Origin of the sequence: Marinobacter sp. F3R11 (assembly GCF_003318275.1) — a bacterium.
Taxonomy (GTDB): Bacteria; Pseudomonadota; Gammaproteobacteria; order Pseudomonadales; family Oleiphilaceae; genus Marinobacter.
Genome location: NZ_QOCH01000009.1, coordinates 57,672 through 276,622 on the forward strand (window position 1 = coordinate 57,672; position 218,951 = coordinate 276,622).

At 54.0% G+C, this 218,951-nt stretch carries 196 protein-coding genes, 1 tRNA gene and 2 pseudogenes (1 of these 199 only partly in view); 76 read left to right on the forward strand and 123 right to left on the reverse strand.

Annotation, left to right across the window (positions count from 1 at the left end; genetic code table 11):
• The 6 genes in view from hsdR to DS878_RS03045 are tightly spaced (at most 9 nt apart) and all read left to right on the forward strand, a layout consistent with a single transcriptional unit that may run on beyond the window.
• Nucleotides 1-1,434, forward strand: the 3' portion of a protein-coding gene (gene hsdR / locus DS878_RS03020) for an EcoAI/FtnUII family type I restriction enzme subunit R (RefSeq protein WP_113814467.1). 882 nt of this gene lie to the left of the window's left edge; 1,434 of the gene's 2,316 nt are visible here — the last part of the coding sequence; its start codon lies off the left edge, out of view; the stop codon is at nucleotides 1,432-1,434.
• A gap of 1 nt (nucleotide 1,435) precedes the next feature.
• On the forward strand, nucleotides 1,436-3,208 hold the full coding sequence (locus DS878_RS03025) for an AAA family ATPase (protein WP_113814468.1): 1,773 nt from the start codon (nucleotides 1,436-1,438) through the stop codon (nucleotides 3,206-3,208).
• A gap of 3 nt (nucleotides 3,209-3,211) precedes the next feature.
• Complete coding sequence (locus tag DS878_RS03030; protein WP_113814469.1) at nucleotides 3,212-4,690, forward strand: N-6 DNA methylase; 1,479 nt, start codon at nucleotides 3,212-3,214, stop codon at nucleotides 4,688-4,690.
• Nucleotides 4,691-4,692: 2 nt separating this feature from the next.
• Nucleotides 4,693-5,904: a restriction endonuclease subunit S gene (locus DS878_RS03035; RefSeq protein ID WP_113814470.1), complete on the forward strand. Its 1,212-nt coding sequence runs from the start codon at nucleotides 4,693-4,695 to the stop codon at nucleotides 5,902-5,904.
• Nucleotides 5,905-5,913: 9 nt separating this feature from the next.
• Nucleotides 5,914-7,056, forward strand: coding sequence for an SIR2 family protein (locus DS878_RS03040; protein ID WP_113814471.1), 1,143 nt, complete (start codon nucleotides 5,914-5,916; stop codon nucleotides 7,054-7,056).
• A 1-nt stretch (nucleotide 7,057) separates the two neighbouring features.
• Nucleotides 7,058-8,824 carry an ATP-binding protein gene (locus DS878_RS03045; RefSeq protein ID WP_113814472.1) on the forward strand — a complete coding sequence of 589 codons (1,767 nt, stop codon included), beginning with the start codon at nucleotides 7,058-7,060 and terminating at the stop codon, nucleotides 8,822-8,824.
• A gap of 359 nt (nucleotides 8,825-9,183) precedes the next feature.
• Here DS878_RS03045 and DS878_RS03055 read toward each other — a convergent pair whose 3' ends face one another.
• A complete protein-coding gene (locus tag DS878_RS03055; RefSeq protein ID WP_113814473.1) occupies nucleotides 9,184-10,050 on the reverse strand; it encodes a YicC/YloC family endoribonuclease in 867 nt (288 codons plus the stop codon).
• Between the two features lie 184 nt (nucleotides 10,051-10,234).
• On the opposite strand from DS878_RS03055, the gene rph reads away from it, so the two are divergent.
• Nucleotides 10,235-10,951 carry a ribonuclease PH gene (gene rph, locus DS878_RS03060; protein WP_113814474.1) on the forward strand — a complete coding sequence of 239 codons (717 nt, stop codon included), beginning with the start codon at nucleotides 10,235-10,237 and terminating at the stop codon, nucleotides 10,949-10,951.
• Nucleotides 10,952-11,018: 67 nt separating this feature from the next.
• Here rph and DS878_RS03065 read toward each other — a convergent pair whose 3' ends face one another.
• Nucleotides 11,019-11,825, reverse strand: a complete 807-nt coding sequence (locus tag DS878_RS03065) for an exodeoxyribonuclease III (protein WP_113814475.1) — start codon at nucleotides 11,823-11,825, stop codon at nucleotides 11,019-11,021.
• Nucleotides 11,826-11,906: 81 nt separating this feature from the next.
• On the opposite strand from DS878_RS03065, the gene pyrE reads away from it, so the two are divergent.
• Both pyrE and DS878_RS03075 read left to right on the forward strand, forming a co-directional pair.
• Nucleotides 11,907-12,545, forward strand: a complete 639-nt coding sequence (pyrE, locus tag DS878_RS03070) for an orotate phosphoribosyltransferase (RefSeq protein ID WP_113814476.1) — start codon at nucleotides 11,907-11,909, stop codon at nucleotides 12,543-12,545.
• 3 nt (nucleotides 12,546-12,548) lie between these two features.
• Nucleotides 12,549-13,211, forward strand: coding sequence for a DUF4124 domain-containing protein (locus DS878_RS03075; protein WP_113814477.1), 663 nt, complete (start codon nucleotides 12,549-12,551; stop codon nucleotides 13,209-13,211).
• A 118-nt stretch (nucleotides 13,212-13,329) separates the two neighbouring features.
• Here the strand turns inward: DS878_RS03075 and DS878_RS03080 are convergent, their stop codons facing one another.
• Together DS878_RS03080 and DS878_RS03085 are read right to left on the reverse strand one after the other, a co-directional pair.
• Nucleotides 13,330-13,749 (reverse strand): hypothetical protein, encoded by a 420-nt coding sequence (locus DS878_RS03080; protein ID WP_113814478.1) that lies wholly within the window; start codon nucleotides 13,747-13,749, stop codon nucleotides 13,330-13,332.
• 184 nt (nucleotides 13,750-13,933) lie between these two features.
• On the reverse strand, nucleotides 13,934-14,272 hold the full coding sequence (locus DS878_RS03085; protein WP_113814479.1) for a DUF2782 domain-containing protein: 339 nt from the start codon (nucleotides 14,270-14,272) through the stop codon (nucleotides 13,934-13,936).
• A 91-nt stretch (nucleotides 14,273-14,363) separates the two neighbouring features.
• Here DS878_RS03085 and polA point away from each other — a divergent pair, with 91 nt between their 5' ends.
• Both polA and DS878_RS03095 read left to right on the forward strand, forming a co-directional pair.
• Nucleotides 14,364-17,114: a DNA polymerase I gene (polA, locus tag DS878_RS03090; protein ID WP_113814480.1), complete on the forward strand. Its 2,751-nt coding sequence runs from the start codon at nucleotides 14,364-14,366 to the stop codon at nucleotides 17,112-17,114.
• A gap of 184 nt (nucleotides 17,115-17,298) precedes the next feature.
• Nucleotides 17,299-17,667 (forward strand): hypothetical protein, encoded by a 369-nt coding sequence (locus DS878_RS03095; RefSeq protein ID WP_113814481.1) that lies wholly within the window; start codon nucleotides 17,299-17,301, stop codon nucleotides 17,665-17,667.
• Between the two features lie 38 nt (nucleotides 17,668-17,705).
• On the opposite strand, the gene DS878_RS03100 is transcribed toward DS878_RS03095, so the two are convergent.
• The 3 genes from DS878_RS03100 to DS878_RS03110 form a co-directional block, all read right to left on the reverse strand.
• Complete coding sequence (locus DS878_RS03100; protein ID WP_113814482.1) at nucleotides 17,706-19,175, reverse strand: OmpP1/FadL family transporter; 1,470 nt, start codon at nucleotides 19,173-19,175, stop codon at nucleotides 17,706-17,708.
• Between the two features lie 122 nt (nucleotides 19,176-19,297).
• Nucleotides 19,298-20,419, reverse strand: a complete 1,122-nt coding sequence (locus DS878_RS03105) for a PilT/PilU family type 4a pilus ATPase (RefSeq protein ID WP_113814483.1) — start codon at nucleotides 20,417-20,419, stop codon at nucleotides 19,298-19,300.
• Between the two features lie 50 nt (nucleotides 20,420-20,469).
• Nucleotides 20,470-21,504, reverse strand: coding sequence for a type IV pilus twitching motility protein PilT (locus DS878_RS03110; protein WP_113814484.1), 1,035 nt, complete (start codon nucleotides 21,502-21,504; stop codon nucleotides 20,470-20,472).
• A gap of 138 nt (nucleotides 21,505-21,642) precedes the next feature.
• On the opposite strand from DS878_RS03110, the gene DS878_RS03115 reads away from it, so the two are divergent.
• From DS878_RS03115 to DS878_RS03160, 10 genes are all read left to right on the forward strand, one after another.
• The gene (locus DS878_RS03115; protein ID WP_113814485.1) at nucleotides 21,643-22,347 is read left to right on the forward strand and encodes a YggS family pyridoxal phosphate-dependent enzyme; all 705 of its coding nucleotides are present in this window, start codon (nucleotides 21,643-21,645) and stop codon (nucleotides 22,345-22,347) included.
• Nucleotides 22,348-22,409: 62 nt separating this feature from the next.
• Complete coding sequence (gene proC / locus DS878_RS03120; protein ID WP_113814651.1) at nucleotides 22,410-23,243, forward strand: pyrroline-5-carboxylate reductase; 834 nt, start codon at nucleotides 22,410-22,412, stop codon at nucleotides 23,241-23,243.
• Nucleotides 23,244-23,273: 30 nt separating this feature from the next.
• Entirely contained in the window at nucleotides 23,274-23,858 is a 585-nt protein-coding gene (locus DS878_RS03125) for a YggT family protein (RefSeq protein ID WP_113814486.1), read from the forward strand.
• A gap of 250 nt (nucleotides 23,859-24,108) precedes the next feature.
• On the forward strand, nucleotides 24,109-26,073 hold the full coding sequence (locus tag DS878_RS03130) for a dynamin family protein (protein WP_113814487.1): 1,965 nt from the start codon (nucleotides 24,109-24,111) through the stop codon (nucleotides 26,071-26,073).
• Between the two features lie 123 nt (nucleotides 26,074-26,196).
• Nucleotides 26,197-27,345 carry a homoserine O-acetyltransferase gene (locus DS878_RS03135; RefSeq protein WP_113814488.1) on the forward strand — a complete coding sequence of 383 codons (1,149 nt, stop codon included), beginning with the start codon at nucleotides 26,197-26,199 and terminating at the stop codon, nucleotides 27,343-27,345.
• On the forward strand, nucleotides 27,342-27,944 hold the full coding sequence (gene metW / locus DS878_RS03140; protein WP_113814489.1) for a methionine biosynthesis protein MetW: 603 nt from the start codon (nucleotides 27,342-27,344) through the stop codon (nucleotides 27,942-27,944). The genes DS878_RS03135 and metW overlap by 4 nt, the downstream gene beginning before the upstream one ends.
• Entirely contained in the window at nucleotides 27,944-28,402 is a 459-nt protein-coding gene (locus DS878_RS03145) for a DUF4426 domain-containing protein (protein WP_410003449.1), read from the forward strand. Before metW ends, DS878_RS03145 begins: the two co-directional genes overlap by 1 nt.
• A 7-nt stretch (nucleotides 28,403-28,409) precedes the next feature.
• Nucleotides 28,410-29,009 carry an RdgB/HAM1 family non-canonical purine NTP pyrophosphatase gene (gene rdgB, locus DS878_RS03150; protein ID WP_113814490.1) on the forward strand — a complete coding sequence of 200 codons (600 nt, stop codon included), beginning with the start codon at nucleotides 28,410-28,412 and terminating at the stop codon, nucleotides 29,007-29,009.
• Between the two features lie 5 nt (nucleotides 29,010-29,014).
• Entirely contained in the window at nucleotides 29,015-30,163 is a 1,149-nt protein-coding gene (hemW, locus tag DS878_RS03155; RefSeq protein WP_261977569.1) for a radical SAM family heme chaperone HemW, read from the forward strand.
• Nucleotides 30,163-30,696 carry a hypothetical protein gene (locus DS878_RS03160; RefSeq protein ID WP_113814491.1) on the forward strand — a complete coding sequence of 178 codons (534 nt, stop codon included), beginning with the start codon at nucleotides 30,163-30,165 and terminating at the stop codon, nucleotides 30,694-30,696. Before hemW ends, DS878_RS03160 begins: the two co-directional genes overlap by 1 nt.
• Nucleotides 30,697-30,740: 44 nt before the next feature.
• Here the strand turns inward: DS878_RS03160 and trmB are convergent, their stop codons facing one another.
• From trmB to DS878_RS03175, 3 genes are all read right to left on the reverse strand, one after another.
• Nucleotides 30,741-31,457, reverse strand: coding sequence for a tRNA (guanosine(46)-N7)-methyltransferase TrmB (trmB, locus tag DS878_RS03165; protein WP_113814492.1), 717 nt, complete (start codon nucleotides 31,455-31,457; stop codon nucleotides 30,741-30,743).
• A 71-nt stretch (nucleotides 31,458-31,528) separates the two neighbouring features.
• The gene (locus tag DS878_RS03170) at nucleotides 31,529-33,055 is read right to left on the reverse strand and encodes a YifB family Mg chelatase-like AAA ATPase (protein WP_113814493.1); all 1,527 of its coding nucleotides are present in this window, start codon (nucleotides 33,053-33,055) and stop codon (nucleotides 31,529-31,531) included.
• Nucleotides 33,056-33,136: 81 nt separating this feature from the next.
• On the reverse strand, nucleotides 33,137-33,391 hold the full coding sequence (locus DS878_RS03175; protein ID WP_113814494.1) for an accessory factor UbiK family protein: 255 nt from the start codon (nucleotides 33,389-33,391) through the stop codon (nucleotides 33,137-33,139).
• A 396-nt stretch (nucleotides 33,392-33,787) separates the two neighbouring features.
• Between DS878_RS03175 and glnK the strand changes: the two genes are divergently transcribed.
• The 5 genes from glnK (at nucleotide 33,788) to DS878_RS03200 (ending at nucleotide 39,532) form a co-directional block, all read left to right on the forward strand.
• On the forward strand, nucleotides 33,788-34,126 hold the full coding sequence (glnK, locus tag DS878_RS03180) for a P-II family nitrogen regulator (RefSeq protein ID WP_071264623.1): 339 nt from the start codon (nucleotides 33,788-33,790) through the stop codon (nucleotides 34,124-34,126).
• Nucleotides 34,127-34,196: 70 nt separating this feature from the next.
• A complete protein-coding gene (locus tag DS878_RS03185) occupies nucleotides 34,197-35,465 on the forward strand; it encodes an ammonium transporter (RefSeq protein ID WP_113814495.1) in 1,269 nt (422 codons plus the stop codon).
• A 170-nt stretch (nucleotides 35,466-35,635) separates the two neighbouring features.
• Nucleotides 35,636-36,502 carry a DUF4123 domain-containing protein gene (locus DS878_RS03190; RefSeq protein WP_187298718.1) on the forward strand — a complete coding sequence of 289 codons (867 nt, stop codon included), beginning with the start codon at nucleotides 35,636-35,638 and terminating at the stop codon, nucleotides 36,500-36,502.
• On the forward strand, nucleotides 36,502-38,361 hold the full coding sequence (locus tag DS878_RS03195; RefSeq protein ID WP_113814497.1) for an alpha/beta hydrolase: 1,860 nt from the start codon (nucleotides 36,502-36,504) through the stop codon (nucleotides 38,359-38,361). Before DS878_RS03190 ends, DS878_RS03195 begins: the two co-directional genes overlap by 1 nt.
• Nucleotides 38,348-39,532 carry a WD40 repeat domain-containing protein gene (locus tag DS878_RS03200; protein ID WP_261977570.1) on the forward strand — a complete coding sequence of 395 codons (1,185 nt, stop codon included), beginning with the start codon at nucleotides 38,348-38,350 and terminating at the stop codon, nucleotides 39,530-39,532. The genes DS878_RS03195 and DS878_RS03200 overlap by 14 nt, the downstream gene beginning before the upstream one ends.
• Nucleotides 39,533-39,583: 51 nt before the next feature.
• Here DS878_RS03200 and DS878_RS03205 read toward each other — a convergent pair whose 3' ends face one another.
• Both DS878_RS03205 and speE read right to left on the reverse strand, forming a co-directional pair.
• The gene (locus DS878_RS03205) at nucleotides 39,584-40,081 is read right to left on the reverse strand and encodes a DUF6231 family protein (protein WP_261977571.1); all 498 of its coding nucleotides are present in this window, start codon (nucleotides 40,079-40,081) and stop codon (nucleotides 39,584-39,586) included.
• Nucleotides 40,082-40,176: 95 nt separating this feature from the next.
• A complete protein-coding gene (speE, locus tag DS878_RS03210; protein ID WP_113814499.1) occupies nucleotides 40,177-41,058 on the reverse strand; it encodes a polyamine aminopropyltransferase in 882 nt (293 codons plus the stop codon).
• Nucleotides 41,059-41,274: 216 nt separating this feature from the next.
• Here speE and speA point away from each other — a divergent pair, with 216 nt between their 5' ends.
• The 3 genes from speA to DS878_RS03225 all read left to right on the forward strand — a co-directional run bounded on the left by speA (nucleotide 41,275) and on the right by DS878_RS03225 (nucleotide 46,004).
• Nucleotides 41,275-43,185: a biosynthetic arginine decarboxylase gene (gene speA, locus DS878_RS03215; protein ID WP_113814500.1), complete on the forward strand. Its 1,911-nt coding sequence runs from the start codon at nucleotides 41,275-41,277 to the stop codon at nucleotides 43,183-43,185.
• A gap of 119 nt (nucleotides 43,186-43,304) precedes the next feature.
• A complete protein-coding gene (gene tcdA, locus DS878_RS03220; RefSeq protein WP_187298719.1) occupies nucleotides 43,305-44,096 on the forward strand; it encodes a tRNA cyclic N6-threonylcarbamoyladenosine(37) synthase TcdA in 792 nt (263 codons plus the stop codon).
• A gap of 21 nt (nucleotides 44,097-44,117) precedes the next feature.
• A complete protein-coding gene (locus DS878_RS03225; RefSeq protein ID WP_113814501.1) occupies nucleotides 44,118-46,004 on the forward strand; it encodes a cation:proton antiporter in 1,887 nt (628 codons plus the stop codon).
• A gap of 3 nt (nucleotides 46,005-46,007) precedes the next feature.
• Here DS878_RS03225 and DS878_RS03230 read toward each other — a convergent pair whose 3' ends face one another.
• From DS878_RS03230 to DS878_RS03240, 3 genes are all read right to left on the reverse strand, one after another.
• Nucleotides 46,008-46,991, reverse strand: coding sequence for an NADP-dependent oxidoreductase (locus DS878_RS03230; protein WP_113814502.1), 984 nt, complete (start codon nucleotides 46,989-46,991; stop codon nucleotides 46,008-46,010).
• Nucleotides 46,992-47,092: 101 nt separating this feature from the next.
• Complete coding sequence (locus DS878_RS03235) at nucleotides 47,093-47,554, reverse strand: acyl-CoA thioesterase (RefSeq protein ID WP_113814503.1); 462 nt, start codon at nucleotides 47,552-47,554, stop codon at nucleotides 47,093-47,095.
• Complete coding sequence (locus tag DS878_RS03240; protein ID WP_113814504.1) at nucleotides 47,554-48,393, reverse strand: alpha/beta fold hydrolase; 840 nt, start codon at nucleotides 48,391-48,393, stop codon at nucleotides 47,554-47,556. Before DS878_RS03240 ends, DS878_RS03235 begins: the two co-directional genes overlap by 1 nt.
• Before the next feature lie 390 nt (nucleotides 48,394-48,783).
• Between DS878_RS03240 and DS878_RS03245 the strand changes: the two genes are divergently transcribed.
• Both DS878_RS03245 and cls read left to right on the forward strand, forming a co-directional pair.
• On the forward strand, nucleotides 48,784-49,833 hold the full coding sequence (locus DS878_RS03245; protein ID WP_113814505.1) for an AraC family transcriptional regulator: 1,050 nt from the start codon (nucleotides 48,784-48,786) through the stop codon (nucleotides 49,831-49,833).
• Nucleotides 49,833-51,263 (forward strand): cardiolipin synthase, encoded by a 1,431-nt coding sequence (cls, locus tag DS878_RS03250; protein WP_113814660.1) that lies wholly within the window; start codon nucleotides 49,833-49,835, stop codon nucleotides 51,261-51,263. Before DS878_RS03245 ends, cls begins: the two co-directional genes overlap by 1 nt.
• Nucleotides 51,264-51,289: 26 nt before the next feature.
• Here the strand turns inward: cls and DS878_RS03255 are convergent, their stop codons facing one another.
• Together DS878_RS03255 and DS878_RS03260 are read right to left on the reverse strand one after the other, a co-directional pair.
• Nucleotides 51,290-53,503 (reverse strand): patatin-like phospholipase family protein, encoded by a 2,214-nt coding sequence (locus DS878_RS03255; protein WP_113814506.1) that lies wholly within the window; start codon nucleotides 53,501-53,503, stop codon nucleotides 51,290-51,292.
• 31 nt (nucleotides 53,504-53,534) lie between these two features.
• Complete coding sequence (locus tag DS878_RS03260) at nucleotides 53,535-54,131, reverse strand: hypothetical protein (protein ID WP_113814507.1); 597 nt, start codon at nucleotides 54,129-54,131, stop codon at nucleotides 53,535-53,537.
• A gap of 227 nt (nucleotides 54,132-54,358) precedes the next feature.
• Here DS878_RS03260 and DS878_RS03265 point away from each other — a divergent pair, with 227 nt between their 5' ends.
• Nucleotides 54,359-54,724, forward strand: a complete 366-nt coding sequence (locus tag DS878_RS03265; RefSeq protein WP_113814662.1) for a hypothetical protein — start codon at nucleotides 54,359-54,361, stop codon at nucleotides 54,722-54,724.
• Between the two features lie 30 nt (nucleotides 54,725-54,754).
• On the opposite strand, the gene DS878_RS03270 is transcribed toward DS878_RS03265, so the two are convergent.
• Complete coding sequence (locus DS878_RS03270; RefSeq protein ID WP_113814508.1) at nucleotides 54,755-57,538, reverse strand: ATP-binding protein; 2,784 nt, start codon at nucleotides 57,536-57,538, stop codon at nucleotides 54,755-54,757.
• A gap of 95 nt (nucleotides 57,539-57,633) precedes the next feature.
• On the opposite strand from DS878_RS03270, the gene DS878_RS03275 reads away from it, so the two are divergent.
• The gene (locus DS878_RS03275; protein ID WP_113814509.1) at nucleotides 57,634-57,867 is read left to right on the forward strand and encodes a DUF2789 domain-containing protein; all 234 of its coding nucleotides are present in this window, start codon (nucleotides 57,634-57,636) and stop codon (nucleotides 57,865-57,867) included.
• 34 nt (nucleotides 57,868-57,901) lie between these two features.
• Here DS878_RS03275 and DS878_RS03280 read toward each other — a convergent pair whose 3' ends face one another.
• Genes DS878_RS03280 through argH form a run of 8 tightly spaced genes read right to left on the reverse strand, consistent with a single transcriptional unit; the run spans nucleotide 57,902 to nucleotide 67,796 of the window.
• Nucleotides 57,902-59,344 (reverse strand): GGDEF domain-containing protein, encoded by a 1,443-nt coding sequence (locus tag DS878_RS03280; RefSeq protein WP_113814510.1) that lies wholly within the window; start codon nucleotides 59,342-59,344, stop codon nucleotides 57,902-57,904.
• Entirely contained in the window at nucleotides 59,344-60,318 is a 975-nt protein-coding gene (gene xerC, locus DS878_RS03285) for a tyrosine recombinase XerC (protein WP_261977573.1), read from the reverse strand. Before xerC ends, DS878_RS03280 begins: the two co-directional genes overlap by 1 nt.
• Before the next feature lies 1 nt (nucleotide 60,319).
• Nucleotides 60,320-61,066 (reverse strand): DUF484 family protein, encoded by a 747-nt coding sequence (locus DS878_RS03290; RefSeq protein ID WP_113814511.1) that lies wholly within the window; start codon nucleotides 61,064-61,066, stop codon nucleotides 60,320-60,322.
• 16 nt (nucleotides 61,067-61,082) lie between these two features.
• On the reverse strand, nucleotides 61,083-62,000 hold the full coding sequence (dapF, locus tag DS878_RS03295; protein WP_113814512.1) for a diaminopimelate epimerase: 918 nt from the start codon (nucleotides 61,998-62,000) through the stop codon (nucleotides 61,083-61,085).
• A gap of 14 nt (nucleotides 62,001-62,014) precedes the next feature.
• The gene (gene lysA / locus DS878_RS03300; protein WP_113814513.1) at nucleotides 62,015-63,265 is read right to left on the reverse strand and encodes a diaminopimelate decarboxylase; all 1,251 of its coding nucleotides are present in this window, start codon (nucleotides 63,263-63,265) and stop codon (nucleotides 62,015-62,017) included.
• On the reverse strand, nucleotides 63,252-63,428 hold the full coding sequence (gene lptM / locus DS878_RS03305; RefSeq protein WP_315971916.1) for an LPS translocon maturation chaperone LptM: 177 nt from the start codon (nucleotides 63,426-63,428) through the stop codon (nucleotides 63,252-63,254). The genes lysA and lptM overlap by 14 nt, the downstream gene beginning before the upstream one ends.
• A gap of 49 nt (nucleotides 63,429-63,477) precedes the next feature.
• On the reverse strand, nucleotides 63,478-66,381 hold the full coding sequence (locus DS878_RS03310) for a class I adenylate cyclase (protein ID WP_261977574.1): 2,904 nt from the start codon (nucleotides 66,379-66,381) through the stop codon (nucleotides 63,478-63,480).
• A 5-nt stretch (nucleotides 66,382-66,386) separates the two neighbouring features.
• Nucleotides 66,387-67,796 carry an argininosuccinate lyase gene (gene argH / locus DS878_RS03315; protein ID WP_113814515.1) on the reverse strand — a complete coding sequence of 470 codons (1,410 nt, stop codon included), beginning with the start codon at nucleotides 67,794-67,796 and terminating at the stop codon, nucleotides 66,387-66,389.
• 173 nt (nucleotides 67,797-67,969) lie between these two features.
• Here argH and DS878_RS03320 point away from each other — a divergent pair, with 173 nt between their 5' ends.
• The 6 genes from DS878_RS03320 to DS878_RS03345 all read left to right on the forward strand — a co-directional run bounded on the left by DS878_RS03320 (nucleotide 67,970) and on the right by DS878_RS03345 (nucleotide 73,890).
• On the forward strand, nucleotides 67,970-68,941 hold the full coding sequence (locus DS878_RS03320) for a sensor histidine kinase (protein ID WP_113814516.1): 972 nt from the start codon (nucleotides 67,970-67,972) through the stop codon (nucleotides 68,939-68,941).
• Entirely contained in the window at nucleotides 68,938-69,708 is a 771-nt protein-coding gene (locus DS878_RS03325) for a LytR/AlgR family response regulator transcription factor (protein ID WP_113814517.1), read from the forward strand. Before DS878_RS03320 ends, DS878_RS03325 begins: the two co-directional genes overlap by 4 nt.
• A gap of 88 nt (nucleotides 69,709-69,796) precedes the next feature.
• A complete protein-coding gene (gene hemC / locus DS878_RS03330) occupies nucleotides 69,797-70,738 on the forward strand; it encodes a hydroxymethylbilane synthase (protein WP_113814518.1) in 942 nt (313 codons plus the stop codon).
• On the forward strand, nucleotides 70,719-71,531 hold the full coding sequence (locus DS878_RS03335; protein ID WP_113814519.1) for a uroporphyrinogen-III synthase: 813 nt from the start codon (nucleotides 70,719-70,721) through the stop codon (nucleotides 71,529-71,531). Before hemC ends, DS878_RS03335 begins: the two co-directional genes overlap by 20 nt.
• Before the next feature lie 8 nt (nucleotides 71,532-71,539).
• Nucleotides 71,540-72,652: a uroporphyrinogen-III C-methyltransferase gene (locus DS878_RS03340; protein WP_113814520.1), complete on the forward strand. Its 1,113-nt coding sequence runs from the start codon at nucleotides 71,540-71,542 to the stop codon at nucleotides 72,650-72,652.
• Nucleotides 72,649-73,890: a heme biosynthesis HemY N-terminal domain-containing protein gene (locus DS878_RS03345; RefSeq protein WP_113814521.1), complete on the forward strand. Its 1,242-nt coding sequence runs from the start codon at nucleotides 72,649-72,651 to the stop codon at nucleotides 73,888-73,890. The genes DS878_RS03340 and DS878_RS03345 overlap by 4 nt, the downstream gene beginning before the upstream one ends.
• Nucleotides 73,891-73,979: 89 nt before the next feature.
• On the opposite strand, the gene DS878_RS03350 is transcribed toward DS878_RS03345, so the two are convergent.
• From DS878_RS03350 to rho, 3 genes are all read right to left on the reverse strand, one after another.
• Complete coding sequence (locus tag DS878_RS03350) at nucleotides 73,980-74,966, reverse strand: 2Fe-2S iron-sulfur cluster-binding protein (RefSeq protein ID WP_410003451.1); 987 nt, start codon at nucleotides 74,964-74,966, stop codon at nucleotides 73,980-73,982.
• Nucleotides 74,967-74,994: 28 nt separating this feature from the next.
• Nucleotides 74,995-76,482, reverse strand: a complete 1,488-nt coding sequence (gene ubiD / locus DS878_RS03355; RefSeq protein WP_113814523.1) for a 4-hydroxy-3-polyprenylbenzoate decarboxylase — start codon at nucleotides 76,480-76,482, stop codon at nucleotides 74,995-74,997.
• Nucleotides 76,483-76,803: 321 nt separating this feature from the next.
• The gene (rho, locus tag DS878_RS03360; RefSeq protein ID WP_113814524.1) at nucleotides 76,804-78,066 is read right to left on the reverse strand and encodes a transcription termination factor Rho; all 1,263 of its coding nucleotides are present in this window, start codon (nucleotides 78,064-78,066) and stop codon (nucleotides 76,804-76,806) included.
• A 364-nt stretch (nucleotides 78,067-78,430) separates the two neighbouring features.
• On the opposite strand from rho, the gene moaB reads away from it, so the two are divergent.
• The 4 genes from moaB to DS878_RS03380 are packed head-to-tail and all read left to right on the forward strand — an operon-like array spanning nucleotide 78,431 to nucleotide 80,962.
• Nucleotides 78,431-79,003: a molybdenum cofactor biosynthesis protein B gene (moaB, locus tag DS878_RS03365; protein ID WP_113814525.1), complete on the forward strand. Its 573-nt coding sequence runs from the start codon at nucleotides 78,431-78,433 to the stop codon at nucleotides 79,001-79,003.
• Between the two features lie 34 nt (nucleotides 79,004-79,037).
• On the forward strand, nucleotides 79,038-80,252 hold the full coding sequence (glp, locus tag DS878_RS03370; protein WP_113814667.1) for a gephyrin-like molybdotransferase Glp: 1,215 nt from the start codon (nucleotides 79,038-79,040) through the stop codon (nucleotides 80,250-80,252).
• A 1-nt stretch (nucleotide 80,253) separates the two neighbouring features.
• Nucleotides 80,254-80,514: a molybdopterin converting factor subunit 1 gene (moaD, locus tag DS878_RS03375; protein ID WP_113814526.1), complete on the forward strand. Its 261-nt coding sequence runs from the start codon at nucleotides 80,254-80,256 to the stop codon at nucleotides 80,512-80,514.
• A gap of 1 nt (nucleotide 80,515) precedes the next feature.
• On the forward strand, nucleotides 80,516-80,962 hold the full coding sequence (locus DS878_RS03380; protein ID WP_113814527.1) for a molybdenum cofactor biosynthesis protein MoaE: 447 nt from the start codon (nucleotides 80,516-80,518) through the stop codon (nucleotides 80,960-80,962).
• A gap of 80 nt (nucleotides 80,963-81,042) precedes the next feature.
• Here DS878_RS03380 and mobA read toward each other — a convergent pair whose 3' ends face one another.
• Nucleotides 81,043-81,633 carry a molybdenum cofactor guanylyltransferase MobA gene (mobA, locus tag DS878_RS03385; RefSeq protein WP_113814528.1) on the reverse strand — a complete coding sequence of 197 codons (591 nt, stop codon included), beginning with the start codon at nucleotides 81,631-81,633 and terminating at the stop codon, nucleotides 81,043-81,045.
• Between the two features lie 70 nt (nucleotides 81,634-81,703).
• Entirely contained in the window at nucleotides 81,704-82,030 is a 327-nt protein-coding gene (gene trxA, locus DS878_RS03390; protein ID WP_012139190.1) for a thioredoxin TrxA, read from the reverse strand.
• Between the two features lie 301 nt (nucleotides 82,031-82,331).
• On the opposite strand from trxA, the gene ppx reads away from it, so the two are divergent.
• Nucleotides 82,332-83,858 (forward strand): exopolyphosphatase, encoded by a 1,527-nt coding sequence (gene ppx / locus DS878_RS03395; protein WP_113814529.1) that lies wholly within the window; start codon nucleotides 82,332-82,334, stop codon nucleotides 83,856-83,858.
• 8 nt (nucleotides 83,859-83,866) lie between these two features.
• Here ppx and DS878_RS03400 read toward each other — a convergent pair whose 3' ends face one another.
• Nucleotides 83,867-85,846, reverse strand: coding sequence for an ATP-binding cassette domain-containing protein (locus DS878_RS03400; RefSeq protein ID WP_187298720.1), 1,980 nt, complete (start codon nucleotides 85,844-85,846; stop codon nucleotides 83,867-83,869).
• 45 nt (nucleotides 85,847-85,891) lie between these two features.
• Here DS878_RS03400 and DS878_RS03405 point away from each other — a divergent pair, with 45 nt between their 5' ends.
• The 3 genes from DS878_RS03405 to DS878_RS03415 all read left to right on the forward strand — a co-directional run bounded on the left by DS878_RS03405 (nucleotide 85,892) and on the right by DS878_RS03415 (nucleotide 87,711).
• Nucleotides 85,892-86,449, forward strand: a complete 558-nt coding sequence (locus DS878_RS03405; RefSeq protein WP_113814531.1) for a DUF2390 domain-containing protein — start codon at nucleotides 85,892-85,894, stop codon at nucleotides 86,447-86,449.
• The gene (locus tag DS878_RS03410; protein WP_113814532.1) at nucleotides 86,446-86,829 is read left to right on the forward strand and encodes a DUF4124 domain-containing protein; all 384 of its coding nucleotides are present in this window, start codon (nucleotides 86,446-86,448) and stop codon (nucleotides 86,827-86,829) included. Before DS878_RS03405 ends, DS878_RS03410 begins: the two co-directional genes overlap by 4 nt.
• A gap of 150 nt (nucleotides 86,830-86,979) precedes the next feature.
• A complete protein-coding gene (locus tag DS878_RS03415; RefSeq protein WP_113814533.1) occupies nucleotides 86,980-87,711 on the forward strand; it encodes an FKBP-type peptidyl-prolyl cis-trans isomerase in 732 nt (243 codons plus the stop codon).
• Nucleotides 87,712-87,816: 105 nt separating this feature from the next.
• On the opposite strand, the gene rsd is transcribed toward DS878_RS03415, so the two are convergent.
• Together rsd and DS878_RS03425 are read right to left on the reverse strand one after the other, a co-directional pair.
• A complete protein-coding gene (rsd, locus tag DS878_RS03420) occupies nucleotides 87,817-88,296 on the reverse strand; it encodes a sigma D regulator (protein ID WP_113814534.1) in 480 nt (159 codons plus the stop codon).
• 102 nt (nucleotides 88,297-88,398) lie between these two features.
• Entirely contained in the window at nucleotides 88,399-88,905 is a 507-nt protein-coding gene (locus DS878_RS03425) for a disulfide bond formation protein B (RefSeq protein WP_113814535.1), read from the reverse strand.
• Nucleotides 88,906-89,001: 96 nt separating this feature from the next.
• Between DS878_RS03425 and fliL the strand changes: the two genes are divergently transcribed.
• On the forward strand, nucleotides 89,002-89,463 hold the full coding sequence (gene fliL, locus DS878_RS03430; protein WP_187298721.1) for a flagellar basal body-associated protein FliL: 462 nt from the start codon (nucleotides 89,002-89,004) through the stop codon (nucleotides 89,461-89,463).
• Nucleotides 89,464-89,480: 17 nt separating this feature from the next.
• On the opposite strand, the gene rmf is transcribed toward fliL, so the two are convergent.
• The 4 genes from rmf to DS878_RS03450 form a co-directional block, all read right to left on the reverse strand.
• Entirely contained in the window at nucleotides 89,481-89,696 is a 216-nt protein-coding gene (gene rmf, locus DS878_RS03435; RefSeq protein WP_113814536.1) for a ribosome modulation factor, read from the reverse strand.
• 89 nt (nucleotides 89,697-89,785) lie between these two features.
• Nucleotides 89,786-91,339: a glutamate--cysteine ligase gene (gshA, locus tag DS878_RS03440; protein ID WP_113814537.1), complete on the reverse strand. Its 1,554-nt coding sequence runs from the start codon at nucleotides 91,337-91,339 to the stop codon at nucleotides 89,786-89,788.
• Nucleotides 91,340-91,407: 68 nt separating this feature from the next.
• A complete protein-coding gene (locus DS878_RS03445; protein ID WP_113814538.1) occupies nucleotides 91,408-93,768 on the reverse strand; it encodes a Tex family protein in 2,361 nt (786 codons plus the stop codon).
• A 49-nt stretch (nucleotides 93,769-93,817) separates the two neighbouring features.
• Nucleotides 93,818-95,554: a putative bifunctional diguanylate cyclase/phosphodiesterase gene (locus DS878_RS03450; RefSeq protein WP_113814539.1), complete on the reverse strand. Its 1,737-nt coding sequence runs from the start codon at nucleotides 95,552-95,554 to the stop codon at nucleotides 93,818-93,820.
• Nucleotides 95,555-95,686: 132 nt separating this feature from the next.
• Here DS878_RS03450 and rep point away from each other — a divergent pair, with 132 nt between their 5' ends.
• Nucleotides 95,687-97,705 carry a DNA helicase Rep gene (rep, locus tag DS878_RS03455; protein WP_113814540.1) on the forward strand — a complete coding sequence of 673 codons (2,019 nt, stop codon included), beginning with the start codon at nucleotides 95,687-95,689 and terminating at the stop codon, nucleotides 97,703-97,705.
• Nucleotides 97,706-97,754: 49 nt separating this feature from the next.
• On the opposite strand, the gene DS878_RS03460 is transcribed toward rep, so the two are convergent.
• A complete protein-coding gene (locus tag DS878_RS03460) occupies nucleotides 97,755-98,168 on the reverse strand; it encodes a c-type cytochrome (RefSeq protein ID WP_113814541.1) in 414 nt (137 codons plus the stop codon).
• 203 nt (nucleotides 98,169-98,371) lie between these two features.
• On the opposite strand from DS878_RS03460, the gene DS878_RS03465 reads away from it, so the two are divergent.
• Both DS878_RS03465 and DS878_RS03470 read left to right on the forward strand, forming a co-directional pair.
• On the forward strand, nucleotides 98,372-98,710 hold the full coding sequence (locus tag DS878_RS03465) for a hypothetical protein (RefSeq protein WP_113814542.1): 339 nt from the start codon (nucleotides 98,372-98,374) through the stop codon (nucleotides 98,708-98,710).
• Between the two features lie 13 nt (nucleotides 98,711-98,723).
• A complete protein-coding gene (locus DS878_RS03470) occupies nucleotides 98,724-99,848 on the forward strand; it encodes a phospholipase A (RefSeq protein ID WP_113814543.1) in 1,125 nt (374 codons plus the stop codon).
• A 176-nt stretch (nucleotides 99,849-100,024) separates the two neighbouring features.
• Here DS878_RS03470 and DS878_RS03475 read toward each other — a convergent pair whose 3' ends face one another.
• The 12 genes from DS878_RS03475 to DS878_RS03530 form a co-directional block, all read right to left on the reverse strand.
• Complete coding sequence (locus DS878_RS03475; RefSeq protein WP_113814544.1) at nucleotides 100,025-101,386, reverse strand: phosphomannomutase; 1,362 nt, start codon at nucleotides 101,384-101,386, stop codon at nucleotides 100,025-100,027.
• 9 nt (nucleotides 101,387-101,395) lie between these two features.
• Nucleotides 101,396-101,872, reverse strand: coding sequence for a bacterioferritin (bfr, locus tag DS878_RS03480; protein ID WP_113814545.1), 477 nt, complete (start codon nucleotides 101,870-101,872; stop codon nucleotides 101,396-101,398).
• Between the two features lie 166 nt (nucleotides 101,873-102,038).
• Entirely contained in the window at nucleotides 102,039-102,245 is a 207-nt protein-coding gene (locus DS878_RS03485) for a bacterioferritin-associated ferredoxin (protein WP_113814546.1), read from the reverse strand.
• A gap of 98 nt (nucleotides 102,246-102,343) precedes the next feature.
• Entirely contained in the window at nucleotides 102,344-103,636 is a 1,293-nt protein-coding gene (gene pepQ, locus DS878_RS03490) for a Xaa-Pro dipeptidase (protein WP_113814547.1), read from the reverse strand.
• Nucleotides 103,629-104,543 (reverse strand): LysR family transcriptional regulator, encoded by a 915-nt coding sequence (locus DS878_RS03495; RefSeq protein WP_113814548.1) that lies wholly within the window; start codon nucleotides 104,541-104,543, stop codon nucleotides 103,629-103,631. The genes pepQ and DS878_RS03495 overlap by 8 nt, the downstream gene beginning before the upstream one ends.
• An 88-nt stretch (nucleotides 104,544-104,631) precedes the next feature.
• Complete coding sequence (locus tag DS878_RS03500; RefSeq protein ID WP_113814549.1) at nucleotides 104,632-105,642, reverse strand: ABC transporter ATP-binding protein; 1,011 nt, start codon at nucleotides 105,640-105,642, stop codon at nucleotides 104,632-104,634.
• Nucleotides 105,639-106,649 carry an ABC transporter ATP-binding protein gene (locus tag DS878_RS03505; protein ID WP_113814550.1) on the reverse strand — a complete coding sequence of 337 codons (1,011 nt, stop codon included), beginning with the start codon at nucleotides 106,647-106,649 and terminating at the stop codon, nucleotides 105,639-105,641. The genes DS878_RS03500 and DS878_RS03505 overlap by 4 nt, the downstream gene beginning before the upstream one ends.
• Nucleotides 106,650-106,655: 6 nt before the next feature.
• Nucleotides 106,656-107,588: an ABC transporter permease gene (locus tag DS878_RS03510; protein ID WP_113814551.1), complete on the reverse strand. Its 933-nt coding sequence runs from the start codon at nucleotides 107,586-107,588 to the stop codon at nucleotides 106,656-106,658.
• On the reverse strand, nucleotides 107,585-108,634 hold the full coding sequence (locus DS878_RS03515) for an ABC transporter permease (RefSeq protein WP_113814552.1): 1,050 nt from the start codon (nucleotides 108,632-108,634) through the stop codon (nucleotides 107,585-107,587). The genes DS878_RS03510 and DS878_RS03515 overlap by 4 nt, the downstream gene beginning before the upstream one ends.
• Before the next feature lie 75 nt (nucleotides 108,635-108,709).
• On the reverse strand, nucleotides 108,710-110,272 hold the full coding sequence (locus DS878_RS03520; protein WP_113814553.1) for an ABC transporter substrate-binding protein: 1,563 nt from the start codon (nucleotides 110,270-110,272) through the stop codon (nucleotides 108,710-108,712).
• 166 nt (nucleotides 110,273-110,438) lie between these two features.
• Nucleotides 110,439-111,161: an LrgB family protein gene (locus DS878_RS03525; protein ID WP_113814554.1), complete on the reverse strand. Its 723-nt coding sequence runs from the start codon at nucleotides 111,159-111,161 to the stop codon at nucleotides 110,439-110,441.
• Nucleotides 111,154-111,519: a CidA/LrgA family protein gene (locus DS878_RS03530; RefSeq protein WP_113814555.1), complete on the reverse strand. Its 366-nt coding sequence runs from the start codon at nucleotides 111,517-111,519 to the stop codon at nucleotides 111,154-111,156. The genes DS878_RS03525 and DS878_RS03530 overlap by 8 nt, the downstream gene beginning before the upstream one ends.
• A gap of 75 nt (nucleotides 111,520-111,594) precedes the next feature.
• Between DS878_RS03530 and DS878_RS03535 the strand changes: the two genes are divergently transcribed.
• Both DS878_RS03535 and DS878_RS03540 read left to right on the forward strand, forming a co-directional pair.
• Nucleotides 111,595-112,134 (forward strand): YaeQ family protein, encoded by a 540-nt coding sequence (locus DS878_RS03535; RefSeq protein WP_113814556.1) that lies wholly within the window; start codon nucleotides 111,595-111,597, stop codon nucleotides 112,132-112,134.
• A 99-nt stretch (nucleotides 112,135-112,233) separates the two neighbouring features.
• Nucleotides 112,234-112,310 (forward strand) — tRNA-Arg (locus DS878_RS03540).
• A gap of 520 nt (nucleotides 112,311-112,830) precedes the next feature.
• On the opposite strand, the gene DS878_RS03545 is transcribed toward DS878_RS03540, so the two are convergent.
• Nucleotides 112,831-113,541 carry a GntR family transcriptional regulator gene (locus DS878_RS03545; RefSeq protein ID WP_113814557.1) on the reverse strand — a complete coding sequence of 237 codons (711 nt, stop codon included), beginning with the start codon at nucleotides 113,539-113,541 and terminating at the stop codon, nucleotides 112,831-112,833.
• Between the two features lie 199 nt (nucleotides 113,542-113,740).
• Between DS878_RS03545 and DS878_RS03550 the strand changes: the two genes are divergently transcribed.
• The 6 genes from DS878_RS03550 (at nucleotide 113,741) to DS878_RS03575 (ending at nucleotide 119,804) form a co-directional block, all read left to right on the forward strand.
• Entirely contained in the window at nucleotides 113,741-114,478 is a 738-nt protein-coding gene (locus tag DS878_RS03550) for an aspartate/glutamate racemase family protein (protein WP_113814558.1), read from the forward strand.
• A gap of 95 nt (nucleotides 114,479-114,573) precedes the next feature.
• Nucleotides 114,574-115,626 carry a TRAP transporter substrate-binding protein gene (locus tag DS878_RS03555; RefSeq protein ID WP_261977576.1) on the forward strand — a complete coding sequence of 351 codons (1,053 nt, stop codon included), beginning with the start codon at nucleotides 114,574-114,576 and terminating at the stop codon, nucleotides 115,624-115,626.
• Between the two features lie 18 nt (nucleotides 115,627-115,644).
• Nucleotides 115,645-116,262 carry a TRAP transporter small permease subunit gene (locus DS878_RS03560; RefSeq protein WP_113814559.1) on the forward strand — a complete coding sequence of 206 codons (618 nt, stop codon included), beginning with the start codon at nucleotides 115,645-115,647 and terminating at the stop codon, nucleotides 116,260-116,262.
• Nucleotides 116,259-117,560, forward strand: coding sequence for a TRAP transporter large permease (locus tag DS878_RS03565; protein WP_113814560.1), 1,302 nt, complete (start codon nucleotides 116,259-116,261; stop codon nucleotides 117,558-117,560). Before DS878_RS03560 ends, DS878_RS03565 begins: the two co-directional genes overlap by 4 nt.
• Before the next feature lie 49 nt (nucleotides 117,561-117,609).
• The gene (hydA, locus tag DS878_RS03570) at nucleotides 117,610-119,040 is read left to right on the forward strand and encodes a dihydropyrimidinase (protein ID WP_113814561.1); all 1,431 of its coding nucleotides are present in this window, start codon (nucleotides 117,610-117,612) and stop codon (nucleotides 119,038-119,040) included.
• A 2-nt stretch (nucleotides 119,041-119,042) separates the two neighbouring features.
• On the forward strand, nucleotides 119,043-119,804 hold the full coding sequence (locus DS878_RS03575) for a 2-keto-4-pentenoate hydratase (protein WP_113814562.1): 762 nt from the start codon (nucleotides 119,043-119,045) through the stop codon (nucleotides 119,802-119,804).
• Between the two features lie 23 nt (nucleotides 119,805-119,827).
• Here the strand turns inward: DS878_RS03575 and DS878_RS15510 are convergent, their stop codons facing one another.
• From DS878_RS15510 to DS878_RS03660, 18 genes and pseudogenes are all read right to left on the reverse strand, one after another.
• On the reverse strand, nucleotides 119,828-120,667 hold the full coding sequence (locus DS878_RS15510; protein WP_261977579.1) for a branched-chain amino acid ABC transporter permease: 840 nt from the start codon (nucleotides 120,665-120,667) through the stop codon (nucleotides 119,828-119,830).
• Between the two features lie 144 nt (nucleotides 120,668-120,811).
• Nucleotides 120,812-121,690: pseudogene (locus tag DS878_RS15580) on the reverse strand (branched-chain amino acid ABC transporter permease); the annotation flags it as partial.
• A 21-nt stretch (nucleotides 121,691-121,711) separates the two neighbouring features.
• The gene (locus DS878_RS03585) at nucleotides 121,712-122,425 is read right to left on the reverse strand and encodes an ABC transporter ATP-binding protein (protein WP_113814564.1); all 714 of its coding nucleotides are present in this window, start codon (nucleotides 122,423-122,425) and stop codon (nucleotides 121,712-121,714) included.
• A complete protein-coding gene (locus tag DS878_RS03590) occupies nucleotides 122,412-123,176 on the reverse strand; it encodes an ABC transporter ATP-binding protein (protein ID WP_410003452.1) in 765 nt (254 codons plus the stop codon). The genes DS878_RS03585 and DS878_RS03590 overlap by 14 nt, the downstream gene beginning before the upstream one ends.
• A gap of 153 nt (nucleotides 123,177-123,329) precedes the next feature.
• Entirely contained in the window at nucleotides 123,330-124,550 is a 1,221-nt protein-coding gene (locus DS878_RS03595) for an ABC transporter substrate-binding protein (protein WP_113814565.1), read from the reverse strand.
• A gap of 342 nt (nucleotides 124,551-124,892) precedes the next feature.
• Complete coding sequence (locus DS878_RS03600; protein WP_113814566.1) at nucleotides 124,893-126,074, reverse strand: acyl-CoA dehydrogenase; 1,182 nt, start codon at nucleotides 126,072-126,074, stop codon at nucleotides 124,893-124,895.
• Between the two features lie 178 nt (nucleotides 126,075-126,252).
• Nucleotides 126,253-127,017, reverse strand: coding sequence for a crotonase/enoyl-CoA hydratase family protein (locus DS878_RS03605; RefSeq protein WP_113814567.1), 765 nt, complete (start codon nucleotides 127,015-127,017; stop codon nucleotides 126,253-126,255).
• Nucleotides 127,014-127,778 carry an SDR family NAD(P)-dependent oxidoreductase gene (locus tag DS878_RS03610; protein ID WP_113814568.1) on the reverse strand — a complete coding sequence of 255 codons (765 nt, stop codon included), beginning with the start codon at nucleotides 127,776-127,778 and terminating at the stop codon, nucleotides 127,014-127,016. The genes DS878_RS03605 and DS878_RS03610 overlap by 4 nt, the downstream gene beginning before the upstream one ends.
• A gap of 16 nt (nucleotides 127,779-127,794) precedes the next feature.
• On the reverse strand, nucleotides 127,795-128,976 hold the full coding sequence (locus tag DS878_RS03615; RefSeq protein WP_113814569.1) for a thiolase family protein: 1,182 nt from the start codon (nucleotides 128,974-128,976) through the stop codon (nucleotides 127,795-127,797).
• A 129-nt stretch (nucleotides 128,977-129,105) separates the two neighbouring features.
• The gene (locus DS878_RS03620) at nucleotides 129,106-130,269 is read right to left on the reverse strand and encodes an acyl-CoA dehydrogenase family protein (RefSeq protein WP_113814570.1); all 1,164 of its coding nucleotides are present in this window, start codon (nucleotides 130,267-130,269) and stop codon (nucleotides 129,106-129,108) included.
• A gap of 411 nt (nucleotides 130,270-130,680) precedes the next feature.
• Nucleotides 130,681-131,355 carry a TetR/AcrR family transcriptional regulator gene (locus DS878_RS03625; protein ID WP_113814571.1) on the reverse strand — a complete coding sequence of 225 codons (675 nt, stop codon included), beginning with the start codon at nucleotides 131,353-131,355 and terminating at the stop codon, nucleotides 130,681-130,683.
• A gap of 248 nt (nucleotides 131,356-131,603) precedes the next feature.
• The gene (locus tag DS878_RS03630; protein ID WP_187298724.1) at nucleotides 131,604-132,314 is read right to left on the reverse strand and encodes an SDR family NAD(P)-dependent oxidoreductase; all 711 of its coding nucleotides are present in this window, start codon (nucleotides 132,312-132,314) and stop codon (nucleotides 131,604-131,606) included.
• Nucleotides 132,315-132,366: 52 nt separating this feature from the next.
• A complete protein-coding gene (locus DS878_RS03635; RefSeq protein WP_113814573.1) occupies nucleotides 132,367-133,671 on the reverse strand; it encodes a TRAP transporter large permease in 1,305 nt (434 codons plus the stop codon).
• A 49-nt stretch (nucleotides 133,672-133,720) separates the two neighbouring features.
• Entirely contained in the window at nucleotides 133,721-134,251 is a 531-nt protein-coding gene (locus DS878_RS03640) for a TRAP transporter small permease (RefSeq protein WP_187298725.1), read from the reverse strand.
• A gap of 42 nt (nucleotides 134,252-134,293) precedes the next feature.
• Complete coding sequence (locus tag DS878_RS03645) at nucleotides 134,294-135,397, reverse strand: C4-dicarboxylate TRAP transporter substrate-binding protein (protein ID WP_113814575.1); 1,104 nt, start codon at nucleotides 135,395-135,397, stop codon at nucleotides 134,294-134,296.
• Between the two features lie 302 nt (nucleotides 135,398-135,699).
• A complete protein-coding gene (locus tag DS878_RS03650; protein ID WP_113814576.1) occupies nucleotides 135,700-136,857 on the reverse strand; it encodes a CaiB/BaiF CoA transferase family protein in 1,158 nt (385 codons plus the stop codon).
• Nucleotides 136,858-136,876: 19 nt separating this feature from the next.
• Nucleotides 136,877-137,920: an amidohydrolase family protein gene (locus DS878_RS03655; protein WP_222837425.1), complete on the reverse strand. Its 1,044-nt coding sequence runs from the start codon at nucleotides 137,918-137,920 to the stop codon at nucleotides 136,877-136,879.
• Between the two features lie 199 nt (nucleotides 137,921-138,119).
• Nucleotides 138,120-139,718, reverse strand: a complete 1,599-nt coding sequence (locus tag DS878_RS03660; protein ID WP_113814578.1) for an AMP-binding protein — start codon at nucleotides 139,716-139,718, stop codon at nucleotides 138,120-138,122.
• A gap of 490 nt (nucleotides 139,719-140,208) precedes the next feature.
• Here DS878_RS03660 and DS878_RS03665 point away from each other — a divergent pair, with 490 nt between their 5' ends.
• Nucleotides 140,209-140,871, forward strand: a complete 663-nt coding sequence (locus DS878_RS03665) for an HAD family hydrolase (protein ID WP_113814579.1) — start codon at nucleotides 140,209-140,211, stop codon at nucleotides 140,869-140,871.
• A 66-nt stretch (nucleotides 140,872-140,937) separates the two neighbouring features.
• Here the strand turns inward: DS878_RS03665 and DS878_RS03670 are convergent, their stop codons facing one another.
• From DS878_RS03670 to DS878_RS03755, 18 genes are all read right to left on the reverse strand, one after another.
• Nucleotides 140,938-141,843, reverse strand: coding sequence for an EamA family transporter (locus DS878_RS03670; RefSeq protein WP_113814580.1), 906 nt, complete (start codon nucleotides 141,841-141,843; stop codon nucleotides 140,938-140,940).
• Between the two features lie 19 nt (nucleotides 141,844-141,862).
• Nucleotides 141,863-143,623, reverse strand: a complete 1,761-nt coding sequence (locus DS878_RS03675; RefSeq protein ID WP_261977577.1) for a putative 2-aminoethylphosphonate ABC transporter permease subunit — start codon at nucleotides 143,621-143,623, stop codon at nucleotides 141,863-141,865.
• Nucleotides 143,624-143,640: 17 nt separating this feature from the next.
• The gene (locus DS878_RS03680; protein ID WP_113814674.1) at nucleotides 143,641-144,711 is read right to left on the reverse strand and encodes a putative 2-aminoethylphosphonate ABC transporter ATP-binding protein; all 1,071 of its coding nucleotides are present in this window, start codon (nucleotides 144,709-144,711) and stop codon (nucleotides 143,641-143,643) included.
• A gap of 85 nt (nucleotides 144,712-144,796) precedes the next feature.
• Nucleotides 144,797-145,801, reverse strand: coding sequence for a putative 2-aminoethylphosphonate ABC transporter substrate-binding protein (locus tag DS878_RS03685; RefSeq protein WP_410003453.1), 1,005 nt, complete (start codon nucleotides 145,799-145,801; stop codon nucleotides 144,797-144,799).
• A gap of 140 nt (nucleotides 145,802-145,941) precedes the next feature.
• Complete coding sequence (gene phnX, locus DS878_RS03690) at nucleotides 145,942-146,769, reverse strand: phosphonoacetaldehyde hydrolase (protein WP_113814582.1); 828 nt, start codon at nucleotides 146,767-146,769, stop codon at nucleotides 145,942-145,944.
• A 19-nt stretch (nucleotides 146,770-146,788) separates the two neighbouring features.
• Entirely contained in the window at nucleotides 146,789-147,937 is a 1,149-nt protein-coding gene (locus DS878_RS03695; RefSeq protein WP_261977581.1) for a 2-aminoethylphosphonate--pyruvate transaminase, read from the reverse strand.
• A 20-nt stretch (nucleotides 147,938-147,957) separates the two neighbouring features.
• The gene (locus DS878_RS03700; protein ID WP_113814584.1) at nucleotides 147,958-149,190 is read right to left on the reverse strand and encodes an NAD(P)/FAD-dependent oxidoreductase; all 1,233 of its coding nucleotides are present in this window, start codon (nucleotides 149,188-149,190) and stop codon (nucleotides 147,958-147,960) included.
• A 97-nt stretch (nucleotides 149,191-149,287) separates the two neighbouring features.
• Nucleotides 149,288-150,016: a UTRA domain-containing protein gene (locus DS878_RS03705; protein WP_113814585.1), complete on the reverse strand. Its 729-nt coding sequence runs from the start codon at nucleotides 150,014-150,016 to the stop codon at nucleotides 149,288-149,290.
• Between the two features lie 166 nt (nucleotides 150,017-150,182).
• Nucleotides 150,183-151,901, reverse strand: coding sequence for a diguanylate cyclase (locus DS878_RS03710; protein WP_222837426.1), 1,719 nt, complete (start codon nucleotides 151,899-151,901; stop codon nucleotides 150,183-150,185).
• Between the two features lie 226 nt (nucleotides 151,902-152,127).
• Nucleotides 152,128-152,583, reverse strand: coding sequence for a c-type cytochrome (locus DS878_RS03715; protein WP_113814587.1), 456 nt, complete (start codon nucleotides 152,581-152,583; stop codon nucleotides 152,128-152,130).
• A 47-nt stretch (nucleotides 152,584-152,630) separates the two neighbouring features.
• Entirely contained in the window at nucleotides 152,631-153,167 is a 537-nt protein-coding gene (locus DS878_RS03720; RefSeq protein WP_113814588.1) for a methylamine dehydrogenase light chain, read from the reverse strand.
• Between the two features lie 17 nt (nucleotides 153,168-153,184).
• Nucleotides 153,185-153,778 (reverse strand): redoxin family protein, encoded by a 594-nt coding sequence (locus DS878_RS03725; RefSeq protein ID WP_222837427.1) that lies wholly within the window; start codon nucleotides 153,776-153,778, stop codon nucleotides 153,185-153,187.
• A gap of 18 nt (nucleotides 153,779-153,796) precedes the next feature.
• The gene (locus DS878_RS03730; RefSeq protein WP_113814589.1) at nucleotides 153,797-154,333 is read right to left on the reverse strand and encodes a MauE/DoxX family redox-associated membrane protein; all 537 of its coding nucleotides are present in this window, start codon (nucleotides 154,331-154,333) and stop codon (nucleotides 153,797-153,799) included.
• A 2-nt stretch (nucleotides 154,334-154,335) separates the two neighbouring features.
• Complete coding sequence (locus tag DS878_RS03735; protein ID WP_187298727.1) at nucleotides 154,336-155,481, reverse strand: amine dehydrogenase large subunit; 1,146 nt, start codon at nucleotides 155,479-155,481, stop codon at nucleotides 154,336-154,338.
• 299 nt (nucleotides 155,482-155,780) lie between these two features.
• Nucleotides 155,781-156,872 (reverse strand): ring-opening amidohydrolase, encoded by a 1,092-nt coding sequence (locus DS878_RS03740; protein WP_113814591.1) that lies wholly within the window; start codon nucleotides 156,870-156,872, stop codon nucleotides 155,781-155,783.
• Nucleotides 156,872-157,660 carry an ABC transporter permease gene (locus DS878_RS03745; protein WP_222837428.1) on the reverse strand — a complete coding sequence of 263 codons (789 nt, stop codon included), beginning with the start codon at nucleotides 157,658-157,660 and terminating at the stop codon, nucleotides 156,872-156,874. Before DS878_RS03745 ends, DS878_RS03740 begins: the two co-directional genes overlap by 1 nt.
• A complete protein-coding gene (locus DS878_RS03750; RefSeq protein WP_113814593.1) occupies nucleotides 157,650-158,483 on the reverse strand; it encodes an ABC transporter ATP-binding protein in 834 nt (277 codons plus the stop codon). Before DS878_RS03750 ends, DS878_RS03745 begins: the two co-directional genes overlap by 11 nt.
• Nucleotides 158,483-159,481, reverse strand: a complete 999-nt coding sequence (locus tag DS878_RS03755) for an ABC transporter substrate-binding protein (protein WP_113814594.1) — start codon at nucleotides 159,479-159,481, stop codon at nucleotides 158,483-158,485. Before DS878_RS03755 ends, DS878_RS03750 begins: the two co-directional genes overlap by 1 nt.
• Before the next feature lie 174 nt (nucleotides 159,482-159,655).
• Here DS878_RS03755 and DS878_RS03760 point away from each other — a divergent pair, with 174 nt between their 5' ends.
• The 5 genes and pseudogenes from DS878_RS03760 to DS878_RS03780 all read left to right on the forward strand — a co-directional run.
• Nucleotides 159,656-160,570, forward strand: coding sequence for a LysR family transcriptional regulator (locus DS878_RS03760; RefSeq protein WP_113814595.1), 915 nt, complete (start codon nucleotides 159,656-159,658; stop codon nucleotides 160,568-160,570).
• A gap of 195 nt (nucleotides 160,571-160,765) precedes the next feature.
• Complete coding sequence (locus tag DS878_RS03765) at nucleotides 160,766-161,860, forward strand: TRAP transporter substrate-binding protein (protein ID WP_222837429.1); 1,095 nt, start codon at nucleotides 160,766-160,768, stop codon at nucleotides 161,858-161,860.
• A gap of 76 nt (nucleotides 161,861-161,936) precedes the next feature.
• Nucleotides 161,937-162,482, forward strand: coding sequence for a TRAP transporter small permease (locus DS878_RS03770; RefSeq protein WP_113814596.1), 546 nt, complete (start codon nucleotides 161,937-161,939; stop codon nucleotides 162,480-162,482).
• Between the two features lie 41 nt (nucleotides 162,483-162,523).
• Nucleotides 162,524-163,858, forward strand: a complete 1,335-nt coding sequence (locus DS878_RS03775; protein ID WP_113814597.1) for a TRAP transporter large permease — start codon at nucleotides 162,524-162,526, stop codon at nucleotides 163,856-163,858.
• 47 nt (nucleotides 163,859-163,905) lie between these two features.
• Nucleotides 163,906-165,465, forward strand: a pseudogene (locus DS878_RS03780) (long-chain-fatty-acid--CoA ligase); the annotation flags it as partial.
• A gap of 11 nt (nucleotides 165,466-165,476) precedes the next feature.
• On the opposite strand, the gene DS878_RS03785 reads toward DS878_RS03780, so the two are convergent.
• From DS878_RS03785 to DS878_RS03830, 10 genes are all read right to left on the reverse strand, one after another.
• Nucleotides 165,477-166,523 (reverse strand): AraC family transcriptional regulator, encoded by a 1,047-nt coding sequence (locus DS878_RS03785; protein WP_113814599.1) that lies wholly within the window; start codon nucleotides 166,521-166,523, stop codon nucleotides 165,477-165,479.
• Between the two features lie 116 nt (nucleotides 166,524-166,639).
• Entirely contained in the window at nucleotides 166,640-167,677 is a 1,038-nt protein-coding gene (locus DS878_RS03790) for an MBL fold metallo-hydrolase (protein WP_113814600.1), read from the reverse strand.
• Nucleotides 167,670-169,346 (reverse strand): long-chain fatty acid--CoA ligase, encoded by a 1,677-nt coding sequence (locus DS878_RS03795; protein ID WP_113814601.1) that lies wholly within the window; start codon nucleotides 169,344-169,346, stop codon nucleotides 167,670-167,672. The genes DS878_RS03790 and DS878_RS03795 overlap by 8 nt, the downstream gene beginning before the upstream one ends.
• Before the next feature lie 47 nt (nucleotides 169,347-169,393).
• A complete protein-coding gene (locus tag DS878_RS03800) occupies nucleotides 169,394-170,542 on the reverse strand; it encodes an acyl-CoA dehydrogenase family protein (RefSeq protein WP_113814602.1) in 1,149 nt (382 codons plus the stop codon).
• A 149-nt stretch (nucleotides 170,543-170,691) separates the two neighbouring features.
• Nucleotides 170,692-172,233, reverse strand: a complete 1,542-nt coding sequence (locus tag DS878_RS03805; protein ID WP_222837430.1) for an MDR family MFS transporter — start codon at nucleotides 172,231-172,233, stop codon at nucleotides 170,692-170,694.
• Nucleotides 172,220-173,332: an HlyD family secretion protein gene (locus DS878_RS03810; protein WP_113814603.1), complete on the reverse strand. Its 1,113-nt coding sequence runs from the start codon at nucleotides 173,330-173,332 to the stop codon at nucleotides 172,220-172,222. Before DS878_RS03810 ends, DS878_RS03805 begins: the two co-directional genes overlap by 14 nt.
• 47 nt (nucleotides 173,333-173,379) lie before the next feature.
• Nucleotides 173,380-174,195 carry an HpcH/HpaI aldolase/citrate lyase family protein gene (locus DS878_RS03815; protein WP_113814604.1) on the reverse strand — a complete coding sequence of 272 codons (816 nt, stop codon included), beginning with the start codon at nucleotides 174,193-174,195 and terminating at the stop codon, nucleotides 173,380-173,382.
• Between the two features lie 27 nt (nucleotides 174,196-174,222).
• Nucleotides 174,223-175,428, reverse strand: coding sequence for a CaiB/BaiF CoA transferase family protein (locus DS878_RS03820; protein ID WP_113814605.1), 1,206 nt, complete (start codon nucleotides 175,426-175,428; stop codon nucleotides 174,223-174,225).
• 26 nt (nucleotides 175,429-175,454) lie between these two features.
• The gene (locus tag DS878_RS03825) at nucleotides 175,455-176,618 is read right to left on the reverse strand and encodes an acyl-CoA dehydrogenase family protein (RefSeq protein ID WP_113814606.1); all 1,164 of its coding nucleotides are present in this window, start codon (nucleotides 176,616-176,618) and stop codon (nucleotides 175,455-175,457) included.
• Entirely contained in the window at nucleotides 176,619-177,455 is an 837-nt protein-coding gene (locus tag DS878_RS03830) for a MaoC family dehydratase N-terminal domain-containing protein (RefSeq protein WP_113814607.1), read from the reverse strand. It lies immediately after the preceding gene.
• Between the two features lie 165 nt (nucleotides 177,456-177,620).
• Between DS878_RS03830 and DS878_RS03835 the strand changes: the two genes are divergently transcribed.
• Complete coding sequence (locus tag DS878_RS03835; RefSeq protein WP_113814608.1) at nucleotides 177,621-178,580, forward strand: LysR family transcriptional regulator; 960 nt, start codon at nucleotides 177,621-177,623, stop codon at nucleotides 178,578-178,580.
• Here the strand turns inward: DS878_RS03835 and DS878_RS03840 are convergent.
• From DS878_RS03840 to DS878_RS03865, 6 genes are all read right to left on the reverse strand, one after another.
• Nucleotides 178,564-179,904: a hypothetical protein gene (locus DS878_RS03840; RefSeq protein WP_113814609.1), complete on the reverse strand. Its 1,341-nt coding sequence runs from the start codon at nucleotides 179,902-179,904 to the stop codon at nucleotides 178,564-178,566. The two genes, DS878_RS03835 and DS878_RS03840, sit on opposite strands and share 17 nt — an antisense overlap.
• A gap of 313 nt (nucleotides 179,905-180,217) precedes the next feature.
• Entirely contained in the window at nucleotides 180,218-181,525 is a 1,308-nt protein-coding gene (locus DS878_RS03845) for a TRAP transporter large permease (protein ID WP_113814610.1), read from the reverse strand.
• Nucleotides 181,522-182,025 (reverse strand): TRAP transporter small permease subunit, encoded by a 504-nt coding sequence (locus tag DS878_RS03850; protein WP_113814611.1) that lies wholly within the window; start codon nucleotides 182,023-182,025, stop codon nucleotides 181,522-181,524. The genes DS878_RS03845 and DS878_RS03850 overlap by 4 nt, the downstream gene beginning before the upstream one ends.
• Nucleotides 182,026-182,036: 11 nt before the next feature.
• A complete protein-coding gene (locus DS878_RS03855) occupies nucleotides 182,037-183,035 on the reverse strand; it encodes an NADPH:quinone oxidoreductase family protein (protein WP_187298728.1) in 999 nt (332 codons plus the stop codon).
• A 13-nt stretch (nucleotides 183,036-183,048) separates the two neighbouring features.
• Entirely contained in the window at nucleotides 183,049-184,257 is a 1,209-nt protein-coding gene (locus tag DS878_RS03860) for a CaiB/BaiF CoA transferase family protein (protein WP_113814613.1), read from the reverse strand.
• A 75-nt stretch (nucleotides 184,258-184,332) separates the two neighbouring features.
• Nucleotides 184,333-185,454, reverse strand: a complete 1,122-nt coding sequence (locus tag DS878_RS03865) for a C4-dicarboxylate TRAP transporter substrate-binding protein (protein WP_113814614.1) — start codon at nucleotides 185,452-185,454, stop codon at nucleotides 184,333-184,335.
• 143 nt (nucleotides 185,455-185,597) lie between these two features.
• Here DS878_RS03865 and DS878_RS03870 point away from each other — a divergent pair, with 143 nt between their 5' ends.
• The 6 genes from DS878_RS03870 to DS878_RS03895 all read left to right on the forward strand — a co-directional run bounded on the left by DS878_RS03870 (nucleotide 185,598) and on the right by DS878_RS03895 (nucleotide 192,054).
• Nucleotides 185,598-186,380 carry an IclR family transcriptional regulator C-terminal domain-containing protein gene (locus DS878_RS03870; protein ID WP_113814615.1) on the forward strand — a complete coding sequence of 261 codons (783 nt, stop codon included), beginning with the start codon at nucleotides 185,598-185,600 and terminating at the stop codon, nucleotides 186,378-186,380.
• Nucleotides 186,381-186,505: 125 nt separating this feature from the next.
• Nucleotides 186,506-187,189, forward strand: coding sequence for a nitroreductase (locus tag DS878_RS03875; RefSeq protein WP_261977578.1), 684 nt, complete (start codon nucleotides 186,506-186,508; stop codon nucleotides 187,187-187,189).
• Nucleotides 187,190-187,264: 75 nt separating this feature from the next.
• Nucleotides 187,265-188,446: an acyl-CoA dehydrogenase family protein gene (locus DS878_RS03880; protein ID WP_113814616.1), complete on the forward strand. Its 1,182-nt coding sequence runs from the start codon at nucleotides 187,265-187,267 to the stop codon at nucleotides 188,444-188,446.
• A 39-nt stretch (nucleotides 188,447-188,485) separates the two neighbouring features.
• The gene (locus tag DS878_RS03885; RefSeq protein ID WP_113814617.1) at nucleotides 188,486-189,628 is read left to right on the forward strand and encodes an acyl-CoA dehydrogenase family protein; all 1,143 of its coding nucleotides are present in this window, start codon (nucleotides 188,486-188,488) and stop codon (nucleotides 189,626-189,628) included.
• Nucleotides 189,625-191,052 carry a hypothetical protein gene (locus DS878_RS03890; protein WP_113814618.1) on the forward strand — a complete coding sequence of 476 codons (1,428 nt, stop codon included), beginning with the start codon at nucleotides 189,625-189,627 and terminating at the stop codon, nucleotides 191,050-191,052. The genes DS878_RS03885 and DS878_RS03890 overlap by 4 nt, the downstream gene beginning before the upstream one ends.
• Nucleotides 191,053-191,088: 36 nt before the next feature.
• The gene (locus DS878_RS03895; protein WP_113814619.1) at nucleotides 191,089-192,054 is read left to right on the forward strand and encodes an NAD(P)H-dependent flavin oxidoreductase; all 966 of its coding nucleotides are present in this window, start codon (nucleotides 191,089-191,091) and stop codon (nucleotides 192,052-192,054) included.
• 59 nt (nucleotides 192,055-192,113) lie between these two features.
• Here DS878_RS03895 and DS878_RS03900 read toward each other — a convergent pair whose 3' ends face one another.
• The 9 genes from DS878_RS03900 to DS878_RS03940 form a co-directional block, all read right to left on the reverse strand.
• Nucleotides 192,114-192,896 (reverse strand): enoyl-CoA hydratase/isomerase family protein, encoded by a 783-nt coding sequence (locus DS878_RS03900; protein WP_113814620.1) that lies wholly within the window; start codon nucleotides 192,894-192,896, stop codon nucleotides 192,114-192,116.
• 17 nt (nucleotides 192,897-192,913) lie between these two features.
• Nucleotides 192,914-194,014, reverse strand: a complete 1,101-nt coding sequence (locus DS878_RS03905; RefSeq protein WP_187298729.1) for an acyl-CoA dehydrogenase family protein — start codon at nucleotides 194,012-194,014, stop codon at nucleotides 192,914-192,916.
• A 25-nt stretch (nucleotides 194,015-194,039) separates the two neighbouring features.
• Nucleotides 194,040-195,200: an acyl-CoA dehydrogenase family protein gene (locus DS878_RS03910; RefSeq protein WP_113814622.1), complete on the reverse strand. Its 1,161-nt coding sequence runs from the start codon at nucleotides 195,198-195,200 to the stop codon at nucleotides 194,040-194,042.
• A 180-nt stretch (nucleotides 195,201-195,380) separates the two neighbouring features.
• Complete coding sequence (locus DS878_RS03915; RefSeq protein WP_113814623.1) at nucleotides 195,381-196,976, reverse strand: long-chain-fatty-acid--CoA ligase; 1,596 nt, start codon at nucleotides 196,974-196,976, stop codon at nucleotides 195,381-195,383.
• Nucleotides 196,977-196,998: 22 nt separating this feature from the next.
• Nucleotides 196,999-198,345, reverse strand: coding sequence for a TRAP transporter large permease (locus DS878_RS03920; protein WP_113814624.1), 1,347 nt, complete (start codon nucleotides 198,343-198,345; stop codon nucleotides 196,999-197,001).
• Nucleotides 198,345-198,944, reverse strand: a complete 600-nt coding sequence (locus DS878_RS03925) for a TRAP transporter small permease subunit (RefSeq protein WP_113814625.1) — start codon at nucleotides 198,942-198,944, stop codon at nucleotides 198,345-198,347. The genes DS878_RS03920 and DS878_RS03925 overlap by 1 nt, the downstream gene beginning before the upstream one ends.
• A 127-nt stretch (nucleotides 198,945-199,071) precedes the next feature.
• Complete coding sequence (locus DS878_RS03930; RefSeq protein WP_222837432.1) at nucleotides 199,072-200,148, reverse strand: C4-dicarboxylate TRAP transporter substrate-binding protein; 1,077 nt, start codon at nucleotides 200,146-200,148, stop codon at nucleotides 199,072-199,074.
• 106 nt (nucleotides 200,149-200,254) lie between these two features.
• Nucleotides 200,255-201,322, reverse strand: a complete 1,068-nt coding sequence (locus DS878_RS03935; protein ID WP_113814627.1) for a C4-dicarboxylate TRAP transporter substrate-binding protein — start codon at nucleotides 201,320-201,322, stop codon at nucleotides 200,255-200,257.
• A 148-nt stretch (nucleotides 201,323-201,470) separates the two neighbouring features.
• A complete protein-coding gene (locus tag DS878_RS03940) occupies nucleotides 201,471-201,908 on the reverse strand; it encodes a PaaI family thioesterase (RefSeq protein WP_113814680.1) in 438 nt (145 codons plus the stop codon).
• Between the two features lie 335 nt (nucleotides 201,909-202,243).
• Here DS878_RS03940 and DS878_RS03945 point away from each other — a divergent pair, with 335 nt between their 5' ends.
• The gene (locus tag DS878_RS03945; RefSeq protein WP_113814628.1) at nucleotides 202,244-203,023 is read left to right on the forward strand and encodes an enoyl-CoA hydratase-related protein; all 780 of its coding nucleotides are present in this window, start codon (nucleotides 202,244-202,246) and stop codon (nucleotides 203,021-203,023) included.
• A 48-nt stretch (nucleotides 203,024-203,071) separates the two neighbouring features.
• Here the strand turns inward: DS878_RS03945 and DS878_RS03950 are convergent, their stop codons facing one another.
• The 10 genes from DS878_RS03950 to DS878_RS03995 all read right to left on the reverse strand — a co-directional run bounded on the left by DS878_RS03950 (nucleotide 203,072) and on the right by DS878_RS03995 (nucleotide 215,539).
• A complete protein-coding gene (locus DS878_RS03950) occupies nucleotides 203,072-204,625 on the reverse strand; it encodes an acyl-CoA synthetase (protein ID WP_222837433.1) in 1,554 nt (517 codons plus the stop codon).
• A 43-nt stretch (nucleotides 204,626-204,668) separates the two neighbouring features.
• Nucleotides 204,669-205,466: an enoyl-CoA hydratase/isomerase family protein gene (locus DS878_RS03955; RefSeq protein ID WP_113814630.1), complete on the reverse strand. Its 798-nt coding sequence runs from the start codon at nucleotides 205,464-205,466 to the stop codon at nucleotides 204,669-204,671.
• Between the two features lie 56 nt (nucleotides 205,467-205,522).
• On the reverse strand, nucleotides 205,523-206,638 hold the full coding sequence (locus DS878_RS03960) for a CaiB/BaiF CoA transferase family protein (RefSeq protein WP_113814631.1): 1,116 nt from the start codon (nucleotides 206,636-206,638) through the stop codon (nucleotides 205,523-205,525).
• Nucleotides 206,639-206,694: 56 nt separating this feature from the next.
• Entirely contained in the window at nucleotides 206,695-207,921 is a 1,227-nt protein-coding gene (locus tag DS878_RS03965; protein ID WP_113814632.1) for a CoA transferase, read from the reverse strand.
• A 19-nt stretch (nucleotides 207,922-207,940) separates the two neighbouring features.
• A complete protein-coding gene (locus tag DS878_RS03970; RefSeq protein ID WP_113814633.1) occupies nucleotides 207,941-208,798 on the reverse strand; it encodes a MaoC/PaaZ C-terminal domain-containing protein in 858 nt (285 codons plus the stop codon).
• An 87-nt stretch (nucleotides 208,799-208,885) separates the two neighbouring features.
• Nucleotides 208,886-209,806, reverse strand: coding sequence for an SDR family NAD(P)-dependent oxidoreductase (locus DS878_RS03975; protein WP_113814634.1), 921 nt, complete (start codon nucleotides 209,804-209,806; stop codon nucleotides 208,886-208,888).
• Nucleotides 209,807-209,897: 91 nt separating this feature from the next.
• On the reverse strand, nucleotides 209,898-211,565 hold the full coding sequence (locus tag DS878_RS03980) for an acyl-CoA dehydrogenase family protein (protein ID WP_113814635.1): 1,668 nt from the start codon (nucleotides 211,563-211,565) through the stop codon (nucleotides 209,898-209,900).
• Between the two features lie 77 nt (nucleotides 211,566-211,642).
• Nucleotides 211,643-212,842: an acetyl-CoA acetyltransferase gene (locus DS878_RS03985; RefSeq protein ID WP_113814636.1), complete on the reverse strand. Its 1,200-nt coding sequence runs from the start codon at nucleotides 212,840-212,842 to the stop codon at nucleotides 211,643-211,645.
• A gap of 28 nt (nucleotides 212,843-212,870) precedes the next feature.
• Complete coding sequence (locus tag DS878_RS03990) at nucleotides 212,871-214,319, reverse strand: 3-oxoacyl-[acyl-carrier-protein] synthase III C-terminal domain-containing protein (protein ID WP_113814637.1); 1,449 nt, start codon at nucleotides 214,317-214,319, stop codon at nucleotides 212,871-212,873.
• Nucleotides 214,320-214,399: 80 nt separating this feature from the next.
• Nucleotides 214,400-215,539 carry an acyl-CoA dehydrogenase family protein gene (locus DS878_RS03995; protein WP_113814638.1) on the reverse strand — a complete coding sequence of 380 codons (1,140 nt, stop codon included), beginning with the start codon at nucleotides 215,537-215,539 and terminating at the stop codon, nucleotides 214,400-214,402.
• 266 nt (nucleotides 215,540-215,805) lie between these two features.
• Between DS878_RS03995 and DS878_RS04000 the strand changes: the two genes are divergently transcribed.
• From DS878_RS04000 to DS878_RS04010, 3 genes are all read left to right on the forward strand, one after another.
• A complete protein-coding gene (locus DS878_RS04000; RefSeq protein WP_113814639.1) occupies nucleotides 215,806-216,828 on the forward strand; it encodes a LysR family transcriptional regulator in 1,023 nt (340 codons plus the stop codon).
• A 212-nt stretch (nucleotides 216,829-217,040) separates the two neighbouring features.
• Complete coding sequence (locus DS878_RS04005; protein WP_113814640.1) at nucleotides 217,041-218,150, forward strand: DcaP family trimeric outer membrane transporter; 1,110 nt, start codon at nucleotides 217,041-217,043, stop codon at nucleotides 218,148-218,150.
• 143 nt (nucleotides 218,151-218,293) lie between these two features.
• The coding region (locus tag DS878_RS04010; protein WP_148707062.1) for an electron transfer flavoprotein subunit beta/FixA family protein at nucleotides 218,294-218,951 on the forward strand (658 nt) is incomplete at its 3' end.

Consider the following 218,951-nt stretch of genomic DNA (forward strand, 5'->3'; position numbering starts at 1 on the left):
GAGACAGGCTCATGGCGAGCCATTCTTGATCATTTTGGCAGTGCGGTGCATGTTGGCCTAACAGCTACACCAAAACGAGAAGCTAACGTGGATACCTACGACTACTTTGGTACACCCGCTTTTGAATACTCATTAAAAGATGGCATCAACGATGGTTTCTTAACACCATATCGTGTCAAACGGGTGCGTACCAACTTAGACGAACTGGTGCTAACTAAAGATGACCAAGTGGTTGAAGGTGAATCAGGGCAAGACGTCTATCAGGTAGAAGATTACGACAAAAAAATCGTCGTAGATGAACGTACCGAACTGGTCGCAAAAGCCATTTTGGACAATATCAATCCATTAGAAAAAACCATCGTCTTTTGCGAAAACCAAAATCATGCACTGACCATGCGTGACATGATCAATAAACACAAAGAGCTGAAAGATCCCCATTACTGTGTACGTGTAACCAGTGACGAAGGTAAAGTTGGCCGCGAGCTACTGGAAAAATTCCAAGATAATGACAAAGACATCCCCACCATCATTACCTCATCGCAAATGTTAACCACGGGTGTAGATGCCCGTAATGTGCGTAACGTAGTGCTGGACAGAACTGTCGGCTCAATGGTGGAGTTTAAACAAATTGTCGGTCGCGGAACCCGTGTGTTTGATGGCAAAGACTATTTCACCATTGTTGATTTTCGCGGTGCCACTAACAAGTTTTACGACAAAGATTGGGATGGCGAACCTGAAGCGCCAGAGCCAGGTGGCACTGGGGAGCCAACACCACCACCTTACACACCAGAGCCACCCGAAGGAACAGATGGCCCAGAGCCTGAACCGGGTGAGCCAAAACCTCGGTTGAAAGTAAAGCTAGGCAAACACCGTGAACTGAAGGTCATTGACGTTGAAACTCGTTATATCGATGAAAACGGCAAACCTCTCACGGTGCAAGAATTTGTTGAGCGCTTGATCACCCAATTACCAGGGTTGTTTAAATCGGTTGAGGAATTGCGTCAGATTTGGTCAGACCCAGACGAGCGCGAAACCTTGCTCGGTAAACTCGTACAAGCAGGCTTTGATAAAGAGCAACTCGCCACACTACGACGCATGTTTGAAGCAGAAGAGTGCGATATCTTCGATCTGCTGGCTTTTTTAGCCTTTGAACAGCCAATGGCAACCCGCAAAGCTCGTGCCGATCAAGTACGTACTAACAGCGCCTTCTTTAATCAGTACCAACAAGAAAAGGCACAGCAGTTTTTGCACTTTGTGCTTAACCGGTATGAGCAAACCGGCAGCACCGAGCTATCGCGCGAGCGCTTGCCAGCACTTATCGAGCTATCAGGGTTGGGTACTGTCAAAGACGCCTCAACAGCATTCGGTGGAAAACCAGCCTATTTGCTGGCGGCTTTTAAACAATTACAACAACAGCTATATCACGTGAATTGAAATGGAATTAACACTTGCACCTAACCCGTTGCACGACCAGCCACAAACCTTAAACATCAATAAGGTTGCTACTTTAATTGGTGAAAATGGCAGCGGCAAATCCAGCATCTTACATTCCATCTTTAGAAAGCAGATTGAAGAACCTAGTGAAACGCTTCAGCTGATCTGTGCTACTTCAGGGCAAAATGAAAACTTCTCTTCCTTTTTTGAACGAAGACTAACCTCTTTACGATCAAGGAAAGATATAAGTGACATTGATTTTTCTAGCCTTTTCTTTACTCAGAAAGATGTTCGATTCCTTACGTTTCTCGCCTACACATTCAAGAGTAACGGCTTAGTTTTTAATTTTGTTAACAACCACAAGGCATTCAAGGATCAAGTTTCAATTAAATTGAAACTGAAAATATCTGTTCCTGATACTTACATAAAGAATGTACAACAAGACCAGATAGCTGAAGCGAAAGACTATGAACACCCGTCGATAAGAAAAAGACCTTTTAATCAGCGACTTGACGCCTTTCTTGAAAAGATAGAAACACTTCCTGACCTTGATGCTCTGCTAGAAACAGGTAAAGGCCTAAAGTCAACCGAAGTAGAAGTAACTAATGAACAATTTTTTGATGTTTTTGATGGTTCTAGAGTTGATGCCACAAAATTTCTAATCGAAGGCTCATACAACGAATATTTCTTTTCAGCTTCTGAAATTTTGCTTTACCTAACTGATAATATTGAATTTTCATTGCTCAGTGATGGTGAGTATCAGTTCCTATTCGTTGCTTCACTAATTGATCTATTTGATGGCACTTCTTCCCTTTTCATGTTTGATGAAGTTGACTCACACCTGCACCATAAAAACGTTGAGTTCCTTTGGGACATCCTAAGCAAAACTAAGGGTAAGGTCATAACCACAACTCATTTAGTCGACTCAATCGCTGAGAATGACTTCGAATCATTGTTTTTGGTTGAAAATGGGCAGATAAAAAATGAGCAAAAGTCTCAAAAGTTATTGGAAAGATTGAAGATTTTATCCAAAAGTAAAGTCGTCGAGTTAGAAATAGCCTCCAAATTGAACAACATTTGCTTGATTGATTACTACAACGATTGGAAGATTTTTGAGTTATTAGCAAAGCAGAAAGGGCTTGACTGGAGGCCTCTGTCCTCAATAAATCCTATAGCCAAATCATCTGGTTACAATTCAGCGGGGGACAGCTTTGGTGCGTCCAAGATCAAGTGGCTGCATGAGTTGAGAGACATGAAGGAATATCTCAGAGTGTGCAAAGCTGAAGTTCACAAAAAAGATAAAGCTCTTCATCCACGCAAAATAACAAATATGTTCATGGTATGCGATCGAGACGAACTGCCAGAAGCTAACATTCACGCACAAAGCGGTGTCAAGGTAGTTGGAGTTGATTACCCTGACAAATTTGACTTAGGTTTGCCTTGTCCAGAGAGAATAAACTGCTACTTGCTGACTTGGAAACGCCGCGAAATCAAGAATTACTTGCTTTCACATACAGCACTGTCACATCACAACGTACTTGATACAATCAACAACCCTGATATTGCGCAGCGAAATCATTTACAACCAAATAACCCAGGTGATAACGACGATATTCGGCGTTTGAACGCAAAAGGTGTCATTAACACCCTGATCAATACCGAGGGTGTAGGGCAGGATAATGACAAGCTGCAAGCCTATATCGATCTGATCCCGCCAGACGAAATCAGCGAAGATATCACCAATATGTACAATTTTATTATCGGAAAACTATAAGCCATGTCATTACAACAAAAGATTGACCGAATTACCGACATACTGCGCCGCGACGATGGCATTAGTGGTGCTATGCACTATACCGAGCAAACCTCGTGGGTGTTGTTCTTAAAGTTTTTGGATGATTACGAGTCTGAAAAAGAAGATGAAGCTGTCCTGTCAGGTAAAGATTATCAACCGGTGTTGGATGAAGCGCACCGCTGGTCAAATTGGGCCTGCCCGAAAAACGCCGATGGCAAGCTAGATATCAACAAAGTTCGCACAGGCGATGACTTAACCGATTATGTGAATAACGAGTTATTCCCTTACTTAAAAGGCTTCGCCAATGCCGCCGTTACAGGTTCAGACCCTAAATCATTCGCCTATAAAATTGGTGCCATCTTCCAGTATTTAGACAACAAGGTAGCTTCTGGCCATACCTTGCGTGAAGTGCTGGATATTATCGACACGCTGAACTTCCAATCCAGTGATGAAATGTTTGAGCTCTCGCTAGTCTATGAAGGCTTATTGCAAAATATGGGCGATGCCGGAGGCTATGCGGGCGAGTTTTACACCCCGCGTCCCGTGGTACGCGCCATGATCAAGGCTATTAATCCACAAGCAGGGCAAACCATTTACGATGCTGCTGCGGGCTCGTGTGGTTTCCTAGTTGAAACCTTTGACCACCTGAAAGCAAAAAAAAGAGAGCTTTCTACCGAACAGTGGGACTTTATCCAACGTGACACCTTCTTTGGTTTTGAAAAAACCTCGCTGGCTTACGTTATGGGCATGATGAACATGATTCTGCATGGCATCGAGTCACCCAACTTGTTCCGTGGTAATACGCTCACCCAGAATATCCGCGATATTCAGGAAAAAGACCGTTACGACATTATTCTGGCTAATCCGCCATTTGGTGGCAAAGAAAAGTCGCAAATTCAGCAAAACTTCCCTATCCAAAGTAACGCGACCGAATTACTGTTTTTACAGCACTTTATGAAAACCCTCAAAAGTGGCGGAAAAGCAGCCATCGTCGTGCCAGAAGGCGTGCTTTTCCAAACTAACAGCGCCTTTAAACAGGTAAAACAAGAGCTGCTGGAAAACTTTAACCTGCACACTATTTTAAGCCTACCTGCTGGGGTATTTTTGCCGTATTCAGGGGTTAAAACCAACGTGCTGTTTTTTGAGCGCAGCGGCGGTACTAGCGATGTGTGGTACTACGAATGTGAGCCAGAGCAAAAACTCACCAAAAACAAACCCATCACAGACGAACACCTAAAAGAGTTTGTTGAGCTGTATAACAGCCGAGAACCCACTGAGCGTTCGTGGACTGTATCGGCCAGCAAACTGGCTGAAGATTATGACCTATCCGCCAAAAACCCAGCCAAACAGAAAGATGCCGAGCATTTAGCGCCCAGCGATATCCTCAAGCTGATCCGCACCAAAGAAAAGCTGGTATCAGGACTGTTGGATGAAATTGAAGACCTGTTGGCGGAGAAATAAGCATGGAACAGGTTTTATATTCATTGCCGGATGGGTGGGAGTGGCAAGAGTTAGCAGATGTCGTTGTTAAAACAGAAAACTTGAACCCGTTAAAACACGCAGATCAGCTGTGGACGTACATTGATATATCGTCAGTAGATCGTGATCGATTTGCAGTTACAGATCCAAAGGAAATTCTAGGGAAAGATGCTCCATCAAGAGCGAAAAAGCATGTACAGCTAAACGACGTGATATTTGCGACGACACGGCCAAACCTAAAAAACATAGCGTTGGTTCGGGATGAATATAGCTCACCAGTGGCATCTACAGGTTTCTGTGTTCTCAGAGCTAACAAAAAGGTTTTGCCTGCCTATTTGTTTTATTTTGTCACAACAGATTTTGTTCAAGCCCAAATTGAGCCCTATGTCGGTGGCGCTTCATATCCCGCGATTACTGATGGAAATCTTAAGAAGGCTCCAATACCGATACCAAGCATCGAAGAACAAAATCGTATCGTCGAAAAACTCGATGCACTGCTCACCCGCATCGACACCGCCATCGAGCATTTGCAGGAAAGCGTCACACTGGCTGATGCGCTATCAAAAAATGGGCTGTCAGAAATATTCGAGAGCCTAAAAGATCGTTATGAGGTCGTACCCCTATCATCTGTCGTAAAAATTAATAGTGGCATTGCGTTACCGAAACTTTTTAAAAACGGTTTCAGCGATGGTGACATTCCATTTTTCAAAGTAGCACAAATGAACAACCATCATGAAAATATGGTTAAGCCAGAGATAACATTTAATGAAACAGTTGCCAAAGAACACAAAATAAAGCTATTTCCGAAGGGCAGCACGCTGATTCCCAAAAGAGGTGGGGCAATCCTAACCAATAAAAAGAGAATGCTGCTTGAGGATGCGTCATATGACAGCAACATCATGGGATTAAAAGCTGACGAATCTAAAATTTCCGACGAGTACCTTTTCGCCTTCATGCGGACAATAGATTTAGCAAATTTCGTCGATGCAAGTACGATCCCGCAAGTTAACAACAAACACATAGATCAAATGCAAATCCCTCTGGCAAGTATCGAGGAACAGGCTGACGTGGTTAGCCGTGTAAACTTGTTGGTTAAAAAAGTCGAAACAATGAATTCTGAAATTCAAAGACAACTGGATGATTTGCAAGCTTTGAAAAGTTCAATTCTCGATTCCGCCTTTAAAGGCGAGCTCTAAGGAGGGAATATGGCATTCGATACCACAGTTTTTGAACAAAAAGAGTTCAGGGAAGCAATCAACAAATTCGAAGAGTTGCTCTCACACTCAAAAGCGGTTCTGTTAGGTGCAGGGGCGAGTTTTTGCGCTGGGCTTCCATTGACCAACCAGCTAACAGAAAGAGCACTAATAAGTGACAAGCTCTCCGACGATTCAAAGCAGATATTGACTGCCATACAAAATTCTTTTGCTGGCGCAAATCCAGCTTCGCATATAGAAGACTACTTAAGCGAACTCGTAGATTGGCTTGCTATCACTGCTCGCCGAACAAATCGCAATGTAACGGCTAGCAGCGTATTGATTGGAGGTACTGAATACAGCAACGATCAGCTATTGCAAGCAATAAAAGAGATAAAACTCGCTATTTTTGACGTCATTAATGTTGAAGTAGATTCTGCTGTACATGAGCGTTTTGTTCAGGCATTACACCGACCAATGCGACCAGGGAAAGAGAGCCTACCGAGCACCATTGATTATCTGGTGATGAACTACGACACGTTAATTGAAGACTCACTCGCACTATCACAATTGAGATATGCCGATGGTTTAGAAGGCGGTGTATCAGGATGGTGGAACCCTTTGACGTTTGAACAGAACAATCTTGATGCGCGAGTATTTAAGCTACATGGTTCCATCAATTGGGCTGAACATAGTTCTTCATCAACACCATTGCGTATTGCTCCGCATTTGAAGCGCAGCCAAGATCAAGCTGCGAAGATTATGATTTGGCCTGCATCGACTAAATACCGTGAAACTCAACTCGACCCCTACGCAAATTTAATGCACAGAGCAAGAGCTGTTTTAAACCCGCGAGATGGTAGCCAACGAGTTTTATTGATTGCAGGTTATAGCTTTGGCGATGCCCATATCAATCTAGAAATCGAACGTGGTTTAAGGGCTTCAAATGGCAATTTAACCGTGATTGCGTTTACGAGCGACCCTGTACCTAGTGGCGCGCTGAAAATTTGGTATGAAGACAGCTCGATCAATGAACAAGTACTTATTTTTGCCGATAAAGGTTTTTATCACGCCGATCACAAGGCAACCTCAGAAAATAGCATTGAATGGTGGAAGTTTGAAAACCTAACCCAGATCCTTGAAGGAGGTATTTGATATGGACAACAAATACATAAAACCCATTGAGAATCTCTCTATCGGTAAAATTATTGAGGTCGATGGCTCGCGGATTATCGCCGAACTTGACCCTACGATTTCAGACTTGTCCCGCGTATTTGCTGGTGAAAACTATCCGATTGGACAGTTTGGCTCAATCATCAAAGTTCATTTTGGTCGCCGATCTATTTATGGGTTAGTCAGTCGATTACGTATGAAGGCTGACTACCAGCTAGAAAAAGGCTTGCCTGTCGCGTCCGCAGATGAGCGAATAATTGAAGCTGATTTGTTCGGTGAAGGGGAGTGGCGCAGGAAAGATGAAAATGAGTTTGCCCTTGAGTTTGAACGCGGTGTGGCTACTTATCCACTACCACAACAAACTATTTATCTGACACCCAAATCAGAACTTAGGTTTATTTACGGTGACGCCAAAGGTGCGGTTATTGAACTTGGTGAGCATGTTGGCTCAGGCGGTGCACCTTGTTACGCTGAATTAAATGAATTACTAGGTAAGCACACTGCCATCCTAGGCTCTACCGGTGCCGGTAAATCAGGCACTGTTGCGGCAGTTATTCACAGTATTCTCGAGCGCGGACAGATAGCTAATCATGAGCACTGGCACCCACAAATTATTATCCTCGACCCTCATAATGAATACGGCAAAGCGTTCCCTGCACACCAACGTTTATCGACCGATGAAGGTTCACTAAAACTACCGTATTGGTTACTCGATTTAGAAGAGTCACTGAGCTTGTTTATCGGCAAGACCGAGTTTGCAGCAACATCACAATCAAATATTGTTAAAAATGCCCTAATAGCGGTTCGTGAGGAAGCAGCTGGACAGCTTGGGCTTAATAAGAACCAATTAACAGTTGACTCGCCGATCCCTTACATTATTGGAAGTGCAGAAGGCTTAGATCATTTTGGATTCAAAGATGGAACACGCTACGAAGAAGGATTAATCGGTGCCATCAACGCGCAGCGACCAGAAAACAAAGATAAAAAGCAGCATGAGGATTTTAGTCGAGTTATTCGAAAGATAGATTCATTGCTAAAAGATGGTCGACTCAAATTCATGATGGAAAGTTGGGATGGTGACAAAGATCCGTTACCTACAATCGTCAATCAGTTCTTAACGCAGCAAACCACAGTGCAGATTGTTGACTTGTCTGGTGTACCCAATGAAGTAGCTGGGGTAGCTAGCGCTGCAATCGCAAGAATAGTTTTTCAACTTAAAGTCTGGCAAACTGAAGCTGAACGGCAAAATAGTCCTGTGCTTTTGGTGTGTGAAGAGGCACACCGATATGTACCGAATCGTGGTGAAGCACAGTATGAGGCAGCTCAATCTGCAATTCGTCGAATTGCAAAGGAAGGACGAAAATATGGGGTTGGCTTATTGTTAGTTTCGCAAAGACCGAGTGAAGTTGAAGCAACGGTATTGTCGCAATGTAACTCATGGATTGTACTTCGAATAACCAATGATGCCGACCGCGAGCATGTTCGTAGTGTGTTACCCGATTCTATGTCTGGGTTAACCAAGATGCTTTCTGGCTTAAGGCGTCAAGAGGCTATTTTTGTTGGTCAAGCAGCAACACTACCTACCAGAGTGATGATTCGCAGCTTATCAGATGAACAACTACCTCGTTCAAATGATGTCGACTTTGACAAAGGTTGGCAGAAACAGGCAATGACAATCGAGCAAATTGGTGTTGTGGTTAATAAGTGGCGATATCAAAGCAAGAAAAGTGAGAAAAATGACAACGTATAACGTCTATTGTGATGAAAGTCGCCAAACATCAGACCCACTTCAACGCTATATTGTTATTGGTACGCTGCAATGCCCTCGTGAAGAAAAACACCGTATTGTTAGGCGCTTGCATGGCCTAATGACCAAGTATGGTATAAAGATTGAATTTGGCTGTCGGTGAAACGTGATTTACGCATGTGGAATCTCCTGTGATCTTCAGAGTACAAAATTCCACTTATCATCGCGATTATTTTTCGAGGGGGGGGGGTATTACCGGGTAGCTCAGGGAAAAATTGAAATACCCCGTATTTACAAGGTTCTTCACCAGGAAACACAGGGCATTTAGACATTTCTGGACGGGTAACTTTCTACCTAACAACCTACTCGATGTTCTGCACCTGCTCACGCATCTGTTCAATCAATACCTTCAGATCGACAGCAGCACGAGTAACCCCCGCATCAATGCTCTTGCTGCTGAGGGTGTTGGCTTCACGGTTCAGCTCCTGCATCAGGAAGTCCAGGCGACGCCCAATCGCTTCATCACGTTCAAGAGTGTCAATAACCTCACTGATGTGAGCATCCAGCCGGTCCAACTCTTCTGCAACATCGCTCTTCTGGGCCAGCATAACCATTTCCTGGGCAACCCGCTCGGGATCCAGCTCCACCCGCGCTTTCTTGAAACGCTCACGTAGATGCTCCTCCTGAGCCTTAAGCAGCCTTGGCATATCCTCACGAACAGTCGCAACCAGAGTTTTCATTTGGGTTAAACGCGAATCAAACAGAGGCCTTAAACGTTCACCTTCCCGTTCACGCACAATCGCAAGCTCTGCCACCGTCTCCCTGAAAAGCGTTAGCGCCGACTCCCGCACAGAACTGAAATCCTGCTCTGGTACCGACAGCACTCCGGGCCAGCGTAAAACGTCTAGCGCATTGATATGGGCAGGGTTATCGAGGATACGGTTTACATGGTTTGCGGCCTCGTTGACCGCATTTGCTATGTCCTCATTAATTTCAAACCCGGGAACACCGGCTTCGGCGGACTGAAGGCGAATAGACACATCAACCTTGCCCCGCTTCAGCTGTTTTCTCAGCTCTTCCCGGAATGGGTTTTCAAGCTCGCGCAGGGCCTCGGGCAGCCTGAAAGACGGCTCAAGATAACGGTGATTGACGGTGCGAATCTCGCAGGTCAGTGTTCCCTGGCCATCCTGAACGTCCTTCCGGGCAAATGCGGTCATACTTTTGATCATGGCAGCTCCGGTTTTGTGGTTAGTCGCAATCATTGATTATCAAGCCCGAGTCTAACAGGCTGAGTTCACCTGTGCTGCCCCCCAGAAACCGAACCCAACGTGTTATACTTGGAGGCTTTCAGATTAGCCAGAAAGCAACCCGGGGAATTCCCCGGACACTTATCTTCAGATATCAGGAAACCCTATGCGTCCAAGTGGCAGAACACCCGAACAACCCAGAGAAATTCGACTGACCCGGAACTACACCCGCCATGCCGAGGGTTCCGTGCTGGTGGAGTTCGGGGACACAAAAGTCATATGCACTGCCTCTGTAGAGAACAAAGTACCGCCCTTCCTCCGCGGCGAAGGTAAAGGCTGGATCACCGCTGAATACGGCATGCTACCCCGCTCAACCGGCAGCCGCATGGGCCGCGAAGCCGCCCGTGGCAAACAGGGCGGGCGCACCGTTGAAATCCAGCGCCTGATCGGTCGTTCCCTACGGGCCGCCGTCGATATGAAAGCCCTGGGCGAACACACCATCACTATCGACTGCGACGTAATCCAGGCCGACGGCGGCACACGCACAGCCGCAATCACCGGCGGCTGCGTGGCCCTGGTTGATGCCCTGAACCATCTGGTGGCAACAAAGCGTCTGAAGAAATCACCTCTGAAACAAATGGTGGCTGCGCTGTCCGTTGGTATATACAAAGGTACGCCGGTGGTTGACCTGGATTACCCGGAAGACTCCGAAGCTGAAACCGACATGAACGTCATAATGACTGACCAGGGAGGTTTCATCGAAATTCAGGGAACGGCAGAAGGCGCACCCTTTGTTCAGGAAGAACTCGACAGCATGCTGGTGCTGGCGAAACAGGGCATTGAAAAGCTGTTTGTATTGCAGAAAGAAGCGCTGGAAGGCTGAAGAAGTTAATACAGATGACTATCCGGGTGTCGGCATTGATGCCGACACCTGAAAAACTCAAACCAGTTTAAAATCCGATCTCTATATCGTAATCCATAATCACCGGAGCGTGATCTGAAAAGCTGGCTTTGCTGTCAATCCAGCCATCCTGAATGCTCTTGCGAATACCCGGCGTCATTAACTGGTAATCCACCCGGATACCTGCATTTTTCCGTGAACCTCCAGCTTGCTCAGGCCACCAGGTAAACTGGTTACTCTGTTTGTTGATCTCACGGAATGCATCAACACAGCCCATTTCATCAAACAACCGGTCAAGCCACGCACGCTCATGGGGCAGAAAGCCTGAAAAATCCAGCTTGTGGTACAAGGGGCTTGCATCGGTTACGTGATGCGCAGTCTGCAGGTTCGCACCAAAAATGAACTGGCGGCGCTTACGCAGGGTTTTTTGCATATGCAGGCCGAAGGCTTCCATAAACTCATCTTTATGATCGAGAACGGTCAGATCATCTTCACTGATCAGCTCTTCCTCACGCCCGAGAGCACAGGGAGCCAGCACACATGCCACAGAAACCTTGTCGAAATCTGCCTGAATAAAGCGCCCTTCACGATCAGCCTGCTCGTTGGCAAAACCGTACATAATGGCTTTCGGAAAGTGCCGCGTATAAATACCCACGCCACCGTCTTCATTTTTTTCGCCATCTATGAAGTAGGCCTCATACCCTTCAGGGATAAGGTTGTAGTCTTCAATCTCGTAGGCGCGCATACGGTGGTCCTGAACGCAGACAACATCTGCATCCTGCTCTGCCAGCCAGTCAAAAAAACCTTTTTCAACGGCCCGGGCAAGACCATTGACGCTGATTGATACTACCCGCATACGTGTTCCCTGATTCGGTTTGTGTGTATGATACCGTTTTTACGCGTTATTAAAAGATCCACACCCGCCAGAAGCCTTGCCATGCACAACTATCAGCAAAATTTTATTGAATTTGCCATTCGCCGTAACGTACTTCGTTTTGGTGATTTTACCCTCAAATCCGGACGTACCAGCCCATATTTTTTCAATGCAGGGCTGTTCAATACCGGGGATGACCTTCTACAGCTAAGCAAAGCCTATGCCGAAGCCATCGATCGCAGCGGCCTGAATTATGACATTATTTTCGGGCCTGCCTATAAGGGCATTCCGTTGGCAACGGTAACTGCCATGGCGCTAGCCCGTGAGGGCAACAGCAAACCGTTTGCCTTTAACCGCAAAGAAAAGAAAGATCACGGCGAAGGCGGTAGTATTGTTGGTGCCCCTTTGCAGGGTAAAGTACTTATTGTCGATGATGTCATTACGGCCGGCACGGCCATACGCGAATCCATCGATATTATCCATGCCGCCGGGGCTGAGCCAGCGGGTGTGCTTATCGCTCTTGACCGGCAGGAGCGGGGAAGCAGTGAGCTCTCGGCCATACAGGAAGTAGAGAGCGAGTTTGGCATCCCGGTTGTTAGTATAATATGTCTGGAACAGGTTCTGGACTACCTTGAAACCAACCCGGAGTTTTCTGGCCATGCCGCGAAGGTCGCCAGCTACCGGAAACTTTACGGAGTCTGACTGATGCACAAGCGCCTGACTGCATTTTCAGCTACGGCCACTGCACTCTTGCTGACGCTGGGTATAGCAACCCTTGCAGAAGCGGGCATGTACCGTTACACAGACGAAAACGGCCAGGTTGTGATCAGCAATACCATCCCCCAGCAAGCCACAAAGCGCGGCTATGACATCCTCAATTCAAATGGCCGCGTAGTAGAGGTCATTCCGCCAGCACCAACGGAAGCTGAAATTGCCGCTCGGGAAGCCGAAAAACAGCGGCAAGAGGAACTTGCAGCTCAACGCGAACAAGACGCGCAACTGCTAAAGCGCTTCAGCCACCCGGATCAGGCCATCAGAGCCATGCATCGCAAGCTGGATGAACTGCGAGGCCTGATTCAGCTCAAGCGAGGCAACATCTCCGTTATCTCAACCCAGCTCGACAATGAACAAAGTCGCGCAGCTAACCTGGAACGTTCAGGAAAGAAAATACCTGAGGCGACCCTCGATAAAATCCGCCGGCTCGAATCACAGATTCGCGATATCGAGAAGGAAATCGCCAGACAAACTCAGGAAACCGATGCGCTGATCCAGTCGTTTGAAGCCGATGTTAAACGGCTTGAACAGATTACTGGCGAAACCCGCACATTGCCGCTGGACACTGCAGACACTGCAGACACTGCAGACTAACCGGCTGCCCAAGAGAAAAACCCTATACAAAAAAAGAAGGAGCGCCAAAGTCCAGCCTGGCCCTCCTTCCTGAACATCAGCACAATTCCGCGCTGCTGTTACTGCCCCACACCTTGAATCAGGCTGAAGCAGTTGTACCTTTCTCAGTCACTGCCTTTTTTGCGGCCGGTTTTCTGGCTGCGGGCTTTTTGGCCGCTACAGTTTTCTTGGCATCCTGCGCGGTTTTGGAAACCTGGTCTGCCACCTCAGATACAGCGTCGGCACCTTCAACCGCTTCTTTTTCAAGTTTTGCCACCAGATCAGCTGCAAAGTTACCAAAGCGACTATTCAGAGTGCGCAACTGGCCAAAGAGGCTGTCACTGTAGCCGTTGTAACGGCTGCGCAGGGTTTTCACACTGTATTCACGCACTTCTGACTCAAGCTTCTCTGCATAGTCAAAAGGCTTGGATGCCAGCTTCTTCTGTTGCTCTTCAGCAGCATTGATGCCTTTCTCCACAATTTCCTGAAGCTGTTCCTGGTATGTTTTAAGCTTACCCATGTCCTTTCCCCTTGGTTTACTGACGTTCTCTTGAGGCTTTCCCCTACTCGCTGCTGATCAGGCCCGATCAGTTCAGAGGTGAAAACCTTTCTTAAGTTCTTGAACCAAGGTTACGGACAAAAATTAGAATATTCATACTAAAAACCGGCACTCTGCAAATACCCGGTCTGATCCGGGGGGACGCCTACCAACGGAACAAAACCCAACTCGGAATCAACATGTCAGAATCGGTTTCCCGGATCCAGCCGCCACCATCCGCAGGCACCAGATAGTATTCAGGGCCGACTTCCGGCACCACCTTTATTTCCATGAGTTGTCCATTTACGCGGTACTCGTAAAACACCTCATCATCGCCCGGCCGGATAACAATCTGCGGCCCCTCACTTGAGGGCTGATAATCGGAAATCACAACTGGCTCTTTGGGTGTTTCTACAACAGTCTCATCCAGGGCACCGCTTTCCTGTGCAAGCGCAGACCCAAAGCCGCAGACAAGCAGAAATGCGGAACAGGCGATTCGTTTCATTTTCGTGATACCCTTTTATTTATCCATCAAGTTAAGTACAGAGTTGCACAAGCCAACCCACGCTTCAATCAGAATCCGGATCCGTTTTGACATGACTGAAAAAAAGACTCCACCTGTGGTGCTTGTGGACGGTTCGTCCTATTTATTCCGTGCTTATCACGCACTCCCACCACTGACCACCAGCAAGAATCACCCTACCGGCGCCATTAAAGGTGTTATCGCAATGATCCGTCGCCTGGAGCAGGATTTCCCTGGCTCAAAGGTGGTTGTGGTGTTCGATGCAAAAGGCAAAACCTTCCGTCACAAGTTGTACGAAGCCTATAAAGCCAACCGTCCACCAATGCCCGAAGACCTGGCGATGCAGATTGCCCCCATTCACCAGATGGTGAAGGCTATGGGGCTGCCGTTGCTGATAGTAGAGGGGGTGGAAGCAGATGATGTCATCGGCACCCTGGCTGAGGAAGCCACCAGCAAAGGCATAGATGTGGTGGTTTCAACCGGCGACAAGGATATGGCCCAACTGGTCAGCGACCACGTAACGCTGATTAACACCATGACCGATACCCGGATGGACCGGCAGGGTGTGGTTGAGAAATTTGGCGTTCGCCCCGACCAGATAATCGACTATCTGGCCTTGGTCGGCGATAAGGTTGATAACATTCCCGGGGTCAACAAGTGCGGCCCGAAAACAGCAGTGAAATGGCTACAAGCCTACGACAATCTGGATCAGGTTATTGCCCATGCGGGAGAGATTAAAGGCAAGATTGGCGAATACCTGCGCGAGGCTATCGATACCCTGCCCCTGAGCCGGGAGCTGGCAACCATCAAGATGGATGTGGACCTGGATTTTGGTCTGGAGGATCTGCAGGAGCGACAGCAAAACGACGAAGAGTTGCTCGAACTCTTCAGGGAATACGAACTAAAGAGCTGGATCGCAGAGCTGGAGAATAAAGCAACTGAAGCCAGCAGCAGCGCCAGCGAGCCAGGGGACGCAGAGTCAGCCGACAGCGACTGCCCTCCGCCTCCACAAGCCAAACGCTACAGCGTAATCACCCAACAAGAAGAGCTCGACGAGTGGGTAGAGAGACTGAAAACGTCAGAGCTGTTCGCCTTTGACACTGAAACCACGAGCCTTCGCTATATGAGTGCCGAGGTAGTAGGCATGTCGTTCGCTATAGAAGCTGGCGAGGCTGCGTACGTACCCTTCGGTCACGACTATATGGGAGCGCCGGAGCAGCTCGACCGTGAGAAAGTACTGTCTCAGTTCAAACCGCTGCTGGAAGACCCGAAGCTCAAGAAGGTTGGCCAGAACCTGAAGTACGACAAAAACGTGCTTGCCAACCATGGCATATGCCTGGAAGGTATCGCCGAAGACACCATGCTGGAATCCTACGTGCTCAATTCAGTGTCATCCCGACACGACATGGACACTTTAGCCAGAAAATATCTGGGTGAAGAAACCATCACCTTCGAATCCATTGCTGGCAAAGGCGCAAAGCAGCTCACATTTAATCAGCTGGACCTGGAAAAGGCGGGCCCCTATGCGGCAGAGGATGCAGACGTTACCTTGCGCCTGCATCAGGTATTACGCCCCCAGCTGGCAAAAACCGGCAAACTGCAGTCCGTTTATGAAGATATTGACCTGCCCCTTGTACCCGTTCTGTCCCGGATGGAGCAACGCGGCACCCTGATAAAGGCCAGCACTTTGCGCCAGCACAGTCAGGAGCTGGCTGAGCGCATGGCCGAGCTGGAAAAGCAGGCCCACGAAGTCGCTGGTGAGAACTTCAACCTGGGTTCACCCAAGCAATTGCAGGTGATTTTCTACGAAAAAATGGGGCTTCCGGTCATCAAAAAGACGCCCAAAGGCGCCCCCTCTACAGCAGAGCCTGTATTGCAGGAGCTGGCCCATGAGCACGAACTCCCGAGACTGATTCTCGAACACCGCAGCCTGAGCAAGCTTAAATCCACTTACACGGATACTCTGCCAGAGCTGATCCATCATCGTACCGGACGAGTTCACACATCCTATCACCAGGCGGTCACTGCCACCGGGCGGCTTTCTTCATCGGAGCCCAACCTGCAGAACATTCCTGTTCGCACTGAGCAGGGCCGGCGCATTCGCCAGGCATTTATTGCAGAAAAAGGTTGCAAGCTTATCGCTGCGGACTACTCACAGATTGAGCTGAGGATCATGGCACATTTGTCCGAGGACAAAGGCCTGCTAACTGCGTTTGAGCATGGAGAAGACATCCACAAAGCGACCGCAGCGGAAGTTTTTGGTGTGGCACTGGAGGAGGTCAACAGTGATCAGCGCCGCAGCGCCAAAGCCATCAACTTTGGCCTGATCTACGGAATGTCGGCCTTCGGGCTGGCCCGCCAGCTCGACGTGGAACGCAAAGTAGCCCAGCAATATATCGACCGCTATTTCGAGCGTTACCCGGGCGTTTTGCAATATATGGATAACATCCGGAAACAAGCCCATGACGACGGCTATGTTGAGACGCTATTCGGCCGGCGCCTGTACCTGCCTGAAATCAATGCACGCAACAAACAGCTCCAGCAGGCCGCCGAGCGCACTGCCATCAACGCCCCCATGCAGGGTACTGCAGCGGACATTATCAAAAGGGCGATGATTGAGGTAGACAACTGGCTACGCAAAGATCACGCAGATGATGCAAGTATGACCATGCAGGTTCACGATGAACTGATTCTCGAAGTCCGGGAAGATGCCCTGGAGAGCGTCCGGAAGGGCCTGGTGCAGCGTATGTCTGAGGCTGCCAGTCTGAAGGTGCCACTGCTGGTAGAAGCCGGCACGGGAGACAACTGGGATCAGGCCCACTAACCTTATCAAGCCGACACCTAACGCCCTGTTTATGTTCGCATTCATTACGACGCGCACAAAAACAGGGCACGCTTACCTCGCAGCTGTTCGCAAACCTTTGATTTTGCCACACGGCACATAAACTGCATACGCACCCGGGTCAGGGGTAAAACCCTATGTAGTGACTCCGATTTGAGGCCTTTCCATGAATCCGATGATAAGCGAACGCAACTGGCTGTTCGACCCTGCCCTGCTCAAACTGGCACATCAATGCCGGCGACTGATCCAGTCCGAATTTGGAGTAAAACTCCATTTCGACGAGGCCAACCTGGAACAACAGCTGGCAGATTACGCAAGCAAAACCCGGTCTCCCCACCTGGCGAAGACATGGGAAGCACTGAAACAGCAGGTGCCTGCACTGAACACAACGGAAGAAGAAGAAGAGGAGCACCACCCCACATTGAGGATGTACCGGGGACAACCAGTTATGGACAGCAGGAGTGAGCAAAAAGAAGGGAGTTCCACGGAGGAGCCCCGGCACAAGAAGATGTACCGGGGACATCTGGTTGGCTGATTCCGGGTAACGCAAAACCAGCGAACAGCATCAGAAAATCAGAAAGCTTTACTGAGCTCTAGAGCCACACTCCATGCGCTTAGTTCGTATTCGGCCTGGTAATTGGTATTGGAAGTTGGCACGGTCGGCTGCTGGTGTGAGTATTCACGATCATCAACCTTGGCATTATCTGCAAAGATCAGAGTGCCGACTGCAGCATCTATTTTCCAGCCACTCTGGCGATCCCGCCACTGGGTCCCCAGCGTCAGCCAGTGACGATCCTCAGACGGGATGCGGGCAGTAACGTATTGGTCCACCGGCGACTGGTCATAAGCATAACCTGCCTTGAACGCCCAGGCTTCGTTTGCCTGCCAGATACCACCCAGATTGAACTGCCAGTTATTATCCCACTTCTCTGTCACATGGGTAATCGGGTCACCCGAGGCGGGCTGAATAACCTGAGAAATCTGACCCGCACCGTCTTCAGCACTGAACACATCCAACTCTTCAAAACGACTCCAGCGAGAATAGGTAGCACCGGCGAGTATCGTGAATGTCGGGTTAAGCCTGTGGCGCACACCCACAGTCACGCTCTCGGGAATTGCGAGGGGCACTTCTGCTTTTTCAGAGAGAGTCACAGGTCCCGAAAGCCCTATAGCCTCACCAGGGAACTGGCTGATTACCAGATCCCCGTCCAGCTCAAACTCAGTACCAGTCTGTGCAGTCAGACCAACCTGTGTTGCTGCAGATAACTCATAGAGAAAGCCCACACGGAAATTGACTGCAATGTCATCGCCTTCTACATCAGAGTATGTATCAGGGTACTGCTGCGCCAAACCATTGGCCCCAGCCACAATCGCCTGCTGCTGCGCCGCCGGCAACTGATCGAGGCTGGAGACGCCAGCGGCCTGAAGCGCTGAGTTCACTACGGCGCCCCGGACATCCTGGTATCTGGTCAAACGACCCTCCCCGTACATCACATTAATGCCCACACCCATAGACAGGCCTTTACCATTATTAACTGCAATGGACGGGGTGAAGGAAATCACCGTAAGTTCGGTCTTGTCTGCCAGATAACGCCCGGCAAAATCATCTTCGTAATCTGCCGCGAGGCCATAAGGAGCGTGGATACCAAATCCAACGTCTATGGACTCATTGATTTCGTGGGTAATATAAACATTCGGGAGCAGTGCCGGGTCTGCAATGTCGCCGCCGTTGCCGGTATAGGCTCCCGGCTGACCAAGGGCATCGACGGACTGCACGGTATCGCTCTTGGCTTCGGCATCAATATCCAGTAAAGCAGCACCAAACGAGATATTAGTACCGGATAACTGGCTCATCCCTGCAGGATTGAACAAAACTGCAGTCGCATTTTCCGGGTTCGCAGCAGCACCTGCGTTAGCCGTGCCCATGGCGCTTGCACTTTGTTCGTTCAGGGAAAAACCGCCAGCAAAAGCGCTGGCAGGGGCAGAAACGACTGCGACCAAAGTGGCCAGCCGAACAGCGCGTGTAAGCAATGAGGATCTCATAACAGAGGTGTCTCCTTTGTAATTTGCGGCGGAGTATACGCACCTATGCCTAGCAGCCTCAAATGCTAAAACTACTGATTTGCAAGCCTAACTACTTACTACTTTAGTCGATGCCTTCCGTGTCAGGTGTCCTGAATAGTCAGCTTGTCTACAGACGACGACAACTTGTCTGCCCCCTGAGCATCTGTACCCAGTTTTATCATCAGGCGCAGGTCATTTGCCGAGTCTGCGTGAGCAAGCGCATCTTCATAGGTAATAGAGCCTTCAGCATACAGTTGGTAAAGGGCCTGATCGAAGGTCTGCATGCCTGCCTCATTGGACTTGGACATCAACGCCTTAAGCTTATGCACTTCCCCTTTACGGATCATGTCCGCTACCAGAGGGGTATTGATCAGAACTTCAATAACAGCCTTGCGGCCTTTCCCATCCGGTGTCGGAATCAGCTGCTGAGCCACGACGGCTCTGAGGTTAAGCGACAAATCCATCCAGATCTGATTATGCTGTTCCGGCGGGAAAAACTGAATAATCCGGTCAAGCGCCTGGTTGGCGTTGTTGGCGTGCAGGGTGGCAAGACAAAGGTGGCCTGTTTCAGCAAACTGAACCGAATACTCCATGGTCTCACGAGTACGTACCTCACCAATGAGGATAACGTCCGGAGCCTGCCTCAGCGTGTTCTTCAGCGCCACTTCAAAGCTCTCGGTATCAATTCCGACTTCCCGCTGCGTAACAATGCACCCCTGGTGCTGATGCACAAACTCGATCGGGTCTTCTATGGAAATGATATGCCCACGGCTGTTCCGGTTGCGGTGCCCAAGCATCGCGGCCAGCGACGTTGACTTCCCGGTACCAGTCGCACCCACAAACATAATCAGGCCGCGTTTGGTCATTGCCAGTTCTTTAATGATTTCTGGCAATGCCAGATCATCAATCTGGGGGATTTTCACTTCAATCCGCCGCAAAACCATTCCGCACAAGTTGCGCTGAAAGAAAGCGCTTACCCGGAAGCGTCCAATGCCCCGGGCGCTGATTGCAAAGTTACATTCGTGACTTTCTTCAAACTCAGCTCTCTGCCGGTCGTTCATCGCGCCGTACACAAACTCCCGGGTCTGCTCTGGCGTCAACGCGTTCTTGGTAACCGGCAGTACCTTGCCGTTCACTTTCATGCTGGGCGGAACACCTGCAGTGATAAAGAGGTCAGAGCCTCCTTTTTCGACCATCAGACGAAGCAGCTTTTCGAATTCCATTTTTAATTACCTATATTCTTTTTGTACAACGACCCGCCAAAAGCCGGGAATCAGAAATTATCCGGCATTTTCGCCTTGGCCCGCGCAGCATCACGGGAAATCAGCCCTTTCTGCAGCAAGCGCTCAAGACACTGATCCAGAGTCTGCATACCCAGCGAGCCACCGGTCTGGATCGACGAATACATCTGGGCAATCTTGTCTTCGCGAATCAGGTTACGGATCGCAGCCGTACCAATCATGATTTCGTGTGCCGCAATCCGGCCTCCGCCCATTTTCTTCATGAGCGTCTGGGAAATAACAGCCTGCAGTGATTCGGAGAGCATGGAGCGAACCATGGATTTCTCTTCCGCTGGGAATACGTCGACTACACGGTCAATGGTTTTTGCCGCTGAGGTGGTATGCAGAGTACCGAAAACCAGGTGACCGGTTTCCGCTGCAGTAAGTGCCAGGCGGATGGTTTCCAGATCCCGCAACTCACCCACCAGAATAATGTCGGGATCTTCCCGCAACGCAGAGCGCAAAGCCTCGTTAAAGCCAAGGGTATCCCGGTGCACTTCCCGCTGGTTGACCAGACATTTCTTTGAATCGTGTACAAATTCGATAGGGTCTTCGATGGTAAGAACATGCTCATAGCGGGTGTCGTTGATGTAATCCATCATCGCCGCCAGCGTAGTAGACTTACCTGAACCGGTTGGCCCGGTCACCAGCACAAGGCCACGGGGGACCGAAGAAATGTCTTTGAACACCTGGCCCATGCCGAGGTCATCCATTGTCAGTACTTTCGAGGGGATGGTACGGAAAACAGCACCCGACCCGCGGTTCTGATTAAAGGCATTTACACGAAAACGAGCGACGCCCGGCACCTCAAAAGAAAAGTCCGTTTCCAGAAATTCTTCGTAGTCCTTGCGCTGCTTGTCGTTCATGATGTCATAAATCAACCCATGAACTTCTTTATGTTCCAGGGGCGGTAGATTGATGCGACGGACGTCACCGTCAACACGAATCATCGGAGGCAGGCCAGCAGAAAGATGCAAATCTGACGCACCCTGTTTCGCCGAAAAGGCAAGCAGTTCAGTAATATCCATAGAGGTCCTCGGAAGGCTTATCTTTCACACAGGTAGCGTCTGTCTGACACTGCCCGGCTACGATCACTTGGCATTTCAGTGACCTGCGAGTAACGTGTCGTCAACGAACAGGCGGACCAAACGCGACTATTTGATAATATGAGCAGCATAGCAGACAACCTTCGGGCCGTAACCCGACGCATACAAAAAGCAACATTGCAGGCAGGCCGCGAGCCCGATTCTGTGAGCCTGTTGGCAGTCAGTAAAACGCGCTCACCGGAGGAGCTGCGAGAAGCCGTGGCTGCAGGCCAGCGAGCGTTCGGAGAAAACTACCTCCAGGAAGCCCTCGACAAGATTGACGCCCTCAACGACCTGACGGGTGTCGATTGGCACTTTATTGGCCCGATACAGTCCAACAAAACTCGGCAGATCGCCTCAGCTTTTTCCTGGGTACACAGCGTTGACCGGCTGAAGGTTGCCCGCCGCCTCAGCGAACAGAGAGAAACCGGCCTGCCTCTCTTGAATATATGCCTTCAAGTCAACATTAATAATGAACAGAGTAAAGCGGGGTGCCGGCCAGAAGACCTGCCGGAACTGGTTACAGAAATAAGCCAGCTGCCAGGTCTCTCCCTGCGTGGACTTATGGCGATCCCCGACCCTGAACAGACCGAATCCGCTCTGCGAGCAAGCTTCCGCAAGCTTGCCAGCACCCTGAAAGAGCTGCGGCAGAATTATCCGGAGGCCGGACCTCTGGATACTTTATCCATGGGCATGTCCGGCGATCTCGAAATGGCAATTGCAGAGGGCGCCACCTGGGTGCGCATCGGCACGGCCATTTTCGGCGCACGGCCCCGGAAGAGCTGAATTGACCGGTTCCTGCTATTATCGAAACCGGATATCTAACCGAATAACCGTTGGAGCAGACCTTGAGCAAATCACCAACCATTTCGTTTATAGGTGCAGGCAATATGGCCAGCGCCATCATTGGCGGCATGCTGGATAACGAATTCAAAGCCGCCAATATATGGGCAAGCGCGCCAGACGACGGCCACCTGCAGTCCATTCGCAAACGTTTCGGGATAAGTGTGACAACAGACAACCGTTACTGCGCACAACAGGCAGACATGGTTGTGCTCGCGGTGAAGCCCCAGGTGATGGCCGATGTCTGTCGCGACATAGCACCCATCGCCCAGAACACCCGCCCATTAATGGTGTCAATCGCTGCAGGTCTCGGCACGGACACACTTGATGAATGGCTTGGCGGTGGCCTGCCAATTGTCCGCGTCATGCCAAACACCCCGTCTCTGGTTGGCAAAGGGGCTGCCGGGCTTTTTTCCAACGAAAGCGTCAGCAGCGCCCAGAAAGAAATGGTGCAATCGGTTTTCGAAGGCATTGGAATGGCGGTGTGGGTCGAAGATGAAGCTCTGCTTCATGGCGTGACTGCACTCTCGGGAAGCGGCCCCGCATATTTTTTCCTGATGCTGGAAGCCCTTGAGACGGCTGCGACCGAAACCGGCATAGATCCGGAAACAGCCCGCCAGCTCGCCATTCAGACCATGGCAGGCGCAGCCGAAATGGCTGCCAGAAGCGAACACGATCCGGCTCAACTGAAGAAAAACGTGATGTCTCCGGGCGGCACAACCGAGCGGGCAGTTAATACCTTTGAAGAAGGCGGCCTGCGCGATCTGGTAAAAAAAGCGTATAACGCTGCTTACAAGCGCTCGGAAGAAATGGCCAAAGAACTGGCAGGCAAACAGTAAAACAGTCACTGACAACGGAGAAACGGCTTCATGCTGGCAGACATCCTGATTACGATCCTGCTGATCGCATCCACCTTTTACATGACAATCATACTGCTGCGTTTTTTGTTGCAACTGGCCCGGGCCGACTTCTATAACCCCATATCCCAGTTTGCAGTGAAAGCCACAAACCCTTTGCTCAGACCTATGCGCCGCATCATTCCTGGCTGGGGCGGGATTGACGGCGCGGCACTGGTGCTGGCAGTCATCATTCAGGCGATCACCTTCTTTCTGATTCTTATTGCTCTGAATGGAGGCATCCCGTCATTCAATCCGATCATCCTGCTGGTCTGGGCAGTACTGAATGTTCTTGATCTGATCATAAAAATTTACTTCTGGTCAGTTATTGCAGTTGTCGTCGTCAGCTGGATAGCTCCCGGCAGCGGACACCCTGCGATCCAGCTGGTGGCACAGATCACAGAGCCTGTTATGCGCCCGGTTCGCAAACTGATGCCTTCTATGGGAGGGCTCGACCTGTCACCGATTATTGTTTTCCTGATTCTGAACGTTCTTTCAGTGGTTGTTGACCATATGAAAATCTCGGCCGGTTTAGGCTCAATCGGTCTGGGACTGTAAACCTCGTCACAAACAAACAATTTGTAACAGTTCTCCACAAAAAGCCCAATCTGCAAGCCGCAAGCTCATACCATTGATTTTGCGGCTTTTTTTATTGTGGTCATGTCGACAACAGACACACACCTGAATACACCCCGCCACAAAATCGTCGCAAACACGCTAGTATTAACGGCAATTAATTAATCGTATATCACGTGGATCCCGGCTAGCTTGCCAGGGGAGACCTGAAGTCGTGTACAAGGAAAATCCGATGAATCATCAGGGCAATCTGACTCAACAGGTAGAGGCATACCACAACTGGAAAAAAGAGCTGATCCGCCAGATCGGCCGTTACCGGTTATGGCTTCAGGACAACAACCTGTTCTCAGACGACATCAGCACGCGGATACGTCATGGCCTGGAACTTCTTATTGAGGACGAGCTTACTATTGCGTTTGTCGGCGAGTACTCCCGCGGCAAAACGGAACTGATAAACGCCCTGTTCTTCTCAGAGTTTGGCCAGCGCATGCTCCCCTCCCAGGCCGGGCGCACAACCATGTGTCCGACCGAGCTGTTTTTTGATCGCAATGCCAACGAAAACTATCTGCTCCTGCTCCCCATTGAAACCCGCACGGGGGACCTGTCTTTACAGAAACTGCGAAAACAACCTGAACGCTGGGTAAAACACAGCCTTGATGAACGTGACCCGGAAATCATGCGCGAAATTCTGGGTGAAGTAGCCCGGGTCAAAAGCGTTACTCCTGAGCAGGCACGGAAGCTGGGTTTTGAAGAAGGCATGCTTGAGCATGACCGCAACAACCCCGGAAATGTTCTGATCCCGGCCTGGCGTAATGCCCAGATCAGTATTCGTCACCCGCTGTTTGAACGGGGGCTGCGCATTCTCGATACCCCGGGCCTTAACGCTCTCGGATCCGAGCCCGAGCTCACTATAAGCATGCTGCCAAGGGCTCATGCCATCATTTTTGTACTCAGTGCAGATACAGGCGTTACCGCCAGCGACATGACCATCTGGAAAGAGTACATAGATACAACCCACGCCGACCATCGCGCCGGTCGTTTTGCGGTACTGAACAAGATAGATGTGCTTTGGGACGACCTTCAGGGCGAGAAGCACACCAACGATGCCATTGAGCGTGTTCGTGGATATACAGCAGATCATCTGGGCATCCGGCAACAGGACGTAATACCTCTGTCCGCAAAACAGGGCCTGACTGCAAGAGTCAGGAACGATAACAGCCTGTTCAACCGCTCCAATATCGGCAATCTGGAGCAACTGATTATCCAGCGCATACTGATGCACAAGGAACAGTTGATCACTCAAAGCCTGATCAACGATCTGCTCGGCATGTTGCAGAACAGTCAGGCAGCGATGCAGACACGCCTGGAGTCGCTCGAAGAAGAATCCCTGGCCTGCTCCGGCGCCACCATGGACAAAGAAGCACTCACCAGGCTGGCCGATCGCGCCCAGAAAGACTACGACTTTTACTACAAGAAACTGATCACCCTGCGCTCGAGCCGCCGGCTGATGGGGTCTCAGGGTGAAATGCTGAAAAAACTGGTATCTGAAGACCGGTTTGAATCCCATGCCCGGAGCATCCGTCAAAGCATGTCGAAAAGCTGGACTACTGCAGGCATGAATAACGCCATGGATCAGTTTTTCGAGCTTCTGGAAAGCGACTTCACCAATCTTCTCAGCGAAGGGCGTCTTGCAGAAAAAATGGTGGGCGCAATTTATCGCCGGTATAACGAGGATACGCGTGCCCGCCACCTTGAGCCCATTCCGCTGCGTGCTGGCCGCCACGTGATTGCCGTAAGAGAGCTGCGTAAGAAAGCCCGCCGCTTCCGCTCCAGCCCCAAGAACCTGCTTACCGAGCAATCCGTTCTGGTCCAACGCTTTTTCAATGTAATGGTTAGCGAAGCCCGAACCCTCCATGCCCGCGTACGTGCAGATGTAGAGCGCTGGCCGTCAGAAGCACTGCTACCGATCATGCAGTACTCCATGGAGCAGAAACAATTGCTGGAGCACCAGATACGGCGCCTCCGGGACATGGTGAGAAGCGATCGCGATTGCCGTGTCCAGCGTGAACGGCTTGGCCATACAATCAGCGATTTGCGCAGACAACTGGAACTGGCGGATGCAATGCAGCGGCAAATCCGCAAACCTGCCCCCACCCTGATCCAGCAAAAAGTGGTCAATATCTCTGGCGCTATCTAGTTGCCTCAAGTCCTGTCGGTTGCAGCCATGACGGCCCGCCATTAAACTGCCTTGCTGGTTCAGGTTTTTACCCTGGCCAGCAACGCAGTTACTAACGGACCGAACCAGGAACCTTTCGCGCCGATGCCCGATTCCCTACCTGTGGATTCTGTCGGGATAGTCACCCCGCAGACTTATCATTTTGAAACGCCAATAGAACTGGCGTGCGGACAAACACTGGAACACTATGATCTGGTGGTTGAGACCTATGGCGAACTTAACGCTGATCGCAGCAACGCTGTGCTCATCTGCCATGCCCTGAGCGGAAACCACCATGCTGCCGGCTACCACTCCAAAGGTGATCGCAAACCTGGCTGGTGGGACACCTGCATAGGGCCGGGCAAACCTGTAGATACCAACCGTTTCTATGTTGTCAGCCTCAATAACCTGGGTGGCTGTCACGGCAGCACTGGCCCAAACTCTGTGAACCCGGCTACGGGCAAACCTTATGGCCCCGACTTCCCGGTTGTTACAGTCAGTGACTGGGTGAAGAGCCAGGCATTACTGGCAGATCGCCTGGGCATTGAATGCTGGGCAGCCGTAGTAGGCGGCTCTCTCGGTGGCATGCAAGCGTTGCAATGGAGTCTGGATTATCCGGGCCGCCTTAGACATTCCGTGGCAATCGCCTCAAGCCCACGCCTGACCGCGCAGAACATTGCATTTAACGAGGTAGCGCGCCAGGCCATCACCTCAGATCAGGAATTCCATGACGGCCGGTACTATGATTTTAATACCTTGCCACGTCGCGGCCTGATGCTGGCCCGGATGGTAGGCCACATCACCTACCTCTCCGACGCTTCCATGGGTGAGAAATTTGGCCGTGAGCTAAGAGACCAGGCCTACAAGTTTGGCTACGATGCTGAGTTTCAGGTGGAAAGCTATCTGCGTTATCAGGGTGAACGCTTCTCTGAGGTTTTCGATGCCAACACCTATTTGCTGATGACCCGGGCGCTGGACTATTTTGACCCTGCTTTCGAGTTTGGCGGCGACCTGTCAAAAGCCCTGGCCAAGGCCACCTGTGAATTTCTGGTGCTGTCATTCAGCACTGACTGGCGCTTTACACCAGCCAGATCTGAAGAAATGGTAAACGCCATGATCTCCGCCCGCCGGAAAGTCAGCTATGCGGAGATTGATGCACCCTGGGGCCACGATGCCTTCCTGATTCCAACTCCGCGCTACACTGATATTTTCACCGCGTATATGGATCGTGTTGCCAGGGAGGTCGGGGCATGAGAGCTGATCTGGAAATCATTCAACAATGGGTAAAGCCCGGCGATCACGTTCTGGATCTTGGTTGTGGCGATGGCACCCTGCTCGATTTCCTCAAGCAGGAACGCAATGCCAGCGGCTTCGGCCTTGAGATCAACCCGGATCACATCACTACCTGCATGAACCGTGGCGTTTCAGTAATAGAACAGAACCTTGATACTCAGGGGCTGGACAACTTTGAAGACAACAGCTTCGACATTGTTCTGATGACACAGGCGCTACAGGCAGTGCGCAGACCGGACAAGGTTCTGGATGAAATGCTCCGCCTTGGCAATGAGGGCATAGTTACCTTCCCGAACTTCGCTCACTGGCGCCTGCGCTGGGGACTGGCCCTCAGCGGTCGCATGCCGGAATCCGACGCGCTGCCGTATAAATGGTATAACACCCCCAATATACGCCTATGTACCTTCAAGGATTTTGAGGCCCTGTGCCGCCAGAAAGGTATTTGCATCAAAAGCAGACGTGTAGTGGATGGCCAGCATCAGAACAACTGGCTGGCTCGCTTTTGGCCAAACCTGTTGGGAGAAATCGCCATCTACCGTATTTCCCGGGAGAAAATATAATGATGAACAAAGCTCTGCACAGTCTTCTTGCCGTGGCGACAACTGTGTTGCTTGCCGCCCTGCTCAGCGTTCCAGCTCACGCCGGCTCTGAGGATTTCGGAGAGTATCAGGTGCACTGGAGCGTACTACCTAGCACCTTCCTGACACCGGAAACAGCAAAAGCCAATAAGCTGCAACGCAGCAGAGGCATTGGTATCGTCAACATCGCCATCATGCAGGAGGACGAAAACGGCATCCTCAAGCCCGTATCAGGCCAGGTGGAAGGCAAAGTCTCAAACGATATCCAGCAGGTGAAGTTTCTGGCATTCCGCAGAATACAGGAAGGCGACTCTGTCTATTTTATTGCCCAGTACCAGTATTCGTCGGGAGAATTGCTGACATTCAATATCACTGCCCGTCCTACCGGTCATAGCCAGGATTTACCGGTACGATTTGCCCACACTCTCTTCAGCGACTGAGCGAACCATGTCTGAGCAACTCGTCATAGCCAGTAACAACAAAGGCAAAATCAGCGAATTCGCCCATCTTCTGGCACCACTGGGGCTGATCCCGGTTGCTCAGGGCGAACTTGGTGTAAGCGAAGCCGAAGAGCCTGCGGTCACATTTATAGAGAACGCTATTCTTAAAGCCCGCCACGCAGCAAGGGAAACCGGCCTGCCGGCACTGGCTGACGACAGTGGCCTGGCCGTCGACGCGCTTGGCGGTGCCCCCGGAGTCCGCTCGGCCCGTTACGCCGGTGCCGGCGCCTCCGATCTCGACAACCTGAACGCGCTTCTAAAAGCCATGACAGATGTTCCAGACGGCCAGCGCGGCGCACAGTTTCATTGTGTGCTGGTATACCTTCGCCACGCCGATGACCCTACACCAATTGTGTGCCATGGCCGATGGCCTGGCTCTATTCTCAGGGCGCCGCAAGGCGAGGGTGGATTCGGCTATGACCCGATATTTCTTTGCCCGGAAAAGAACTGTAGCGCCGCTGAGCTGACCCGGGGCGAGAAGAGCCGCATAAGCCATCGGGGACGGGCGCTGGAATTACTTATGAGCCAGCTCAGGCCGGAGTCCTGACGCCAGTGACAACGCCCACTCCGGCACCGGTCAGGCCACCTCTGAGCCTGTATATTCATGTGCCCTGGTGCGTGCGGAAATGCCCCTACTGCGACTTTAACTCCCACGCTGTCCACAACGACATCCCTGAATCCGCCTACCTGAATGCTCTGCTTGAAGATCTGGACCAGGATCTTGCGTTCGCAGATGAGCGACCTGTCCAAACAGTCTTTATTGGCGGAGGAACACCCTCGCTGATGAGCGGTGATTTTTACAGAAAGCTGTTCGCCGGACTCTCCAGTCGGCTGACTTTCGCAGAGAACGCGGAAATTACACTGGAGGCCAACCCGGGTACCCTGGAAGAAGGCCGGTTTGAGGCTTTCCGTGACGCCGGCATCAACCGGCTATCTATCGGCGTACAAAGCTTCAACCCCGTACATCTGAAAGCTCTGGGCCGCATACATGACAGCGCAGCCGCACATCGTGCGATTGATACAGCGAAAAAAGCCGGATTTGATAATTTCAACCTGGACCTGATGCACGGCCTGCCCGGCCAGACCCCCGAGGAGGCGCTTGCGGATCTTCAATCAGCCATGGGCCATGAGCCTCCGCACCTGTCCTGGTACCAGCTGACACTGGAACCCAATACGGAGTTTTACAGCCGGCCACCAGACCTGCCAGACGACGACCAGCTCTGGGAAATATACCAGGGCGGCAGCGAATATCTGCACCGGCAAGGCTTCAGCGACTACGAAATTTCAGCCTGGTGCCGTGAGGAAAAAGCCTCGCGACACAATCTGAACTACTGGTCATTCGGGGACTATATGGCGCTGGGCGCGGGAGGTCACGGTAAAGTCAGCCTGCCAGACGGTACAATCAGACGCTACTGGAAAACGCGACAACCTGACGCCTACCTGAACAGAATCGGCAGTCGCACAGCCGGAAACGACAACATTAAGGCAGCAGAACTCCCTCTGGAGTTCCTGATGAACGCACTGCGTTTGAGAAAAGGTGTGGATGAAAGCCTTTTTTATGAACGTACGGGTTTACCCCTGACATCCGTTGGGGTACAACTTGGGAAGCTGCGAGAAGATAAATTGCTGGTTCATGACCGGCTTCAGGCAACAGACCTGGGGCAAAGGTACCTGAACAGTCTTTTGGAGCGTTTTCTGTAATGGATACGGAAAAGGGATTATCGGCCTTACCTAAAAGCCTGAAAGCCGGGCTGATCGCAACTCTGGTTCTGCTGGCAGCCTTACTGGTGATCAATCAGCCGCTGAAAACCGGGCCAGCACACCAGGGTATTGTCAGCTACCAATTGGCGGGGAACGCCGAGCAGGCGCTGGCCATTGTACAAAGCTGGGGGGCCGAAGGGCTGCGATGGGCAAAACTGTCACTGTGGGTAGACTTCCTGTTTATCCCCCTCTACTGCCTTACCTTGATAATGCTGACGCGGCATTGCACTCTGGACAGGCCAGGCGTTCGCGAACGCAACGTCGCACGCTGGATCCGGACACTGTTTATAACCGCAGGCCTGGCCGATGTAACAGAAAACGTGTTGCTTCTGAATAACCTGGATGCGCCTACGGATGCCATCAGCCTTGCCGCCACTCTAAGCGCCCTTGCCAAGTTTACCGCCTTGACTTTAGGCATCGCAGGGCTGGTAATTATCCGGGCAGCCAGGCGCCATCCGTTGGCGCCTGGCTGAGCCGGGTCACAAAACCAGGACTTCAGAGAGCATGTACCAATGGTTTAGTTGGTGCGGCGAAACAGCAGATCCCATACACCATGGCCCAGATTCTCTCCACGCTTCTCAAACTTGGTTACCGGACGATATTCAGGCCGCGGTGAATAACCGCCCTGCTCCTGAGTATTGGCGAACCCCTCCGCATCGCCCATCACCTCAAGCATGTGCTCTGCGTAGTTTTCCCAGTCTGTGGCGAGGTGCAGGATGCCACCCACCCTCAATTTGTGACGGATACGCTGAACAAACCCGGGCTGAACCAGCCGGCGTTTGTTGTGTTTCTTTTTGTGCCAGGGGTCCGGGAAAAAAACCATAACCTGATCCAGACAGGCATCCGGCAAACACAGGTCGATAACGTCGTTCGCATCTATGTTATAAACACGAACATTCTCCAAGCCGCGATCCTCGATCTCCTTGAGCAGCGCCCCAACACCGGGCAAGTGCACTTCTGCACCGATAAAATCCTGCTCGGGCGCAGCTTCTGCCATCTCCGCCAGAGAACGCCCCATACCGAAACCGATTTCAAGATTGAGCATGGCTTCCCGGCCAAAAACCTGGCGCGGATCAATCATGCCGTCTTCACGGGTCAGGCCAAATCTGGGCCAGCTGCGTTCATAAGCTTTTTTCTGCCCCTCAGTCATACGCCCCTGACGCAGCACAAAACTGCGAATTCCACGACGTGTGGTCACAGGGGAATCACTGCGAGGATCTTTCTTGTCAGTCATCTGCAATCCTTATCCGCAGGCTGCGGGTTTGATTAACGGAATTTGGACACAGTTTACCAGAGTAGGAGGGATCAAGCGGAGACCACAGAACTGCTCCCCGTCTGGCGATCCAGCTGACGGTATCCGAGAGCTTCCACAAGGTTCCGGTGAGCCACGGCGTCACTCCCTTCAAGATCTGCCAGGGTTCGGGCTACGCGCAGAATCCGGTGCAATGCCCGGGCAGATAACCCTAATTTCTCCATGGCGCCGGAGAGCAGTTTTTCTCCGGACCGGTCCAGGTTGCACGCTTCCTGCAACTCGCGTCCGGACAAGGTGGCATTAACGCAACCCCGCCGCGCCTGGCGATCCCTGGCAAGCGCCACCCGTTTCCGCACCACCGCACTGCTCTCACCGTCACCGCCAGACTGCATCAATACATCGCCACCTTGCACCGGCACTTCTACGTGCAGGTCAAACCTGTCCAGCAAAGGGCCCGAAATTTTTGAGCGGTAACGCATGACTTGCTGAGGCGTACACTGGCATTCGATGGTGGGGTGACCACTATAACCGCATGGACAAGGATTCATCGCGCCAACGACCTGAAACCGTGCAGGAAAATTAACCTGTCGAGCCGCCCGGCTAATGGAAATTTCTCCGGTTTCCATGGGCTCTCGCAGTACTTCCAGCACGCGGCGCTCAAACTCCGGCAACTCATCAAGAAACAGAACACCGCGGTGTGCCAGGGAGATTTCTCCGGGTCTGGGGCTACTGCCACCCCCAACCATAGCCACCGCCGAGGCAGTGTGATGTGGAGACCTGAACGGAGGCTGGCGCCAGCCTCCCTCTCTCAATGGCAATCCCGCAACCGAGTGCACACTGGCGACTTCCATGGCATCGTCATCGGTCAGATCAGGCAGAATGCCGGGCAAGCGGCCAGCCAGCATGCTCTTGCCTGTACCCGGAGGACCAAAAAACAAAAGATTATGAGCGCCGGCCGCAGCTACCTCCAGCGCTCGCCTCGGGACACTCTGGCCACGCACATCAGCAAGATCCAACATGCCGGAAGCGACAGAAGATTCCGGCGCAGTTCGCTGCACAGGAACCAGTTGCCCCCGGCCACACAGGTGTTCACAGACCGCAAGAATATGACCTGCGGCCAACACATCATTCTGACTCGCAAGTGAAGCCTCGTCTGCGTTGGCCTGGGGCACCAGCAACCTCCGCCCCTCTCTGCGCGCGGCCAGCACGGCTGGCAGAACGCCCTTGAGCGGTCGAAGTGCACCATCAAGAGAGAGCTCTCCGAGGAATTCACAGGAGGACAAGCTTTCCGCCGGAATCTGCCCCGAGGCGGCTAAAATACCCAGAGCGATTGGCAAATCAAAGCGTCCGCCCTCTTTGGGCAGGTCAGCAGGAGCAAGGTTAATTGTTATTCTGCGGGCGGGAAATTCAAAGCCTGCATTCAGCAAGGCACTTCTCACTCTTTCCCGGCTTTCACGCACGCCGGTTTCTGGCAGGCCAACGATGGAAAGCGCGGGCAGGCCGCCAGAGAGGTGAACCTCAACGGTGACTTCTGGTGCAGAAACTCCAATGCTGGCACGGGAGTGGACAACTGCAAGCATAACAACCTTCCATGGTTTCAGAAATCAGTAGGTGCCGGGACAACCCGACCGCTCCGGCTTCCTGCCGGGAACATCCCAAGTTTACTGGGTTTTCAGAGACTGCTCCAGATCAGCCACTCTCTTTTCAAGGGCCTCGACTTTCTCGCGGGTTTTCAAGAGCACCGCTTGCTGAGCATCAAACTCTTCACGGGTTACCAACTCCAGCCGCGACAGAACCGCCATAACCGTAGCGCGCGCCTGGGTTTCAAAATCTTCGCGCGCAGCACGCGCCATATCCGGGACAAATTGGCCGAATTGCCCCTGTAACTGGGCGAATATATCCTGTGGACCTTTCACGAATCACCTCACTGGTTCAAATAAATGCCCGGCGTCAACCAAAAGAAAAAATAGTCCCGCAGCCGGTTTGCAGGAGTGTATCACACCGCCAGCCCTGCCATACTGTGTGCGGTAAGCACTATAATAGTCCTGCCATTCTATCGGGCCTGCTCCGATCTGGTTCACGAGATGGTGTGGCGCACTATTTTGGTGCAAAAGCTGACATTCAAACTTGAGTTCAAGCACCACGGAAACACACTAAGATATTGTTTTTGAGTTATTTTTTTGCGTTGGCATACCCGGTGCTATAGCTCTCGTACGCAATCCGCACAATTGACGTGCGAAGCGGCAGCACCCCGAACTCAACAACTGGCCGTTGGGCTCTCACGTTGAGACGGTTTTACCAAGGAGAAAGCAATGAAACTTGTGACAGCGATCATTAAGCCTTTCAAGCTGGATGATGTCCGTGAGGCACTTTCCGAGATAGGCGTACAAGGCGTAACCGTCACTGAGGTCAAAGGCTTCGGGCGGCAAAAAGGTCATACAGAACTTTATCGTGGCGCGGAATATGTAGTGGATTTTCTGCCAAAGGTTAAAGTGGAAGTTGCCATTGGCGACAACCTGCTGGACCAGGTAATCGAGTCGATTACCAAAGCAGCCAATACCGGGAAAATTGGCGACGGCAAGATTTTCGTGACCGAACTGCAACAGGCTATCCGGATCCGGACAGGCGAAACAGGCGAAGAAGCGGTCTGATCCTGATCTGACCACCTAACTGCCAACGCAAAAAAAACCAATTTGAAGTGCCTCGTGCGGAGGGCATCCTATGGAAAACAATCTTTTTCACCTGCAGTATGCAATAGATACCTTTTATTTCCTGGTATGCGGCGCCCTAGTAATGTGGATGGCCGCTGGCTTTGCCATGCTCGAATCAGGGCTGGTACGAGCAAAAAATACCACGGAAATTCTAACCAAGAACGTCGCACTCTTTGCCGTTGCCTCCATCATGTATCTGGTGTGTGGCTACGCAATCATGTACGACGGCTCCCTGCTGCTGGCTGGCATCGAAAACACTGATCCCACCTCAGTACTGGGCGATTTCGCTTCCCGTGAAGATGGCTTCGAAGGCGGCTCTATCTACTCTGGAGCATCGGACTTCTTCTTCCAGGTAGTGTTTGTGGCCACGGCCATGTCGATTGTCTCTGGTGCGGTTGCCGAGCGCATGAAGCTCTGGGCATTCCTGGTTTTCGCTGTCGTAATGACCGGCGTAATCTACCCACTGGAAGGCTCCTGGACCTGGGGCGGCAACGACGTCTTCGGTATGTACAACCTGGGCGACCTTGGCTTTAGCGACTTTGCTGGTTCAGGCATCGTTCACCTCGCTGGTGCAGCTGCTGCACTTGCCGGTGTTATCCTGCTTGGTGCCCGTAAAGGCAAATATGGCCCTAACGGTGAAATCCGCGCTATCCCTGGTGCCAACCTGCCGCTGGCGGCTCTGGGTACCTTCATCCTCTGGATGGGCTGGTTCGGCTTCAACGGTGGCTCCGTGCTGAAACTGGGCGATATCGCCAGTGCCAACTCAGTTGCCATGGTATTCCTTAACACCAACGCAGCAGCAGCCGGCGGTGCGATCGCAGCACTGATCACAGGTCGCATACTGTTTGGCAAGGCTGACCTGACCATGCTCCTCAACGGCGCCATTGCGGGCCTGGTAGTTATCACTGCAGAACCTTCAACACCCACTGCACTGATCGCAACCCTTTGGGGCGCTCTGGGCGGCATCGCTGTTGTATTCAGTGTTATCATGCTGGACAAGCTGCGCATCGATGATCCTGTCGGCGCAATCTCTGCTCACGGCGTATGTGGCCTGCTCGGCCTGGCACTGGTTCCCATCACTAACTCCGACGCCACCTTCAGCGGCCAGCTGATTGGCGCTATCACCATCTTCGCCTGGGTATTCCTGGCAAGTCTGGTAGTCTGGGGCATCATCAAAGCTGTGATGGGCCTGCGAGTCAGTGAAGAGGAAGAGTACGAAGGTATTGATCTGTCCGAGTGCGGCATGGAAGCCTATCCGGAGTTCGTCAACAGCAAATAACACACGCTGAGCGAACGCAAAAGGGGTGCCTGAAAAGGCACCCCTTTTTTATTTCCGGGAACCAGGTTGCTCAGCAACACACCCTGAAAATCCGACAGATGACAGTGTTTCCACGTTCAGCTACTATCACTCTGCATTTACTGGTCATCTAAGGATAGATGAAGGCAGCCATGAAGGATTTCCCAGCCGTGAGCCCGGAGGCTCAGACTCCCATTGTATTTCACCATCACTCAAATTCGCCGGGTGAAGATACCTGCGGGTATCTGATTGATCAGGCGAAACATCCCGACACTTTGCGCCGGCTGTTTGAGCACGACCCCATCCCGGTTTACGACTTACCGTATATTCATTCGGAATACCGGGAGCAGGCCTGCGACGGGCCCGTGATTATCCAGCCCACCACCGCCTGGAGTGAAAAATGGCTTCAAGACTGGGTGACCGAAGGCAAAGCGCTGGCAGTGCATGGAAAAACACTGGCGCTGGAGGAAATACGGGACCATTTTGTCAGCCTGAATACCGTGAGCACTCCCAATGGAGACAGCCTTTTCCGTTACGCAGACCCGGCCGCACTCGGCAGCCTTGCAGAATCGCTATCACCTCACCAGCGTGAACGGATTCTCGGCCCGCTAACAGCAATCCGCGGGCACTATGCTGGTACCAGCTGGACGCTCACAAGAGAGCAGCCCTCAGTACCTCAGGACAAACTGCAAAAGCAACGCAATCTGCCTCTTGAGCTGACACAGGAAAATCTCTTATCCGTAGAAGCCTATCGCCGCAATTTGCTGGCCGAAGCTCTGGCAAATAATAATGGGCTGGATGCCCACACTGTTTTTTCCTGGTTCCGGCAACTGGAAGCACTCGGCGCACCGAGTGAGCAAGGCCTGGTAGAGGGAAGCGAATTACTGATATCCCGGGGCTTTACCCAAGCACTGAGCGACGAGGAGCTCACCACCATACGTACAGCCAGACAAGGAGACTGCTGGTCGGACACACTGGACGCGATTGCTACACTATCGGACTCACAGGAGGGAACCTGATGACAGCCACAAGCAACCTGCCCTTTTCACCCAGCACCGCTCCTCTGGGGGCCCATGGTGCGCCAACGTGCAAACACGAAACCGCAAGCGTGCTATTGCGCCGCTGTGACAACCTCGGGCGGCCCAGGGCTTTTATTAATGCCGGTAGTATCAAGGATGAGAGCGGTAAATTTGTAACAGCCGAAATACAAAAGGGCACAGAACATACTCCCGAAAATGCAGAGGCCCGCTTCGCCCAACTCGTTACAGGCAAAGCGAAATGGCACTGGCCTGCAGAGCCGGAAGGCGAACATTTAATCGGGTTCGATACCGTGAGCGAACAGCGCCGCTTTGCTCCCGGCGAGGCCCTCAGTGAAGGCGTAGAGCTGACTGTTATTCAGGGCGAGCGTAAGGCAACGGCGATACACCTTCCGCCTCCAGTGGTCATTGACTTACGGGAAGAGACTCCCGCTTCGACCGACTTGCTAACGAACGAACAACTGGATTATTTCCGGGCAAACGGCAACAACGCCCTCGTCTTTATACACGGCTACAACGTTCCCCACGGAGAATGGGGAAAACTTGGCTGGCATTCCAGCAAGGCAACAGTCTGGCAAGATCCGCAAACGGTGAATGACGAGTATCTGAATGGTGCCGGAGCCCATAACTGGGCGGTCCATATGGAGTACCGGTTAAACCGTGCAGCGGGTTTCGATGGCGAAAACTGGATGCCCTATAGCCGCATCATAAATATTTCCTGGCCCGGGAATACGGGCGCCACTGATTTCATGCAGGCGGAACTCAATGCAATGGCAGCCGGACGGCGCCTGGCGCCCCTATTGCAACAGTTGGCAGGTGCAGGTATCGCCATCAACCTGATATCTCATTCCCTCGGAGCACGGGTGGCGCTTACCGCTCTGAATATTCTTGGCACTGTCGGGAAACCCAATATGGTCGACCACCTGTTTCTCTGGCAACCCGCAGTAGCCGACAATGCTCTCACCAACGACAGCAACCGCGACGTGCACCCCCTGGGTCTTGGTGTATTCCCATCCGCCCACAAAACAGCCCGAAAAATCGTTGTACTGCACTCCCGTGGCGACGGTATTCTCGGGCCTGACAGTAACGAAAGTAATGATTGGTGGTGGAGACTTCTATCGCCGGCATCCTGGGCGGTGGCTGAAGCATGGGGCCTGGCAACCGCAGACGACCCCATGGATGAAATACTTGGCAAGTTACGGGGCGCTTATGATAAAAAATGGTGGACCTTCCCGAGCTTTCTCGACAATGGATTTGGACCGGCTATAGAAAAGCTGTACAAAAACTACCTACCGCTTACATTCGAGGCCCGGCCGCCCGCTCCCCGGATGATCGCTCACAGGCCTCCATCCGAGGTTCCATATTTCCGCCTGAAAAATAAGGTAAAGGAAAACTGGGCAAGGTTAGAAAAAGACATCCTTACCGAAGCTGACGCTTTGTGGCAGCCTTGTATCGATTGCCTGCGCAAGGGTGAAAGACCGCCCGAATATACATTGCTCGCCCCTCTGAACCACCGGGCCAGCATCAGCCCCCAGGTGGCCAGGGATTATGTTTTGCGCTTGAAAAAACTGGCGGTGAATAACTGGTTTCCGGAACAAGCGCCGCGGCCTGCGTTGGGATATGTGGGGTTTAAGAAAATAACTGATGAGCAAGGAATAGAGTTCGACAGGTTCCTTTATGAGTCTATGAATAACGGTAGTTTTATCCCAGTCGACCAAAGCCAATGGCTTTCAAGCCACTCAGGGATGCGGATTCCCAGCGAGGAAGTGTTCAAGCGTTCATATGAAACAGCAATCATGCGTCGTATCATTAGCGAAGGAGAAGGCTTTGGTCAGTACTAAACACAAAAAAATGTACTGGATTGGTACGATCTTTGGTGCTTTCATAATCTTCAGCATACTACTGAATTTTGTCCTTCAGAGAGTCTGGGCCGCCCCCATTATGTCCATGGGTGTATCCGAGTCTGGCCGCTACATCATCAGCGCCCACAGGAATAACAACCTTATTCTCTGGGATCTACATGAGAAGAAATGGAGCACACTATCCAGTAAAGCCAACCTCTACAGTGCCAATTTTGTGCCGGGCACAACTGCGTTTTTATGGCAAGATACGGACAATGTCGTTACCGTCCAGACCACAGATGGTGAAGTATTGAGACAGTTCAAACACTTCCCAACCTACGGTCACGTTATCAGTAGCGACCTTAAAACCTACTTGTCTGCGGATGAGAACTGGAATGTATTTTCCGGTTATGGTGATACGAAACACCCTGTTCTCAACGATGGTGTCGTCCCCGGTTTTATCAGCGCCGGCAAGCTGCTCAACCTTTCCATGGACCGAAACATTACTTTCTTTCTGACGGCCGGATTCGATGATGACCATTCGGCGATTTCTAAGTCTTCGCCGCTGAACAACAGCCAGAGGTTTTCAAAATATGGTGGCGTCACACTCTGGGATGCTGAAACAAAACAGCCCGTTGCAAAGCTACGCGGCAACTCTTCCAAAACCCACGCTACCATCAGTCCGGATGGGCAGTGGGTAGTCAGTGCAGATGAGGCAGGAATAGGGCTATTCTGGAACACCAGCCAACCAAAAATCCGACACCGGCTGGCATCATACTACGGCGGCATTTACCTTGATGACTCGCCTTATGAAACCGGTGACCCCCGAAACTGGGACAACAGTGAGCTAATCAAAGCCCCCCCAGGTCTAAACGACTTCACCATCGCCGTCGCCTTCATCCACAACAGCGAGTATTACCTCCGCTTTGGCAACAACAGCCACATGGCGGCTCTGTTCAAAACCGGCAGCCCCTGGCCTGTGAAGTATTTTGATCTGGGAGAATCCCCAAAACTGGTCACCTACGGCAGCCAATACTCCCGCAACACCGCCATCGCCACGTCGCCCGAGGCAGGCATTCTCGCGATGGGGCACCAGTCTGGCGGTGGTATCAGTGTGTACCAGTTTGACCCGGACGAACTGGCACTGGAGAGGGTCTGGGTGGTGGAATAGGTGCCCGAGTCAATCCGGCTGCACGGGGCCGGGGTCATCTCAGGCTATCGCTTACCAGCGTGCCTTGTCCCACATTTCCGGGTTAGCCCAGAACCGGGGGTTATTCCAGTCTCGTCGCCGGTTGTAACTATCGATGTTGTAGGTATACAGAGTACGCGCTGGAGTCCCCTCCAGATACGCCTGGCGCTGGAAGCCCAGGCCAAGAAGATCACTCAGTTGCCAATCCGAATCGTCGGTCATAATCACGGCTATCCGGTGCGTGCCAAAATTGCGTAGCTGGCCGAGCAACAGAGTACCTTCCGCAAAACTCAATTGCTCAAGAGCGCCCTCAATCAGAGCCAGGTCGTAGGTATGGGACAACGGCAAACCATTCTGGGACTCTGAGAGCAATAGTTCGGTGTAGTGCCTGTCCGGATGCTGTTTATGCCAGGCACGGCCCAGACGGACCGGCAGTGTGCCGCATACCAGCAGTGTATCGGGCTGACAATTGTCCAGGGTTTGCGCAAGCGCCTGTTGAGGCGTCATACAGGATTCGTTTCGCTCTATCACTTTAACCACTCCCATGAAGGTGCTGGCAGAGCGTACCCGTCCGACCCGGACCAACTGACGATATCGCAGATCTGGAGGGTCGGGGAGCCCCTAAATCAGCCTTCTGTAGGCCGCACTTCATCTTCCAGGGCATCAATCATGAACTGAGGCATAGCCAGAGCGCCATGGTGAATTCCGGAGTTGTAGTAGCGGGTTACAAACGGACGGTTGTTCACATCATCTTCACGGAAATACTTCAGCGGGTTGTCTTTACTGGCCATGGTGCAACTCCACCAGCCGGTGGGGTATACGGGCTGAGGGAACGGCAAAGTCTGAATGTGACTGAAGCCAGCTTTGCGCATGTCGCTGTGAATATCTTTTATGATGGTATCGGTATGCAGCAGCGGCGATTCGCTCTGCTGCACAATGATGCCGCCCTCACCCAGGGCCAGCATGGCATCACGATAGAAATCCAGAGCAAACAGGCCTTCTGCGGGGCCGACCGGGTCGGTGCTGTCAATAATGAGGATATCGATACTGCCGGGGTCCACTTCCCGCATCCACTGTATGCCATCGCCAAAGAAGAAGTTGGCCCTTGGGTCATCGTTGGATTCACACAGTTCAGGGAAGTATTCCTCGGATGTGCGGGTAACGCGCTCGTCAATTTCAACCTGCCAGGCCTCTTCCACATCCGGGTGTTTCAGAACTTCTTTCAGGGTGCCGCAATCCCCCCCACCAACGATCACAACTTTTTTCGGTTTTTTGTGGGTAAACAGGGCCGGGTGAGTCATCATCTCGTGATAGAGAAAGTTGTCGCGGCTGGTAAGCATTACACACCCGTCCAGCACCATCAGATTGCCAAAGGTTTCGGTTTCATAGATTTCCAGCTTCTGAAACTGAGTCTGCTCTTCATGCAGTTTCTGTTTCACCTGCAGTGAGAATGCGGTTCCCTGATTCTGAAATATCTCGGTAAACCAGTTGTTGTTCAGCGTGGTCATGGTGCTCTCCTGAGAAACCTGGGTGCTATGTCCGAAATGCGTATTGTAGGGGTGCGAAGCAGCCAGCCAAAGTATTAGTTGGTAATTGTCAGGGTTTAGCCGTGTTACTCATCAGATTAACAGCAGCGGAGGCTTTATGGCACAAGGGCCAGGCCCTACAATACCAGCCATTCAGCAGGCCCGACCGGCCCTGTTTTTCTCGGAAGGATAGCAGCCATGAGCACGACCAGCGCCTCCCCGGCTCACAAGGTGTACAACATTGCCCACTGGAGTGACGGCTATATAGGCGTCAATCCTGAAGGTGAAGTTGTAATCCGGCCAAACCGCGGCAAGAGCCAGGCAGAGATCAACCTGCCGGAACTCACCCGCTCACTGGTCAATTCCGGCCTCCAGCTACCAGTACTTATCCGCTTTACAGATATTCTTCACGACCGGGTGAATAAATTGTGCAACGCCTTCAACAAGGTTGCCACAGAGCAAGGCTATGAAGGCCGCTACACCGCCGTTTATCCAATCAAGGTCAACCAGCAGCGACGGGTAGTTGAGGAACTGGTCGCTGCTGAGCCGGCTGCGAGTAACGGGCAGATTGGTCTGGAGGCTGGCAGCAAGCCGGAGCTGATGGCGGTGCTTGCACTGTCAAAACAGCCTGGCTCCGTTATCGTATGCAACGGCTACAAAGACCGTGAGTACATTCGCCTGGCGCTGATCGGACAGAAGCTGGGGTACCGGGTATTTATTGTGGTGGAGAAGCAGTCTGAACTGCCCCTTATTCTTGATGAGGCCAGAAAGCTCAAGGTTTCTCCGCTTGTCGGTGTGCGGGTGCGCCTGGCCACGATCGGAAAGGGAAACTGGCAAAACACCGGCGGTGAAAAATCCAAGTTTGGCTTGTCTGCCAGTCAGGTACTCGACGTGGTTGATACCCTGCGTAAAGCCGGCGCTCTGGATACCCTGCAGCTTCTACACTTTCACCTGGGATCCCAGATCGCAAACATTCGTGATATCCAGACAGGCCTGCGGGAATGCGCACGTTTCTACAGTGAACTCCGGGAGATGGGCGCACCGGTAAACACCGTGGATATTGGCGGTGGGCTGGGCGTTGATTATGAAGGCACCCGTTCACGCAGTGCCTGCTCGATGAACTACAGCATGCATGAATACGCCTACAACGTCGTGCATGTGCTGCAAGCCGAGTGTGATCGCCACGGCCTTCCTCATCCCGATCTTATCAGTGAGTCCGGACGGGCACTGACAGCACACCATTCGGTACTGGTTACCAACGTGATTGATCATGAAGAGCCGGAAGACCGGACGGCCTCACGCCCTGAGCCGGAAGCACCGGCTCCCTTGCAGGATCTGTGGCGCGACCTGGAAAGCCTGAAAGACCCTGAATCACCACGCTCACTGGCGGAGATTTATCACGATGTAATACACGCCATGGCAGATATTCATGGTCAGTTTGCCCATGGCACTCTCTCTCTGCAGGAGCGGGCAGATTCAGAAATACTTTATATTCGCTGCTGTCGCCTGTTGCAGGAGCAGCTGGATAAAAACAGCAGAGCCCACCGCGAGATCATTGACGAACTGAATGAAAAGCTGGCTGCCAAGCTGTTCGTCAATTTCTCCCTGTTTCAGTCTCTGCCAGATGTATGGGGTATCGACCAGATATTTCCTGTCATGCCAATCAACGGCCTCAACCGGCCACTCAGCCGACGCACAGTAATTCAGGATATTACCTGCGATTCCGATGGCCGGATTGACCTCTACGTGGACGGTCAGGGCACGGAAACCACCCTCCCGATGCCTGAGAAAAAACCCGGTGAGCCCCTGCTAATCGGCTTTTTCATGACAGGTGCTTACCAGGAAATACTGGGGGATATGCACAATCTGTTTGGAGATACCCATTCGGTAGATGTGCGCCTGAATGATTCCGGGGGGTTCGACACCAGCACTCCGATTATCGGCGATACGGTTGCCAATGTGCTCAGATATGTGAACTTTGAGCCAGAAAACCTTCTGGCTGCATATCACGACAAACTTGCAGCAAGCCAACTGTCGGAGGATGCACAGACAGCCTTGCTGGAAGAACTGGCTGCCGGGCTTGAAGGCTACACCTATCTGGAAGACTAGGAACTCCCTGTAACCTATGAGCGGCGCTGTTTACAGTATTTTCTGTCTACTCCGGCACTAGGGTACAATTGCGCTCTTTGATTTTCTCCGGCTCGCGCCCGGATCTGAACGGAGACCGCATGAACGCCGACGATTACGCTTTTCGCTTTGGCGGTATAGAACGGTTGTACGGCCGCCGCGCCCTGCACGCGTTTCGTGACACCCATATTGCCGTTATCGGCCTGGGCGGAGTTGGCTCATGGGCCGCCGAAGCTCTGGCTCGCAGCGGTATTGGCACCATTACTCTGGTTGATATGGATGATATCTGTGTCTCCAATACCAATCGCCAGCTTCATGCCCTGGAGGGCCAGTACGGGCGCACGAAAACCGACGCTATGGCGGAACGCCTCAAAGCCATCAACCCCCACGCGGATATCCGGGTTCACTTCGGTTTTCTTACGCTGAAAAACCTCACGGATCTGATCACACCGGAGGTGTCCGGAGTGATCGACGCCATAGACAGCGTAAAGCCAAAAGCCGCTCTGATTGCACACTGCCAGCGCGGAAAGATCCCGGTCATCTGCGCCGGAGGCGCGGGGGGCCAGACAGACCCGACGAAAATACTTGTAGCAGATCTCAGCAAGACAACCCAGGACCCTTTGCTCGCCAAGGTTCGCAACCTTCTGCGCCGGGAGTATGGATTCTCCCGCAATCCCAAGCGACGCTTTGGCATTGAGGCCGTATACTCAACTGAACAGCTCACGTATCCTGCCGGCGATGGTGAGGTCTGCCTGCAGAAGCCTGCGACCGAAGGCCCCGCACGGCTTGACTGTGCGTCTGGTTTTGGCGCAGCCTGCCCGGTTACCGCCAGCTTTGGCCTGTTCGCAGCATCCCGACTGTTAAATCGCATTGCACGACGCGTCAACCAATAACCACATGGGTTCCAGACTTTTATGCCAGCCAGTACAGTCCTGATTCTAGCCAGCATTGGTATTCTCTCACTTTCGTTTCAGTGGCTCGCCTGGCGCGTGCGCGTGCCCGCCATCCTTTTTCTGCTTGCTGGCGGGATTCTCGTGGGTCCCGTACTGGGCTATCTCAACCCGGACGAGGTATTCGGTGACCTGCTGTTCCCAATGGTCTCTCTTGCCGTTGCAATCATCCTGTTTGAGGGCAGCCTGACATTGCGATTTGAGGAAATTCGCGGCCACAGCAAAATGGCTCGCAACCTCATTCCCGTGGGCTCGATAGTCACCGGCATTATCGGCACGCTCGCTGCGCGCTGGGTTCTCGACATTTCCTGGGCAGTCGCTATGCTCTTCGGCGCCATTTCCATCGTGACAGGGCCAACGGTTATTGCGCCACTGCTGCGCTCGGTTCGGCCCAGCGCCAAGATAGCCAACATCCTGCGCTGGGAAGGCATCATCATTGACCCGGTAGGCGCCTTGCTTGCAGTACTGGTATTCGAAGGCATCGTCTCCTGGGGTCAGGGCAATGTGTTCGGCCACTCCCTGTATATTTTCAGCAAAACACTGGTGATTGGCTTCGCTCTCGGCGCCCTGGCCGGTTACCTGAATGGTCTTGCGCTGCGTAAACACCTGATCCCGCAATACCTTCACAATGCCGGCACCCTCACTTTCATGCTTGGGGTTTATGCATTCTCCAATGAGATGGCCCATGAATCCGGCCTGCTCACGGTCACGGTTATGGGGATCTGGATGGCCAACATGAAGCAGGTCTCTGTCGAGAGCATTCTTGAATTCAAGGAGTCCCTGAGTGTCCTGCTGATCTCGGCGCTGTTTATTATTCTGGCTGCCCGGGTGGAGTTTGCCGCGATCGCTGATCTGGGATGGGGGCTGGCAGTGGTTCTGGCGGTTCTGATGCTGGTTGCCCGCCCGCTCAGTGTGTTTTTGTCCGCTATCGGCACCGATCTGAACTGGCGGGAAAAACTCTTCCTGAGCTGGATCGCTCCCAGAGGGATTGTCGCCGCGGCGGTTTCCGCACTGTTTGCTTTTCAGTTACAGAAGCTGGGTTATGAAAGCGCTGCAGCACTGGTCCCCATGGTGTTTGTGCTGATTATTGCCACCGTGACTCTGCAAAGCCTCACTGCCCGGCCAGTGGCCCGACTGTTGAAAGTCACTGAGCCTGCAGAGTATGGCTTCCTGATTCTCGGCGCCAACGCGGTTGCGCGGATGATAGGGCAGGCTCTCAAGAAGCACGAAGTTCCGGTGACCCTCGCAGACACCAACTGGGAGAACGTGCGCCAGGCAAGAATGGATAACCTGAAGGTATACTTCGGCAATCCGATTTCCGAGCACGCCTCAAGCCATCTTGATCTCACCGGTATCGGTAACCTGTTGGTGATTTCGCCTTATAAACACATGAATTCGCTGGCCACTTACCACTTTCTGGACTGGTTCGGTGACAACAGCGTATTCAGTCTTGCGGAAGGTGATCAGGATCAGAAGGCACGCCATCAGACTGCCGAAAAAATCCAGATGACACGAGGGTTGTTCGACGGAGTGAGTTACGCCAAGCTGGCCAGCCTCACGAGCCAGGGCTATTCAATAAAAACCACTCAGCTCAGCGAAGAATTCAACTACGCGGATTTTCTCGATAAATATCAGGGACAGGCTCTGGTGCTGTTTGTATTCGACAGCAAGAACCGTATCAAACCAGTGCGCAACATGGACGACCTGAAACCAGACAACGACTGGATGTTAATCAGCCTGGTGCCGCCACAGGACCCCAAAGAGCGAAAAGACAAGGAAAACAGAACGGCAACTGAGCCATCTGCGCGGGGCAAAGAACCCTCTGCAGACGACTCAATGCCCGAAAGCTGAAGTTTAACGGCAGTCCAAAACCAGCTTGCCTCGCACATGCCCACCTTCAAGAAGCTCGTGGGCCTGTGCAACCTGGTCCAGTTTGAAAACTTTCTCTATGTGCACCTTCACATCACCATCTTCAATCAGCTCGGCAATCTCGTCCAGATGAAACACATCCGGGCGTACGGTCATGCCATGCGCTCTTAACCCCTGCGCCTCGGCAGCACTGACAATCTCGTCGGCGGTAATCGTAGGAATAGTAACCAGCATGCCGCCCTCACCGAGGGCACGCAGGGATCGTTTACCCGTATCCCCCCCGACCAGATCCAGAATCACATCCAACCCGAAGCATTCATCAGCGATATCAGTGGTGTGGTAATCAATAACTTCATGAACACCCAGCTCTGCAAGGAAATCCCTGTTTCCCGCTGAAGCTGTCGCAATAACGTGGGCTCCCCTGGCCAGAGCGAACTGCACTGCGAAATGCCCCACACCACCCGCACCTGCATGCACCAGAACCTTTTGCCCGGGTTCAAGCTTGGCCACTTCAAACAGTGCCTGCCACGCGGTGAGCGCCGCCAGAGGAAGCGCCCCGGCGGTTACGAGATCCAGTTCTTCAGGTACGATGGCCAGCTCATCAGCCGTAGCAAGGGCATACTCAGAATACCCTCCGCCATTCAGTGGAAAGCCAATCATCCCCATAACCCGGTCCCCGGGAGCCAGGGTAGTTACCCCATCACCAACGGCAACGACCTCCCCGGCAACATCATAGCCAGGTGTCCAGGGCATTGAACTTTCGATCTGCTGAGCCACAAATCCAAACCCTTTGCGGGTTTTCCAGTCAATAGGGTTAAGTCCTGCACCCTGGACGCGAATCAGCACTTCGCCTTCTCGCGGAGATGGAATGTCCGAGCTTACTACCTGCAGAACATCACGCTCTCCGAACTCGTGGTAAACCACCTTTCTCATAGAAGATTCAGACTGCTGACTGATGATTGTATCCATGGGTATCTCCGAAAAATGGCGCTGGTAATATCTGACAGGGACAGGGTATTTATTCTCTCCTCAGATTAACAGAAGTTGGCACTAATAGTGACTCAGACGGGCTACAGACCTTTCCCTCCGGCAACAGTGGCCGCGTTCATGATATCGGCAAACTCTTTCGGGGCCCGGGAAGGGCGCTGGGTTTTCAGGTCAATACAGGCGTGGGTTGAAACTGCACGCATCAGTGTCTTGCCGTCTGCAGGACGTACCAGCTGAAACTGCCGCGCTGAGCGAAAGCGACCATCAAAGCCGGTAAGCCAGGTTCCCATAATCAGATGATCTCCGGCATTGGCTGCTACCAGGTAGTCGACTTCCGTGCGGGTAATAGCCATCGCCTTGCCCGTTAACTCGTGCAGCTCCCAGGTCATACCCAGACTTTCTATGTGGGCCCAGCTGATGTCTTCAAGCCAGCGCACGTAAACCACATTATTGGCATGCCCCAACCGATCCGTATCATCCTCAACAACCTGAATATCAAGAATAAAAGGGTCTGGCAGATCCCATTGTACGGACTGGTCTGTCATTACTGCTCTCCAGGACCTGGAATAGCCTGCAGAGTACCTTCCGTATCGCGGCCTTCCAGAAAGCGTCGGCACAGCTCTACAAACACATCTGTTTTCTCAGCGTGCAACCAGTGCCCGGTGCCGTCAATGATGCTTAGCTGAGCATTCGGAAACAGCCGGAGAATTTCATCTTTGTGCTTTTCCTGAATGTAGGCTGAATCGGCGCCTTTCAAAAACAGAACCGGCCCCTCGAATGGAGCTACAGCTTCTGGCGCGCTGGCAAGGTTAGCGTAGCAGGCCTCGATTGCCTTCAGGTTCAGACGCCACCGGTAGACCGGGCCACCCTCCAATTGCTCCGGTTGAGGAATTCGTTCGAGGTTCTTGAGCAAAAACTGCCTTGTAGCCTCCATATCCACGAACCTGGCCATCTGCACATCCGCATCCCGACGCGAGCGTACATTTGTCAGATCGATCTGCTTCAGGCCTTCAAGAATGGCATCATGACGAGGCTTGTACGACACCGGCGCAATGTCAGCAACAATGATCTTTTCGACTCGCTCCGGCGCCTGCAAGGCAACCTGCATAGCCACTTTTCCGCCCATGGAATGCCCCAACAGGCAGGCTTTGTCGATCCCCTGCTCGTCCATGTACGCAACCACATCCTCAGCCATAGAGGGGTAATCCATGGTGTCAGTGTGGGGAGAGCTGCCATGATTGCGCTGATCCAGTGCATGGATCTGCCACTCGTTCTGCAGTTTCCGGGCTACACCGCCGAGATTCTCAAGAGACCCGAACAATCCGTGCAGCAAGATCAAAGGGGAACCATCTCCGGTAATTCTATGGTTCAGTTTAACGCTCATGGGCAGCTAGCCTCCGTCAGAAATCCCATTATTTAGATGACGATACATTAACACTGCCAGCAACATGAGCAAGAAAGGAATATATTTTCGCAGGGTAAAAAAAGACCGGGCCAGGCCCGGTTTAAAGGTCACATAGCGAGCGTCCGAACACTCAACAGCAGTACATATCACGCAGATATTCAGCAAGTGCCATAACGTTTGCATGCTCTTGCTCGGTACGGGGTACAAAAATATCGTGTTCCATAAAACGCCTCCCGGCTGGCCTTTCGATTACTTTCATCCGACTATTAGATGCTATCGTTGGCACTGACAAAACCCGTTGACAGACTGTCCCACTCATTTGACATTTTGTATCAGCATTCATGACAACCGGTTAATGAGACGGATAATGTGACCACTGCGCCTACAGACACTACAACAACTCCTTTCGTTGCTGCCTCCAGCACGCTGGCACTGGTTCATTATCTGAGTCGCCAAGGGGTTCTGGACAGCCGTCGCGTAGAACAGCTAACCGGCCTGGACATGCCTGCACTGGAAGATCCGGACAGGCGTGTGCCAGCGGAGGTACATTACAGGCTGTGGGATTTCGCAGAACGGGTGACCGGGGATCCCGCGGTGGGACTGAACGCTGGCCAGATTATTGACCCGGAGCGCATGGGACTTGTCGGGCATGTTTTCTTTAATTGCGACACCCTGGGTGAAGCGGTAACCCAGTATGTGCGCCTGCACAGGTTAATCAATGAATCAGTTATTCTCAGCTTTGAGCAGATTGCGGAACAGGCCATTCTGACCTGGCAACCGGACTCACCAGAGCACTACTGCCGCCAGGATATGGACCGTACCCTGGCCGCAGCCATGTGTCGTACCCGGCATTTTATTTATCCCGACATAAAGGCTGACTGGGCGGAAATTGCACATCCGCGCCCTGATTATGCAGACAAATATGAGACTCTCCTTAAAGGCCCGGTAACCTTCGGAGCTGCATCGACAAGGCTGGCATTCAACAGCCGCCACCTGAGCCATCCGATTCCTCACCGGAATCCCTATGTGTATTCAGCCGTTCTCCGACAAGTCAATGGGTTACTGGCGCGATTACAGACCCGGCGTTCATTCAGCCGGAAAATCCGCAGGCTGATATCGCGGCAGATGTCGACGGATAAAATTGATGCCGACACTTTGGCCCGGCAGTGTCATATGAGCCGCCAGACTCTTTATCGCAGGCTTAAAAAAGAGGGGCTGAGCTTCCATGAGCTTGTTGAGCAGGTACGGAAAGACAAGGCCCTGCGCTATGTCGCTTCCGACCACTATGCTTTGGGGGAGATTGCATTTCTTCTCGGATTTTCTGAACTGAGTGCGTTCAGCCGGGCTTTTAAACGCTGGACAGGCGTGGCACCGGCACAATATCGAGCACAACACCTGACCCGGGAAGCCGACCAATGATGCCCGATTCTTCATTGCTGGCCGTGGTTGTTGGCTTGTTCTATCTGGGCTCCGCAGCCTGTATTTACCGGATCTTGCTGACCTACCGCACAACCCAGGGCGCCATCGCCTGGATTATCGGCCTCCTGGGCTTGCCCTATCTCGCCGTACCCATGTTTCTTGTGTTTGGCCGTTCACGCTTCGGAGGCTATGTCAGAGCCCGGCGTATGGGCGATCAGTCACTTACCGAGCGACTTAATCACTTTGAGCAACAGGCAACCTCACTCACTGCCCCGGAGCAGGAACACCTGGACAGACAGCTACAGGTTCTCTGCAAACTCGGACGACAACCTTTTACTGAAGGTAACCATTGCACACTGCTGCGCAATGGTGAGGCGACTTTTGAAGCTCTCATTACTGCCATGGAGAATGCAACCTCCTACATTCTCCTTGAATTCTATATTGTGCGCTCAGACAAAATTGGCCAGCGCATCAAAACCGTTCTGGAACATAAACTCGCGCAAGGTGTGCAGGTCTGGTTTCTGTACGATGAAATAGGAAGCGTCGGTCTGCCCCGGACCTACCTGACAGAACTCTCCAGTGCCGGTGCCCGGGTTGCCTCATTTGGCAATGGCAACATCCGGCGCCGACGGTTCCAGATTAATTTCCGCAACCACAGAAAGCTGCTGGTTTGTGACGGCAAGATCGGCTTTGTGGGAGGCATAAACCTGGGCGATGAGTATCTGGGAACCGCGATCGATCAGGAGCCCTGGCGGGACACTCACTGTCGGATTGAAGGCCCTGCGGTTACAGGGCTACAGCTCGCCTGGCTGGAAGACTGGAACTGGGCCAGCAATGAATCTCCGGATCTGAACTGGGTCGCTGGCGATGAACTGCCGGGCAAGGAGCAGGTTCTCGTGCTACCCACTGGCCCCGCAGACACCTGGGAAACCTGCACCCTGTTTTTCCTGAACTGCATTAATAACGCACAGTCTCGCATCTGGATCGCTTCACCGTATTTTGTACCGGACTTTCAGATCGTAAATGCACTGCAACTTGCCGCTCTCCGGGGGGTGGACGTGCGAATCATGATCCCGGAAAAATCGGACAGCAGGCTCATCCGCCTCGCCGCCTATTCTTACCTGGTCCAGGCCAGCCAGGCAGGCATTGGAATCTACAGGTATCAGCCCGGCTTTATGCACCAGAAGGTTCTATTGGTAGACAATCGATATGCAGCCGTGGGAACCGCTAACCTGGATAACCGCTCGATGCGCCTCAACTTTGAAATCATGGCGATAAACACCTCAGAATCCTTTGTTTCCGAAGTGGATTCCATGCTCTCAGACGATCTCACCCATTGCCGCAAGATGACCGAACACGACTACCAGGGCCGTTCCATCCTGTTCCGGCTAACCTGCCGGGCGGTCCGCTTACTCGCGCCTTTGCTGTAATCAGGTTACGAACTCCGAAACCAATCCTAGTAAAAAAGCTGGGTAAACGAGAACCCGATATTCAGGTAAGCGGCCCAGTTATCTTTGTTGTTATATGCGGTTGCTATCTGCACTGGCCCGAGGAACGTATCCACACCTGCAAAGACGCTCCAGGATTTTACGGTGCGGTTCCACCCGGCATCGCTGAGAGACTCCCAGGCATTTCCTGCCTCCAACCCCATCCCGGCAAACCACGGAGTAATCGGACCACCGAACGCCTGGCTGGCATAGACGGCCCCCATAGCAGCACTATCGCCGGTAATCTGGCCCGGAGCATAAGCAGATAAACGCCGGAAACCGCCGAGGCGCACTGCATTTTCAATACCCGCATCTCCCCGGGTAACCGTGTGTGCATAGAGCAGTCCCGTCAGAGTAAAACCCTTCCAGCTACCTGTCCCCAGCGCCATGCCCGTTACCGAGTCGAAATGCCGCTCGGAGCCAAGGTCTTCGCGCTCTAACCTGCCGCGAACTCCGGCAAAGGCTCCTTCCCTCGGAAAGAAAGTATCGTCAAGAGAATCGTGCACCAGTTGCAGGTTGAGGCTGCCCTGGTGAACCGCTCCCTCCGGCGCGATGGACGCACCAACCTGCTTGTCCACAGTGGCATACCCGCGAACGTATGTAACACGAGCCTCAGCATTACCACCCAGTTCCATTCCCACGCCCAGGTCAGCCTGACGGAAGGTCACGTCCATTTCAGCAACAGGGTCACCCGCGGCGTCATATACGCTGATGGTGTCACGGGAGTATTCCGCACCCGTCACCAGAAAGCGCTCATAGCCATAATCAAGAGGCTGATACCACTGAGTACGTATATGCGGCTCCGTACCAAGCTGCACCCCCGTCTCCCACTCGGCCCCAAGCTCATTCAATTCAGTTATGCGCAGGGACGATGCCAGATTAAAACGGGTATCGCCATCAAAGTTATCCTCATAATTCAGGCCAAACGACAGATAATTAGGCCCCCAGCTTTTCTCCTGAACCTTGATTGTCAGCAAGGTTCCATCCGGCAATGGCGACAGGGCGTAAGATACGATCTCGTAATAACCCAGACCATAGATGCGCTTGAGATCGGCCTCCAGCATTTCTACGTCCAGAGGCTCACCTGTCTTCTGGCGTATTCGCTCCCGGAGAAATTCATTGCCCAGACGGCGGTCATGCTCAATCTCAATGCTCGTGATTATGCCGGCATTATGGTTGGCTGACGCCAGTCGCGACTGGTACGCATGCCAGTCCTCGTTTGATACAACTAGCGAGTTCAACTCCACCGCATGTTCACGGGCACCGGTGGCACCCAATTCAAACAATACCGGGGCGTTGTAGAAGTCCGCAGAACTTTGGCCTTCCAGATCAGGGCGGATAAGCACATCCTGCTCGCCCAGTGATTCAAGTTGCAGATCGGTATTGCGCCGGGTCATTATTGTGGTCAGCTGACCAAAAACAGAGAAGGCCTCACGCAGTTCGTCGGGGCCCATCAGCGTATCTGTTATATCAACCGCAATGATAATCTCGGCTCCCATTTCTCGGGCGACACTGACCGGCAGGTTGTTCGCAACTCCGCCATCTACCAGCATGTGGCCATCAAGATTCACCGGCGCATACACCCCCGGAATGCTCATACTTGCACGCACGGCTGTAGCGAGGTTGCCGCTGTCGAGCACCACCATATCGCCCGTTTCCAGGTCGGTAGCAACGGCACGAAAAGGAATTGGCAGGCGGTCGAAGCTCTCAACAAGTGCGACACTGTGGGTCAGTTCGTTGAGAATAAAGCCCAGGTTCTGACCAGAAATAATACCGGCACCAAGGTGCAGACCTTCCAGACTGATGCCTAGCCCGGGTGTAAAGGGAAACCTCCACTCTGCCTGCTTCCGGCGAACCGGTTTGTATACCCGGCCAGGGTCATCCCTGAAGCTCGATAACCAGTCCATTTCGATAAAGCGCTGCTCTATTTCCGCTACTGACATACCTGCGGCATAAAGCGCACCAACTGCAGAGCCGGCACTGGTTCCCACTACCATATCCACCGGGATATGCATTTCTTCCAGCACCCGGAGTACACCTACATGGGCCATACCTTTGGCACCACCGCCGCTAAGCACCAGGCCGACCTTGGGTCTTTCGGCTGTGGAATTACTGGCTGCTGCAGGAAGGGATATGAAGAATACAGCAGCCAGCCAAATAGCGGTCAACCCCAGGGATCGCATCAAAACCTGGCAAGCTCCGTAGTCCTGAGCCTCACTTGTTTTCCGGCTCTTCATCGATCAGCGACAGGTGCGACACATCTGGCACTATGGGGGGAGGCAGATCCCGCTCCACACCTATATCGCTGCCCGCCGGTGCCAGAGTCCAGTCATCCAGATGCTGGAACATGGGCGCTTCGGCCTCTTCGGGTTCCATCAGTGTAACGCCAACCGGATCGAGCCCCAGACCCGAGCCAGCGAGGATGTCATCTACCTTGTCACCCGCTACGGACAAACGATCACCCGGTTCTACATCGGGAACGCCGGTATCTGGCTGTGAACTGACCGGGCGGGAAACCGGTTCCACCGGATCAGGAGCACTGCTGACAGTCCTGGAGGCCGGAGCAGCTTTGGTCTGAACAGTGGTTCCCGGCATCGGCTGAACATAGGCAACCATGCCATGCTTGTTCAATACAGCGCGATATTTTTCCGCCTGTTCCTTATCCAGCTTGTTCCGGATCACTACCGGGCTACCGCTGAACATCCGCTCTACTTGCTCAACACTGGCCTTGAACAAGGCACGGGCATTGTTGCGCGTCGTCGTGATATCGGCGCCAGGGGTGCACTCACCCTTGAATACAAGCTGAAACATGGGGCAACTCTCCTGCAGTCGGTTTCGTTTCATGATAGTTGATAGCGGAGCGTCAGGGGAGCCCTGCACGTGCAGAACCCTCCGGCTAATCCATGCAAACTGCAAACAATTGAAAAAAACTGCCATACACCGCGCAATAAACGATCAACTCTGCAATAATCAACCGTAACGAAACTTTACATTCAGTTACATCAATTCCGGGATGGTTTCCGGGGAGGGTTTGCATGATGAACATCCAGAACCTGATCTGTACCACAGCCGTAGCAACATTGTTTTCTGCTTCAGCCGCTCAGGCCGAAAATCTGGACATTGTGATGAGCCAGGTATTCCCCCAGGATCACGCAACCTACATCGGTTTTGAAAGCGTCGAGCGCGAGGATATACCGGTTTCGGCTGCGATAGAGCGGAAATATCTGATTGTGGACTTTCGCCTTGCAGCCCCTGAGCCAGCTTCAGAGCACCTTCAGGCCAGCGTTCATAAAGTCTGCATGGCCTTGTTGAAAGACCGGGAACTTATTCGCAGTCTGTCTGACTCCGGCTATGACATGGTCTCTGTCGCTTTTGATCGCAACTCCCAGTTCGATTGTCTGTAAATCTGCCAGACATGCGTAACCCGGACTGACCTAGTCTTGCCTTCCCAGCAGTTTTGGAAAGGCTTCAAGCGCACTGTTTACAGCATCCAGATTGAACGCTTCTACATCTGCCAGCAATTTTTCCCCATAACCCGTGACAGATCTGGAACGATAGCGCCGGCCCCACTCCAGTACTCTGAGGGCAAACCCCTTCATCTCCTCCGGATCACCACTTTCCCGCACAGCTTGCCACTCTTCACCAAAATCTGCAGTTAATTGCTCTCTCAACCAACCCCGTTCCTGCATACTCAGCGTCCGGGCCAGCAGCCGTTCAGATTCTTTGGTCTCGCCTTCGTCCTCAGCCTGTTCGCCGGTTGCCTGGACCTGAGGCAAGGTGACTGTAAAAACTGATCCCTTCCCCGGTTCGCTTTCCACTTCGAGCTCCCCGCCCATCATCTGGACAAGTTTGCGACTGATAGCAAGTCCCAGACCCGTACCCCCATAACGGCGGGTATTCTGCCCCTCCTGCTGCTCAAACGCGTCAAAGATCCGATCGCGCTGATCAGAGGGAATTCCGATGCCGGAATCCTCCACTTTGACCCTAAGCCTATAGGACTGATGCTCCGGGGTTTCTCCCGTATCGTCTTTGACTGGCTGAACCGTTGCCCGTACAGATACCCCGCCTTCATGGGTGAACTTGATGGCGTTTCCTACCAGGTTGAAAAGCACCTGACGGAAACGGGTTTCATCGAGCATCATGGTCACGGGCATATCCGAGCCGACACTTACCTCCAGGGTGATACCCTGCTCGCGTGCCCGTAAATCGAATATGTGACGGACATCGTCAAGAAGCCTGCGTACCGATACGGGCGAGTAATCCAGCCGCATCTTCCCCGCCTCAATACGTGAAAGATCGAGAATATCGTTGATCAGCATCAACAGGCTGCGGCTGCCTGCACGGATTGCATCAAGGTAGTTGCGTTGCTGGGGATCGGTAACACTGTTGCTCAGAAGATCACTGTAGCCAATCACTGCGTTCATGGGTGTCCGGATCTCATGGGACATATTAGCCAGAAACTCGCTCTTGGCCCGACTGGCCGCCTCTGCCTGCCGGGCGAGGCGTTCCGCTTCCAGCTTCGCCGCTCGCAGTTCGTCCTCACTCCGGCGCAAAGCATTTTCAGAACGGATGCGTTCGTCCACTTCCCGCGACAGTTTACGGTTCCAGTAAAGAAAGATAAGCACAACCACAATAGCGATCAGAACCACCCGACGAACCACGGTATAATCAGCTTCCTGCTCAATATCCAGGTGGATCCACCGGTTGTATATCGCCTCGGTGTCGGCGGGCTTCAGGCTGCCCAGAGCTTTGTTCAGAATCCGGTGCAGTTCGGGGCTGTCTTTACGCACTGCGAGTCTGAGATCGTACTGATAGGGCGTAATACTGGTAATTCGAAGATTGGAGAGCCCAAGTCTGGCAACCGTATAACTCACCGCCGGGATGTGCGTCACCATGACATCAAGGTCGCCATTGGAAAGCGCAAGCAACCCGTCTTCTACCGTTGCCATTGGGTAGATGTCCAGATTCGGATGATTAATAAGCAGGTAATCATGAGCCGCATGGCGGTTAACCACCCCCACTCGCTCCGTACGCAGTTCCCGCAGGTCCCCGATAAAGCGTCCGTCATCCCGGATAGCCAGAGCTATAGGCACGCTCACATAGGCCCGGGTAAACAGAAACGACTCTTCGGTTCGGGGTGTGCGAGAGAGGCCGGGCAGAATATCCACCTCACCTGAAACAAGTGCCTGCTCTGCAACAACGCGACTTTCCAGGATTTTGTTCTCGAACCGTATACCTAACTGACTCTCCAGGCGGGCGACGAGATCCGGTACAAGACCGGTTGCGCGGCCATCCTGGGCGTACTCAAATGGCGGCCAGTCAGAGCGATAGGCAACCTTGAGATCAGGGTGCCGTTTAAGCCAGTCAACATCAGAAGCTGACAACTCGACTCCGCTCTGCTCCAGCGCACTCAGATCCACCTGCAACCAGGCTTGCCGGATAACCCGGTGCTCATTATGACTGATCGCAGCTATCGCCTGGTCCAGAATACGGAATAAGGGCTCACGGCTCTCATCCACCTGAAAAACCACATCTACCGATTTCTGATCAAGCAACACCGACAGTCCAATACCATTTATCATCGCTGACTGAAGATAGTCAGATACCACCGGCACCGGGCCAAGGAAGGCATCAGCCTGACCAGAGAGTACATGGCTGACCGCTTCACCCATGCTCTGAACAGGAACAGGCGTAAAACTGTCTACAGAATCAAGCATGGCGTATTGATTCGGATCGTTTTCAACGACCGCTATACGACCACCCTCCAGGTCAGCCAGCGAACGGATCGCAGCATCTCCCGCACTAACGAAAAGCCCGTACGTCAGTGACATTAACGGGCTGGTATAGCGTTTGCCGTCCGGCACCGGGGCAGACAGTACTCTGGCCATCAGAATCGCATCGGTTTCCGGCTGATTCTGCACTGGTCCTGCACTGGCATCACGGCTGATAATCACCGGCTCAATCGGCAAACCCAACTTGTCAGACAGTCGTGCCAGATAGTCGATATAAGTGCCGGCAAGATCACCGTTACCAGTATCAAATACCAGTGGCACCTGATCTCCCCGCACGCCTATCCGGAGGCTTTTCTGCTCACCAAGCCAACTTAGATCATTACTGCCCAGAACCGGAGCTGGTGATACCTGGGGCGGGTCTGCCAGTGCTGTGGGTTGAAAAACCAGCAACAGGCAACAACATAGAAACACAAGGGTGGCCTTCACTGGATATCCTCTGGGATTACGCTACATTTCAAGAGACCATACCTGCAAATATTCGAAATTTCATTCCGGCAATCGTTAAACGGGAGAACTTCTTCGTGGACACAAGCAAACACACCATGAGCAGGCTTTTTGACCAACTCGGCCTGCCATCTGACGAGAAAAGCATAGAGGCATTCATTACCCGCTATTCCCCCCTGCCCCGCGAAATTGCCCTGCAGGATGCACCATTCTGGTCTGAAAGCCAGTCTCAGTTTCTCGAAGAAGGCCTGGAAGATGATAGTGACTGGGCGGAGGTGATCGACGAACTTGACGCCATGATGCGACATTAAAACTCTGCTGTTGTAATCGGGGCCCCGGCACTGACTAGACCGCGGGCCGACTTACCCTGACGCAGTTCCGACCCGCATCCTTAGCCAAATATAACGCCCGGTCTGCACGATCAAAGACTGTTTCTTCGGTGTCGCCGGGAGTAAAAGCCGTCAGGCCAGCAGAGAAAGTAATCGTTACAGGACTTCCACCGAAGTGAAACGGCAGGGCACTGACGTGGGCCCGGAGCTTATCCATCACTATTAATGCACTGTCTGCATTGGTTTCAGGAAAGAGGAGCACAAATTCCTCGCCACCAAAACGCGCAGCAAAATCAGTGGTACGCAACCGGTTTGAAATTTCCCTGGCCACAAGTTGCAGCACTCTGTCACCGGCTTTATGGCCATATGAGTCGTTCACTCGCTTGAACAGGTCTATATCCATAACACCTATGGTCAGTGGATACTGATATCGCTTCCAGCGATTGAACTCGAAAGACAAACGCTCCTGCCATGCTTCCCTGTTGGGGAGCTGGGTAAGCAGATCCGTCATAGCCCGCTCGCGCTCCTTGCGAACCTGCCCCTGCATCTGCTCTGACTGCGCCTCCATAACCGCCACTCGCTCCTGCATAGCCAGCAACTGTTCGGAGAGCATCTTTTCACGCTCTGTTTCCTCAACCCGGAACTTGCCCACCGCCTGGCCAATAAACTCCAGATGGCGGCTGACTGACTTCTTCAGCCCCTGAAGATCATTACTCGCCTGAATATGCCGGCCAACCAGTTCGATTTCTTCCCGGATATTACGATCAAGCGCCTCTGAGGCTGCCTGACGACCAGACTGTGCAGATGATTGTACGAAAAAATGTTCCTGCAGCACTTCGAGGCGTTCATCCAGGCGCTTGAGAAAACCCTCAAACTCCCGCTGGCTACGGGTGACCGCGGCAACAATAAGATCTGCAACCTGATTCAGACCGTCCCGTAATTCATCCCAGTTATCACTGGACAGCAATGCCCTTTGCAGACTTCTCGCCCGTGTCTCGGCTTCAGCCTCCAGAGAAACCTGACTAAGCAACTGCCCCAGCAGGTGGCCAACACGCCGGGCAATACGAAGCCTCTGGCTTTCAGTTCCGGCATCAGGCGCACCATTACGCAAATCAAGCTCATCTCCGGCCCGGGGCCCGGATTCAGCTCCCGGCTCCGCACTATGGCCTGTACGATCCATAACCTTTCCGGAAGGTACCTCATCCAGCAAAGCAACCTGGCGATCGATCTTCTCCTGTAGCGCCTTCCAGCCCTCTACATCGACCTTGTTCCTGCGCAGATCAGAGCGGACACTGGCCAGCAGGCGATCAAGCTCCGGGGCCTGGCCTTCGGCGGCAAGGCTGGTACGCACCAACATGCGTTCAAGCGTATTTCGTTCGGCCTTCCAATGCTGCTCTCTGTGTTCTGCAGCCTCAAGCTCCTGAAAGTATCGTTCTTTCCAGGATGGATCAGATGACATCAAACGTTTCCTTCCCGTCCGGGGTTCTGGTCATCGCAGCCGGGCCCACTACGCCGGCGTGCCCTTGGGTGGCTCTGGTCATAAACCCGGGCCAAATGCTGAAAGTCAAGGTGAGTATAGACCTGAGTGGTAGCTATGTCTGCATGCCCCAAAAGTTCCTGCACCGCACGCAAGTCTCCGCTGGATTCGAGCATATGGCTTGCAAATGAATGCCTTAGCATATGCGGGTAGAGCTTCTGATCAGCGCCTTTGACAACACCCCATCTGCTCAGGCGAGCCTGAATGCTACGGTGACTCAGGCGATCACCCCGGCGACTTACAAACAAAGCCGTCTCGGCCTCCGGAGCAAGCCCTGCGCGGACAGGCATCCATTGCGCAATCGCCTCCAGCGCTTTCCGGCCTACGGGGAGTATTCGTGTCTTGCTGCCTTTCCCCACAACCCGTGCTTCGCCGCCCTTGCAGTCAACGGCATCAATATCAAGGCTGGCCAGCTCCGCGAGGCGCAAACCAGAAGAATACATAAGTTCAAACATGCAGCGGTCACGCACTTCCAACGGATCATCCGGTACAGCATCAAGAAGGGAGTTGAGCTGATCCACATCGGCTACCCTGGGCAGGCGCTTGCTACTTTTCGGAGCCCGGATATCCAGTGCCGGGTTGTCCGTAGCCAGGCGTTCCCGCAACAAATACTGATAGAAACGCCTTATAGCTGACAAATGACGGGCAATGCTGCGACCGCTCAACCCCTGGCGACTCAGGTCAGCCACGTAACGGCGCATATCATGGCTGCTTACAGTCCGCCATTCCGCACAGCCTCGCTCCACGAGCCAGCCCGCAAACCGGCGCAGATCGCGCTGATAACTTTCGGAAGTTCGGGGGGAATGGCGCTTTTCAGACTCTAGGTGCTGAACAAAATCTGCAAGATACCCGCTCAACTCATGGGGTAATTGAGCTGACACGGGTACAGAAGCCACGTTAGCGGGACTCCGTCGCGAGCCCGGCTACAGGTGCAACTGTGGTATAGCGCTGGACCATGGGCGGCAATAGCCGGCTGAGCGTGTCACTGATGTAGCTGAGGAACAAGGACCCCATGCTCTGATCAAAATAGCCAGGTTCACAACTGCCAACCGCAAAAACGCCCACCAGGCCATCACTTCGCAATGGCACCAGAGCAACCGATGCAATGGGTTCATCCCGGTCGGGAAACAGGAATTCCCGTTCGCTCTCCCGGAACTGACCACAAACGGCCCTGCTGCCTTCCAGCAGATTACCAAGACGATTCCGGGCCTCGGCCGGGCTGACAATATGAAGGGCACCCTGAGCACTACCAGGCACTTCCACATCCGTAAACAGGATCACTGAAGCGGCGTCCAACCCGAAATCACCCCGGATACTGTCATCAATAGTCGATGCCATATCCACAAGATTACGGGCTTCAATCACCTGCATCAGCAACCGCTTGCTTTTTTCAAACAATCGATCATTGTGACGGGCGATGGAAACCAGCTCCACCAACTCATGCCGCAGCGTGTCCCGCTGTTCACGAAACAGATGCACCTGGCGCTCAACCAGAGAAATTGCCCGGCCACTGTCATGGGGCAGAGTCAGGCTGCGCAGAAGTTCATCCTGTTCAATAAAAAAATCAGGATTATTTCTCAGATACTCCGCTACCTCTTCCCCGGTAAGCTCACCGGCCTTCTGGCGGGCCGTTTGGTCTGTCATCGTGATCTCCTGGCTTTCAGATCCGTTGTTTATGTGCGCGACCGGGCTTTCTGCGCCGGCTACCACCTGAGTCACCAGGCAGCCTTAGCTGCCCTTCAAATACGCTTGTGGCAGGCCCTTCCATCATAACAGGCGTCCCTTCGCCCTGCCATTCAATGACCAGCCGCCCTCCTCGCAGATCCACTTCCACCCGGTTATCAAGCAAATCACGCAGACATCCGGCAACAACAGCCGCACAGGCTCCACTGCCGCAAGCCAGTGTTTCGCCCGAGCCTCGTTCATACACCCTCAGGCGTACATGGCTACGATCGATGATCTGCAGAAACCCGATATTGGCCCTTGAAGGAAAGCGGGGGTGGTTTTCGAGACGCGGCCCGAGAACTGAAACCGGTGCCGTATCCACATCCTCGACCACAATAACAGCGTGGGGGTTGCCCATGGAAATGGCACTGAGTTCAACTGTCTGAGATCCAGCTTCCACCGTATAGACATTTTTGCGGCGTTCCGCAGCAAAAGGTATGGCCGGCGGGTTCAGTTCAGGCACTCCCATATTAACCATCACTTTGCCATCCTTGACCACCCGCAGCTCAATCACACCACTTGCAGTCTGGACACGTATGACTTTTTTGTTCGTAAGACGCTGGTCACGGACAAATTTTGCAAAGCAGCGGGCGCCATTACCACACTGTTCAACCTCTGAACCGTCGGCATTAAATATCCGGTAACGGAAGTCCACATCCGGCAATCCCGGCGGCTCAACAACCAGCAACTGATCAAAGCCAACACCAAAGTTCCGGTCCGCCAGTTCCCTGATCATTTCCGGGCGCAGCCGGAACGGCTGGCTGATAGCATCAACCACCATGAAGTCGTTGCCCAAACCGTGCATTTTAGTGAACCGGAGTAGCGGCCCCTGATTCCGGCGGTGCTGTGTCATTCCCTGCCCCTCACTCATTCCGGCAGGCAGCTTTCTGGAGCAAGCTGATCTTCAAGCGTCTCGCGACGGCGGACAATGTGGACCTGATCGCCATCAACCATCAATTCCGGTGGGCGATTCCGGGTGTTGTAGTTAGAGCTCATAACAAAGCCGTAGGCGCCCGCAGAGCGCACAGCCAGCAGATCTCCCGCCCTGAGCCTCAGCGGCCGGTCTTTACCCAGGAAATCCCCGGTCTCACAGACAGGCCCGACCAGATCCCAGGTCTTCTCCTGGGCTTCCTCATGGATCTGAACCGGCACAATGGCCTGCCATGCACTGTATAGCGCAGGGCGAATCAGATCATTCATGGCGGCATCGATGATCGCGAAGTTGCGGTATTCAGTGCACTTCAGGAACTCGACCCGGGTAACCAGGATGCCGGCATTGGCCGCGATTGAGCGGCCTGGTTCAAGAATCAGTTCCAGCTTACGGTCACCGATACGCTCGTCCAGTGCGCTGACGTATTCAGACGGCTGAGGCGGTTGCTCATCATTGTAAGTAACGCCCAGACCTCCCCCCATATCCAGGTGCCGGATGTGAATACCCTTGCCGGCAAGAACATCGACCAACGCCAATACCCGGTCAAGTGCATCCAGAAACGGAGAAATAGAGGTGAGCTGTGAACCAATGTGGCAATCCACGCCTTTGATTTCCAGGTTCGGTAATGTTGCTGCCCGGGCATAGACTGCAGGCGCATCAGCAATATCAATACCAAACTTGTTCTCTTTCAGGCCTGTTGAAATGTATGGGTGAGTTCCGGCGTCAACATCCGGATTCACTCGCAGGGAAACCGGAGCCTTAACCCCAAGCTCACCAGCCACCGCATTGAGCCTGTCCAGTTCGGTGTCGGATTCCACGTTGAAGCAGCGAACACCCGCTTCCAAAGCCCGGCGCATTTCCCATTCCTGCTTGCCAACACCGGAAAACACAACTTTGCCCGCATCGCCACCGGCACGCAGCACCCGTTCCAGCTCACCCGCTGAGACAATATCAAAGCCCGAACCCAGGCGTGCCAGCACATTCAGGACTGCCAGATTACTGTTGGCTTTTACGGCGTAGCACACCAGGTGCTCACGCCCCTTCAGAGCCTCATCATAAGCTTTGTAGTGGCGTTCCAGTGTTGCCCGGGAATATACGTAAGCCGGCGTACCAAAACGTTCGGCAATGGAAGAGACAGCAACATCTTCGGCGTAAAGCTCGCCGTCACGGTAGTTAAAGTGATCCATTAGGTTCCTGATCGTGTAACGGAGTCTGGTATGGCCCGGCTGACACCTCCGGATTCTCCCGGTATAAAGGCCCTTTCTGGCCGCACCCACCAAGTGTAGCCGCCACAATCAGAAATACGATTGGCAGTGTCCACGCGCGCATACTTGCCACCCCTGAGTTCATAATCGCCAAAGTATACCTGACCTGTGGCCCGCACGGCGAGGATGACAAGCTATCCAAAGGCTTCCAGCTCACGGTTCAGAGCATCCTCCAGAGCGGCACGGTAATAGAGGTACTGACTGGTCTGTATGTCTTGCTGATAAACCCGTGGGTCAAGGTCATGGGGCAGGTGCACATCGGTAAGGTACACAGGGTAATGCTCCCGGCTTTGTCGCCGGGAATGAATATAGTGTGCAACAGCCGGGATCAGCTGATCACCGTATTGCAAAACAGTAAATTCCTGCTCACCACAGTAAAGGTCAAAACGAACCCGGCTATTGCCTTCCTGAACTCCCACGGCCTGTACTTCAAGACCGGGCAAAGCAACACCTGAGTCGGTTTGAGGCCGGTATTCCGCCCGCCAACTCCCATTGCTTGCAACAATTTCGTAGCATCTCACGCCGGCCAGGGCCACAGGCACCTCGTTGTGGCGCAAGGTTCGCCGCTCAACCAGATTCTCGAGAAAACGTAAAAGAGGAACAAGGAAATGGCGGCGGCTGGTAACCGGCTGTGTCCAGCCGAACAGGGAACCGCGCTCGTCGATCACCCAGATCTGCGCCTGCTCACCCCGAAGAGCATAGAACACCTGAATACTGTCCGGCTCACTGACCTGACAAGCAGCCCTCAGACCAGGCTCATCCAAAAGAGCCTGGCGGTCAAAAATGATGGGCAGGTAGACATCCCGGGGCTGGGCCAGGCACTCCATGAGCGCACTCCGGCTTTCAACGGCAATAAATCCCGGCTCGGCACCACTGAACTCCAGCAGAAAATACCGGCGATCCATCTCAATAACGTATCGCAAAGGGTGCGGGCCGGCGCCGCCAGCGAAGAACTGTCGCAGCACGTCGGCAAACAGTTCCTGAACCCGCCGTGCGATAGCACTGCCATGTCCGCGTTTGTGGCTATGTACTTTAATATCGGGAATTGCACCAGGATCGAGAGCAACCGATGCCAATATATTTTTGAGACACTGAATCAGGGTATCACCGGAGGCATAATGCTGAAGGCTGACCTCGTGCCAACTGTTCAGCGTGACCTGGTCGATGGTGACAACCAGATTCTCTCTCCCGCCACTGAAGCCCAGCGAATCATGCCGGGCGCTGAGTTTATGCAGTCCTCGTTCCGTAAGGTAAGCCTGTGGATCAACGCCCACATTGATCAGAAGAAGATTACGCAGAGGGCAAACGCCGCGGGCAAGCGCGCCCCGTCCGGCAGGTGCTACAGGAAAGGGAACAAAATCAGAAAGCGCATCCAGCATCTCCCGCAGTTCACTGATGGATGCAACACCCTGTCCGGAACGGACATTGAGGCGCGTTGACCGAGTCAGCAATCCATTGTAATAACACCAGACAACCAGTTCGGCCAGGTTCCCTGATCGCCGGATAACGGGTTGCCAGAAGGCATCCGCAGGGTCCTCCAGATCACGATACAGTAACCAGCCGCTCCCGGCTTCTCCTTGCTCTGACTGATGATGAAAGGCCAGATTCTCCTCTTCCAGGGAGGCCACCAGCCCGGGATTGATCAACTCAACCTTACCGGCTTTGCGCTGAAACGCTGCATAGAGTTTACGGCCGAGCAGGTTAATGTCATTGGCACTGATCGCTGATTTCTCAGCGTGTTCGCGAGCCATTCTGGATAGCAGGCGATAACTATGGGTTAACTCCGAAACTACAACACGGCGCAGGGAAGATACCTCGTCTGCCCGCCAGCGCTCCCGGTTATCCAGTGCCTCAACCTGCTTTTCCTGCCAACCCCAGCCGGCCACAAGCTCTCTCAGCAGCCTGGTTCTCCAGAGCTCCACTCCCTGTTCGCCTGCTGCTCCGGTACGGGTCAGTGGAAGTCCGGCTTTGACATATAAACTGCGTCGCACCAGATCCAGTCTCGCCCAGGCTTCGGCATCGCGCAGCCACTGTTCCAGCCGCCGATACAACATTACATACGGGTCCAGAACATCCGCATCAGTGACACCACTGAATACCGCCTGTTTGAACACCCGCGACAGAACCGGCTGTTCCTCAGTCCGGGCATAACACTCGATAAGCAACAGCTTCAGGATAGACTTCCAGGGCGCATCAATACCCTTATAAAGCTGCCATACACCCGCACCCAGAAATTCACTGGCAGGTATGGCCGGCACAGCTCCAAAATCGACATATTCGTCGCCCCGGATAAAACGGCAATCCACCAGTTTGTCTACACATTCCCGATAACGGTCTTCCTGTTCTGAGGGGACAAGCCACCACAACGGATAACATCCACCCAGATGGATCCCTGTACGATAGAACTCATCCAGCAACAGGTAGTGCTGGGCACTGCCGCAGTTTTCACCGCTCACCTCTGCGCGCTGCCGACCCTGGCGCCAGTCAGCCGCAGAAAATACAAACACGTGCAGCTCGATGCCGAAAGACGCAGCCCATTCTGTCAGCTTCTCTGCTTTACGCTCCAGACGCAGGATACCCGGTTCCTGCAGGTCGTCGCGATGGCATAACCAGACATCCAGATCACTGGCAACGGAATGCCCCAAGGAACCAGGGCTGCCCATCAGGAACAGAGCTTCCAGATCTGCCTGACGCCGGCCCTCGTCCCGGATACTGAAGGTGCGAGCCAGGCGCCGGGCCGCACTTATGGCTACTGGATCCGGCTGATAATGGTTCAGGCCATAAGGGCAATCCGCATCAAGATAACCCGGCAAAGCCGGGTGATTGGCATGAAACACCAACGGCAGTACTTCCAGCACCACCTGTTGCCTGTGAGTAAGCGAGGAGTGCGCACGCTGCCAGCGTTCGCGATTAACCAGAAGGAACCTGTCCCGCAGGCGGCGCAGGGTTTTACGGTCAATGCCCTCGTCAAAATCCAGGATAATCGGAGGGGCATGAGCAATCAGGGATGCCCCGGGATCGCGGGAATCGCGGGACAAAAGACTCAGCCCAGCAGCTTGCGCGCGCGGCCAACAGCTGCACGCACCTGAGAAGGCGCAGTACCACCAAGGTGGTCACGGGCCTGAACCGAACCTTCAAGCGTCAGCACATCAAACACATCGTCGCTGATGGTATCTGAAAACTGCGTCAGCTCTTCCAGTGTCATATCAGAAAGGTCTCGCTCTTCAGCCACACCAAATGCTACGGCCTTACCCACAACCTCATGGGCATCCCGGAACGGCATACCTTTCTTGACCAGATAATCCGCCAGATCCGTTGCTGTGGAGAATCCGCGCTTGGCGGCTACCCGCATGTTGTCGGCCTTGGCGCGAATAGCGGGGACCATGTCAGCATAGGCTTTCAGACACCCTTTGATGGTATCAACCGTATCGAACAAGGGTTCCTTATCTTCCTGGTTGTCCTTGTTGTACGCCAGGGGCTGACTTTTCATCAGCGTAAGCAGGCACATCAGGTGTCCGGTCACCCGGCCGGTTTTACCCCGGACAAGCTCAGGCACATCCGGGTTCTTTTTCTGGGGCATGATAGAAGAGCCGGTACAGAAACGATCCGGCAGATCAATAAAATCGAACTGTGCCGAAGTCCACAACACCAGCTCCTCACTGAAACGGGACAGATGCGTCATCAGCAACGCTGCGAAGCTGCAGAATTCGATGGCGAAATCCCGGTCGCTGACGGAATCCAGAGAGTTTTCTGAAGGCCGGTCAAATCCCAGCAGCCGGGCAGTCATGGCCCTGTCAATCGGATAGGTAGTGCCGGCCAGGGCAGCTGCGCCCAGGGGCATAATGTTCACCCGCTTACGACAGTCCTGTAAACGCTCAGCATCACGAACCAGCATCTCATACCAGGCCAGAAGGTGATGTCCGAAAGTAACTGGCTGGGCCGTCTGAAGGTGGGTAAAGCCGGGCATGATGGTACCAGCCTCGCGTTCGGCCAGGTCCAGAAGGCCGGCTTGCAGGCGCCGAAGCTCCTCGGCAATCACATCAATTTCATCGCGCAGGTACAGCCGGATATCCGTGGCCACCTGATCGTTACGGCTGCGGCCAGTGTGCAGCTTCTTGCCCGTAATCCCAATACGCCTGGTCAACTGGGCTTCAATGTTCATGTGAACGTCTTCGAGGCTCACAGACCACTCGAACCGCCCTGCTTCTATATCTTCCTTGACTCCATTCAGACCATCAATAATGCGGTCGCGCTCGTCTTCTGTCAGCACGCCGACTTCTGCAAGCATGGTCGCATGGGCAATGGAACCGGTGATATCGTGATGATACAGACGCTGATCAAACCCTACAGATGCAGTGAAACGTTCCACAAACGCATCTGTGGGTTCGCTGAAGCGTCCGCCCCAGGGTTTTTCGGAGGTTGTGGCCTGGTCAGGTTTTTTCTGATCCGTCATGGTCTATCTTTCCTGCTGGCAGCCCGGCATTATCTTGCGGGAACTGGGTACATTGAACATGGCGAGAGTATAGCATTCTGACCCGAACAAAAGAGACTCCCTTGCACGGGAGCAAAGCGAGCATCACACAGGATTTCTTCGTGCCGGATTTATGCCGGGTGCGATCCGTGTTCATGCTGCTGATCACCAGCGAACTACTGGTACTGGTGCTGGCTATTGTCCAGGCCAGCGACGGCTGGATTGACTGGAACTACTTTGCACTATTATCGCTGTTCGTGCAGTGGACCACCCTCACCAGCGCTGCGCTGATCTGTCTGCTTCGCCAACGCCTGGCCAGAATGTCGGTGCTTCGCGCCACCCTGTCGATTGCAGCCATCGTGCTACTGGACGTACTGGCATTCAGCCTGTTTGCCGACAATGTTCTACACCCGCAGCCAGGCATCACAGGCTGGCATGCAATTGCAAAAAAAATGCTGCTGGCACTACTGATTGTCCTGATGGTACTGCGCTATTTTTATCTACAACACCAATGGCAGCAACAGCGGGAAGCCGAAATGCAGGCACACCTGGCAGCCTTGCAGGCACGCATACAGCCGCACTTTCTGTTTAACAGCATGAATACCATCGCCAGCCTTATTGCCTCAGACCCTGACCAGGCAGAAGAAGCCGTTCTGGATCTGTCCGAGCTGTTCCGCGCGAGTCTACGTACCGGTGACCAGCTCATACCACTGTCGAAAGAACTGGACCTGTGCCAGCGCTATCTTGCCATTGAAGCCCTGCGCCTCGGCCCGCGACTGAAGCTGGAATGGCATATCGCCAAAGGGCTGGAGCACCAGGCCATACCGCCACTGACTCTGCAGCCACTGGTCGAAAACGCGGTTTATCACGGCATACAGCCACGCCCGGAAGGCGGCGTGGTGCGCATAGAGGCAGAAACCCGGGGCAACTTTGTGTACCTGTTGGTACAGAACCCGAAACCTGATTGCTCGGGCGAGAGCGCGCACAATGGCAATCGTATGGCGCTGAGCAATATACAGGCTCGATTACAGGCATTGTTTGGCGAGTCTGCTGTTCTTAAACACAGCCACCAGGACGACGTATATACCGTCACCCTGAGGCTCCCGAAAACCTCACAGAAACCATGAAAAAGCAGAAGATCCTGATTGCAGACGATGAACCCCTGGCCCGGGAGCGTCTCCGGCGCCTGGTTGAGGGCCTGCCGGAATACCAGATTTGCGGCGAAGCCAGTGATGGCGATGCAACGCTTGCGCGGGTTGCCGAACTCCAGCCGGACATACTTCTTCTGGACATACGCATGCCAGGTATGGACGGCATGGAGGTTGCCACACGCCTGAGCCAGCTTGACAACCCTCCGGCAATTATCTTCTGCACTGCCTACGACAGCTACGCCATCCAGGCCTTCGACGTTCAGGCCGCAGCCTATCTGTTGAAACCGGTTCGCAAAAGCGCCCTTGAAGAAGCCCTGGCCCGGGCCGGCCGGGTTAACCGAGTACAGTTACACGCGATCTCAGGCATGGCTGCAACCAATACCACACCCCCGTCACAACCCCTTGAAGGACAGATGTCGGTTCGCACTCACAGAGGTACCGAACTCATAGATATAGCCGGGATCCACTATTGCCAGGCCGATCAGAAATACGTAACCATCCATCACACCCGTGGCGAAACCGTTTCCGACTATACGTTGAAAGATCTGGAAAACGCCTATCCCCAGCAATTGCTCAGAATTCATCGCAACACGCTGGTGGGAGTGCGTTTCATTCAGGCGTTGAAGCGCGCGCCGGAGGGCCACAACCTGGTCTTGCTCCGGGATGGCCTGGGGGAGCTCCAGGTAAGCCGCCGACACGCCAGCAGCGTTCGTCAGTGGCTGCAAGGGCAACAACCTGGCTGAACCCTCTTCGTGAAGCAGCCCCTCACGGGACTTTTATGGCGCCACAAGGTAATCTTGGCGAACATTTTCAGAACTGACAGTGAGCATCATGTCCAAACGAACCCTTCGTGTCGCAACCCGTAGCAGCGCTCTGGCGCTATGGCAGGCAGAATTCATCAAGGCCGAACTGGAACGGCTCCACGACAACGTGACTGTGGAGCTGGTCAAGATCAAAACCCAAGGGGACAAGATCCTCGATGTTCCTCTCGCCAAGATCGGCGGCAAAGGCCTGTTCGTAAAAGAACTGGAAGAAGCCATGCTCGATGGCCGTGCAGACCTTGCCGTACATTCCATGAAAGACGTCCCCATGGCCTTCCCCGAAGGTCTTGGACTGGTTGCTATCTGCGAGCGGGAAGATCCGACAGACGCATTCGTCAGCAACTATTATGACAACGTGGACGCCCTTCCTCAGGGAGCGATCGTCGGAACCGCCAGCCTGCGCCGCGAATCCCAGCTTCGGTCCTACCGGCCGGATCTGGAAATCCGGGTTCTGCGTGGTAATGTGAACACCCGCCTCGCCAAGCTCGACGCCGGTGATTACGATGCCATCGTATTGGCGAGTTCCGGCCTCAAGCGTTTGGGATTTGACAAGCGTATCCGTTACTCCATGCCTGATACCGTATCCCTGCCCGCTGTCGGCCAGGGTGCCCTGGGCATTGAATGCCGGCTTGATGATGACGAACTGCTATCCATGCTGGAACCGCTGAACCACGCTGACACAGCTGACAGAGTCAAAGCAGAGCGTGCCCTGAACCGTCGCCTTGAAGGTGGCTGCCAGGTGCCTATCGCTGCCTACGCCTTGCTGGAAGACGACGACACTCTCTGGTTGCGTGGACTGGTTGGTGCCGTTGATGGCACCCGGATTTTCCGTGTTGAAGGCCGGGCACCCCGGGCTGAAGGTGAGCGTCTGGGGCGCCAGCTGGCAGAAGACCTTCTGGCCCAGGGCGCAGACAAGGTTCTGGCTGAAATATATGGCCACACTCCGCACTGACCCTGGCTGTCTGGCCGGCCAGAGCATCCTGATTTGCCGGCCGGAACCGGAAGCATCACGACTGGCCCGGCAGTTTCAGGCTGCCGGCGCCGAAGTGCTCGTTTTTCCAATGATAGAACGGGAACCTCTGCCAGAGACTCCGGAACGACGCTCCACTATTCTGAGTCTCGATGAATTCTCTCACGTTATTGCTGTCAGCCCCTATGCCGCTCGTCTTTTGCTGGAAGAGCTGGACACCTGGTGGCCCCAGCTCCCCATCGGCCTGAACTGGTACGGTGTTGGCGCCGGCACAGCAAAAGTACTGGCAGAGCATGGACTGAAACCGCGCAAGCCCGACGAAGGCTGGACAAGTGAAGCTCTGCTCAAATTACATTCTCTGGCGCGCCTGACCGGAGAACGGGTTCTGGTTGCCCGGGGGGAGGAAGGACGGGAGCTGATACGGGATACGCTGGAAACACGCGGTGCACGAGTAACCATGCTTCCCCTGTACCGCAGGTTCTGCCCGGACTACACAGCAGAACAGGTTCACCACGCCCTGGATCAGTTCGCACCGGACGCTATTATTGCGCTCTCCGGAGAAACCCTGAACAATCTCATCGCACTATGTGCGAATAGCAGCCATAATCTATACGATAGTCCCGTTATTGTGCCCGCCCGGCGTATCGCCGATCAGGCTCATGCGGCGGGATTCAACGCTCCGTGTATACCAGGAAGCCTTGCCGACAATGACATCGTGGCCGCCGTCGCAGAACAACTGGCTGGCCGGGACGGTGGCTCCGGAAAAGCCAAGTAAGGACGCCCGTGACTGAGACAACGAAACAATTACCCGCCCCGATTGCTAATGAGCAACCCGCCCGCCCGAAAGTCTGGCCGGTCTGGGTTATCGCCATAATTGCACTGATCAGTGTTGCCTTGCTGGCTCTCTGGAACTGGCAACAGTGGAATGACCACCAGGCTACACTGCAGAGACTGAGCAGCCTGCAACAGGATACAGCTCAGCTTGAACAGCTCTATGGTGCCAGTGGAAGCCAGCAAGGCCAGCGCTTGCAATCCCTGGAGGACAAACTGAGCTCTCAACGGGAACTGATCGCTACCCAACAGCGACAGATTGATCACAATGCCCGGGAACTGCTGGAAGCAGGGAACCGTACCCGTACCGACTGGTTACTTGCTGAAGCCGAGTATCTCCTGCGTATTGCCAACCAGCGGCTGATGATTGAAAAAGACATTCGCGGAGCTCTTTCCGCGCTCGAGGCTGCCGACGAGGTACTGACAGAATCTGACGATATTGGTATATACCCGGTACGCCAGCAACTGGCCCGGGAAATCCTGACACTCAAAGGCATATCCAGCGTTGACAGAACCGGGCTATATCTGACCCTCGAAGCAGCTATAGACAGCGTTCACCAGCTTACTGATCAGGCACTTATCAGCGAACAGGCACCAGGGTTTCTGGCCAGTTCACAGGCAGAAGACAGCACTGAAGCCAGCGAAGAACCAGGCATGCTGGCCAAAGCCTGGAAAAAATTCAAATCTACACTGATGCAGGTTGTGGTAGTCCGCCGCCTGGATGAATCGGTTAAGCCACTTCTGTCTCCTGATCAAAGCGCCTATGCCCGGCTAAACATGCAACTGATGCTCGAAGAAGCCGAGATGGCCGTACTCAGGGGCAACCAGGCACTATATGAACGCTCCCTGATCAAGGCTCAGGCCGCTGTTAATGACTGGTACGATGCAAGCAACCCACGAGTAAGTGCGCTGAGCAACACACTTGAAGAGCTGTCCACACGTAACGTCGCGCCGGATCTCCCTGACATCAGCAAATCCCTGGACCTGCTCAAGCAACGACTTGCTGGCCGGCTCGATAAGGGCGATGAAGAAGACCAAGCGGACAACGGAGGCGATGATTCATGATTCGCCTGCTTCTGATCGTTCTGTTTGCCCTGTTAATCGGCACCGGGCTTTCGCTCGGCCTGCAGTATGACCTGGGTTACATCCGTATCAGCCTGGGCAACTACCTGATAGAAACCAATTTCTGGGTAGGCCTTGCACTGCTCATTGCCGTGGTTGTTCTGATTGTACTTTCCATAGGCCTGTTACGTCGCATGCGGCAGGGCACTGGCCTGGTCTCCAGCTGGGTATCCAGAGGCAAAGAGCGCCGGGCCCGGCGCCGAACTACCCAAGGCCTGCTGGCACTGGCCGAAGGTAACTGGCCCAGGGCGCGCAAGATGCTGACATCAGCTGCCAGCAATGCAGACACACCACTTATCAACTATCTTGCTGCTGCACAGGCAGCCTTCGAATGCGGCGACCACGAAGCCGTTGACGAGATGCTGCGCAAGGCATTTGAAAGCACACCGGGTTCGGATATGGCAGTGGGTATTACCCAGGCCCAGCTTCAGCTTGCCGGTAATCGCCTGGAACAGGCTTTGGCAACACTGTTGCGCCTGCGCAAGCAGTCTCCGCACCACCCATTTGTTCTCAAGCTGCTGAAAACCACCTACCTTCGTCTGGAAGACTGGCGCGAGCTGTCAAAATTACTGCCAGAGCTGCGTAAGCGTAGCGTGCTTCCGGAATCCGAGCTGGGCGAACTGGAGCGTGTGGTATGGCACAACCTGCTCGAACGGGCTGCTGAAGAGTGCCGGCGACAGCAAAAAGACAAGCCGGACGCTTCTCTGGAGCCCCTCACCCGCCTGTGGGATGAGCTGCCCGGCTTTCTGCGCCGTGATGAGAAGACTATTGCAGATTATGCACGTTTACTCGCAGATCTTGGTGATGAAGGACAAACCGAGACCCTGCTACGCAAAGTGCTGCACAATCACTGGAGCGACGACCTGGTCAATCTTTATGGCCGGATTGAGGGAAACAAACCGGACGAACAGCTGCTTGCTGCAGAGCAGTGGCTGAAGGACCGTCCAAACAATGCCGAACTACTTCTGGCTCTGGGCCGCCTGAGTTTGCGCAATGAACTCTGGGGCAAAGCCAGAGAGTATTTTGAGACCAGCCTCAGATTACGGCGCAGCCGTGAAGCTCTCGCAGAACTCAGTCGCCTGAGCGCGCACATGGGCGACGAAGAAGTGAGTGTCAAACTGGTGATGCAAGGGTTGGCAAAAGACAATGGGCTTCCGGAGTTACCCATGCCCAAAGCCTGACAGCCCGGTGTTTGCTCAGGTTCCCGGAGTGCCTGGCAAACCACCACAGTATAAGGCATCAGAATGAGAGTTCTGATGCCTTAATCGTTTTAGTTCCGGGGTGCGTACTCCAGCACGTCGGAAAAGAAACTCCCGGAAGGCAGCCCGGCTTCAAGCAAAGCATCCATCAGCGTATAAACCATTGCTGGTGAGCCACTTACATGTACTTCTACATTGTTCCAGTCGGCACCAGACTCCAGTACCGCACGCACGAGTTGATCGTGATGCCCGGACCAGTCATTGTCCTCGTCATCACCAACAACCGGCTGAAATGTAAACTCCGGCCAGTCCTGCTCCCACTGACCAGCCATGGACCTCAGGTACATATCCTCTTGCCGGCGAACACCCCAGAACAGCTTTACCGGCTGAGAACAGGATGTTCCGCGCAGGTAGTCCACCAGACTTTTCATCTGTGCAAAACCGGTACCCGCCGCGATCAGGAGCAAAGGTTTATCCGGCACACTGGCAAGACAGGCTTTGCCGTAGGGCAACTCCAGACTGACCGCCTCACCGGAGGTCAGAGCATCAATCACCTTCTGCGCAGACACCCAATCCGGGGACGCCTGAATATGTAGCTCAATATGCGGCTCAGACGGGCTGCTGGCGATCGAAAAATAACAGGGTTCAGCATCCGGCAGATTGACCGCCAGATACTGGCCCGCATGAAAAGACAGTTCACGCCTCCGCGGCAGCTGAAGCTCTACCCGATACACATCGTGGTTAATAGCACGCACATCCACGACATTTGCCTGAAACTTTCGGGGCTGGTTCTTTCCTGCTGCCATAACGGCACTTATCTCCAGTTCTAGATGGTCGAGCGCTGCGGTTCTGCACATCATCAGCCGCGCTCCGATAGGGATCGTCTGTTGGTTTCGGGTATTCAAAGCGGAGCCGCTGAGCAGCCTGGCCTCGCATAGTTCGCACACACCGTTTTTGCATGCGAAAGGAACCGCAATACCTGCACGGGCCGCGGCACTCAGCAAATCTGCGCCAGCATCTGCGGTATAACAAATCCCGGAAGGCTCAAGGTCTACCATCCAGGACAGTAACTGCTGGTTTTTCATATCAATCGGGGCGGACAGGTGTAGTTTCAATACCCAGGCTGTCCCAGAGTTCGTCTACGCGCTGCCTGACGGCGTCAGACATGACAATAGGTTCGCCCCACTCCCGATCTGTTTCACCCGGCCATTTATTGGTGGCATCCATTCCCATTTTGGAACCCAGGCCGGACACTGGTGAGGCAAAATCCAGATAATCAATGGGGGTATTCTCAACCAGCATGGTGTCACGGGCAGGATCCATCCTGGTCGTGATGGCCCAGATTACATCTTCCCAGTTTCGGGCATTTACGTCGTCATCGGTGACAATAACAAACTTGGTGTACATGAACTGGCGTAAAAACGACCATACACCCATCATCACCCGCTTGGCATGGCCCGGATACTGCTTTTTCATTGTCACAACAGCAAGACGGTAAGAGCAGCCTTCCGGGGGCAGGTAGAAATCCACAATCTCAGGGAACTGCTTCTGCAGAATCGGAATGAATACTTCATTCAGCGCGACACCCAGAATAGCGGGCTCATCGGGCGGCCTGCCGGTATAGGTACTGTGATAAATCGGATTCTTCCGATGGGTTATCCGCTCAACAGTGAAGACAGGAAATTCATCCACTTCGTTGTAATAACCCGTGTGATCCCCGAAGGGGCCCTCAGGCGCTTTATCGTCGGGGTAAATAAACCCTTCAAGTACAATCTCCGCGCTGGCAGGCACTTGCAGGTCACTGAGGCCACACTGTACCAGCTCGGTACGACTGCCCCGGAGCAGCCCTGCAAATGCATACTCTGACAGAGAATCAGGCACTGGCGTTACTGCACCAAGGATCGTGGCCGGGTCTGCACCCAAGGCCACCGCCACCGGATAGGGCTTACCCGGGCTGGCCTTTTGAAACTCCTGAAAATCCAGTGCGCCGCCGCGATGGCTTAACCAGCGCATGATCAGCCGGTTGCGACCTATCAGCTGTTGCCGGTATATCCCGAGATTCTGACGTTCCTTGTGGGGTCCACGGGTAATAACCAGAGGCCAGGTAACCAGGGGAGCTGCATCTCCCGGCCAGCAGTGCTGTACAGGAATCTGGTAAAGGTCGACCTTGTCTTTTTCTATGACAACTTCCTGGCACGGCGCAGACCTGAGCACTTTCGGGCTCATACGCATAACTTGCCGCAGCAGTGGCAGCTTTTCGATAGCGTCTTTGAAACCCTTGGGGGGATCCGGTTCCTTGAGATAGGCCAGCAGTTTGCCGATATCCCGAAGCGCGGTAACGCTCTCCTGCCCCATGCCCAGGGCGACTCGCCTGGTGGTACCAAAAAGGTTTGCGAGTACGGGCATGTTGTAGCCCTTCGGGTTTTCAAACAACAACGCAGGACCGCCTGCCCGCAGCGTGCGGTCACAGATTTCGGTTATTTCCAGATGGGGGTCCACTTCAACTGAGATACGCTTCAGCTCGCCCAGCTTCTCCAACTGATCAATGAAGTCCCGCAGATCGTTGTATTTCATCGTTGGCTCCGAAAACGGCTAGCTTCAAATTCGAATTTCATCGCTTCCCGGACTTCTCACCCGGTGCCAGAACGCAATGAGGGCCTGCTTTCCCAGACACGCCGTAAACCCATCCCTGGGGGCTTGGTCTTGCCATCCTTGGCAAGACACAGTCTGGGAAAGCAGGCCCTCACCGCGTTCACGGAATTATCAGTTAACTCAAGACCAAAACCCGCAAAAACTTAACTGTAATCCAATAAAAGCGCGCGCCCAAAACTTGATCGGCAGTACCGGGGACACTCTCCCCGGACTGCGTCATGCCAAGGCGCTGATGCACCAATCTTAACGACGCTTCATCGACTGGAAGAACTCGTCGTTGGTCTTGGTGTCTTTCAGCTTGTCCAGCAAGAACTCGATGGCAGCAGTATCGTCATCCATGGAGTGCAGCAGTTTACGCAGTATCCATACCCGCTGGATATCGGCTTCACTCATCAGCAGGTCTTCACGACGTGTGCCGGAGCTGCGGATATTGATCGCAGGGTAAACACGTTTCTCTGCAATCTTGCGATCCAGATGAATCTCCATGTTACCTGTGCCCTTGAACTCTTCGTAGATCACTTCGTCCATCTTGGAACCCGTGTTCACCAGAGCGGTTGCAAGAATCGTCAGACTGCCGCCTTCTTCAACATTACGGGCTGCACCGAAGAAACGCTTTGGTTTTTCCAGAGCGTGTGCGTCAACACCACCAGTCAGAACCTTACCGGAGGAAGGAATTACCGTATTGTAGGCACGAGCCAGACGGGTAATGGAGTCCAGCAGGATGACCACATCTTTTTTATGCTCAACCAGACGCTTGGCCTTCTCGATGACCATTTCAGCTACCTGAACATGGCGCGCTGGTGGCTCATCGAAGGTTGAGGCAATTACTTCACCACGAACAGTACGCTGCATCTCAGTGACTTCTTCCGGGCGCTCATCGATCAGAAGCACCATGACATGGCACTCCGGATAGTTGCGTGTAATCGACTGGGCGATACTCTGCATCAGCAGGGTTTTACCAGCCTTGGGTGGCGACACAATCAAACCACGCTGACCTTTGCCGATCGGGGCTACAAGGTCCAGCACCCGAGACGAAAGATCCTCTGTGCTTCCGTTACCGGCTTCCAGCTGCATGCGCTCATCGGGAAACAGAGGCGTCAGGTTTTCAAACAGAATCTTGTTGCGGGCATTGTCTGGCTTGTCGAAGTTAATCTCGGCGACTTTCAACAGCGCGAAATAACGCTCACCATCTTTAGGCGGGCGAATTTTACCGGCGACGGTATCGCCGGTGCGAAGGTTGAAGCGGCGGATCTGGCTGGGAGAGACGTAAATGTCGTCTGGTCCGGCCAGGTATGAGGCATCGGCGGAGCGGAGGAAGCCGAAGCCATCCTGCAGAATCTCCAGTACACCATCGCCATAAATGTCTTCGCCGCTTTTAGCATGCTTCTTCAGTATGGTGAAGATAACATCCTGTTTACGCGAGCGCGCCAGGTTTTCGAGGCCCATCTCTTGCGCAATATCGAGCAATTCGGGCATGGAGTTCTGCTTGAGTTCGGTAAGATTCATAGGTTATTAGATTTTCAAGAATGGAATTAAACGGAAGTTGGGATGACAGGGGCGCCCCGGAACAAATTATTTATCTAGCTGTAAAACAGATGCTGGCCGATGAAGCAACCGGGTATAGACGAGATCCGGAATATAGTAATGAAGCCAGTAGAGTGGGTACAACTGTTCGTAGGGCAAGAGCGATAATCTGCCACCTTGACCGCCAATGTCAAGAGCCGGAGCCAAATAAAACCAATATTCGTGCTCTAAAGCCGTTTATGGGGGCCCGGAACCTCCCCCTGATGGGTTACTCCCTTCCAATCCCCGCCTCTGATAGAGATACTTACGGGCAATATATTTCCTGTGTTTTTCGGAGCATCGTCCCATGAGCAGTGAACGTACCAGCGAACTCAAACCCCTTAACATCGCGCTTCTTACCATTTCCGACAGCCGCGGAGAAGATGAAGACTCCTCTGGTCAGTTTCTTGAAGACAGCATCCTGGACGCCGGGCACCAGCTGATTTCACGGCGCATCCTGCCAGACGACGTCTATCTCGTTCGCGCTGCGATGTCGTGCTGGATTGCTGAACCGGATGTTCACGTGGTTATCATCACCGGCGGCACAGGCTTTCACGAACGCGACAGCACGCCGGAAGCCGTTGCGCCACTACTGGACAAAACCATCGAAGGCTTCGGGGAAGAATTCCGACGGATTTCCGCTTCAGAGATCGGCACGTCTACTATCCAGTCCAGAGCCTTTGGCGGCCTTGCCAACCATACTGCAATTTTCTGCCTGCCAGGCTCCACCGGAGCATGCCGGACAGGCTGGAATGAGATTTTGAGCACCCAGCTCGACAGCCGCCACGGGCCCTGTAACTTTTCAGCATTGGTTAGTCGCAAGCCGGAGCGCGCCGTTGAACGCCTTCAGCAGGTTATCGGCAAACGTGCAGTACGCTAATGCACAGCCCACTAATTCCTGGCACGGAGATAAAATCATGGCAGCCAATCTGACACCGGTTGAAGAGGCCATTGCTCATATACTGGCTAAAGCACCGGTGATTAAAGAGTCCCGGCTTCTGCCGATTACGGAATCTCTGGGTCAGGTTCTGGCCCAAGACTACAGAGTCCCTGCCGATGTACCTCCGGCAGACAACAGTGCAGTGGATGGCTACGCCCTGAACTCCGGGGATTTCACACATGGCCAGGTGCTACCGGTATCAGACCGGATTCCGGCCGGCTCTGCCCCGGCCCCTCTGAAGCCAGGAACCGCCGCCCGGATCTTTACCGGCTCTGAGGTTCCGGCCGGTGCTGACACCGTCGTTATGCAGGAACGGGTCGAGGTTACTGAGAGCGGCATCCTGATTAACTCAGACATAAAAGCCGCTCAAAATATCCGTCGGCGCGGCCAGGATCTCTCTGAAGGCGACCTGGCGCTGGGCAAAGGCACCAGAATCAGGCCTCAGGAGATGGGACTTCTTGCCTCCATGGGGGTAGCTGAGGTTGCAGCTGTCAGAAAACTACGGGTCGCCATCCTGTCTACGGGCGACGAGCTGGTGGAGCCAGGAACCCCGCTGAAACCAGGGCAGATTTACAATACGAACCGATTTACGTTGCTCGGTCTGCTGGCAGAAGCCGGCTGCGAAGTAGTAATGTGCGAAACCCTGAAGGACAATCGGCAGCTCACTGGGGAAACCCTGGAACGGGCCGCCGGACAGGCAGACCTGATCATCACCAGCGGAGGGGTTTCCGTGGGAGAGGAAGACCACGTGAGAGCTGTTCTGGAGGAATCCGGCAGTCTGTCGCTCTGGCGTCTGGCGATCAAACCCGGAAAACCTCTGGCCTTCGGATCAATCAACGGCACACCAGTACTGGGACTGCCCGGCAACCCGGCGGCGGTGCTGGTCACATTTCTGATCGTGGGCATGCCCTATATACGCACCTGCCAGGGGCGCCTGCAGATTCATCCGACAGGTCAGCAGGCCTACGCAGCTTTTAACATCGCCTCACCTTCAGTGCGCCGGGAATTTGTCCGTGCACGCACAGAATCTGTAAATGGCCAGACCCGGATCAGCATCTACCCTAACCAGAGCTCGGGCGTACTAAGCTCTGCCTGCTGGGCCGGGGGGCTGGCGGTGGTTCCGGAACAGACCACAGTTGCAGAGGGAGATCTGTTGACCTACTACCCATTCACGGAGTTGCTGAGCTGATATGACTGACCAGACACTGACCGTTCGTTTTTTTGCCCGTCTCCGGGAAGAGCTGGGCACAGAACAACTTACACTACCGGCAGAAAAGGATCAGACCGCCGGCGACCTGCTTGCCTTACTGGCCAGCCGCGGTGGTGCATGGACCCAGTTGCAGGGCAGCCAGCCGGTAATGATTGCAATTAACCAGGCCATGGCAAAACCCGGAGCATCCGTGAAGGCCGGGGATGAAGTGGCTTTTTTTCCACCGGTCACCGGGGGTTGAGATGATCAGCATCCAGACTGAGGATTTTGATACAGGCGCCGAATATTCGGCACTGCGAGACAGCGGCGCCGGTACAGGGGCCATAGCCACCTTTACCGGGCTGGTGCGCGATAGCGGTGACATGCAGGGAGTTTCGGGGCTATTCCTGGAGCATTATCCGGGAATGACGGAGCAGGTGATTTCGGGCATTGTGGAAGAAGCTTCGCGACGCTGGGACGTTCGTAAAGCGCGGGTTATTCACCGGGTTGGCAGGTTATTGCTACAGGAGCAGATCGTTTTTGTAGGGGTTTGCAGCGCCCATCGGGGGGATGCCTTTGCAGCCTGCGAATTCATTATGGATGCGCTGAAGACTTCAGCACCATTTTGGAAGAAGGAGCTGTCGGATAACGGGGAGCATTGGGTGGAGCAGAAGGCATCGGACCTGGCCCGTGGTGCGGCCTGGAAATAAGCCCGCGACAAAGGATATGAAAAGTCCGGGTACTTGCATGCCGAACCGGGCTCTCACAGGTGACCATACCTCATGATTCTTTAGCCAATCAGATCTTCTGGTCGATTTCTGTTTTTAAAAGCCTCTTCAGCATCAGAGCAATCCAGTGTTTTTACCCCGGCAGCTTTAGCGAAGGCCATTACCCTGCGGTTGTCATTTCTCAACTGGGCTTCCAGAAGACCCGCAAGGGAGACCGGGTAAACACCGTGCAGAGGGTGAGTTCTGCCATGACACTCAGCAATAACCGGTACATCAGGTTGTTCACGCCAAACAGTAAGAAGTCGCTGGAATACGCCTGCTTCTATACCGGGAGTATCGCAGGGGCAGACAAGCACAGCATCAAAGCCGCGTTTTTCTGCTTCAGTCAGACCTGCCAGTAGCCCTGCCAGGGGGCCCTGACCTTTGAATCCAGGGGCATCTTCCAATACATCACCGAGTAATCGGTATTCTTCCAGGGAGCGGTTGGCGCTGATGAAAACCGGGGTTGCAGAAGCACCCAGGGCTTCTGCAACCCAATGCGCCATTGGCCGGTCACGCCAGCATAACAGGCCTTTGTCTTTGCCGTTCATCCGGGTTCCGGCACCACCTGCCAGTAACAGGCCGCAGGCTTTTTCTGGAACAGTTTCAGTCATGATGATTCCAGACAAAAAAAACCGCCCAAGAGCTTAGCCCAGAGGCGGTTTTCAAACGGTCAGGATGCAATCAGAGATTGCTGTCCAGGAATGCCGCGAGCTGAGATTTGGACAATGCGCCCACTTTGGTAGCATCGACGTTGCCATTTTTGAACAGCATAAGAGTCGGGATACCGCGGATATTGAACTTGGGCGGAGTCTGCTCGTTCTCGTCGATATTGAGTTTGCAGATTTTCAGTTTGCCATCGTATTCGTCAGCAATCTCTTCAAGTACAGGCGCAATCATTTTGCAGGGGCCACACCACTCTGCCCAGTAGTCCACCAGTACGGGAACGTCAGACTGAAGCACGTCCTGTTCAAAGGATGCATCTGTTACATTTACGATATTTCCGCTCATTTCATTTTCCTGATTCATGCAGCAAAACAGACCTTCGATGCCTGTATTCACTTGCAGTTGACTGTTGCTGAAGGTCGTCATTATTAGCGAGACAACCCTTCACCCCCATCTCATTAGCGACTACTTTACGCGATTGGTCCGGCGTATGTGAAGCAGTAGATCCACCAGCTTGTCCCGGCGATCTCCTGACCCCAGTCAATTCAGACGGCTTTACGCCGACGTCATACCGGGGCATTTACTGACAGGTCCGGGGATTATCGCTTATAGTACACACAAGTTCATACCACAGGATCATGATACCGTGACGGCCACCTCTTCTGCCGCAAACGCTGCTGCTTTCCCGGATATGCTGGCCGCCATCGACATGGGCTCAAACAGTTTTCACATGGTCGTAGCCCGGCTTGTACACGGCGAAATCCGCACCGTGGAAAAAATGGGCGAAAAGGTACAGCTCGGCGACGGCCTCAACTCAGAAAACTACCTGACCGAAGAAGCTCAACAGCGCGGCCTTGACTGCCTGCGCCGGTTTGCCCAGCGCCTGAACGGTACCCCGCCGGAAGGCGTGCAGATAGTAGGTACCAATGCGCTCAGGGTGGCACGCAATGCCAACCAGTTTATAGCGAGAGCTGAAGAAGTCCTGGGTTATCCGGTGGAGATCATTGCCGGAAGGGAAGAAGCCCGGCTGATTTACCTGGGCGTTTCGCACACCCTGTCTGACGATGCCGGGCGACGGCTTGTAATTGATATAGGCGGTGGCAGCACCGAGCTGATTATCGGTGAGCGATTTGAGCCTCAGGAGCTGGAAAGCCTGCACATGGGCTGCGTCTCTTTCCGGAACCGGTACTTTGCTGACGGTCGTATTACCCGCAAACAAATGGATAAAGCCATCACCCACGCAGAACAGGAGCTTCTGAGCATTCGCAGACATTTTCGCTCGGTGGGCTGGAAAAGTTCAGTGGGCGCATCAGGCTCTATCAAGGCCATCAGCAACGTGCTGGCGACGCTCAAGATAACCGATGGCAGAATTACCCTGCCCGCCATGAAGGAATTGCGTGTGCGGCTGGTGGATATGGGGAATGTGGAAAAACTCAGCGAGCTCGGGCTGCGCCCGGATCGCCAGAACATTTTCCCCGCTGGCTTTGCAATCCTGATGGGCGCCTTTCAATCCCTTGATATACAGGACATGACCTTCGCTGACGGTGCGCTCAGAGAAGGACTGCTATATGGCATTGCCGGGAGAATTCAGCACGAAGACGTGCGGGAACGAAGCATCTCGGCTCTTCAGGGGCGGCACCTTCTTGACCGGAACCAGGGGGCTGCTGTCGAGGCAACTGCAATTGCAGCCTGGAAACAGATTGCAGGCCACTGGGGCCTCGACACAGTTGCAGATGAAGAAGTTCTGCGCTGGGCCTGCCAATTGCACGAAATTGGCCTGACCATATCCCACAGCCAGTATCACAAGCACGGAGCCTACCTGCTGAGATATACCGACATGGCAGGCTTCACCCAGCAAGCACAGATGGATCTGGCGGTTCTGGTGCGGGGCCATCGGCGCAAGTTCTCCGCCTCCATCTTTGATGGCGTTGACCCTGATGACCGGGATCGCCTGAAACACCTTTGCATCCTGTTGCGTCTCGCCGTGCTGATCCAGCATTCCCGTAATCTGGAACCACCACCAGCCTTCACACTGACCCCCCGGGAAAACGGCCTTTTACTGACCTTCCCCAAAGGCTGGTTTGATGAGCGCCCTCTGACACTTGCAGACCTGAAGAACGAACAGGACTATCTGGCCAAGCAAAATTTTGTGCTTGAACTGGCCGGAGGCTGACGGGCAATCTAGCCCGCCAGCTCCTCCTCCATCGCTTCGACCGTTTCACTGACATCAAGCCATTCCGCCTCAACATCCTCAAGTTCGGACCTGGCTTTCGACTGCTTGCCCAGCAGCTCTTTTAACCGGTGTTTAGATTCATCATCATACAAACCGGGGTCGGCAAGTTCTGATTCCAGTTCGCCAAGGGTTTCATGCAGAGACTCCATCTGCTTTTCCAGAGCTGCCTGTTTCTTGCGAAAAGGGCTCAGTTTCTGCCTGAGAGCCGCTTCAGCCCGCTTGCGACTCTTCCGGTCCTCAGCACTTTCTCCAACACCCGCCTCTGGCTCCCGAGGTGTAACACCGCTATCGGTATTTCCTGCATCAACCGATTGGCGTTTCGGAGCCTCAGTGTCGTCCTTGCGGCGGTCAGCCAGCCAGCGCTCATAATCTTCAAGGTCACCCTGATATTCCAGAACGCGGCCGTCGTTTACCAGCCAGAATTCATCAACGGTGTTACGAAGCAGGTGCCTGTCGTGGGATACCACTACAATGGCACCTTCGAAATTCTGCAGCGCCATGGTCAGGGCCTGACGCATTTCCAGATCAAGGTGGTTGGTTGGTTCATCCAGAAGGAGCAGGTTGGGCTTTTGCCAGGCGATAACCGCCAACGCAACCCTGGCCTTTTCTCCACCAGAGAATGATCGGATGGGGCTCAACGCTTCATCACCATGAAAATCGAAACCACCGAGAAAGTTCCGGATACTCTGCTCAGAGGCTCTGGGTGATAACCTTTGCAAATGGAGAAAGGGGCTTGCATCCAGATCCAGTGATTCCAGCTGATGCTGGGCAAAGTATCCGATTGCCAGGTGTTCGCCACATGTCCGTTCACCAGACAGGAGCGTACTCACTGTTCCTTCTTCACCATGCCCCAGCAAAGCATCCATCAACGTGGATTTACCGGCGCCGTTTGGTCCAAGCAAGCCAATACGACTTCCCGGCAGGAGAGTCAGATTGATCTCTTTGAGAATCACGGTTTCACCATGCCCCGCCTGGCCATTCCGTATGGAAAGCAGCGGGTTGGAGACTTTGTCTGAAACGGGGAATTCGAAACTGAATGGAGAATCAATATGCGCAGGGGCAATCTTTTCCATCCGCTCCAGTGATTTTACCCGGCTCTGCGCCTGCCGGGCCTTGGTGGCCTGAGCCTTGAAGCGGTCAATAAAGCGCTGGATTTCAGCTATTCTTGCCTGCTGACGTTCAAAACCCGCCTGTTGCTGCGCGAGTCGTTCGCTGCGCTGACCTTCGAACGCGGAGTAGTTGCCGGTATATAGCTCCAGCTTGCGCTGATCAAAATGAACCACGTGAGTTGCGACCCGATCCATAAAGTCCCGGTCGTGAGATATAAACAGCAGTGTACCGTCGTAACGGCGCAGCCAGTTCTCCAGCCACAGGCATGCGTCCAGATCCAGGTGGTTAGTCGGCTCATCCAGCAATAAAAGATCCGAAGGCCGCATCAGCGCCTGCGCAAGGTTCAACCGGATGCGCCAGCCGCCGGAAAACGACGATACAGGCCGGTCTGCATCACCATTCTGGAACCCAAGCCCCCTTAGCAACGACTCTGCACGCCTGGCTGCAGACCAGGCTTCGTGTATATCAAGCTCGCCGTGTATGTGAGCAATTGCGTTATCATCACCCCGGGCTTCAGCCTCCTGAAGTTCTCTCTCAAGCCGGCGCAAATCAAGATCACCGTCGAGCACAAAATCCCTTGCGCTTCGCCCCGTCGCCTCAACTTCCTGCGCCATATGGGCAATGCGACAACCACCAGGAAGTGACACACTGCCCTGTTCTGGTGCCAACTGGCCCAGCAATAACTGAAAAAGGCTGGATTTACCGGCACCATTAGCACCTACAATGGCCACACGCTGGCCAGATTGCACAGTCAGAGAGACGGAATCTAGCAACCAGAGGCCACCCCGTTGTAAACTGAGATCGGTTATCGTTAACATGTTTTCATATAATCAACGTAAATTGTCAGGGACGGTTCAGCGCTCATGCCGGTAAGCTTGGAAGCCAACCCGAATTTACCACCAGAAACCATGGCGTTACCGGAACATTTAGAGCTGGAAAACCCGCTTTGGCGGTTTGCACTGTCATTCTGGCAAGACTCGCTGGCGCAGGAAACCTGCTTGGCTCTTCAAAATGAAGGCTGGAGCGTAACACGAATTTTATGCGCCGGTTGGCTTGCTCTTGACGGCAGGGCGTACACCGGGATCGAGGACGCTAAGGTAACAGAGTGGCGGAGTCGTGTAACCGGCAGCTTGCGCAAGATTCGCAAGTCTGTGCCAAAGTCCCAGGCTTCATATGCTGCTTTGCGCTCAAGCCTGGCTAACCTTGAGCTGGAGTCAGAGCGTATCGAACTGGCTTTGGCATGGCAGACTTTAATAACGCCCAACCCGGAACAGAGTAACATGCGTGAACGTGACAATCTGATCCGACTCAATCTCGCAGCTGCAGCTCCGGCATCCGGCTTGACCGCAGATACCCGGCAGCTCCTGAGTACATTGGGCGATATGTTCATCGCCTTCCCACAGGGGAACACACAGCCATGATGATCAAATGGCTTGTTCGGCTCTCGTTTCCAGCTCTCGGTCTGCTATTACTGCTGATGTTCTTCGGCCTTAATGACCCTGACCAGGCATCAGAACCGGTTGCGGAAGAAGCTCAGCCAGACATACCCGCGTTTGAGGGACTGGTACCCTCTCCTATTCCAACAGAAGGCCCCGATATCGTCTTCAAGTGGAAGGATACTGACGGCCACTGGCATTACGCTGATCAGCCACCGGAACAGGGGCCATGGAATACGCTGGCCATAGAACGAGCAGACAAGAACAGACCACCAGCCAGAACACCTGATCCTGAGACTGACTGGCAATCACCGTACAGCGCGCCTTTTTATCTTGACCCGAGCGCTGGAAGCAATGGTAGCTGACCAGACGAGGCCTTGACTGCAGATAAGGGAGAGCAGCTCCTTAACAGATGTTCAGTGGAATCTCTGCTCCGAACCCGTTACCTTTTCCGCTCAGACAAACACAATATGCGAGCTGATGCCCGCGCCTTAATGACCCAAAAGGATGATGTAATGAAAAAAACGCTGCTTGCACTGGCGATGACTGGCATGATTGCCGGCTGCTCAACTCCACCAGAAACCCCGGTGGACCCGAAACTGGACTCTACCGACCAGAAAGTCAGCTATGGCATGGGCCTGGTACTGGGTGAGCGGATGAATAATGATCTGCCGAATCTGCAGATGGACCAGTTTCTTCAGGGCATTCAACACGGCCACGCCGGCGACGAAGAAAGCAAACGCATGAGTCGTGAAGAAATCCAGCAGGCGCTGATGGAATATCAGCAAACACTGCAGGAAGAACAAAGCAAACAGATGGAAGAGCTGGCACAGAAAAACCTTGAGGCCGGTGAAGCTTTCCTTGCAGAAAATGCTGAACGAGACGGCATTGAAACAACCGAGTCAGGCCTTCAGTTCGAAGTGCTGGAAGAAGGCGACGGTGAGAAACCAGCCGCAACTGATATGGTACAGGTGCACTATACCGGCACGCTTATATCCGGCGAAGTCTTTGATAGCTCTCGCGAACGGGGTGAGCCAGTGACTTTCGGCCTGAATCAGGTTATTCCAGGCTGGACCGAAGGCCTGCAACTAATGAGCGAAGGCTCCCGTTACAAGCTTTATATCCCGTCTGAAATGGCTTATGGCCCGGGCGGCAATCGCGCGATCGGCCCGAACGAAACTCTGGTTTTTGATGTCGAGCTACTGGCTATCAACCCGGGAGCAGAAGAAGACGCGGCTTCCGAGTAATCTGGCAGACTCATATCCGCGGCTTCAGTTAATCTGAAGTCGCAAAAAAGCCTCAGTCGGTATCACCCGCTACTGAGGCTTTTTTTTGCGTGCGTTATCGCCGGGTCAGACTTGCGCCACCTTGCCCGCATGCACATTGTGGAGATGCTCAATGAGAAAATCTTCCATCTCAAAGCGATTCGCCAGGGTTTCACCCAAGCGGGAAAGTTCATCGAACAGGGTTTTCACTTCGTGCTCCGACAGTTCCCCTTCGTTCAGCTGGTCATTAAAATTAAGGGCGACTTCTGTGGTTTGCTCAATCTGCGGATAAACCTTCGCCGCCAGCTCCAGCCCACCATCATTGAACTCCCGGGCTTCTCTGACCAACTGTTCATAAATCTCAAAGTGGCCGGTAGACACATAATCTACCAGTACCTCACAAAGCCGCACGAACTTTTGTTTCAGGGCAGCTGTCTGAGAGAAGTCGCTTTCTCCGGACAGATCACAATAGTGAACCAGTAGCTCCTGGCGATCCCTGAGCCAACGGTCAATAAGCTCGCTGACGCCACCCCAACGCTCCCTGGCATTCCGGCAATTTTCCAACATGACGCCTGTTCTCCGATTTATAATCCAACCAGTCAGCCCTGATGCTGATATTCGTTAAGTCAGGCTCAAGTTAACCCAAGCCCGCTGCCTGTCGCAACCGTTTCAGCCAGAGATCCAGCCTTTTGGTTTTCCCCGGTGGAACAACATACCCAGGCCCAGAATCACCAGCAAAGCGAAAAATACTGCCGTCCAGCCGGGAATACTTAACCCGAGAAAACGCCAGACTACGGCCGCACAGTCCCCGGTACCTCTTATAGCGGTAGAAAGCACCTCTCCCAGGGGCAACACATCAAGCATGTATTCCACAGAAGGGCCACATGCCGGCACCTGATCCTCCGGCAGGTTCTGCAACCATAACTGGCGACCCGCCAGACCAAGGCCTGCACCGGCGGTCACCGCAAGCAGCAGGCCGTATATACGCACCCCCAACTGCCCCGGGCCGTGCAAAGCAGCCACAAAGCTCACGATACCCACACCCATAAAGCCGAAGCGCTGAAGCCAGCATAAAGGACAAGGCTCAAGCCCCATCACATGCTCCATGTAAAATGCCACACCCAACAACCCGGAACAGACTACAAAGACAAGTGCAAAAACTGCTCTTACTTTCACAAAGTTTCCTCGGTTTTTGACAAATACTCCGCCGGGCCTGCTATTCTCGGTCTATCCGGCGGAAACGCTGCTGATTTTGTCACTAAACCCTAAACCATGACTAACTGCAAGCTTATGACACCTCAGCCAAAATTCGTTTTATTCAGCCTGCTGCTCCTGTTCTCGATGGCCCCAGCTGCCTGGGCGGAAGAAACTACCGGTACTGACGGGGAAACAGGCGAAGAATCAAATGTCACCGATTATATTGCCATGGAGCCCGCATTCGTAACCCACGTGGGCACCCCGGGTGGAAAACTGACTTACCTGAAAGCTGCAGTGACCCTGCGGGCTTCCCGACAGACCACACGGCCAGCCATTACAGCCCACATGCCCAGGCTACGCCACGAGCTTGTGATGCTGTTTGGTGAGCAGACAGATACAGAAACGCTGACGACAATGGACGGCCAGCAGGCCCTGCGTGAAGAAGCGAAATCCAGAATAAACGCGGTGCTGGAAGAACAACAAACCGGCGAAGCTGTCACCGGCGTGCTGTTTACAGAATTCGTGGTGCAAAAATAGCGCAGAAAAAGAAGTCTTCAGGCAGTCCGGGAAAACAGGTCGTCACCTATGGCGGGTTTTCCCGGAGCAGAATCACCGGCATCATCCCAGCCGGCCTCCCAGGCCGCCACAACAACTTCGCCGCGGTAAGGGCAACGAGTCTTGTCCATACCCATTGAAGCCGCCATGTAACCCTGGCGATATGCTTTGTTCAGTGCCCCGACATCCCAGCCGAGTTTGATATCCCTTGCCATGCCACTTCTCCCTGTAACCGATGCTGTCCAAATTACCACCGGCGTCAGAAAGTGACAAACTTTTGTTCGGTTTCTGTGCCTCAAGCCCGTCAGGAACGAAGATACTGCTCTAGAAAATCACCGAACGCCAAAGTGTCTGAGGCCTCCAGCTTTTTCTGCTCTGCCAGCGAATCCTTACTGGCGGTAATGAATTCAGACTGCACGCTGGCGGCCAGGCCTTCCTGCCGCAGTGTGTTCTGGTGCCTGAGAGCCAGATCCATGGCCCAGTCACAATGCCCTGCCCCTGATGCCCGCATCTCATCAATAACCCGCGCAGAGGGCACCTGGCGGTCTCCTGACAATACCCTTTGCTGTGCTGACAAGGCATTGCGATAGACTTCACCACCATTCCAGCCATCCAGCATTTCAGCCAGCGACTCCAGCCGGCTCAGCGCCGCCCTGGCTGCATCTCCAATAGGCGAAGACCCGCCATCCCGGCACACAATGAGTTCTCTGTCCCGGCCTCTCGCGACTACGTCTTTGAAACTGTCGTCCAGCACCTTGCACTCAGAATCATCAATTCGCGGCGATTCCGATAGCAGACAATCCAGCAGGAACAGATCAAGAAAGTCGATCTGGGCCTCATTGATACCAACCGGAGAGAAGGGGTCCAGATCCAGGCAACGTACCTCAACATACTCCACACCACGGGCGTCGAGGGCCTGAATCGGCTTTTCTCCGCTGTGAGCCGTGCGTTTCGGGCGGACAGCACTGTAGTACTCGTTTTCAATTTGCAGCACGCTGGTGTTGATCTGGATAAACTCGCCGTTTCGTCGGGTGCCTATGGCTTCGTAGGCTGGCCATTTGGTATGAATAGCCCGGTCCAGAGTCTGTGTATAGGTGCCGAGTTTGTTAAAGCAGATGTTCAGGGAAGACTGGGCATTATTGTGGTAACCCAGATCGCCCATGCGCAAGGACGTCGCTCGCTCACCGTACCAGGTGCGATCATCAAAGCGGCTGAGGTCGTGGCGTACCCCCTCGACAAAGCTCGCATCCAGCGCCGGAGAAGCACCGAACAGCAGCATCAGTAACCAGCTTCGGCGGCGGAAATTGCGGATCAGCCAGAAATACTGATCGGATTTAAAATCCTTCAGGCTTTGCTGGTCACCAAGCGCCGTCTGCCACTTTTCCCAGAAGCTGTCCGGTAACGAGAGGTTATAGTGTGCGCCGGCAATGCTCTGCATCATTCGCCCGTAACGAACAGCCAGCCCCTGCCGGTATACGTGCTTGAGACGTCCGATATTCGAAGTTCCGTACTCTGCAATCGGAATACTGGCATCACCATCCAGCTCACAGGGCATGCTGGCGGGCCAGAAAACCTCATCACCCAGATTCTGCTGAACAAAGCGATGAGTATTTCGCAGAGATTCCAGCATCTGTGCAGTGCTGCTGCATACTGGCGTTATCAGCTCCAGAAGGGACTCGGAATAGTCCGTTGTAATGGAGGGATGCATCAGCGCGGAGCCCAGGGCCTCCGGGTGTGGCGTCTGTGCGATGAACCCGTTGCGATCAACACGCAGACCTTCCTTCTCTACCCCTTTCAGAAACCCGTTCCAGTCACTGGCAGCGAACTGGCGGAAAACAGAATGGCGGGATTCGGCCATGATAGACTCCTGCTGCAACCAACTACGCCTTGCGGGCGTAGTTGGTTGGTGGAAATAATTGAAACAGCTTAACGCTTATCCTTACGGGCCGATGCAAACGCCTGCGCCAAGGCTCCTGCCATGGCACCCTGATCAGCGCCCTTGTTCTGGCCTTTGGATGCAGACATACCGGATGCCTGCGTACTGCGGTTACCCGCCGGCTGGCGACCTTCTGATCGTGCGGAAGCCGGCCGTCTTGAACCTGACTTCTCACCCGGCTGGTCGTCCATGCGCATGGACAGCGCTATTCGTTTGCGGGGTATGTCCACTTCCATCACTTTAACCTTCACGATATCCCCGGCTTTGACCACTTCACGGGGATCTTTCACGAAGGTATGAGAAAGCGCGGAAATATGCACCAGCCCGTCCTGATGAACGCCGATATCCACAAATGCGCCGAAATTGGTGACGTTCGTGACAGACCCTTCCAGAATCATTCCTGGCTCCAGGTCGCCAAGGGTTTCCACCCCGTCCTCAAAGCTCGCAAACCGAAACTCAGGACGCGGGTCCCGGCCCGGCTTCTCAAGTTCCGACAGGATATCCCGTATGGTTGGGACACCGAACTTATCGGTTACGTAATCCTGGGGATTCAGGCCACGCAGAAACGCTGCATCGCCGATAATGTCGTCAACTTTACGATTATTCTTTGCAGCAATAGCCTCAACCACACCATAGGCTTCAGGGTGGACAGATGACCGGTCCAGGGCGTTTTCTCCGCTGGCAATGCGCAGAAAGCCTGCCGCCTGCTCGAAGGTTCGATCACCCAGCCGGGCCACTTTCAACAGCTGCTTACGGTTACGGAACATACCGTTCTGATTTCGGTAATCAATAATATTCTGGGCTATGGTCTGGTTCAGACCAGACACTCGTGACAGCAGGGGTGCTGAGGCTGTGTTCAGATCCACACCAACACCGTTAACACAGTCTTCAACAACGGCATCCAGACTGCGGGAAAGCTGAACCTGGGATACGTCATGCTGGTATTGGCCAACGCCAATGGACTTGGGCTCAATCTTCACCAGCTCCGCCAGCGGATCCTGCAGGCGCCGCGCAATCGAGACGGCGCCACGAATGGTGACATCCAGATCAGGCAGCTCTTTGGAAGCAAATTCCGAAGCCGAATAAATCGATGCTCCAGACTCGCTTACTACAATCCGGGCAAGCTTGAGCTCCGGATAACGCTTGCAGAGATCGCCGACCAGTTTCTCAGTTTCCCTGGATGCTGTTCCGTTGCCAATGGCGACCAGCTCAATGTGATATTCACGACACCAGGCTGCGAGCTTCTCAATAGAGCTGTCCCACTGGTTTTTGGGCGCATGAGGAAAGATGGCTCCATGCCCGACAACCTGACCTGTGCCGTCAATAACAGCTACCTTCACACCCGTTCGCAAGCCGGGGTCCAGCCCGAGAGTCGGACGCGGCCCGGCAGGAGCCAGCAATAGCAGGTCTTTGAGATTGGCCGCAAAGACGTTGATAGCCTCTGTTTCGGCTGCTTCACGCACCTGAGACACAAGATCAGTCTCGATCTGTGTAGACAGCTTCACCCGCCAGGTCCAGCGCACTACCTCTGACAGCCATTTATCAGCTGCGCGACCGTTATCCCGGATGTTCCAGCGGGCAGCGATGCGTTGCTCCGCCGGGTGCGGCTGGCGACGATCATCCTCTGCATCACCTACAACCAGTGTGTAGGCAAGAATGCCTTCATTGCGGCCACGCAGAATTGCCAGAGCACGATGTGACGGCACTTTCTTCAGGGGCTCTACATGATCGAAATAATCCCTGAATTTAGCGCCTTCGTTCTCTTTACCCTCGATCACCGTAACCTTCAGTTGCCCTTGCTGCCAGATAAGGTCTCGCAGCTCACCCAGGAGTTCTGCGTCTTCAGCAAAGCGTTCCATCAGGATGTAACGGGCACCATCGAGGGCAGCTTTGGTATCAGCAACGCCGGCATCCGCGTTGATATAAGCTTCAGCCGTCGCTTCCGGCTCCAGTGTCGGGTCGCCATACAAAGCGTCAGCCAGAGGTTCAAGGCCAGCTTCGCGGGCAATCTGGGCTTTGGTACGACGTTTGGGCTTATAGGGAAGGTAAAGATCTTCCAGGCGGTTCTTGGTATCGGCATCCTGAATGCTGGCCCGCAGTTCATCGGTCAGCTTGCCCTGCTCCTCAATGCTCTTGAGAATAGTGCCGCGCCGATCCTCCAGTTCGCGGAGATAGCGCAGGCGTTCTTCAAGGGTACGCAACTGGCTGTCATCCAGAGAACCAGTCACTTCTTTACGATAACGGGCAATAAACGGAACGGTGGAACCTTCGTCCAACAGGGCGACGGTGGCATTGACCTGCTGCTCTCGTATACCGAGTTCGTCAGCAATTCGCCTGGAAATACTGTTCATGCAACCTCTGCTTGATGCTTTTCAGATAAAGCAGCAAAGGTACAGCGGCTTACAGTTGCAGGCAAGCGGACTGGCCTCGCTCGTGCAGAAATTGCACAAGATCAGCCCAAGGCAGGGGGCGGGCATAATAATAGCCCTGAATTTCATCACACTGCTGCTGGCGCAGAAACTCCAGCTGGCCTTCGGTCTCAACACCCTCGGCTACAACGCTCATCTGGAGGCTGTGCGCCAGGCTGATAATGGCCCGAATAATGTGCTCGGCATCCGCAGACTCACCCAGAGCCTGCACAAAGGACTTATCAATTTTAACCAGGGCGATCGGCAGATGCTGGAGATTGCTGAGAGAGGAAAAGCCGGTCCCGAAATCATCAAGCGCGAAACTGATGCCTAACTGATTGAGTTCACGCAGGCAGCGCTGAGCGTATTCAGGATCATGCATCATGGCGCTTTCCGTCAGCTCAAGCTCAAGCAAACTGGTATCGATGTTAGCGTTGAAGATGATCCGGAATATGGTTTCCGTCATTTTGCGGTCATGGAACTGCCTGAAGGAAAGGTTAACGGCAAATACCAACCCGGGGAACCCGAGCTCAGCAGACTCATGCAGGCGCCGGCAGGCCTGCTCGATCACCCAGTAACCAATAGGAACAATCAGACCACTGCGCTCGGCGACAGGTATGAACTCTTCCGGCCCAACCAGGCCCCGCTCAGGGTGGTTCCAGCGCACCAGGCACTCAACACCACGCACCTCGTTGCTGGCCAGATCAATTCTTGGCTGATAGTACAACTCCAGTTCATTGCCTCTCAGCGCATTACGAAGGTCTGCCTCCAGCCGAAGCTGATAGCCAGCTGAAACATGCAACTGTCGATCGTAGAAACGGTAGCTTGTGCCCGGATCCCGCTTGGCTTCAAACATCGCCCGGTTCGCTCTGCGCATGAGGTTTTCGGGGCTATCCCCGGCTTCAGGATAAGTAGCCACACCCAGACTGGCACTGATCACCACACTTTGCCCATCAATAATTACCGGCTCATCAAGGGCGCTAACAACCTTTCGGATGATTTGAGTAATATCCAGTGAATCTTCTATTTTCTCAATGATAATGGCCAGTTCGTCACCACCAATGCGCATCAGGGAATCTACCCGGCGCAACCCCTGGCGCACCTGAGCCGCCACCATAATCATCAACTGGTCACTTTTCTGATAACCAAAGGACTCGTTCAGGCTGCGGAAATCATCGATATTCAGGTGCAACAACGCCAGCCGGTAACATCCCCGCTGGGCCCTGAGGAGCGCTTGTTGCAGCCTGTCGAAGAACAGATCCCGGTTAATAAAGCCGCTTGCGATCCCCCGGCCCAGCTGGCTATGGGTGGAATTAGCCAACTGCTCACGGTACCAGGTGCATTTCACTGCTCTGCGAAAACTCCAGTAATCAAGCTCCTGACGACTCAGGTAGTCTGCTGCACCAGCAGAAAGTAACTCCGCCGCACGTTCCCATGGTTTTTCCGCGCTCAATGCCAGAACTGGCCGGCCGCCGCTGGCAACTTCCAGATACTGCAAAAAAGCGGTTTCTGAGCCGCCATGAAATACGCAGTTCCAGACAATAACGTCAAACTTTGCATTGCGAATCAGGTCGTCACAATCCACCAGGTCCGGGCACCAGGTCGAATCCGGATTTACCTCAGGATCGCCTGTCAACAGTGCCCTCAACCAGAGAAAGTCGGCATAACACGGAGTCAGAACCAGAACGCGAAGCTGGTCATGTCCGACAGTTTCCAGTGGCAAGGTCATTAAGCGTGGGTCCATGGGTACGTGAGCAAATTAAAAGGATAGCTGATAGATCGACAAGGTACAGGCAGCGTGGTGTAGACTATTGTCTTACCAAGGGCTCCCTCCGTTTCAATCCATTCTGGCTGTGTATTTGTGAACAAACTTAATCCGCGACAAAATGAGGCCGTTCGCTACACCGACGGCCCGCTTCTGGTACTGGCTGGTGCGGGCAGTGGAAAAACCAGCGTAATCACCCGGAAAATCGCCTATCTGATTGAACATATTGGCATCCCGGGGCGCCATATCGCCGCCGTTACATTCACCAACAAAGCCGCCCGCGAAATGAAAGAGCGGGTAGGCCGGATTGTCGACCGTAAGCTGGCCCGCGGGCTTATCGTATCTACCTTTCACAATCTCGGGCTGAACATGATCCGGGAAGAATATACTCACCTGGGATATCACCCGGGCTTCTCCATTTTTGACGCTGAAGATGCCAAAGCCCTGTTACGGGATCTCATGCTCCGTGAGGCCAGCGCCGATGCCGGCGATGAACTCAACGATGTCCAGATGACGATCTCTTCCTGGAAAAATGCCTTGCGCAGCCCTCCGGAAGCATACAGCAAAGCAGCGGATGAGAGGGAACAACGCATTGCTACAGTCTACAAACATTATAACGAGTACCTGAAGGCATACAACGCCGTCGACTTCGACGACCTGATTCTGCTTCCGGTACAACTATTCCGCAGCAATCCCGAGGTGCTTGCAAAATGGCGCCGGAAAATCCGCTACATGCTGGTGGACGAGTACCAGGATACCAACCTGTGCCAGTATGAGTTGGTAAGAATGCTGGTCGCAGAGCGTTCTGCCTTTACTGTTGTTGGTGATGATGACCAGTCAATTTACGCCTGGCGAGGTGCACGGCCAGAAAACCTGGCTCAGCTCAAGGATGACTTTCCAAGCCTGAAAATTGTGAAACTGGAACAGAATTACCGCTCCACTTCACGCATTCTACGCAGCGCCAATACCGTTATCGCCAACAATCCCCACGTGTTCGAAAAAGCCCTGTGGAGCGACCATACCATTGGTGACGAGATCCGCATTGTCCGGTGTCGCAACGAAGACGCCGAAACCGAGCGGGTTGCAACCGAAATTCTTGACCAGAAGCTCAAAAAGGGACTTTCGTTCCGGGACTTCGCCGTGCTTTACCGGGGTAACCATCAGGCCCGGCTGCTGGAGATGAAACTGCAGGCCTACCAGATTCCTTATCGCATATCCGGCGGTCAATCGTTTTTCTCGAAAAACGAAATCAAGGACGCCATGTCGTATCTGCGCCTGCTGATCAACCCGGACGACGACGCAGCCTTCTTGCGGGTAGTTAATGTACCAAGGCGCGAAATTGGCCCGCGCACGCTTGAGCAACTCAGCCACTATGCCCGCGCGCGCAACGTAAGCCTTTTCCGGTCACTCAGTGACATGGGTGCGGAAACCCATGTCACCGAGAAAGGCCTGGACCGGCTGCGGCGTTTTGCACACTGGGTAGATGCAACCTGCGAGCGGCTGCACAGCGAAAACCCCGTGCCTGTTATCAAACAGCTATTCACAGATATTGAGTATGAAGAGTGGTTACATCAGAACTCCGGAACACCCAAGCAAGCTGAAAGACGCATGGAAAACATCTGGTACCTGGTGGATTCAATCCAGCGAATGCTGGACGACGGAAAAGGCACTGCTGACGAACTGGGCATCGAAGATGCCATCACCAAACTGATTCTGCGCGACATGATGGAGCAGCGTGAAGAAGAGGACGACAGTGACAAGGTTCAACTGCTGACCCTGCACGCATCCAAAGGCCTGGAGTTTCCTCACGTGTTTATTCTTGGCCTGGAGGAAGAGATTCTGCCGCACCGTTCCAGCATTGAAGAGGGTAATATCGAGGAGGAGCGGCGCCTGATGTATGTGGGAATAACCCGCGCAAAAGAAACGCTGACCCTGACCTACGCTGCGCAGCGCAGACAATACGGGGAAAAGATTGAAACCATTCCCAGCCGGTTTCTGGATGAACTCCCGGAAGACGATGTGCGCTGGGAGGGCACCGGAGATCTGGATGCAGAAGCCAACCAGAAAAAAGGCAAGGCTACGTTAAGCGCCCTTCTCGGTGATCTGGGGCTCTGAAAGCAAAAACCCCGCATTCAGCGGGGTTTTGACAGCAAGCACCTGAATCCTACTTACTCTCTGCCACCATGTGTTCCACAGCCGCCTGGATTTCTTCATCCGCGCAGCTGGCACAGCCACCTTTGGCTGGCATGGCGTTAAAGCCATTGAGCGCATGATTGAGCAGTGTTTCCATACCCTTATCGATACGAGGTGCCCAGGCATCAGCGTTGCCAATAACCGGTGCACCTGCTGCTCCAGTGGTATGACACGCCATGCACACAGCGCCATAAACTTCGCTGCCTGAACGTGGGCCCGCACTGGCCGTTTCGGTTGCAGCAGCGGCTTCACCGCATTCCTCACCCTGCAGACAGACCTCGCCGACAGGCTGAATACGCGCACGAATTTCATCTTCAACACTTGCCATAGCGGCGCCGGCAGTAATGCCAAAGCCGAGCAGTACGACAGCCAGGACTCTCTTCATCTTCACAATGCACCTCGCATTTGAGCGTTATAATATTTGGTTGCCGCATTATAGCGACTGAACCCCGGCAAAAAAACCAAATAGCAAAATCATAAATTGATTTCCACCATTTTTATTGCCATTACTTAAGCGTGGAGACTCTGCCCCGACATCCGGTTACCATGTCGCAGATTACTTACTCCCGACCTTTCAGGACCCTATTCATGAACCGCCCGGAGAAACCCTTTCCTCACCCCATGCGCAAATCACTCCTGATTACGGAATTCAGTGCGCTGGCAATTCTACTGGCATCAATGGGCTGGTTCTCAAGCCAGACAGATACTGGCCATAGTATCAACCCCGCGTGGCTCCTGGTACCCGCACTCGCGAGCCTTGCAGTTTTCCTGAGCTTCATCGGCCTGATGTACCTGCGATGGATCATAGCTGCGAGTGCCGAGAATCAGCGTCGACACAAAATCGTTTTTTCATTATTGGCTATCACCCTGATCGGCGTCTGGGTTTACGGCATTGCCAATACGTGGCTCAGCCTCAATGCAGCATAGAGAGACCCGGACCATGCATAATCACCTCAGTACCAGGGCTTCTGCGGCAGCCACCCTCGCTTTGCTGTGGCCGGCACTGACGACCGCACAGGAAGCCGGCTCAGCAGGCGACCCTCTTGTCACATCCCCGGAAAATTGCGCGCTGATTCAGGATGGAGTGCAACGCCTGGCCTGCTACGACTCTTTTAACGATCCGCAAACCGCCCGTGATCAGGCCAGTGAGCAGGAAGTGAATGATACCGAGCAGGCGGTCGATACAATGGCCCCTGACAAGGATGCCCTGGATCAGGTTGCTGAGGTTTCCGGTGAGGATGAGCCAGACAGCAACGTCATGAACAACATGCTCAACAACTACATAACGGCCGAGAAGGCCCTGTTCTCATTTTCAGGCAGTTTTATAAGCCACCGCCCCACGTACATCCTGCCGATTACCCGGATGGATGATCCAAACAACATACCAACCAATCCAAGGCTGGGTGCCACCGGCTACGATTACGGTTTGGAGAATGAGGAAGCCAAATACCAGATCAGCTTTAAGGTTCCTCTGCTGACGGGCTTACTGGAAGACCGTACAACTTTGTGGTTCGGTTATACGCAACGCTCATTCTGGCAGGTTTACAACCAGGATGAATCTGCCCCCTTCCGGGAAACCAATTATGAACCTGAGATTTTCATACGCCATCAGACAAACTGGAATCTGGGTTCCGCGACACTAAGCGGCATAAAGGTCGGGTTCAACCATCAATCCAACGGTCAGTCGGAACCCCGCTCCCGGAGCTGGAACAGGATTATGGCGAGCGCAGGATTTACACGTGATCGCTGGCTGTTTGTTTTGGAGCCATGGTACCGGATTCCGGAAAGCAGCAAAGATGATAACGAAGACATCGAAAGTTACCTGGGGCATGCCAACTACTACGCTATTTACAAGCTTGCAGAAGACAGGACGCTTTCATTGAAACTGATGAACAATCTACGCTCGGACAATCGCACGTCGGTTGAATTTGGTTACAGCTTTCCCATTGGCGATACGGTCAAGGGATTCTTCCAGTACTACAACGGATACGGGGAGAGCCTGATTGATTACAACCATCGGATTGAGCGGTTCGGGCTTGGGATTATGCTGAACGACTGGTTCTGAGTTTTATCAGGCTGCGGTGCAAGCTGGGCTGGTGGTACGAGTTGCGAAAACACGCTCCTTGCGGCACATCCATGTGACGCTTGGGCTCCGCCATCCATGGCTCCGCACAGTTTTCGCAACTCGGACCACCAGCCCAACCGCCCCAACTAAGAAATAGCCTGAGGCAAAAGTACAAATCATCCCTGCAGATTATTCAACCGCTCCATTTCTGCGAGCAACTCTTCAGTTTTTGCTTTCATCAATGGTATGTCACCGCGAGATTCCACGTTCAGGCGAACAACGGGCTCCGTATTGGACATGCGCAGGTTGAAGCGCCAGTTATCGAATTCCACGCTGAGGCCGTCTACATAGCTGACGCTTTTCGCGTTGGCGCCGTATTTTTCCTCAATAGCTGCAATCACCCTGGCCGGCTCGTTGATGGTGCGGTTGATTTCGCCGCTGGCCGGGTAGGCTTCGATGCGAGCGTCGATAAGAGAGGAAAAGGGCTTTCCGGACTGGCACAGACGTTCCGCGATCAGCAACCAGGGAATCATGCCACTGTCACAGTAGGCAAAATCCCGAAAGTAGTGATGGGCGCTCATTTCCCCGCCGTATACGGCATCTTCATCGCGCATACGCTGTTTGATGAAGGCGTGTCCGGTTTTACTTTCAATAGCTTCACCACCGGCAGCTTGTACCAGATCCTGAGTGTTCCAGATCAGTCTCGGATCATGGATAACCTTACCTGGGCCGGTTTTACGCAGGAACTGATCTGCCAACAGGCCAACAATGTAATAGCCTTCTATAAACCGGCCATTTTCATCGAAAAAGAAACAGCGATCATAATCGCCGTCCCAGGCAATGCCCATGGCCGCACCCTGCTCAATTACGGCATCGGCGGTAGCCGCCCGGTTTTCTTCAAGAATCGGGTTGGGCACACCGTTGGGGAAATTACCATCTGGATTATGGTTCACTTTGACGAACTCGAAAGGCAGGTGTTTTTCGAGTTCATCGATGATCAGCCCGGCACCACCATTACCGGCGTTGACGACAATCTTCATGGGGCACAGAGAAGCTGCGTCGATGTATCCCAGCAGGTGGTCTATATAGGCGCTGGTAACTTCCAGTGTTTCGTATTTACCCGGGACAGGTGCGTCGGTAAAGGGCTCGGGCACCCGGTCACGGATATCATTCAGTCCGTTATCGGAGCTGATCGGGCGGGATTCCGGCCCCACCATTTTCATACCGTTGTGATTTTTGGGGTTGTGGCTGGCGGTGACCATAATGCCACCATCCATGTCGTAATGGCTGGTAGCAAAGTACACACACTCGGTACCACACAGGCCTATATCGAACACGTCGGCACCTGCAGCCATGAGGCCGGAGTTCAGGGCTTCAGCAATTTCAGGGCTTGAAAGGCGAATGTCGTAACCAACAATCACTTTTTTCGCACCAGTAATTTCCACGTAGGCACGCCCGATACGTTCTGCAAGCGCCGGATTCAGCTGCTCCGGTACGCTGCCGCGCAGGTCATAAGCTTTAAAACAGGACAGGTCCATTGTCGGTCTTTACTCCGCAGCAGAAGATTGCAGTTGGATGTAGTTCTGAATGCCCATCTGGTTGATCATTTCCAGTTGAGTCTCAAGCCAGTCAATATGCTCTTCCTCACTGTCCAGAATGCTGCGGAACAGCTCACGGCTTGTGTAGTCGCCGACTGACTCACAGTAGACAATCGCTTCTTTCAGATCTACGTGGGCAATGTGTTCGATCTTCAGGTCGCACGCAATCATCTCCTCAACGTGCTCACCGATCATCAGTTTGTTCAGGTCTTGCAGGTTAGGCAACCCTTCCAGAAACAATATGCGCTCAATCAGCTGATCGGCGTGTTTCATCTCATCAATGGATTCTTCGTATTCCTTGGCCGCAAGCTTGGTGATACCCCAGTCTTTATACATACGCGAATGCAGAAAATACTGGTTGATAGCCGTCAGTTCATTGGCAAGGACTTTATTCAGAAACTGGATGACTTTTTTGTCGCCTTTCATTGCAGCACTCCTCAATCCTGGCCGGCTGAGAACCTTTTCTGGTGAAAGGCACACCGACTGGCTGGTTCGGGTTCAATAAGCTCTCTGAGCTCTCTCGTCACCCAATAAGGATAGCGCTTTAAGGCGCATTACAAAATTGCGGAAAGGAAATAAACCTCAACAGGCGTCAGGCAGGGGTTGCCAGCATATTTGCCAGTGACAGGTAATCCTGTGAGCGGTTCTCACGCAGAATACCCCGTGCCGTGCAGGCACAGCGTCCACACTGAGTGCCTACGCCCAGCTCTTTACCAAGCTGACGCATGGACGACACTCCGTTTTCTGCGGCTTCGCGGATGTCCCGGTCTGTGACTCCGTGGCACAGGCATACATACATAATGCGTTCTCACTAACGACAACAAGTTTAGTGATAATTATTGTCATTAGCATCAAGAATTGCAAGCCCCTTATTTTGCTTCCTTGTAACAACAGGTTTCAGGCCTCAGCCTCCCGGGTCAGGTTCCGATATCCTGAGTCCGTAACCACTACATTGTCTTCTATGCGTATGCCCCCGCACCCCTGAAGCTCATCAATCAACGAGTGGTTCAAATGGTGCCCGAAGGGGCCAGCCAACAGGGGCTCCAGCAAAGAGGGTATAAAATACAACCCCGGCTCAATGGTCACCACCATGCCTGGTTCCAGCGTTCGCGTCAGTCGAAGAAAGGGGGCGTCTGCAGGAGGTGGTACAGGTTTACCGGCAACATCGTGCACCTGAACTCCGAGAAAGTGCCCGATGCCATGGGGGAAAAAGGCCCGCGTAATACCTTCAGACACCATCTCCTCTTCACTCAGATCCTTGACCAGGCCGGCAACACTGAGCAATGCGGCGATGCCCTGGTGGGTTTTACGGTGGATATCGACGTAATCAACACCTGGGGCCACCATGCCGCAGAGCCGGAACTGCAGTTGTTCAAGCCCCTGCACCAGTGCACCAAAGCGGCCTTCTCCCAAACCAGCCGTAGTACGGGTGATATCGGAGCAGTAGCCCCGGTAACGCACGCCGGCATCAATCAGCATGCTACGGGATCTGGCAGGCGCAACGACATCGTAGTACTGGTAGTGCAATGTACCTGCGTGCTCATTTACACCAATAATGCTGTGATAAGGCGCGTCAGCTTCACGCTGCTGTGTTGCGAGCTGGTAAGCCAGGCTGATTTCAAATTCACTGGCACCGGCCAGAAAGGCATCACGGGCAGCGCGGTGGCCTGCTATTGCCAGCTTGCTGGCCTCAGCCATGCAAGCTATTTCATAGGCGGTCTTGTGTATCCGCGTTTCATCAAGCGCAGCACAAAGCGGGCCGGGATTATGCTCTCCGGGAACCTTCCCCAGCAGCGAAGGATCGCCGATAACAGCTAAACGCCCCACACCATCCAGCTCCGGTGCAGAGCGGTTCTCACTGAAGCGAAGCTCGAATTCCGACAGCCATGGCTCCTGAGCCAGCTCAAGGCTCGCATGCCAGAAATCAACGGGCTGGTGCAATGACAGTAGCGGCTTCTGGCCTTTCCGAATCAGCAGCCATGCGTGCTCAAAACCGGCAAGTCCTGTCCAGTGCACGAATGGCCCATAGCCATGAAAATGCCAGGATTGATCATCACCATAGCGCATGGGAGCTGCGCCTGAGCTCACAAGCAGGCTGTCATAACCCTTCTCTTTCAGAACCTGCTCATAGCGGCCCCGCAAAGTAGTCACGTGAGCAGTCTGAAGAGATAGCAAATCGGTATCAGGCATGTTGGTTTTCCAGTTTTTTCCAAAGAGTCAGAAGATCGTCTGAGCGTGCTTCATGCCGGCGGATGAGCCGGATTTCCAAAGGCACATCCCAGCGTTCATCACCTGCCCGTGTAAGGCTGCCAAAATGCTCGCTCTTTTCCGTCATCCGGCCAGGCAGCCAGCCCATTCCAAAGCCCTGCTTTACCAGCGCCTTGATGCTTGCCGACTGGGTGTTTTCGTTCAGTGGCAGGAGGTTTACGGATTCCTTGCTACGGGCCAAATGCGCTTCAATGGCAGACTGCAAAAAACCCCGCGAGTGGTAAGCAATCAGTGGTACTGTCTGCCCGGCCGTGCCCGGCAGGGGAAACCGTGGCTCGCCATTGCTGCCTGCAACACTCACCGGCACCAGCGACTCCCGGGCAAGAATAATGGATTCATAGTCTCCTCGGGCCAACCGGTCACGCCATGGCAAGTCCTGATGCCAGTAGCACAACACGAGATCACATTCGCCACTATCCAGAGCATCCAGAAACTGCTCCCCAACCCAGTTGGTAGCTTTGAGGTTAAGCTGCAGACGATCTTCGACTCCCGCCTCGCTGGCCCAGCGCTGATAAAAATGAGAGAACAGCCCCTGGGTTGAGCCCACGCTGATGCGCGCAGAAACCTCAGCTTCCATGTCGGCAATCTGGCTGCGCACATCCCGGACATCCCGCGTTACCCGCTGACAGAGTTCAAAAAAACACTCTCCGGCTGGCGTCAGAGACAGAGGCAGTGTCTGCCGGTTGATCAGAGTTGCGCCCATGGCTTCTTCAAGCAGCTTGATGCGACGACTGAACGTAGGCTGGCTCACGTGCTGCAGTTCTGCAGCACGTGAAAAATGGCGAGTGCGCGCCAAAGCCATAAAGTCTTCCAGCCAGCGTATTTCCATGGGCTCCCCGAAGAATGACAGGTAAAAGGTGACAGTTGATCAAAGACTACGCACTGGACGCATCATAGCGTATGGAGCAGTCGCCAGCTCACAACCGCGCTTCCTCCACCGCATGGCAGGCCACCTGGGCACCGCCATCAGTGGCGATAAGCCGGGGTATTTCCTGACGACAGCGTTCGTTGGCATAAGGACAGCGACCATGGAATACACAGCCGGATGGCAGATTGACCGGTGTCGGCACCTCACCCTGCAGACGAATGTGGCTGGGCCTGTCGTCTTCGAGCCTGGGGATCGCCGACAACAGTGCCTGGGTATAGGGGTGGCGTGGCTCTGCGAACAGCGTCTTGGTATCTGCCAGTTCGCACACCCGCCCGAGATACATCACTGCCACCCGGGTACCAAAATGCTCTACCACCGCCAGATCATGGGTAATGAACAGATAGGTCAGGTTTCGGGTTTCCTGGGCGTCCATCAGGAGGTTCAGAACCTGAGCCTGGATAGAGACATCCAGCGCCGAAATAGGCTCATCTGCCACAATAAACTCGGGATCTACCGCCAGCGCCCGGGCTATAGCGATGCGCTGACGCTGGCCGCCAGAGAATTCGTGACCAAACCGGCTGCCCCAGTCAGGATCTATTCCCACCGACTGCATCACTTCCTGCACCTTGCTGCGCACTTCATCGCGCACAAGCTCCGGGTGATGAAAATGGATCGGCTCTTCCAGAGTCTGCTGAATTGTCATACGCGGATTCAGAGACGCATACGGATTCTGGAATATCATCTGCATTTTCCGGCGATACGGCAGCACATCCCGGCCTTTGAGAACATCAATACGTTTGCCGTCATAATGCACCTCTCCCGCGCTGGGCGATAACAAGCCCATAACCGTGCGGGCGACCGTAGACTTGCCGCAGCCGGATTCGCCAACCACACACAAGGCCTCGCCTTTGTGTACCTGGAGATCAACACCGTTGATGGCATGAACGGCTTCCTGCCTGCGCTGGAAACGGCCGTTCCGAAAGGTGATCTGCTCCAGCAGGCTGCCAGACAGATCAAACCGTTTTTCCAGCCCGCGAATTTCAACCAGTGGGGAGGTCATGATCCGGCCTCCTGCATTTGCTTCTCCTGCTCAATCAGATTGCTCACCTCGTAACACGCCACATCTACATTTCCGGAGCGTACATACTCAGGCATGGTTTTCCGGCACTGATCTGTCGCAAAGGTGCAACGAGGATGAAAGGGGCAGCCTGACGGCACATTCTTGAGGGACGGCATGGAGCCCGGGATCTGGAACAGCCGCGCACCTGGCTCGCCCATCTGGGGCAAGGCATTGATCAGCCCCTGAGTGTATGGGTGCTGGGCATCATTGATAACCTCCCGGGTCGGCCCCTGCTCGATTATGCGGCCGGAATACATCACCAGCATGCGCTGGGTGACCTGGGAAACCACCCCCAGGTCATGGGTGATCAGCATCAGTGCTACATTTTCCTGTTCGCACAGGTCCAGCAGCAATGCCATGATTTCTGCCTGTATGGTCACATCCAACGCGGTGGTGGGCTCATCGGCAACGATGATTTCCGGTTCCAGCAACAGCGCAATGGCGATGATGACCCGCTGGCGCATACCACCGGACAACTCGTGGGGATACTGATCGAGCCGCTTCTCAGGCGAAGGAATCTGCACCTTGCGCAGTTTGCCCAGAGCGATTTCCCGTGCCGCTTTTGTGCTGACCCGACGATGGGCCTTGATGGCTTCCACCATCTGGGTGCCAATGCTCAGCACCGGATTGAGCGTCATCATGGGATCCTGGAAAATCATGGCAATACGATTACCGCGGATCTTGCGCAGTTCCCGCTCGCTCATCGCCGCCAGATCCCTGCCATCGAACAGAATTTGTCCACCGGCAATATAACCCGGGCGGGCAATCAGATTGAGGATCGAGAAGGCCGCTACAGATTTACCCGCACCGGACTCTCCGACCAGGCCCAGCCGTTCACCCTTGTCGAGGCTGAAGCTGATACCGCGCAGGGCTGTAAGGTCGCCCCCACGGACAGCAAACCGTACATCCAGATCTTTTACTTCCAGCAATGGTGTGTTGTTTTTCATGGTTCGTCAGCCCTTGTACAGCCGTGGGTTCATAACATCCCGCAGCCAGTCACCCAACAAATTTATGACCAGTACGAGCACGACCAGCACCAGGCCGGGAATCAGGGTAATCCACCAGGAACCGCTCTGAATGTAATCAAAGCCGGATTTGATCAAAGAACCCAGAGACGGCTGAGTCTCCGGCATTCCCAGCCCCAGAAATGACAGGGCTGCCTCGGAAATAATTGCGTTGGCAATCTGCACAGTGGCAATAACAAATATCGGAGACAGGGTGTTAGGCAGAATATGCCGGAACATAATGCGGTTGGTGCGAAAACCCATCACCTTGGCCGCATCAACATACTCTTTCTTTTTCTCTGCCAGCACAGATGCTCGCACCGTGCGGGCAATCTGTGGCCATTCCGCGATACCGATGATGAAAATCAGCATATAGATAGCGATCTCACCAAACATCAGGTTGCCAAAACTGGCCTTGAAAACCGCGCCGACAATAATGGCGACCATCAGAGTCGAGAAAGACAGCTGAACATCGGCGATACGCATCAGTATGGAATCTACCCGGCCGCCCAGATAACCCGCCAGCAGCCCGAACAGAATACCCAGCGCCGCCTGCAGCACCACGGCACCAAAGCCGATCAGCAGAGATACCCGGGTGCCATACAGAATGGTGGAGAGCATATCCCTGCCCTGGGCATCTGTGCCCAGAGGAAAGGCAGAATCTGCACCCTGCATACCCACCGGCGGCAGTTCCGAGTTCATGATATCGATCTGCGCCAGATCATAAGGATCCGTTGGGGCAAACAGAGGCGCGAACACTGCCGCCAACACCATGAGAATCAGCACGAGAAAGCTGACAATCGCTACCTTGTCGCGCCTGAAGCTGTACCAGAGGAAGGATTCGCGAAAGCGATTCCAGCGTGAAAGAGTCGCCGTTGTCATGCTTTCTTACCTGTCAGTTTGACCGTAGGGTTCACCAGCCCGTAAACCAGATCCACCAGTGTGTTGGTAACCACAAAGATCAGACCTACAACCATCAGGTAGGCAACGATCAGGGGAATGTCACTGCGGGTGATAGCTTCCAGAAACATCAGCCCGACGCCAGGCCACTGGAAAACGGTTTCTGTGAGAATCGTATAAGCCACCATAACGCCAACCTGCACACCGCCCACGGTGATAACTGGCAGCATGGTGTTCTTGAGGGCATGGAGAAAGTTGATTCGTACCGCACTCAGGCCTTTGGCCCGGGCGTAACGAATATAGTCGCTCTGTAACACCTCCATCATTTCCGCACGGATCAGCCGAATGAACAGCGGCAACATGATGGACGCCAGGGACACACAGGGCAGTATCAGGTGCAGCAGACCACTCTCGGAGAAAAAGCCGGAGTACCAGGTGCCGAAGAGATGCGTCAGATCATCGCCCCGGCCATAGGATGGCAGGCCACCTTCGGTACTCAAGGCTCCGTTCAGCCACTGCCCCCAGCCGGTATCCGCAGGAAACCACTCAACCGTTATGCCGATAGAATAGATCTGGATAAGAACAATAGCCGTAAGGAAGACCGGAATGGATATCCCGACGGTGCTCACGCCCATAAAGAATTTCGCCAGCAAAGCCTGAGGCCGTATGGCGGCATAGACTCCAATGGGGACAGACAAAAGCATGATGATAAGGCTTGCACCAATCACCAGTTCCAGGGTCGCCGGCAAATGCTCGGAAATCACTTCAAGAGTGGGTTTGCCGTAAAAATAGGAGTTGCCCAGGTCTCCCTGAATGGCTTTACCTGCAAAACGCAGATACTGCACAACCATGGAATCATTCAGCCCCAGCTCCTCACGCAAGGCTTCCCGCTCCTCCTGGGAAACGGACATACCCACCATTTCCTGAAGTGGATCTCCAAGACCATCCTGAATGGCAAATGCGATCACACTGATCACAAACATGACCAGCAGTGCCTGGGATACTCGCTGAACCAAAAACGCTAACATGCAAAGTGTCCGGATAAAGCTGCAAACAAAAGGCCGGCGACGGTGCCCCCGAAGCCGGCCTGCCGACGGAGCCTGTTACTCTACAACCAGGTCACCCAGGTACGGAAAGTTCATCACGTTCAGAATCGGCTCAATCTTCACATTCTTCTTACTGGCCCATGCCAGATCCTGCCAGTGCAGGGGAACAAAAGCCGCATCGTCATACAGACGCTTCTCAACGTCCTGCAGCATGGCCGCGCGCTTATCCAGATCCGTCTCAACATTGGCCTTCTCAACCAGCGCATCGATCTCCGGATTGCAGTAATTGCCTGCGTTGTACTGGCCAGCACCACTGTCTGCGTCGGTGCAGAAGGTCAGGAACTCATAGAAGTTGGCAGAATCCTCTGTATCAGCATGCCAGCCGATCAGCATCATATCGGCTGAGCGGTCATCATACTCCGGCCAGTACTGGGCTTTCGGCAGGGTTTTCAGGTCTACCTTGATATTGATACGGGCAAGCATGGCAGCGGCTGCCTGGGCAATCTTGTCATCATTCACATAGCGGTTATTGGGCGCCATCATAGTGATGGTGAAGCCGTCCTCATAACCAGCCTCTTTCATCAGCTGCCTGGCTTTCTCCACGTCATAACGTGGTTTCAGGGATTCGTTATGGCCCTGGTAGCCTGCCGGTGATAGCTGGGCTGCAGGCGTGGCAAACCCTTTCATGATTTTAGCGGCTATGCCTTCCTGATTGATGGCATAGGCAATGGCCTGGCGAACCTTCGGATTTTTAAAAGCCTCAACCCGTTCCTGATTCATGTGAAACAGAATAATCCGTGTACCGCTCATGGTGACCAGCTCCGAATCCTTGTCGCGCTTGATGCGATCAAGGTCTGTCGGTGGCACCGGGGCAATAAAGTCCACGCCGCCAGATAAAAGCGCTGATACCCGCGTGTTGTTTTCCTTGATCGGAGTCAACACGATTTTTTTCACGTTACCCGGAGATTCCTCATCCCAGTAATCTGCAAAACGCTCGAACTCCATACGCACGCCCTGCTGGCGTGAGGTGACCACATAGGGGCCAGTTCCAGACAGGTTGTCGGAAGCGAATGAGTTGCCATGTTTGAGGATGGCATCTTTCTTCTTGCCATCGGCTGTTTCGCCGGAATAAAACTCGCTGTCCATCGGGAAGATGTAGGTAGCGGTATTGAGAAGCAACGGGAAGGGTTCGCTGGTTACCAGCTCAAAGGTGTAATCATCAATAATATTGATGCCACTGAACGGCTTGAAGATAGCCTTGAAATCCTGGCTTTCTTTCAGGCGGTCATAGGTGAACTTCACATCTTTGGTCGTAAGCTCATTGCCGGAATGAAATTTCACCCCTTCACGGAGCTTGAAGCGCATGGTTTTATCGTCAACACGTTCCCAGCTTTCTGCCAGACGGGCTTCAAAGCCGAGATCTTTTGTCCAGCGTACCAGTGGATCAAACGTCATATGGGATAACTGCAGAATGCCACCGGAGAGTTGCTCGTGAATATCGAGGGTGACCGGATCGGCGTCATACGCCATCTTCAACTCTTTCGTCGCCTCGGCAGAAAGAGCAACAGGAGCCGTGGCCAGCGCCATGGAACCGACTAAAGCTGCAAGTAGTTTTTTCATTGGGTTTTCCGTCATAATTTTAAGAGTTTTTACGGCACACCAAGGCTCGGGCGTCCCGGACGTCTACCTTAGAAACTAGTCGCGGAAACTACCTACGGCAATCGAAATTACAACTTGCGGCTATTCGCTAACTGAATGACGGCTTTCACAGGGGGCTCTGCGGCAGCTAAAGACGAAATACCAGAGGCAACATAAGTGCAGTAAAAACCCCGGTCAGGCCCATACCCAGAGAGGCAAAAGCGCCGGCCGTATGGCTGATTTCAAATGCCCTGGCCGTACCAATCGCATGGCCGTTCAGCCCAAGCGCAAAACCGAGAATGCGCTCGTCTTCAACAGGCAGCCACTTTGCCAGCAGGTCAACAAACAGTGTCGCAACCACGCCGGTTATCAAAAGACCTCCCATCAGCAGAGGTACAGATCCTCCCAGCTGCTCTGTGATACCAATAGCGATCGGAGCGGTTACAGATTTCGGCGCAAGCGAAGCCAGCACCTCCGGCGTGGCGCCCATTGCCCAGGCGATCACCACCGCGTACACAGCCGCCAGCGTCGCGGCCAACGGCAGCGTGACAACAATCGGAATCCACAGAGCCCGTATGTGGTGAATCTGCTGATACAGCGGTATCCCCAGCGCGACTGTTGCAGGCCCGAGCAACAGGGTTATCCACCGGGAGCCTTCCTGGTAACGAAGGTAATCGACCGATAGAAACGCAATCACCGCCGCCAGGATGACTGCCGACAGCACCACGGGTGGCATCCACAAGGGTTTGCCCATGCGGGTAAACAACCAGCTACCAGCAAAAAACGCACTCAAGGTGAGCCCGATTGCAAATAGCGGGCTGGCAGACAAAGCGTCTGGCACAGCAACAAAGCGCTCCATAAGCTCAGTCATGCCCCTGCTCCCGGGCAGAAAGGCGCATCACGCCCTTCATTAACAGAAGTGTGCTCAGAACACTCAGAAAAGTACCCAGGAGCAAGGCTGCCGCCATGGCAAGCCACTGGTCGGAAAACCGGGATGCCATAAAAAACACCCCGACCACTCCCGGCATGATCAGCAGCACCAGTATGGAAATCAACGCCTGGCTCGACAACGCCAGGGCATCACTCACCCTGCCCCGCAGCATCAGCGTAAACGTCATCAGAATCATGCCGAGCACGCCACCGCTGACAGGCACCTGGAATACCAGCCGCAGAGCCTCGCCAAGCAGAAAAAACAGAACAAGAATCAGAAAACCGCGCAACATCGACATGCTGTCATGCTCACCATACAGAGAATTGCATTACACTAGCGCAAACCAACATATTGATACCAATGCAGGACAGCCATGGCGCTCAAAGCAACGATTTTCAAAGCCACGCTCAATATTGCCGATATGGACAGGCATTATTATGCAGATCACCAGCTAACGATAGCCCAGCACCCGTCGGAAAATGACGAGCGCATGATGATCCGCCTGCTGGCCTTTGCATTGAACGCATGCGACGAGCTTGAGTTCACCAAAGGCCTGAGCACTGATGACGAACCCGAGCTCTGGAAAAAAAGCCTGAGTGACGAAATTGAGCTGTGGATCGAACTGGGCCTGCCCGACGAAAGCCGCCTGCGCAAAGCCTGCAACCGCGCACGCCAGGTTATCCTTTACGCCTACGGTTCCCGCGCTGTGCCGGTATGGATGGAGAAGCACCAGAATAAGCTGAGCCGCTTCAACAACCTCAAAATTATAGAACTGCCAACAGAATCCACCGAAGCCCTCGCAGGACTGGTAGAGCGCAACATGAACTTCCAGGTAAGCATCCAGGATGGTGAGGTATCCTTCAGCAATGAAGGTGCCCTGGTGAACATAACGCCTGCACCTCTTTTTCCATGACCAGAGGCAGGCGCCATCAGCAAGCTTGGACTGGACAGAATAAGCCAGCACACGTAAGATTGCGCACTCGAAATTGACGCTTCGCCGTCACACTCGAATGCGCCCGTAGCTCAGCTGGATAGAGTACTGCCCTCCGAAGGCAGGGGTCACAGGTTCAAATCCTGTCGGGCGCGCCATATTTTCAAGGCCTTACGTGAGAGCGTAGGGCCTTTTTAATTTCTTGTGTCAGGATCCAGTAAGGCCCGAGCCCCATACCTGGGGAGACGCGCCCCTATGGATCCTCAGCAATTAGTAAGGTAACCACCTACAACAATTCAATCTTTTCGTTGAGCTTTCCAGCGCTGCTGAACGTGCGTTCTCAAGCGACCCCAACACAACCCTCATTAAACTCTGTCAACTCGGCGAAGCCCTCGCTCAGCATCTCGCAGCTCTTTCTGGCATCGACTTCGATGAAAAAACAAGCCAGTCGGACCTGTAGTGGTTCAATGATTCCGGACACTTATATGTAGGTGGCAGGGTCGTATGCGTCATGCCATCACACCTTGTCAGGGATCGCCGACTTCCAGTTGTGGGGCAGGTCACGTCGATGGCGTTGTTCTTCTGCATTGGCAACCGGGTCAGCACATCCCTGTGCTTTGCCCTCCGGGCCAGCCTGCGGCTGTCCAAAATCGCTCAGGTTTATCGGGGTTTCCGGAATCAGTCCTGCTTCAGGCGCTGGATGACGGCGTTGCCGGTCTTGCGCATGTGCAGGCTCATGGCGTCGGACAGCCCCTGGGCATCACGCTTCTCGAGTGCCTCGACGAAGCATTCGTGCTCCTTCGCGGACTCCTCCCAGCGCCCCATCTGCATGTTGGCGGCGTAGCGGGCCCGGGTGATCCTGAGCGTCAGCGAGGTCTCGAGTTCGAGCAGCACGCGGTTGCCGGCGATCTCAGCAAGGCGTCGGTGGATGGTCTGATTGAGCTGGAAGTACTCATTGCGCTGGTTTTTGCGGAACTTCTCCATCATGCACTCATGGAGGTGGCGGATCTCGGCAATCTCGGCATCACTCGCCCGAGTGGCCAGCAGAGTGCCTGAAAGCCCCTCCAGCACTGCCATCACTTCGAACAGATCAGCCACTTCCTCGACATCGACTTCGGTGACCCTGGCGCCGCGGTTAGGGAGCATCTCTACCAGCCCCTCGCTGACCAGCACCTTCAGTGCCTGGCGGAGGGGGGTTGGCGAGACCTCAAAGGCTTCGCACAACTGCTTTTCGGAGATCCGGCTACCAGGCTCCAACTCACCCTCCAGCACCATCTCGCGCAGCCGTTCGGTCACAGCCTCGTACAGCGAGTGCCGCCGCAATGGTGTGGCTCGGGGGAAAGCCTCCCGGGGCTTATCTTCGCGGGTGGATAGAGAAGTATTGGCCATGCTGAGATGCACCTCTTGATTGGCTGGCCCGGCGGATGCCGGTTCGATTGTCAGAAAACCTATGCTTGCAGAATATTCTACCGTCGTGCAATACTTCAGTCATCATATGAATTTGGAATTCCAAATTCCGAATCTGTAAATCCAGGCAGCGAATATGAAAATATTTCCTCGTAAGCCATAACGACAAAGGACTAGCCTCATGGAGCGGACCCTCATCGGCATGCTCACGCCTTCCTCCAATACCGTACTGGAACCCTATACCAGCGCTTTACTGCATGATCTGCTACCACTGGTCACCGCCCACTTCCAACGCTTCACAGTCACAGAGATTTCCATGCGTGATGACGCCCTGGCACAGTTTGATCCGGCGCCACTACTGGAGGCGGCGCGGCTGCTTAACGATGCCCGGATGAACGTGATTGCCTGGAACGGCACCTCCTCAAGCTGGCTGGGTTTCGAAACTGACCGCCGGTTGTGTGCCTCGATCGAGGAGGTCACCGGGGTGCCAGCCACCACCAGCGTACTGGCGCTGAACGAGGTGCTGGAGCGTACCGAGGTCGGTCGCCTGGGGCTGGTGACGCCCTATCTGGACGATATCCAGGCAGCTATCGTGGCGAACTACCGCCAGGCTGGACACGAGGTGGTCGCCGAGCGGCACCTGAACGACCGTGGCAACTTCTCTTTCTCCGACTACGACGAAGCTACCCTGGCCAACATGGTGCGTGAGGTTGCCAAGTCGCGTCCCGATGCGATCACCCTGTTGTGCACCAACCTGCGCGGGGCGGGCATTGTCGCCGAGCTGGAACGCGAGATCGGCATCCCGATCTACGACTCCGTCAGCGTGACCGTTTGGAAGACCCTGAAAATGACGAACATCGACCCGGCCCGCATTAAAGGCTGGGGAAGCCTGTTTGAGGACCGGCGCCTGAAGAACTGAGCTGGGCCTGAATGACGATAGTCCTGGCCAAAGTTCTTCAGTGCGGGATTCACTCCCGATTTCTGAACACAATCCAACTGATATAAAGGTGCAGCATGCTTACAACCACGATCAAACGAGTCTCCCTGCTGACGGCATGCGCCTGCAGCATGGCGCTGGGCGGCATGGCTCAGGCCGAAACCCAGCTACGGGTAGTGGGTAACTTCTCGGGCAACAAGATCCACGTCGAACAGGTCGAGCGTCCTTTCTTCGTCAAGCTTGATGAACGCGACGACCTCAACGTGACCTACAACACCATGGATGCCATAGGTCTCAAGGCCGCAGACGCACTGCGCGGGCTCCGTACCGGCGCCTTCGACGTGATGTCGGTGCAGATCGGCATGGCCTCCCGTGACGATCCGTTCTTTGAAGGCGTCGACCTGGCCGGAGTGGCGCAGAACCTTGATGAGCAACGCAATGTCGTCGAGGCCATTCGCGAGAAGATGGACGAGCGGCTCCAGGAGCGCTTCAATGCCAAGCTCATGACACTGTGGCCGTTTGGCCCGCAGATGCTGTTTTGCAATGGCGAGATCGATGGGGTAGATGACCTGGCCGGCAAGAAGGTACGTGTGTTCACGCCGTCGATGTCGCGGCTGGTCGAAGGTCTGGGGGCAACGCCGGTAACCCTGCAATTCAGTGAAGTTTACCTGGCGTTGCAGCGCGGCGTGGCCGACTGCGGCGTGACTGCGCCCACCGCTGCCAACGGCGGCAAATGGCCGGAAGTCACCACACATCTGGTACCGCTACCGCTGTCGTTCTCGGTTCAAGGCCACTTTATGAACCTGGGAGCCTGGAACCGCCTCGATGCTACCCAGCAAGAAGAGCTGACAGCTGCGTTCAAGGAGATGGAGCAACAGATGTGGGACATCGCCTATAACGTCAATGACGATGCTATCGCCTGTAGTACCGGTCAGGAAAACTGCGAACACCACACCAGGTACGATATGACCCTGGTGGATATCGGCGAGTCGTCTTCGCAGCAGGTGCGCGAGATCACCGAGAAAACCGTGCTGCCAGCGTGGGGCGAGAACTGCAACCGTATTTCCTCCGAGTGCACCCAGGTATGGAACGACACAGTCGGCGCAGCGACGGGCTATTCCATCAAGTAACCGGGGAAAGCGAGGTCTATGATGAAAGCCAATAACGTCAATCGCGCCGCCAGGGGCCTGGCCCATGGTGCGGCGCTCGCCGCCGGCTATGGTGGGCTGTGCCTGTCGGTATTGATTACCTTCGAGGTCATCGCGCGCAAGTTCTTCAACTTTTCCTTGCAGGGGGTCGACGAGATCGGCGGCTATGTGCTGGCCATCGGAGTAGCGTTCAGCTTCGCCTATGCCTTGCTGCAGGGTGCGCACACCCGCGTGGACGTGTTGCTGGCCAAGCTGCCCGGCATTCTGCGTGGACCGCTGAATGCCTCGGCGGCGCTGTTGTTGGCTATCTTCGCGGCTTTCATGTTGTGGCGCGCCGTCGACACGCTGCTGGTCTCCCTGGAATTCCAGAGCCGTGCCAGTACGCCGTTACAGACGCCGCTGTGGATTCCCCAATCGCTGTGGGTCGCGGGGCTCACGGTATTCTCACTGCTCGCCGGCTTGCTGGCGCTCAGGGCCGTCTTCTTGCTGGTGACCGGCGACATTAGCCGCCTCAATCAGGAGTTCGATGCTCGCTCGGCGGACGATGAGCTCGACGAGGCACGCCACGACTATGCCTCCGACACACTGCAGACGCCCCACAGGAGTTCTCACTCATGATCGGCCCATTCGAGGTATTGATCGGCTTCATCATCCTGCTCGGCATGATGATGGCCGGCGTCCACGTCGCAGTGGCGATTTTCAGCGTCTCAGCCATCGGCACCCTGGTGTATCTGGGTCTGCCATTGTTGTATTCGTTTGGCGATACGCTGTGGGGCACTCTCAATAACTTCCTGCTCACGGCAATCCCTCTGTTCATCCTGCTTGGCGAGCTGTTGCTGCGCAGCGGCATCACCGATCGCATGTACAACTCGCTTTCGGTATGGCTGAGCCGCATGCCCGGAGGGCTTTTACATACCAACGTTGGCGCATCGACGGTATTCGCCGCGATGTCAGGGTCGTCGGTGGCCACTGCCGCGACCATCGGCACTGTGGCACTACCTGCCCTCTCTGACCGCGGCTACAACGAACGCCTGGCACTGGGCACCCTGGCCGCCGGCGCCACCCTGGGCATCCTTATTCCGCCCAGCATCAACATGATCATCTACGGCGCTATCACCAACACGTCCATCAGCAAACTGTTCATCGCCGGTATCTTGCCCGGGCTGGTGCTCGCCGGGTGCTTTATGCTGGCAATCATGGCCTTTAGCCTGTTACGCCCTGGCGTGGCGGGCGACCCGGAGCCGCGCGTGCCGCTTGGCCAGCGGCTGCGTTCACTGGCCGACCTGCTGCCACCAGCGTTCATCTTCGCGATCGTTATCGGCAGCATCTACAGCGGCTGGGCCACGCCCACTGAGGCGGCGGCGCTCGGCGTGGTTGCGGCACTGGTGCTGGCGGCAATCTATCGCAAATTGACAATCCGCATGCTGCACGAGAGCTTCCTGTCGATGGCACGCACCACAGCAATGATCATGCTGATCATCGCCGCCGCCTTCTTCATGAACTACATCGTCGGCATCCTGGGCATTCCTTCCACCCTGACCAACTGGGTCGCCGGTCTGGGCCTCACGCCACTAGGGCTGATTCTGGCGCTGGTCGTGTTCTACCTGGTGCTGGGCTGCTTTCTCGAGACGCTGTCGATGATGATCGCCACCGTCCCTATCGTCGTGCCGATGGTTGTAACGTTCGGCTACGACCCGGTGTGGTTCGGCATCTTTCTGGTCATCATGATGGAGATCTCGCTGATCACCCCACCGATCGGCATGAACCTCTACGTCGTGCAGGGAGTACGCGGCAAGGGTTCGATCACCGACGTGATGCTCGGCAGTCTGCCGTTTCTCGCCATCATGCTGTTATTCGTGCTGCTGATAATCATCTGGCCAGGGCTGGTGATGTGGCTGCCTGATGCCATGGGCTAGGATGAGCCGCCATACCAGCATTCATAACCAAGATTAAGGTAGTAAAGTCATGCAGAACTTCGACACATTGATTAAAAACGGCCGGATTGTTACCGCTGTAGACTGCTACTACGCGGATATCGGCATCAAGGGGGGCCGCATCGTGGCACTCGGTCATGAGCTGGGCGCGGCTGCCGAGGTCATCGATGCCGAAGGGTTATGGGTATTGCCCGGCGGCATTGACGCGCACTGCCATATGGATCAGCCCCTCAGCGACGGTGCAGTGATGGCCGACGGCTTTTACAGCGGTACGCGCTCGGCGGCTTGCGGTGGCACCACCACCGTGATGCCCTTTGCCGCACAGCAAAAGGGACAAAGCCTGCGTGCAGCGGTAGAAGATTATCATCAACGCAGCGATGGCCTGGCTTTCATCGACTACGCTTTTCACATGATCGTCAGCGATCCTACCGAAACCGTGTTGAAGGAGGAGCTACCGGCCCTGATCAAAGAGGGCTATAGCTCTTTCAAGATCTACATGACCTACGATGATCTCAAGCTCAACGATCGTGAGATTCTCAACGTTCTGTCCCTGGCGCGGCGCGAGGGCGCCATGGTCATGGTGCATGCAGAAAATGCTGACTGCATCGCCTACCTGACAGAGCTTCTTACTGAAAGCGGCAACACTGGCCCCTATTATCATGGCGTGGCACATTCGGCCATCGGCGAACGTGAGGCGTCCCACCGCGCAATTTCGCTGGCTGAGCTGGTCGACGTGCCGGTGCTGATCGTGCATGTTTCCGGCACCGAGACTATCGAGCAGATTCGCTGGGCACAGAACCGGGGATTACGCGTCTATGGTGAGACCTGCCCGCAGTATCTGGTGCTCACGGCCAGGGATCTGGATCGCGATGGCTTCGAGGGAGCGAAGTATGTATGCAGCCCGCCGCCCCGGGACCCCGCCGCCCAGGAGGCGGTCTGGCAAGGGCTTGAGTCCGGCGTTTTCCAGGTGTTTTCTTCCGACCATGCACCATTTCGTTTCGAGGATGCCAGCGGTAAGAAACTGCACGGTGAGCACGCCCATTTCAAACATATACCCAACGGCATTCCCGGTCTGGAGACGCGTCTGCCAATCCTGTTTTCCGAAGGAGTGGTCAAGGAGCGCATTGACGTCACCCGTTTTGTGGCACTGACCGCGACCAACCCAGCGAAAATCTACGGACTCTACCCACGCAAGGGCACCATCGCTATCGGCAGTGACGCCGACCTCACGTTATGGGACTCAACAGCGAAGAGCATCGTACGCAATGCCGACCTGCACCATGATGTGGATTACACCCCTTACGAGGGACTTGAGCTGACAGGACGCCCCATGCTTACGCTTTGCCGGGGCCGGGTAGTCTCCCGCGCCGGCCAACCCGAAGGCGAGGTGGGTTACGGCGAATTTCTCAAGTGCGATAAACCTCAGCCTGCGCGTCCACGTGGCAACGCCAAGGGGTTCTGATCATGACGCATGACGAGATCGTAAGCGCCGGCGCTAAGCGTCTCGTTGAGGCCTACGAGCGGCATACGCAGATTGCCCTGCCAGAAGATATTCCTCTGACCGAAGCGCGAGACGCCTATGCCATTCAGGAACGGGTATCGGCGCAGTTAGGTACGCCCTCAGGCTGGAAGCTCGGTGGCATTGTCAAAGGCGAATTGCCACAGTTCTCACGGCTGTTCAGTGAACAGAGTCGCCTCTCGCCTGCGCGGCTCGCCAGGGACGACTACCATTTTATGTTTCTCGAACCGGAGCTGGCCGTGGTGTTGGGAGGCGACTTACCGCCACGGGACACAGCCTATACATTGGAGGAGATAGCCGCACAAGTTGCCAGCCTGCACGCGGCAATCGAGGTGGTCGATAGCCGTTTCAAAAGCTGGCCAGAGGTACCTCCCTTATGGCAGCTCGCCGATGGTCTGAGTCATGGCGCCTTCGTGCTGGGCAGCGGCATCGAAGGCGGAAACCTATGGCAGATGAAGGACGCCGCCTATCGCTTGACGCTAAACGGTGACGCCGCCGTATCAGGCCATGGAGGCCATCCCGGCGGCGACCCCGCGCTACTTTTGATGCAGATGATCAACACCCGAATTGCTGCTGGCGGTGTGGGGTTTCTGGCAGGTGAAGTGATCACAACCGGCACTTTCAATGGTGTGGTGGAGATGCAACGCGGCCAGAGCGCCCGACTGGTGTTCGAGGGTATAGGCGAAGTAGAGTTGACCCTCGACTGATATAGCAATTCGGGGAGCTATCATTACAGTTTCATTTTTATCTGTTGCGCTAATGTACCAAGCAAACCGCTGCGGAAAACCAGTACACAGATGACGAAAACCAAACCTTGTATCACCGTCACCCATTCGCCTAAAAACAGCAAGTAGTTTTCCATGCCCAGTACGACTATGGCACCGATAAGAGGCCCGAAGAAAGTTCCCATACCACCCAGGAGGGTCATAAGAATAACCTCTCCGGACAGAGACCAGTGAACATCCGCTAACGATGCAAGCTGGAATACCAAGGCGTTCAACGCACCGGCAAGGCCGGCAAAAGTAGCCGATGCCACAAAGGCAAATAATTGATAACGGGTAACTTTGTAACCGAGTGACACGGCTCGTGCTTCATTGTCTTTAATCGCTTGCAGAACCTGACCAAGCGGAGAGTTTATTAAACGGTAGATGGCAAATATGCTGGCCAGAAAGATCACGGCCACCAAGACATAGAGCGTACTGTCGTCATTCAGGTCGAAAATACCTAGCAGAACTCCCCGGGGGACGGACTGGATACCGTCCTCTCCACCCGTAAACGGCATTCTGACAGCAAGAAAGTAGATCAGTTGTGACAGTGCCAGTGTCGCCATCGCGAAGTATATGCCACGCCGTTTGATTGCCAGCCAGCCGAAGACAAGACCAAGCAGTGCAGCCGATAAAGTTCCTACGATGAGCGCTCCCTCTGGCGAAAGGCCCCAGACTTTTGCCGAATGTGCGAAAAGAAAGCTGGCGATACCGTAAAAGGCAGCATGCCCGAACGAGAGCAAGCCACTATGCCCAAGCAACAAATTAAAAGCACAGGCAAACAGGCCGAAACAGAGTAGCTTCATAACGAAAATCGGATAGAGGAAAAAGGGAGCTGCTATGAGCAAGACGATCAGTCCAAGGAAAATCCACCCGTGCAGAAAGCGCGGTTGCCGGGAGACCCTGACTGTTTCGTGTGGTGCGCTGATCTGTTCGATCAGGCTCTCGGCACGACCAAACACACCTGTAGGCTTGACCATGAGCACCAGGATCATCACAAGGAATATGACCGCTTCTGAAAACTCCGGATAAAACGCCTTGGTCAACCCCTCAACGACACCCATTGCAAAACCGGTAACAATGGCGCCGCCAATAGAGCCCATACCCCCTATCACCACCACAGCAAACGCGATGATAAGCAGGTTATCGCCCATATTAGGATTAACCGAATAAATGGGTGCTGCCAGAACACCTGCAAAGGCTGCGAGCCCGACACCAACTCCATAGGTAAGGGTTAGCAGCAGTGGCACATTGATACCAAATGACTCCAGTATTTCCGGATTTTCATTGGCTCCACGAAGATAGCTTCCCAACCGTGTTTTTTCGATTGCGAACCAGGTACCGATACACACGATTGCAGAAATCGCGATTACCCATACCCTATAGGCGGGCAAATACATAACGCCTATATTAAAGCCACCAGAAAGCCAGGACGGGATAGCATAGGCCTGGCCGGAAGCACCGTAGAAGTTACGGAATATCCCCTGAACAATAAGAGCCACCCCAAACGTGAGTAACAAACCGTAGATATGATCCAGGCCATGTATCCGCCTCAGCAGCACACGTTCCAGAACCAGGCCTGAGACACCTACGATCAGAGGTGCGATTATCAGCGACCATCCATAACCTATACCTAGATAATTCAATAACATCCAACTTACAAAAGCACCCAGCATGTACTGCACGCCGTGCGCAAAGTTGATGATTCGCAAGAGTCCGAAGATTATTGCAAGGCCCAGGCTGAGTGTGGCGTAGAAGGCACCATTTATCAGTCCAACCAGTAATTGCCCCAGTAAAATTGGCAATGGAATTCCAAATAACTCTGTCATATTAACCCCGATGCCGCTCAGCTATACGGCCAGATATCCATTGAGTTTGTCTAGTTCCTGGTGAAAGTCAGCGCCGGCTACCTGGTCAACCACCCGCCCCTGCTCAACAACGAAGTGCCGATCGGCAAGAGCTCCGGCAAAATGCAGATTTTGTTCGACAAGAACCACGGTGTAGCCATTTTCGCGAAGCCCTGATATGACTTTGCCAATCTGTTTGACAATTACCGGGGCCAACCCTTCGGTGGGTTCATCAAGCAGGATTATTGATGCTCCAGTCCGGAGAATCCGGGCAATGGCCAGCATCTGCTGTTCCCCGCCAGACAACTTGGTTCCCTGACTATGGCGCCGCTCCCATAGATTCGGAAACCACTCGTATAGCTGCTCCAGGCTAAAGCCCCCAGCATTCCAGCGCGGTGGCAGGACCAGGTTTTCTGTGACGGAAAGTCCGGCGAGAATACCTCTGGTTTCCGGACAATAACCAACGCCCATTCGTGCTACCGAGCGAGCTTGCATATGAACTGTCTCGCTCCCATTTACCAGAACCTGCCCCTGGCGCTGTTTCTGTAAACCGATGATTGAGCGGAGAGTTGTACTTTTACCGGCACCATTGCGCCCCAGGAGCGTCACGATTTCACCTTTGTTGGCTTGAAAACCGATGCCATGAAGAACATGGGATTCACCATACCAGGCATGTAAATCATTAACTTCCAGCAGGGGGCGATCAGTGTTCATCATGATCTTCTCCAACGTAGGCTTTTATAACAGTGGGATCATTTGAAACTGTCTCGTAGTCTCCTTCTGCTAGTACTTGCCCCCGGCACAATACGGTAATTCTGTCCGCCAGCTTTGCGACTACAGGAAGGTTATGCTCCACGATCAGAACAGTGCGCCCTTCTGCCGCACGACTTATTAGTTCTGCCGTTCGTTCCACGTCTTCATGCCCCATTCCCGATGTCGGCTCATCGAGGAGCATGAGCGAGGGATCCATCGCAAGCGTAGTGGCGAGTTCCAGGGCACGCTTACGTCCGTACGAGAGACTACAGGCAGGCTCTCGTGCCTGGTCTTCCAGGCCGACCAATTCGAGAAGCCCCATGGCTTCCTGTTCCAGCTGGCGCAGATTTCTGGACCTGCGCCAAAAAACAAAACTCCCTCCATGACGCCGTTGCAGCGCCACCAGCACGTTCTCCAGAACGGTCATGGTTGCGAAAATCGAGGATATCTGGAACGAGCGGATCAGGTTGCGCTGAGCCATCTCTGCGGGTTCCATCCTGGTAACGTCCCGGCCGTCGTGATAGATACGGCCGCTTGTAGGTGAGAGGAACTTGGTGAGGAGATTAAAGCAGGTTGTTTTTCCGGCACCATTGGGGCCAATCAAAGCATGTACTGAACCTCGCTCTACGGCTAAATCAACGCCATCAACTGCATTGAACCCCCCGAAACTCATCGTCAGGTTTTCTGTTTTCAGCAGGATATCGTTCACAATAATTTCCCTCATAGAATCGCCGTCTGGCGGTCTCGCAATACTCTGGTCATCTCTTTCTCGGGACAGGCTCAAGAGCCCGAACAGGCTGCGAAGCCGGCCTTTGCCGTACAGGCATCGGCCAATGCTTCGCGTTCAGGGCGCTTCATGTGAGCTGGATTATCTGACTAGAGAGCAGTCTTCAGATTCAGGAAGGTAGGCCTCATCGGCCGCAATTGTTGAGACCAGGCTGTAATAATCCCAGGGGTATTTCGATTCAGATGGCTTTTTGATCTTAAACACGTGCATATCGTGAACCATCAGATTGTCTTGCCGGATACGACCATTTTGTACAAACATGTCGTTCACCAGCATATTCCGCATCTGGCGGCTCACTGCATCGGTTTCTGTAGTCCCGGCGGCATCCACGCCCTTCAGATAATGCATGACAGAAGAATACAGGCCCGCCTGGGGCATAGTGGGCATCTTTCCATGGGTGCTGAAGAAACGTTTTGACCAGGCTCTGGAAGACTCATTGAGATCCCAGTAGAAGGGCGCGGTGACGTACATCCCCTGGGCAACCTCCAGGCCCAGCGTGTCCACATCTGTAACGAACATCAGCAAAGGAGCAATAGTTTTGTTCGATGTGATGCCATACTCATTCGCTTGTTTTATCGCGTTGATAGTATCGTTACCTGCATTTGCCAGCCCGACTACCTCAACATTCGGATCCTGAGTCATCAGCAGAGCTGATGAGAAATCATTGTTTCCCAATACGTGGGTTAATGAATCGATCACCTTGCCGCCATTTGCCACAACCGCTTTTGAGGCATCATCGCGCATGGAATATCCACCAGCGTAATCGGCAGTAATGAAAAACCAGTTCTTCTTACCCTGCTGGGTAACAACACGGGCGGTCGTAGCCGACACGGCGGGGATGTTATAAGTCCAGTGAAAAGTGGTCGGCTTACAGTCCTTGCCGGCCAGGCTGCTCTGCCCTGAGGCAGTCGCCAGCACGAGAGTATTCTTCTTCGACCCAAGCTCGGATACCGCCAGTGTTACCGAGGCTCCAGCAACGTCAGCAATAACGTTAACATTCTCTTCATCGATCCACTTACGGGCGATATTGGATGCTGTGGCAGCTTTTGAGTGATGGTCGGCGGAGATCACACGGATCTCATAATCTGGATTTTGCTCTTTTATGAAATCATCTACTGCCATCTGGGCAGCCAATACAGAGCCAGCTCCTACCAGGTCCGAATAGACGCTGGACATATCTGTTAAAACGCCGATGGTGACGTTGCGATCCTTCGGGTTCGAATCATTCGCCGACACTACTTGCCCGGCCGACAGTAATGCTGAAACGAGAAGGGCCTTCGCCCAGAAGTTCTTACTTGGCATAGTTTTTCACCTTTGTAGTTATTTTTGAAACTGCTTATGTGGCAAGAAAACCTTGTTATTTTGACGATGAGGTGCTCACTGGAAGTTCACCGACTTACAGCAGCAACTTAAATATTCCATGCGAGAAACATTAAGTCAACACTGATTTTTTTATGATTAATTTGCTGGAAAGAAGGTGCAGCGAGCAAACGGCATAGGCCAGGAATTCATCAAGCCGGGAGTAGGCGCGCATTCCAGCAACGCACGGAAAAACCTGGCGGTATGGGAATACCTGCCAAAGAAAAAATGAGCAGAAAAATCTAGTCAGCGGGCCTTAGGCCCGCTGACTTGCTTAAGCACTGATCAGCAAAATGCCTGGATGCCAGTCTGGGCGCGACCAAGAATAAGGGCGTGCACGTCGTGGGTACCTTCATAGGTATTCACCACTTCCAGGTTCACCAGGTGCCGCGCCACCCCGAATTCATCACTGATGCCGTTACCCCCGAGCATATCCCTGGCCAGACGGGCAACATCCAGAGCCTTGCCGCAGGAATTGCGCTTCATGATCGAAGTGATCTCGACGGCAGCCGTGCCCTCATCCTTCATCCGACCAAGACGCAGGCAGCCTTGCAGGGCCAGGGTGATGTCGGTCTGCATATCTGCCAGCTTTTTCTGGATCAGTTGATTGGCGGCCAGCGGCCGACCGAACTGCTTGCGGTCCAGTACATACTGGCGAGCGGTGTGCCAGCAATCTTCGGCAGCACCCAGAGCACCCCAGGAAATGCCGTAGCGGGCGGAGTTCAGACAGGTGAACGGTCCCTTCAGCCCTCGCACGTCCGGGAAGGCATTTTCTTCCGGCACAAACACGCCGTCCATCACGATTTCACCGGTGATCGAGGCCCGCAGCCCTACCTTCCCGTGAATAGCCGGGGCACTCAGGCCTTCCCAGCCTTTCTCAAGTACAAAGCCGCGAATCGCGCCGTCGTCGTCCTTGGCCCAGACCACGAACACATCAGCGATAGGGCTGTTGGTGATCCACATCTTGCTGCCAGTCAGGCAATAACCGCCGTCCACCTTGCGGGCGCGGGTCGCCATGTTGCCGGGATCGGAGCCGTGATCTGGTTCAGTCAGACCGAAACACCCAATCCATTCTCCGGAAGCAAGTTTGGGCAGATACTTCTGGCGGGTTTGCTCATTACCGAATTCGTAAATGGGCACCATCACCAGGGATGACTGCACACTCATCATGGACCGGTAACCGGAGTCTACCCGCTCCACCTCGCGAGCGATCAGGCCATAGCACACGTAGTTCAGGCCGCTACCGCCGTATTGCTCAGGGATGGTACATCCCAGCAGACCGGTTTCGCCCATTTCCCGGAATATCTCCGTGTCGGTCTTTTCGTTGCGGAAGGCTTCGAGCACCCTGGGTCTGAGCTTGCTTTCGGCAAACTGGCGAGCACTCTCGCGCACCATGCGCTCGTCTTCAGTCAGTTGCTGATCCAGCAACAGGGGGTCTTCCCAGCTAAAAGCTGATGAATGCGACATTTTCTATCTCCAATATGATAACGACTGTGATGCTTAACCAAATGAATCCAGTGGAACAACTTAACCGCGAACCTGGAGGGTTAATTAGTCAGGCCTGGTTACGCTTAGCTTGTTCAAATAAAGAGCCCATCAGAAATCCAATGGACAGCCCGGAAAGTAGAGGCAGAACTCATGGACTCTATCGCCCCTTCCACTCCGGCATACGCTTCTCGGCAAAAGCAGCTGCGCCTTCCTTTGCATCCTCCGAGGCAAAGACCGGATCGGTATAGGAACGTTGCAGGACAAAAGCCTCATCGCTACGCCAGTTTTGCGCTTGTGTTACTACCTCTTTGACGGCCGCCACTGCCAGAGGCCCATTCGCGGAGATCTCTGTGGCCAGTTCCCGTGCAGCAGTCAGTGCCTCTCCGGAGGATACAATCCGGTTGATCAGGCCAAATCGTTCTGCCTCCGCAGGGTCCAGAAGGCGCCCAGTCATCAGAAGCTCCATCGCTTTACGATAGGGCATCTGTTGCGGCAGCCGAAGCAGCCCACCGCCCCGGGCCACCAGCCCGCGCTTCACTTCAGGCAGTCCAAAACGGGCTGTTTCAGACGCGACGATCATGTCGCAGGCGAGAGCCAGTTCAAACCCTCCACCCAGGGCATAGCCTTCAACTGCGGCAATGATCGGCTTTTTCGGAGGAGCCTCTGTCATCCCGGCAAAACCACGCCCTTCAATCCGGGGTATTTCGCCTTTCATAAACCCCTTCAGGTCCATGCCTGCACAGAAATTACCACCGGCACCGGTCAGGATTGCCACCCGGATTTCAGGGTCAGCATTGATTCTGTCTATTGCACCCGCCATTGCCTGCGACAAAGCAAGAGTTGCAGCGTTGCGTGCTTCGGGGCGGTTGATCGTCAGAATAGCCAGATGGTCGACTATCTCTACTTTCAGCTCTTCCATCATCGCGGCCCCATTCTGATAGCTCCGTCCAGCCGGATCGTTTCACCATTAAGCATCTGGTTTTCAACAATGTGCGCAGCCAGTGCAGCATATTCTTTGGGATCACCAAGGCGGGCGGGATGCGGTACTGATTTGCCCAGCGACTCTTTTACCTGCTCTGGAAGCCTTGAAATGATTGGTGTATCAAATATCCCCGGCGCAATGGTACATACCCGGATCAGGCGACTGGCGAGATCCCGTGCAGCAACCAGTGTCATACCAACGATTCCTGCCTTGGCTGAGGCATAGGGTATCTGCCCGATCTGGCCTTCCCAGGCAGCAACAGACGATGTCAGAATGCAAACACCGCGTTCCCCGTTAACGGGTTCAGTCTTCGCAAACTGTTCAGCAGCCAACCGCAGTACATTGAAACTACCAACGAGGTTCAGGCTGACAATATCCTCGTAATGCTGCAGTGAGCCCGCATTCCCTTCCTTATCAAGGATGCGTAACGCACCACCACGACCTGCGCAGTGCACGCAAACTCTGAGAGGTGCAAGCTCTCCTGCGACCTCAAAAACCCGCCTCATTTGCGACTCATCAGTGACATCCGCTGCCACAAACCGGGCGCGCTCCCCTAATTCATCCGCCAGTTCCTGGCCTGCCGATCCGGGCAGGTCAGCTATAACGACATAGGCTCCCAGAGCGATAAACTTTCTGACTGAAGCCTGGCCCAGACCCGATGCACCACCAGTCACAACAACGGAATTTTCTCTGACATCCATATTTCTCAACCTTCTTTTATTTTAAACATTCGATAATGGTTGTATTGGCCATGCCACCTGCCTCGCACATTGTCTGAAGGCCATATCGACCTCCGGTCTGCTCAAGAGCATGTAGCATTGTAGTCATCAAACGCGCACCTGAAGCTCCGAGGGGATGCCCAAGTGCAATTGCCCCACCGCGCGGGTTAAGCCGCTCCGGATCGGCACCCAACTCCCTCTGCCAGGCAAGGGGCACGGGGGCAAACGCTTCGTTAACTTCATAATGATCAATCTGGTCCAGGCGCATGCCACTTCTTTTTAGTGCACGACGGGTTGAGGGAATAGGCGCTGTCAGCATCATAAGCGGATCGTCCCCACACACATCAAAGCCCGCGAAACGGGCACGCGGCTTGAGCCCAAGGCGTTCGGCCATGGTTTCGCTCATCATGAGCAAAACAGATGCACCATCGGCGATCTGGGATGAATTGCCTGCAGTCATCTTCCATTCAATCTGGGGGAACCGGGCAGAGAAAGCTGGATCTTCGAAAGAGCAGGCCAGCTCTCCCAACTTCTGGACTGAAGACCCCTCTCGAATCGTTTCATCCTCCGCAACCACACCTTCGGGAGTAATGATCGGTACAATCTCTCTGGAAAAGCCACCCGCCGCACGCGTTTTTGCCGCAGCCTGATGTGAGCGCACAGCGAAAGCATCAAGCTCCTCACGCCCAAGCCCCCATTTTGCCGAGACCAGTTCCGCCGACACGCCCTGGCCAACGAGCCCCGGGGCATAGCGTTTGTTTACACCCTCACCACACGTATCAGCTGTCCCCCGGGCACTGCCCATGGGAACGCGGCTCATGCTTTCCACACCCCCGGCGATCGCGATGTCGTAAGCCCCGGCCATGATTCCCTGTGCAGCGAAATGAATCGCTTGCTGACCCGATCCACATTTACGATCAATAGTCATTGCTGGCACTGATGCCGGAAAGCCCGCAGCCAGCCACGCCATACGCCCCGGCGTAGCAGATTGTTCGCTGACCTGGCTAACGCAACCGATTAGCACGTCATCGACAGTGCCAGGATCAATATCATTGCGTTCGACCAGCGTTTTCAGCAGCTGTGCCAGCAAATCAACAGGATGGATGGATGACAAGCTTCCTCCAGCCTTGCCTCGCCCCATAGGGCTACGCAGCGCGTCGATAATGACGGGTGTTTGCATCGTGTTTCTCCGTTAAGGTTGTTCTCTGCCGATCAATAGATCGGGCATGCGTTATGAAACAGCTCAGCTGTCTATGAACGCTATTAAAGGAAGGTGCCATGCACCTCCAAAAACCATCTTGTTAACCACTCAGGATTGCAGCAAAGATCGGGCGATGATCACCTTCTGTACCTCCGAAGCACCCTCATAAATCCTCAACGGACGAATCTCACGGTAGATCTGCTCAACGGTTGAGCCCCGGGCAACTCCAAGTGCGCCGAAGAGTTGAACAGCATTGTCCGCCACACGATGCGCAGCTTCCGTCGCCCCCAATTTGGCCATGGCTACTGCTCCGGAATGGCGACCCTCGTGCACGTCTTTCAGCCAGGCCGAACGGTAAACCAGGAGGCTCGAGGTCTCCACGTCAAGCGCCATATCAGCCAAGGTAGCCTGTACTGTCGGCATCTGGGCTAGTGGTCCGCCAAATAATTCCCGGGACTTTGTATGCCCGATCGTTTCCGCCAGCGCTCGACGAGCCATGCCGAGTGCCGCTGCGCCTACGGAAGTGCGGAAGATATCGAAGGTTTTCATCGCCGCCTTGAAGCCCTCACCCGGCGCGCCGATCATATTGGTAGCGGGAACGCGGCAATTCCGGAAAATAACTTCACCTATTGGATGCGGGGCAATCATCTCCACCTCAGGCCCTATTTCCAGACCGTCAGTATCAGCATCCACCATGAACGCCGAGAGCCCTCGTGACCCTGGCGCCTCCCCGGTTCGGGCGATCACTATGTAGAAATCAGCTGCGCCGGCGTTGGTAATCCATCGTTTATGTCCATTCAGTATGAAATGATCACCGTCACGCTCTGCGGTTGTCTTGAGTGCGGCGACGTCTGACCCGGCTTCAGGTTCGGTGACAGCAAAAGCGGCTATCTTCTGGCCCTGCCGGGCCGGTTCCAGATACGTACTACAAAGCTCGTCTGAACCCGTAAGCCAAAGGGGCGCAGTCGCCAATCCCTGCATGACAAAGACGCTATCCACCAGCCCCGAACGATAAGCTAGAGCTTCACGGATCAGCGAGAGTGCCCGTACATCAATTTTGCTATTGAGGCCGCCTTCAGCAGGCACGGCATAGTCAAGAAAACCCCACTCAGCCATTTCTTTTGCAATGGTCTTGCACTCGTCAGCAAAATAGGGAGACCCGGTCTCCTCAGGCTCAGCAGCACCCTTAACCCATTCTGTAAGGCGCTCCCCAAGCTCAGTATGTGATTCGTCAAAAAATGGCAGGTCCGGCATACGCCAAGTAGCAACCATGGTCTCTTCTCCCGCTGCGCATCAAAGTGCAGCAGATACACTTTGATGAATTGATGGTTTTTATAATACTCAATAATACAATCATGACTTATTTTTTTTATGCTGTCTACAATGTATCGAAAGGCGAAGAAACCGCTTTAAATTCATCAGGGAACATCAAGAACCGCACCTGGCCCGCCCGGACTTTTCGGTGTGACAACCAAGCGAAACAGGAGACGACTTATGCAAAGGCACAGGAACCTTGCACCAGCAAGGCAACTTCGTGATGACGGGCACGCAAGGTGGAATACCGACCAGGGAAAGGCGGAAGCTCGTTAAACGAGCAGAAACATACATTGTGAGACGGTTCCGGGAGGCAATCCCGGAACACATGGCGCAGTTGATTCTGACCGAGGAGAGGCTCCGGCTATCCTAGCTTTGAGCCTCGGCAGACGCAGAAGACCCCTGGTCAAGGCGGTCAATCAGCAGGGAGGTCAGGATCTCAAGCTGAGGAGATACATCATGCTTGGGCCCCTGCTCAATCCGGCGCAAAGCCAGCCCTCTCAGGGTATCAAGCACGAAGAGCCGGTAGGAAATAAGCTGCTCTCTGGGAAGCCCGGAATCACTGAAGATAAGCGCCCAGGTGTTATTGCGCTGCTCTGTATGCCAATTCATCTTGCTGACCAGCGTTTTATGCATAACCGGATTGAAGCGCTCGTACAGCCTCACCTCAATTGCGGCTATATAACGAGGGCTACTGATCACCTTCCAGTAATGACCGACGACTAACCGTATACGCTCAGGGATACTGAGCTCAAGCAACTCCTCGTTTGACCACTTTAAATCCAGGTCGGCGCCGACAGAGTTACGGGCGGCAATAAGAATGTCATCGCGGGTCTCAAAGTGATATTGCAGTGCGCCACGGGATACCTTTGCCTGGTCCGCTACCGCCGAGGTCGTAAAGTCTGCGTATCCGTGTTTCGCCAAAACTTTAATCGCGGCCTTGATGAGCTTTTCCCTTGTTGCCGTGCTTCGCTCCTGCTGCGGCTTGATACTCTTTCGGCCTGGAGTTCTTTGCGTCACCGGAACGGTACTTTTTCTCACCATGGACTGGCCTCTACACTGGTTTAGAATTATGTGACACCAACAAATAACATTGCATCTGGCTTGAATGTTATGCGCTGCGAATTGTGCCGGATAACATAGGTTACGGCAAGATTGCACTTACCAGAATGTTAACCAATGCAAAAGCAACAAACAGCTCACCTCATGTACCCGAACATTTTGGCAAACGGCTTGCGTTTTCCTTTGCCAGCCACAGAGATTGCCGGTGACTGGCAAGTACACCCAGGCCCTTACAAACTGGCCCCACCACAGACAAAAAGATTTTGCCCTGTCATGAAGCCGGCCTTTTCAGATATGAAAAAGTCTATCGTGGCCGCCATTTCATCGGGGTCACCAACCCGGCCCACAGGAATCTTTGAAAGCAATTGCTCCCGGGCTTTGGAACCTTCAGGCTGGAGAGTGGCAAACATTTCTGTTTCAAATGGCCCCGGGCTTATAACGTTCACAGTAATCCCATGAGGCCCCAACTCCAGTGCCGATGTGCGAGCCAACCCGGACAGGGCGGCTTTTGAAGCAGAATAGGACGCCCTTCCGACTTTCCCGAGCGATGCACGGCTGCCAATTAAAACCACCCGGCCAAACGAATGTTTCTTCATTGCAGGGATTAGTGCCTGCATGGCCCAGATCTGAGATTGCAAGTTCACACGGATGGTCTGCTCGAAGCCTTCATCATCCATATCCTCAAACAGCTTGGCGTCTACATATCCCGCATTCAAAACCAGGCGGGTTGGCGAAAACTCCTCAGCAATCGATGCAAACACCTCCTTTGCTGACACGTCATTCAAATCGATTTGTCTGAACGTCCCCGGGAAATCCCCTGGATCGGTCCGCGCGACGCCGATAACGTGGTACCCCTTCCCGGCCAGATAATTTGCCGTTGCTTTTCCTATTCCGCGGCTGACACCCGTTACCAGCACTGTGTTATTCGGACAGGTATTCATATCCCACTCCCTTATGAGCATCTATAGCTCTATAATAAAAGTTAAAATTCTCTTACATTAATGACGGTATAAAGAGGCTGATTTGAGGGAAGTAAACCAAGGCGGCAATGATAAAAATCTCTGCAACCAGGAACCAGATTACACCCTTGAATATTGTTTCAACCCGAATATCTGAAGAAACAACGCTTTTGACCACATAGACATTAAGGCCAACTGGCGGCGTCAAAAGCCCTACCTCAATCAGTTTTACAACCAGAACACCCATCCAAATCAGGTTCATATTTGCAGCGTCAAATACTGGAAGCAAGATAGGCAAGGTTACGAGCATGACCCCGATAGGATCGAGAAACATACCAAGAATCAAATACAATATTATTGTGAAAATAATAACTGTAGCCGGAGATATAGAGAAATCATTGATAAATCCACCCATCATCTGCGGAACGCCTGCAAGCATAAGAAACTTACTCAAAACAGAAGCACCAACAGCTATAAGCAGAATGGAAGCACCACTAGTAATAGTGTCGAAAACGCTTTCCTTCAATACCGACCAGGTAAGCGTGCCGCGGCATATGCAAATCAACACTGCCGAGGCAGCACCAATAGCGCCCGCTTCTGTAGCAGTTGTAATGCCACTATAGATGAAACCCATTACCGATATTATTAAAAGCGGAACCGGCCATATAGCAATCAAGGCACCAAACATATCCTTAAGGCTATATTTTTCAGTGCATGGTGGAGCAAGAGAAGGGTCCATCTTGACCCTGATGATAATTACCAGAGTATATACAAAAGCTGTCAACAAACCGGGCAATACACCTGCCATCAAAAGCATGCCTATTGGCTGCCCCGTGTACCAACCATAAACAATAAAGGCAACTGACGGGGGAATCATTGCACCGATGGTACCCGATGCAGCAACCACACCGGTTGCCAGACTCTGGCTATATCCTCTCTGCAACATTTCAGGCACTGCCATTTTTCCCATGGCGGCAGCGGTTGCCAAACTTGATCCAGAAGCAGCAGCAAACATAGCGCTGGCAAAGTTGGCAGAAACTGCCAACCCACCAGGCAACCAACTCAGCCATATTCGACATGCCTCGAACAATGAGGCTGTTAACCCGCCACGATAGGCTATAGCGCCCATCAGCAAAAACATGGGAATCGCTGAAAGCGACCAATGAGCTGCAAAATCGTAAGGCAGTTTCGCACTTACAAGCCATAAAGTATCAAATCCACGGAGGATGCCGATACCGGCCAGAGATGACACCAGGAGGGCTATTGCAATTGGAACTCGCAATATTAAAAGAACCAATAATATAGCAACAACCAGTGCCGCAACTGTTAAAGAGGTCAACTACTTGCTCCTTGGATTTAACTTATTATCTTGGAAAGCCTCAACCGCATTATTCAGGGTCGGAAGCATGCTCACTTTTTTTGTTACTCTGATAATTTACGAACAACACCGTAACCGCAGAAATAACCGCAACCGTAAAGCCCAGAGTTGCAATCCAGCGAGTAGGCCATATCAAGAGATCGTAATAGACGATATCCAGATACTCACCAGCTAAAGTCTTTTTGAATGCGTATTGCCCGGAGCTTATTGCAATAAGCAAGAAAACCAGAACGCCAAGCAGAAGGCCAAATTTATCCAGGCCCCGATTAACTGAACCGGGTAAGCGGCTTGTAAAAACCTCAACAAATACGAATTCTTTACGTAATACCAGAAGTGAGATTGGCAAGAAGGCAAAAGCAACCATGTAATAGTTGGAAACAATCTCCAACGATCCCATTAGAGGCTTGTCAAAGAAGCTCCTGAGAAAAACATCAGCAACAATTTGAAGCATCATTACCAGCACAATTATTCCGGCTACGGCGTACACCGCAGCCGATATCATGCTCACCACTCGATACAGATGTTGTGAAATAGTCTTCATGTACCAAGACTCCATTGCATGACAGAATTCAGCGAATACTCGTTAGTTGAATTTTACTTTTGAGTAGACTTCACGAACCAGCATATCGCTGAACTCTTCAGGAGTCGGGTTCTGGTCACCGATAAGAGCTGTCCACTTATCCACTGCTTCCAGGAAAACCTTCACATTATCCTCTGGATTCTTAACCCCTCGCTTCCTGGCAATCGCCAATGAATTTTCCTTCTCTTCCTGGCGAGCCTTGGCAATGGTTTCCTTGAGTTCTTCCGTAGCCGGCAGGTATTTGATACCGGACTCAATCGCTTTTTCCCTGGATACCCTGGAGCTTTCGAAATATGCGGCAGTATTGCTGGCAATAAAGTGCGGAATTTCTTTCAGCAGAATCGCCTGCTGCTCTTCAGTAAATGATTCCCAGACATCTCGATTGAGCACGAAGCTGTGAAAACCATGAAAGGTACCTCCTGGAAAATCGACTACATGGCTGAGGACATCGTATAAACCATAGTCTTCCATCGCACTCTCTGGCGAGAACGCACAGTTCATTTGTCCTCGCTGCAAACCCTCATAGACATCATTAAAGGGAATGTTGAGTGGAACCGCACCCCATGATGCAACCAAACGTGTCCAGGGAGCTGCCGCCTTGATTTTTTTACCTTTCAGGTCGGCCACAGTACTGACATCTGTATTACAGAGGAGCTTGTAAGGACTGGTTGAGTGGTGGCCAAAATTCATAACGCCAAGCTTATCCAGGTCCTGCTTGCAGCCTTTACAACCAAGCAGCGAATACTCGGTCATTGCCCCGGACATAACCCACGCGTTCTCCCCCAGCAAGGCCATGGAAGACGCTATAACGGTATGAGGAAGATCTCCAGGTACATATACATCGGTAACCAGACCGGCATCAACCAACCGGTCACTTATGAAGGATAGCGTTGCTTTACCAGACGCCACACTGCCACCAGACAGTACCGAGATAGCCAGCTCACCATCTGTCTGACTGGCCAATACCTCACCGAGTTTAGCCGTATTTATGGTTGTCTGATGAGTTCCAGGCATGTATGTGTTGTATTGAATTTCGGCCTGGAGATACGTAGGAACCAATGCGGCAAACATCCACATGAACCGGCCACATGACTTGAGAATTTTCATAGTTCTTCCTTTTGTTATTTAGAATTCAGGACTTTGTAATAATTATATTCATTTCTACCTGCATAACGGCAGGCCTGGAGGGCGCTTACACCGCCGTTCCTCACCCGGAAAACTCAATATAAAATCATTCCGGCATGAATTGCAAACAAATTAAAACGAATTTTTTTATCATAAATATCAGCGCCAAACACCTCCGTCGCCAACACATTTCTGACCGCACAAGTAGAGACCAGACAACAGCGGAAACGCCCCGGACTCCGCCTGCTGTCTGCACGCCTCCCCTTTAAGGGGAAACCTGCGACTCATTGCTGTTCTGGTTGTGAACAGCATTTATCCGGAACAATCCCCCTGCTCACCAACTCCGACAGGCGCTCCGAACCTATTCCGTAATCCTCGAGGAAGCTATAGGTATCGGTGCCGGCAGGAGACGGTGAGCGAGGAGCACCGGGCCTGGAGCGGCTAAAACGAGGAGCTGGAACCGCCTGCACAGTATCTGCCACCCTGACATGCATCTCCCTGGCGACACTGTGAGGATGATTCACAGCCTCAGCTGGCGTCAGTACCGGAACAACGCAAGCGTCAGAGCCTTCAAAAATCTGCGCCCACTCATCACGGGTACGGCGTGCAAAAATTTCGGCGTACGCCGCCCGCTGTGCCGGCCATGTGGAACTGTCATCGCGAATCGCAGCCAACTCAGCAGGAATCCCGGCTTTTTTTACGAGTTCTGCGAAGAACTGGGGCTCGATCGCACCTACAGCGACAAATCCTCCATCACTCGTTTCATAAGTGCGGTAATAGGGAGCACCACCGTCGAGCATGTTACTTTCCCGGTGGTCAGACCATTGACCCTGCGCCTTGAGCGCACCGAATATCCCGCTGATAGCCGTCACTCCATCAATCATTGCAGCATCGACGACCTGCCCCTTGCCTGAGCGACTACGCTCCCAAAGTGCTGCGAAGATTCCAAAGATAAGGAACATCGTGCCGCCACCGTAATCCGCCACCAGATTCAGCGGTGGAGAGGGTGGCTGACCAGCATTGCCCATCATGTAGAGCATGCCTGTCTGTGCCAGATAGTTGAGATCATGCCCAGCCGTACTTGCCAACGGCCCCTCCTGCCCCCAACCGGTGACACGGCCGTATACCAGGCCAGGATTCCGGGCCAGGCATTCATCGGGGCCAATACCGAGACGCTCCATAACACCCGGGCGAAACCCCTCCATCAAAACGTCAGCCTGAGCAATGAGCTCAAGTACGAGGTCCGAAGCTCCGGGAGCTTTGAGATTGATAGCCACGCTACGCTTGTTACGGTTATTGATATCTGCCGGACGATCAGCGCCGGGAGCCCGTTCGATAACCGTAACGTCTGCCCCCAGATCTGCCAGAAGCTGACCAGCCAGAGGGCAGGGACCAAGCCCGGCCATTTCTATGACTTTAAGACCTTCAAGTGGACCTGACATAAGCCACCCTTTCATTTAATTAAAGAGAGTAAACTCGCGTAGCGGTTCCGCTGAAAAGAGCTTTCTTCTCTTCAGCGCTGCAACCTGCTGCGATTCTCTTGAACGCGTTCCACACAACCGGGTATGTACACGTAACCATGTCAACCGGAAAATTACTCTCAAACATGCACCGGTCCACGCCGAACGCTTCGATACAGGTTTTGATATAAGGTCCCCAGGCTTCGGCCAAAACCTCAGAGGAAGCCGGCCGGGCTAAAGTATCAAAACCAAAACCAGCAAACTTCATGCCCAGACCACCCAGTTTGCAGCTGACATTTGGACAGGCTGCGAGCTCCTCAATGCCTTTTTTCCAAACAGCAAAAACCTCATCCCGCTTGCCTTCATATGCTCCAGCACCAATCGGGCCACCAACATGGTCAAGGATAATTTTTGATTCCGGATAGGTACGAGCCAGATCCGCAAGTTCACCCAGCTGCGGGTGATAGATCCAGCTGTCAAAAGTCATATCAAACGCGATGAGCTTCTCGAATCCCTGGCGGAAAGTGGGATCCAGCAACACTTCCGGCGGAAAATCGCGAGCCGTTGTCCGCACTGTGCCAGTCTTGTCATAAACAGTTGACTGACGGACTCCGCGAAAACGGCCGCGCCCAGCCTCCACGTGAGCCTGAAGCACCTCTTCTACACTCGCCCCTTCAAGAAGATCTGCGCGCCCGATAATCGCCTTACATACTCCACGATCACCAACTGGCCCATTCGCTGCTTCTTCTGCAAAGGCTGCGACAAATTCAGTTTCCCCTATCAACCGAAATCTCTCAGGGCCATCTGTTCGATACCCTTCAGTACATTCAGCAAAGATAGTTGCTGTAATGTTGTGCCCGCTTAGCAAATCGGCAGCGAACTCTTCCTGCAGGTAGCGTGGCTTCCTCGGCAAATCCCAAAGATGATGATGAGGATCAACGATTGGTAAATCCGGCTCCAGGATCTCTTCACTGTGCAAAGCAAGCCATTCGGGATCGGCAGCGGTCAGGATGGCCGCCGATTTTTCTGCGTAAGTTTTTGTCACTTTAAGCTCCTTGTTTTTGCTATATACCACTAAAAATCGACTCATTTATGTCGAGCCGTACTTATAGGTACGCCTTTTGCGACACCTTGCCCCTTATCAGGAAACAATCATTTAAACATGATTTAATTATTGTACTGAAATAACGCTGTCTCTCAGCCTGTCTATCCTTTCGAAACCGGGAGAGCCGCCCCTTACCTGACTATTCGCCTTCAGTAACGAGCTGCTTCTCGGCCATGTCACGCAAAGCACTTTTCTTGACTTTCAATCCGTTAGGCCCATCAACCATGGGAACTTCGTCAATAATGAAGATATGAACAGGTACTTTGTATACAGCCAACTGATCACGGCATTTTTCGATCAGTGCAGCGGTATCAGGGGTCCGGCCTGTAGCCGGAACAACAAAAGCGACCGGGCGAGGTCCCTGGGGCAGCGTAACCGCAACCACCTGGCAGCTATCCACATCCGGATCGGCACTGATCACTACTTCAATTTCTTCAGGCGCAACAAGGTAGCCGCCGATTCGCAACACGTCGTTTATACGAGTAAGAAGCGTGAATGTGTCGTTAGGGCCTCGTACACCCATATCCCCGGTCCTGAGGTAACCGTCCTCTGTAAATGCGCCTGCAGTGCGCTCGGGGTCATTCAGGTATCCAGTCATAACATTGGGAGAAAGAATCTGAATTTCACCCGACTGTCCCTCCGCCAGCTCTTCTCCCGATATGGGGTCGGCAATCCGCAGTCTGGCTCCCGGGGTTGTCAGCGTTCCCCCGGCTTCCGCACGCACCTCAAGCGGATCGTCCGCCGCGCGCATTGCAACTAAAGCCAACGACTCGCTGAGCCCATACATTGCACGCATATGGACTCCATGGCGCTCAGCTATTTCGGGCAGTTCAGTAAGGCCCGGGGTGAAGTTGGCATGACCATACATTCGCAACCCCGGGAATGGGCGTTCACCAGAAACAACCTTGAGCAAACTATCAAGCATATCGTTGGTGCCCAATGCATGGGTTACACCTGCCTCATTGATAACGCCGGAAACTTCAACCGGATCGAAAGCATCAAGCATTACCAGCGGGATGCCTGATGCAATGGCCATCATGGCAATACTGAACCCAAAACCGCCACACAGAGGAACCGCAAGCAACACCCTGCTGTCGGCATCAAGTCCCATTGCCTGTGATACATTCCGAGAATGGCGCACCACGCGGTCCTGCCGGTGGGATACGATCTTCGGCAGGCTGGTGGTACCCGATGTAGCGATGTACAGACATGGATCCTCAGGATGGGCAAGTAACCCTGCGGGCTCGCATTCTGGCAGCGCCGCAATCGAAATAGCGTCTGCACCTGACACCAGGCCCTCAGCCGACTCGTCATCACACGAGACAACAAGCTTTATCGTCGAGCTACTTTTAGCCGATACCTTCCTTATGGTCTTCGCCAAATCGCCATTCCGGTATCCTGGAGCGAGAAAAAGAGCCTTCGCCCCGGTTCGCCCAATCAAATCACTGACTTCTTTCTCACCTAGCCGTGGATTAAGCGCAAGAACTGCTGCACCGATCCGCCAGGCGGCGAAAGCTGCGACCATCCATTCAGGCTGATTGCCAAGATAAACTGCAATCGTGTCGCCACGCCCTATCCCATAGCTATGCAATACAGCGGCAACTTGAGCGCTGTTGCGACTAAGTTCGCCATAGGTGAAGACTTTGTTCCCTGGCAGAATGAACAAAGGCGCGTCAGCACCCTCATCGGCCAGAAAGCCCGCGAGAGTCTCACCGGCAGTTTCTATACGTGCACTCATTTACGACCTCTCTTCAAAAAGCACATACGTCCTTACTCCGCAGGGGGGAATTCGCTATATGCCTGCTTCGTATATCAAGCTTCGATCGGCCATTATCATTCACTCATGAATGAATAATGTCAACAAAATATGACCCTGAAAATCAGGAGGTACAACAGCGCCAGTGATGCGCCGAAGACCAACAATGGATGAGGATATCAATGGCAGAAACCGGATAGCAGCACGCTGAAAGCCTGGAATCCAGCCGTATTCAGCAGCCTGCCGATGGGAAAAAAGGAATTACTGGCATGGCGTCAGTGCGCCTGAACTTTTCAAACTGAAGGGAAACCGAAAAACAGAGGCAAAGATTAAAAACGAACGGATAAGCGCTCCAGGTCAGCATGCCAGGGCAACAAAATTCCGGAATCAACCCAACAAACTCTGAACATGCCATGTAATAAGCTCGTAACATGCTTGTCGCACTATCTGGTGTATACCAAAGGAGTGCGACATGCTTGCAGTTTTCGACCTCGATGAAACCCTGATTCGGGGGGACAGTTCACAACTGTTTACTGAGTTTCTCCGCGCAGAAAACATTGATGCCAACCCCGATTCCAAAGCCATGGGCAGAGTCTTCATGAGGGCCTATAACAATGGGCACATGGATCTGCAGGACTACATGGAATTCAGCCTGGCCCCGATACGGGGTTGGCAGCGCAATCAGGTGCAGGAGCTTATTGACCGGTTCGTCACCGAGGTGATCCCTCCACGCATATTACCAACAGGCCAGGAGCGGGTGGCCTGGCACAAGGCCCAGGGGCATGATGTGTTAATTATCTCCGCAACGGGAGAACACCTGGTATCACCCATTGCCCGACACCTCGGCATTGATGACGGTATAGGTGTTCAAGTGGAGTGGCAGAACGACAGTCTCAAAGGCACCATAGGATCCCGGCGCCCTTTCAGAGACGGTAAAGTGTCTGCTCTGGAGGAGTGGATTACAGCCCGGAAAGCCAGCCCCGAGAAAGTCTGGTTCTACTCAGATTCCCACAACGATCTTCCCCTTTTAAACGCTGTGGACTATCCCGTAGCAGTAAACCCGGACCCGATTCTGGAGGACTACGCCCTGCAACAGGGCTGGCTCGTTTTTATCGATGAAGTGGCGCAGGCATGACACTTCGCCATCTCAACCTGGCACGAGCGGAGCTTTGTCGTTCCCGCAGAGAGGCAGGCCACCCCATCACCCCAACACCACCAGCAACAGGCCTGCAAGAATGGTCAACACACCTAAAATCTTGGGTGGATGCAAGGGTTCCTCAAGAAAATACCACCCCAGCACAACTCCGATAGGAATGCTGACCTGCCTGAACGCCACCACGTAACTGACATCCTCTGCATAGGCCATGGCCCAGACAACCAGCGCGTAGGTGCCCAGAATCAGTATCCCTGCGGCTAAAGTACTGCGCCAGTTCGCTACCAATTGCCGAAGCAGTCGGCGTTCCGTTTTCTGAAGGCTCAGGCCGATGCTGAGCCATACCAGTGCTGACCATGCCTGGAGGATCACGAACACCAGGGCCACCTCAGCATCCAGGGCAATTCCATCGAGCAAATTCCGCATTCTTTCCGTCGCAGCATCGTCGACGATTGAATATCCGGCAGTACTGGCAGCCGCCAGGAGAGCAAACAGTGTGGCAAGATTGCGATAGTTGGCCAGACGAAAATCCCGGAGCCGTTGCATTGGCAGGATAATGCATCCAGCCACAATCAGCAGGATACCGACCGCAGCCGCGATGGTGATGGTTTCGGCTCTTCCCAGGAAAAGGGTCCCGATCAGCAGGATAAGCAGAGGCGAAGACCGTGCCAGAGGGTAAACCACCGACAGTTCGCCATGGCGATAGGCTGCCGCCAGTGCGCTGAGGTAGGTAGCCTGAAAAAAGCCAGTCGCAACAACCAGCCACCAGATACCCGAGCCCAGTTTCTGTACCAGAGGAAAGTAGTACACCAAAACCGGCAGGGTCAGGAGCGCGCCCCAGAGTGTGCTATACCAGAAGAACGCTCCACTGGGGCTGACCTTCTTGCCAAACAGGTTCCAGCCGGCGTGTGCCAGAGCGGACACAAGAACGATGACTATGGCTGTGGAAGTCATTAAATTTCAGGTTGCCCGTTCATTCTGTGCCCTGTCGCCATGGCCGCGTTGAACGGTCTACCCAGGAACGCAGTAGCCCCTGGATGAGCTTTGCCACGGCGCAGGTGGCCGTAATCAGTATGGCCATTGCTGCGGCCGGGGCAATGTCTCCGGCTTCGTCCATATTCAGCACCGCTACTGACGCCAACTGGGAGTCATGGCCGTAAAGGAACACAACCGCCGAGACCGTGGTCATCGCATTCACGAACAGATACAGCGCGACATCCAGGATCGCGGGCAGGCACAGAGGCAAGGTAACTGTGAACAGCACCCTCCATCGGGACGCATTGAGAGACTCCCCTACCGCCTCGAATTCCTGGTCCAGTTGCTTCAACGCTGTTACCGCTGTGAGATGGGAGACCGCATAGAAGTGCGTGATGGTACACAGCATCAGGATGAACAGGGTGCCATAGATCCCGTTGATCGGATTGTCCGGATGATTGAAGAAGAAGATGTAGGATAACCCCAGCACCAATCCTGGAACGGCCAAAGGCAGAAGCGACAGGAACTGGAATAAACCGGTCAGAATACGGGGCTGCGGTGTCCGCTCCATCAGCCAGGCGTTGAAAAAGACCAGCATGGTTCCAATCACCATGGTACCCAGGGCCATCTGCAGGCTGTTGCCGTAGGCCCCCCACCCACCTCCGTCCATGCGGCCGAACTGGTAATTGTTCAGGCTCAAGTCCAGATTGTATGGCCAGAAGGTAACGAACGACGCGTAGATGGCCATGCCAATGATGGCAAAAATGAACACCAGCGTCGGTGTCAGCATCAGCGCCCCGACAGTGTCGCGTTTGCGATCCTGGCCGGGCTTGTAAGGCACTGATCTCGCGGTGAAGCTTGCCGACTGTTTGCGTTGTACATAGCGATCAGCAATGAAGGCCAGCATGGCTGGCAATAGCAACAGCACACTGACCACAGCGCCCATCTCGAATTTCTGCTGTCCGATCACCTGCTTGTAGATATCCGTAGCAAGTACATCAAACTGCCCGCCGATAACCTTGGGTACGCCGAAATCCGTGATCACCAACGTAAAGACAACGAAAGCAGCGCTCACCAGTCCATAGCGGGCTCCGGGCACCGTTACTGTCCAGAAGGTTCGCCAGGGGCCGGCCTTCAATGCAGTAGCGGCTTCGTAATGACGCCCATCGGCATTGTCCATAGCCGTCAACAGAATCATCAGGGCGTGGGGAAATGTCCAGAAACAGGAGCCCATAATGATGCCAATGGGGCCATAGATCTCAGCCCCAAAGAGCCAGTCTTTTAGCACGCCCTGATTACCAAACAGGTATACCAGGCTGATTGCGGGCAACAGCGATGGCGCCAGAATCGGTAACACCAGCACACCCCGAATCCACCCAGTGAATGGCAGGCGCGTACGGGTCAATGCCCAGGCCGCCATAAAGGCCAGGAAGACCACAACCAGGGTACTGAGCCCAGCCACCCACAAGGAATTGAAAAACGCGGATTCGATACCACCGGAACTCAGGTAGCGGGCAAAGTTTTCCAGCCCGACAAACTCACCGGCCCTGTTCTCGACACTCTTTGAAAGCAGGGTGTACAGGGGGGCAAGTACAAGCAGTGTCAGAATGGCACAACCGGTTACCAGTAACAGAGAGAACACCCAGCGGCCGGCAAACTTCCGGCGTAACTCAACCAGGGAGGGCCAGTTGCGTGTCGCCGGTGTCGAAAGTACGTGAGAATCAATCATGGAACGCTTACCAGGGTCATACTCAGGCATTCGGAACTCCGCAGCTCTCAGGCTGCGAAGCAATGCAGGGCGTCGGAGGGCAGGTTGAGGCAAATACCGCCGCCAACACACAGCCCAAGACGCCGCGCGGAACGTGGGTCCACATCCACAATCAGCTCCAGTTCAACGTCGTTCAGGCGAATATGAGTGCGGATGAACGCTCCCAGATAATCCAGTGCCCGGACCTCTCCCTCCCACTCTCCGTCTCCGCAGGGCAACAGGTGAACATCCTCCGGCCGGATAGCCAGCCGAACCGCGCCTTCAGCGGAAGGCAACGGCCGGACCAGTTCCAGCTCACGATCCCCGACCTTCACCCGCTGTCCATTTAATGGCGAGCTGTCAATGAAATTCATCGCGCCGATAAAGGATGCAACGAACGCTGACGCGGGTTGCTGATAGATCTCCAGCGGGGTTCCTACCTGCTCTATAACGCCGTTGTTCATGACCACAACACGGTCAGCCATTGCCAGCGCCTCTTCCTGATCGTGGGTCACCATGATCGTAGTGACACCCAGCTGCTTTTGGAGGTTACGAATCTCGCTGCGCAGATGATGGCGCACTTTGGCGTCCAGTGCAGACAAGGGCTCATCAAGCAGCAACAACCCCGGCGAAGGCGCCAGTGCCCGCGCCAATGCAACACGTTGCTGCTGGCCACCGGACAACTGAGCCGGGTACTTCCGGGCATGGTCTTCAAGCCCAACCAGGTTCAACAGTTCGTCCACCCGACTCCGGACCCTGGCCTTTGGCATGCCGATGCTGCGCAGGCCATAGGCTATGTTGTCGGCGACCGTCATATTCGGGAACAACGCGTAAGACTGAAATACAATGCCGAAATCACGATCTCTGGGCGGTTTCAGGGAAATGTCCGTGTCACCTTGATGGAGTAGCCCCCCGCTCTGGCACTCAAGCCCCGCAATGATGCGAAGCAGGGTGGTCTTTCCACACCCTGATGGCCCAAGAAAACACACCAGTTCGCCTGGCTCGATGGTGAGATCGATGTTTTTCAGTGCACAAAAATCACCGAAGAACTTGTCGACCCCCTGAATTTCGAGACGACTCCCCTGGGTTTTCTGGCTCATGTTACCCCCTGCTTTTGAATCATCCGGCAGGTGCCCGAAACCGGGCACCGCCTCGACTTATCCGGCCCAATGCCGGTCCGTCAATTCACTTCGCTTCAGATTTACCGTCGTAACGACGCGCCCACTCGGACAGAATGGCCTCGCGGTTACTGGCCGCCCAACCAAAGTCGTTGTCGATGATCAGCTCACCTGCATTTTCCGGAAAATGCTCGACCGGCTGCGCGACGCCTGGCATGCCTACAATGGCGTAGCCCTCGTTATACATTTCCATGGCCTGACGGGTGATGGACCAATCTACCAGCGTTTGCGCCGCTTCCATTTTATCCGTGCCATCCACAATCGCAGTCGCTTCTACTTCCCAGCCCAGGCCCTCTTTCGGGAAAACCAGTTCCAGGGGAGCACCTTGTTCCTTAAGGCGGGCACCACGGAAGGCAAATGAAACCCCAATGGTGGTTTCACCAGAGGCCGCCATCTTGCAAGGCTTGGAACCTGAGTGCGTATAGCGGCTGATGTTCTCGTGAAGCCCATCCATGAACGTCCAGCCTTTGTCTTCTCCCATCAATTGGAGCCAGGCAGAGACATCCAGAAAGCCGGTACCAGATGAGTTAGGGTTCGGCATAACCACGTGCCCCTGATACACCGGCTTAGCCAGATCCTGCCAGCTGGCAGGCATTGGCAGATTATTTTTCTCTGCTTCAATGGTGTTCACACAGATCGCAGCCATCCACGCATCCATGCCTACCCAGGACGGTGTCTCATCGCTGTCACGGAACTTCGGAGACAATTCCTCAAGCCCTTTCGGCGCGTATGGGACCAGCATTCCCTCATTCTTCAGCAGCAACAGGCTTGTGCCTGCCAGCCCCCAGACTACATCTGCCCGCGAATTCTGCTTTTCTGCCAGCAAGCGAGCAGTTACAACACCTGTAGAGTCGCGAACCCAGTTAATCTTGATGTCCGGATGGTCCTCATTGAAGCGCTCGGCGTACTTCGCAAGATCCTCTGCTTCAACCGCGGTGTATACGGTCAGTTCAGTCTGTGCATTAGCGTTGACGGCTATAGCCAATGTGGTCAGGGCAAGGGCTTTCTTCAGGTGTTTCACGTAAGTCTCCTTTTGCAGGCTCAGGTTAAAGCGCACTTTACTGGTCTATACCAGTTTCTATGTCCTCAACCACCATAGGTCTATTTGATTGCAAAGACGTGACAGCAATGTGACGTATCCATGGACATTTCTTACGGACACTCACCCGCCTGCAAACGACACGCAATCTCGGCGAGCACGTTCGGCAGATCCACTATGGAATCGATCACATAGTGAGCCCCAGACGTCGCCATAACGCGATGCCCACGAGCCACGGTTTCTGCTCTATCGGTGTCGTTAAGGGCAGAAAGCTGCTCTTCGCTGAGACCCACTGCATTCCCTGACGCCACCACCGCCACCGTCCACATGCCTGCATTCAAGCCTTCCTCGATACCCGTAGTGGTGTCGTCAACCTTCACGCAGCCCTGCACGGCACTAACACCCAGTTCAATCGCATTCTTCATGCTCATATGAGGGGCTGGCCTGCCCTGGGGCACCTCTGTAGCGACAACAACACTCTCCGGCTCGAAGCCCTGGGCAACCAACTCTGGCAGCATTACATTCACCATTTCGCGGCTATAACCCGTATTCACACCAAGCTTGATGCTCCGATCCCGCAACCAGTCCTGAAGTTCAATAGCCCCTGGAATCAGCTGGGAACGCTCGGCAATGGCTGCCGTCTGAAGCGGCAGGAAAGCGCCGTAAAGTCGATCGATATCAGCCGTGTCCGGCGTCTTTCCGAAAACACTGCTCCACTGTGTACGTATTCGGGGCATCGCCAGAAGGCGACGGATATGTTCGCGCTTTTCTGTGCCCATAGGCTCACGGGCTTCCGCTTCAGACAGGTCGATACCTTCAGCTTCAAACAGTTTCAGAAACGCCTGGATAGGCGCCAGTGAGCCAAAGTCCACGCAGGTGCCAGCCAGATCCATAATCACCGCCTGAAGCGGCCCGGTATAACGACGGGTGTAGGTATACATAAAACTCTCCTTTCGGGGTTCAGACGGTTTCGAGGTTGTCAGGAGCTGCAACAGGTGCCGGAACAGGTACCTGAAGGCCAAGTTCACGGCAGGCCTCAGCGATGGCAGTCACGACCGCATCCATCTGTTCATCATGGAGTTGGCCAATACAGCCCACCCGAAAGCTGTCAGCAACGGTGAGCTTGCCGGGGTAGATGAGAAACCCACGGGCCTTGATCGCATCGTAAAAGCAGCGAAATTCAAATTCCGGACTGTTCGGAGCCAAAAAGGTAGTTATGATTGGAGACAACCACTCATCCGCGAGCAAAGTCTCAAAACCGAGTTCACGGAGGCCTGCAACCAGGCGGTCCCGATTGCGGCTGTAGCGATCCAGGCGACCAGTCACGCCGCCTTCGGCTTCATGTTCACGCATGGCCTGGAGAAAGGCTGCGACCACATGGGTGGGCGGGGTGTAACGCCACTGGCCGGTTTTTTCCATGTACCGCCACTGATCATGAAGGTCGAGAGACAAGCTATGGCACTGGCCGGCTGAAGCCGACAAGAGTTCCCGTTCGACAATCGCGAAACCAAAACCCGGCACACCCTCAAAGCATTTGTTGGCAGAGGACACCAAAGCTGCGCAGGGCAGTTCAGCGACATTCACTGGCAGTGCCCCAAAGGCACTCATGCTGTCGATGATCAGCCGTTTTCCTGCCTGGCGACATACCTCGGCGATTTCCTGGATAGGATTGAGGATGCCGGAGCTGGTTTCACAGTGAACGACCACCACCTGCTCAACTTCAGGGTTCTCTTTTAACGCAACAGCAACCTCGTCACCGCGAGGCGGATGGTAATCGCCCTTATCAATCGCTATGTATGGGCGGCCCAGCATGTCGAGAATTTTACCGATCCGTTTCCCGTAGGCACCGTTCATCAGCACCAGGGTTGTACTGGTTGAAGGAATCACCGTTCCGAGTGTGGCCTCCACTGCAAAAGTTCCACTGCCCTGCATGGGCACGCAGACATGGCTGGCGCTGCCACCAGATACCTCAAGCAGCCGTTCACAAATTTCGGCAGTTACACTATTGAAGTCGCCATCCCAGGACCCCCAATCATGCAACATGGCCTGTTTAACTGTGAGACTGGTGGTCAATGGACCAGGAGTGAGTAGATAGGGCTCTTTTGGGATCATGGGGCTCTCCTTTGAGATTAACCAGTGCGTTTCCGGGCGCGAGCCTCGGCACAGCGGCGGATGAAATCAGGACTGTAGGAATCGATATCGCCGAAGCGATCCAGGCGGAACGGCTCGGGGGGCACAAATGGGCTCTGGTTGGTGGCCAGTTCAGCAATGAACCGGCCGATACCTCCGGACATGCCGATCCCCCCTCCGGAACAGCCGGTAGCGGCGATGAAACCGTCAATACCCGGCATGGGGCCCAGAAGTGCAAAACCATCAGGTGTGTAGCTGGACACATTGCTGACGTAATGGGCCAGCCGTAACTCCTCCAACACAGAAAGCTGACATCGAAGCGCTTCATAGCCGCTCTCAAGCGCAAGCTCGCCAGTCGGGTCGGTATCGAAACGAAAGCCTTGAAGGTTGTCCGGTAACGCTTTGGGGTGAGCCACGACCGATTGCGGGTCCCGCAATCCAAATAACAACCCGCCCACTTCCGGTCGAGCATAGGCGCCACTGTCAGGCAGAATAGTCATCGGGCCATGTATGGAAATTTTCGGGTGCGGCGACGATATCCAGTAATGGCTGCGAACAGGCGCCATGCCAAGGTGAATCCCCGCCTGCATCGCCAGCGCAGTACTCCAGGGGCCTGCTGCGCCAATCACTGTTCCGGCAGAGATCGTCTCACCATCGGTGAGGCGCACTCCCGTAACCGTCGAACCTTGTTGCAGGAGTTCGCTGACCTCTCGCTTCAGAAGAAAACGGGTGCCTTTGCGCCTGGCTTCGGCAGCATAGGCCTGGCAGAGGGTGTAGGGGTCAATGTAGCCATCATCCGGCAGCCATAAAGCTGAAGTGTCAGGCGTCAGCTCAAGCCAGGGGGCCAGCCGCATACCCTCATTCGCGCTGAGTCGTTCCGCCAGGACACCGGCATCTGCTGCCCTTTGCAAGGTTTGCTCGATCTGCCTCCGACCTTCCGGTTTTGCAGACACTTGCAAACTACCCACTCTTTTCAGGGGTAACTGCTCGCCAAGGTAGCTTCCCAGCTCGTCAATCGCCCGGAACGTTTCCATCACCATATCCGTCAGCACCCGGTGGGGGCGAACCCGGGTCAGCAACGCCGCTGCATGGCTGGTGGTTTGTTCACCAAGCCCGTGGCGTTCGACAACGACAATGTGAAGGTTGGGGGTCTGGCTCAGATACCGGGCTATGGCACATCCAAGGATGCCGCCACCGATAATCACAACATCCGGATGATTGATTGTGGACATGATTGTTCCCTGCTTTACTGGTATATACCAGTTTGACAAGAAACTGTGTCGGTTTTATGAAAGGCTGATGACAGTATGGAATCGCCGTGTTGAGCGCTCAGTAAACCTCGACCTGAATACTCAATGCATCGTGTAGCCAGAACTCCTCGTCAAATTCCACAAAGCCACCTTCAGCGTCGTGACTGCAACGGGTAACGTAGAGCCCCGCAGTGCCGATAGTCACGCCAAGCGCGTTCGCCTGCGGGCCAACAAGAGCTGTCGGGTACATTTCAATATGCTTCCCCTGCAACTCTACTCCGTATTGTTCTCGCAGCAGTTTCCAAAGTGAGCGATTGAAATCATAGGTTTCAATGGCGGGCAGGCGTTTCGGGTTCAGGTAAATGTTCTCGACCAATACAGGGCGACCATCAATCTGCCGTCGCCTGCGGAGCCATACAATTGGATCGCCGACTGCCAGGCCGGTTCTGGTCGCAAGCCAGGCATTGATTTCAGTAGGTGTAACATCGAGGGTTTCAGTAGCAGGAATACGCCCCTGTGAGATAACGTTTTCGGAGAAGCTGTAATCCTGGGTGGGCTTGTATATCAGCCGTGGTGGCGAAACAAACCAGCCTCGCCGGTTAGAACGGAATATCCGGCCTTCCGCCTCAAGCTGGGCCAGCGCCAGTCGGGCCGTTACACGCGTGGTACCGTACTCATCAGCGAGGATCCGCTCAGAGGGCAAACGGGTATTTGGCGTTAACGATCCTTCCTCTATCCGGATCGCCAGTTGATCTCGCACTCTCATGTAGAGAGGCGCGCTGCCTTCCCCCGCCAGCCGCTCTTGCATTCTCTCGCTCCTCAGCAAAACAAAACCAGTAACAATAGGACCGCAAAGTGACGCCAGTATGACAAGGCACCAACTGGTATCACGTTAAGCGTTTTGCTGTTCCGCGAGGTTCACTAACCAGTCTCATTCACGACGTTTATGGCTATAGGAGCCGGCGGCCAACCCCCTAAACCAACAGACAAACGTCGTTCTTACGCGCCCTTTTAACCCGGTACATGGCTTCATCTGCCCTCCGGATCAGGTCACAGCCGCTTTCTCCGTCGCGCAGACCGGCACAGATGCCGACGCTGGCGCCAATCCATACTGAGTCTCCTGAAGGCAGGGTCACCGGCTGAGTGATGGCTTCACGTAACCGCTGACCTATTTCCAGCACACTGGCTTCCGAGACCACACTCTCGGTGACAACCACAAACTCATCACCTCCCATCCGCGCCACACAGTCACTTTCCCGGGCTTCCAGCTGCAGGCGGTGGGCAACGGCCTGAAGCAATACATCACCCGCTTCATGGCCATACTGATCGTTCACTGCCTTAAAGCCGTCCAGGTCGATCAGAATCACCGCCAGACGCTCATCCCGGCGCCGCGCCCGCTGCACAACTTTTTCCAGATGAATCATCAGTCCATAACGGTTATAGAGCCCGGTGAGCGGGTCTTTCACTACCCGGCGCTCCAGTTCGGCCTTGGCGGCCTCCAGTTCTGAGGTCCGCTGGGCAACCCGGCGTTCCAGCTCCCGCTCCTGTCGCTGAAGCGACAGCACCAGCTGACGCTGAGCCTGCTCTTTCTGCCGCTTGAGTTCGTTAAACCGGGCGGCCAGACCAAAGGACAGCAGGACCATCTCAATTGCGGAGCCGACCTGCAGGCCGTAAACGGTGAAAAAATTGGACGGTATCCAGCCAAAATTGCGCACCGACAGCAGTGCCGCGCCCACCAGCAGGAGCAACCAGGCCAGCAGGTATATCCTGGCCGCAGGTATGCGGTAGCGTACACCTGCAATCCCGCTGGTTATCAGAAACGCGGTGGTCAACACGCCCATAACTGACATGATTTTGAGGGCATCCTGCACTGGCACCAGCAGTGTCACCAGAGTCGCGCACCACCAGCAAACCGCCATGACCGATAGCACCTTGTCCCAGCGCGGAGCAATCCGGCGCATATTCAGAAAGCTGCGAGCAAACATCACTGCCAGGGTGGCGGACAAGGTATACCCGGTTGGCAGAATGCGGTTGCCCCATTCCCCGACCATCCCGGGCCATAGTAACAAAGGCCCCAGACCATTCATGCTGGAGGCGGCAATACCGAAGCTGAACACAAACAGGGAATACAACAGGAAAGAGCGTTGGCGGGTACCAAAAAACAGCAGGAGATTGTATGCCCCTAAGGCCACCAGCATTCCGAAGTACAGGGCCAGCCAGACATATTCCTGATCACTGTCCGCATAGAATTCAAAGGTCGGCGCCAGCCGGGCGTTGAGGGTCATGCTGGCATGGGTACTTATCCGCAGATACAGCGTTACCCGCTCACCTGGCTCAAACGAGAGCGGGAAAACCGGTTTGCGATGGGCCACCACGCGATCTTCCGGTGCCAGGGTGCGCCCTGACCGCATCTGCTCAACCGTGCCATCGGCATTCACACGATAGAGGCTGATGTCATCCAGGTAGGAATAGGTAAATTCAAGAACCCGGTCCAGACGCTGGCTCGAACGGGACGCCACGTCAATCCGCATCCAGAACGCGTCGGGAGTGTAGCCCTGATGGAGGTCACCTGGTTCTGCTGGTTCGAAGGGTTTGGTGCCACTGCGCACCTGCTCAAATGTCAGTTCACCATCCGGGTCCCGCAGCAGCGAGACAAAGCCGTCCACCGGCTGCGCCATACGGTCATCCAGCACCAGAAGACGGTCCGCGCCCCAGCCCGGGAGCGCCACCAGCAAGAAGCATACAAAGGCAAAACACCGACTAGCCAAAAGACAATAACCCGGCAGCAAACGCATCCCCTCTCAAAATTGACTTGCCGGATCAAACGATCAAGGCACGGGAATTATAGCGGCTATCAGGATATACAAACAGGCAATACCGGAATTACGAAAAGGAAAATACGGGGCGCATTTTCCACATTCAAGGCCAGGTGTACTCCGGCAGTTCTACCCCTTCCTGGGCCAGCCGGTCGGTGATGCTGTAGCGCAGAAGAACAACATCCTTTACTGGCTGTTTCCGTAACCGGCTGACCTCCTCTGTCGTGAAGTGCTCGACCGCTACACTGGGTTTACCCCAACGATCAACCACGTAGTTCATAACCTCCGCGATCTCATCGTCGCGAAGGCCCGCCCCCACAACACCGGGTACGTGCATCAGATAAAGCCGGCCTTCCTCATCATTAAAAAACTCATCGACATACCCCGGAAACGTGGGGATACCTGCGGATGCAACCCCCTTGCCCTCCGTACCGTGGCAGCCGGCGCAACGTAGTATGTAGTTTGCCGCCGCCGACCGTTCAGCCGCAGCGGCCTGCGAAAACAGCTGCCCGGCAAGAAGCAGCGCAATCAACAGGCCGCCCGCCCTTTTATGGCTCATTCCCCTAGCTCCCGGATTCCGGAAGGCACCCTGCACTGGCTGCCAGATCAAGCATCGGCCACCCCGAGAACCACAGAAACGGTACAGTGGTACCCTTTGTTGGTGTTCGCCATGCACCAGTTGATGTCGTTGTGGAGGCCCATACGATATCCCGGGCGCTCGCCTTCACTGGTGAAACAGAAGGTTGAACTGGGTACCGTTGCACGGCCACAACAGTCGTTGTACGAAACCAGATAGTCTTTTTCGTCGTCAGGGTTCCGACAAGTGCCAATCCAGGAAACTTTAGAAGCCTCTGTACCCGCCGGGCAGGACGTCAAAGATCCTCCGGACGTAGAGCATAGGTTGCCATCAAGAGCGCAGTGCTTCCAATAGCTGCAATCGTTCTCATCCTCCGTGGTTGCAGCGAAGGCTGCCCCGCCCAGTGATCGGTCAAATGGCAGAACCGGCACCAGCATCGCGCCGGCAAACACGGTACTTGCCTTGGCAAGAAACGATCGGCGACCATAATGCTGGGCGGCCTTCCGGGTGCTTTTCTCGGACGCCTTGTCAATCAGATTAAATAAACGATTCATCATGCTGGACATAATGTCCTCCCGAATTTTCAATAATTAGCTGTTTTGCTGACCAGATCCTGAACGGATGCATAGCCGGTTTCCAACGCATTAAACAAGCTTTCCAACTGCTCCCTCGAATTCACAAGGCCTTTGGATCGCACCGTACCCTGCTCGTCCAGCAACACCGCAAAGGGGAGACGGGAAACCCGATAAGTCACCCCAAGATGCTCAGACAGTACATAAGGAAAGCCCTCCAGACCTTGCGCAGCAATCAGTTGCTCGTGCCGCGGCTGATCCCCGTCACTCGCTAAAACCACAGACAGCCAGTTGGACTCCGATTTCTGAATCGATTTAAGTGCCGGCACCAGTTTTTTACAGATAGGGCAGGTCGGAGAGAGGAAGAAAACCAGAGTGTGCGTTTTGGACGGATTACCAATACTCACCTTGCCTCCGGTGAGGCTGTCCAGATCAAAAACCGGGGATGTTTCTCCGATTTTGGGACCACTATCGTTGATCATGGCTCCTACAGGAGCGACCCGCTCGTGGAGAATGCCGATCTGACGGGCCAGCACGAAAAAGCCGAGAATCAGCCCTGCCACCATCACAACCAGCAACGCAACGGTAAAAGATAGAATTGCCACAGAATTACCCTCTGAAATTCATGATTTGCTTTGAGCCACTAGCATGCGGTGGTTTTCAGCCAGCTTGCCAAACAGGTTGTAGATCAGCCAAAGCCCGATACCAGCGAGCAGGGCTACAAAGAGCGCTGTTACCGCGACTCCCTGCACACCCTGCAGAGCTACCATGACCGCCAGGCTGGCCAGCGCCAGATTGCGCAGCACCAGTAACCAGGACACCGGGTGAGACGAACCACCACAACCACATTCAATCTCGGCACGCCCCCGGAACAGACTGACAGCCATAGCTGCAGCGTAGAGCAACAGCAAGGCCGCCAGCCCCGTCGCGCCCAGAGAGGACGTAGCAGGATAGAGCAGCAACAGCACGAACAGGCCCTCGGCCAGAATCAGTGCGTTAGCCGCAATCCCGGCGGCCCACTCCGGAAGTAACCGGTAATTGATGACGTATCCCAGAAACCGGCCGTAATCCGAAACCTTGTGCCAGGCAGCATGAGCAAACAGCAGAGCCAGCAGCACAGTGGCTGTCAGTACGGTCATATCCATAAGTTCCTGGGCCATGATCAAGACTCCGTTAATGAGAAGATGGCCCAACCACCTACGCCTTCAAGGGAATTGGTTTCTTCCAGGGTAAAGCCGGCGTCTACCTGTACTTCATAGCGGTAAAGCATGCCGTCTTCATCGAGGCCAAACAGAACCGGCTGTTCACCATTGGTCACAGACAGCGACACCAGATGCTTGACTTCTGTGCGGCCCAGCACCTTGCCACTCTCCAGACTTACAGCCCAGACTTCCTCAGCCCCATTCTTATGGCTGCCGTCATACGGCTCCGAATGCATGGTTATGAACATCACATCATGAGCTTCGTTGTAGGCGACCACATCCACACCACCGGGTGCCCATGGCTCTTCCACGTCCTTGGTGAAGGAACGCTTGCTGATTAAACCGGGTGCCTTGTCACTATCGGATATCTGATAGATATTCCCGAAGAAAGAGACAAACAGAAGATCATCGCCAGCCCGCTTACCCACGATAAAAACCGGGTCTTCCTCGGCATCAAAAATTTTGTCACTACTTTCTGGTGAACCAAACTGGCCGTCGGAGCCCAGAGAGAAGCTCTGGAAGCGCCCGTCGCCACAAGCTGTTGTGAACTTCACTGAATCTGCTGCGGGGAATACGCCAAAGCACCCAGGAGTAGGAACTTCCTGCAGGACACTGCCATCCTTCAGATCCACCACTGTTACTGACGTAGCTGGTGTGGCGTTTTGTACAAAGGCGTAATTGTCGTCGTATGAAATGGCAAGTACCGCGTTGGACGGAGCAACTTGAGCGGCTTTTTCAGGCACTACGACTTCCTGAAGTAGGGTCAGGGTAGGAACGTCAAATTCCTGAACTACAGACTCTGTCGGACCATAAGTAATTCGTTTTGCGTAATGGGACAAGCTATAGAGGCGGGTAAAGTCGCTATTGGCGGCCATCTGGCCGACAAGACCGAAACTCAGATTTCCTTTCACACTGAGGTCGTCTCTGGACAGAACCACGGTCTGGCTTGCGCCATCCCAGCTCTGATCCAGAACAAACAGATTCGGGCCAGGCTGAATCTGCTCTTCAACCGTCAGTATTTCTGGCTCAAATGTATCCGCAGCCTGCACCGTTCCTGAAAGCAGAACGCTTGCCAGCGCAGCGAGGGCCAACCTTGAGCTGTGCATATTAAACCTCCGAATGTATTTAAGGGGGCGTTGATACGCTCCTGAAACGGAAGTTTGCATAAGCTATGCCACTTCGGGGTTTTTTGCTTAACCCCGTTTTATTGGCCACTGAACAGCCAGCATGATCAATTGATGAACAGCAGATTGCAATAATACCGGGCAGGAAAGGCCGGCATTCCGGGAATTCCGCACCAAAACAGTAAAACAGGAGCAAAAACAGTGCAGATAAAGATTCAGCCGGATTGCAAAGTCAAAGCGGTGGCTGCTCACGCAGGCATGGCGCGGGCAGCCAGAACCCCCTAACGGGCGGAGCGACGGGCAATCAATGCTAACGGGCCACCACCCGGCGGCCCCTGATGTTCAGCACCACCGGATACATATATCATCGGGTTACCAATAGCTGCAGCCAGCACTGCACCGACAACAGATCGTGCGTGACGGGTATGATTGATGTCCGAATCGTCCAGCATGGTGTTGCGATACCCACGCACGCGACCACTGGGATCAGCTTCAGCTTTTGCGAGAATCTGGATGATATCGAACCCTTCCGGTGCAAGTTCCCTGGCGCTCTGACACGCCCGCTCAAGCACTCCTGCATCCAGCGCATCCGTCATAACGTCGTGACATATAAACAGATCACCGTCGGACGCAGGGGAGTTACCCAGTACAACCACCTCACAGCAGTCCAGCTCAGCGCCCGCCGACGCTGAGGCAACGGCTGAGTAGCTATGGAAGTCCGTGCAGTTGAGTCCGGCAACGGCATTGGCATCGGTAAACCCGCGCTCTCCGAGCCCTATCGCGATACCAAGTGCAGACGCTCCTCTGGAGTATGCCATGGATTTATAGGTTTCAGTGGTGATGGTCGTACCGCCAGTGTCTGCAAAATCAGAAGACACCAGTAACGGACACTTTACCTGCACAAAATGAACATCTGCGGGATCGGCAATACCGGCATCGCTCATAGCCGCCCTGGTAGCCTCAGACACCAGGCGAATCTGTTCTTCCCGGCCCAATGCTGTTGGCGTGATCACAGGGGTTCTTGCGACACCAGCAGCAAAAGCTTTTTTCCCGTCGGTGCGGAGGTTATCCGCCGAGGCCTTTCCTGAGCGGCTGATAACCGTCAGATGCGGGCTCAAAACACCTTCAGTCCCCCCGGACATAACCATGGAAATGGCTGCCGCCTTCTCTGCACCGAGGTATTCCCGGAACAACGCCTTCAGCTCGCTGGCCATGTACGCACGGGTAAAATCGTTCACACAACCATTGCCTTCGGTCTTTCCAAGAATGGCAATAACCTCGCTGGCTCGTATATCACTGTTATCTATAGCAAGGCGGAGACCGCTCACGTCGCCTGGATGATCAATCGGAATAGTATGGACATGGCAATGCATCAATCAGCTCCTTCCTGCTGCCAAAAAATAAAATGGCGATCAATCGCCTCAAGAATCCAGAAAAATGCCAGCCCGATGAACGCGGCAGCGAAGATGGCAGAGAACATAATGTCGGTATCCAGATGGTACGACGACACCAGAACCACATATCCCAACCCGGCATTTGCACCAACAAACTCACCGACAATCGCACCCACAACTGCCAGGGAGCTGGAAATCTTCAGCGCAGACATGACATACGGGAGGCTGGCAGGCAGCCGTAACTTCCAGAAAATTTCCTGCCGGCTGGCCTGATAGGTCCGGAAGAGTTCATCACTCTCGGCGTCGATGGACCGCAAGCCCTTCACACTGTTGATCAACACAGGGAAGAAGCAGATCAGGGCTGATGCTGCAATTTTCGAAGCCATCCCCGTACCCAGCCAAACCACCAGCAAGGGAGCCAGGGCAACCAGGGGTGTGGTTTTAAGGGCAATAGCCACAGGAAAAAGACTCAACTCGACAGGCCGGAAATGTACAAACATTACCGCGACAAAGAAGCCGGCAATATTCGCAATCAAAAAGCCCCATAAGGTCTCCTGAAGCGTTACCCATGTATGGTTAATCAGGTCCGAATCCATGGCATCCAGCACGTCAGACGGTGCCGGTAGCATATAGGCCGGAATGTCAAAGACATGAACAGATACTTCCCAGGCCACTAGCAACAGGCTGATAAACACCAGCGGGTACAACAGTGCGTCGTAGCGTTTGAGAATCCCGAGTGGCATACGTCTGGATACATCAGTCCTCACGGTGCAGCTCCCGTCGCAGTCTGGCGATTGTCTGTTGATAAGGCTGAGTTTCTTCAATACTGACGAAACCAGCGCTTCGTGGCTTCGGTAACGGCACGTCAATAATCGTACGTATTCCCGCAGGGCGACTGCTCAGAACCACCACCCGATCGGACAGGCTGACTGCCTCGTGCAGCGAATGGGTAACCATGACAATGCTTTTGAGCCCGTTTGCCCGGTTCTCCCAGAGTTTCAGCAGTTCAAGATTCAGTGTGTCCCGGGTCATTTCGTCGAGCGCGCCGAAAGGCTCATCCATCAAGAGCAGCTCCGGTTCAGCCGCCAGAGTCCGGGCAAGTGCGACTCGCTGTTGCATGCCCCCGGACAACTGTTTCGGGTAATAGTTGGCGTAAGCGAGCAGTCCGACAAGCTCGAGTGCGGCTTCGGCCTTACCCCTGCGAAGGCTCTGGGGCGTTTTTTGCGGCCCCAGAGAGAGGCTGAGTTCTACGTTTCCGCGAACGGTAAGCCAGGGCATAAGAACCGGCTTCTGGAATGCCATGCCGCGGCGCGGCCGGACCTTCGGGAATATCACCTTGCCAGCACCCGAGCTGTCATCAGCATCCGGCTTCAGCAGTTCGAGCATCAACCTGAGCGTTGTGGATTTCCCACAGCCGCTGGGGCCGATAATGGATACAAATTCACCCTGCCTGATTTCCAGGTCAATATTTCGCAATATGTGTGTATCGTTCAGGGTAAGGCTGCAGTTCTGAAGAGTCAGGAGCGGATCCCCCACCAGGGCGTTACCGCCCTGAGAGTCCGCCGGGGCCTGTATGGCTGTCGATTGCATTAGTTACTCTGTTCCAGGAATTCGTTTGTGTAGACATTTTCAAGTTCCTGCTTCTCGTCCAGGAACTCCAGGGATAGCAACTGTTCCTGAAGATTCTCCCATGCCATCCGGGTCATAGTGCCCAGTGGGGGCTGTTCAGGGGCAAGCAGAGGAATACTGGCATTCATCATCGCCAGCTCGTGTTCAAAACTCAGTTTGTCGCTGTACTTCATACCAAAACGGGCAACTTCTTCCGGGTTTTCCAGTGCATAGGCCCAGCCCCGGAAACTTGCGCGGACAAACGCTTCGACCATTGCAGGATCGGATTCAATGAGATCATCGCGGGCAAAAAGCGTATCGGCGTAGAAGTTGATACCGTAGTCCTCAGGCGATATGACATTGACGTCGTATCCCTTCTCCTGCACTGCGATCACTTCGTTAATCACATAACCGGGCCAGGCCTGAACCTGACCGTTCAGCAAGGGGCTCAGGTCGTATTTAACCGGCATTTCTCTTATCGCCGTCTTTTCCAGACCAGCAGCCTGAACCATGGCGCGGTAGGTCAACTCCTCATTGCCTCCGAGCTTCACACCCGCCAGTTTTCCCTGCAGATCCTCCAGCGTTTCAATGCCCGAATCCGCCATTGCAAACAAAGCAAAGGGTGTTTTCCGGTAAACGGCCCCTACCGCTGTGATCGGTACACCTTTTTCTCTGGCCAGCAGGATCTGATCTGCTCCGGTAATACCGAAGTCTTCGCTGCCGGATGCAACCATTTGCACAGCCGGGAAGTCGACACCGCCGGGACGAATCTCGACATTGAGCCCGGCCTCTTCATAAAAACCTTTCTCTTTTGCCGCGTAGAACCCGGCAAACTGGGCCTGATGTACCCATTTAAGCCTGAGTGTCACGTCTTTCAGGTCACTTGCAGCTGCCGCCTGTGAAACTACGGCAAAAACAAATGTGAGCCACATCATAAAGATCGGCCTTACCATGCCTGCGGTCATTCGGTCGTTTTTCATGTCTGCCTCTCATATGCAACGGATGTTCTTTGGATCATCACAACAATAGTGACTCACGAGTGAGCTTGACAAGCGACAAATTTAGCTCATAGTGATGCCAAAAAAGCATCACTCTACAAGCGCTGAACTGGCCATTCCGGACACCGCCAGCATTCATATGGAGAGACTTTCATCGTGCAGCACATCCGTTATCTTCACTACGTTGACGAAGTAGCCAAAGCCGGTTCGATTCGCAAAGCTGCGGAGCGCCTGAACATAGTGTCCTCGGCGGTTAACCGCCGGATTCTGGACATCGAACGTGAGGTAGGTGCCCAGCTTTTTGAACGTTTGCCACGAGGGGTCCGGTTGACGTCTGCAGGGGAGATTTTTGTCGCCTATGCACGCAGCCAGATGTCGGAAACTGAAAGGATGAGATCAGAAATTGAGGCTTTGAACGGCCTCAGACGAGGAGAGGTCAGGCTGGCGGTCATTGAAGCGGCGAGCGCAGATTTTCTTCCGCGCCTGATCGCAGATTTTCAACGCAGATACCCAAAGGTCGCCTTTAGAACAACCGTTTGCGGCAGGGATGAGGTTATGCAACTAGTGCTGAATTTTGAAGCCGATCTCGGGCTGGCACTGAACCCGCCAGCCGAAGCCAAATTCAGACCCTTGATGGTAATGGACCAGCGGGTCAGGGCCCTGGTGGCCGCCGACCATCCACTCACCAGGCTACATTCAGTGCGAGTTCTGGACTGCCTGGACTACCCGGTAGCCCTGCCAGCGCCATCGTTAGGAGGGAGGGTGCTGCTGAACACCTTCCTTGCCAATTCATCTATTAATATCGAGCCAGCTCTTGAGTCGAATTCATATGAAATGATGCGGAATTTCGCCAGGCTGGCGGGCGGCGTATGTTTTCAGGTGGATATAGGAATTTCGCCCCGGCGTGAGACCGATGCCCCCCTGCTTTCTAACGACCTTGTGGCATTACCATTAACCGACAGCCGCCTTCCTGTGGGGAAGCTGGTTATGGGGATGCATCACGACCGGGCCCTGCCTGTCGCCGCCGCAAAATTTGCCCAGGAAATGGAGCTGGCTCTATCGGCCTTTTAGCAAACCTGCAGGCCTCTGTAACCTGATTCGGGCAAGGCCTGCCAACCCTCTCCACTGCACAAATTTGCCAATCGACTTCCGCGCATCCGCCATTGGTGGGCTTCTACTCAACCCATACACTGCTTACAGCAGCCCACGCCATACAAAACAAATAGCTGCGCAACAAAGACAAAAATCAAAACAAGAGGTCTTTAAATGAAACTGCTCAAGCATCTTCATATGCGCAAGGTAACCTATGCCTGCGCTCTTGTATTTTCAGTCTCCATGGGCCTGAGCGCATCCTTGGCCAACGCCCGAACACTGAACTACGCCACTCCTGCCTCCCCTACCGACCGTCCTACCAACCAGGTTCTGCGCTGGTGGGGCGATGAAATCGCAAAACGTACCAACGGCTCTGTTGACGTTAAAATACACTGGGCGCAGAGCCTGCTGAAGTACAAGGATTCCGCACGCGGCATTCAGTCCGGTATCGCTGATATGGGGCCAATGACCCCGGAATACTCTTTGGCGATAACCCCACTTCTGTCCGTATCCCAATCAGAACTCGGTTCGGGCAACAACTACATAGCGGTCGAGGCCTGGCGCAGGGCTGTCGACGGCTTCGAGCCCATAGACAAAGAAGCTGCCCGTAGTGGCCTTCGCCCCATTGGCTACTATTCCAGCGGTGTTCGCGTGAACATGAGCACAACCCGCCCCTACCTTACACCGGACGATTTCAAAGGCGACAAAGTACGCCTCACACCACGTTCAATGAACGCAGCGAAAGCGAACGGCTGGAAGGTGACTCCGGTCAACATTACCTTCGCAGATTTCTATTCCGCTATGGAACGCGGCACCATCGACGGCGCCCAGAGTTACCTTTATCTGATGCCCCCTTACAAACACAACGAGGTGGCAAAATATGTGGTAGAGCCCGGCATCGGGCAATCCATGATTGTTGTTGTGATGAACAACAGAGTCTGGGAAAGCTTGTCAGACACTGAAAAACAGGTATTTGAAGAACTTGCTCCGGTCTTCAGTGAGAAAATGGCCCAGGCCGGGCTTCAGGAGGTTGATATTGCAGTAGACCTTCTCAACAACAGCCCGGATTATCCTGTTGAGTACTACAAGCTGACGGATGAGCAGCGCAAGGTCTGGGAGGAACAGATGGTTCCGGCAGTCGATGAGTACATCGCTGATCTTGCCAAACGCAACCCCGCAGCAACAGAACTGCACGAGCGCTTTCTTGCAGAGTTGTACAACGTTGAGGAGGAAGTACGCGAACAGGGTTACCCCTGGCAGCGCAACTGATGGCAGTCACCGGGGCAGCAGCAGTACCTCCGCCCCGGTACTTCAACGATGCGCTGGATAAACGGAGGGTATTTTCATGACCAGACTCAGCCAGTCTATTCCACGGGCAATAAACTCGGTGGACCGCCAGATTGTCCGCTTCAGCCAGCTATTGTTGGCACTGATGGTCGTCGTGACGTTTTTGTCTGTGGTAGGGAGAACCTTTTTCTCACAGGCCGTGCCTGACGATCTGTTGATTTCCGAAATGATCATGGTTGCCATCGTATTTCTGCCTATGGGCTACGTTCAGTCGGCTGGCGCCCATCTGGAAGTCACGGTTATTACCGACCACTTTCCCCGGAAGATCCAATCGGTACTGGTGACCCTGGGACTGATTCTTGGCGTCATATTCTTCGGCCTGATGACCTGGCTCAGTGCCCGCGTGGCCTGGGAGTCATGGGAGTTCGGCGTAATCGCCTACGGCAGCGCACTGGATCTGCCCGAGTGGCCAATCCGGGCCCTGATCCCCCTGGGATTGTCCTGGTGGTGTGTCCGCATGTTCGTCCAGTTGATTTTCCCATCCAGCCGGCCCGACCATGAATCAGAACTCACTCAGGCTCTTGAAGAAACCGAAGTCCACTGATTCAACCCATTTTTATAACAAACAGAACAGGTGTGTGAACAATGGATCCAACTACCATTGGAATCTGGGCGACAGCTGGCATGGTAACCATGTTACTACTGCGTATTCCGATCGCTGTTGTACTGATTGCCACTGGCTATAGCGGTCTGATCTTTGTCATGGCCAGCCGGGGCGATACTTTTGATCTTGAACAGGGGTTTATAACGGCAAACAGCTTTCTGGGAGAGTTGCCCTACTCATCCACGGCAGAATATACCTTTACCACCATTCCGATGTTCCTGTTGATGGGCTACATAGCAACCGAAGCAGGATTCACCAAAGACATTTACCACACCGCACGGATGTGGCTGGGGCGTATGCCCGGTGGCCTGGCCGTAGCGTCTTCTGTTGGCTGCGCCCTGTTTGCTGCTATCAGTGGCAGCAGCCTCGCCACTGCCGCGGCAATGGGGCGCATGGCGGTCCCCGAGATGCTTGCACGAGGCTACGACAAGGGGCTGGCCACCGGGGTAGTTGCGGCATCGGGCACTCTGGGGTCGCTGATTCCACCCAGTATCCTGATGATTCTCTATGCGGTTTTCACTGACCAGTCCATCGCCGCAATGTTTGTGGCCGGAGTTATTCCCGGCCTGCTCTCGCTGCTGATCTACGTCGCCATGGTCATGGTCCGGGCCAGGATCAATCCGGAGCTGGCACCTCCTACGCCAAAGGTAAGCTGGCAGGAAAAGTTCGGGTCTCTGAAAAGCACCTGGGGCATGCTGCTCCTTATTGCCGTTGTAGTATCCGGGCTCTATTCCGGCCTCTTTACACCATCTGAAGCCGGGGCCATCGGTGCCTCCATCGCGTTTCTTATCAGCCTGTTTGCCCGTCGCCTGAATCGCAAAAAAACCTCCACGGCATTGCTGGAAACTCTGAAAAGTACTTCCATGCTGTTCGCCGCAGTGATCGGCGCTTATATGATCACATCCTTCACCGCCCTGACCGGAATCGCTGCCGACCTGACCAGCTGGGCTGGTGGTTTTGATGTGCATCCGGTTGTGGTGATTGCGTCGCTGTCTGCCCTGTATATATTCCTTGGCACCTTCATGGGCTCTATCGAGATCATGTTACTGACGCTGCCAATTGTCATCCCCATCGTCCAGGGGCTGGAATACGACCTGATCTGGTTTGGCATCATTATGATCAAGTACCTGGAGATAGGCCTGGTGTCACCGCCGGTGGGCATAAACTGCTTCATCCTTAAAACCGTCGTCGATGACAGTGTTCGCCTGGGGGATATTTTCAAAGGCGTCTCCTGGTTCATTGCGATGGATATAGTCACGATCGCGCTACTGGTTGCATTCCCTGAGATCGTCACCTTCCTGCCCAGCCTGATGTAAGGCCCGGCATCACGGACATCTGTTACTAACAAGACAAACAAGAGGCAGTCATGAACATCACGCAACCCCTTCACAAAGCACTCAGGGAATGCCCCGATGCGCTGGCCATTGTCGATGGTGAGCGCCGCCAGAACTGGCGTCATCTGGTCAGCCGAATCGGCAGTCTGGCCGGCGGCCTGCAAAGCCTGAGCATGCAGCATGGTGACCGAGTTGGCATGCTGGCCCGCAATTCCGACCACTACATAGAATACCTCTATGGTGTGATCTGGGGCGGGGGCGTAGTCAACCCGGTGAACATTCGCTGGAGCGCCCGGGAAATAGCCTATTCCCTGGATGACAGCGACACCCGCATTCTGCTGATAGATGACACCTTTCTGGAACTTCTTCCAGCCATTCGCGAACATTCTGTCGCACTTGAAACCATCGTTTTTGTCGGCCCGGGTAAAGCTCCTGAAGGCACAATCGATTTTGAGCAACTGATCAGCACATCCGCCGAAGTGCCCGACGCCAATCGCCATGGCGATGATCTGGCCGCCATTCTCTACACGGGCGGCACAACCGGACAGCCCAAAGGTGTCATGCTCAGCCACAACAACTGTTACCTGGGGTCTATCGGGGCTTCTCTGGGCGCACCACGCCCCCCCAGACAGGCAGGCCTGCATGCAGCCCCGTTTTTTCATGTCGCAGGCATGCAATCGATGTTTGGGTTATCTATTCGTCTTGGCACCCATGTTGTTCTTACCGGCTTTGAGCCAGCATTGGTACTTCGGGCCATAGAGGAACACGGTATATCGGAGATTTTCCTGGTGCCAACCATGTTAAGAATGCTGCTGGACCATCCGGATTTCGGCGTACGCAACCTGAGTAGTCTGGAATCCGTTCGCTATGGTGCCTCGCCCATGGACATCAGCCTGCTGGAACGCGCCATGAACGAGTTACCGGGTGTGGACTTCTCTCAGGCCTACGGCATGACTGAGCTTGCGCCAACTGTTGCAGTCCTGCCTCCCTATTACCATACAGAAGAGGGTCGCAAAGCCGGAAAACTGCGCTCTGCTGGCATACCTACTCCGGTTGCCGAAATCCGGATTGTTGACCCCATGGATAAGGAGCTACCCAACAATACTGTGGGAGAAATAGCTGTGCGCGGCCCTATGGTGATGCAGGGCTACTGGAATAAGCCTGAGCAAACAGCAGAGGCTCTCAGGGGGGGATGGATGCATACCGGAGATGCCGGCTATATGGACGATGACGGTTTTCTGTATGTGGTAGACCGCATCAAGGACATGGTTGTGACTGGCGGTGAGAACGTATACTCGGCTGAGGTCGAGAACGCCATCCTCAAGCTTCCGCAGGTAGAGCTGTGTGCCGTATTCGGCGTGCCGGATGAGCGCTGGGGGGAGCGGGTTCATGCGGCCATCAAACTGCGTCCGGGCAGTGAGCTGAGCGAACAACAGGTGACAGATCACTGCAAAGAGCATATTGCCAGCTATAAGTGCCCACGTAGTATCGAATTCGTCGACGAGATGCCCATGTCCAGTGCCGGAAAACTGCTCAAGTTCAAAATGCGCGAACCTTACTGGGAAAATCAGGACCGTCGTGTTGGCTAACCCCAAATCCTTTACTGGCCAACCACCAGAGGACAATCATCCGCCAGCACTGCCTGGCGATACTCCCCGGGGGGCAACCCTGTCCATTTTTTGAAGGCCCGGTGAAACGTGCTGGGCTCGGAAAATCCCAGCCGTTCCCCCACTTCCATGAGAGACAGGTTCGGGCACGCCAGATAATTGATAGCAGCATCCCTCCTCAGGTTGTCCTTCAGATCCTGGAAGCGCTCATGCTCCATCCGCAGCCTCCGGCGCAGCGTATAAGCAGGCATCCCGAGAGCTTCTGCAACCTGTTCAAGTGGTACCGAACCATCGGCAAGGTGCTGTCTGAGGTAGCGCCGAACCCGCTCGATAATGTGTGAACGATCGCGGTAACGGACCAGGAGGTTACCAAGGGAGCGCGGCAGAAAACTACGCAGGCTGGCGCAATCCTGGCGTAAGGCGCAATCAAGCAATCTGGCATCAAAGCAGAAAGCGTTGCAGGACTGTCCATACATAACGGGTCCGTTGAAGAGCATACTGGATTCCAGCTGCTCCGGGCATGTCTGACCACGCATCAGCACCCGGGTAATCGGTATGCGTTCCTCAACCATCCAACACATCAGGCCATAGCTGAAAAACATGAAAATCCGTTCAGCGAACTCGGAGCATTTATTAATCTCCCCGTGACTTTGCAGACGAACCCACGCCAAATCGCCCTGGCGTTGCAGGCGAACCGTGAAATCCTGCAACATCAGATGATAAAACTGACAACCAGCCCCCAGAGCATCACCAAGTGTTGAGGAATGCACCATCAATTCACAACATTGTGCGAATGTGCCGAGCTTCACAGGATGAGAGCAAAGGCTCCAGTATTCATCTCTGGTTTTGCGCTGAACAACCCGCAATAATCTGGCGAACTGGGCCTGAGAAACCCGGGACAACGGGGAGCTTTGCAGCGATAGCGGAATCCCCGCCTGTAACAACAGGGAGTCTGTATCAAACCCCTGCCTGCGAGCCCCCTGGAGAATACTGTATACATAGGAAACTGAAATAGTGTGTTTTGGTAGTGTCTGCTTCATGGTGTGGCATTCTGTTTTTATAGGTATAGAGGTTTACCATAATCCACAGAACGCCCCGCCAGCACCATCAAACAATCCTGAAGGCCATCTTTGCAATTCCTTAACCCCCGCCGGACCTAGCGGAGACGGTACCAGCGCGTGCCATGAGCATCGATTTCATAACAAACCTCACCTGATTCCCGGAGATAATTCAGGCAAGCCAGGGCTTCCCCTGTTGCCAGATTGAAAATCATGAAATTATCCTGGGGTATGTCACGGCCAAACAATACTGAAAACAGATCAATCACTCTTCTGGGGCCGGTATCCAGAGCCACACGTAACCTTTCCGTGGTGCATTTCTGGTCGTAGATCAGCGCATCGATGCGCTTGTGCAAGCCGGTAAAACAGTGTTGATGGGCTGGCAACACCAGCACATCGTCGGGGATCTCCGCTTTCAGTTTCTCTAGTGATGCGAGCCAGTCGGCCATAGGATTGGCCGTCGGTTCCATAGGCGTCACAGACACATTGGATGAAATTCCGGGCAACACCTGGTCACCGGAAATCAGCAATTTGCTGTCTTCGGAATACAGGCAGGCATGCTCCGGGGAATGGCCATTTCCAGTAACAATCCGCCAGCGATGACCACCTATGACATGGTACTGGCCTTCCTCCAGGCACTGATATTGCCTGGGCAGCCGCGAGATCCGCCGGCCATAGTTCCGGTAATGGTTATGATAAGACTCTATTGCCGACCCTGGCCAGCCGACCGCCCGGTGAAATTCCGCAAAATCTTCGGGAAGGGTTTCATCGTGGGCTTGTGCCAGCAGTACCCGACATGTCAGGTACTCCAAGCGGGTCATCCAGAATTCTTCTGCACCCCGCTCCATCAACCATCCCGCCATGCCAACGTGATCAGGATGGAGGTGGGTCACAAATACTCGCCGTATAGGCATGCCCTCCGGAAGCGCAGCCAGCAGCGAATCCCAGGCAGCTTCGGCAGCGAGAGACTGCATTCCTGTATCAACAACCGAATAACCGTCTTCCTCACGGAGCAGCCAGATATTGATGTGGTTCAGCTTCCCGGGCAACGGAATCCGGGCCCAGAAGACATCCTGCGCTACTTCAACCAGCTCGCCCACTCCCGGTGGCGGACACAGACCTGACGGTTCAGCCACAGGTCATGCTCTCTTTGCGTGCCTCGTCCTGTAACTGACGCCACATAATTTTGCCAGTACCAGACTTGGGTAACTCATCAACGATGGCGACCGCAGTGGGCACTTTATACGCGGCCATATGCTGTTTGCACCAGGCAATAATATCGTCTTCAGTGAGGTTTGCCGGTGCAGTCGGCTTGAGCACAACCAATGCCTTGGCGGTTTCACCCCGCTTGGGATCAGGCACCGCAATAATGCAGGCTTCATGAATGTCGGGGTGACCGTACATGATACTTTCCACTTCTGCGGGCCAGACTTTGAAACCAGAGGCATTGATCATCCGTTTGAGCCGGTCAACCATGAAGAAATAGCCCTCTTCATCCATGTAACCCAGGTCACCTGTGCGCAGAAAGCGCCGCCCATCAAGTTCGATGAAACTTTTCGCCGTTGCCTCAGGATCATTCCAGTACTCCAGCATCACCTGCGGACCATGCAGGATGATTTCGCCAGTTTCCCCCTGCGGCAGCTCTTTCAGGGTGGCCGGGTCAATAATGCGGGCATCAACTCCGAATGTAGCTATTCCCAGACACTGGCGTTTGCCCCGCCCTAAGGGATTACCAAGAATGAAGGCCGCTGTCTCGGTTAGTCCATAAGCTTCGTTGTAAACAATGTCGAATTCCTCTGCCAGCTTCCGGGAGATAGCTTCCGGCATGGCAGCGCCGCCACCCATAAGTTTGCTCAGACTGGAAATATCATGGTTTTCCAGTTCAGGATTCGAGAAAAAATCGACAATCATCGAAGGTGGAGCACTCCACAGACTAACGCCGTGGCGCTCAATCAGTTTCAGTGCCACATCCCTGTCCCAGCGCTGCATCAGCACCGAAGTTGCAGCGTTGAAGATAGGGCCGTTCATACCCCCCTGCATACCCAGAAAGTGAAACAGAGGCGCAATGGCCAGCGCCGAAAATGCGGGCGAGCCGCCACGCCAGATAGTCGAGGCCGCAATTGCAGCCATTACAGTGCTATGGGAATGAACACAGCCTTTGGGATGACCGGTAGTACCGGAGGTGTAACCAATGACGCAGAGGTCATCATGCTTCCCGGTAAACGCTGCCGGCGTAATGTTGCAGTCAAGCGCATCCTGCCACAGGGTAACGCCGCGACCACTATGCCTGTGCCTTGGTTCAGTCACCGCTGCAGGTACAGCAAGATCGGTCGGCTCTGTCAGGTAGTCAGAGTATGCATGCACGATCAGGTGCTCAACGTCACCGGATTCCAGCAACGGCTGTGCGTTTGCATACAACTCCTGGGCTACCAGGGCTGTTCGCGCGCCGCTATTAACCACACAATATTGCAGTTCATCAGCCAGGTTCATCGGGTTAACAGGAACCACGACCCCCTGTGCCCGAAGAATGGCGTAATAGCCAATAATGTACTGAGGGCTGTTCTGGGAATACAGGGCAACCCGGTCGCCAGGGCGAATGCCGCACTCCTGCTGCAGATATCCTGCCAGCGCCTGAACCCTCTGGAATATCCCGGAGTAACTCAGTACCGAGTCATAAAAGACCACCGCCGGTTTGTCCGGATATCGGGCTGCTGCCACCTCCAGATTGTAATACAGGCTGGTCTTCGGCAGTTCCAGTGTCCCAGGTAGTCCCTTGGGCCAATACCTGTCTTGTTCCACTTTCATAGTTGTCCTCCCGGCTCCGCGCCTGACGTGTTATTGAAATACTGTAATCAGATAATCTTGCGAGCAATCAGCTCTTTCATGATTTCATTAGACCCGCCGTATATCTTGCTTACCCGGGCATTGGCATACATTCGCGCGATGGGATATTCGAGGATATAGCCGTAGCCACCATGGAGCTGCAGGCATTCATCAATCACCTCACAGTTCTTCTGGGTGGTCCACCACTTGGCCATGGCTGCTGTAGTGGTATCCAGCTCTCCGGCCAGTAACTGCATCATGCACTGATCAACGAAGGTTGTGGCGATGGTAGCTAGGGTTTTACATTCAGCCAGTTTGAAGCGAGTGTTCTGCAGTTCACTCAGTTGTTGGCCAAACACTTCCCGCTGCCGGACGTAATCAGTGGTGAACTCTATAGCCCTGTGCATACTGGCCTGAGCCGAAAGCGCAATAATCATGCGTTCCTGAGGCAACTGCTGCATCAGCTGACCAAATCCCAGGCCCTCCGTTGCTCCCAGCAAATTATTCACAGGCACCCGGACATCATCAAAAAAGAGCTCAGCAGTGTCCTGTGCTTTCTGCCCTATTTTTTCCAGCAGTTTGCCGCGGCGAAAACCTGTCTGCCCCTCGGTTTCCACCATGATCAAGGAGATTCCTCTGGCACCGAGTTCCGGATCAGTTTTGGTAACTACGCAAATCAGATTGGCATGAAAGCCGTTTGTAATGAATGTTTTGGAGCCGCTGACAAGGTAATCATCGCCGTCACGAACCGCCCGGGTTTTAACATTTTTGAGATCAGAACCAACTCCCGGCTCGGACATGGCAATTGCGCCGACAAGCTCGCCGGTGGCCATGCGTGGCAGCCAGCGCTGTTTCTGCCCCTCACTCCCATAAGCGAGGATGTAATGAGCAAGAATGCCGTTGTGAACGCCTATACCAAAATTCAACAGTGCGCGGGTCAGCTCAATATTGATCACCGCCTCGTGGGCGAAGTTGCCGCCACCGCCACCGTACTGTTCCGGGATACTGGCGCACAGCAGCCCCATTTCACCGGCTCTCAGCCATGCTTCGCGATCCACATAGCCTTGTTTGTTCCAGCGTTCCTGGTTGGGAACGAACTCTTTATCCAGAAACCTGCGCACAGAATCCCGGAAAATCTCCAACTCTTCGGTCATCCAGGGGGTTTTGTAATGCGCCATTGTTTTTCTCCCGTTTATTCTTGTTGGTAGCCCGGGCAACCCCTTCGGGTGGGATGCGGAAGCCTTTGGCAAAATCCTGCATCAGAGTACGCATCCCGCCGGTGCATACCAATGGCAAAACCGAATGCTTTTATTGGTAATTATTAGCTTCAGGCTCCTGCCCGCCTCATCAACCAGGCTGGTATCAGGGCAAAGGCAAATGCCAGGGCAAGTATCAGAAAGCTATCCTGAAACCCCTGGCTGTACCCCTGAAACCAGACCACCTCACCAAGTTGACGCAACGCAAGGCTGTGTATCTGATCCGCACTCGCACCTGCCGCCGTGTAGCTGTCGTGCATAACCGACAGCCACTCGCGGGTCATCTCATTACCCATAGTCTGGGTTTCCGCAATAACCGCTGCATGCCCGACGCTGCGCCACTCCAGTACCACAGCAAGAACATTCACACCCATGGCACCACCAAGCTGGCGCGAAAAATTATTGGCGCCAGCCCCCTGACTGAGCAGATGCGGTGGCAGAAGGTTCAGTGAGCCGGTACTCAGAGCCGGCATGCCCAGACCCAACCCTATCCGGCCCAGCGCAACCCAGCCCACAATGACCCACGGCAAGGTATAAACATCAATGACAGCCAGCGACCAGCATGACCACGCGAACAGTGTCGCTCCGAGTGCTATCAGCAATGGTGCCGGATACAGATCACTCAGACGTCCGGCTACCGGAAACATCAACCCCATGGCCAGCCCCGCAGGTATCAGCAGTAACCCGGAAGCACTGGCTGAAAACCCCTGAATTTCCTGCACAAACAGCGGAACAAGATAGGTTGAACCAAACAGCCCGGCCCCATAGCAAAAGGCCACAAGACAACTGGCGGCAAAACCGGGATTGGCAAAAATTCTGACCGCCAGTAACGCCCGAGGGCTGTGCCACTCCCAGACCACAAATACAACTGAGGTCACCAGTGCCCCAATGCCACAGGACAGGATCTCTGTAGCTCCCCACCCCAACCTCTGGCCATTGGACAGGGTCCACAACAACAGCCCGAGAGCAGCACAAAGCAAGGTAAAACCGGTCCAGTCGAATGGCTGCATCCGGTCTTCCGACCCCCGGGCAGGTGCAAAAAACAGGGCGAACATAATACCGGCCAGACAAGCAGGGAGCGGCAGGAAAAACACCGCCCGCCAGCTCAACCAGTCCACCATGAAGCCACCCAGTGCAGGCCCTACTGCCGGACCCAGAACAACCCCCAGCCCATAAACTCCCATGCCCAAACCACGTTGCTCCGGAGGAAACACCCGGAAAATAACGGTCATAGCCAGCGGCTGGATGATTCCTGCCATGGCGCCTTGCAGAATTCTGGACAGAATAACCATATCTTCGTGGAGACTGACGCCACCCAGGACAGCAGCGATCATGAACAGCACCATGGCGCCGATGTACGCACCCTTCATACCGAAGGTCTGCAATACCCAGGAGCTTAGCAACATGAACGCCGCCATTGCGGCGAGAAAGCCAGTTGACAGCCACTGCGCCTTGGTCTGGGCAATTCCGAAGTTACCCATAATGTCCGGGATAGCCACATTGACAATGGTTGCGGCCATCGTCATGGACAGGGTGCCGAGCATCACTGTCAGGGTAATGAACCACTTGTATCTTGGCCCATAACGCTCGAACAGGGCTTCAGTCTCCGACACGGATACCCGCCTCTACCATCATTCCGGGGCGTAACCGGCTATCAGGCTTGTCAAAAACAATCTTGAGCGGAATTCTCTGAGTCGTTTTGGTGAAATTACCGCTGGGGTTAGGGCTTGGTATCAACGCAAACTCACTGGTTGCTGCGTACCCTACCCGTGTCACCGTGCCGCGGAATGACTCTCCCGGGTATGCATCAACTTCAATGGATACCTTTTGCCCCGGCTTTACCTTTCTTACCGCGGTTTCCTTGACGTTTGCCTCTACCCAGAGCCTGTCCGGACGGAAAACCAGCATCAGGTTCTGACTGGTCTGTACATATTCACCAGCCTCAACAAAGGCACGGGCTACGCGACCATTTACCGGGCTGCGCAAATGGTGGTCACGCAGCCGCAGTTTCAGGGTCTGCTCTTCCGCTTCCAGACCGGCAAGACGACCGGCAACCACATCCGCCTCCCTGGCCAGTACTTGCTGCCTGAGTGCTTCGGCTTCCGCCCGGGTTCTGCCAGCCTTTGCCGCCAGCGACTGGCTCTCAGCCAGTTTCAGGTTCAGCTGTGAAGCGTCACGCAGGTGGCGTGCATCGGCCAGTTGTTGCGCCGATACCATGGCATTCGCGGTCATACCCTGAAGACGCATGAGGTCTTCATCTGCCTTGGCCAACTCTAGCTTTTGCCGCGCAAGTTTCAGGCGAGCTGCAGCCAGCTCCTGCTCAGCCAGTTCCAGTTCTGTACGGTCAACGGCCCTGGCATAATCCAGTTCCGCCTGTATCCGGGCTGCATCCGCTTCCAGAACTGACCGGCGCCCGGACATCACTGCCAACTCAAGTTCAAGCTCGCTGCTGTCAATCGCCAGCAACAGCTGACCTTCACTTACAGAGTCGCCCTCTTCCACCTCAATGGAACGAACCCAGCCGGGCAGCCGGGAAGCTATGGCGACCATGTCTGTCTTGATCCGGGCGTCCACCACATGCACATGGTTTATCCGGTAGATCAGCCATTGGCTTCCCCATATCAGCAAAACCAAAACGAGTACCAGCACAGCAGCTGTCTTTACAGCGCTCCCACGCTGCAGATAACGCCTACGGGATCTTGACACCGTCATACCGGATATAGTCCTTGTTATGGTTGTTTTGACATTCTGGCGCGAGTCTAGCCTGCCCGCTCAATAATCGTTCTGGCCATAGCTATGACCGGTGCATCCACCATCTGGCCATCCACTTTAAAGGCACCGTCTCCTGACCTGGCTGCCTTCATGACTTTGTAAGCCCACGCCACCTGCTCCGGATCCGGAGAAAAACCTGCCTGTACTGGTGCGATCTGCTTCGGGTGGATACAGAGCATACCCGCAAACCCCATGTTCCGGGCCCGACGAGCCCGACCAAGCACCGCATCTTCATCGTCAAAAACCGGGAAAACCGTATCGATTGGCGCCAGCAAACCGGCCGCTCGGGAGCTGATCAGGAGCTGATAACGGCACTGATCCATAACAGTCTCTGCCCCCTCGGTATTGCCTTCAATGCCCAGATCATCACTGAGGTCCAGGCCGCCATAGCTCAGCCGTTCTACTCCCGGCACCGCTGCAATCTCGTTGAGAGCAACCAGCCCGATAGCAGATTCAATCAACGGGATAATGGCCTTCCCGGCACTGACCACAGCAAGAATATCATCCGCTGATTCAGCTTTCGGTAACATGATGCCGATTACCTTCGCATGACGCGTACACAGTGCCAGATCTTCCTCAAAACCCGCAGCTCCCCGGGCATTGATGCGCACATATACCGGCGCACCTTCATGGCTGGAAAGGAATACATCCAGCGCCTGACGGGCAGAGTCCTTGGCGTCTGCCGGCACGGCGTCTTCCAGGTCCACAATCACCACTCCAGCATTGCTGGCAATTGCTTTGGGAATTCGCTCGGGGCGGGAAGCCGGCACGAAGAGCATGGTTTTCAAATCTCTGCCTGTCATGGTCAGATTCCTGTTTTCTGTATTACGTTAGTGTCCGATCACACCGCTATGCTGTAACTGGCGGATCCGATCCTGGCCAATACCCAGCTCACCGAGAATTCCTGCGTTATGCTCGCCTAACTCTGGCACAGCAGAAACTGCATCGGGGAAACACAAGCCCGGCGACTTCAGGGCAGGCAGGGGTCCAGCCGGTGTTGCCACTTCCACCCAGCGGTCCCGGGCGGCCAGTTGAGGGTGGTTCCAGACCTGCGCCATATTGTTTACCGAAGCATTAGCGATACCAGCCGAATCCAGGCGGCGCACCACTTCATCAAGGGTCATCCCGGAAAAGACCTCCCGGATAAGCGCTCCGAGCTGATCCCGGTTTGCAGATCGCCGGGGGTTATCAAGGTAGAGCTCATCCCGGGCCAGCTCCGGACGTTCCAGCACCAGCTCACAAAATACCTGCCATTCCCGGTCGTTCTGTAGCCCCAACATCACGGTTTTGCCATCCCCGACCGGAAAGGGGCCGTAGGGGTAAATCGTAGAATGGGAAGCTCCCGTCCGGGCTGGTTGCGGCGCACCCCTATAGCTGTAGTACATGGGGTAGCCCATCCACTCCACCAGACTCTCCAGCATCGACACATCAATATGACTGCCTTCGCCCGTGCGAGCCCGTAACAACAATGCTGACAAAACGGAGTTACTGGCGTACATCCCCGCAGCAATATCCGCAACTGAACAGCCAGCTTTCGCCATACCATCTGCGTCCGGCGCCCCGGTCACTGACAAAAAACCACTCTCACTCTGGATCAGCAAGTCATAGGCTTTCTTGCCACCATGGGTGCCTCCGTCGCCATAACCGGAGACGTCACAGACAATCAACTGCGGATACTGTTCATGGAGCTCGTCGAAGGACAGCCCCATCCGGGCCGTAGCACCGGGCGCGAGGTTCTGCACAAGAACGTCTGCCTGTGCCAGCAACCTGTGAAGGATTTCCTGCCCCTCAGCAGCCTTCAGGTTCAGAGTCAGGCTTTCCTTTGAACGGTTGGCCCATACAAAGTGAGAGGAGAGTCCGTTGGCCCTGTCATCGTAGCCCCGGGCAAAATCTCCACCGTCAGGGCGCTCAACCTTGATCACTCTCGCGCCCTGTTCCGCAAGCTGACGCGTACACAAAGGAGCCGCTATGGCCTGCTCCAGTGAGACCACTGTCACCCCCTCCAGGGGGAGGGGCTTTCTGCTATTTCCTGCCACAAAAACCTTCCCTTGGATGCCAGACGTCAGAAAGACCGCGGCAACTCCAGCAGATGCTCAGCCACATATGAGAGAATCAGATTGGTAGAGATGGGCGCTACCTGATACAGGCGCGTTTCCCGGAACTTCCGTTCCACGTCGTACTCATTGGCAAAGCCAAACCCACCGTGAGTCTGCAGGCATACATTGGCGGCCTCCCAGGAGGATTCGGCAGCCAGATACTTCGCCATATTGGCACTGGCACCTGCGTTCCGGCCACTGTCGTATTCTTCACAGGCGCGCCAGCGCATCAGATCCGCTGCTTCTACGTTGATATGGGCCTTGGCGATGGGAAACTGAACCCCCTGATTCTTGCCAATCGGGCGGCCAAACACTTCCCGCTCACTGGCGTACTTGCGTGCCTTGTCTATAAACCAGCGCCCGTCGCCAACGCATTCGGCTGCTATCAGAGTGCGCTCGGCATTGAGACCGTCGAGAATATAGCGAAACCCTTTACCCTCCTCGCCAATCAGATTTTCGGCGGGAATCTCCAGGTTATCGAAGAAGAGTTCATTGGTTTCGTGATTTACCATATTGGCAATAGGCTGAACTGTCAGACCATTACCTATGGCGTGTTGCAGGTCGACGATAAAAATCGACATGCCTTCTGACTTGCGTTTGACGTCTTCCAGCGGTGTTGTGCGGGCCAGCAGGATCATCAGGTCTGAATGCTGGATGCGGGAGATCCATACTTTCTGGCCGTTGATCACGTACTTGTCGCCCTGGCGGACCGCTGTAGTCTTGATCTTGGTGGTATCCGTTCCTGTGGTTGGCTCGGTTACACCCATGGATTGCAGACGTAATTTGCCTGCGGCAATTCCTGGAAGGTAGTTCTGTTTCTGTTCTTCGCTGCCGTGACGCAACAGGGTAAACATGTTGTACATCTGGCCATGTACGGTTCCGGAATTACCACCGGCACGATTGACCTCTTCAAGAATAACCGAAGCTTCTGCCACCCCAAGGCCTGAACCGCCATACTCCTCAGGAATCATCGCGGCCAGCCAGCCAGCCCGGGTCATCGCCTCGACAAACTCCTCAGGGAAAGCTTTCCTTTCGTCTATGCCGCGCCAGTACGCAGCGTCAAACTCCGCGCACAAGCCACGTACACCCTCGCGAATATCCTGATACTTCTCCAGTGATGGACTGGTCATCTATTTGTTCTCCTTGAACTCAAGTTCTGCCTCGTGCGCCGGGCCGTCTTCATTGGCAGCCCAAAGCAATGCCTGACCGTTGCCGTCTATCCGCCCTGCAACCTCGAATGACTTGTTTACGGTTAATGGTCGCAATCCCCGGTAGGACAGGCGTACCGGCGTCAGTCCCGGGTTGGCATCCACAAAGGCCTGCACCATCAGCGTGGCTATCATCGGCCCATGAACCACCAGATCCGGATACCCTTCTTTCTCAGTGGCGTAAGGATGATCGTAATGAATACGGTGGCCATTGAACGTAACCGCCGAATAGCGGAACAACAGCAGCGGTGACGGCTGAATCGACTGGCTCCACTGAGCCTCTGCGACCGGCTTGTCCAGTGACAACCGCGGCGCTGCCGGTGCCTTGTATACAATGTCCTGCTCCTCGCTCAGACACAGCACGCCATTCTGGCGGTATTCATGCTCCACCGTGACGAACAGCAACTTGCCAGAACGCCCCGTTTTTTCATTGATCGCCTTAATGCAGGACTGGCGTTCCGCTGGCTGACCTATGGCGAGTGGCCGGTGAAAATTAACGCGACCACCTGCCCACATCCGGGTGCTGCCTTCAGATATGGGCAAAAAACCACCCGGCGCTATGTGACCATCCGGCCCCGTAGCGGAAGGCGGTACCGGAATCTGGAAAAATGCCCAGTGCCACAGAGCTGCAAGGTCATCACCCTCCCGGGGGAGCGGGCGATCCAGCATGGCTGCAATACGACCGGCATGAGAGGGGTCCAGGCGATCCCTGCAGGATTCCTGCTTGCCGATCCAGCCTTCGGGAGAGCTTGACATCACGCATCCTCTTATCAGTCTTTATTCTGGATTTCGAACAATGGTAAGAATGCCGTTATACAACGCCCGGGAGTATTCGTTTTTCCACAAGGGTGCGTTTTGTTTCCATGAACACCCCAGTGGGTTTAGACTAATAACCTCTTTATTAGCCTGCTGATTATCTGAACCATGCACTTTGATATTCCTGATCTCCGCCTGTTTATCCATGTAGCCGAAGCCAATAGTCTTACCGGCGGGGCCCGCCGTGCCTGCCTGTCCACTGCTGCGGCCAGCATGCGGATCAAGTCACTGGAGGGGCAGCTCGGCAGCCGTCTGTTCTACCGCGACAGCCAGGGCGTGGAACTGACGCCTGCTGGTCATGACCTCCTGGTCCATGCACGCGCAATCATGCGCCAGGTGGATTACATCAAAGATGAGTTTTCCCAGTATGCTGAAGGGGAGTCGGGGCATTTACGCATATTCGCCAATACCACAGCGGTAAGCGATTTCATGCCAGATGTGCTGGCGAGTTTTCTGGTCAACCGGCCTGGCGTTACGATTGACCTCCAGGAACGCCTCACCAACGACATCATTCGTGGGGTAGTTGACGGATCAACCGACCTGGGTGTCGTCGCCGGCCCGGTAAGCCCCCACAAAAAGCTCGAAATTATTCCCTTCAGTGTAGACCGGCTGGTAGTTGTAACCCGGAAAGATCATGAACTGGCCACGCGAAGGGCAGTTTCATTCATCGAAACTCTCCGCTACTCCCACATTGGTTTACGGGAAGGCAGCACCCTGTTCAACTTTCTCAAGGAGCAGTCCAGCGAAACCGGTTCAACTCTTCAGATGAGGATCCAGGTCTTCGGTTTTGAGTCAGCCTGCCGGATGGTCAGCCGGGGTGTGGGCATAAGCATATTGCCCCGTTCTATTGCACAGAGGTACGCGGATTTTCTGGATATTGCGACCATCGATCTGGAAGACGACTGGGCGGAGCGGGAACGTAGCCTGATTGTCCGCGAGTTTGATGCCCTGCCCAAATGTGGCAAGGAGTTAGTGGAGAAAATAAGAAATCTGTCCTCGCCTGAAGCGACGCACAAGCTGAAGGAAAGTGATCCCGCTCTTGCTCAAAGCATCAAAAAGGAAGAGTAAATACAGCACACACCAGGCTACAGACTACCAGTGTAACCAGCGAGAATTTCAGGCTCCACCCGTAGGATGCTGTTCGGGCATCATAGCCAGTGCAACGCTCCAGCAGCAGGGCGTTAGCAGAATACGGCGTGCCCGCGATGGTGATGCCCCACCCGCCTACTATGCCAAGCCCCAGCCCCAGCAGTCCATACTCAGGCCAGATGGGTCCCAGAATGCTGCCCGACAGGGTACCTGAGATAATCGGATTCACTCCGATTGCTCCTCCGATGAAGAACATCCAGGGTACGGCCATGGCCACTACCGGGTAGGCCCATACCGGCAAACTGAACTCCATGCCCAGCCAGCTCAGCGCTATGGTGCCAATAATACCGCCAAGAAAGGATGACCCACCCATAATGGCCAGTTCATTGTTTGCCATGGCCATTGAAGGCAAGGACACCACACCATCATGAACTCGACGGTAGAAAAGCCCGATAACAACAGCGGTCAGACAGCTCAACGTAACCGCCTGGGAATAAACCAGCCCGCCGCCTACGCTCAGAGCGAAAGCCCCGAGGCAGATCAGAACAATAATGCCGATAAAACGGAGCCACGACAGCATTGCAGACTCATCCCCGGCAGCATCAATCGCCAACTCCTCACGTGGTGGTTCATCCTCCCGCGCCAGGGCACCAGCAAAAAGATAGAACAGGGCAAACGGAAGCCCGAGAGCAATAAGCTTCCAGCTCGATAAACCGGGAAGAAAGGTCACTGTCATAACAACAGAGATGGACAGTGGTGATGCCATAGGCGATGCGGCAAAGCCCCGGATAACCGCCCGTGCAGCATTCCGCGCCATTGCACTGTCGCCCCGTTCCCTGACCTGCAACCCGATCATGGTTGCTACCACACCTACAGATCCGAAATTGAGGGGCACGGAAAGTAACGCAGTACCGGAACTCATACCGATGTAACGGAACAAGGATTTGCCGGCAAACAGACTGCGGGAAATTCGTTTGAGATCATCAGACTGTCCCAGCACTGCAGAGAGCAGCATCACCGTAATGATCAACGCCCCGATTCTGGACATGTTACCTGCTGCCTTGGGCACCGCTGCCGGATCTACCATAAGCCCGGCAAATGTCAGAATAAAGATCAGCAACAGGATAATGCGCCCCACCATGCGCAGATTTCCCCAACCCAGCAGAATAGCCAGGCAGATCAGAACCGTAGCAATATAGGTATTGCCTGGCAGAAAAGTCGCGATGCCAGTGAATAATGCCAGGTAAGCAAGAACCGAGCGCAGTCCGGAAAAGCTATCCGGCCGCAAAAAGGAGTGATTCATATCCCATCCATTTATGATCGAAATTTTTCTAAGGTTTTAGATGGGACTTGCCACATCATGCGCTCACCGGGGCAGCAGCGTCACGTATTGCTCACAAACATCGAGTTCGCGCTTTTGAACCCGGCGGGTATCTGCAGGATGCCGTGACGAGACTCATTTGGGCTACAAAACCTAAACCCTCTCTTGAGATTGGTCAACGAATCATATCCTCACGGTTAAACCATTTTTCTATAAAATCCATGCCGGTTTTATATACCTTATTTTGACTTCCTGGCCCGACGCGCTCCCTGCGTCATTTCCATAGGCCAACAACTCAATACATCAGGGAGGGAAGGAAAAGTGAGATTTCCGGAAAGAACATCAACAACGCAAGCACTACAGCCTCTGCCGCCAGAAACCACAAGGTTCCCCGAACGATTGTGCCGAAAGGAACCGTGTCTCCGACGCCGGCACTGACAACAAAAAGATTGAGCCCTATAGGGGGTGTAAGCAGGCCTATTTCAATAAACTTCACCACAAGCACACCAAACCATATGACGTTGATATCGAAAGCAATAACAAATGGAGCCAAAACCGGAAGCGTTACGAGCATCAACCCTATAGGGTCGAGAAACATGCCCAGAATGATATAGAAAACCGTTACCATAATGAGAAATATCCATAGCGCCACAGCATAATTTTCGACCCAGCCCCCAATGCTCATCGGTATCTGGCTCAACGTAAGCATCCGGCTGAACAACACCGCACCAATGGCAATAAGGAAGATAGAAGCTGTGCTTTGAACGGTTTCAGAGACCGCATTCCTCATCGCATCCCAGCTGAAGGAACCCTGGACAACGGCAGCTATCACCGCAATGAAGGCTCCGAAAGCACCAGCCTCTGTGGCAGTTACAATCCCCGTATACAAACCGCCCACTACACCTGCAACAATCACAGGCAAAGGCCAGGATTTAGCCAGCAAAAGGAGCTTTTCCGGCATGTCCAGTTTGTCGTTGGTTCGTGGTGCGAGGCTCGGGTTCAGTTTCACCCGGATTATGATCACGGCCGCGTAGGCCAGCATTGTCAGCAGCCCCGGTATTATCCCAGCCATAAGCAGCTGGCCAACCGATGCCTCCATGAATACCGCATAAAGAACAAACGGAATACTGGGCGGTATAAACGCTCCAAGGGTTCCTGACGCCGCAACGATGCCTGTGGCAAGCCCCGGGTCATACTTTGCCCTTAGCATTTCAGGAACTGCAAGCCGGGACATTGCTCCTGCCATCGCCACACTGGAACCACTAGCAGCAGCAAAGCCGGCACTTGAAACATTAGTGGCAATTGCCAGCCCTCCCGGCAAAAAACTGAGCCAGGCGCGCCCTGCGTCGAACAGTGTGCGGGTCAGACCGGTATGAAAGGCAATCGCCCCCATCAGGATGAACATGGGAATTGCAGTCAGTGACCAGTGGGCGATGAACTGGAAGGTAGTTGCCCCCATCAGCGAAAATGCAGCGCTGGATCCACGGAGCCACCAGATTCCTGAGAAAGCGGTCAATCCTAACGCGATCCCGATAGGTATGCGCAGGACAAGAAGCAGTAACAGAATACCTATACAACAAAGGCCAATTTCTACAGGGCTCACAGGCTGTCCTCCTGACCACTGCCCCATGAAGAGACAAACTGATACAGCCAGTACAAAGACGCCATCAGAGCAAGAGAAATTCCGATAACGGCCAGCCATCGGGATGGCCAGATCGCAAGCTCTGCAACGATTGCATCCACTGTTTCCTGCCGCTTCCAGCTGCGCACAGCCTGGAGATACAGACCATAAGAGAAGATGGCAAAATAGACAGTTATTGCAACCATGCCTATACCATCAACCACCCGCCTGAAACGCCCCCGAAAAAACTGGGCAACCACATCAACCCGGATATGCACATCAGCTGCAGTACAGGAAAAAATACCTACAAACACTGCAGCCACCATGTAGTAATAGGTGACCACTTCCATGGTTCCCGGAATATGCATTCCGAACAGAAGCCTGAGCAATACTTCAGCCGTAACATGCACCACCATAAGTACCGTTACCGCTCCAACAGCTATTGCACCGCCATTACTGATTTTTTTCAGCCATGCACCCATAAATGCCTCCGCTAACGAACCCTGAGAACCACCTTTCCTACCGAGCGGCGGCCAACGACGCAGGCAATCGCTTGCTTCGCATCCGCAAGGTCAAACATCTGGGGGGATCTCAGATTAAGGTTGCCGGCTGCGGCGGCTGAGAAAAGCCACTCCATTAAAGCACGCATCTGAGGGACAAACTCCTGACGACGATCGGTCTTTCCCCAGCCGATATACTCGGAAAAGTTCACTCCGTGCAGGCTGACATTTTTAACAAGAAGCAGGTTCACAGGCGCCTGAGGGATCAGGCCACTGGCAAAGCCCAGAGAAAGAATGCTGCCACCGTTTGCAGTACAGCGGATGAGGCTCTCAAAATCAGCCCCCCCCACGGGGTCGAACACCACATCCACGCCCTGCCCTGCGGTTTCGGCACGGACGGTCTCCAGCAGATTCTGAGATTTATAATCAATGAGTATGTCTGCCCCGGCCAGGCGGGCTGCCTCCAGTTTAAGTCCAGAACTGGCTGCTGCAATAACCGTCGCTCCTTTTTGTTTAGCGACTTCGACAGCCGCCAGACCAAGAGCCCCACCCGCCCCACAGACCAGTACCCTCTGTCCATCCTTTACACCACCACGCTCCAATGCAGTTGCCGCTGTACCATAAGACAGGGGGATTCCAACAGCCCGCTCCAGCGAAACATTGTCTGGAACCGGATAGACCGTTGCGGCGTCTATTACAACTTCCTCGGCAAACCCTCCTGCATCGACAATTGCCGCCACCCGACTACCGGTACTCAAACGTTCAACGCCCGGGCCACATTCAATGATTTCCCCGGAGACCTCGGTACCCGGAATGAACGGTAACGTCATCTTCCGCTGATAACGGCCGGCGACCATCAAAGAAATAGCATAGCCGACGCTTGCATAGTCAACCTTGATCCGCACACAACCTGGCGCAATGTCCGGCCGGGGAACGTCAACCATCGTCAAGTCTTCAAAACTCGTGAACTGGTCACACAAAATCGCTTTCATGGAGCCCTCCTTATTAATTGTTGTCATTTGAAGTCGGGGCCTGAATACAGGCCTTCGATTGGACCAGCGAAGTAATTTTCTCTTCGTCGTAACCAGCCTCACGCAGTACTTCATACGTATGTTCCCCCAGGTCGGGGGCAGGCTTCAGGTTCTCTGTGACGGGTTCCGCGCCTGGAAATCTAGGCAGTGGAATCTTGCCAAATGCCTTGTGACTGACTTCTGGCATTAAGTCGAGAGACTGGACCTGGGGATCGCAAAGCAAATCGGCGTAACTGTTCAACGGGCCGCAGAGCACACCAGCCTCGTTGAGACGATCAATCCAGTAAAGTCTTGGGCGGGAAACAAACACTTCTGCCATCATTCGGTGAATTTCAGCAGCATGAACCTGGCGGGATTCATTGTCGGCAAATCGCGAATCATGCTGCCACTCCGGATGCCCGAGCACCTCTGCGAGAGCATAAAACATCCCATCCCGGAGGCAGGCCACGGATATTGCGCCATCGCTCGCATCAAAGGTGCCCGATGGCACAGTCACATGAGCACTGCGCTGGCCATCCTGCAAAAAAGACTCGATTATCGGCATTGCCTGGAAGGCGGAAGCCCCCGCCAGCAAAGACAGGTCCAGATGTCGCCCTTCACCGGTCAACTTTTGCTGGTACAGCGCAGCAGAAAGGGCGTATCCGGCATAAAGCCCCGTAATCATGTCCACTGCCAGCATTCCAACGCGCTGCGGCTGACCGTCAGCACCGGAATTCATGGACGACATACCGGTAATTCCCTGCAGAATGCTGTCAGACCCGGGCCTTCCAGCGTAGGGGCCTAACCGGCCAAAACCACTGATGGAGCCCAGGATAATTCCCGGGCGGAGTTCATTTAACACCTCAAAACCAAGGCCCAGTTTGTCCATCACCCCTGGCCGGAAGCTTTCCATAACCAGATCAGACTGGGTTGCGAGTTGTTTCAATACCTCAACGCCCTCTTCCGTTCGGGCGTCAATACATATCGAGCGTTTGTTCCAGTTAGCCGAAACACTCAAAGCGCTGTGGCCCTGCTTCCGAAGCCCCATCAGTCGCCCCCAGTCTCCTTGCGGAGGCTCCACTTTCAAAACGCTGGCCCCCATCATGGCCAGCATCTGAGTTGCATAGGGGCCAGCAAGCCCCTGACTTACATCCAGTACCCGGATACCACGGAACGGCATCAGCTCAGGCGTTTTGTTACTCATTGATCAGCTCACCTTGAATAGCGGGCTACGGACACCAGCCAACTGCTGGAACTCCGCGCCCGGGATGACATGGGTTCAGAAGGCTTTGTCGTATATTTCGCTTTTCAACAAAGCAGCGTACTGCGTCTCCGTGATATCCGGGTCCGTCAGCAATTTCTCCCATTTTTCAAGATTGGCTATGAAGTTCGTAACAATCTGATCCGCGTCCTTAACGCCACGGCCGGATGCTGTCGTGGCCGCCCTTTCTACCTGGGCCTGCATGAAGGCTTCACGTACATTTTTCATTTCATCGGATACCGCAACAAAACGAATACCCTGGCCACCGGCGGCCTTGCGCACCTCGGTTTCTTCTTTCTGATACTCGAAAATGGTTCTGGCAACACCTACAGGAGTGGCTTCGATAATTGCCTGTCGCTCGGAATCTGAAAGATCCTGCCAGACAGAATCACGGATATTGAGTAATGAACCACCAAGGAAAGCCCCCATCGGCAGTTCAACAACACTGCTGGCAACTTCGTTCAGGGACAGTGACTTCAGCCAGCTGGTAGCCCCTATCACACAGTCAAGCTGACTGCGCTCCATCGCTTCATAAGACTCGTTATTGGGGATGTTGACCGGAATGCCGCCGATCTGAGTAACCCAGCGGCCGATTTCCTCTCCGGCAACCCGCATTCGCATTCCGTCAGGCTCAAACCCGGATGCAAATTCGTTCTTACAGATGGCCTGGTAGGGGGGCGTGGCGTAACTGGCGAGAAAGCGGACATCGTGCTCCTCCAGCTCCTCGAGGCATTGAGGGCAACCAGTGAGAACCGTGTCGATACTCGCCGCCGTAGCGACCAGCGAGTTCTGGTTCCAGAATGAAAGATCGCTGATTGTCGTGTTCGCCGGTATGGCCGTCGGGTAATACACGGTCACCAGAAAGCCACCATCGATCATTCCGTCACGAACCGCAGATAACATTTCCTTGCCTGATGCAGCCGCTCCTGAGGGGAAAAACTTGAATTCAATACTACCGTCCGTGCGCTTTTCCACCTCTTCAAGAAATGTGGCTATCCCTACACTGGTAGGGTGCTGGGGCGGCAGGTAACTACCATAAGTGAGATCGCGTGCCAGGACACCAGAAGAAGCGAGGGAACCAGCCACCAGCAGGCAGCCCGCGCTCATAGATACAAACAGACCAGGACTCTTTTTTAACATTGTAGTTATCTCCAGTTTCCGGGATTGCACAGCGACTTACTTGTTATTTGTTCGCTGTGCGCACATAATGTTCTCCATGAGAACAAGTGAAGAAAAGACTATATGTCTGCCAGTGTCAAAATAATTTTTGGGGAGAGACAAGGATGACCCTGCAACAAGAAAGAGATCAAAATCTTATAGTTCAATCATTTATAAGAGGTCTGGAGGTAATAAGAACTTTTGGGGAAGGTGCAACGACACTATCACTTTCTGAGGTTGCCACCCGGGCTGCCATATCCCGGGCCAGTGCACGCAGGCTGCTGCATACCCTTTGTGACCAGGGTTATGCGTGTACAGATGGAAAACTGTTCTGGCTGACTCCCCGCATTCTGGAGCTGGGTTTCTCCTACCTGTCCTCCATGGAGATCTGGTCATTCGCACAGACCTACATGGAAGAGCTGGTACAACGAGTTCACGAATCCTGCTCGATCGCAGTGCTCGACGGATATGACATCTACTACGTAATGCGTGTTCCGACCCGAAAACTGCTCAAAAGTACGCTGAACATAGGCTCATCGCTTCCGGCCCATGTGGTTTCCCTTGGCCGGATACAGCTTGCTGAGCTTCCGGATGAAGAACTCAACCATTTCCTTGAGACTGCCAGCATCGAGCAATACACGAGATTTACCGTCACGGATAAAGACAGGTTACGCCAGATTATCCGGGAAGATGGGGCCAAAGGCTGGTCGGTAGTTGACCGGGAGCTGGAAGAAGGTATGTGTGGCATATCCGTCCCCATCCACAATCCGCAAAGCAAAACAATCGCAGCCATAAATATCACTCTTCCCCCAAGCAAGGCTGCAGAACCAGGCGTGCTGGATTACTTGCTGGACCAGCTTCGGGAAACCGCCAACCAGATTCACTGCGAACTTGCCCGGCGCCAATAAAATCCAGACGCACCCATCCTATACATCATAGGCATAGCTCTGATAAAAAATATGCTTTTCTCTGTGGCGCGCTATCTTGGTAACGTGTACGTAATAACAACTTCAAGCGCCCATCGGAGAACTCTATGGTTTTGTCCAAACCCACCATGTCCCTGATCGATGCAATTACGTCAAGGCGCTCCATCCGGGGCTTTTTGCCCGATCAGGTGCCGCAGGAAGTCATGCAGCATGTATTTGAAATTGCCCAACAGACTCCCTCAAACTGCAACACCCAGCCATGGAAGGTGTTTGTCGCTTCTGGCGAGGTCAAGGACCGCCTGCGCGACCAGTTTGTTGAACGATTAGAACAGGGCGTGCCGGGTCAGCCGGATTATCCCTATGTTTCCCGCTGGGAAGGAGAATACCGCCAACGCCAGGTAGATTGTGCTGTTGCGCTCTATAACGAAATGGGCATTGCCCGCGATGACAAAGTGGGACGCCACCGGGCCATCCGCCGCAACTTCGAACTCTTCGACGCGCCGCATATTGTTTTTCTGGGAATGAACCGTGACTTTGGCGCAACTATCTCGCTGGACGTGGGCATGTATGCCCAGACGCTCATGCTTACCATGCACGCATTTGGCATCAGTTCATGCGCTATGGGCAGCATGCGGGCATACCCGGATCTGGTACGGGAAGCATTCGGGCTCGGCGAGGATACCGGCATCCTGCTGGGTATCAGTTTTGGTTACGAAGACCCTGATGTTGATGCCAACAGAACGCGAACAGTACGCGAGCCCCTGAGCAACGCTGTCATTTTCAAAGGCTGACAATCTACTGAAAAGCCCGGTCCCGCCGGGCTATTTCTGGCAATAACAATAAGCAAGCTATCTGGAGCCTGTACTGTGGACATCACGTTTTCATCAGACGACCTGAAATTTCGGGATGAGGTCCGGTTATTTTTTGCCAATGCAGCACCGGAGGCCTCCCAACAACTGATCAATAATCCCGGTACCTATAAGCAGGGGGTCATCCAATGGCAGAAAAAACTCTTCGCTCAGGGCTGGGTAGCTCCTTTCTGGCCTCGTGAACATGGCGGTGCCGGCTGGTCCGCAACCCAGTCATACATTTATGAATGTGAGAGGGTTATTGCCCAGGCCCCGGATGTGGTGCCTTTCGGGCTGAAAATGGTTGGTCCGGTTATTTATACCTATGGCAACAGTGAGCAGAAAGCACGCTTCCTCCCGGGTATTCTGAATGGCTCTGACTGGTGGTGTCAGGGCTACTCTGAACCAGGCGCTGGCTCTGATCTCGCAGCACTGAAAACCCGTGCTGACAGGGATGGCGACGATTACGTCGTTAACGGTTCAAAAATCTGGACGACTTACGCCCAGTACGCTGACTGGATTTTCTGTCTGGTCCGTACAGATAACTCCGGTAAACCCCAGCAGGGAATCACCTTCCTGCTGATCGACATGAAAACACCAGGCATCACCGTATCACCCATTCCCAGCATCAACGGTGTGGACTCGCTCAATGAAGTCCACTTTGAAAATGTTCGCGTCCCCCGAAGTAACCGCATTGGTGAAGAGGGCCAGGGCTGGACCTATGCAAAATCTCTGCTGGCTCATGAGCGTACGGCTATAGCCCGCGTTGCCGATTCCAAGAGCCGGCTCGACAGATTGCGCAAGTTTGCTTCCTGCGAACTCCAGGGCGGACGTCCCATGATCCAGGACGAAGAATTTCGCGCCCGTTTCACAACTATCGAAGCAGAACTGATGGCCCTCGAATACATGGAGCTTCGGGTACTTGCCGCCATGGCAAGTAACCGCAGCCCCGGAGCCGAATCTTCTTTGCTCAAGATCCGAGGCACCGAGATTCAGCAAGCTCTCCATGAGCTGACCATCGAGCTGGCAGGCCTTTATGGTTGCATGATTGCCGATAACGACACTTCGTCAGCTGATATAGGACACAGCTTTGGTGATCAGGCACGCAAAGACTTTATGTACGGTCGGGCAGCGACAATTTTCGGGGGATCCAACGAGATCCAGAAAAATATTATCGCCAAGCGAGTACTCGGCCTCTGATCGCAGTCAGCGGCGGATTATCAATAAAAGGATTGGGCTGTGAATTTTTCTCTCACCGAAGAACAACAAATACTTCAGGACAGTGCTGCCCGCCTTGTCGGCCAGAGCTATCCGTTCGAGCGCAGGCAGCGGGATGTCAGCAGCGCCACTGGCTTCGACCCGGAGCTCTGGAAACAATTCGCAGATATGGGCTGGCTGGCAATACCCTTCCGGGAAGAAAACGGAGGGTTTGGTGGTGAAGCAACTGAGCTGATGCTGCTAATGGAAGAGATGGGCAAGGGCCTGGTGGCAGTACCCTATTTGGCCACGGTTTTGCTGTTTGGCAAACTGGTAGAAGCCGGAACCGAAGGCCCCCTGCGCGATGATCTGCTTACCCGACTGATTGCAGGCCAGCTACAGGGTAGCGTCGCATACATGGAGCGCCAGGCGCGTTATACCCTCAACGATACCTGCACCCGCGCCAGCCAAACCCCTACAGGCTTCCGGTTGAGCGGGGAAAAAACCATGGCGTTCAATGGCCCTGCCGCCGACAAACTCATAGTCTCGGCCCGCACAGAGGGAGGCCAGCAGGATGAATGGGGAATCAGCCTGTTCCTGGTGGATGCAACAGCACCCGGCCTGGAACTGACCAGCTACAGGCTGATGGATGGCCAGCGGGCTGCCAAGGTGCTGCTGAACGACGTTCAGGTTAAATCCGGGCAGCTGGTTGGTCAGGAAAACAAGGGGGCCGCTCTGTTACAAGGGGTCATCAACAACGCCCTGCCCGGGCTTTGCGCTGAAGCTCTTGGACTCATGACTCACCTGACCAATACCACCATCGAATACACCAAGGTCCGCAAGCAGTTCGCAGTACCTATCAGCTCCTTCCAGGCACTGCAGCATCGCATGGTGGATATGTTTACCGCCTGTGAGGAAACCCGCTCCCTTGTATATCGCTCAGTCTGTTCGGCTGACAAACCAGACTCTCAGGAACACCTCCGGAATCTCCATGCACTGAAGGTAATTACTGGCCGCCGAGGAAAGCGGGTGGGCAATGATGCCATTCAACTACACGGTGGAATGGGCATTACCGACGAGCTGGACGTGGGGCATTATGTCAAACACCTGATGGTACTCAACTCCCTGTTCGGAGACGCTGACTACCACCAGCAGCAACTGGCGACCCTGTCGCTATCTGTGTGAGCACTTTGGCCCTGCAACAGGCTCGCAATGAAAGCTGGTTCCTGAACAGGTGCAACCTTGCAACTCTGTGCCTGTTGCTGGTTTGTGCCTGCGCAATCATCGAACAGTTTGTCACCGCTGACTGGCTCAGCAGCCTGTCGGCAGTAACTTTGCTTATTTTTGTGGTGTTGCAGTGGCCTGGAATCAGCCCGACTTACAGATTCTTCGCAATCCTCGCTCCGGCGCTTGCCGCGGGACTCTGGCTTAGCGGCAAGATTGGCAGTGAAGCCATTGCCGGTGGTGCCGACCGGGCTGCATTTTTCACTCTTTTTATTACGTCTCTGGCGGTGCTGAGGGAATCCGCAAAATCATCAGCGCTTGTTCGCAAGTGCGGCAAAGTGCTGGTTAATCAGCCCCCGGCACGGCGCTATATGCTGATGACCTTTGGCTCTCATCTCTTCAGTGTGATGCTGAATATCGGGGCGCTCAACGTATTGGGCACCATGGTGCGCAGAGCCATTCGCCCTGGCGTGGATCCGGAAACCCGGCGGATTGCCACCATTCGCAGCCGACGCATGCTTACGGCAACTTTACGGGGCTTTTGCGGTGTTCCTCTCTGGGCTCCGACGTCAGTAACCATGCTACTGGTTCTGTCAGGGATTCCGGAGCTGAGCTGGGAGCAGTATGCACCAGTTGGCCTGCTCTGGACCTTACTGTTTATTCTCTGGGGGGGGCTGCTGGACTGGCTGGCCTACCCGCGGCCGCCCACCCCCACGGTTGCCAACGGCAACCTGACTCAGCTGATTCCGCTCGCTGGTCTGGTCGCGCTTGTTCCGGGACTTGCTTACGTTCTTTCCAGGCTCTCGGGGCTGGAGCTGTTTCCGACACTGTTAATGTGTGCTCCCGTTATTGGCCTGGCCTGGATCTGGCAGCAATACCGGGGGCTGCCGCTGGCCTTCAAAGCAGGGCTGCTGGCAAGGCGGCTGAAGCGATCATTCCCGGAAACCTTTACCAATCAGCGTAACGAAGTCGTCCTGTTCACCACGTCGGGGTTCATAGGAGTCATTCTGATTCCACTGATTGACCCGGCAACTGCCAGCACGCTGCTCACCGAGGCTAACATCAGCAATGCAACAATAATGGTTGGGATTTCCCTGATCATGCTGATTGGTTCCTTCATGGGAATCAACGCCATTATCACTGTCACCCTGATGCTGGGGGCGCTGCAACAGATTCCCGATCTGAGCATCTCGCCCCTGGTGCAGGCCTCCGTTATTGCCATTACCTGGGCAGTGTTTGCGGGGGCCTCGCCGTTCACCGCATCTCTTCGTTTCATTTCCAGCTTTTCAGGCATATCTCCTTTGCGTTTTGGAGTGCTCTGGAATGGCTGGTTCAGCATCAGCGTTCTGGCAATTATGTACCTGACTCTTTACCTGGCGCTGTGAAGTGCCACCCGATAAAAACCTGAAAGGAGCCTCAACATGAGTCTACCGGATGCATTAAAAGGCAAGCTGAATCTCCCGGTGCTCTGCTCACCGATGTTCATCATTTCTACCCCAAAGATGGTTATCGAGCAATGCAAGGCCGGTATCATTGGCTCGTTCCCGGCTCTTAACGCCCGCCCGGCAGAAAAGCTTGATGAATGGCTGACCGAAATCGAAGAGACACTCGCCTCTTACCAGGCAGAAAACCCGGACCTGAAAGTCGGCCCTTATGCAGTCAATCAGATTGCACACCCAACCAATGATCGCCTCGAACACGACATGCAGGTGTGCGTGAAACACAAAGTGCCAATCATCATAACCAGCCTGCAGGCCAACCCGATGGTTATCGAAGCTGCGCACAGCTACGGTGGTCTGGTCTTTCACGACGTCACAAACATTCGCCATGCAAAAAAAGCCCTGAGCATGGGTGTGGATGGCCTGATTCTTGTGACCGCCGGCGCCGGTGGCCATGCAGGAACCCTCAGCCCCTTTGCACTGTTGTCGGAGATCCGCCAGATCTTTAATGGCCCTGTAGTCCTCGGTGGGGCCATTACCAAGGGCAACCACGTCCTCAGTGCCGAGGTTATGGGGGCAGACATGGCATATATGGGCACCCGGTTTATCGCTACAGAGGAAGCCAATGCCGATCAGGAGTACAAGGATATGATTGTCGAGTCCTCAGCCTCTGAAATTGTCTATACAAATCTGTTTACCGGTGTTCACGGCAACTACCTCAGAGGCAGCATCCTGCGGGCCGGAATGGACCCCGACAACCTGCCCGAATCAGATAAAAGCAAAATGAGTTTCGGTTCCGACAGGACCAAGAGCAAAGCCTGGAGAGATATCTGGGGCGCAGGTCAGGGCGTAGGAGGCATCACCCAACAGAAATCTGTGGCTGACGCAGTGGCAGAGCTGAGGGACGAATACGAAACAGCAAAACAACAAATTACCAGCAGTCACTGATGTAAAAAAAGGGCCTCAAGGCCCTTTTTCAAACTACTGCAAAAATCCTGATTACTGAATCACGATCGATTGAAGTTCCCCGCCCGCCGCTCTTTTACTGCAGCCATCCCTTCCTTGTGATCAGACGTTGTGGCCAGCCAGGCCTGTTCTGCAAACTCATGTTCGAGACGCACCCGCAATTCCTCACCGAGGCCCTGGCGGAGCGTGGCCCGGGTAGACTCCACTGCCAGGGGGGCACACTGGGCAATCTCAGAGGCCAGTGCCAGTGCTTCATCACGAACTTTATCTGCCGAAACCAGCACGTCACCCAGCCCGAACTCAAGAGCCTCTTCACCCTTGATCCGGCGACCGGTAAGGAGCATCAATCGGGCTCGCTGCTGCCCGATCAACCGCGGTAACAACAGACTGATCCCGAAACCCGGGTGAATACCAAGCTGGACAAAATTAGCGGCAAAGCGGGCCTCGGGGCAGATCACCCGGAAGTCCGGCACCAGCGACAAACCAAGCCCACCGCCAATGGCTGCCCCATGAATCGCTCCAACCACCGGCTTGCTGCAGTCAAATAACCGGACAGCCGCTTTATACAATGTAATGGCGCTGTTATCAGAACCCGGTCTGAAAAGATCATTACCGCTGGAAGAGAAGTCCGCGCCAGCGCAGAAAGCCTTTCCCCGGGCTGCGAGAACTATCGCCCGGCAGCGGTCATCCTGATCAAGAGCCTCAAAGGTTTCCGCAAGGTGCTCAATCAGCGTCACATCAAAAAAGTTAAGTGGTGGCCGGCAGATTTCCACCAGTGCGACGTGGCCGTGCCACTCTACAACAACATCTTCAAACTTGTTCATGGGTTCTCCTGCTTGCTCTATCGGGATACTACATCCCAGGCTCGGGTAGCGGACTTGCCGGACCCATGAGTATCAATCTCAGATGCGACAGCCATTCCGAGTCGTTCTGACCAGTAGAACTCAGAACCAAACTCCTCCCGCCAGCTCCATACCCTGCGGCTATACTGGTGCAGCGGGTACTCAAAGCTGAATCCCATGGCGCCATGGGCCTGATGTGCATCGCGAGGCACCTTGCCAGCCGCCTCTGAAGCCACCACCTTGGCGGTTGCCACCGGAAGCAAGATATCCATACTCCCATCGAACGGGGCAGGGTGCGAAGATATCATGCGAATTGCCTGTTCAACCGCTGCGCCGCTAATGGCACTTTCACCAGCGATATCGGCGACCTTGTGCTGAACCGCCTGAAACTTGCCCAATGGACGGCCAAACTGCTGGCGCTCCTTGACGTAACCAACCGTCAGTTCCCCCATTTTTTCCAGCGCACCCGCAATCTGACATGCACGCACCAGTGCACAAAACTGCCCCAGACCATCCGCTGTCATGCCATCGACCGGATCAGACAACTGGTCAGGAACCGCTGCATTGAGAGTAATACGAGAGCGGGCCTCGCCAGCCAGACTTTCATGGTGCTGAACATCGACAACTGACGGGGTGAACACGGCTATCCGGATCTGGCCACCTTGTGTCACCGGCATCACCAGGACCTCGGCCTCAGGCATCCCCGAGGCAGCCTCTACCACACCGCTGACCTTTCCCTGCACCAGAACTGGCAGTTCGCCGCCATCCATCGCCAGGGCCGCCCACTGGTCGGCTATCTCAAGTCCGCTTTCAGCCAGCAACAGGTTGGCAACCAGCGTATCAGCCAGAGGCACAGGCAGAGCAAAACCAGCAGCCTGACGAATCAGACTGAACCCCAGAGCCAGGGATCCACCAACACCACCCGCAGCCTCCGGCACCCATGCCAGAGTCAGGCCGGCCTCGAGAATCGCTTTTTGCAGCCGCTCAGGAGCCTCACCACATTCAGAACCATTAACAGTCTCTGCATCACACTGATCAGTAAACAGGCGGTGAGCAGTATCACGAATCAGCTGATCCGTTTCTTCCATATCAAATCCCATAATAAATCTCCCATGAGCTGTGAGCTCAGCGTAACCCCATGCCACGGGCGATGATGCCCTTGAGTATCTCGTTGGTACCGCCCCGCAAGGTAAACGAGGGCGACCGCAGCAAGCTGTCAGCCATGAGATTCTGCAGCTCATCGCCATAACCCTGCTTCATTCGTACCGGCCAGAACTCCCGTAGCCGTTCAATAATGTCCTGCTCAAAACGGGTCCCCAGGTCCTTGACCAGCGCCGCCTCCACTTCAGGGGAATGCCCTTGCCCCAGCAAAGCGGCAACCCCCAGAGACATGGCACGTAATGCACGGATACGGGCGATAATACTGCCCGCAACGGCGGCCTGGTGCCCGCTCATGTTCGGCGCGCCTTGTTGCAGCGCTTTCTCCAACGCAACAAAGGTACTCAGAAAACGTTCCGGCCCCGAGCGCTCCAGCGCCAGCTCATTGGTTATCTGCTTCCAGCCCTCACCAACAGCACCCAGTACTGCATCATCCGGCACAAAGACCTTCTCAAAATGGCTTTCGTTGAAGTGCTCTACCCCACTCATGTCCCGGATACCCCGCACCGTTACCCCGGGGGAATCCAGCGGAATGAAAAACTGGGTCAGCCCATCGTGGCGCTTTTCAGGATTCCGCTCTCCCGTGCGAGCGAGTACTGTCATGTATTGGCATTGCTGTGCGCCAGATGACCAGAGCTTGGTGCCAGTAACCTCCCAGCCCCCTTCTACCCTGACCGCCCGCGTGCGGACAGAGGCAAGATCTGAACCGGACTCAGGCTCACTCAGCCCCAGAGCCACAAAGCACTTGCCTGCGGCAATCTGCGGCAGGATTTTCTGTTTCATCTCTTCAGTTCCGGTAGCCAGGATCAGCGGCCCGCTCTGGCGATCAGCGATCCAGTGGGCATGTACCGGGGCTCCCGCCACCAGCATTTCTTCAGTAATCACGTAGCGATGGAGGGCACTCAGTTCACGGCCACCGTACTGCCGGGGCCAGGTAACGCCAATCCAGCCTTTCTCACCAAGTTTCCGGCTGAACTCCGGGTCAATCCCGGCGCACCAGCAGTCCGTTACCGGAGTAAAACCACCACTACGGACTTCCTCTTCAAGAAAGGCCCGCACTTCCTTGCGAAGCTCATCTACGCTTTCATCAATCTGTGGAGCGGGAAAATTGAAACGAACACTTTCCATAATGAGCACCCATATAAATCATTAGTATTTTTGTCAGACAAAAAAAAGGTTTTCTGAAACATCAGAAAACCCGGACTCAACCTTAAAAGGGGCCAAGAAACAACAACGAATTATTAATATCAGGCATTTCAATCCAGCAAACAAATATCAATAAAATATAAACCCGATACAACTCCGGCATTACTTCACATTATCAACTACCATTTTCCGAATTTCGGTTTTCAGTATTTTATTAACTGTTGATACAGGTAATGCATCTTCCACAAAAGTTACGCCGGTCGGGCATTTATAATGTGCAATCCGCTCCCGGCAATAATCCTTGATATCAGTTTCAGAAACCCGGCCAGGTTCAATCAGCCTTATTACAGCGTGGACAGACTCGCCCCACTTTTCATGAGGCACGCCTATCACCGCACACTCTCTTATATCCGGATGTCGGGACAGAATATTCTCGATCTCAATGGGGTATACGTTCTCACCGCCACTGACGATCATGTCTTTGATCCGGCCTGCAAGGAAAAGATAACCATCCTTATCCAGATAACCACTGTCTCCGGTGTAGTACCAGCCATCCTGCAGCACCTCGTCCGTCAACCCGGGGGCGCGCCAGTACCCTGTCATTACATTGGACCCTTTGACCGCAACTTCCCCCACCTCTCCAGGCGCCAGGGGGTGCCGTTCACCATCTACTATCCGAACCTGGTTGTGGAACACTGGGCGACCTACAGACTCAAGCCGTGGCAAACGTTCAGGGTCAAGAGAATGATCATTGCCATCAAGCACAGTCACAACCGGCGATGCTTCAGTCATGCCATAGGATTGAGCGAAGGACACACCCGGCAACACCCTCAGTGCCCGCTCCAGCAATGCCACCGGCATAGGTGCAGCGCCATAGGTGATAAGCCGAAGGCTGGACAGATCAAAGTCAGAAAATCCCGGATGGTCAAACATCATCTGAAGCGTTGTGGGTACAAGCTGCAAAGTACTGATGCTGTACTTCTCCACCAGCTGCATCACTTCCACAACATCAAAACGGGACACAATCACTGTATGGGTTCCGGTCATGGTCGCAGTGTAAACACGAGATCCCGCTGCGGTATGAAACATGGGGCCCGCAAGCAAGTGGGTTTCGCGCTCAACCATGCGATACCAGGAGATCCCGCCCAGGGCATTGGTAAACTGGTTGATATGGGAAAGCATCACCCCTTTGGCCCGCCCCGTAGTGCCACCGGTATAGAAGATGACCAGGGTATCGTCGTTGCCACTGGGTTCCAGCGCCGCCTCCGGGGCTCCCACCACCAACGCTTCATATGACTTCATATGTGAAGGCGCCAGTTCTGATGCCCCGGTATAGATCACCGACCTTAAACTGGAGCAGGCACTGATAATAGCCTCAGCCTGGGACACATGATGTTCGTCTACCAACAGAACAACCGGTTCGGCATCGTCTATACAGGTGATCATCTCGCCAACGGACAGGCGGAAATTCACTGGCACAACAATGGCTCCGGCCATAGGTGCGGCAAAGAACAACTCGAAGCACCAATGCGAATTGAAGCCCAGATAAGCGACCCGGTCACCGGGGCCTACCCCCAACCCAGCCAGAGCACTCGCCAGTCCCTGGCAACGGCTATATGTCTCCCTCCAGCTGAAGGTCCTGCCTTCATAGCTGACTGAAGGACTCTGAGGCCAGCACTCCGCAGCTTTTTCCAGCAGATGATGAACCGCTATGGCTGCCGGTTTCCGGCCTGTATCAACTCTATTCTCACTAACCATTCAATTCAGGCTCCGAAACTGGTCAACTCATGCTGTTGGGGATTAGCAGAGATATGATCGGGAACGCGACGATCAGCCCCAGCACAACCAGGTCAGCCACCAGGAACTTCATTACCCCGAAGAAGATGGTGTGTACCTTGATCTCCTTGCCAACCACACTGTTGATAACAAAAACATTCATACCAAGAGGCGGAGTAACCAGTCCGATTTCCAGAAGCTTGACGACAACAACACCAAACCAGATCAGATCCATTCCCATGCCTTCCACCAGAGGAATGACAAAAGGCAAGGTCAGAAGCATGGTACCGATGGAATCCAGAAACATACCCAGAACTATGTACAGCAGGACAATGAAGAACAGCACCATCCAGGGCTCAAGCCCCAGCCCGTCAACAAAGCCGACAAAGGCGCCGGTAACTCCGGTCAGCGATACAAAGGAAACAAAGATTTTTGCGCCAACCGCAATAAAGAAAAGAGCAGCAGACTGGAAAGCAGTTTCCTTCATGGAGCTCAGGAAATCCGCCCAGCTCAGCCGGCCGGAAAGTGTACCGAAACCAATGGCAAACAACAGACACACCGCCGCCGCTTCCGTCGCAGTAAAGAACCCGCCATAAATACCTCCAATGATGATGACCATCAGGGTAAGTGCCGGCCAGCCTTTAACAGCAGCTTTGAAACGATCGCGATTGGTGAAGTTGAGATCCTTGGGTGCGGGTGCATGGTCCGGCTTGACCATGGCCCAGATAACCACCACCAGAATAAACCCGCCAATCGTGAGAATGCCCGGAAGCACGCCCGCCAGGAAAAGCTTGTTTACAGACTGCTCAGTAAACATGCCGTACAAAATGAACAGTACACTGGGGGGGATTAGTGAACCCAGAGTACCACCCATGGCAACAGTGGATGTTGCCAACTGTTTGTTATAGCCAAACCGCAGCATCTCTGGCACACAGATTCGTCCCATGGACGAGGCACACGCCAGGCTGGATCCAGTGATAGCAGAAAAACCACCGCAACCAAACAGCGAGGCAATGGCCAGACCGCCAGGCATCTTGGCCAGCCAGACCCGGACCGCCTCGTAAATATCAGTAGTAATACGGGAGTGATACGCAATATGCCCTGCCGCAATGAATAGCGGGATCATGCTCAGGGAATAGGAGTGGATAAAATCAAAGGCATTGGATTCGATCAGAGCCATAGCTGGACGCAATCCACGCTCAAACATGAACTCACCACCCGGGCGCCATGCATAAGTGATCAACGAACACGCTGAGGCCACACCAACCAGTACGAATGCGATAGGCACCCGCATGATCATCAAAACCAACGCAATACCAAAACCCCAGCCGCCAATAATGGATGCTTCCATCAGTAAGTTACCTCATCATTGGTTTCCGGCAGCTTGCTGTTGATCACACCAAACGCGTCCAGGATGTCATGGATGGCCAGGTCAATCAGCCGAATAAAAAACAGGAAATATCCAAGAAAAAATAACGTCTGTCCTGGCCATTTCGGCAGTTCCATCAACCCGAAGAAATAAGCTCCGGATTCGAAAGCATCCACCAGGGAAAGGTATGCCGCATAGGTAATCGGTGCCACCGCAATCAGGCCTACTATGGCGGTCAGTACATTCAGCCCCTTCTGGAACTTCGGCCCCAGCCTCTGGGTGAAGATCTCCACGCAAATAAATCCGCGATCTGCAGCAACAAAGGCCAGCGGAAGAATAAGGGCGCCGATCATCATTTCGCCCACAATAACGATTTCATCCGGAATGCCGGACGATGAAAATGTACGCAACAGGACACTGCTGGCGATAATCAGGCACAGGCCCATGATGCAAAGCACCCCGACCAACAAAAAAATATTTTCCAGCCAGGCCAGCGAGCCTCTTGCACAACCCAGCGTCTTCATCGGAGTGGACGTCGGGTTATGGGTCTGAAGTGGTTCCGTACGCTCGGTGACAACCATATGCACCTCCCGGTAGAGACCTGCCCAGAACCAGGACAGGTCACGATTTCTGAATGATGGTGTTTCCCGGTCAAACTGACCGTTCAGGAACTGCCGGCAGCAATAACGCCGGCAGTAAGGTCAGCAATCAGCTGCGGTTCCAGGGATAATCCTTCTCATCCAGTTCAGCCTGGTACTTGTGCAACAATGCCTGGTATTCGTCCCAGACCGCCTTGCCATCAAGCCCGGCCTTGTTCATGTCGCCGATCCAGGCGTCGATGTATTTGTCTGACTGGGCAAACAACTTGGCACGATTCGCTTCAGACCACTTGATGACTTCAACTTTGTTGCCAAGCTCACCTGTAGGCAGTTTTTCGGTCACATCCTGATTGTCAGAAATGAGCTTCTGGGCGTAGAAGTCGACCATCTCAGACCCCACTTTCCGCATCAGCTTCTGCTGTTCAGCAGACAACTCATCCCAGGTCCATTTATTCATGACCATCGCAAAACCGGCAATCTGTCCCCAGTTCATCAATGCCACGCTGGTAGTAACTTCCGGTGTTTTGAAGGCGCGCATGGCGTACAGGTAGCCACCAGAGCAGTCCACCAGCCCGGTATCCAAAGCCTGATACACCTCGGAATAGACAAAATTCACCATATTCGCACCAACCTCATCGAGGATTTTTGCGTAGATGGCGGAGGCCCGGATTTTCTTGCCGGCAAAGTCCTCGATTTTCTCGATACGTACATCACCCGCGCATTCGAACTGCATCTCACTGGTGGTGTAGTTGGTGATATAGACGACATCATTCTTGTCAAACTGCTGCTGCAGCTGCTCGTTGGTGGTCATCAGTTCATACATGGCCCGCATGCCTACCCAGGCATCGGACTGGGGCACAGGAATATCGCCAACGCTCAGAGCCCGCATCTTCTGTGGTTCATAGGCAGAGAGTACTGTTCCCATGTCCGCTGTTCCGGAGCTGACGCCACCGAGAATTGCGCTGTATTTCAGCAAGGCACCGCCCCAGTGAATGTCCAGCTGCATATCGCCTCCGGACTGGTCTTTCAACTGATCAGCAAAATATTGCAAAGCTGCGGCCCTGGCGCCCCGGTTCGGGGTTGCCTCAGCGTAACGCAGGGTTGTTTCAGCCATGGCTGGCGCAAGTGTAGTAAGGGAAAGAACTGAACCGACTATCAGAGATCTGTACATCTTATTAATATTCATTTTTATTATGCCCTTTGGTTTTAAAGGTTACTTGTCCGACTATCCGTCATTTCAATGGCATATCTGAAACGTTCGGCAAGGAGGGAGCATCCTTGCCTGCCAACCATCAGCTCTCCCAAGGGTAGCCCTTGGAATCAGCCTGGGCCTGATATTTTTTCAGCAGTTCGATGTAGTGGTCCCAGATCTGTTGACCAGCCATCCCGCGACCATTGACCTCTTCAATCCAGCTATCCCGGAACTTGAGAGTGGCATCAAGAATTTTCTGGCGTTCCTCCGGGGCCATGTCGGTAACAGGAACCACCTTTCCAAACCCACCGCTGGCCAGACTCTTGGCAACTTCACCCGCATCTTCGATTGTCAGCTGGGAAAAATGATCGATCATGTTGTCACCAGCCTGCATCAGAATCGCCTGCTGCTTTTCATCAAAATCAGACCAGACAAATTCGTTCATCACGATGGCAAAACCCAGTAGCTGGCCCCAGTCAACCCGGGTTACCGACTCAACTACTTCGTATGTCTTATAGGCTTTCATGGTGTAGAAATAGCTGGCGAGGCAATCCACCAGGCCAGTATCCAGCGCCTGATAGACTTCACCGAAAGTCATACTCACGGTGTCGGCCCCAAGGTCTGCCAACACATTGGTATAAGTGCCGGTCGCGCGGATCCGTTTGCCCTTGATGTCGTCAACGGTGAGAATCTGGTTGCCCTCCGTACATTCGAACTGGACACCAGTTGTACTGAAATTACTGATATAGACCAGGGATTGGTCCGCAAGGGATTTTTTGAGCTGAGGCTCAGTGGTCATGAGCTCATACATTGCACGCATACCTACCCAGGGATCTGCGTACTCGAGGGGGATATCGCCGATACCAAGCGCCTTCAATTCCTGCGGCTCGTAGGATGACAGCACTGAGCCAAGGTCTGCACTACCTGCAGAAACACCGTCCAACACGCCGCTCCACTTGAGCAGTGCACCACCCCAGTGGATATCAACCTTGATATCACCACCAGACAGGCGTTCAACTTCATCGGCAAAAAACTGAACAGCTGCAGCACGGGTGCCTCGATTAGGCCCACCTTCTGCATATCGCAACACGACTTCAGCATGGGCCTGAACGGCCCCGGCTATAACCAGAACAAATCCTAAAACCAGAGATCTGAGGGTTGTTACCATGACATTGCTCCCGAGGGGGTATTGTTTTTGTTAGCTGTGGCAGATGAACAACACCCACCGCACGCAACCAAACTATCACCGGAAACCAATATCAACAACGACCCATATTCTATAGAACCCATGCCTTTACGGCATAGATAAACAGATTCTAACCGGCCGGAACGCCCTCCTCGTTTTCACCACCGAAAACATAACGAAAAGTACCCTGCCCAGTGGCAATCAAAGTGCCCTCACAGGTAATCTTCGATTCAACAAAGAAAATCTTGCGACCGCGGCTGACTACGCGGGCCTCAACTTCCAGAAATCCGTCTTTTACCGGGTTCATAAAGTGAGTATTCAGGGAAATTGTAATGCAGCGTCGGATGTTGCCAGGCACAGAACAGTATGTGCCAGATAACCCCGAAGCACTGTCCAGCAGGGAAGCGAACACGCCTCCATGGACAAACCCGTTACGGTTGAGGTGCCGTTCAGCCATCTGTGCGGTGATCACCGCACGCTCAGGCCCCCACTCGGTCAAGGTAAACCCGAGAACTTCCCTGAAACCGTTTGTATTCTCGGCTTCCAACTGCAAACTGGCGTCAGTCATATTGCTCACTTATTTTTCTGGCTGCGGCCGGAACACCGCCACGGCAGCTGTTTTTGTATAAATCCGGCAAACCTCATAGGACAACCGAATACCATTTCTTTTCCGCAGCGGGAGCATCGCAGCAATTTTGTTTTTTTCATTTTAAAGCTCCGTGCATTTTCTGAACTTTAAAGCTAACACTCAGCCGACAGCGGAACCTTTATAATTTATCTATACGTTCCATACCGATCAGATATATCCAAAAAGGAGCTTTTATATAGGTTACGGGCTATTTTTAACGGGCCAGAAATATCGCCAGATAAATTACCGAAACCTATAAAACAAATGGAATAGTCATGGCTGATTTATTATATGAAATCAATAACAACATCCTTACCATTACCCTGAACCGGCCTGACCGACTTAATGCCATGAGCAACGAAATGCGTGAGTCGATGCTTCATGTTCTGACACAACAAACCTCGAGTCCAAGTGTTCGCGCCATCGTTATCCGGGCCAATGGCCGAGGTTTCTGTACCGGCGCAGATGTGCAGCCGGAACAGATCCTGGCTCGCCGCGCAAACATCGGAGAACAAGTAAAAAAGGGGATCAATCAGGTCATAAAGCTGATCACCAGCCTGCCGATACCTGTGATCGCCGCTGTTAACGGCCCCGCCGCAGGCGCTGGCGTCAGCCTTGCGCTGGCATCCGACCTTATGCTGGTTAACAGAGATGCCGCATTCCACCTGTCCTTTGCCCGCATTGGCGCCGTGATGGATGGCGGTAGCTCCTGGTTTCTGACCCGGGCCATCGGTGCTCGTCGCACAGCAGCCCTCGCGCTGACCGGAGGCAACTTCCAGGCGGAGGAAGCTCTGTCCTGGGGTCTGGCCTATAAAGTGGTCGACAACGACCGGCTATGGGAAGAAGCGAATGAGTTGGCATATCAGCTGGCGTCCGGGCCTACCACTGCCCTGGGCCTAATCAAGAAGGAGATTGCTCTGGCCGCGACACTGGATCTGGACTCGGCACTGGATCTGGAAGCGGAATGCCAGCAGACGGCATTCAATACTTCTGATTTTGCTGAGGCCATCGAGGCCCGTCAGCAAAAGCGGTCACCGGAATTTACAGGCCGCTAACCGCTTCCACAAGGCAGTGGACCCTCTTTCGAGGGCCACTGACCAGGGTCAGATCTTGCGACCGGCCAGTTGCCAGTATTTATCCCGTAGCCTGCGCTTGAAAATCTTGCCCGAGTCTTCCCGGGGCAGATCCTTGCCGGTCTCGATCGTTCTGGGCACTTTGAAGCCTGCAAGGTGCTCTCGCAGATAAACCCTGACTTCATCAAGGGAAATACTATCCTCGCTTTCGACTTCCAGTACCGCCATCACGGCTTCCCCGAACTCTTCATCCGGCACCCCGAACACTGCACAATCCTTGATACCCGGATAGTTGTGCAAGACTGCCTCGATCTCCGCCGGATAAATATTCACTCCACCCGAGATAACCATATCCTTCACACGATCGGCAATGAACAGGAAATCGTCCTCGTCCATATAGCCCATGTCACCAGAGGTGATATGGCCATCGCGCTCGATTTCCGCCCGCGCTTCCGGCCTGCCATTGTAGGTAAAATCATTCATGGGAAAGCGCGAATAGATTTCACCGATGGCGTTTGCTGGCAGTACATTGCCATCCTCATCAAGGATGCGAACACTGGCCTCCGGTACTGGTTTACCAACACTGCCGGGTTTTGACAGTGCCTGTGCCGAGTTACAGGCAACTACAGCACCGGATTCAGTAGAACCATAGAATTCGTATATCACGGGCCCGAACCACTCGATCATCCGGCGTTTAACATCCGCAGGACAGGGTGCGGCCGCGTGAATAATAAATTCCAGAGACGACAGGTCGCACCTGTTGCGAACATCGTCCGCAAGCTTGAGCATACGGATAAACATGATCGGCACCAGCATGCCTGCCGTGAGCCGGTATTCCTCTACAAGCTGAAGCAGGCTCTCTGCATCAAAACGCGGCACGATCACCAGAAGGTCACTGATCCTGGATGCCTGCATGCTGTAGCCGTTGGGTGCACTGTGATAAAGAGGGCCTGGCACCACGCAGCGGGCGCCGGGAGCACAACCGTATACCCGTGACCGGAAATCACGCATCAGGGCCGCTTTCTCTTCATCAAGGGCAAACCGGCGAACACCTTTAGGGTGACCTGTAGTACCTGAGGTATACAGCATAGATGACAGCCCGGCCTGAGCCGGCCCGGTAATCGGCTGCTGGCCTTGAAGCCACTGGCTCCAGTTGGTCAGACCTTCCGGCACTTTGCAGGCCTGGGGATCCAGGCCGAAAGCATTCCCTACGTCCTCGTGAGTTTCCACCACCAGACACTTCACACTTTCTGGAATCGCCTCATGGATAGCTCGCCAGAGGTCGGCATGGATAACCAGAACTTTGGCACCACAGTCGTTCAGAATATAGGTCAGTTCCTCTCCGACCAGATGCCAGTTGATGGGCACTGCATAGGCGCCCACATAGTTGGCAGCCTGGCTGGCTGTAAGAAAAGGGATATCGTTACGCATGAAAATGCCGACACAATCTCCCGGCTCGACACCCATGCCTGTGAAGCCCGCTGCAGCACGGCGGACATCGTTCTGGAATGCTTCGTGGGTCAGATGCCTGCTGCCACAGACAATACCTTTGAACGTACTTCTATCAATTGTTGTAGTGGTCACTGTCTGAGCTCCTGTGACCAGCCGGTCAAATGGTGTGACAAAATTAACGGCCGGTATACTGCGGTTTGCGCTTTTCATTAAAGGCAGTGACGCCTTCTACCCAGTCATCCGCCATGACGCTATCCCCAAAGGTTTCAGCCTCGGACTGCAACTGCTGCTCAAGGGAATTTTCAGAGGATTGCAGAATCAGCTTCTTGATATTGCCCAAAGCTCTGGATGGCCCCTTCGCCAGCCGTTCTGCCAGCCTGCGGGTTTCCGACTCAAGGTCCGCTCCAGGCACAACCCGATTGATCATGCCTATATCTTTGGCTTCTTCAGCGGTGAAGCGGTCCCCCAGGAGCGCAATTTCCATGGCTTTCTTGGTTCCGACCAATCTTGGCAGATAGTAAGTAGCCCCTCCATCCGGACTGCTTGCAATGTGGCTATAGGCCAAAGTGAAGAAAGCGTCTTCGGCAGCCACAACCAGGTCGCAGCTCAGGGCCATGCTGACACCAGCGCCCGCAGCTGCTCCTCGCACGCTGGCGATAACAGGTTTGTTGAGCCTGCGCATTGTGTACATGAGGCCATTGAGATTGGCGTGAATCCGGTTAACGAACGTCAGCCGTCGCTCTACCGGAGTCAGACTGGCGAACTCCATGAAGGACTTGACGTCGCCTCCAGCCATGAAATGTTCGCCTGCACCTCGCAGGACCACACACCGGACTGACTCGTCAGATTCCAGGGACTGAAAGGTCTCCAGTAGCTTCTTGCGCATATCCAATGAAAGTGCGTTTCTAACCTCTGGACGATTCATTGTCAGGTAAGCAACACCGTTTTTTGTTTCGTATAGAAGATGGCTCATTTGTTATTGTCCTCATGCTGTTTCGTCCGATTAGCCCAGGTTCAGCCAGGAACGCTTTAAGCGCCTATTGCTTCCAGTTGTTCCTTACTGAACCCCAGTTCAGCAAAAACTGACTCCGTATCAATTCCCAAAGCCCTGGCCGGATGACGAACCTCCGGCGGAGTCCTGCTGAAGCGGGGAGCCGGGGCCGGCTGCGTCATGTCGCCTACCTTCACATAGGTTTGCCGGGCCAGGTTGTGCGGATGCCCCTGCGCCTCCTGGATATCAAGTACAGGCGCAAAGCAGATATCGGTTCCTTCCATCAGGTCACACCACTGATCCCGGGTCTTTGTCAGGAAGACTTCACTGATCACCTGTTTGAGTTCCGGCCAACGCTGATTATTGAGCTGGTCAGCAAACAGATCCTGCGGCAAACCCGCCACATCCAATAGCTGGGCATAGAACTGAGGCTCGATCGAACCAATTGAAATGTACTTGCCATCAAGGGTTTCGTAGGTGTCGTAGAAATGCGCGCCACCATCAAGCTTGTTGGTGCCCCGCTCAAGAGAGTATGTCCCCATGGCATGAGCTGTATGAAACATGGACATCAGAATGGCGGAGCCGTCGGTCATGGCTGCATCGATCACCTGCCCTTTTCCTGACGTCCGGGCCTCCAGGAGCCCCGCAACCAGCCCAAGTGCCAGGAACATGCCGCCGCCGCCAAAGTCACCTACCAGATTAAGTGGCGGCACCGGTTTTTCTCCGGCACGACCCACTGCATTAAGGGCACCGGTCAGAGAGATGTAGTTGATATCGTGGCCGGCCGCATGAGACAGAGGGCCAAACTGGCCCCAACCGGTCATGCGACCAAAAATCAGTTTTGGATTGCGGGCGAGACACTCGTCCGGGCCAATACCCAGTTTTTCGGTTACGCCAGGGCGGAAACCTTCGAACAGGGCGTCGGCGCTTTCCACCAGTTTCAGCAAAGCCTCTACGCCAGCCTCGCTCTTGAGATCCAAAGCAATGGAGCGTTTGCCCCTGCGACTGCAATCCAGTGCCACATCTGGCGCACTGGCACCGAGGCGCTCTACGCTGATTACTTCGGCACCCATATCGGCCAGTACCATGCCGCAGAATGGTCCCGGACCAATGCCGGCCAACTCGATAATACGAAACCCGTGCAGCGGTCCCATTTGAACACTCCTTTTCCGCAGGGGTTCTGCGGTCTTTGTTATTATTTAAAGGATTTTTACTGGCCAGAACCTGCCACAATTTTCTGGTCGAACAATCGTGCGATCTCACCAGCAGACAGGTTGAGGGTTTCCGCCAGAATTTCCTCAGTATGTTCACCCAGGGCCGGCGCGGGCCGAACTGGCTCCTGCTCTAACGAGGTAAAGCGCAATGGGTTATCAGGCATCAGGTATTTACCAATACCAGGTTGCTCCACCATCTGAAACAACGGGTTATCCACTGAGCAGTCCACGTCGTTTTCAACCACTTCCCGGACGGTCTGGTATTTCCCCCAGCAGGCTCCGGCATTGTCCAGTTCTGTCGCCACCTGCTCAAAACGGCGGGCAGCAAACCAGGGGCGGAAAATCCCGGTAATACCATCACGGCCTTCGTAACGATCGCCTTCCTTACGGAAGTCCAGTCCCATACTCTGCTGAAGAGCGGTAATTTCTGCTTCAGTTCCCGTCACTTCCACCAACGCCCGCCAGTGATTCGGGCTGACACCCACCACCATCACCCGCTCGCCATCAAGACACTGGAAGTCATGTCCGTAAGTGCCGTAAATGTCATTACCAATGGCCTCACGATCCGTACCATTTATCATGGTTTCAGCGATATAGCCGAGATTGCCAAGGGTCGCCAGTGCTACGTCCGCCAGGGCAATACGCACTAATTGTCCCTGGCCTGTGCGGCTGCGATGGCGTTCGGCCGCCAGCAACCCAAGGGCGATTTGCTGACCGGTGATAACATCCCAGGCTGGCATGGGGTTGTTCAGCGGAGGAATCTCACCGCTCTTCCCTACCCCTGTAAGCGCCGGGAAACCCACTTTGCAGTTGACTGTGTAATCAAGGGCTCCACGACCATGGCGGTCGCCAATCAGATTGAGATAAATCAGATCTTCCCGGTGCTCTTTCAACCGGTCATAGGACAACCAGCCTTTGGCGGGGAAATTGGTCAGAAACATACCGGCTTCATCACCCGGAGCGGCAATCAGCCGGGTCAGCAACTCCTGACCTTCGGGCCGGCGGAAGTCCACCGCAATGGAGCGCTTGCCCTTATTCAGGCTATGCCAGTAAAGGCTTTTTCTGTCGGCTGTCACCGGCCAGCGGTTGTAATCGATACCGCCACCAATGGGATCAAAACGAATAACGTCCGCTCCCAGTTGAGCCAATGTCATACCACCGGACGGCGCAGCCACGAAAGCGCTGCCTTCAACGATACGAAGCCCTGAAAGAATGTTCTGCATGATGTTCAGTTCCTGACTGTCAGCTGACTTCGGCGTATCCGTTATTGATCACCACAACATCCCGCTCGGTCACTCGACAGCGGAAAGCGACTTCATTGCCGTTGCGCCAGATTTCAGTGCGGATAGTCTCACCCGGGTAAACAGGGGATGAGAACCTCAGCCGAATACGGTGGAACCTGGCCGGATCGTAATCACACAGGGTCTTCAGAATAGCGTGAGTGGCTACCCCGAATGTGCACAGACCATGCAGAATCGGCGCTTTGAAGCCGGCAGATTTTGCTACCGACGGGGAAGCATGCAGCGGGTTATAATCTCCGGACAACCGGTAGATCAGTGCCGACATGGGGAGGGTTGGCAGATCACAGATCATATCCGCCTCACGTTCAGGAATCGGATCCGGCTTGGGTGAAGGTACTGACGGGCCACCAAAACCACCATCACCCCGGGCTATGGTTGTGCTGATCAGGGTACACAGGTCTTCACCAGTAGCAGCATCACGAACTGTTCGTTCTGAAAGGATCAGGGCACCTTTGCCCTCTCCCTTGTCGACGATTTCGTTTATTTTAGTCGTAGCTTCAACCGTTCCGGATGCAGGCAGGGGTTTATGTATGATCATTTCCTGGCCTGCGTGAAGGATCTTCACCCAGTCGATCCCTGTATCCGGCTCTTTCGCCCAGAAACCGGGGTATGCCAGTACATTGGCCATACTCGGCATAGCCTTAAGGCCATCTTCGTAGACAAATCTCAGGCAGTCTTCATCAAGAGGGTCTATACCCAGCCCCACACCCAATGCATACAGGATCGTGTCTTTCTCGGTATAGGTGTGCTCAAGACGCTCGAACTTGCGGTTCATCAGCTTATCGTAATCGATGGCCACCGTGGCGCTCCTTTTATTATTACTGTATAGGCCAAGTCAGGCATCCGGCCCCAACAGGCCGGATGCTGTTCCTGAGTCAGACAAGGATCAGAACGGATCCCAGCTGAATACGTCCGCAGAGCGGCTCAGGGGATAAAAATCCGCTTCAAAGGCAGGCAACACCCGGCTCAGAACCGTCTCAGGAGTCCAGCCGTCAGACGTGTGCGCAGACCGGAACGGGCGTGGCTGGCTGAACAGGAAGATCTCGTTATTACGTACGCCAAAGATCTGACCTGTCACGTTCCTGGCCTGATCACTGCACAGGGACACAGCCAGAGTAGCGATCTTGTCTGGTGTCATCTGCTGGATCTTGGCTACGCGTGCCTTCTGAGCTTCATCATCTGTAGGGATGGTTCCGATCAGACGACTCCATGCGAATGGTGCGATACAGTTAGAGGTTACCCCGAAACGCTGCATGTCCAGCGCCATGGATTTGGACAGACCAACAATACCCATTTTGGCGGCAGCGTAGTTGGCCTGGCCAAAGTTACCAATAAGGCCAGAGGTGGACGTCATGTTGACGAAAGTACCGCTGCCCTGTTCACGGAAAATCGGGGCTGCAGCGCGGCTTACGTTGAAGGTTCCCTTCAGGTGTACCGCAAGCACTGCGTCAAAATCTTCCTCAGTCATCTTGTGGAAAATCACGTCACGCAGGTTACCGGCATTGTTGATCACGCCGTCAAGGCGCCCAAAGGTATCGATAGCCGACTGTACAATTTTCTGACCACCTTCCCAGGACGTCACGCTGTCAAAGTTTGCAACAGCGTCACCGCCGGCAGCTTTGATTTCATTCACCACTTCCTGAGCCGGGGTGGCATCGTTACCGGAACCATCGGCATTACCACCGATATCGTTAACCACTACCCGGGCACCTTTTTCTGCCAGCATCAGTGCAGTCGCACGGCCAATACCACGGCCGGCTCCGGTAACCACGATAACTTTGCCTTCCAGAAGTTTTTTATCGCTCATGACACCCTCCTACAGGTCTCTTATTGTCTGATTATTGATTTATTGGAGCAGTGAAACACTGCGGGACAATCAGGTCTGGTACGTCCGCCATTCAGGCGTTACTCACCAGGTTTCTTGCAATAACTTTAAGCGCGAGGGTTTCTTCGGCACCCTCAAAAATAGACAGCACCCGGGCATCGACAAAATAACGGCTCACCGCGGTTTCTTCGGCATACCCCATGCCGCCATGAATCTGCATCGCTTCGCGGGTAACCCACTCAGCCGCACGACAACTGAACAACTTCACCAGGCTTGCTTCCATCTGCCCGGCTCCATTGTCCATCATGCGCGCAACTGCATAGCTGAACTGACGAGAGGCCGTCAGGGTTGCCATGATCCTCCCGAGTTTTACCCGGGTAAGCTGATAGTCGCCCACAGGGCTACCAAACACCTTGCGTTCACGGGAGTAACTCAAAGCCTTCTCAAAAGCTGCCTGCATTACTCCGGTTGCCCGCGCTGCGGTCTGGATACGACCACCGGAGAAGCCGGCCATGGTGAAATAAAAGCCTTTTCCACGGCCATTCTCCTCACCGATCAGTCGGTCAGCAGGTACAAAGTAGTCCTCAAAAAAAACATCATAGGAATGCATACCACGGTAACCCAGAGTGGCAATCGCCTTGCCCTGAATCACTCCGCCCCGGGGTTGCTGGTGACGGAATTCATGGCCCGCAACAGGCGGTTTTTCCACCAGAAAAAGGCTCAGCCCTTTGTGCCCCAGCGCTGAATCCGGCTCAGTACGGGCCATTGCCAGCAACAAACTGGCCTTGCCGGCAAAGGTACACCAGGTTTTGCTGCCATTGAGCACCCAGCCACCTTCCACAGGCGTAGCCCTGAGCCCCAGCGATGCGACATCAGAACCGTAGTTCGGTTCGGTAATTGCAATGGCACACAGTTTTTCGCCTGATGCTATTTGGGGCAGCCAGGTCTCCTGCTGAGCCTGTGTACCACCCTGCAACAACGCCTTGGCTGCGATTTCGGGACGGGTAATCAGAGAACCCGCAGCACCCAGAGAAGCTTTTGAAAGTTCTTCTGTAACCACAATCATGCCAAGGCTGTCGTCATGATCGTCTGGCTGCAGCCCCCCGAAACGCTCGGGAATACTGATGCCAAAACAACCAAGTTCTGCCGCCCGGCTCAGAATGTCATCAGGAATATCGAGATCTTTACGGTGGATTTCCTCCGCCAGTGGCGCAACAACATCCGCACCAAAACGTGCAAACATGTCGCGGACCATTTCCTTGTCTTCACTTAACAGACTCGGCAAACGACTGCTGCCACGTTCGGCAACAGCTGTTCCGATAGCAGCGAGAAACTCAGCGCTGCCGTAGCGGGCACTCATGTTGCGGATGTCAGTGGCACCATAGAGTGCAGATACTTCCACAACATCCAGCCCCAGATCCGCTGCGCGGGCAACCAGGCGCTGGAGAACGGAACCGACGGCTTCAGCGGTGAACGCAAGTGCGGTATCCGTCGCAATGGGATCAACATCACCCAGCTTACGTGCGTATGAGCACAGCTCGCGGGCAGCGCCCAATTCAGCAGTACAGAAAGCCAGTTCGTAACAGCCGAGCTGATGATCGTCCAATAGCTTCCCGTCCAGCGTGTCATTCACTGTGCAGGCCGCCCGGAGATACTTCAGTGCCTGACGGACAAATGGCTCAACCGTATTAATGCTACTGCCTGCCAGTTCAAGAGCTGCTGCCTGTTCACCGAGACTCATGCTAAACCTTCCTGACTCTTAGAATTCTGTGAAGATAACCGGGGCCGCCCTTTCAGTGCGGCCCCGGATAAACAGCCTTACTCGTACCGACCGATAATCGAGATACTGCAGATATTCTGGTGCGGGAAGCCCCCCAGATTGTGATTCAGAGCCAGTCGCGGATCCTTCAGCTGGCGCTTGCCCGCCCGGCCATGAAACTGCAGGTAATTTTCATAGATCATCCGCATGCCAGAGGCACCAATCGGGTGACCAAAACACTTGAGGCCGCCGTCAATCTGACAGGGAATACGACCGTCCGCATCAAAGTCGCCATTCAGCACATCCCAAACAGCCTGACCTTCATCCGAGAGTTGCAGGTCTTCCATGGTGACCAGTTCGGTAATCGAGAAGCAGTCGTGCACCTCTGTCATATCGATCTCTTCACGAGGCTTGCTGATACCTGCTTCGTTGTATGCATTCTGCGCAGCAACTCTGGTGGTTTGCAGGTATGAACCATCCCACTTGCTGAAGCCGGCCTCTTCACCGTTGGAAGCAGCCAACTGCAAGGCTTTAACGGAAACCAGATCTGCCTTGCCAAGGGCGCGGGCAATCTCTGGTGTGCAGACAATGGCACAGGCAGCACCATCACTTACACCACAGCAGTCAAACAGGCCAATGGGTTCCGCTATGTAAGGCGCATTGATTGCCTGTTCTTCAGTTATTTCACGCTGCAGGTGGGCCTTGGGATTCTTCGCGCCATTGGCGTGACTCTTCACGGAGATATGAGCCATGGCCCGCTTGAGGTCAGCTTTTTCTATGCCATACTTCGCGCGGTAACCACTGGCAAGCTGGGCGAAAGCGCCTGGCGCAGAGAGGTTCGGCCAGTACATGTCGTTTTCAACACCGCGAGTACGCTGGGGCAAGCCTCCGTAACCAACATCCTTCAGCTTTTCGACACCCAGAGCCAGGGCGATATCACAGGCACCAGATGCTACGGCATAGACTGCACCGCGGAATGCCTCAGTACCGGTCGCACACATGTTCTCGACCTTGGTCACCGGTATGTTCGGCAGACGCAATGCTATGGACAACGGCATTGCACTGGAACCAACATTGGAAGCATCAATACCGGCACCAAACCATGCCATCTGAATCTGGCCCTTTTCGATACCCGCATCAGCCAGCCCTTCTTCAAATGCCTCAGACATCAGATCAGCCGGGCTCATATCCCAACGCTCACCAAATTTGCTGCACCCCATTCCGAGGATCACTACCTTATCTTTGATTCCACTAGCCATTTTTATTCACCTGTATTCGCTGCGTGTGTTATTGCTGGACCGGGGTAGCCTTCCAGAAGTACTTCCGGAACCCCCGCTGGTTATCGAACTGCCGGATACGGAAGTGCAAGGAAACCTCAACCCCTGTATCCATGCCACCAGGCTCCACTTCGGTGAAGTCCATCATCAGTCGACCGCCGCCTTCAAATTCCACCAGGCCAAAGTAGGCAGGAGGATTCCAGTCAAACGTCAAACGGTCAGCCGTCCAGGTCATCACACGCCCTTTAGCGTTTGCCATCGGGTGATCATCCTGACTATCCAGGGCGCCACACTCAGGGTTAACACAGTATTTTTCCTTGGGAATCTGAACCGTGCCGCAGCTGCGGCATTTGCCACCGATGAACCCGGTGAGCAAGTCCTTGCGCCGATACATGGCCGCCAGATAGCTCTGCTTGTCCAGCTCTCCACGCTTGCCAACCTCACGATCCACCAGATTGTTGAAACTGAGGAACTTGTTGTAGTTGGTGTCTTCGCGACGGCGGGCCAGTGCGCCACCGAAGCCCGTTTTCGGTCGTTTTCCTGCGATAGCATCAGTTGCCCGCAACAGTACCGCGTCGGTGCCCTGACCAAACCCGGTCAACAGAATCAGATCACCGGCTTTTGCCTTCTCCAGCACGCTGGTAAGCAAGAGCACAGGATGAGCCACGCCGGTCACACCTATGCCACCAATGTGGTTATCGGCAACCGCATCTGCAGCAATTCCTATAGCCTTGGCAACCGCAGCCGGAGTGCGGGCCTGATCAGAAGCCAGTACAAAATGAGCAATCTCGGAAGCCTTTACACCGGTTTTTTCCAGCAGGCGGGACACCGCCAGTGGCACACTCTTCATATAACCTTCGTCACGGATCCAGCGCTCTTCCCACTCGTAGTCGATGGTGGAATCTTCACCCCTGTAGTGGTCTACAAAATCGGTCACGTAGGTTTCGCTGCCCAGATACTCGGCAATCACGTCTTCATTTCCAACCGCGATAGCTGCAGCACCATCGCCCCACAACATCTCGGCACGGGAGCCACACTTGCTGCGACGGTGCTCAGAGGCAAGCAACAGGGCGTTGCCCTTGCCAGAAACGCCGGCTTCCAGCATGGAGATCAGCGCAGAGGTTGCAGCACGCTGGGAAGCGGCAACATCCATAGTGCGCAGACTGCTGCCCAGGTTCAGCGCCTGACTCGCCACAACCGAGTTCTGGCGATCAAGAAATGGCAGGGTGGTCGACGCCAGATACAAGGAAGTGACAGAGGCTGTTCCCAGGGCCGACAAACAATCCTGACCGGCTTCAACAGCCATGGTGATGGTGTCTTCATCCCAGTTGCAGACACTGCGCTCACCCTTGGCAAGGCCGCGCAGACTGGCATCAAACCAGTCATTGGCGTCGGCGATGGCAGACTTCAGCAGGCGGGTCCGGGGAATGTAGGCACCGTAGGCGGTAATACCAGACATGTGATTTCCTTCCTTTCTTGTTATGCAATCCCAGCAACTCTCGATTGTTGGCGGCCGGAATTGCCAGATTAATAGCCGGGTTAGAGAGAGCGGGCGATAACCAGCTTCATGACTTCGGAGGCGCCACCATAGATTCGGCGGACCCGGGCATCGACAAACATACGGGCGATCGGGTACTCACTCATGTAGCCGTAGCCGCCGAACAACTGCAGACACTTATCGACCACCACACCTTCGTTCTCGGTGGTCCACAGTTTGGCCATAGCACCTTCTTCTGGTGTCAGGGTGCCTTCTGCACATTTTTTGATGCACTGATCAAGATAGGCCCAACCAACTTCCAGATTGGTCTTGAGATCAGCAAGGGTGAACTGGGTATTCTGAAAATCGGCCAGTGCCTGACCGAACATCTTGCGTTCTTTAACGTAGGCGTTGGTGACATCAAAAGCACGCTGGGCTTCAGCCTGGGCCCGACAGGCAATGGTGATTCGCTCGCGGGGTAACTCACGCATCATCATGGTGAATCCCTCGCCTTCCTTGCCAACCAGATTGGAAACAGGCACACGAACATCCTGGAAGAACATTTCAGAGGTATCCGCAGCCTTCTGGCCAATTTTGTCCAGATTGCGGCCGCGCTCAAAGCCCGGGCGATCAGCTTCTACAATGATCATACTGATGCCACGAGCCCCCTTTCCGGGTTCGGTGACACATGCAAGAAGAACGAAATCAGAGTTCTGCCCGTTGGTAATGTAGGTTTTCTGGCCATTGATGACGTACTCATCACCGTCACGGACAGCTGAGGTACGGATGGCCTTCAGATCGCTACCGGCCCCTGGCTCGGTCATACCAATTGAGGCAATCACTTCACCGGCAACCATCCCCGGCAACCACCGGCGTTTCTGTTCTTCAGTACCTGCGTTCATCAAGTAGTACGCGACGATATCCGCACTCACCGAAAAGCCAACACTGGCACCACCAATGGCATAACCCGTTTCTTCTGACAGCGCCATGTTATAGAGAAAGTCGGCTCCCGGGCCTCCGTACTCTTCAGGTACACCACAGCACAGAAAACCGTTCGCGCCCGCTTTACGCCAGAAGGCTTTGGGTACGATGCCATCCTTTTCCCACTGCTCGATATTGGGTTCGAGTTCTTCGCGGAAAAACCGGCGTGCGTTCGCTCGGAACAGCTCGTGATCGCTGCTATAGATAGAACGGTTTTGCATAAATTTAACCCTCGTTGATACGTTTGATCAGGTGTGATTCCGAACATCAGTCACCCTGAGCAGGATGCAGCGGAGCCCGCAATGTGCGGGGAAACCGGATGTGAACAACCGTATCAGCAAGGAAAAACTACAGCAATTATATACTTTTTATATCTGCCATCTTATTTAGGCATACCTTAGCTGGACAATTACCCTTATGCCTTTCCGACAAAAGTGATATAGAGTATGGGAAATGAATACTTTAATGTTATAGAAGAGAACCTGTCATGGCCTTCAACCTCAACATCGACTTACGCCAACTCAACACCTTTCTGACTGTTGCCGATACGGGCAGTTTCAGTCGCGCCTCCGAAAAACTCTTCGTGGCGCAACCAGCATTAAGCCGCCAGATTCGGATGCTGGAGGAAGCTCTGAATGTAGACGTTTTCGTTCGTCACGGGCGCGGTGTGGTCCTCACAGCGGCAGGGGAACTGCTCTACGAAAGAGCCCGGACATTGCTGCAGAGCCTTGAACGAACCCAGGCCGACGTCACCGCCGTCGCCGGCGAGGTAACCGGGCAGGTTGTGCTGGGTTTACTTCCAACGGTAACTCACAGTTTTTCAGGCACCATCGTTGAGCAATACCGCAAACAATTTCCTCAGGTTCATCTTGCGGTCCGGTCCGCCATGAGCGGCACTCTGCAACAGATGGTCATGCAACACCGGGCTAACATTGCCATCACCTATAACCACAGCAACCACAAAAACCTGCGGTACCGGCCACTGATAGAAGAACGGCTGTATCTGATTTCGCCAACCAATACCAAGGTATCCAACCGCTCCGAGATCACACTTGAAGAAGTACTGGACCTTCCATTGGTCATGCCAGAAGAAAAACACGGCCTGCGGGTGGCTATGGAGAAGCAGGCTGCAGAGCGTAAAAAAAGCCTGAATGTTGCTCTGGAAGTGAGTGCATGGCCTATGCTGACAGACATGGTACGTCGTGGCCTGGGCTACACCATTCTTTCCTCAGCCGCCGTTCATGATATGACTCAGCGCAACGAAGTCGTCGCCGTCCCTATTACATCCCCGGAAATCAAACGCTCCCTGTCCCTTGTCACACCTACTGACCTGCCATCCTCCGTGGCCACTACAAAACTGGCGGAAATCATCATGTTGCAAGTAGCCGAGCAGGTAAAAGCGGGCACCTGGAAGGGCGAGCTTCTCTTCAACCCCAAGGACATAAAACAATCGGCCATCGATACTGGCACTACTGAAAATACCAGCAAAGCACAGGAAATCATCGAGTAACCTGCGTCATCCAGGGCGGAACGCCAAACCTGTGATATACCGAAAACGCATAGGACTTATCAAATTTGGATAATTGTTGGGATCAGGGTCTGCTGCTAGCGTGTCTCCTGCCGTGCAACGGCGAGTGACACTGCTGGCACCAAGGCAGAAATAAAAACCAGTCCAAGCCAGCGGACGTAATTCCAACAAAAATCTTTGAGACAGGTACCCCTATGTCCACGAATAAACTAGCACTGGCAGTAAAGGCAGCAACAGCGGTTCTCGCACTCGGAATGGCGAGCCAGGCATCTGCCATCAGCTTCAAAGCTGGCGATGTAGATGCAAGTATCTACGGCTATACCCGCCTGAGCATGACCTACGACATTGACGAGGACCTTGCCGGACCAGCCCAGGAAGGCCATTTCACCAAGATCACCGGCTCTTCTGCCACCGGTCACTTTGGTGCCAGCGCAAACCAGAGCCGTATCGGTATCCGCCTGACAAACCCTGATGGCGTAAAAGTGAATGTAGAAGGTGACTTCTACGCTGGCACCTTCCGCCTGCGCCATGCTTACGGCGCGTATAACGGTATTCTCGCGGGCCAGACCTGGTCTAACTACACCAGCTTTGTTGGTAACACCTCCGTGCTGGACTTCCAGGGCCCCGCCGGTAACGCTGGCCTGCAACACCGCCAGGCTCAGTTGCGCTACACCACAGGCAAGCTATCGTTTTCTGTGGAAGACCCCAAAGGCGACCTGAACACCGGCAATGGCCTGGTTGCCAAGGACAGTTCGCCGGTTCTGACTGCCCGCTATGAATCAAAGTTTGATGGCGGTGCTTTCTCGGTTGCAGGTCTGACAAAACAGAATTCCCATGACAACGGCATTTCGGATGACTCCGCCATTGCCTATGCAGCCTTCGCAGCAGGTAAGATTGCCCTGGGCGACAGCGTTACTTTGCAAGGTGCCGTCAATTACACCAACGGAGCCAACAAATACCTGTACCAGTCCAATGCCGATGATGCTTACCTTGATGGAACCGGAGATCTGGAAAACATTTCCGGTTACGGCGGCAGCCTGGGCGTCAGTTTCAAAATGAACGCAGGCAGCAGCATCAACGCCGTAGTAGGCATGACCAAAGTAGACTGGGATGACGCTCTGGCTGATGGTCTGGCTGTAGGTGGCGAGTCAGAAACCAACCGCAACATCCTGGTAAATTACCAGTGGGTTCCGGTGAAAAACGTGAAAATGGGTGTGGAACTCAGCAACTGGTACACCGACCGGGTTAATGGCACCGATGACGATGCCACCCGCATTATGTTTGCGGCCCAGTACAACTTCTGATCAGCACACAATCTCGAGGCCCGGATCAGCAGAATCCGGGCCTTTACATGTGTATTCCCCCGGGGCCCGCTCCTGACAACTGCGCCCCGAAAATGTAACCGAGGGAGGTCCGGTGCCGCCCTGCACTTTCAACGGAGATTTAGATGAAGGTTTTGGTCGCGGTTAAACGCGTTATCGACTACAACGTAAAGGTCCGCGTCAAGCCGGATAATACTGGCGTTGATCTCGCCAACGTAAAAATGGCAATGAACCCATTCTGCGAAATCGCTGTTGAAGAAGCGGTTCGCCTCAAGGAAAAAGGTGTTGCCAGCGAAATCGTAGTGGTATCCATTGGCCCCAAAGCCTGCCAGGAGCAGGTCCGTACCGCTCTGGCACTGGGTGCTGACCGTGGTATTCACGTTGAAACCGACGAAGAAGTCCAGTCTCTTGAAGCGGCCAAGTTGCTTAAGGCCATTGTTGAGAAAGAAGAGCCGAAACTGGTCATTCTCGGTAAACAGTCCATCGATTCCGATAACAACCAGACTGGTCAGATGCTGGCTGCACTGACGGGTATGGGGCAGGGCACCTTTGCTTCAGAAGTGGTTGTTGAAGGTGAAAAAGTCAATGTAACCCGTGAGGTAGATGGTGGTCTGATGACCCTTTCCCTGAATCTGCCGGCGGTTGTAACCACAGACCTGCGTTTGAACGAGCCGCGTTACGCGTCTCTGCCAAACATCATGAAGGCCAAGAAAAAGCCACTCGACGTATCGAGCCCGGCTGATCTGGGTGTTGAAATTGCACCACGCCTGACCACTTTGAAAG

Coding starts and splice junctions, on each gene's coding strand:
- DS878_RS03025 (WP_113814468.1), top strand. CDS start 1,436: ATGGAATTAACACTTGCACCTAACCCGTTGCACGACCAGCCACAAACC.
- DS878_RS03030 (WP_113814469.1), top strand. CDS start 3,212: ATGTCATTACAACAAAAGATTGACCGAATTACCGACATACTGCGCCGC.
- DS878_RS03035 (WP_113814470.1), top strand. CDS start 4,693: ATGGAACAGGTTTTATATTCATTGCCGGATGGGTGGGAGTGGCAAGAG.
- DS878_RS03040 (WP_113814471.1), top strand. CDS start 5,914: ATGGCATTCGATACCACAGTTTTTGAACAAAAAGAGTTCAGGGAAGCA.
- DS878_RS03045 (WP_113814472.1), top strand. CDS start 7,058: ATGGACAACAAATACATAAAACCCATTGAGAATCTCTCTATCGGTAAA.
- DS878_RS03055 (WP_113814473.1), bottom strand. CDS start 10,050: ATGATCAAAAGTATGACCGCATTTGCCCGGAAGGACGTTCAGGATGGC.
- rph (WP_113814474.1), top strand. CDS start 10,235: ATGCGTCCAAGTGGCAGAACACCCGAACAACCCAGAGAAATTCGACTG.
- DS878_RS03065 (WP_113814475.1), bottom strand. CDS start 11,825: ATGCGGGTAGTATCAATCAGCGTCAATGGTCTTGCCCGGGCCGTTGAA.
- pyrE (WP_113814476.1), top strand. CDS start 11,907: ATGCACAACTATCAGCAAAATTTTATTGAATTTGCCATTCGCCGTAAC.
- DS878_RS03075 (WP_113814477.1), top strand. CDS start 12,549: ATGCACAAGCGCCTGACTGCATTTTCAGCTACGGCCACTGCACTCTTG.
- DS878_RS03080 (WP_113814478.1), bottom strand. CDS start 13,749: ATGGGTAAGCTTAAAACATACCAGGAACAGCTTCAGGAAATTGTGGAG.
- DS878_RS03085 (WP_113814479.1), bottom strand. CDS start 14,272: ATGAAACGAATCGCCTGTTCCGCATTTCTGCTTGTCTGCGGCTTTGGG.
- polA (WP_113814480.1), top strand. CDS start 14,364: ATGACTGAAAAAAAGACTCCACCTGTGGTGCTTGTGGACGGTTCGTCC.
- DS878_RS03095 (WP_113814481.1), top strand. CDS start 17,299: ATGAATCCGATGATAAGCGAACGCAACTGGCTGTTCGACCCTGCCCTG.
- DS878_RS03100 (WP_113814482.1), bottom strand. CDS start 19,175: ATGAGATCCTCATTGCTTACACGCGCTGTTCGGCTGGCCACTTTGGTC.
- DS878_RS03105 (WP_113814483.1), bottom strand. CDS start 20,419: ATGGAATTCGAAAAGCTGCTTCGTCTGATGGTCGAAAAAGGAGGCTCT.
- DS878_RS03110 (WP_113814484.1), bottom strand. CDS start 21,504: ATGGATATTACTGAACTGCTTGCCTTTTCGGCGAAACAGGGTGCGTCA.
- DS878_RS03115 (WP_113814485.1), top strand. CDS start 21,643: ATGAGCAGCATAGCAGACAACCTTCGGGCCGTAACCCGACGCATACAA.
- DS878_RS03125 (WP_113814486.1), top strand. CDS start 23,274: ATGCTGGCAGACATCCTGATTACGATCCTGCTGATCGCATCCACCTTT.
- DS878_RS03130 (WP_113814487.1), top strand. CDS start 24,109: ATGAATCATCAGGGCAATCTGACTCAACAGGTAGAGGCATACCACAAC.
- DS878_RS03135 (WP_113814488.1), top strand. CDS start 26,197: ATGCCCGATTCCCTACCTGTGGATTCTGTCGGGATAGTCACCCCGCAG.
- metW (WP_113814489.1), top strand. CDS start 27,342: ATGAGAGCTGATCTGGAAATCATTCAACAATGGGTAAAGCCCGGCGAT.
- DS878_RS03145 (WP_410003449.1), top strand. CDS start 27,944: ATGATGAACAAAGCTCTGCACAGTCTTCTTGCCGTGGCGACAACTGTG.
- rdgB (WP_113814490.1), top strand. CDS start 28,410: ATGTCTGAGCAACTCGTCATAGCCAGTAACAACAAAGGCAAAATCAGC.
- DS878_RS03160 (WP_113814491.1), top strand. CDS start 30,163: ATGGATACGGAAAAGGGATTATCGGCCTTACCTAAAAGCCTGAAAGCC.
- trmB (WP_113814492.1), bottom strand. CDS start 31,457: ATGACTGACAAGAAAGATCCTCGCAGTGATTCCCCTGTGACCACACGT.
- DS878_RS03170 (WP_113814493.1), bottom strand. CDS start 33,055: ATGCTTGCAGTTGTCCACTCCCGTGCCAGCATTGGAGTTTCTGCACCA.
- glnK (WP_071264623.1), top strand. CDS start 33,788: ATGAAACTTGTGACAGCGATCATTAAGCCTTTCAAGCTGGATGATGTC.
- DS878_RS03185 (WP_113814495.1), top strand. CDS start 34,197: ATGGAAAACAATCTTTTTCACCTGCAGTATGCAATAGATACCTTTTAT.
- DS878_RS03190 (WP_187298718.1), top strand. CDS start 35,636: ATGAAGGATTTCCCAGCCGTGAGCCCGGAGGCTCAGACTCCCATTGTA.
- DS878_RS03195 (WP_113814497.1), top strand. CDS start 36,502: ATGACAGCCACAAGCAACCTGCCCTTTTCACCCAGCACCGCTCCTCTG.
- speE (WP_113814499.1), bottom strand. CDS start 41,058: ATGACCACGCTGAACAACAACTGGTTTACCGAGATATTTCAGAATCAG.
- speA (WP_113814500.1), top strand. CDS start 41,275: ATGAGCACGACCAGCGCCTCCCCGGCTCACAAGGTGTACAACATTGCC.
- tcdA (WP_187298719.1), top strand. CDS start 43,305: ATGAACGCCGACGATTACGCTTTTCGCTTTGGCGGTATAGAACGGTTG.
- DS878_RS03225 (WP_113814501.1), top strand. CDS start 44,118: ATGCCAGCCAGTACAGTCCTGATTCTAGCCAGCATTGGTATTCTCTCA.
- DS878_RS03230 (WP_113814502.1), bottom strand. CDS start 46,991: ATGGATACAATCATCAGTCAGCAGTCTGAATCTTCTATGAGAAAGGTG.
- DS878_RS03235 (WP_113814503.1), bottom strand. CDS start 47,554: ATGACAGACCAGTCCGTACAATGGGATCTGCCAGACCCTTTTATTCTT.
- DS878_RS03240 (WP_113814504.1), bottom strand. CDS start 48,393: ATGAGCGTTAAACTGAACCATAGAATTACCGGAGATGGTTCCCCTTTG.
- cls (WP_113814660.1), top strand. CDS start 49,833: ATGCCCGATTCTTCATTGCTGGCCGTGGTTGTTGGCTTGTTCTATCTG.
- DS878_RS03255 (WP_113814506.1), bottom strand. CDS start 53,503: ATGCGATCCCTGGGGTTGACCGCTATTTGGCTGGCTGCTGTATTCTTC.
- DS878_RS03260 (WP_113814507.1), bottom strand. CDS start 54,131: ATGTTTCAGCTTGTATTCAAGGGTGAGTGCACCCCTGGCGCCGATATC.
- DS878_RS03265 (WP_113814662.1), top strand. CDS start 54,359: ATGAACATCCAGAACCTGATCTGTACCACAGCCGTAGCAACATTGTTT.
- DS878_RS03280 (WP_113814510.1), bottom strand. CDS start 59,344: ATGTCATCTGATCCATCCTGGAAAGAACGATACTTTCAGGAGCTTGAG.
- DS878_RS03290 (WP_113814511.1), bottom strand. CDS start 61,066: ATGACAGACCAAACGGCCCGCCAGAAGGCCGGTGAGCTTACCGGGGAA.
- dapF (WP_113814512.1), bottom strand. CDS start 62,000: ATGACACAGCACCGCCGGAATCAGGGGCCGCTACTCCGGTTCACTAAA.
- lysA (WP_113814513.1), bottom strand. CDS start 63,265: ATGGATCACTTTAACTACCGTGACGGCGAGCTTTACGCCGAAGATGTT.
- lptM (WP_315971916.1), bottom strand. CDS start 63,428: ATGAACTCAGGGGTGGCAAGTATGCGCGCGTGGACACTGCCAATCGTA.
- argH (WP_113814515.1), bottom strand. CDS start 67,796: ATGACGGATCAGAAAAAACCTGACCAGGCCACAACCTCCGAAAAACCC.
- DS878_RS03320 (WP_113814516.1), top strand. CDS start 67,970: ATGCTGCTGATCACCAGCGAACTACTGGTACTGGTGCTGGCTATTGTC.
- DS878_RS03325 (WP_113814517.1), top strand. CDS start 68,938: ATGAAAAAGCAGAAGATCCTGATTGCAGACGATGAACCCCTGGCCCGG.
- hemC (WP_113814518.1), top strand. CDS start 69,797: ATGTCCAAACGAACCCTTCGTGTCGCAACCCGTAGCAGCGCTCTGGCG.
- DS878_RS03335 (WP_113814519.1), top strand. CDS start 70,719: ATGGCCACACTCCGCACTGACCCTGGCTGTCTGGCCGGCCAGAGCATC.
- DS878_RS03345 (WP_113814521.1), top strand. CDS start 72,649: ATGATTCGCCTGCTTCTGATCGTTCTGTTTGCCCTGTTAATCGGCACC.
- DS878_RS03350 (WP_410003451.1), bottom strand. CDS start 74,966: ATGGTAGACCTTGAGCCTTCCGGGATTTGTTATACCGCAGATGCTGGC.
- ubiD (WP_113814523.1), bottom strand. CDS start 76,482: ATGAAATACAACGATCTGCGGGACTTCATTGATCAGTTGGAGAAGCTG.
- rho (WP_113814524.1), bottom strand. CDS start 78,066: ATGAATCTTACCGAACTCAAGCAGAACTCCATGCCCGAATTGCTCGAT.
- moaB (WP_113814525.1), top strand. CDS start 78,431: ATGAGCAGTGAACGTACCAGCGAACTCAAACCCCTTAACATCGCGCTT.
- moaD (WP_113814526.1), top strand. CDS start 80,254: ATGACTGACCAGACACTGACCGTTCGTTTTTTTGCCCGTCTCCGGGAA.
- DS878_RS03380 (WP_113814527.1), top strand. CDS start 80,516: ATGATCAGCATCCAGACTGAGGATTTTGATACAGGCGCCGAATATTCG.
- mobA (WP_113814528.1), bottom strand. CDS start 81,633: ATGACTGAAACTGTTCCAGAAAAAGCCTGCGGCCTGTTACTGGCAGGT.
- trxA (WP_012139190.1), bottom strand. CDS start 82,030: ATGAGCGGAAATATCGTAAATGTAACAGATGCATCCTTTGAACAGGAC.
- DS878_RS03400 (WP_187298720.1), bottom strand. CDS start 85,846: ATGTTAACGATAACCGATCTCAGTTTACAACGGGGTGGCCTCTGGTTG.
- DS878_RS03405 (WP_113814531.1), top strand. CDS start 85,892: ATGCCGGTAAGCTTGGAAGCCAACCCGAATTTACCACCAGAAACCATG.
- DS878_RS03410 (WP_113814532.1), top strand. CDS start 86,446: ATGATGATCAAATGGCTTGTTCGGCTCTCGTTTCCAGCTCTCGGTCTG.
- DS878_RS03415 (WP_113814533.1), top strand. CDS start 86,980: ATGAAAAAAACGCTGCTTGCACTGGCGATGACTGGCATGATTGCCGGC.
- rsd (WP_113814534.1), bottom strand. CDS start 88,296: ATGTTGGAAAATTGCCGGAATGCCAGGGAGCGTTGGGGTGGCGTCAGC.
- fliL (WP_187298721.1), top strand. CDS start 89,002: ATGACTAACTGCAAGCTTATGACACCTCAGCCAAAATTCGTTTTATTC.
- rmf (WP_113814536.1), bottom strand. CDS start 89,696: ATGGCAAGGGATATCAAACTCGGCTGGGATGTCGGGGCACTGAACAAA.
- gshA (WP_113814537.1), bottom strand. CDS start 91,339: ATGGCCGAATCCCGCCATTCTGTTTTCCGCCAGTTCGCTGCCAGTGAC.
- DS878_RS03445 (WP_113814538.1), bottom strand. CDS start 93,768: ATGAACAGTATTTCCAGGCGAATTGCTGACGAACTCGGTATACGAGAG.
- DS878_RS03450 (WP_113814539.1), bottom strand. CDS start 95,554: ATGACCTTGCCACTGGAAACTGTCGGACATGACCAGCTTCGCGTTCTG.
- DS878_RS03460 (WP_113814541.1), bottom strand. CDS start 98,168: ATGAAGAGAGTCCTGGCTGTCGTACTGCTCGGCTTTGGCATTACTGCC.
- DS878_RS03465 (WP_113814542.1), top strand. CDS start 98,372: ATGAACCGCCCGGAGAAACCCTTTCCTCACCCCATGCGCAAATCACTC.
- DS878_RS03470 (WP_113814543.1), top strand. CDS start 98,724: ATGCATAATCACCTCAGTACCAGGGCTTCTGCGGCAGCCACCCTCGCT.
- DS878_RS03475 (WP_113814544.1), bottom strand. CDS start 101,386: ATGGACCTGTCCTGTTTTAAAGCTTATGACCTGCGCGGCAGCGTACCG.
- bfr (WP_113814545.1), bottom strand. CDS start 101,872: ATGAAAGGCGACAAAAAAGTCATCCAGTTTCTGAATAAAGTCCTTGCC.
- DS878_RS03485 (WP_113814546.1), bottom strand. CDS start 102,245: ATGTATGTATGCCTGTGCCACGGAGTCACAGACCGGGACATCCGCGAA.
- pepQ (WP_113814547.1), bottom strand. CDS start 103,636: ATGCCTGATACCGATTTGCTATCTCTTCAGACTGCTCACGTGACTACT.
- DS878_RS03495 (WP_113814548.1), bottom strand. CDS start 104,543: ATGGAAATACGCTGGCTGGAAGACTTTATGGCTTTGGCGCGCACTCGC.
- DS878_RS03500 (WP_113814549.1), bottom strand. CDS start 105,642: ATGACCTCCCCACTGGTTGAAATTCGCGGGCTGGAAAAACGGTTTGAT.
- DS878_RS03505 (WP_113814550.1), bottom strand. CDS start 106,649: ATGAAAAACAACACACCATTGCTGGAAGTAAAAGATCTGGATGTACGG.
- DS878_RS03510 (WP_113814551.1), bottom strand. CDS start 107,588: ATGACAACGGCGACTCTTTCACGCTGGAATCGCTTTCGCGAATCCTTC.
- DS878_RS03515 (WP_113814552.1), bottom strand. CDS start 108,634: ATGTTAGCGTTTTTGGTTCAGCGAGTATCCCAGGCACTGCTGGTCATG.
- DS878_RS03520 (WP_113814553.1), bottom strand. CDS start 110,272: ATGAAAAAACTACTTGCAGCTTTAGTCGGTTCCATGGCGCTGGCCACG.
- DS878_RS03525 (WP_113814554.1), bottom strand. CDS start 111,161: ATGACTGAGCTTATGGAGCGCTTTGTTGCTGTGCCAGACGCTTTGTCT.
- DS878_RS03530 (WP_113814555.1), bottom strand. CDS start 111,519: ATGTCGATGTTGCGCGGTTTTCTGATTCTTGTTCTGTTTTTTCTGCTT.
- DS878_RS03535 (WP_113814556.1), top strand. CDS start 111,595: ATGGCGCTCAAAGCAACGATTTTCAAAGCCACGCTCAATATTGCCGAT.
- DS878_RS03545 (WP_113814557.1), bottom strand. CDS start 113,541: ATGGCCAATACTTCTCTATCCACCCGCGAAGATAAGCCCCGGGAGGCT.
- DS878_RS03550 (WP_113814558.1), top strand. CDS start 113,741: ATGGAGCGGACCCTCATCGGCATGCTCACGCCTTCCTCCAATACCGTA.
- DS878_RS03555 (WP_261977576.1), top strand. CDS start 114,574: ATGCTTACAACCACGATCAAACGAGTCTCCCTGCTGACGGCATGCGCC.
- DS878_RS03560 (WP_113814559.1), top strand. CDS start 115,645: ATGATGAAAGCCAATAACGTCAATCGCGCCGCCAGGGGCCTGGCCCAT.
- DS878_RS03565 (WP_113814560.1), top strand. CDS start 116,259: ATGATCGGCCCATTCGAGGTATTGATCGGCTTCATCATCCTGCTCGGC.
- hydA (WP_113814561.1), top strand. CDS start 117,610: ATGCAGAACTTCGACACATTGATTAAAAACGGCCGGATTGTTACCGCT.
- DS878_RS03575 (WP_113814562.1), top strand. CDS start 119,043: ATGACGCATGACGAGATCGTAAGCGCCGGCGCTAAGCGTCTCGTTGAG.
- DS878_RS15510 (WP_261977579.1), bottom strand. CDS start 120,667: ATGAAGCTACTCTGTTTCGGCCTGTTTGCCTGTGCTTTTAATTTGTTG.
- DS878_RS03585 (WP_113814564.1), bottom strand. CDS start 122,425: ATGATGAACACTGATCGCCCCCTGCTGGAAGTTAATGATTTACATGCC.
- DS878_RS03595 (WP_113814565.1), bottom strand. CDS start 124,550: ATGCCAAGTAAGAACTTCTGGGCGAAGGCCCTTCTCGTTTCAGCATTA.
- DS878_RS03600 (WP_113814566.1), bottom strand. CDS start 126,074: ATGTCGCATTCATCAGCTTTTAGCTGGGAAGACCCCCTGTTGCTGGAT.
- DS878_RS03605 (WP_113814567.1), bottom strand. CDS start 127,017: ATGATGGAAGAGCTGAAAGTAGAGATAGTCGACCATCTGGCTATTCTG.
- DS878_RS03610 (WP_113814568.1), bottom strand. CDS start 127,778: ATGGATGTCAGAGAAAATTCCGTTGTTGTGACTGGTGGTGCATCGGGT.
- DS878_RS03615 (WP_113814569.1), bottom strand. CDS start 128,976: ATGCAAACACCCGTCATTATCGACGCGCTGCGTAGCCCTATGGGGCGA.
- DS878_RS03620 (WP_113814570.1), bottom strand. CDS start 130,269: ATGGTTGCTACTTGGCGTATGCCGGACCTGCCATTTTTTGACGAATCA.
- DS878_RS03625 (WP_113814571.1), bottom strand. CDS start 131,355: ATGGTGAGAAAAAGTACCGTTCCGGTGACGCAAAGAACTCCAGGCCGA.
- DS878_RS03630 (WP_187298724.1), bottom strand. CDS start 132,314: ATGAATACCTGTCCGAATAACACAGTGCTGGTAACGGGTGTCAGCCGC.
- DS878_RS03640 (WP_187298725.1), bottom strand. CDS start 134,251: ATGAAGACTATTTCACAACATCTGTATCGAGTGGTGAGCATGATATCG.
- DS878_RS03645 (WP_113814575.1), bottom strand. CDS start 135,397: ATGAAAATTCTCAAGTCATGTGGCCGGTTCATGTGGATGTTTGCCGCA.
- DS878_RS03650 (WP_113814576.1), bottom strand. CDS start 136,857: ATGTCAGGTCCACTTGAAGGTCTTAAAGTCATAGAAATGGCCGGGCTT.
- DS878_RS03660 (WP_113814578.1), bottom strand. CDS start 139,718: ATGAGTGCACGTATAGAAACTGCCGGTGAGACTCTCGCGGGCTTTCTG.
- DS878_RS03665 (WP_113814579.1), top strand. CDS start 140,209: ATGCTTGCAGTTTTCGACCTCGATGAAACCCTGATTCGGGGGGACAGT.
- DS878_RS03670 (WP_113814580.1), bottom strand. CDS start 141,843: ATGACTTCCACAGCCATAGTCATCGTTCTTGTGTCCGCTCTGGCACAC.
- DS878_RS03675 (WP_261977577.1), bottom strand. CDS start 143,623: ATGCCTGAGTATGACCCTGGTAAGCGTTCCATGATTGATTCTCACGTA.
- DS878_RS03680 (WP_113814674.1), bottom strand. CDS start 144,711: ATGAGCCAGAAAACCCAGGGGAGTCGTCTCGAAATTCAGGGGGTCGAC.
- phnX (WP_113814582.1), bottom strand. CDS start 146,769: ATGTATACCTACACCCGTCGTTATACCGGGCCGCTTCAGGCGGTGATT.
- DS878_RS03700 (WP_113814584.1), bottom strand. CDS start 149,190: ATGTCCACAATCAATCATCCGGATGTTGTGATTATCGGTGGCGGCATC.
- DS878_RS03705 (WP_113814585.1), bottom strand. CDS start 150,016: ATGCAAGAGCGGCTGGCGGGGGAAGGCAGCGCGCCTCTCTACATGAGA.
- DS878_RS03715 (WP_113814587.1), bottom strand. CDS start 152,583: ATGAGCCATAAAAGGGCGGGCGGCCTGTTGATTGCGCTGCTTCTTGCC.
- DS878_RS03720 (WP_113814588.1), bottom strand. CDS start 153,167: ATGTCCAGCATGATGAATCGTTTATTTAATCTGATTGACAAGGCGTCC.
- DS878_RS03730 (WP_113814589.1), bottom strand. CDS start 154,333: ATGGCCCAGGAACTTATGGATATGACCGTACTGACAGCCACTGTGCTG.
- DS878_RS03735 (WP_187298727.1), bottom strand. CDS start 155,481: ATGCACAGCTCAAGGTTGGCCCTCGCTGCGCTGGCAAGCGTTCTGCTT.
- DS878_RS03740 (WP_113814591.1), bottom strand. CDS start 156,872: ATGCATTGCCATGTCCATACTATTCCGATTGATCATCCAGGCGACGTG.
- DS878_RS03750 (WP_113814593.1), bottom strand. CDS start 158,483: ATGCAATCGACAGCCATACAGGCCCCGGCGGACTCTCAGGGCGGTAAC.
- DS878_RS03755 (WP_113814594.1), bottom strand. CDS start 159,481: ATGAAAAACGACCGAATGACCGCAGGCATGGTAAGGCCGATCTTTATG.
- DS878_RS03765 (WP_222837429.1), top strand. CDS start 160,766: ATGAAACTGCTCAAGCATCTTCATATGCGCAAGGTAACCTATGCCTGC.
- DS878_RS03770 (WP_113814596.1), top strand. CDS start 161,937: ATGACCAGACTCAGCCAGTCTATTCCACGGGCAATAAACTCGGTGGAC.
- DS878_RS03775 (WP_113814597.1), top strand. CDS start 162,524: ATGGATCCAACTACCATTGGAATCTGGGCGACAGCTGGCATGGTAACC.
- DS878_RS03785 (WP_113814599.1), bottom strand. CDS start 166,523: ATGAAGCAGACACTACCAAAACACACTATTTCAGTTTCCTATGTATAC.
- DS878_RS03795 (WP_113814601.1), bottom strand. CDS start 169,346: ATGAAAGTGGAACAAGACAGGTATTGGCCCAAGGGACTACCTGGGACA.
- DS878_RS03800 (WP_113814602.1), bottom strand. CDS start 170,542: ATGGCGCATTACAAAACCCCCTGGATGACCGAAGAGTTGGAGATTTTC.
- DS878_RS03810 (WP_113814603.1), bottom strand. CDS start 173,332: ATGACGGTGTCAAGATCCCGTAGGCGTTATCTGCAGCGTGGGAGCGCT.
- DS878_RS03815 (WP_113814604.1), bottom strand. CDS start 174,195: ATGACAGGCAGAGATTTGAAAACCATGCTCTTCGTGCCGGCTTCCCGC.
- DS878_RS03825 (WP_113814606.1), bottom strand. CDS start 176,618: ATGACCAGTCCATCACTGGAGAAGTATCAGGATATTCGCGAGGGTGTA.
- DS878_RS03835 (WP_113814608.1), top strand. CDS start 177,621: ATGCACTTTGATATTCCTGATCTCCGCCTGTTTATCCATGTAGCCGAA.
- DS878_RS03840 (WP_113814609.1), bottom strand. CDS start 179,904: ATGAATCACTCCTTTTTGCGGCCGGATAGCTTTTCCGGACTGCGCTCG.
- DS878_RS03850 (WP_113814611.1), bottom strand. CDS start 182,025: ATGGGTGCATGGCTGAAAAAAATCAGTAATGGCGGTGCAATAGCTGTT.
- DS878_RS03855 (WP_187298728.1), bottom strand. CDS start 183,035: ATGAAAGCGATTTTGTGTGACCAGTTCACGAGTTTTGAAGACTTGACG.
- DS878_RS03860 (WP_113814613.1), bottom strand. CDS start 184,257: ATGAGTAACAAAACGCCTGAGCTGATGCCGTTCCGTGGTATCCGGGTA.
- DS878_RS03865 (WP_113814614.1), bottom strand. CDS start 185,454: ATGTTAAAAAAGAGTCCTGGTCTGTTTGTATCTATGAGCGCGGGCTGC.
- DS878_RS03870 (WP_113814615.1), top strand. CDS start 185,598: ATGACCCTGCAACAAGAAAGAGATCAAAATCTTATAGTTCAATCATTT.
- DS878_RS03875 (WP_261977578.1), top strand. CDS start 186,506: ATGGTTTTGTCCAAACCCACCATGTCCCTGATCGATGCAATTACGTCA.
- DS878_RS03895 (WP_113814619.1), top strand. CDS start 191,089: ATGAGTCTACCGGATGCATTAAAAGGCAAGCTGAATCTCCCGGTGCTC.
- DS878_RS03900 (WP_113814620.1), bottom strand. CDS start 192,896: ATGAACAAGTTTGAAGATGTTGTTGTAGAGTGGCACGGCCACGTCGCA.
- DS878_RS03905 (WP_187298729.1), bottom strand. CDS start 194,014: ATGGGATTTGATATGGAAGAAACGGATCAGCTGATTCGTGATACTGCT.
- DS878_RS03910 (WP_113814622.1), bottom strand. CDS start 195,200: ATGGAAAGTGTTCGTTTCAATTTTCCCGCTCCACAGATTGATGAAAGC.
- DS878_RS03915 (WP_113814623.1), bottom strand. CDS start 196,976: ATGGTTAGTGAGAATAGAGTTGATACAGGCCGGAAACCGGCAGCCATA.
- DS878_RS03920 (WP_113814624.1), bottom strand. CDS start 198,345: ATGGAAGCATCCATTATTGGCGGCTGGGGTTTTGGTATTGCGTTGGTT.
- DS878_RS03925 (WP_113814625.1), bottom strand. CDS start 198,944: ATGGTTGTCACCGAGCGTACGGAACCACTTCAGACCCATAACCCGACG.
- DS878_RS03930 (WP_222837432.1), bottom strand. CDS start 200,148: ATGAATATTAATAAGATGTACAGATCTCTGATAGTCGGTTCAGTTCTT.
- DS878_RS03935 (WP_113814627.1), bottom strand. CDS start 201,322: ATGGTAACAACCCTCAGATCTCTGGTTTTAGGATTTGTTCTGGTTATA.
- DS878_RS03940 (WP_113814680.1), bottom strand. CDS start 201,908: ATGACTGACGCCAGTTTGCAGTTGGAAGCCGAGAATACAAACGGTTTC.
- DS878_RS03945 (WP_113814628.1), top strand. CDS start 202,244: ATGGCTGATTTATTATATGAAATCAATAACAACATCCTTACCATTACC.
- DS878_RS03955 (WP_113814630.1), bottom strand. CDS start 205,466: ATGAGCCATCTTCTATACGAAACAAAAAACGGTGTTGCTTACCTGACA.
- DS878_RS03960 (WP_113814631.1), bottom strand. CDS start 206,638: ATGGGACCGCTGCACGGGTTTCGTATTATCGAGTTGGCCGGCATTGGT.
- DS878_RS03965 (WP_113814632.1), bottom strand. CDS start 207,921: ATGCAGAACATTCTTTCAGGGCTTCGTATCGTTGAAGGCAGCGCTTTC.
- DS878_RS03975 (WP_113814634.1), bottom strand. CDS start 209,806: ATGAGCGATAAAAAACTTCTGGAAGGCAAAGTTATCGTGGTTACCGGA.
- DS878_RS03980 (WP_113814635.1), bottom strand. CDS start 211,565: ATGAGTCTCGGTGAACAGGCAGCAGCTCTTGAACTGGCAGGCAGTAGC.
- DS878_RS03985 (WP_113814636.1), bottom strand. CDS start 212,842: ATGGCTAGTGGAATCAAAGATAAGGTAGTGATCCTCGGAATGGGGTGC.
- DS878_RS03990 (WP_113814637.1), bottom strand. CDS start 214,319: ATGTCTGGTATTACCGCCTACGGTGCCTACATTCCCCGGACCCGCCTG.
- DS878_RS03995 (WP_113814638.1), bottom strand. CDS start 215,539: ATGCAAAACCGTTCTATCTATAGCAGCGATCACGAGCTGTTCCGAGCG.
- DS878_RS04000 (WP_113814639.1), top strand. CDS start 215,806: ATGGCCTTCAACCTCAACATCGACTTACGCCAACTCAACACCTTTCTG.
- DS878_RS04005 (WP_113814640.1), top strand. CDS start 217,041: ATGTCCACGAATAAACTAGCACTGGCAGTAAAGGCAGCAACAGCGGTT.